Raw genomic sequence first — 211,060 nt, forward strand, 5'->3', positions numbered from 1 at the left:
GTGTGCAGCGCGAGTTCAACCGCGAGCACGGCCGGGACCCGGAGCCCGCGGAGATCGCAGCCGAGCTGGCCTCGACGCCGGAGCGCGTCACCGACGTGCTCGACTGGGCCCGTGACCCGGTCTCGCTGAACATGTCGGTGGACGACGAGGGCGAGACCCAGTTCGGCGACCTCCTGGAGGACACCTCGGCGGTGTCGCCCGAGCAGTCGGTGCTCACGCTGCTGCGCAGTGAGGAGCTCGACGACCTCATCGGCCGCCTCGACCAGCGCACGGCCTCCATCATCAAGATGCGCTACGGCATAGAGGACGGCCGGGAGCGCACCCTGACCGAGGTCGGCAAGGAACACGGACTGACCCGCGAGCGCATCCGGCAGATCGAGAAGCACGCGCTGCTGGAGCTGAAGAAGCTGGCGCGCAGCACCGGTTTCGACGCGGCGGCGTGACGTCCGCTTCGCACCCGGCTGCGTGATGCGTGACACCGCGTACGCCGGGTGGCGGAAGACCGCGCAAACATGGCGTTGTATCGCCGCTTAACCCGAAGGACTCGGGGAACAAGACTTCCGGGTCCACCAGTTCGGGCCCGGGGCCCACACCCCCCGCGGCCCCCACAGACCAAGTCCCGTCGCACTCCCCCCGGCGCCGGGACTCTCCCAAGGCCGGACCCCGGCGCCCCTCCCCCCGGGCGCCGGGGTCCGGCTCTTTTCCTGCCGGTGCCGCGTGCCGAGCCTTCGGCCGCGGTGCTTGGAGGGCGGGGCGGCTTGGAGGGCGGGGCACCCCGTACCTGAACCACGGGGTGGCCCGCCAGATGGCAGATTGTGTCACATGGGCATACCCTGCCGGGCGTGAGCAGCACCACCCCGACCCCGCCTCAGGCCTCGCTGACCGAACGGCGGAAGGCCGAGACGCGGATGGAGATCGCCCGGGCGGCGGCGGGCCTCTTCGTCCGGCACGGCCTGCGCGCCACCCGCGCGGAGGACATCGCCCAGGCCGCCGGTATCGCCCCGCGCACCTTCTACCGGTACTTCGCCACCAAGGAGGAGGCCGTCGCCCCGCTCTACGCGGCCGGTGCCCAGCGCTGGGTGGCGGCGGTGCGGGCCGCTCCGGCCGACGCGAGCGTGCTCCAGGCCCTGGAACAGGGCGTCCGCCACACCCTCACCCCGGGCGTCGGTGTCTCGGCGTCCTCCTGGGAGTGGGTCCGCACACTCCTGCGCCTCGCCGAGGCCAACCCGTCCCTGCGCCGGGTCTGGGCGGAGGTGTGCCAGACCTCGGAACGGATGCTGGGGGAGGTGCTGGCGGAACGGGCGGCGGGTGCCGGGAAGGATCACGACAACGTTGCCGCCGGACCCGGGCTGCGCTTCGCCGCCGCCGTCGCCAGTGCCGCGGTGCGCGCCGCCCTGGAGACCTGGGCGGAAGGGGACGCACCGGCGGAGGGCCCGGGGGGACCGGCGGAACTCGCGTCGCGGAATCTGGCGGCGTTGCGGGACTTTCCGTGGGAGTTGCGGGACTTCCCAGGGGAAGCGTGACGGGGCGGGACCGAAGCGCGCGTGAGTGGAACCGGCGGGGCAATCCGCACCAGAGCGTGATGCGGCGGGGGCCGAACCGCACCTGAGCGGATGCGCCGAGGGCCCGACCCGCGCCCCAACCTGACGCGGCCCGGCCGACCCGTGCCTGAGCGCCAGGCTCATGCGCCGCCCGCGTCCCTGTCCCCGGCCGCCTTGCTCAACCGTGCCCCCAACTGCCTCACGGCCTGTACGAGTTCCACGGGCTCCCGGACCGTGAAGTCGCACTCCAGCATCGCCAGCCGGAACGCCACCCACTGCACCTGGTCTCCCGCGGATCCCCGGAGCCGGCAGCTGTTGTCGTCCAACACCTCAGGCGTGCCCAGCCACTTCGGCAGGCGGGCGGCGACGAAGTCGGCCGGTGCGGCGAAGGTGACCTCGAAGTCGTAGGTCTGCTGCTGCCGTTGCATCGACTGCCGCAGGAACTCGGCCGCGCTCCCCGTCGGCAGCTCGCGCGGTACGAAGCGGGCCCCCGTGGCGAACGGTTCGCTCACCCGGTCGACGCGGAACGTCCGCCAGTCGTCGCGGTCGATGTCGTAGGCGACCAGGTACCAGCGGCGGCCCGTCGAGACCAGCCGGTAGGGCTCCGTCAGGCGGCGCGACCCGGTGCCGTCCGCCGCGCGGTAGGCGAACCGCAGCCGCTCATGCCCGGCCACCGTGGAGGCCATCACGGTCAGTGTCTCGGGTGCGATGCTGGGCCCGTCCCCGCTGGTCAGCGGCATGGTCGCGGCCTGGAGAGTGGTCACGCGGTGGCGCAGCCGGCCGGGCAGCACCTGCTCCAGCTTGGCCAGCGCCCGCACCGACGCCTCGTCCAGGCCCGCCACCGCGTGCCCCGCCCCGGCGCGCAGCCCGACCGCGATGGCCACGGCCTCCTCGTCGTCGAGCACGAGCGGCGGCATGGCCTTGCCGGCGACCAGCCGGTAGCCGCCGTCGGCACCCTTGGTCGCCTGCACGGGATAGCCCAGTTCGCGCAGCCGGTCGATGTCCCGCCGGACCGTGCGGCGGGAGACCCCGAGCCGGCCGGCCAGCTCGCCGCCGGGCCATTCGCGGGGCGTCTGGAGGAGGGAGAGGAGCGTGAGCAGCCGGGCCGGTGTGTCCGTCGTCATACCGACGAGGATGCCGCACCATTAGGTCATGATCTGACCTAATGACCCCCTAGTTTCGAAGCATGACCTCCACCGACACCACCCCTGGCACCACAGGAGGCGGCAACGACCGCCGCCGCTGGTTCGCCCTCGCCATTGTGATGACCGCCGCCTTCATGGACCTCGTCGACGTCACGATCGTCAACGTCGCCATCCCGTCGATCCAGCGGGAGTCGGGCGCGTCCTTCAGCGAGATCCAGTGGATCACCGCCGGATACGCCCTGGCCTTCGCCGCCGGGCTGATCACCGGCGGACGGCTCGGCGACATCCACGGCCGCAAGCGGATCTTCCTCGTCGGCATAGGAGGCTTCACCGTCGCCTCCGCGCTGTGCGGCCTCGCGGTGAACCCGGAGATGCTGGTGGCCTCGCGGTTCCTCCAGGGCGGTATGGCGGCGCTGATGGTGCCGCAGGTGCTGTCGATCGTGCACGCGACCTTCCCGGCGCACGAACGGGGCAAGGTGTTCGGGCTGTTCGGCGCGGTCGTCGGGCTCGGGGCCGTGTCCGGTCCGCTGCTGGGCGCGCTGCTGACGGAGTGGAACCTGTTCGGGTGGGAGTGGCGCTCGATCTTCCTGATCAACCTGCCCGTGGGTGTCGCGGGCCTGATCCTCGGCAGCCGGTTCATCACCGAGTCCAAGGCGCCGAAGGCTCTCAAGCTGGACCTGGTGGGTGTCGCGCTCGTGACGCTGGGTCTGCTGATGCTGCTCTACCCGCTCATCCGCGGCCGCGAGCTGGGCTGGCCGCTGTGGGGGTACGTCTCGATGGCCGGCTCGCTCGTCGTCCTCGCGGCGCTGGTGGCGTACGAGAGGCGCAAGAGCGCGCGGGACGGCTCCCCGCTGGTCGAGCTGTCGCTGTTCCGGGTCAAGAGCTTCGCGGCCGGGATCGCCGTACAGACCGTCTTCGGAGTCGCGCTCGGCATCTTCTTCCTGGTGTGGACGCTGTACATGCAGTTCGGGCTGGGCTGGAGCCCGTTGAAGGCGGGCCTGACCGGGGTGCCGTTCTCGATCGCCGTGTCGGCGGCCGCCGGGATGTCCGTGCAGCTGCTGGTCCCGCGCTTCGGGCGCAAGGTGCTCCAGGCGGGCGCGCTGGTGATGGGGGCCGGGGTGCTGCTCTACATCTGGGAGTCCGGGCACTACGGCGTGGCCATCACCCCCTGGCAGATGGCCCTCCCGCTGGTCGTGATGGGCGTCGGCATGGGCCTGATCGTCGCGCCGCTGACCGACGCGATCCTCTCCGAGGTGCCGCGCGAGCACTCCGGCTCGGCCTCCGGCCTCATCAACACCGTGCAGCAGATGGGCAACGCGCTCGGGCTCGGGCTGGTGTCGGTCGTGTTCTTCGGCTCGATCAGCGACCACCTGAGCCGGAATCAGGTGGGCCCGGCCTTCGCCGACGCCTTCCAGAACGCGCTCGGCTGGGTGGCCGCCGTGATGGGCGTCATCTTCCTGCTGATGTTCGCCCTGCCGAAGCGGCCGGCGCAGCACGTGGAGGGCGAGGCGCAGCCGGCGGAGGGGAAGGAACCGGCGCTGGTCTGACGCAGCGGAAAGCAGGAGCGGGTCCGGCACCTCACAGGGTGCCGGACCCGTTTCTGTTTCCGATCATGCCCGAATGAGCCCGAACCTGTTTACTTCCTGGAAATCTCGGCGTAGCCTCCCGCTGAAACCACACGTTCGGGCATGAGGTGGAGGCGAAACGGACATGTACGCACCGGAGCGGCAGCAGGAGATCCTCCGGCTCGCCCGTGACGGCGGCCGAGTGGATGTCGTGTCGCTGGCCGAGGAGTTCCAGGTGACGGCGGAGACGATCCGCCGGGATCTGACGGCCCTCGACCGGGCCGGCCTGGTCCGCCGGGTGCACGGCGGGGCCATCCCGGTCGGGCGTCTCGACTTCGAGCCGGACCTCGCCGAGCGCGAGACCGCGGCGGCCGACGAGAAGGACCGCATCGCCAAGGCGGCCCTCGCGGAACTGCCGAGCGAGGGCACCATGATCCTCGACGCCGGGACGACGGTGGCGAAGATGGCCGCCGCCCTCCCGCTGGAGGCCTCCCTCACCGTCGTCACGCACAGCCTGCCCATCGCGGCCCGCCTCGCCGACCACCCCGGCATCCAGCTCCACCTCATCGGAGGGCGTGTCCGGCACCGTACGCGCGCCGCCGTGGACGCCTGGGCGCTCAGGGCGTACGGCGAGATCCGCGCCGACGTGCTGTTCGTGGCCGCCAACGGCTTCTCCGCCGAACACGGTCTGACCACCCCCGACCTCGCCGAGGCCGCCGTGAAGCGCGCGGCCGTGGCCGCCGCCCGCCGGGTGGTCCTGATCGCCGACTCCTCCAAGCACGGCCAGGAGCACTTCGCCCGCTTCGGCGACCTGAGCGATGTGGACCTGCTGATCACCGACAGCGGGCTGAGCCCCGAAGACGCCGTCGCCATCGAGCGCGGCGGCACGGAAGTAGTGCGCGCATGATCCTCACCGTCACCCCCAACCCGTCACTGGACCGCACCTATGAGGTGCCGTCCCTCGACCGCGGCGAGGTCATCCGCGCCACCGGCGAGCGGATGGACCCGGGCGGCAAGGGCGTGAACGTCTCGCGCGCGGTCGCCGCGGCCGGACAGCGCACCGTCGCGGTCCTGCCGCTCGGCGGCGCCCCGGGCGCGCTCGTCGCCGACCTGCTCGACAAGCAGGGCATCGAGGTCGCGCCGGTCCCGGTCGCCGGGGCCACCCGCTCCAACATCGCCCTCGCCGAGGCCGACGGCGTCCTGACGAAGATCAACGCACCGGGTCCGGAACTGTCCGAGGCCGAGCGGGAACTGCTCCTGGAGACCGTACGGCAGCAGTCCGGCGACGCCGCCTGGATCGCCTGCTGCGGCAGCCTCCCGCGCGGCCTCGCCCCCTCCTGGTACGCCGAGCTGGTCGCCCGCACGCACGCCGCCGGTGCCCGGATCGCCCTGGACACCTCCGGGCCCGCGCTGCTGGAGGCGCTGCGCGAACGGCCCGATGTGGTCAAGCCGAACGCCGAGGAACTCGCCGGAGCCGTCGGCCGTCCCCTCGCCACCGTGGGCGACGCCGTGAAGGCGGCCGAGGAACTGCGCGCGATGGGCGCCCGGGCCGTCCTCGCGAGCCTCGGCGCGGACGGGCAGCTGCTGGTGTCCGACGAGGGCGCCTGGTTCGGCAGCGCCCGGGTGTCCGCGGTGCGCAGCAACGTCGGCGCCGGTGACTCCTCCCTCGCCGGTTTCCTGATCGCCGGCGGCAGCGGCCCGGACGCCCTCGCCTCCGCGGTCGCCCACGGCGCGGCGGCCGTCCAGCTGCCCGGCAGCGTCATGCCGACGCCGGGCGACCTGGACCCGGCGGCGGTGACGGTCACGGCGGAGGTCCCGGTGGACCGTGCGCTGAAGGAGCCGGTGTCATGACGTACCTCGAGCCGCACGAACCGGACCCTGAGCGGCGGGCCTCCCCGTTACTCCCCGCCGCCACCCTCGTCACCCCCCACAGCAGCACCCCCGTCCCTTCCCCCGCCCACCCCACGCACCGGGCGATACGCGAGCTAAGGAGCCCGCGATGAGCGACATGATCACGGCGGACCTGGTCGACCTCGACCTGTCCGCCGACACCAAGGAGGCGGCGGCGCGCGCCCTCGCCCAGCGCATGGTGGCCCTGGGCCGGGTGACCGACCTGGACGGCTTCCTCGCCGACGTGGCCGCCCGCGAGGCCCAGATGCCGACTGGCCTCGACGGCGGCATCGGCATCCCGCACTGCCGCAGCGAGCACGTCACCGAGCCGACGCTCGCCTTCGGGCGCAGCTCCGACGGCATCGACTTCGGTGCGACGGACGGCCCCGCCGACCTGATCTTCCTGATCGCCGCGCCGGCCGGTGCCGACGACGCCCATCTGACGATCCTGTCGTCGCTGGCCCGGCAGCTGATGAACACGGAGTTCACCGACGCGCTGCGCTCGGTGGGCGACGCGGCGGCCGCGGCGGCGCTGATCCGGGGCGACGAGCCCGAGGCACCCGCCGCGGCAGCGGCCGAAGACACCGTGGCGTCGGCGGGAGCGGCCTCTCCCGCCGCCGCCACGGTCACCGACGACGCCGACGACGCCGACGACGCCGACGGCACCGCCGCTGAGCCGGACCGCCCGTTCCGCATCGTCGCCGTCACCTCCTGTCCCACCGGCATCGCCCACACCTACATGGCGGCGGAGTCGCTGGAGAACGCCGGCCGTGAGGCGGGCGTCGAGGTCACCGTCGAAACCCAGGGCTCGGCCGGTTTCACCCGGCTCGACCCGGAGGTCATCGCGGCGGCGGACGGCGTGATCTTCGCCCACGACGTCTCCGTACGGGAGAAGGACCGCTTCGCCGGCAAGCCGACCGTCGACGTCGGTGTGAAGGCGGGCATCAACCGCCCCGCCGAACTCATCGCCGAGGTCCGCGAGAAGGCCGCGCGCGGCGAGGTCACCTCCGGCTCCCCGGGCACCACGCCCGTCGATCGCACCGGCGACTCCGGCGAGGGCTACGGCACCAAGCTGCGCAAGTGGCTTATGTCCGGCGTCAGTTACATGGTCCCCTTCGTCGCGGCGGGCGGTCTGCTGATCGCCCTCGGCTTCGCGATCGGCGGCTACAAGGTCAACAAGGCCCCGTCGGTGATGGACCACTTCCTGTGGACCCAGGCCGACAGCTGGGCCGCGCTGCTCTTCCAGATCGGCGGCGTCGCCTTCGGCTTCCTCGTCCCGGTCCTGGCCGGCTACATCGCCTACGGCATGGCCGACCGGCCCGGTCTGGTGCCCGGCTTCGTCGGCGGATCGATCGCCCTGACCATCAACGCCGGTTTCCTCGGCGGCCTCGCGGCCGGTCTGATCGCCGGTGGCGTGGTGATCGCGATCCAGAAGGTGAACATCCCGGCGGCGCTGCGCGGCATCATGCCGGTGGTGGTGATCCCGCTGATCTCCTCGGCGATCGTCGGGTTCCTGATGTTCGTCGTCATCGGCAAGCCCATCGCCGAGGCACAGAAGGGCATGACCGACTGGCTGAACAGCCTGTCCGGCGCCAACGCCATCCTGCTCGGCACCCTCCTCGGCCTGATGATGTGCTTCGACCTCGGCGGGCCCGTCAACAAGGTCGCCTACACCTTCGCCACGGCCGGTATCGCGGTCTCCGACCCCAGCGACTCCGCGATGAAGATCATGGCGGCGGTCATGGCGGCCGGCATGGTGCCCCCGCTGGCGATGGCCCTGGCCACGACCGTGCGCGGCAAGCTCTTCAACGCGACCGAGCGCGAGAACGGCAAGGCCGCCTGGGTGCTCGGCGCCTCCTTCATCTCCGAGGGCGCGATCCCCTTCGCGGCGGCCGACCCACTGCGCGTCATCCCGGCCTCCATGGCGGGCGGTGCGATCACCGGTGCCCTGTCGATGGCCTTCGGCGCCACCCTGCGCGCCCCGCACGGCGGCATCTTCGTGGTCCCGCTGATCGGCAACCCGCTCCTCTACCTGGTCGCCATCGCCGCGGGCGTCTGCGTCACGACCGCCCTGGTGATCGTCCTGAAGGGCATGCGCAAGCAGGCCCCGGGCACCACCGCGGCTCCCGGCGAGGGCGCCGCGGCCCCGGCGGCGGAGAACAAGCAGCCGGTGGCGGCCTGACTCCCGTCGCGGTCCGTCCCTTTCAGGGCATGTGAACCGTTCACGCCACCTGCGAGATAGATCACGAAAATCACGGCCCGGGACCGAAGTCCCGGGCCGTGGTGTCTACTGGAACGCATGCCTGAGCACGTCTTTGGGTGGCCCGAAGGCCACTCCCTCCCCGCTCTCCCGCAACAGCGGCAGACAGGCCCCCGGTCGGAGTCCGTGGAGCTGACCACGGAGGAGAGAGACGCCTTCACCGAGCTGGTGCGCCAGTTGGGCGGAGACCGGGGCGTCTAGGTGACCGAGGCGTCTAGGAAAGCTGCGCCGCGCGCCGCTCCATCGCCTCGCGCGCCGCGTCCTCGCTGACGTACACCTCGCACATGTGCCGCCCGTCCGGCGTCGCCGTGTGCTCGACCTCCCAGAGGGAGAACTCCTCCCCGTCACCCAGCAGGAACGCGTGCTCGTAGAGCGAGAAGCCCAGCCCCGCCCGGCCGGCGCGGCAGGGGCGGCCGAAGGCCTGGGTGATCCGGTGGCCGGACGCCGTGGCCAGCAGGGCCGCCGTGTCCGCGCCCGGCCGGTCCGCGTTCTCCGCCCGGCGCAGTAAACGCCGCGCGTGGTCCGCCGAGTCGTCGCCGGCAAAGGCGTGCCGGGGCACGGGGACCGGTGACAGCTGCACCGTCACCGGCAGTTCGAAGTCGGGCGTGTCCGGCGGCAGCGGCAGACGCGCGGTCGCGGCCCGCAGCTCCTCCTCGTCCACATAGACCTCGTGCTGCGGTTCGCTGCCCGGAGCGGTGTTGTGGACGAGCTCCCAGAGCGTGAGCGCCGAACCGTCGGCGAGCAGCCACGTGTGCCGGTACGTCTCCCGGTGCAGGCCCGCGCTGTGGTGCGCGGAGTGCAGCGAACCGTCGTGGGCCAGGGCGCAGTCCAGCCGCCATATCGTCTCGTCCGGCAACTCGAAGGAGTTCAGGGCGCGGCCGAGGAGTCGCGCGAGGTGCTCCTCCGGAGACTCGGGCGAGTCGTGGGGTTCGTACGCTGCCGTCTCGTACGGAACGCTCAAGGTTTCTCCCGGCGTTGCTGCATGTCACCTTGTGGGTGCATACCGTAGCCCCTCGGTCGGACATCATGTCCGGGAACCGAGAAAACGTACGTCCGGGAAGACGCGCGGGCCGCGCGAAAAGTTCCCGCGCGGCCCGATCGGTCCGTCAAAAACCCCAGTTGGGGCGAATGTTCAGTCGCTCACGACGCGCTGCCCGCGACCCACTGGCTCCAGTCCATGTTCCAGCCGTTGAGCCCGTTGTCCGGGGACACCGTCTTGTCGGGGGAGTTCTTCACGATCACCACGTCGCCGATGAGCGAGTTGTCGTAGAACCACTTGGAGGGCGTGTTGCCCCCGGCGCCCTGGACGTCCGCGAGGCCGACGCAGCCGTGGCTGGTGCCCTGGCGCCCGAAGGGCGGGTTGCCCTTGTTGTACCAGTAGTTGCCGTGGATGAACGTGCCGGACGTCGTCAGGCGCATCGCGTGCGGCACGTCCGGGATGTCGTACTCGCCGCCGAGACCGACCGTCCGGCTGTTCATCCGGGTCTGCGTGAACTTCTCCGAGATCACCATCTGCCCGTTGTACGTGGTGTGCTCCGCGCTGCCCGCCGAGATCGGGATCGTCTTGACGGTCTTGCCGTCCCGGACCACCGTCATGGTCTGCGTGTTGACGTCGACCGTGGAGACCTGCGAGCGCCCGACGGTGAAGGTGACCGTCTTCTTCTGCACGCCGTAGACGCCGTTCGCGCCCTCGACCCCGTCCAGGTCGATCTTCATCGTCACCTTGGAGCCGGCCTTCCAGTACTCCTCGGGCCGGAAGTCGAGCCGCTGCCCGTTGAACCAGTGCCCGACCACCTTCTGCCCGCTGCTGGAGGTGACCGTGATGCGCGACTGCACGGCCTTCCGCTCGGTGATGGCCTTGTCGAAGGTGAACGACACCGGCATGCCCGCACCGACCGTGGTGCCGTTGTCCGGCGTGTACGTCCCGATGAAGCTGTTCGACGACGACACCGTCGTGAAGATCGAGTTGGCGGCGGCCGTCCGGCCGTCCGTGTCCTTCGCGGTCGCCGATATCTGGTACTTCGTCCCGCGCTCCAGCTGCTCCTTCGGCTTCCAGGCCTTGCCGTCGGAGGAGATCGAGCCCGGCACGGCCTGATCGCCGCCCGCCACCGTCATCTTCACCTCGGTCAGCTTCCCGTCGCTGACCTTCACGCCGGTCGAGTTGATGGACGCGCCCGTCGAACCGTCCTTCGCCGAGATGGCTATCTTCGCGACGGACGTGTTGCCCGTGCCCTTGCCGCCCTTCTCGTCGTCCTTGGCGGTGGCGCTGCCACCGCAGGCCGTGAGCGTCAGGGCGCCGACCATCAGGGCGGCACAGGCCCCCAGTGTGCGCCGCGCGGCAATGTCCGGCGTTGTCACGGGCTGCTCCCAGTTCGTGTGATGTGAGTGATCCGCTCCAGTACGTGAAGGAAGAGGGGCCCGGCGGCCGTTCGGGTTGCGTCCGGCCGCCAGGAACGACATCACCGTTACATGGCCGCGACAATGTCCGGCATCGCTGTGGGACCGCTGTGGGTGCCCGCCTGCTCAGCGGCCCGCGTACAACTCCCCGTACGACGGCCACGCCCCGCCAGGACCGTCGACCGACCCGGCGGCGCGCACCGCCCGAACGATCGCGCGGGTCACCACGTCAGCGCCCGCCGCGAGGACCTCGTTGAGGGCGAGAGGGTTCGCGCCGTCCAGGGCGCGGTCCCCTGTCGCCAGCGTGAACACCGTGTCCCCGTCGTTCAGGAGGTGCACCGGCCGCACCGCGCGGGCGATGCCGTCGTGAGCCGTACCGGCCAGCTTCTGCGCCTGGGCCTTCGACAGATCCGCGTCCGTGGCGACCACCGCGAGCGTGGTGTTGAGCGGCGGAGGCGTGCTCCTCGCGGCCGTCTCGGCGAGGCGCCGCAGCGCGGCCGCGTGGACCTCCGCCTCCGGGTACTCGACCCGCCCCTGGAACAACTCCCCGTACAGCACCCCCGTTTCCGGATCCACCGTCGAACCCGCCGCGTTGGCCACCACCAGCGCGGCCACCGTGACACCCGAGCCGAGCACCGTGCTCGCGCTGCCGATGCCGCCCTTCACCACCCCGGTCACCGCCCCCGTGCCGGCGCCCACACAGCCCTGGGCCACCCGCGCGCCGGGCTCGCTCGCCGCAGCCGCCTCGACCGCGGCCCGGCCGGTGGCCGCGTCCGGCCGGGCCCGGAAGTCGCCGCCCCGCCCCAGATCGAAGACACACGCGGCGGGCACCACCGGCACGACCTGCGCCGGGTCCGCCCCGACCCGGATCCCGCGCCCCCGTTCCTCCAGCCAGGCCATCACCCCCGAGGCCGCGTCCAGCCCGTAGGCGCTGCCGCCGGTCAGCACGATCGCCTCGACCTTCCGCACCACGTTGCGTGGGTCGAGCGCGTCCGTCTCCTTGGTGCCGGGGCCACCGCCCCGCACGTCCACGGCGGCCACGGCCCCGCCCTCCGGGGCGAGCACGACCGTGGTGCCGGTGAGCCAGCCGTCCCCGGCGCGGGTCGCGTGCCCCACGCGCAGGCCGGAGACATCCGTCAGAGCGTCCACCAGAGCGTCAACTGTCATGGCGCCCAGTGTTGTCCAGCCGTCGGCCCTCGCGGGCGTACCGGGCCGGACGGCGCGCTCAGCCGGCCGGGCCCGACGGCTCCTGGGCCCTCGCCGGGCGCGCGGCCAGCGTCTCTCCCGCCACCACCGACAGCACGCAGACCACGCCCGCCGCCGGCACCGCCCAGTCACCCAGGAACGTGCAGCAGATCACCAGCAGGGCCGTCGTCGGCAGCACCAGCTGCTGGGTGATGCCCGCCTTGAAGTGACGCGAGTGCAGGGCCCACACCGTCAGCAGATACAGGGCCGTCGGCAGGGTCACGGAGGCCGACGCCGCCAGCGTGGAGATGTGCGCCTTGCCGACCGTCTGCTCCACCGCCACCTCCAGTCCGGCCCCGATCGCGGCCGCCGAGGCGAAGACCAGGTAGTGGCCGTAGCCCCAAAGGAACGCCTGCCGGTTGGACCGCAGATGGCTGTGGATGGGCACCACGAAGTAGATCCACCAGGCGGCGAAGATGATCAGCAGCCCGCCGGACGCGATGGGGAGGAGCTCGCCCAGCGCGTCGTTCTCGTCGATACCGGACTTCACGGCGATCGTGGCCGCGGCGACCGTCTCGCCGAGCACGATGATGGTGAACAGTCCGTAGCGCTCCGCGATATGGCGGGGATGCCAGGCCGTGGGGTGGCCCCGCTCGGCGAAGAGCGGCACGCACATCTCCAGCAGGGCCATCACCAGGAACCACCAGGGCCGGGCGCCCTCGGGCAGCAGCACCAGACCCAGCCAGCCGACCTGGCACAGCAGCACCCCGCCTGCGTAGCGCAGGGCCGTCGTGCGCTCCGGGCCCTCGGCGGCACGGGCCGCCCGCAGCCACTGCGTCGCCAGGGCCAGCCGCATGATCACGTAGCCCAGCCAGACCACGAGGTAGTCGTGCTCCTCGAACGCCTGCGAGACCCCCGCCGCGAGGACCAGCACACCCGCGATCTGCACCAGCGTGACGACCCGGTACAGCACGTCGTCGTTGTCGTACGCCGAGGCGAACCACGAGAAGTTCATCCAGGCCCACCACACGGCGAAGAAGACCATCGCGTAGTCGAGGATCCCCTCGCCGGCATGGCCCTCGGCGACGGAGTGCACCAGCTGGATGCCCGCCTGGGCGACGGCCACGACGAAGCACAGGTCGAAGAAGAGCTCCAGCGGCGAGGCCGTCCGGTGCGCCTCGTCGCGTCCGCGGGCCCTGAGCCTGCGCAGCGGTCCCCGGCCGGCGGGCGGGCCGGAGGGGACGGGCGGGGGAGTGGGGCTGGACGTCATGATTCCCAGCACAGCAGAAGGCGCGGGGATTTTCTCCGCGACCGTACCCTGGACGCATGAGCAGCACCCCTGATCCCGAGCCGCCCGCGCCGAAGCCGGCGCTGGTCTTCGACGACCCGCTCGACCAGCAGTCGTCCGACGACACCGACCGCGGCTGGGGCGAGCGCACCGACTCCGGCGGTGGCGCGGCCGACCTCAAGCGCTTCCTCGACGAGAAGCCGCCCCACCACATCTGAGCCGGCCCGGCCGCCGCCCGTGGCGTTACCGCTCCTGCTGGTCGTTCCCCGCACCACGCTGTGCGACCAGTGCGTCCCGGATCTCCTTCAGCACCTCCAGCTCGGTCACCTCGATGACCTCCTGGGTGCCTTCCTTCGCCCTGCGGCGGGCCTCCTGGCGGGCCAGGTACTTCGCCATGGGCAGGACCATCAGGAAGTAGACGACCGCCGCGGTGATCACGAAGCTCATGGCGGCGCCGAGGACGGAACCCCACAGGATCTGGATGCCCTGCTCGCCCTCGCACGTCTCGCTCAGGCACGAGCTGTAGTGGTCGAGGTTCTTGGTCCCGATGGCCCCGACGACCGGGTTGACGATGCCCTTCACCATGGCGTTGACGATGTTCGTGAACGCGGCGCCGATCACCACCGCGACGGCCAGATCGACGACGTTGCCACGCATCAGGAAGGCCTTGAAGCCCTCCCAGAGGCTCGGTTCCTTCTTCTCGCTCACCTCGGGGCCTTTCCTCGCACGAGCAGCTTATGGAACAAAACGCTCCGCAACCTACGTCACGCTTGGGCCGAACCGAGTACGTGGGTCCCTCGAACGAGGGCCTTGACCAGATCATGCACAGCATCACCACAAGGTCACCGCCAACCGCGCGGTGGCGCTCGCCCCGGCCAGCCGGGCGGCGGTGGCGCGCGGCACCGAGAGCACGACCAGTGCCCCGCCGTCGGTCGCGCCCTCCAGGGGCTCCGGCACCTTCGTCACCCTGGCTCCGCGCGCGACCACACGGGCGTCGCCGCCCGACACCGTCCCCTCGGCGGCGATGACGTCGACCCGGTCGCCCGGCCGCAGCAGCCGTACGGTCGCCGCGTCGGCGATCCGGATCGGGGCCGTCACCGGCCCCGCGGCACCCGCACTCGCGGCCCCCGCCCCGGCACCATGCGTCCGCGCGGACCGCTCCCCGGACACCGAGGCCGGGTGCGCGGGAGACTGAGCCCGGGGCTGACCACGGGCCCCGTCACCGTCACGCGGTCCCGCCGCCACCAGCGCGGTCGCGGTGACCGCGAGCCCGACGGCCAGGGCCCGCCGCCGGTGCCGCCCGAGCCGGCCCGACCGGTACCGGCCGCCGCGCACCCGCACGGGATCAAAGCGCGGCACCTCGCGTGTCGCGGGCACCTCGGGGCCGGGCGGGAGAGCGGCGAGGGAGCCGCCGAAAGAAGAAGACGTGAGCGGAGCGAGGGACACGGGAACCACCACCTGCGACGAGGACCGGCTTGCGCTCCCCACGATGAGGCTTCCCGCCGCAGCCCGCTCAGGCCTGTGGAGCTACCCCCAGCCTGTGGACAACTCCCTCACCCGAACGGCAAGTTCCGCCGCCCACCACGGCCCGTCGCCGAACGCCTACCGCCTACCGCCTACGGCAACACGAACCCCGGATCCATCCCACCCAGCGCCCCGCCACACCGACAGTCCCGCTCGTCCGCACCCGGCAACCCGGCCACCGCGTCGAACAGCACCCCCCGCAACCGGCCCACGTTCGCCGCGAACACCCGCAGCACCTCGTCGTGCGAGACGCCCTCCCCGCTCTCGGCACCCGCGTCGAGGTCGGTGACCAGGGTCAGCGACGTGTAGCAGAGCTCCAGCTCACGGGCGAGAGCCGCCTCGGGATGCCCGGTCATCCCCACCACCGACCAGCCCTGCGCCCGGTGCCACAACGATTCGGCACGGGTGGAGAAGCGCGGCCCCTCGATCACGACCAGCGTGCCGCCGTCCACCGGCTCCCAGTCCCGGCCGCGCGCCGCCTTCAGCGCGACGGCCCGCCCGGCGGAGCAGTAGGGGTCGGCCAGCGACACGTGCACCACGTTCGGCACCGATCCGTCGGGCAGCGGCTCTCCGTCGAAGTACGTGTTCGCGCGGGACTTCGTGCGGTCGACCAGCTGGTCCGGCACCAGCAGTGTGCCCGGCCCGTACTCGGGACGCAGGCCGCCCACGGCGCACGGGGCGAGCACCTGGCGCACGCCGACCGACCGCAGGGCCCACAGGTTGGCCCGGTAGTTGATCCGGTGCGGCGGCAGATGGTGGCCCCGCCCGTGCCGCGGCAGGAAGGCGACCCGCCGGCCGGCGACGTCACCGAGGAAGAGGGAGTCGCTGGGCGGCCCGTACGGGGTGTCGACCTGGACCTCGGTCACGTCGTCGAGGAAGGAGTAGAACCCGGAGCCGCCGATGACGCCGATCCCGGCGCCCTGCCCGTCCGCCGGGCCCGTCCCGTCCGCCGAGCCCATCACGTCCGCCGAGCCCGCCTCGTTCGCCTTGTTCGCCATGTCCGCACCCTAACGGCACGCACAAACACCGAGGACCCCGTCGCCGGGAGGCGACAGGGTCCCGTAAGAATTCAGGCTTTACGCGGCGTTGGTGCTGCTGGTGGAGCTGCCCGAGCCCGACGAAGAGCCCGAGGACGAGCTGGACGAGGAACTCGACGAAGAACCCGAACCCGAACCGGAGCCCGAACCGGAGTCGGAGGACGACGAGGAGGAGCTCGACGACTTCGCCGGGGAGCTGCTCGACGAGGAGCCGCGGCTGTCGTTCCGGTAGAAGCCGGAGCCCTTGAAGACGATGCCCACCGCCGAGAACACCTTCTTCAGGCGGCCCGCGCAGTTCGGGCACTCGGTGAGGGCGTCGTCGGTGAACTTCTGCACCGCCTCGAGGCCCTCGCCGCACTCGGTGCACTGGTACTGGTACGTCGGCACTGTCTTCCTCCTGGCACTCTCACTCGATGAGTGCTAACGACGGTCCATAGTGACGTATTCCAGCCGCTCAGTCCACTGCCACCGGCACGCGGTGACCCACGCCACGTGCGACCGTCCGCCCCTGGGCACGCCCCGCCAGCCGTGAACGCAGGGCCAGGAGGGTCGCCAGGGCGAGCACGGTGCCGCCCATCGGCACCAGGAAACCGGCACCGCCCCACAGGCGGTCCTCCAGCTGCCCGGCGATGCTGACGGCCGCCGCCTGGCCGAGTGCCACCGCGCCGGTCAGCCAGGTGAAGGCCTCGGTACGGGCACCGGCCGGGACCAGGGCGTCGACCAGGGTGTAGCCGGTGATCAGGGCGGGCGCGATGCACATGCCGACCAGCAGGCCGAGGCCGGCCAGCACCGGTACCGAGTGGGCGGCCCACAGGCCCGAGGCGGTGAGGGCGAGCGCCGTGTAGCCGATGACCAGGCGCCGCTGCGGGGCCGCCTTCCAGGCGATCGCGCCGCAGACGACGCCGGAGAGCATGTTGCCCGCGGCGAAGACGCCGTAGAGGACGCCGTTCAGGCCCGGTTCGCCGATCGACTCGGTGAACGCGGCCAGCGAGACCTGCATGCCGCCGAAGACGGCACCGATGCCCAGGAAGGTCACGATCAGCACGTGCACGCCGGGGACGCGCAGCGCGGAAGCGTGCTCCACGCGCGCGTGCCCGCCGCGTTCGACGGAGGGCTGGGTGCTCTTCTGCGCGGCGAACAGCAGGCCGCCGATCAGCGTCAGCGAGGCCTCGGTGACCAGCCCGGCGGCCGGGTCGATCGCCGTGCACAGGGCGGTGGCCAGTAGCGGTCCGACGACGAAGGTCAGTTCGTCCGTGACGGACTCGAAGGCCGCCGCGGTGGTCATCAGGGGCGAGTCCTTGAGCTTCACGCCCCAGCGGGCCCGCACCATGGGCCCGACCTGCGGCACCGAGGCGCCGGTCGGGACGGCCGCCGCGAACACCGCCCACAGCGGGGCGTCCAGCAGCGCGAGCGCTGTCAGCGTCAGCCCGGAGGCCGCGTGCAGCAGCACTCCGGGGATCAGCACGGCACGCTGCCCGTAGCGGTCGGCGAGGCGGCCGCTCCAGGGCGCGAACAGGGCGATGGAGACACCGGTGACGGCCGCGGCGGCGCCCGCCGCTCCGTAGGAGCCGGTGGTGTGCTGCACCAGCAGCACGATGGAGATCGTCAGCATCGCGAACGGCTGGCGTGCCGCGAAACCGGGGAGCAGGAACGTCCAGGCGCCGCGGGTGCGCAGCAGCCGGCCGTATCCCGGGCGGGCGGAAGCCGTCGAGTTCTCCGAGTTCGTCGGGTCCTGCGACTTCGAGGTGACCGTGGATGCCACGGCCCGTGCCTTTCTGCCGCCTGGTAGCGCGGCCCGGCGGACGGGCGGCGCCGAGAGCTGTCCTCTTGCGCGGAACTGCGGTAGATGCCGGGGCCCGCTGAGGAGGGACGTCCCGACCGCCATACGGTCGCGCCAGCTCTGCGTCAGACAGAGTTGGTTCGATCTTGGGTCAGACGTTCATCGTACAGGCATCCGTGTACAGGCATCTGTCTACAGGCCTCCCTGTACAGGCATCCGTCTCAACGACCCGCCCCGTCGGTACCCAGCCATCCGGCCAGCTTGCCGCCGTGGCCCACGGCCCGCAGCCGTTTCTCCGTCGCGTCCCGGACCGGATCCGTGGCCACGACGAGGAGCTCGTCCCCGCGTTGCAGCACGGTCGTGGGAAGGGGGACGAACGATTCGTCCGCGCGCACGACGAGCGTCACGGCGGCGCCGGGCGGCAGCCGCAGCTCGTTGACCTCCACGCCGTGCATCTTCGACCCCTCGGGGATCGCCACCGACAGCAGATGCCCGCGCAGCCGCTCCAGCGGGGCCGACTCGATGCCGAGGTCAGCGGCCTCCGAACCGTCGCCCAGGTGCAGCTTGCGGCCCAGCCACGGCAGCGTCGGGCCCTGGACCAGGGTGTAGACGACGACCAGGACGAAGACGATGTTGAAGATCCGGCGGCTGGCGTCGACACCCTCCACCATGGGGATGGTCGCCAGGATGATGGGCACGGCCCCGCGCAGTCCCGCCCAGGACATCAGGGCCTGCTCTCGCCACGGCACCCGGAACGGCGTCAGGCAGAACACCACGCTCAGCGGACGCGCCACCATGGTCAGCACCAGCCCGATGGCGAGCGCGGGCACGATGTCGTCGCCCAGCTCGTGCGGCGTGACCAGCAGGCCGAGCAGGACGAACATGCCGATCTGGGCCATCCAGCCGAGCCCGTCGGCGAAGCCGCGCGTGGCCGGCCAGTGCGGCAGCCGCGCGTTGCCCATCACCATCGCGGCGAGGTACACCGCGAGGAAGCCGCTGCCGTGGGCCAGCGCGCCCGCCGCGTACGCCACGGTGGCGATCGCCATGACGGCGATCGGGTAGAGGCCGGAGGCGGGCAGGGCCACATGCCGCAGCCCCCAGGAGCCCAGCCAGCCCACCGCGAGTCCGATGGCCGCGCCGATGGCCAGCTCCAGCAGGATCACGCCCAGCAGGACGTACCAGTGCTCGACCGGGCCCGCCGTGGACAGGGAGACCACGAGGATGACCACAGGGGCGTCGTTGAAGCCGGACTCCGCCTCCAGGGTGCCTGTCACGCGCGCGGGCAGGGGCAGTTTGCGCAGCACGGAGAAGACGGCCGCCGCGTCGGTCGAGGAGACGACCGCCCCGATGATGAGCGCCTGCCGCCACTCGAGACCGATCAGGTAGTGCGCGGCCGACGCCGTGACCCCGACGCTCACCGCGACACCGGCCAGCGCCAGTGCCGTGGCGGCCGGCAGGGCCGGCTTGATCTCCTTCCACTTCGTGCCGAGGCCGCCCTCGGCCAGGATCACGACCAGGGCCGCGTAGCCGATGACCTGGGTCAGTTCGGCGTTGTCGAAGTGGATGTCGCCCACGCCGTCCTGGCCCATGGCGACGCCTATGCCCAGGTAGACGAGCAGGCTGGGGAGCCCGCTGCGCGAGGAGATCCGTACCGCTGCGACGGCGACGAGCAGGACGAGCGAGCAGACGAGCAGGAGCTGGTTGAGGTGGTGAACAGTCAGCGGCCGAATCCTTCCCTGGCCCGCACGCACACGCGCGTGGGCTCACGTACATCGCACATGAAGCTGTGGCGCATCGCGCCAACTACTTCGTTACCTTACCTAACTCTTGACGATTTCTTGACACTTCCGAGGGCAAGATCGAACGTTCGTCCGTGCTGGTTCCCGACTCCGCGTCAAGGGGCGCAGGACCCTGCGCCTATCGTTGCTCCAGCGCTCAGTTAAAAGCACAGCCGAACCTGCCGCTCGCGTTAGGACAGCAAGGACAGCGATGCCCACCGACACCACCGCCTCCACGGGCCAGCAGCCCGGCAAGTCCGGCAGGAGAAAGGGGCGCAAAGCCCGACTGGTCCTGCTCGTCCTGGTGCTGGCCCTCATCGGGGGCGTGGCCTTCGGGGGGTACTGGTCCGTCAGCACCGTCCGGGCCTCCTTCCCGCAGACCAAGGGCACCCTCACGCTCAAGGGCCTCTCGGGACCGGTCGAGGTCAAACGCGACAACTACGGCATTCCGCAGATCTATGCCTCGTCCGACGCGGACCTGTTCATGGCGCAGGGCTACGTCCAGGCGCAGGACCGGTTCTACGAGATGGACGTACGCCGCCACATGGCCTCCGGGCGGCTGTCGGAGATGTTCGGCAAGAGCCAGGTCGACAACGACGAGTTCCTGCGCACCCTCGGCTGGGACCGGGTCGCCAAGAAGGAGTACGACACCAAGCTGTCGTCCTCCACGAAGAAGTACCTCCAGGCGTACTCCAAGGGGGTCAACTCCTACCTCCAGGGCAAGGACGGCAAGGACATCTCCCTGGAGTACGCGGCGCTCGGCTTCACCAACGACTACAAGCCGCAGAACTGGACCCCGGTCGACTCGGTCTCCTGGCTGAAGGCGATGGCCTGGGACCTGCGCGGCAACATGCAGGACGAGGTCGACCGCGCCCTGCTGACCAGCCGCCTCGGCCCCAAGCAGATCGCCGACCTGTACCCGGCGTACCCCTCCGGCCGCAACAAGGCGATCGTCCAGGAGGGCCAGTACAGCGAGCTGACGGACACGTTCGAACAGGGCGGCACGAGCGGCACGTCCGGCGGCTCCACAGGCGCAGGCACCGGCGCAGGCGGCTCCACCGGAACCGGCACCGGCACCTCCACCGGTACCGGGAGCGGCTCCGGCGCGGAGGGCCTCCAGAGCCAGCTCACCGGCCTCACCAAGGTCCTGGACGACCTCCCGCCGGCCGTCGGCGTGAACGGCGACGGCATCGGCTCCAACTCCTGGGTCGTCTCAGGGGAGCACACCATCACCGGCAAGCCGCTGCTGGCCAACGACCCGCACCTGGGTCCCTCGCTGCCGTCCGTCTGGTACCAGATGGGCCTGCACTGCCGCAGCGTCTCCAGCTCGTGCCAGTACGACGTCAGCGGCTACACCTTCGCGGGCATGCCCGGCGTGATAATCGGTCACAACCAGGACATCGCCTGGGGCATGACCAACTCCGGCGTCGACGTCACGGACCTCTACCTGGAGAAGATCACCGGCAACGGCTACCAGTACGACGGCAAGATCAAGCCTTTCCAGACACGCGAGGAGACCATCAAGGTCGCCGGCGGCGAGTCCAAGAAGATCGTCGTCCGCGAGACCGACAACGGGCCCCTGCTGTCGGACCGCGACGAAGAGCTGGTGAAGGTCGGCAAGAAGGCCGGAGTCAACACCGCCGCACCCGACAGAGGCGACGGCTACGGCGTCGCGCTGCGCTGGACCGCGCTGCAGCCGGGCACCACCATGGACGCCGTCTTCGCCATGGACAAGGCGAAGGACTGGAACGGCTTCCGCAAGGCCGCCGCGCAGTTCGAGGTGCCCTCGCAGAACCTGATCTACGCGGACACCCAGGACAACATCGGCTACACCCTCCCGGGGAGGATCCCCACGCGCCCGGAGGGCGACGACGGCTCGATCCCCGCGCCCGGCTGGGACCCCAAGTACCGCTGGACGGGCTACGTCGACCAGGACGCGCTGCCGTACGAGTACAACCCGGAGCGCGGCTACATCGTCACCGCCAACCAGGCCGTGATCGACCCGGACAAGTACCCCTACACGCTCACCAAGGACTGGGGCTACGGCACGCGCAGCCAGCGCATAAGCGACCTGATCCAGTCGAAGATCAAGAACGGCGGCAAGGTCTCCACGGACGACATGCGCCAGATGCAGCTGGACAACAGCAGCGAGATCGCCCGGCTGCTGGTGCCCACGCTGCTGAAGATCGACCCCGAGAACAAGGACGTCCGCGAGGCGCAGAAGCTCCTCGAGGGCTGGGACTACACCCAGGACGCCGACTCGGCCGCCGCGGCCTACTTCAACGCGGTCTGGCGCAACGTCCTCAAGCTCGCCTTCGGCAACAAGCTGCCCAAGGAGCTGCGGCCCAGGGGCCAGTGCCTGTACGTCGACCCGGTCAACACCACCGGGCCCGCCGACGAGGCCGAGAAGGTCCGCGAGTGCGGCCAGCGCGCCCCCGACCAGGCGCAGCCCGACGGCGGTGACCGCTGGTTCGAGGTGGTCCGCAAGCTGATGGAGCAGCCCGACAGCGACTGGTGGAAGACGCCCGAGGCGGGCACCCGCCCCCAGGCCGTCAACCGCGACCAGCTGTTCAGGCGGGCGATGATCGACGCCCGCTGGGAGCTGACCGCCAAGCTCGGCAAGGACATCGACAGCTGGAGCTGGGGCCGGCTGCACCGCCTGTTCCTGGACAACCAGACCCTCGGCTCCGAAGGCCCCGGTTTCGTGCAGTACGCCCTCAACCGAGGCCCGTGGGAGCTCGGCGGCGGCGAGGCGACGGTCAACGCGACCGGCTGGAACGCCGCCGGCGGCTACAACGTCGTCTGGGTGCCGTCCATGCGGATGGTCGTGAACCTCGGCGACCTCGACAAGTCGAAGTGGATCAACCTCAGCGGCGCGTCCGGGCACGCCTACAGCGCCCACTACGTCGACCAGACGGACAAGTGGGCCGAGGGCGAACTGCTGCCGTGGTCGTACTCGGACAAGGCGGTCGAGGACAGCGCGACCGACAAGCTGGTGCTCAAGCCGTGAGCCGCTGACGCCCGCACGACGAGAACGGCCCTCCACGCGCGCGTGGAGGGCCGTTCTCGTGTCAGCCGGTCCGCTCCCCGAACCGCCGCACCCCCGAGGGAGTCACCACCGCGTGCACCGGCCGGTCGTGCGCCTCCTCCGGGACCCGCTCGACCACCTCCGTGTCGTACAGCAGCACCACCAGGGAAGGCCGGGCGCCCGCCCGCTCCAGCCGCGCCAGGACTCGGTCGTACGAGCCGCCGCCACGCCCGAGCCGCAGCCCGCGCGAGTCGACCGCGAGTCCCGGCAGCAGCACGGTGTCGGCACCGGTCACGGCGTCCGGTCCGAGGCGCTCGCCGGAGGGCTCCAAGAGCTCCATCCTGCCGCCGCCGTGCCGGACACGCGCGAGCGAGCCCTCGCCTTCGTAGACGCCCCAGTCCAGATCGTTGTCGGCCAGCAGGGCCGGAAGAAGGACGCGCACGCCCCGGGCGCGCAGCGTGTCCAGGAGCGCGAGCGTCCCCGGTTCACTCCCCACGGAGACGTACGCGGCGACCGTGCCGGCCCGCGCCAGATCCGGCAGCTCCAGCGCCCGCGCGGCCAGTGCGGCCGAGGTTTCCCGCAGGTCATCCGCCGTCAACCTGTTCCTCACCGAGAGGAGCTCTCGCCGCAAACTCCGCTTGTCAGGCTCGCCCGGACGCCCGATGTGACTCAATGGTTGCTCCCGTATCGTGCTAATACGCTCGTATGAGCGCTCATGAAACGGAGCGGCAGATTCCGCCCAAAGACACCGGATATGGTGGCGGGCATGACTCAGTCGCACCCTCGGATCAGCAAGGCTGTCATTCCCGCAGCAGGCCTCGGCACCCGGTTCCTGCCGGCCACCAAAGCCACTCCCAAGGAGATGCTGCCGGTCGTCGACAAGCCGGCGATCCAGTACGTGGTCGAGGAGGCCGCCGGCGCGGGTCTCGACGACGTCCTCATGGTGACGGGCCGCAACAAGCGCCCCCTCGAGGACCACTTCGACCGCAACTACGAACTGGAGTCGGCGCTTCAGAAGAAGGGCGACGCCGGCCGCCTCGCCAAGGTCCAGGAGTCCAGCGACCTCGCGACCATGCACTACGTCCGCCAGGGCGACCCCAAGGGCCTCGGCCACGCCGTCCTGTGTGCCGCCCCGCACGTGGGCGAGGAGCCCTTCGCCGTCCTCCTCGGTGACGACCTCATCGACCCCCGCGACCCCCTGCTCCAGCGCATGGTCGAGGTCCAGGAGCAGCGCGGCGGCAGCGTCATCGCGCTCATGGAGGTCGCCCCGGAGCAGATCCACCTCTACGGCTGCGCCGCCGTGGAGACCACCGAGGACAGTGACGTCGTCAAGGTCGGCGGCCTCGTCGAGAAGCCCGACCCGTCCGACGCCCCGTCGAACTACGCGGTCATCGGCCGCTACGTCCTCGACCCGCACATCTTCGACATACTGCGCCGGACCGAGCCGGGCCGCGGCGGCGAGATCCAGCTCACGGACGCCCTCCAGCAGCTCGCGGCCGACGAGAAGATCGGCGGCCCGGTGCACGGCGTCGTCTTCAAGGGCCGCCGCTATGACACCGGCGACCGCGGCGACTACCTGCGTGCCATTGTCCGACTCGCATGCGAACGTGAAGACCTGGGCCCGGACTTCCGGACCTGGCTTCGCAGTTACGTAGCCGAGGAGATGTAACACGTTGAGCAGCGCCGCGCCCCGCACCCCCGTCCAGGACCACTCGGGCCCCGACCACCTCTGGTCGGTGGACGAGCATCTGGAGGACATCCTCACCACCGTCCGCCCCCTGGAACCCATCGAGCTGCAGCTGCTCGACGCGCAGGGCTGCGTCCTGGTCGAGGACATCACGGTGCCGGTGTCCCTGCCGCCGTTCGACAACAGCTCCATGGACGGCTACGCGGTACGGGTCGCGGACGTGGCGGGCGTGAGCGAGGAGTTCCCGGCAGCCCTGGAGGTCGTCGGGGACGTGGCGGCGGGCCAGGCCGAGCCGGTCCACGTGGGCCCCGGCCAGGCGGCCCGCATCATGACCGGCGCCCCGCTGCCGCCCGGCGCCGAGACCGTCGTGCCCGTCGAGTGGACCGACGGCGGACTCGGCGAGGGCCCGGTGCACGGCATGCGCGCCCGCAGCCTCGGCCCCGAGGGCGCCTCGGGACATGTGCGGGTGTACCGGCCGGCCGAGGCACGCGCGCATGTGCGCGCGCAGGGCAGCGACGTGAAGGCCGGCGACCGCGCCCTGCGGGCCGGCACGATCCTCGGCCCGCCCCAGATCGGCCTGCTCGCCGCGATCGGCCGCGGCACCGTACGCGTCCGCCCGCGCCCGCGCGTGGTGGTGCTCTCCACCGGCAGCGAACTCGTCCAGCCCGACGAGAGGCTGCGCACCGGTCAGATCTACGACTCCAACAGCTTCGCCCTCACCGCCGCCGCCCGCGACGCCGGCGCCATCGCCTACCGCGTGGGCGCCGTCGCCGACGACGCCGAGACCCTGCGCTCCACCATCGAGGACCAGTTGGTCCGCGCCGACCTGATGGTCACCACGGGCGGTGTCAGCGTCGGGGCGTACGACGTCGTCAAGGAAGCCCTGTCCCACGTGGCCGACGAGGACGAGGCGGGCAGCGGCATCGAGTTCCGCAAGCTCGCCATGCAGCCCGGCAAGCCCCAGGGCTTCGGCTCCATCGGCCCCGACCACACCCCGCTGCTGGCCCTGCCCGGCAACCCGGTGTCGTCGTACGTCTCCTTCGAACTGTTCGTCCGCCCCGCGATCCGCACCCTCATGGGCCTGGACGACGTCCACCGGCCGACGACCCGGGCCACCCTGGCCGCCGACAAGGCGCTGACCTCGCCGAAGGGCCGCCGCCAGTTCCTGCGGGCCACCTGCGCCGACGGCCGGGCGACCCCGGTCGGCGGCGCCGGATCCCATCTGGTCGCGGCCCTCGCCCACGCGGACGCCCTGATCGTCGTCCCCGAGGGCACCGAGTCCGTCGAGCCCGGCGCCGAGGTCGAGGTGGTCCTGCTCGGCCGATAGCCGCTGGTTGGGGGTACCGTGTCGCGCACAGCAGGCCCGGACCGGGAGCGCCACACAGCATGAGCACGCAGGATCCCCCTACGCAGGACACTCCTCCGCAGGACCGACTGACTCACATCGACGACGCCGGCGCCGCCCGCATGGTCGACGTCTCGGAGAAGGACGTGACCGCGCGCACCGCCCGCGCCAGCGGACGCGTCCTCGTCTCGCCCCGCGTGATCGAACTGCTGCGCGGCGAGGGCGTCCCCAAGGGCGACGCCCTCGCGACCGCGCGGATCGCCGGAATCATGGGCGCCAAACGCACCCCCGACCTGATCCCGCTCTGTCACCCCTTGTCGGTCTCCGGTGTGAAACTGGACCTGTCGGTCGCGGACGACGCCGTGGAGATCCTGGCCACCGTGAAGACCACGGACCGAACGGGAGTCGAGATGGAGGCCCTCACCGCGGTCTCCGTCGCCGCGCTCACCGTGATCGACATGGTCAAGGCGGTCGACAAGGGAGCGGTCATCACGGACGTACGGGTGGAAGAGAAGACGGGCGGTAAGTCGGGCGACTGGAGCCGGGCATGACGTATCGCGCTCTCGTCGTCACCGCCTCCAACCGGGCCGCCGCCGGGATCTACGAGGACAAGGGCGGCCCGATGGTCTCCGCCGGTCTGAAGAGCTTCGGCTTCGAGGTCGACGGCCCTCAGGTCGTCCCGGACGGCGACCCCGTCGAGGCGGCCCTGCGCGCCGGTGTCGAAACCGGCTACGACGTCATCGTCACCACCGGCGGCACCGGCATCTCGCCCACCGACCGCACCCCCGAGGCGACCCGCCGGGTGATCGACCACGAGGTGCCGGGCATCGCCGAGGCCATCCGGGCGTTCGGCCGGGAGAAGGTGCCGACCGCGGCGCTCTCCCGGGGCCTGGCCGGAGTGGCCGGCGGCACGCTGATCGTCAATCTGCCCGGCTCCAGCGGAGGCGTGAAGGACGGACTGGCAGTCCTGGAGCCGCTGCTGGTGCACGCCGTCGAGCAGCTCCGAGGCGGCGACCACCCCAGACCCGGCCCGGGGGGTGCGAACTGAACAGCGCATCCTGGCCCGTCGAGCTGGTGGACGGCGACATCGTCCTCCGGCCGATAAAGCTGCGCGACCAGCGGGCATGGCGCGAGGTCAACCGGCGCAACCGCGACTGGCTGCGCCCCTGGGAGGCCACCATTCCGCCGCCCGCGCCCGGCGGGCCGCTCGCGCACCGCCCGACCTTCCGCCAGATGGTGCGGCACCTGAGGTCGGAGGCGCACGCGGGCCGGATGCTGCCCTTCGTCATCGAGTACCAAGGGCGGCTGGTGGGGCAGTTGACGGTCGCCGGGATCACCTGGGGTTCGATGTGCTCGGGCCACGTCGGTTACTGGGTGGACGAGTCGGTGGCCGGGCGCGGGGTGATGCCGACGGCGGTGGCGCTCGTCGTGGACCACTGTTTCCGCACCGTCGGACTGCACCGCATCGAGGTCTGCATTCGCCCCGAGAACGGGCCCAGCCGCCGGGTCGTGGAGAAACTCGGATTCCGTGAGGAGGGGCTCAGGCCCCGTTATCTCCACATCGACGGGGGCTGGCGCGACCACCTCGTGTTCGCGCTCACGGCGGAAGAGGTGCCCGACGGGTTGCTGCGCCGCTGGCACCGGGCACGATCGCAGAGCAATCCGGGAATCCGGCACCGACCCGGAAATTGAATATGTGTTCGAAAATGATCGGCCAGTGACCGTCTCAGGGCAATGAATTCCCGACCTGGGCGGTCTGCTGATCGCATCGGTCACAAAAAAAGTTCGAAATATCAGCCAGATCGTGCGACACACCGGCTCAATTGGCAGATGGCCTCACGCAAACCCCTCTACGGTGTGAGACGTGAGCAGCAGCGGCCTCATCTACGCAGTCATTGTCGGGGCCTGGGCCGCCTACTTGGTGCCGATGTGGCTCCGTAGGCAGGACGAGCTGAACGAGGCCCGTCCGACGGAACGCTTCAGCACCGCCATCCGGCTGCTTTCCGGCCGGGCGGGGATGGAGCGCCGGTACGCCAAGGACCTGCGGGCGCGCTCCACCGAGGAGGGGGAGCAGGGCGCCGACGAACCGGATGCCGTCACCGACTCGGTGGACGTCCGGGCCTTCGCCGTGTCCAAAACGCGTCCGCAGACCCAGGCACCCGTACCGTCGCCCGCCTCGGAACAGCAGGCGCGAGCGGAGCAGCCGGCCCGCCCGGCACCCGCGTCGAACGCGGCGTCCGCGGCCCGCGGGGAGGGCCGTGTGCCCGCCGCCCGGCGCCGCCCGTCGCCGCAGGCCCAGGCGGCCGCGGCACGTGCCCGGCGCTCGAAGGTGCTCGCGCGCCGTCGGCGCACCACCACCATGCTGTTCCTCGCCTTCACCCTCGGCGCGATCGTCGCCGCGGTCGGAGGCCTCGCGTTCCTGTGGGCGCCCGGCGTGCCCGCGGTCATGCTCAGCGTGTACATCGCCTATCTGCGCTCGCAGGAGCGCCGCCGCTTCACGTACCAGATGGACCGCCGCCAGGCCGAGCTCGCGGCCCAGAGGCTGCGGGAGCGGCAGCGTCAGCCCGGCCGGCGGGCCGGTGCCGACCAGGAGGCCGACGAACCGGAGGACGGTCCCGGGCCGGTGACCGACCCCGGCCTGTCCGCCCTCGCGGCCGACCGGCGCGCGCTCGTCGAGCAGACCGACCACGCCGAGTGGGTCGACCAGCAGCGCGAGCGGCAGCGGCGCCCCGGGCAGAGTGGTGACAGCTGGGAGCCGGTGCCGGTGCCCCTGCCGACCTATGTGACCGCACCGGTCGCCCCCCGGGCCACCAGTGACGTCGACCTCGGGGCCCCCGACACCTGGAGCTCGGCCCGGTCGAGCACCGTCACCCCGGACCTGGAGGACGACGCCGACCTCCCCGGCGAGCCGGAGCCCCACGCGGAGCAACGGGCGGACGGCGACGACGCCCGCAGCGACGCCCGCCGCGCGGCCTCCGCACGGCGGGCCAGGGAGCGCGGCCGCACCCCGCTGTTCGACCAGTACGAGGACGGGGACCGGCCCCGGGCCGCCAACGAGTAACCCTCGAACCCGCAGGTGACCGCCCCTCGGGAACGGATTTCCAAGCAGGCCGATCGGGGTGCTAAGGTTTCACTCGTTGCAAGGGCCTGTGGCGCAGTCTGGTAGCGCACCTCGTTCGCATCGAGGGGGTCTGGGGTTCAAATCCCCACAGGTCCACGCACAGCTCAGAGCCCCGGTCGGGAATCCCGACCGGGGCTCTGACGTATGTTCAGCACCCCACGCGTCAGAGGCTCTTCGCGAAGCAGCGGCTCGACTCGTAGTGGCGGTAGTAGCCGAACTTCCCGCACGGCTCGTAGCCGCTGGAGGTGTACAGGGATATGGCCTCCGGCTGCTTCGTTCCGGTCTCCAGGACCATGCGGGTGCGGCCCGCCGCGCGGGCGTCCTCCTCCAGGGCGGCCAGGATGCGGCGCGCCAGGCCCCGGCCGCGCATGCCGTCGACCACGTACATGCGCTTGATCTCGGCGTCGCCGTCCAGGTTGCCCTCGTCGTTCGCGTCCTGGGTGCGCCAGCCGCCCGAGGCGACGGGGGAGTCGTGCTCGTCGTACGCGATCAGGTAGGTGCCGTTCGGCGGTGCGAAGTCCGAGGCGGCCATGGTCGTGGCGTCGCCTCCGTCGCCGTAGCGGACGTGGTACTCGGCCTGGACCTGGTCGTTGAGCTTGGTGGCGTCGGGGTGGTCGAAGGGGACCCGGCGTATATGCATGCTGAGTACCGTATGTCAGTTCATGTTCGGTCCGGAACTGGACCTCGTCCAGGGGGCCGGTATCGTGCCGGGGTGCTCACTGTGACCTCTGTGAATGTGAATGGACTGCGTGCCGCCGCCAAGAAGGGCTTCGTGGAGTGGCTGGCGGCGACCGACGCCGATGTGCTGTGCCTGCAGGAGGTGCGCGCCGAGCCCGAGCAGCTGCCCGAGCATGTCCGCGCACCCGAGGGGTGGCATGTGACACACGCGCCGGCCGCCGCCAAGGGGCGGGCCGGGGTGTCCCTGTACAGCCGCCGTGAGCCCGACCGGGTCCAGGTCGGGTTCGGGTCGGAGGAGTTCGACGCCGGCGGGCGGTACGTGGAGGCCGACTTCCCGGGCGTCACCGTCGCCTCCCTCTATCTGCCCTCGGGTGAGGTCGGCACCGAGCGGCAGGACGAGAAGCTGCGCTTCATGGGCGAGTTCCTCGCCCATCTGAAGGGGCTCAGGGAGCGGGCCGCCGCCGAGGGCCGCGAGGTCCTGGTCTGCGGCGACTGGAACATCGCCCACCAGGAGGCCGACCTCAAGAACTGGCGCGGGAACCGGAAGAACTCCGGGTTCCTGCCGGAGGAGCGCGAGTGGCTGGGACGCGTGCTCGAACCGGCGGACGGTGGCTACGTCGACGTCGTACGGGCGCTGCACCCCGAGGTCGAGGGGCCGTACTCGTGGTGGTCGTACCGGGGACGGGCCTTCGACAATGACTCAGGTTGGAGGATCGATTACCACCTGGCCACGCCGGGGCTCGCCGGGCGGGCGGTCAAGGGGTTCGTCGAGCGGGCCGCCACGCATGAGGAGCGGTGGTCCGATCACGCGCCCGTGACCGTGGTCTACGAGCGTTAGGGCCTGCGCATCCGCCGGTCCAGCGCCAGCGACAGTTCCGCCTCCACCACGCTTCTCGCCAGCGGGCGCAGGCGGGGGAGGTCGGTCGGGGAGGCGTGGCGCAGGACCAGGGCCGTGAAGAGTTCGGCCAGGGCGTCGGCGTGGGTGCGGACCTGTTTGGCGGCGTCGAGGACGTCGGCGAGGGGGATGCCCTCGTGGACCAGGGCCGAGGAGACGTCGAGGAGGCGGCGGCTGATGTGGACGATCTCGTCGCCGTCGGTGCCGAGGTAGCCGAGTTCCATCGCGGCGGCGAGGTTCTCGGGCGTGGTCTCGCCGGCGAAGTGGTCGGCGAGTTCCTCGGGGGTGAGGTGGACCGGCTCCTCCTCGGTGGGGGCGCCTCCGACGCCGAGCAGGTCGCCGACGTCCCGGCCGTTGTCGAAGGCCTCCGCGAGTTCCGCGATGCCGCTGAGGGTGTGGCCGCGTTCCAGGAGGGCCGTGATCGTGCGCAGCCGGGCCAGGTGGTGGTCGTCGTACCAGGCGATACGGCCTTCGCGGCGGGGTGGCGGGATCAGTTTGCGTTCGCGGTAGAAACGCAGGGTGCGCACCGTGATCCCGGCCAGGCGGGCCAGCTCTTCCATGCGGTATTCACGCTTCTCGGCCACCTGGGCACCTTAAGGCGTACCACGGGTAACTTCCTCGTTCCGCCCCCTACCCATCAGTACGCCGCTGCCCTACGCTCCCATTGCGCCAGTGTTCACTGGCATGGTTCTCGTGGTGTGTGGAGGTGTCGGCATGGGCGAACGCGAACACGAACGCGAGCACGTACGGGTCGCGGTGGTCGGGTCCGGGTTCGGCGGGCTGGGGGCCGCCGTGCGGCTGCGCCGCGAGGGCATCACCGACTTCGTCGTCCTGGAGCGCGCGAGCAGCGTCGGCGGCACCTGGCGGGACAACAGCTACCCGGGGTGCCGGTGCGACGTGCCCTCACACCTCTACTCGTTCTCCTTCGCGCCCAACCCCGAATGGCCGCGCACCTTCTCCGGGCAGGAACACATCCGCGCCTATCTGGAGCACGTCACGGACGTGTTCCGGCTGCGGCCGCACATCCGCTTCGACTCGGAGGTGAAGCGGATGACGTGGAACGCCGAGCGGCTGTGCTGGGACATCGAGACCAGCAGCGGGAACCTGTCGGCGGACCTGGTCGTGTCGGCGACCGGGCCGCTGTCCGATCCGAAGGTGCCGGAGATACCGGGGCTGGAGTCCTTCCCCGGCAAGGTCTTCCACTCGGCCCGCTGGGACCATGACTACGACCTGCGCGGCAAGCGCGTCGCGATGGTGGGGACCGGGGCCTCGGCCGCCCAGATCGTGCCGGCCGTCCAGCCGGAGGTCTCGCGCCTGACCCTGTTCCAGCGGACCCCGCCGTGGGTCATGCCCCGCGTCGACCGGAACATCAGTGACGGCGAGCGGTGGCTGCACCGGCAGCTGCCCTTCACCTCGCAGCTGCGGCGCGGACTGCTGTGGGGCCTGCGGGAGTTGCAGGTGCAGGCGTTCACCAAGCACCCGAAGCAGCTCGGCCTCGTCGAGGAGCTGGCCCGGCGCAACATGGCCCGCTCCATCAAGGACCCGGCGCTGCGGGCGAAGCTCACCCCGGACTACCGCATCGGCTGCAAGCGGATCCTGCTGTCCAGCGACTACTACCCGGCGCTCGCGCAGCCCAACGTGGACGTGGTCGCGAGCGGGCTGGCCGAGGTCCGCGGATCGACCCTGGTCGCCGCCGACGGCAGTGCGGCCGAGGCGGACGCGATCGTCTTCGGCACCGGGTTCCACGTCACCGACATGCCCATCGCTGACCGGGTCGTGGGCGCCGACGGACGGACCCTCGCGGAGACCTGGAAGGGCGGCATGGAGGCCCTGCGCGGTGCCTCCGCCGCCGGGTTCCCCAACTGGATGACGATCATCGGGCCCAACACGGGCCTAGGGAACTCCTCGATGATCCTCATGATCGAGTCCCAGCTGAACTACCTGGCCGACTACGTCCGCCAGCTCGACGTCCTCGGCGGCCGGGTCGCTCTCGACGCCCGGCCGGACGCCGTACGGGACTGGAACCACCGGGTGCAGGAGCGCATGAAGCGCACGGTGTGGAACACCGGCGGCTGCACCAGCTGGTACCTCGACGCGAGCGGCCGCAACACCACCATCTGGCCCGGCACGACAGGCGAGTTCCGGCGGGCCACGCGACGGGTCGACCTCGCCGAGTACGACGTCCTGCGCGTCCCCGCGCGGAAGGAGGCCGAGAAGGCCGGGGTGGACGCGTGAGCCGTCTCCTGCACGTCGACTCCGGCCCCTACGCCCCGCCCGCCCCCGGGCGCGAACTGACCGCCGTCTCCGCGGACGGCGCCCGGCTGCACGTCGAGATCCACGGCCCCGACGGTGCCCCGGCCGTCGTCCTCGCCCATGGCTGGACCTGCTCCACCGCGTTCTGGGCGGCGCAGATCCGCGAACTGGCCGCCGACCACCGGGTCATCGCCTACGACCAGCGCGGCCACGGGCGCAGCCCCGCGAGCCCCGCGTGCAGTGCCGAGGCGCTCGCCGACGACCTGGAGGCCGTACTCGAAGCCGCCCTGGCGCCCGGCGAACAGGCCGTGATCGCCGGGCACTCCATGGGCGGCATGACCGTGATGGCGGCCTCCGAGCGGGCCGGCTTCCGGGCGCACGCGGCCGCCGTCCTGCTGTGCAGCACGGGCAGTTCGCAGCTGGTCGCCGCCTCCACCGTCGTACCGATCCGGGCCGGACGGCTGCGCACCTGGCTGACGCGGCGGATCCTCGGCTCCCGGGCGCCGCTCGGCCCGGTCACACCGCTGGCCCGCCGGATCCTCAAGTACGGCACGATGGGCGCCGGTTCGGCCCCGCACATGGTCGAGGCGTGCGCCCGCATCGTGCACGCCTGCCCCCGCAAGGTCCGCCACTCCTGGTCGCAGGTCCTGGACCTGCTCGACCTCGACCACGGCGTGCGTGAGCTGCGGGTGCCCACGGCCGTCGTCGTCGGTACGGCGGACCGGCTGACCCCGCCGGTCAAGGCCCGGGCCCTGGCCGCCGCGCTGCCGCAGTGCACCGGGCTCACCGAACTGCCCGGCATCGGCCACATGACGCCCATCGAGGCGCCGGAACTGGTCGGCGGCATGATCCGGGAACTCGTCCACGCACACATCCGGCCCGTCCGGGTCGTATCCGAGGAGAGCGCATGAGCAGGGTGAACCTCGAGGGGAAGGTCGCCGTGGTGACCGGCGCGGCGCGCGGCGTCGGGGAGTTGCTGGCCCGCAAGCTCTCCGCGCGCGGCGTGAAGGTGGCGCTGGTCGGCCTGGAGCCGGACGCGCTCAAGGAGGTCTCCGGGCGGCTGCACAGCGACAGCGACCACTGGCACGCCGACGTCACCGACCACGAGGCGATGGCCCGGGTCGCGAGTGAGGTGAAGGAGCGCTTCGGGAGGGTCGACATCGTCGTCGCCAACGCCGGTGTCGCCACCGGCGGTCCCTTCGCCGACTCCGACCCGGAGTCCTGGCGGCGGGTGATCGAGGTCAACCTGATCGGCTCGGCGGTGACCGGCCGCGCCTTCCTGCCGATGCTGCTCCAGAGCCGGGGGTATCTGCTCCAGATCGCGTCCCTCGCCGCGATCACCCCGGCGCCGATGATGACCGCGTACTGCGCGTCCAAGTCCGGCGTGGAGGCGTACGCGCACAGCCTGCGCGCCGAGGTCGGGCACAGGGGCGTGAAGGTCGGCGTCGGGTATCTGTCGTGGACCGACACCGACATGGTGCGCGGGGCCGACCAGGACGACGTCATGCGGGAGTTGAGGCAGCGGCTGCCCTGGCCGTCCAACAAGACCTACCCGCTGGGCCCGGCCGTGGACCGGCTCGTGGCCGGGATCGAGAACCGGTCGAGCCATGTGTACGGGCAGTGGTGGCTGCGCGGCATGCAGGGCGTGCGGGGATATCTGCCCGGGGTCATCGGGACGGTGGGCCAGCGCGAGATGCGGCGGTTCGCGGACCGGCTGACGGGCATGCGCACGGGCCTCGTCGGGGCGGGCGGAGCGGCCGATGAACAGCAGCGGAACACGCTCCGTAAGTGATCGACATGCGCAGGGTCACGACCCGTGTGAATCTGATCGAGCCAGATCCCCTCACCCCCAACGGGAGTGAACCCACATGGGTATGAAGGACCAGTTCCAGGAGAAGTCCGAGCAGTGGCAGAACCAGGCCCGTCAGAAGGCCGACCAGGCCCGCGAGCAGATGCAGGGCCGCGGTCGCCGGCGGGACGAGGACATGGACTCGCCGCAGCACCCGCAGCGCTCGCAGAACCCGCAGAACCCGCAGCGTGACCGTGAGCGGGAGCGCGAGCAGGACGACCGCTTCGACCAGGACTACGACGCCTGACGACGCGTGCTGAAGGGGAAGGGGCGCCTCGCGCGGGGCGCCCCTTCCTCGCGTCCTCGCGGCCTCATGCGCGCGGCGGCAGCTTCGGCCGGGAGCGGTCCGGTACGTCGCTGTACGTCGGCGGCACCGCCGCCGGATTGCTCTCCAGCAGCCCGAGCGCCAGCTCCACCGCGTCGGTCAGCTGGGCGTGGCGGCCCTCCGCCCAGTCCAGCGGGGTGCGCAGGACGTCGATGTCGGGGGCGACGCCCCTGTTCTCCACCGACCAGCCGTAGGCGTCGAACCAGGCCGCGTTCATCGGCACCGTGATCACCGTGCCGTCCCCCAGCTCGTGGCGGCCGGTCATGCCGACGACACCGCCCCAGGTCCGCTGCCCCACCACCGGGCCCAGCTTCAGCAGTTTGAACGCGGCGGTGATCATGTCACCGTCGGAGGAGGTCGCCTCGTCCGCCAGCGCCACCACCGGCCCCCTCGGCGCGTTCGAGGTGTACGACACGGGCTGGGCGTCGCGGGTCAGGTCCCAGCCCAGGATCGTGCGGCTCAGCGTCTCGATGACCAGCTCGCTGATGTGGCCCCCGGCGTTGCCGCGTACGTCCACGATCAGCGCGGGCCGGGACACCTCCATGCGCAGATCGCGGTTGAACTGCGCCCAGCCCGAACCGCCCATGTCCGGGATGTGTAGATAGCCGCAGCGGCCGCCGCTCAACTCCCGTACCACCGCGCGGCGTTTGGCCACCCAGTCCTGGTAGCGCAACGGCCGCTCGTCCACCAGCGGGACGACGGCGACCCGCCGGGGCGGCCCCGCGCTCTCTGCCGGGGTGAAGGTCAGTTCCACCGTGGTACCGCCCGCGCCCGCCAGCAGCGGATACGGTCCCGCGTGCGGATCGACCGGGCGGCCGTCGACATGGGTGAGGACCGCGCCCTCCCGGATGCCCGTGCCGGCCAGCGGGGAGCGGGCCTTGGAGTCGGAGGAGTCGCCGGCCAGGATCCGCAGCACCGTCCAGCCGCCGTCCCGGCGTACGAGGTTGGCGCCCAGCAGGCCCTGGCGGCGCTGGTAGTGCGGCGGGCCCTCGTTGCGCCGGGCGGCGGTGACGTACGCGTGGGAGGTGCCCAGCTCGCCCAGCACCTCGCGCAGCAGGTCCGCGAACTCGTCCGGGGAGGCGACCCGTTCGACCAGCGGGCGGTACTGGTCCAGCACCCCGGCCCAGTCGATGCCGCACATGCCCGGCTCCCAGAAGTACGCCCGGATCAGCCGCCCGGCCTCCTCGTACGCCTGCCGCCACTCGGCCGCCGGGTCGGCCACGTGCAGGATGCGGCGCGCGTCGATCCACACCGTCGAGTCGGCGTCGCCCGACTCGACGGCGGGCACCGCGCGCAGCTCGCCCTCGTCGACCACGACCAGTCTGCTGCCGTCGCCGCTCACCGCGAACCAGTCGAGATGGCCGACGAGTTCGGTCCGCTTGGCCTTGGTGATGCCGAAGTGCTCCAGGGTCGGCCGGCCGCTGGTGTCGTCCGGGTTGGCGAACGTCTCGCCCAGCGCTCCCGAGATCGGCCAGCGCAGCCACACCAGCCCGCCGCCCGCGACCGGGTGCAGCGCCGAGTACTTGGAGGCGGCCACCGGGAAGGGCGTGACCCGGCTCTCGAGACCCTCGGCCTCGACGGTCACCGCCCCGCCGTCCCCGTTCTCGTCGTCCTCCACCGGGTCCAGGCCCCCGGCGGCCGGACGGCCCTCCGGGTTCACCGCGAACGGGGAGGGCGTCGCTGAGGACAGCGGCACGAGGTAGGGGCGGCAGCCCAGCGGGAAGGACAGGTCGCCGGTGTGCACGTCGTAGACGGGGTCGAAGCCGCGCCAGGACAGGAAGGCGAGGTAGCGGCCGTCGCGCGTGAACACCGGGTTCTCGTCCTCGAAGCGGCCGTTGGTGACGTCGATGACGGCACCCCCCTCGACCCTGGCCAGCTTGATCTGCCGCAGGGTCCGCCCGATACCCGGATGCGACCAGGTCAGCCACGCCCCGTCCGGGGAGAACGCGAGGTCGCGCACGGGCCCGTTGACCGACCGGATCAGCTCGGTGACCTCACCGTCCGAGTCGTCGGTGTCCTCGGTGTCCTCGGTGTCCTCGGTCACGTCCACGAGGAGCAGCCGCCCGTCGTGCGAGGCGACGGCGAGGCGCTCGCCCTCGGGGTCCGAGACCAGCTCGCGCACCCGGCCCAGGGCGCCCGGGGCCAGCCGCCGCGGTCCGCGGTCGCCGGACGCCCGGGGCAGCGAGGCGATCTCGATCGCGTCCTCGCCCTCCGCGTCCGTCACATACGCCACCCGCCCGCTCGCGCCGAGCATCTCCGGCATCCGCACCCGGACGCCCGGGGTGTCGGTGAGGGTGCGGGCGGGCCCGTCGCGGTGGGTGAGCCAGTACAGACTGCCGCGTACGACGACGGCACTGGCCCGGCCGGTCTCGTCGACCGAGATCCCGTCGAGGTGCTGGGCCGCCGCCACCTGGTACGGGCGCCGCCCCGCGCGCGGCCCGCCCATCCGTACGTCAAGCCGCCGCGGCTCGGAGTCCGGCGACAGGTCGTCGACCAGCCACAGGTCGCCCGCGCACTGGTACACCACCCGTGTCCCGTCGCTGGAGGCGTGCCGGGCGTAGAAGGCGTCGTGGTCGGTGTGACGGCGCAGGCCGGAGCCGTCGTCGGCGCACGAGTAGAGGTTGCCGACGCCCTCGTGGTCGGAGAGGAAGGCGATCCGGCCGCCGACGAACATGGGGGAGTGCAGATGGCCGCCGAGGCCTTCGAGCAGCCGTTTGCCGTGCAGCCACAGCCGGCCCGTGGCACCGCCCCGGTAGCGCTTCCACGAGGCCGGCTCGTGCGGCGGGGTGCCGGTGAGGAGAAGGCTCTTGCGTTCGCCGTCCAGGTCCGCGACCTGGAGGTCGGAGACCGGCCCCCAGGGCAGTTTGCGGCCCGGGGCGCCGTCGAGAGGGACCTTGTAGCCCCAGGTGAAGAAGGAGAAGGGCTCGCCGTGCGAGGCCACGGCCAGGATCTCGCCGTCCGGGGTCCAGCCGCAGACCCGGGTGTCGGCGCTGCCCCAGTGGGTCAGCCGGCGGCCCGGCCCGCCGTCCACCGGCACGAGATGCACCTCGGGCAGCAGGCTGCGCCAGCTCGTGTACGCGAGGTGGCGGCCGTCGGGGGAGAAGCGGGGGTGGCCCAGCTTGGCGCGGTCGACGGTGAGCCGCCAGGCGCGGCCCGGGGCATCGAGCGGGGCGAGCCAGAGGTCGTCCTCGGCCACGAAGCACAGCAGGTCGTCATGGAGATGCGGCAGACGCAGATAGCTCACGTCCCCATGCTTTGCCTCGGGGCTTACCGCAGCAAGTTATGACAAACAGGCCTCCGTGACGCAGCACACGTACGAAACGGTTTCGTTTCTCTAGGCGCTGCGCTAGATTCCTCTTGTGCCGGAGAAGGAAGGTGAGCGAGATGGCTGAGGCCGCCACCGCGCGTCGCAGTCGGATCACCCCCGAGCGGGAGGCCGAGCTGTACGCGGCCGTGCTCGACCTGCTCCGGGAAGTCGGCTACGACGCCCTCACCATGGACGCCGTGGCAGCGCGCACCCGGTCCAGCAAGGCGACGCTCTACCGCCAGTGGGGCGGCAAGCCGGAGCTGGTGGCGAAGGCGGTCCGGCACAACAAGCCGGGCGACATCGCCGACGTCGACACCGGATCCCTGCGCGGCGACCTCCATGCCCTCACCGCGCGTGAGGACGACTGCGCCATGCAGCAGAACGCCGCGCTGATGCGGGGCCTGTTCATGGCGGTGCACGCCAACCCGGACCTCCTCCAGGCCTTCAAGGAACTGCTCATCGAGCCGGAGATGGAGGAGTTCCAGCGGGTGGTGCGCAGAGCGGTCGACCGCGGCGAGGTCCGCGCCGACTGCCCGGCACTGGACTACGTCGTGCACATGCTGGTGGGCGCCTTCGCCACCCGCACGCTGATCGACGACCAGCCGCCGACGCAGGCCTTCCTCACCTCGTACATCGACGCCGTGGTCCTCCCCGCCCTCGGCATCCCCACCAGCTGAGTCCCCTCGGGTTCCCCCAGCTGAGCCATCCCCACCGCAGCACCTGACGCGATCACCGCTCACGTCGTCGGGCTGATCACCCCTGCCCTGAAACACCCCACGACCTGACCGGGAGTACGCCCTCGTGGCCACTTTCCTCTACAAACTCGGCCGGCTCTCGTTCCGGCGGCGGCACTTCGTCGCCCTGATCTGGGTGGCTCTGCTGACCCTCGCCGGTGTCGGCGCGGCCAGCGCCCCCGCCGCGGGCAACAGCTCGTTCTCCATCCCCGGCACGGAGGCCCAGAAGGCCTTCGACCTGCTGGAACAGCGCTTCCCCGGCGTGAGCGCCGACGGAGCCACCGCACGCGTCGTCTTCAAGGCGCCGAGCGGCGAGAAGATGACCGACCCCGGCAACAAGGCGACGGTCCGGGAGGCCGTCGAGGAACTCGCCGACGGTTCCGAGGTCGCCCGCGTCACCGACCCGTACCAGGCGAAGGCCGTCAGCAAGGACGGCACGATCGCCTACGCGCAGGTGTCGTACAAGGTCTCCGGCATGGAGCTGGAGGACTCCTCCCGCGACGCCCTTAAGGACAGCGCGCGGGACGCGCGCGAGAGCGGGCTGACCGTCGAGATCGGCGGTGACGCCCTCCAGACCGTCCCGCACACCGGCTCCAGCGAGATCATCGGCATCGCGGTCGCCGCGGTCGTCCTCGTCATCACCTTCGGCTCACTGGTCGCGGCCGGTCTGCCGCTGCTGACGGCGCTCATCGGCGTGGGCATCGGCGTCTCCTCGATCACCGCCCTGGCCAGTGTGCTGGACCTGGGCTCCACGACCTCCACCCTGGCGATGATGATCGGCCTGGCGGTCGGCATCGACTACGCCCTGTTCATCGTCTCCCGCTACCGCGCCGAACTGGCCGAGGGCCGCGACCGCGAGGAGGCGGCGGGCCGGGCCACCGGCACGGCGGGCTCGGCGGTGGTCTTCGCGGGCCTGACGGTCGTGATCGCGCTGGTGGGTCTGTCGGTCGTCAACATCCCGATGCTGACGAAGATGGGTATCGCGGCGGCGGGCACGGTGGCCATCGCGGTGCTGATCGCGCTGACCATGGTCCCGGCGCTGCTCGGCTACGCGGGCCGGAAGGTGAAGCCCATGGGGGAGAAGGGCAAGCGGTTCGGCCGGGCTTCGAAGAACCCGTCGAAGGAGCCGTCGAACAAGCCGGAGCGCCCCAACCTGGGCACGCGCTGGGCGAGCTTCGTCGTCCGCCGCCCGGTCGCGGTCCTGCTGCTCGGTGTCATCGGCCTCGGCGCGGCGGCCGTCCCGGCGTCGAGCCTCGAACTGGGCCTGCCGGACGACGGCTCCCAGCCCACCTCCACCACCCAGCGCCGCGCCTACGACCTGCTGTCGGAGGGCTTCGGTCCCGGCTTCAACGGCCCGCTGATGGTCGTCGTCGACGCGAAGGACAGCGACGACCCGAAGGCGGCCTTCGCTCAGGTCGGCGACGAGATCAAGGGCCTCAAGGACGTCGTCACGGTGACGCCGCCGGCACCCAACAAGGCCGGCGACACGGCCACCATCACCGTGATCCCCGGCTCCCAGCCGTCCTCCGTGACGACGGAGAACCTGGTGCACGGCATCCGGGACGCGGGCACGGACATCAAGGCCGACACGGACGCGAGCGTCCTGGTCACCGGCAGCACGGCGATGAACATCGACGTCAGCGAGAAGCTCAACGACGCGCTGATCCCCTACCTGGTCCTGGTGGTCGGCCTGGCCTTCCTCCTGCTGATCGTGGTCTTCCGCTCGATCCTGGTCCCGCTGAAGGCGGCCCTCGGCTTCCTGCTGTCGGTGATGGCCGCCCTCGGCGCGGTGGTCGCGGTCTTCCAGTGGGGCTGGCTGTCGGGCCTGATGGGCGTGGAGCAGACCGGCCCGGTCATGTCGATGATGCCGATCTTCATGGTCGGCGTGGTCTTCGGCCTGGCCATGGACTACGAGGTGTTCCTGGTGACCCGGATGCGGGAGGCCTACGTCCACGGGGAGAAGGCCGGCCAGGCGATCGTGACGGGCTTCCGGCACGGCGCCCGGGTGGTGACGGCCGCTGCGGTCATCATGATGGCGGTCTTCGCCGGCTTCATCGGCTCGTCCGAGTCGATGGTCAAGATGATCGGCTTCGGCCTCGCGATCGCGGTCTTCTTCGACGCGTTCATCGTCCGCATGGCGATCGTCCCGGCCGTCCTGGCCCTGCTCGGCCGCAAGGCCTGGTGGCTGCCCAGGTGGCTGGACCGGGCCCTGCCCAACGTGGACGTCGAGGGCGAGGGCCTGCGCCCGGACTCGGACCGCGGGGACACGGACCGGGAGCTGGTACGCGCCTGACGTTCCACCGCTTCTGAGAATCCGGCCGGTGAGGGCTCCGTGGGGACGGGGGCCCTCACCGGCATTTCCGTGCTCATCCCGCCTACAGGCTGCGGGCGGTGATGTCGCCGTAGGCGGTGGTCGCGCGGATGTTCAGGCCGGCGGCGGCGCCCTCGGCGTTCATCAGCGCGTTGTGGACCCGGCCGAAGCCGGTGCCGGCGTCCAGGGAGGCGGAGACGCCGCGGCCGGCGCCGACCGAGATCTCGCCGTGCTCGGTGCGCAGCTCGACCGTGCCGCCCATGGCCTCGGCGACCCGGATGTCGCCCTTCTGGGTCCTGATCTCGGCGGAGCCGCCGAGCCGGCCGACCGAGACGTCGCCGGAGAGGAGGGTGAGGCGGGCGCCCTCGGTCTCGTCGAGCTTGACCGAGCCCTGCGCGCCCTCGAAGGCGACATCGCCGAGCCGTCCGACACCCCGGAACTCGGAGCTGTCCGCCTTCGCCTCGACACGGGAGCCGGCGGGCAGCTGGACGGTCACCTCGACGGATCCGGAGTGGCCGAGGATCCGGTTCTTCGCCGGTGCGGCCTCGATCCGCAGGACGCCGTCGCCGAACTCGACGCCGATCTGCTCCGCCGCCTTCACGTCGCGGCCGTTCGAGCTGTTCGCGGGCCGGACCTCGACGGTGGTGTCGGCCCGGTCGGCGGCGATGAACTGGACGCGTCCGGCGGGGATGTCGAGGACGGCGGCGATCGGGGCGGGGGTGGTGAACTTCTGCATCGCGCTCTCCTTGAGCTCGTCGTTTCTGATGAAAGAAACGCTACGTTGCGTTCATGGATCTGGCAACGCACTCGTTGCGATCGATGGCAGTAAGGGCAGGTCAGATTGGCAATTTCGTTGCAATGGTCTCTGGTTTAACGCAACGCCATTCATGCATTCGTTGCAATGAAATGAAGGTGAACGCTATGCTGGAGGCCAGCTGAGAAGAACGAAGGAGATCGCGATGCCGGGAGGCAGGCTCACCCAGCAGGAACGTCAGCAGATCGCGCTGGGACTGGCCGACGGCCTCGCCTACGCGGAGATCGCCCGACGCGTCGACCGCCCGACCTCCACCATCACGCGCGAGGTCATGCGCAACGGCGGCCCCACCGCCTACCGCGCCGACCTGGCCCACCGGGCCACCGAACGCCGCGCCCACCGGCGCCGGCAGGCCGCGCCCCGGGCGGCGGAGGCGCCCCCGCAGGCCCACGGGCGCGACGCCGAGGCCGTGCGGGAGTACGAGGAGGTGTTCACCACCGTCCTCATGGCCTCGGGCATGACCACGATGCCGGCCCGGGTGATGGCCTGCCTCACCCTCACCGACAGCGGCAGCCTCACCGCGTCCGAACTGGTCCAGCGCCTCCAGGTCAGCCCGGCGTCCATCTCCAAGGCGGTCGCGTTCCTCGACAGCCAGGGCCTCGTCCGCCGGGAACGCGACGAACGCCGCCGTGAGCGCTACACCGTCGACGACGACATCTGGTACCAGTCGATGATGGCCAGCGCCCGGTCCATCGCCCAGCTCGTCGAGATCGCACGCCAGGGCGTCGGCGTCCTCGGCCCCGGCACCCCGGTCGCCGCCCGCCTGGAGAACATCGCCCGCTTCCTCGACTTCGTCAGCGAGAGCACGGCCCGCGCGGCGGAACAGGCCCGCGAGATCCTCCGTACGAAGGTCGAGGGGACCCAGGGGGCATGACGCCCGCTCCATCCCCCCTCGCGTGCCTGATACACGGACCGCTAGCGTGCCCCCATGACGACGACAGCCGCCACTGACGCCGATGACTCCGGGGCACATCCCCTTTTCGCCCAGGCCCTGCGGGAGCTCGGGCTCGACGAGGTCGTGCCGCTCGTCCGGCGTTTCCCGGAAGCCACCCGTACCGCCCCCGAAGCCGCCGCCGCTCTCGGGTGTGAGCTGAGCCAGATCTGCAAGTCACTGATCTTCGCGGCGGACGGGGTGCCCGTGCTGGTGCTCATGGACGGGGCCTCCCGGGTCGACCTCGAACTGGTGCGCAAGGAACTCGGTGCGGACAAGGTCACCCGGGCCAGGGCCGACATCGTGCGGGAGACGACCGGCTATGCCATCGGCGGCGTGCCGCCCTTCGGGCACCGGACGAAGACACGCGTGCTCGCCGACCGGTCCCTGCTCGACCACGAGACCGTGTGGGCGGCGGCCGGGACGCCGTACACCGTGTTCCCCATGACGCCCCGCGACCTCGTCGCCCACGCCGGCGCGACTCTGGTGGACGTGCGCGAGAGCGCCACGTGACGCCGCTGGTCACGGCCGCGGTGCTGCTCGCCGCCGTGACCCACGCCAGCTGGAACGCCATCGCGCACAAGATCACGGACAAGCTCGCCGGGTTCGCGCTCATCTCGGGCGGCGGAGTGGTCATCGGGCTGGCGCTCGCGCCGTTCGTGGCGTTCCCGGCGGCCGGGGCGTGGCCGTATCTGCTGTTCTCGGCCGCCATCCACATCGCCTACTACGCCCTGTTGATGAAGTCCTTCCGGCTGGGCGACTTCGGGCAGGCCTATCCCATCGCGCGCGGCACCGCGCCCCTCGTCGTGACCCTGCTCGCCGCGCTCTTCGCACACGAGGTGCCCGACGGGTGGGCCGCCGCCGGTATCGCCCTGTCGTGCGCGGGACTGACCGGCGTCGCCCTGTGGGGGCTGCGCGGGCGGCGGCCCGACTGGGCGGCGATCGGGGCGGCCCTGGCGACCGGGCTGACGATCGCCGTGTACACCGTCGTGGACGGACTGGGCGTGCGGGCGTCGGGCTCCCCGCTCGGGTACATCGCCTGGCTGATGGCCGTGCAGGGGGTCGTCATCCCCGCGTACGCCCTGAGCCGCTGGCGCGGGCGGACCGTCGCCCTGCTGCGGCCGTTCGCCGTGACCGGGCTCATCGGGGCCGCCCTCTCCGTCGCCGCCTACGCCCTCGTCCTGTGGGCCCAGACCAAGGCCGAACTCGCGCCCATCGCCGCCCTGCGCGAGTCGTCGATCATCGTGGGCGCGGCGATCGGCGCCGTGTTCTTCAAGGAGCGCTTCGGGGTTCCGAGGATCGCGGCGGCCGGGCTGCTCCTCGTCGGGATCGGGTTGATGCTGCACGCCGGGTAGGCAAGGCGGGTGCACTCGCGTACCCGGAGGAGCACCCTGGAACTAGGTCTTCCGGAGGTGATCGTCATGATGCACACCCGAGCGGGATGGCACGTCGAGATGGAGTTCATGGAGGACGAGCAGCACACGCGCGCGGTCGCGATGGTGAGGCTGCCCGACGGCAGCGAGGTACGGGCGCACGGGGCGGCCAACCGGCACCGGTCCGACGCCAACCAGCCCAGGGTCGGAGAGGAGATCGCCGGGGCCCGGGCGCTCAACGAACTCGCCATGCGGTTGCTGACCAAAGCCCATGAGGAGATCGACCAGGCGTCCGGGCGGATCTCCCACCCGATCCACGTCTAGTCAGTCACCGAGGGCCTGCCGTACCGCCCGCACCAGCCCCTGGGCCCGCGGATCCGCCGTCACCGTCTTGCGGAAGCCGTTCGTGACGTAGCCGAAGGCGATCTTGGACTCCGGGTCCGCGAAGCCCAGGGCGCCGCCGCGGCCCGGGTGGCCGAAGGAGCCCGGGGCCAGGAGGGGCGAGGCGCTGCCGTGCAGCATGTAGCCGAGGCCGAAGCGGGTGCCGACCACCAGGACGCGGTCGGGGCCCGCCGACTCCTCGGCCCGGGCCAGTTCGACCGTCTCCGGCGTGAAGAGGCGTGCGACACCGGCCGTGTCGCCGGTCAGTGTCGCGTAGAAGCGGGCCAGCCCGTCCGCCGTCGCGATGGCGTTGGTCGCGGGCAGGGCCGCCGCGCGGTAGGCGGGGTCGTTCTGCTCCGGGAACGGGGTGATCGCCGCGAAGGCCCGGCGGGTCAGGGAGGCCGGGTCCTCGTAGGCCTCGGTGACCGAGCGCTTCGGGCGGGCGCGCAGGCCCCCCGTCGGCTCGGGGCCCTCGACGCGGCCCGCGCGTCCCACCCGGTGGGACTCCGACTCGGGCAGACCGAGCCAGAGATCCAGGCCCAGCGGGCCGGTGACCTGTGCCGCGAGCCACTCGCCCGCGCCCTGCCCGGTCACCCGCCGCACCAGTTCGTCGAGCATCCAGCCGTAGGTGAGCGCGTGGTAGCCGTGGTCGGTGCCGGGTTCCCACACGGGGGCCTGGGCGGCGACCGCCTCGGGGCCCCGCAGCGGGTCGAGGGCCTGCTCGGGGGTGAGGGGGTGGTCGAGGACCGGCAGTCCGGCCCGGTGGTTCAGGACGTGCCGGACCAGCACCCGCTCCTTGCCCCGCGCCTTGAACTCCGGCCAGTAGTGGCCCACCGGCGCGTCCAGGTCCAGCTGTCCGCGCTGGTGCAGCAGGAGCGGTACGGCGGCGGCCACGCCCTTCGTCGCCGAGCGCACGACCTGGGCGGTGCCGTGCTCCCAGGGGGCCGTGCCGTCGACGTCCTTGGTGCCGGCCCACAGGTCGACGACCTGCCGCCCGTCCCGGTAGACGGCGACCGACGCGCCCCGCTCCCCGAGCGTCTGGAAGTTCCGTACGAACGCTTCCCTGACCGGCTCGAAGCCCTCGGCGACTGTGCCGTTCACGTCCACGTCCGTACTCCTCGTATTGCCGGGCTGCTCCCCTCTAGCCAAGCAGGATCGTCACGTCGATGTTCCCGCGGGTCGCGTTCGAGTACGGGCAGATCGCGTGGGCCGCGTCCACCAGCTTGGTCGCGAGGTCGGGGTCGACGACCGGCAGGGAGACGCTCAGGGCGACCGCGAGGCCGTAGCCGTGCTGGGCGTTGGGGCCGATGCCGACCTTCGCGGCGACGGTGGAGCCGGTCAGGTCGTAGCCCTCGCGGTTGCCGACCAGGATCAGGGCGTTGTGGAAGCACGAGCTGTAGCCGGCCGCGAAGAGCTGTTCCGGGTTGGTGCCGTTGCCGTCGCCGCCGAGCTGCGGGGGCATCGCGACCTTGAGCTCGATCTGGCCGTCCTGGCTGGTGACGTAGCCCTCACGGCCGCCGTGGGCGGTGGCCTCCGCGACGTACATGATCTTCGTCGGGCGGGTGTCGACGGCGGGGCCGTCAGTCATGCTGTCCTCCCCCGGAAACAGGTGTGCACAAACACATCGTGCACAAGGTACTGGCCGGTAATCGGCCTGCGCCACCAGGGTGGGTGACAACCCGGGACGACTCGCGGTCAGCGCGCCCGGTCGGCCGCCGACTCCGCCTTCTCGGCCAGGTGCCACAGGTCCTCGCGGAGCCGCGCGATCTCCGTGCCGTCCAGGCCCGTCGCAGCGAGCAGCGCGCCGGGCACGCAGGTCGCGCGCTCCCGGAGTTCCTCCCCCCGTCCGGTCACGGCCACGAGCACCGACCGCTCGTCCCGCGCCGACCGTTCGCGCCGCAGCAGACCCGCCGCCTCCAGCCGCTTCAGCAGCGGCGAGACCGTGCCGTAGTCGAGGCGCAGGGCCGCGGCCAGCTCCTTGACCGTGGTCTCGCCGCGCTCCCACAGGACCAGCAGCACGAGGTACTGGGGATAGGTGAGGCCGAGTGCGTCGAGGAGCGGGCGGTACGCGGCCGTCACCGCGCGCTGGGCGGCGTACAGCGCGAAGCACAGCTGCTCGTCCAGCAGCAGCGATCCGGCGTCCTCTTCGTTCGTCACGCGCTCATTGTCACGGACGGGCCTCGGCGGCCGGCACGGAACGCGGATCGAAGCCGAACGGCAACTCCAGCCGGTGGGCGCGCATCAGCTCCTCGTCACAGAGCAGTGCGCCGGTCGGACCGTCCGCCGCGATCACGCCCTCACTGAGGACCAGGGAGCGCGGGCACAGCTCCAGGGCGTAGGGGAGGTCGTGCGTGACCATCAGGACCGTCACGTCCAGCGAGCGCAGGATGTCGGCCAGTTCGCGGCGGGAGGCGGGGTCGAGGTTGGAGGAGGGCTCGTCGAGGACGAGGATCTCCGGTTCCATGGCGAGGACGGTCGCCACGGCCACCCGGCGGCGCTGCCCGAAGGAGAGGTGGTGCGGCGGGCGGTCCTTGAACTCCGCCATGCCGACCCGCTCCAGGGCCCGGTCCACGCGCTCCTCCAGCTCCGGCCCCTTCAGCCCGCCCGCCGCCGGCCCGAACGCCACGTCCTCCCGGACGGTCGGCATGAAGAGCTGGTCGTCCGGGTCCTGGAAGACGATGCCGACCCGGCGCCGGATCTCGGCCATGTGCTGCTTGCCGACGGGCAGCCCGGCGACCTTCACCGTGCCGGTGCCGCCGGTCAGGATGCCGTTGAGGTGCAGCACGAGGGTCGTCTTGCCGGCGCCGTTCGGCCCGAGCAGCGCGACCCGCTCACCGCGCGCGACCGAGAAGTCGACGCCGAAGAGGGCCTGGTGGCCGTCGGGATACGCGAAGGCCAGTCCGGCCACTTCCAGCGAGGGGGTCACATCAGTCACAGGGCCCATCCCAGCAGACAGACGACGAGGGCCGCGCCCGGGAGGGCCAGGGCGTACGACCACTGCGCCCGGGACGCGGTCACCTCGTCGATGACCGGCATGGCACCGGCGTAGCCCCGGCTGACCATGGCCAGATGCACGCGCTCGCCGCGTTCGTAGGAGCGGATGAACAGGGCGCCGGCCGACTTGGCGAGCACGCCCCAGTGCCGGACGCCCTTCGCCTCGAAGCCGCGGGACTCCCGGGCGATCCGCATGCGCCGCATCTCGTCCGCGATGACGTCGCCGTAGCGGATCATGAAGGACGCGATCTGCACGAGGAGCGGCGGCAGCTTGAGGCGCTGCAGGCCGAGGAGCAGTTCGCGCAGGTCGGTGGTGGCGGCGAGGAGTACGGACGCGGCGACGCCGAGCGTGCCCTTGGCGAGCACGTTCCAGGCGCCCCACAGGCCGTTGACGCTCAGGGACATGCCCAGCACGTCGACCCGCTCGCCCTCCGCCACGAACGGCATGAGCACCGCGAACGCGACGAACGGCACCTCGATCAGCAGCCGCCGGAGCAGGAACCCGGCGGGCACGCGCGCGACGCCCGCGACGACGCCCAGCAGCACGGCGTACCCCCCGAACGCCCACATCGCCTCGCGCGGCGTCGCCACCACGACCAGCACGAAGGCGAACACGGCGGCGAGCTTGGTGTGCGGCGGCAGGGCGTGCACGGGTGAGTGCCCGTGCCGGTAGAGCTTGTGCGCGTGCCCTGCTCCCATGTCAGACGCTCGTGGTGCTCGATGTGTCCGTGGGGGACGTGTCGTCCGAACGGCGCCGACGTACGGCCCAGAAGACACCGCTGCCCGCGACGACCGTGACACCCACGCCGATGACGCCCGCCAGACCCCCGGACAGGCGGGCGTCATCGACATCCTTGACGCCGTAGTCGGCGAGCGGGGAGCCGGCCGCGGCGTGCTCCTCGGCCTTCTTGTCGATGCCGTGGTCGGTGGCGACCTTCTCCAGGCCGTCCGGGTTGGCGGAGGCGTAGAAGCTGACGAGTCCGGCCAGCAGGAGGGAGGTGACCAGGCCCGCGGCCCACACCCTGCGGTGGGAGGTGCGGGCGGCCACGGGTGCGGGCTCGGGCTCGGCGCCGGGCGCGTCGACCAGTTCGCCGTTCACCCGCAGCTTGAGCTTCGGGGTGAGGTCGCGGGCGCCGTGGACCAGGTCCGGGCGCACGGCGAGGACCGCGCCGACGGTCAGCGCGGTGATCGCGGCCTCACCGATGCCGATCAACAGGTGCACGCCGACCATCGCGGTGGCGACCTTGCCGATGGAGACGTCGGTGGTGCCGCCGATGGCGTACATGAGCGTGAAGGCGAGCGCGGCGGCCGGGACGGAGACGAGGGCGGCGACGAAGGAGGCCGCGGTGATCGACCGGCGGGTGCGCGGGAGCACCTTCACCAGGCCCCGGAAGAGGGCGTAGGCGACGACCGTCGTGACGATCGCCATGTTGGTGATGTTCACGCCGAGCGCGGTCAGGCCGCCGTCCGCGAAGAGCAGGCCCTGCATCAGCAGGACGACGGAGACGCACAGGACCGCTGTATAGGGGCCGACGAGTATCGCGGCCAGCGCACCGCCCAGCAGATGGCCGCTGGTCCCGGCCGCGACGGGGAAGTTGAGCATCTGCACCGCGAAGATGAACGCCGCCACGAGGCCGGCCAGCGGGGCGGTGCGCTCGTCGAGTTCGCGCCGCGCGCCGCGCAGGCTCACGGCGACGGCGCCCGCGGCGATCACACCGGTGGCGACTGAGGTGGGGGCGTCGATGAATCCGTCAGGTACATGCACTATTCGATGATGTGGCTTGATGCGAACGGTTTGCAAGAGCGTGACGCTCGTCTTATCTCACCCGTGATATGTCCGGCCGCAAAGGCGCAATCCGGAAAATATGCGACATTGGAGAGGAAGTGGACGCACAGTTTCCACACAGATGGCGCACGGTGAAGGGGCCGTCCGATGTCCGTAGTCGAGCAGTACGCGCGAGCCCATATCGTCACGGACGCGGCCGTCCCGCTGATCGATGAGCTGGAGGCGGTTCCGGTCACTCTGCGGTACGACCCGGACCGCGATCCCCGTGCCGTGGGCATCAAGCTGCCGGGTGCCGGGGCGCGCGAGTGGACCTTCGGCCGTGAACTCCTGGAGGAGGGGCTGCGGGCCCCCGCGGGCAGCGGTGAGGTGCGGGTGTGGCCGTGTGGCCGGGTGCAGGCCGTGGTCGAGTTCCACTCCGCGGAGGGCGTGCTGGTGGTGCAGTTCGAACGGCAGGCGCTGCTGCGGTTCCTGCGGCGGACGTACATCGCCGCCGCGGAACCGGTCATCCACTGACCTTCCGGGTCAGCTCCCCGCCTTCAGCAGCGCCGCCACGATCGGCCCGGCCGTGGAGCCGCCGTGGCCGCCCTGCTGGACCACGCCCGCTGCCGCGAGGTCGCCCCGGTAGGCGGTGAACCAGCCGTTCGGCTTCTTCTGGTTGTCGACCTCGGCGGACCCGGTCTTGGCGCCGACATCGCCGCTGACCCCGGACATCGCCTCCGCCGCCGTCCCGGCGGCGGCCGTGTACGACATCAGCTCACGCAACTGCGAGAGCGTGCCCGACGACATCGTGCGCGAGGCCTTGGCGAGCTTGCGGTCATCCACGTCGGGGGAGACCAGGTACGGCTGGTGGAAGGTGCCGCTCTTGACCGTCGCCGACACCGACGCCATGTTCAGTGGGTTCATCCGGACCCCGCCCTGCCCGATCAGCGAGGCCCCCATCTGGGCCGCCGACTGCACCGGCACGGCGCCGTCGAAGGACGGCACACCGATCGCCCAGTTGTTCATCCCCAGGCCGAAGACCTGCTGGGCCTGCTTGGTGAGGTCGTCGTCCTTGAGCTTCGGCGCCTGGCTGATGAAGGCCGTGTTGCAGGAGCGGGCGAAGCTCGCCTTGAACGTGCCGTTCTTGATCTCGAACTTGTCGTCGTTCTGGAACTTCCAGTGCCCGTACGTGAAGTACTTCGGGCACGGGTGCTTCTTGTCCGCCGACGCCAGGCCCTTGTCCAGCAGCAGCGAGGCGGTGATGACCTTCATCGTGGAGCCGGGCGCGAGCGAGCCCTGGAAGGCGGTGTTGAAGCCGGGCGAGGCGTTGGCGGCGGCCAGGATCTCGCCGGTCGAGGCCCGCATGACGGCCACCGACGACTTGGCCTTCTTCGCGACCTGCTTCTCGGCCGCCGCCTGGAGGGCCGGGTCCAGCGTGGTCTTCACCGTGCCGGGCGTGCCCTCGCTCAGCTCCAGCAGGGTCTTGTCCGAGAGGTCGTCCGACTTGGCGGACTTCCCGCGCACGACCCGCAGTTCGATACCGGCCTTGCCGCCGGCCTCCTTGCCGTACTTCTCGCGCAGCCCGTCCAGGACCGGGCCGAGCGAGGCGTACTTCTGCTTGGTCAGCTCGCCCCCGTCCCGGTCGAGCGCCTTGACCGGGGGCGTGCCCGCCTCGCCGGTGACCAGCTTGTCGCCGTCCTTCAGATCCGGGTGGACGACCGCCGAGTGCCAGTCCACCAGCGGCTTTCCGTCGCTGGTGCGGCGCACGACGGTCAGCGCGCTCTCGTACGCGAGCGGCTTCTCGGTGTTCTTGTACGCCACCGTGCCCTTGACGGAGAACGGCACCTTGTCACCGGTGGGCTTGCCCGGGGTGAGGGTGACGTCCTTGACGCGGGCGTCCTTGGTCCAGCCGGTGAGCAGGGCCGTCGCCGCGGCCGCTTCGTCGGTGGCCGCCGCGGCCTGCGGGACCTTCCCGGACTGCCAGGCGGTGAGGAAGGCGCGGGCGGTGGTGGTGACCTCGGTCGCCGAGAGCGGCCCGGTCTTCACCTTGGGCTTCTGGTCCGATGCCGTCCGGCTGCCGTCGTCGGCGGCCGCGCCGCCGCCGAACAGCGCGTAGGCGCCGAACCCGGCGCCACCGACGACCACGGCGATCACCCCGCCGATCACGGCGGGTCTGGTCTTCCGTCGCTCGGCGACGCGCCTTCTGTTGCCCACTGCTTGTCCGTTCCTCCGCGAATCCCCAGGGTCCCCGTTGCCCTCAGACGTCCCAACGACGCCCACCACCCTAGAGTCCCGTCCCGCGCGCGTGAGATCAGCCACCCGTTCGTAGCACGGCTGCGACAATCGGCCCGGCCGCGTCACCGCCGTGACCGCCCTCCTCGGTCATGGCCGCCGCCGCGACGTCGCCCCGGAACCCGGTGAACCAGCTGTTGGACTTGGCGTTGCCGTCGACCTCGGCGGAACCGGTCTTGGCGCCGATGTCGCCGCCCAGTCCCCGCATGGCCTCCGCGGCGGTGCCCTGCGTGGCGGTGAGCCGCATCATCTGCTTGAGCTGGGAGGCGGTGCTCGCCCGCAGCCCCTCCGCCTGCGCGAGCTGCCGGCCGTCCAGCTCCGGCGACACGAGGTAGGGCTGGCGGAAGCCGCCGGTGATCGCGGTCGCGGTCACCGAGGCCATGTTCAGCGGGCTCATCTGGACCTGGCCCTGCCCGATGGCGCCGGCCGCCCGGTCCGGTCCGCCGACCTCGGGGACACTGCCGTCGAAGGAGACGATGCCGGTCTTCCAGTTGTCCTGCCCGAGCCCGAAGCGCCGCTCGGCCTCCTGCGTCAGCGAGGCGTCGGTGAGCGGCTTCTCGTCGATGAGCTTGATGAAGGCGGTGTTGCAGGACCGCATGAAGCTGTTGGCCAGCGTGGCGTCCTCATCGGCCTTCATGCCGGTGAGGTTCTTGAACGTCTGGCTCTGCCACACGGCGGTGTCCGGGCAGGGCGCCGGGCCGTTCATCGAGGTCACGCCGTTGTCGATGAGCATCGCGGCGGTCATGATCTTCATGGTGGAGCCGGGGGCGGCCTTGCCCTCGAAGGCGGCGTTGAACGCGTCCTGACGGTGGTTGGCCACGGCCAGGACCTCGCCGGTGCTCGGCTTCACGGCCACGACCGACGACTGGGCGAACTTCTCGACCGCCTTCTCGGCCGCCGCCTGGGCGCTCGGGCTGATCGTGGTGGTCAGCTTGCCCGGCTTGCCCTTGGCGAGGGTCAGCAGCGGGGTGTCGGGGACGCCCTCGCCGGCGTGCCGGATCACCAGCTCGATGCCGGGGGTGCCGCCGGCCTCCTTGCCGTACTTGGCGCGCAGGGCGTCCAGGACCGGGCCGAGGGAGGGGTACTTCTCCTTCGTCAGCTCGGTGCCGTCACGGCCGGTGGCCTCGATCGGCGGGTTGGCCGACTTCTCCGTGACGAGCGTGTCGTCCTTCTTCAGCTCGGGGTGGACGACAGCGGGCCGCCAGTCGACCAGCGCCCGCCCGGTGGTGAGCCCGCGCACGACCTTCAGCTCGCTCTGGTAGCCGATCGGCTTCGACTTCCCGTCGTAGGCCACCTTCGCCTTCACCCTGTACGGCACGGTGGTGCCGCTCGCCGTGCCGGGCGTGATCTTCACGTCGGTGAGGTGCGCGTCGTCCCCGAAGGCGGTGAGCAGCTGCTCGGCCGCCGCGTCGTTGTTCGTGTACGACGCCGCCGTCGCGGCCTCACCTTTCTCCCAGGCCGCGAAGAACTTGGTGCTGGTCTCCTCGACCTCGTCCTTGCCGGGCGGCCCCGACTTCTTCTCCGCCGCCACCCCGCTCGTGCCCCCGTCGCCGGCCAGCGCGCTCACGATGTTGAAGGCGCCGTACCCGGCCCCACCCACCATCACCGCGAACACGCCGCCTATGACAGCGACCTTGACCCCCTTGGCCATCAGGCCGTCCTCTCCCCGTTGAGCCTCCACGCGCTCCTTTGAACGCGTTCAGAAAGCTCGATCCCGGGAGCACTCTAGGGGGAAGCGGTTACCACAGGTACGGGTGTTTCGATTCTTGACCGAAACGTAGGTCAGACCCAGGTATCCAGCCACATCCGCGACCGCCAGTCGTCGATCGGGATGGCCGTGCCGGTGTACAGGGGCCAGAAGTAGATGAAGTTCCAGGCGATCAGCAGGACCAGGACGCCCGCGCCCGTGGCGCCCGCGACGCGGCGGGTGTCGGAGGAGCGGGGCGGGCCGATGATCGCGCCGAGGAGCATCGCCACCGCCAGGCACAGGAACGGCAGGAAGACGACGGCGTAGAAGAAGAAGATCGTGCGCTCCTGGTACATGAACCAGGGCAGGTAGCCGGCCGCGATGCCGCAGGCGATGGCGCCCGCGCGCCAGTCGCGGCGGAAGAACCAGCGCCACAGGACGTAGAGGACCGCGAAGCAGCCGACCCACCACAGCAGCGGTGTGCCGAGGGCGAGCACCTCGCTGGCGCACTTCCCGCCCGCGTCGGCCGGGCAGCCGTCCTTGCCGGGCGCCGGGGACTCGTAGAAGTACGACACCGGGCGGCCGAGGACGAGCCAGCTCCACGGGTTGGACTGGTACGTGTGCGGCGAGGACAGGCCGACGTGGAACTCGTACACCTGGTGCTCGTAGTGCCACAGGCTGCGCAGCCAGTCGGGCAGGAAGGTCCAGCTGCCGCCCTTGCCGCTGGTCGCGGCCCAGTTGCGGTAGTAGCCGCCGGAGCCGTCGGTGGCGGAGAGGATCCAGCCGGTCCAGGCCAGGACGTAGGTGACGAGGGCGACCGGGACCGTGGCGAGGAACGCGAGGCCCAGGTCGCGCCTGAGGACCGCCGAGTAAGGGTGCCGGGCGCCGGCCACCCGGCGCGAGGCGACGTCCCACAGGACCGCCATCAGGCAGAACGCGGCCAGGACGTAGAGGCCGTTCCACTTCGTGCCGAACGCCAGACCCAGCATCAAGCCCGCGCCCCAGCGCCAGGGCCGCCATCCCAGCCGGGCCGTCTCGGCCGTGTGCCGGTCGGGCCGGACCCGGCCGTCGGCGTCCACCGGGAGCGCCGCGGCGAGTCTCTCGCGGGCCTTGTCGCGGTCCACGAGCAGACAGCCGAACGCGGCCAGCACGAAGAACATCAGCACGCCGTCGAGCAGCGCCGTGCGGCTCATCACGAAGTGCAGGCCGTCCACCGCCATCAGCGCGCCCGCCAGACAGCCCAGGAAGGTGGAGCGGAACAGCCGGCGGCCGATCCGGCACAGCATCAGCACCGACAGCGTGCCGAGCAGCGCCGTCATGAAACGCCAGCCGAAGGGGTCGAAGCCGAACAGCAGCTCGCCGATCCCGATGACGTACTTGCCGACCGGCGGGTGCACGACGTACGCCGCGTCCCCCGGGATCGTGACCTGCCCGCCCGACAGGATCAGATCGTTGGCGTTCTTGTCCCAGTTGACCTCGAAACCGCGGTGGACCAGACCCCACGCGTCCTTGGCGTAGTACGTCTCGTCGAATATCACCGCCTTGGGGTGGCCCAGGTTCCAGAACCGCAGCACGCCCGCCAGCAGCGTGACCAGCAGCGGGCCGATCCAGGCCGACCAGCGCACCAGCCGTCCCGCCAGGGTGTGCGGGACGCCGAGCGCCGCCCACAGGCGCGGGCCGGGCTCGGTGTACGGCGGCACCAGGCGTTCACGGACGTCGCGGGCGTCGCTTCTGGGCTGCCCCTGGTAGCCGAAGCGGCGCAGCCGCTGCTGCCAGGGCGGCCGCTGCTCGAGCGGCGCCTGGCCCTGCCGGGTGTCCGTGGAGGACGCGGTACTGGTCACCGCGCCATCGTAGGGAACCGTTCTGTGTGAGTCCCGTGCATGGCCGGTATGCGTCCGCATCCTCCGCCCCTGGGAGGATGGTGAGGTGACTGGAATCCTCGTACTCGCAGGTACCCCCATCGGCGACATCGCGGACGCCCCGCCCCGGCTCGCCGACGAATTGGCCGGAGCCGATGTCGTCGCCGCCGAGGACACACGGCGGCTGCGGCGACTGACCCAGGCCCTGGGGGTCACGCCCAAGGGGCGGATCGTCTCGTACTTCGAGGGCAACGAGGCGGCGCGGACGCCCGAGCTGGTCGAGGAGCTGGCGGGCGGGGCGCGGGTGCTGCTGGTCACGGACGCGGGCATGCCGTCGGTGTCGGACCCCGGCTACCGGCTGGTCGCCGCCGCCGTCGAGCGGGACATACGGGTCACCGCCGTGCCCGGGCCGTCCGCCGTGCTCACCGCGCTCGCGCTGTCGGGGCTGCCCGTCGACCGGTTCTGCTTCGAGGGGTTCCTGCCGCGCAAGGCGGGGGAGCGGCTGGGGCGGCTGCGGGAGGTGGCCGGGGAGCGGCGCACCCTCGTCTACTTCGAGGCTCCGCACCGGCTCGACGACACGCTGGCGGCGATGGCCGAGGTGTTCGGCGCGGAGCGGCGGGCCGCGGTGTGCCGGGAGCTGACCAAGACGTACGAGGAAGTGCGGCGCGGGGGGCTGGGGGAACTGGCCGCCTGGGCCGCTGAGGGGGTGCGCGGGGAGATCACCGTGGTGGTGGAGGGCGCGCCCGAGAAGGGGCCCGAGGAGATCGGGCCCGAGGAGCTGGTGCGGCGGGTCCGGGTGCGGGAGGAGGCGGGGGAGCGGCGCAAGGAGGCCATCGCCGCGGTCGCGGTGGAGGCCGGGGTGCCCAAGCGAGTGGTCTTTGATGCCGTTGTCGCCGCGAAGAACTCCGCGTGACGGTTGTGCAGGACACCCTCTGAGCAGGGCGCATGTCGAATGAGCGTGCGCCCCATGGGTGGGCAAAGCAGGACGGGCGCTGGGGCAAGGAACGCCCAAATCGGCGCCAATAGTCGACAGGTCTGCTGCCTTCGGACCGGCGGAGGAGTCCACTGGGTTGCGGGGACGGAATCGTCCTCACGCCACAGCGGACAACAGGAGCTGGCATGACTGAGATCGCAGGGCAGACCGGGCTCCGCGCCGGTGCGACCGCCGTCGTCAACGAGTCGTACTCCTTCGCCTGCATGCGCTGCGGGCACGGCTGGGAGCAGTCGTACGAGATAGAGCACCACACGGACGCCGCCGGGCACGAGTTCGTCCTCTACGTGGCGGACGGCAAGGTCGTGCCCTCACCCCTGTCCAAGCCCACGTGCCAGAACTGCGACGGCCACGTCGTACGGATCATGCGGCCCGGGCGTGTCGAGTCGGCGCGCAACGCCGCGCGCAGGCCCCGCCGCGTGCCGCCGCCCGGCGGGCCGGCGGAGGCGGACGCCGAGGACAGTGGAGCGGACGGGCGGGAAGAGCCCGAGCACCACCACTGGCATCTGTCCGATCTGCTCCACCCCTTCCAGCGCAAGGCGAGCTGACCCGTCCGGCTCCCCTTGTCCGACGCCCTCCCCGGTCCTCCCCCATCGGGGAGGGCGTACCCCTTTCGTAGGATCGGGGCATGCCTTCGAACGACTCCGGCAAGAACGCCGCGCCCCCGCTCCCGGAACCCCTCCGGGTGCCGGTCGCCGACTCCCACACCCACCTGGACATGCAGTCCGGCACGGTCGAGGAGGCGCTGGCGAAGGCGGCCTCGGTCGGAGTGACGACGGTCGTCCAGGTCGGCTGCGACCTCAAGGGCTCGCGGTGGGCCGCCGAGACGGCAGCCGCGTACGACGCCGTCCACGCGACGGTCGCCCTGCATCCGAACGAGGCGCCCCGCATCGTGCACGGCGACCCCGACGGTTGGTCCCGGCAGGGGGCGCGGGAACCGGGCGGGCAGGCGGCCCTGGACGACGCGCTCGCCGAGATCGACCGGCTGGCCGCGCTGGAGCAGGTCAAGGGCGTCGGTGAGACGGGCCTCGACTACTTCCGCACCGGGCCCGAGGGCAAGGAGGCGCAGGAGAGGTCCTTCCGCGCCCACATCGAGATCGCCAAGCGGCACGGCAAGGCCCTGGTCATCCACGACCGCGAGGCCCACGCCGACGTCCTGCGCGTCCTGAAGGAGGAGGGCGCCCCCGAGCGGACCGTCTTCCACTGCTACTCCGGCGACGCCGAGATGGCGGAGATCTGCGCGAGCGCGGGCTACTTCATGTCCTTCGCCGGCAACGTCACCTTCAAGAACGCCCAGAACCTGAGGGACGCGGTGGCGGTGGCCCCGCCGGAGCTGCTGCTGGTGGAGACGGACGCGCCCTTCCTCACACCGGCGCCGTACCGCGGGCGGCCCAACGCCCCCTACCTCGTGCCGATCACGGTGCGGGCCATGGCCGAGGTGCGCGGCGCCGACGAGGACACGCTGGCCACGGCACTCGCGGCGAACACGGCACGCGCCTTCGGTTACTGACCCACACCGCCGACCTCACCGCACGACTGTGCGTAGTCGCGTCGCTTTGGAGAGTGACGACCGCTCCGCTAGGTTCTGGGGGCCCGATCCGGACCCCTCTGGACCCCCTCCGGCCCCTGGAGCGTGTCGGCGTGAGCAACTCGCAGTACGAGACGTATGGCCCGGCCTGCGCGGAGCCGGTGCGTGGCGGTTTCGACGGTGTCTACGAGGACACCTACCGGCCCGCCTACGAGGAGCCGCCGCCCCTGCCCGGACTGCCCCGGCAGGGCGCGCCGGGGCAGCTCGGATCCGAGGCCGACCCCGAGGTCGAACCCGAGGTTGGATCGGCACCGGTGTCCGTCGTACGCCCGACACGCGCCGAAGCCCGCGCTGAAGCCCGCGCCGCGGCGCGCAACGGCTCACACCGCCGGTCCGCACGCCGGCGCAAGGCGCGGTACGCCGAGCGCTCGGACGGCTCCATGCTGCGGCTGCTCCCGCAGGCCCTGGTCGTCGCCTTCCTGGCGGGCGGCACCACGGCGTTCGTCGCCAAGGACAAGGCGATCGAGCTGAACGTCGACGGCAAGGCACGCACGCTGCACACCTTCGCCGACGACGTCACCGAGCTGCTGTCGCAGGAGGGCGTCGAGGTCGGCGCCCACGACGTGGTGGCGCCCGGGCCCGGCACGGAGATCGCCAGCGGCGACGAGGTCGCCGTGCACTACGCCCGCCCCGTGCGGCTCACCCTCGACGGGCACCGGCGCGAGGTGTGGACGACGGCACACACGGTGGCGGGGGCACTCCGAGAGCTGGGGGTGCGTCAGGAGGGCGCGTACCTGTCCACCTCGCGCTCCCGGCAGATCGGCCGTGAGGGGCTCGCACTGGACGTGCGGACCGAGCGCACGGTCACGGTCATGGCCGACGGCCGGGCCCGCACCGTCCGCACCAACGCGGCGACCGTGCGGGAGGCCGTGGACGAGGCCGGGATCACCCTGCGCGGCCAGGACACCACGTCCGTCCCGCAGGGCAGCTTCCCTCGCGACGGGCAGACCGTCACGGTGCTGCGGATCACCGGCGGCAAGGAGGTCCGCGAGGAGGCGATCCCCTTCCAGACGCGGCGCAGCGAGGATCCGACCCTGTTCCAGGGCACGGAGGTCGTGGAGCGCGCGGGCGAGGCGGGCCTGCGCCGGGTCACGTACTCCCTGCGCACCGTCAACGGCGTCAAGCAGAAGCCGCGCCGGATCAGGGCCGAGGTGGTGCGTGAGCCGCGCCCGCAGGAGGTGAAGGTCGGCACGAAGCCCCGGCCGACGTCCGTGCAGGGCGCCGACCACCTCAACTGGCAGGGCCTCGCGGCCTGCGAGTCCGGCGGCCGCCCCGACGCGGTCGACTCCTCGGGCACCTACGGAGGCCTCTACCAGTTCGACACCCACACCTGGCAGTCCCTCGGCGGCAGCGGCCGCCCCCAGGACGCCCCGGCGGCGGAACAGACGTACCGCGCGAAGAAGCTGTACGTACGGCGGGGCGCGAGTCCCTGGCCGCACTGCGGGGGGCGGCTGCACGGGTAGGGACGGCCGCCCGGCGTGGCCGCGTTCGAAGCCCCCGTACCCTTGTCCCCGTGACCAGCCCCGCCCCCGACGCCCTCCTCGGCGCCGCCGACGTCCGCGAACTCGCGACCGCCCTCGGCGTACGCCCCACCAAGCAACGCGGCCAGAACTTCGTGATCGACGCGAACACCGTCCGCCGTATCGTCCGCACCGCACAGGTCCGGCCCGACGACGTGGTCGTCGAGGTCGGCCCGGGGCTCGGCTCCCTCACCCTCGCGCTGCTGGAGGCCGCCGACCACGTCACGGCCGTCGAGATCGACGACGTGCTGGCCGCCGCGCTGCCCGCGACCATCACGGCCCGCATGCCGGAGCGCGCCGACCGGTTCGCCCTCGTCCACTCCGACGCGATGCACGTCACGGAGCTGCCGGGCCCGGCCCCGACCACGCTGGTCGCCAACCTGCCCTACAACGTGGCCGTCCCGGTGCTGCTGCACATGCTCGCCACCTTCCCGACCATCGACCGCACGCTCGTCATGGTCCAGTCGGAGGTCGCCGACCGGCTCGCCGCCGACCCCGGCTCGAAGGTGTACGGCGTGCCCTCCGTGAAGGCCAACTGGTACGCCGAGGTCAAGCGCGCGGGCGCCATCGGGCGGAACGTCTTCTGGCCGGCGCCCAACGTCGACAGCGGTCTGGTCTCCCTGGTCCGCCGCACCGAGCCGATCAAGACGACGGCCTCCAGGAAGGACGTGTTCGCCGTCGTCGACGCGGCCTTCGCCCAGCGCCGCAAGACGCTGCGGGCCGCGCTCGCCGGCTGGGCCGGTTCCGCCGCCGCAGCGGAGGAGGCCCTCGTCGCCGCCGGGGTGTCGCCGCAGGCCCGGGGCGAGTCCCTGACCGTGGAAGAGTTCGCGCGTATCGCCGAGCACAAGGCGAACCAGCACCAGGAGAAGGAGCCCGTGTGAGCGTCACGGTCCGTGTCCCCGCCAAGGTCAACGTCCAGCTGGCGGTGGGCCCAGCCCGACCAGACGGCTTCCACCCCCTGGCCAACGTCTTCCTCGCCGTCAGCCTCTACGACGAGGTCACCGTGACCCCGGCCGACGAACTCCGCGTCACCTGCGAGGGCCCGGACGCCGACCTGGTCCCCCTGGACCGTACGAACCTGGCCGCACGCGCGGCGATCGCGCTGGCCGAACGCCACGGCCGCAGCCCCGACGTCCACGTCCACATCGCCAAGGACATCCCCGTCGCCGGCGGCATGGCGGGCGGCAGCGCGGACGGCGCCGCCGCCCTGGTCGCCTGCGACGCGCTGTGGGAGACCGGCGCCTCCCGTGACGAACTGCTCGACATCTGCGCCGAGCTGGGCAGCGACGTGCCGTTCAGCCTGGTCGGCGGGGCGGCCCTCGGCATCGGGCGGGGCGAGCAGCTGACGCCCCTGGAGACCGGCGGCGCCTTCCACTGGGTGTTCGCCATGGCCGAGCGTGGCCTGTCCACCCCGGCCGTGTTCCGCGAGTTCGACCGGCTCGGCGAGGGCACGGACATCCCTGAGCCCGTCGCCTCCCAGGAACTCCTCGCGGCCCTGGCGAAGGGCGACCCGGACGCGCTCGCCGCCGCCGTCTCCAACGACCTCCAGCCCGCCGCCCTGTCCCTCTACCCGGACCTCGCCGGCACCCTGGCCACCGGCCGCGCCGCGGGCGCCCTCGCCGCCCTGGTCTCCGGCTCCGGCCCGACCACGGCGTTCCTCGTCCGCGACCCGGAGTCGGCGGCCGCGGTGGCGCAGGCGCTGCTGTCCTCGGGCACGTGCCGGACCGTGCGGACGGCGTCGGGGCCGACGCCCGGGGCGATGGTCGCCGGGCTTTAATCGCGTGCGGCGGCCGCTGCCGGGCGCTTAGGCTCCGCCGGTCGTATCGAGGGCGGGGGCACGGGCATGCGGGAACTGATCGCGGCGGTACGGCGTGGAGACGCCGACGAGGTCCGGGCTCTGCTGGAGTCCGGGGCCGACCCCGACACCCTCGATGGGACGGACGGGCTCCCGGTTCTCTGCCTGGCCGTGGCGGCCTACGACGAACCCGTCGCCGAGGCCCTCCTCCAGGGCGGCGCCGACCCCCTGCGCCGGCTGCCCGACGGGAGCACCCCGCTGTTGCGGGCCGTGGACGGCGGGGCACACCTCCTGACCTACGCGCTCGCCACCAGCCGGATTCCGCTCCCGGCACCTGCGCGCGCCGAACTGCTGGCCCGGGCCCGGCGCTGGTCGGAGGCGGGCGCCGAGGCCGAGCTGCGCCGCATCACCGGCCTTACCGGGCCCGTCGAGCGGATCAGGGTCGTTGACGACGAGGTCGGCTGGTGGTGCGAGCAGCTCACGCTCGGCGGAACGACCGTGCGTGACGAGCACTGGGCGGTCCTCACGTCCATGGAGGCCCTCTACGGCATCCGCACGCCCTTCGACGAACTGGTGGACCGGGCCATCGCCCATCCGGACCGGGACCACGTCGTCTGGTCGGACGTGGTGTTCACCCTCGGCCGCCGGCTGGACGAGGAGACCTGGCAGTGGACCCGGGACCTCCTCAACCACCCCGACCGGCTGCACCGCCTGCTTGCCGCGGAAATCCTGCTGTTCCTGATCCTCGGCGACTTCGTCAGGCAGAGCGACCCGTTCTGGGACCGGGGCAGGGAACTGGTGCCCTGGGCCGAACACGAGGAGGACCCGGAGGTACTGGCCGCCCTCCTGAACGCGATGACCCACGACAGCGCCCCCGAGATCGAGACCGTCGGGCTGTCGCACCTCAGCCACCCGGACCCGAGGGTGCGCGCACTGGTGCCGGAGACCGTGCACCGCCCCGAAAGCCTCACCGCCGTACTCACCCTGGCCCGCGACGAGGATCCCGGCGTGCGAGAGGCCGCGTGCCGTTGGCTCGGGCACTACCAGGGGAGCGAGCCCGAGGTGGGGGACGCGCTGGTCGCCCTCACCCGTGACGAGCGGCAGCCGATTCGCATCTGTGCCGTGTCCGGGCTGGCCTACCGCGACGATCCGCGCTGTGTGGAGGCCGAGCACCGGATCGGCCCCCTCGACCCGGAGCTGCCGTTCGACGAGAGGCTGATGGACGTGTGGCGCTACCAGCGCCGCCGGGAGGACGCCGAGGGCTCCTGAACACCCCGGCCGGAGCACCCCGCCGCCCGACTACCCTGGAGGGTCGATCGTCCCCCCTGTCAGGAGAGTAATGGCCGTCAATCTGGTCAATGTCGAGAACGTCAGCAAGGTGTACGGCACCCGCGCCCTGCTCGACGGCGTCTCCCTCGGCGTCTCCGAAGGGGACCGCATCGGTGTCGTGGGCCGCAACGGCGACGGCAAGACCACCCTGATCCGGATGCTCGCCAAGCAGGAGGAGGCCGACACCGGGCGCGTCACGCACTCCGGCGGACTGCGCAGCGGCGTGCTCACGCAGCACGACTCCCTCGACCCCGAGGCGACCGTCCGCCACGAGGTCATCGGCGACATGGCCGACCACGAGTGGGCGGGCGACGCCAAGGTCAGGGACGTGCTGACCGGCCTGTTCGGCGGGCTCGACCTGCCGGGGTTCCCCGCGGGCCTGGACACCGTCATCGGGCCGCTGTCCGGCGGTGAGCGGCGCCGTATCGCCCTCGCCAAGCTGCTCATCGAGGAGCAGGACCTGCTCGTCCTCGACGAGCCCACCAACCACCTCGACGTGGAGGGCATCTCCTGGCTGGCCCGGCACCTCCAGGTCCGCCGGTCCGCCCTCGTCTGCGTCACCCACGACCGCTGGTTCCTCGACCAGGTGTGCACCCGCATGTGGGACGTCCAGCGCGGCGCGGTCTACGAGTACGAGGGCGGCTACTCCGACTACGTCTTCGCCCGGGCCGAGCGCGAGCGCATCGCCGCCACCGAGGAGGTCAAGAGGCAGAACCTCGTCCGCAAGGAGCTGGCCTGGCTGCGGCGCGGGGCCCCCGCCCGTACGTCCAAGCCGCGCTTCCGCGTCGAGGCCGCCAACGAGCTCATCAAGGACGTACCGCCGCCCCGGGACAGCAGCGAGCTGATGAAGTTCGCATCCACCCGGCTGGGCAAGACCGTGTTCGACCTGGAGGACATCACCGTCCAGGCGGGCCCCAAGGTCCTCCTCAAGCACGTCACCTGGCAGCTCGGTCCCGGCGACCGGATCGGTCTCGTCGGAGTCAACGGCGCCGGGAAGACCTCCCTGCTGCGGGCCATGGCCGAGGCGTCCCGGACCGACGGCGAGGCGCAGCCCGTGGGCGGGCAGGTCAAGGTCGGCAAGACCGTCAAGCTCGCCTACCTCTCCCAGGAGGTCGCCGAACTCGAGCCGAGCACGCGCGTGCTGGAGGCCGTGCAGCAGGTGCGCGAGCGCGTCGACCTCGGCAAGGGGCGCGAGATGACCGCCGGGCAGCTGTGCGAGACGTTCGGCTTCACCAAGGAGAAGCAGTGGACGCCGGTCGGCGACCTGTCCGGCGGTGAGCGCCGCAGGCTCCAGCTGCTGCGCCTGCTCATGGACGAGCCCAACGTCCTCTTCCTCGACGAGCCCACCAACGACCTCGACATCGAGACGCTGACGCAGCTCGAGGACGTCCTCGACGGCTGGCCCGGCTCGATGATCGTCATCTCCCACGACCGGTTCTTCATCGAGCGCACCACCGACCGGGTGTTCGCCCTGCTCGGCGACGGCGCGCTGCGGATGCTGCCGCGCGGCATCGACGAGTACCTGGAGCGGCGCAAGCGCATGGAGGAGGCCGCGGCCTCCTCTTCCGGCCCGGCCGTCGCGCCGCAGACGGCGGCTCCGGAGAAGAGCGCCGCCGACCAGCGCGCCGCCAAGAAGGAACTCCAGAAGATCGAGCGGCAGCTCGACAAGGTCTCCGAGAAGGAGACCAAGCTTCACTCTCAAATCGCCGAAAACGCCACGGACTTCGCGAAGGTGGCCGAACTGGACGCCGAACTGCGCGAGTTGGCGGGTCAGCGCGAGGAGCTGGAGCTGCGCTGGCTGGAACTCGCCGAGGACGCGTGAAGGGTGCGTGAAGACGCATAACGGCGGCATCACGGGCCGGTCCTCCCTTGGGAACAGGGGATGATCGGCCCGCTCTGCTGTGGGAACGGAGTGATAGAAAGAGCCGTCTTAGAACTTTATGAAACGACTCTGAGTCCATCGCGTACCTCAGGGCGTGGCTAAAAATCAGTGATCGAACGGGGGAGCCGCTGATGACTCAGCCGCCCAGTCAGCCACCGCACGGTGGCTTCGGAGCACCGCAGAACCAGCCGCCGCAGGGCGGTGGCTACGGGGCACCGGGGACCCCGCCGCCACCCCAGGGCCCGCCGCAGACGCCGCCGCCCCCGCAGGGCCCGCCGCAGACGCCGCCGCCCCCGCAGCCGGGGTACGGCTATCCGCAGCAGCCCGGGCAGCCCGGGCCTTACGGCCAGCCGGGCCCGTACAACTCCGGTCCCTACGGCCAGCCGCAGCAGCCGGGACCGTACGGTCAGCCCGGCTACGGCTACCCGCCCCAGCCGCAGTACCCCGGCGCGCCCGGCACCCCGCCCGGGGGCGGCTCGGGCAACCCCTTCAAGGGCAAGCCCGCGATGATCATCGGTGCCGCGGTCGCCGCGCTGCTGGTGGTCGGCGGCACGGTGTGGGCGGTCACCGGCGGCGACGACGGCAAGGGCAAGAAGAAGCCGGTCGCCCAGCAGAGCGACGGCAAGTCCGGCGCCTCCGACCCGGTCAACCCCGGTGACGGCAAGGGCGACGGCGGCGACGACCCGGAGAACCTCAACGAGGGCCGCCGGGCCGGCGAGGCCAAGGTCCTCTGGTACAAGGAGGCGCCCGACGCGCCCAAGTCCGGCGCCGACGCCGCCGGCATGTGGATCACCGACAAGACCGCGGTGAAGGCGGCGTACAAGCAGCTCTTCGCGTACAACGTCGGCGACGGCAAGCCGACGTGGGACACGATCACCTTCCCGCAGAAGATCTGCGCGACCACTCCGGAGAAGACGGCGGAAGACAAGATCGTCGTCGCCTACATGAGCGGCAGCAGCGACCGCGCCAAGTGCAACCAGCTCCAGGAGATCGACCTCGCCACGGGCGAGAAGGGCTGGAAGGAAGAGGTCGCCGACGGCGCCCTGTTCGACTCCACGCTCTCCGTCGAACTGTCCGTCACCGGCACCACGCTGATGGTGGGCCGCTCCCAGTCGGGCACGGCGTACGACGTCACCAACGGCGACAAGCTCTTCGACAAGAAGAAGTACGGCCAAGCCTGCTTCCCCGCCGCGTTCGCCGGCGGCGAGAAGCTGATCTCCGTCTCCTCCTGCGGTGCCGGCGGCGACAAGGAGCACGACGAGGTCCAGGAACTCGACCCGAAGACCGGCGACGTCAAGTGGACCCAGCCGTTCGACAAGGGCTGGCGGGTCGCGCGCGTCTACTCCGTGAGCCCGTTGGTCATCTACAGCACCAACGAGGAGAAGAAGTCCTGGAACATCTCCTCCTTCACTTCCGGCGGCAAGTTCCGCTCGCAGGTCGGCTTCGACGAGGACTTCGCCCCCGAGTGCGGCTGGGCCATCCTCGAACGTGACCTCCAGGGCTGCCAGGGCGTCGCCGCCGACGACACCACGCTCTACCTGCCGACCGAGGCGACCACCGGTGCCAACGAGATCGTCGCGGTCAACCTCGCCAACGGCAAGGAGAAGTGGCGGGTGAAGTCCCCGTCCGACGAGTCGATGCTGCCGATGAGGACCGAGGGCGGAAAGCTCATCGCCTACATCGAGCCCTCGTACGACGGGGGCGGCCAGGTCGTGTCCATCCCGACCGGCGGCAGCGCCCACAAGCCGGTCAAGCTGCTGCAGAACCCGCAGGGCGCGGCCGACATCGAGAACGGCTTCTTCTCCAGGGACATCGACTGGGCCGGCGGGCGCTTCTACATCTCGACCACCCGGCTGAGCGGAAACGACGAGACGAAGGAGAAGTTGATGCTCGCCTACGGCAAGTGACTCTTCTCCCCTCTTCTCTCCCCACTTCGTCGTCGTCCCTCCCCATCCCCGAGGTGCTCACGTCATGACCCAGCCGCCGCCCCCGCCGCCCCAACAGCCCCCGTCCGGTGGCGGCTTCGGGCCGCCCCAGGACCAGCCGCCGCAGCCGGGGTACGGCTATCCGCAGGCTCCCCAGACGCCACCACAGCCGCCGCAGTCTCCGCCGCCCGGCTACGGCTATCCCGGTCAGCAGCCCGGGGCGTACGGGCAGCCGCCGCAGGCGCCTTACGGACAGCCGGGCCAGCCGGGATACGGGCAACCGGGCTACGGTCAGCCCGGTTACGGCTATCCGCAGGGGACCATGCCGCTCCAGCCGCAGCCCGGACACCCGGGACACCCGGGACAGCCTGGACAGCCCGGCGGCGGCAAGAAGTTCAACGCGCAGCTGGCGATCATCGTCGCGGCGGTCGTGGCGATCGCCCTGATCATCGGTGGCGGCGTCTGGTACTCCTCGTCCAAGGACGACGGGAAGAAGGACGACACCGCCAGTTCCGGCGGCAGCACCGGCGGCACGGACGACGACAACGGCGGTACCACCTCCGGCGGCAAGGAGAAGGCACCGTCCGACCCCGGCGCCAAGGTCCTCTTCCAGGTCCCGGCGCCCGAGGTGAAGAACGACAGCACGGTCGTCGTCTCCGGCTCGTGGCTCACCGACAAGACGTACGCCAAGAGCGGCATCGCCCAGATCGTCGGCTACGACCGCGACACGGGCGGCAAGCAGTGGACGATCCCGCTGGACGGCCCCGTCTGCCAGGCCAGCCGCCATGTCACCGAGGACAACAAGACGGCGATCCTCTACCAGCCCGAGATGCCGACCAAGGCCGACCCCTCACACGGGTGCAGCCAGGTCGCCCTGATCGATCTCGACGCGGGCAAGGAGCTGTGGACCAAGACGGCCAAGACCGGTGACCAGCTGATCAGTTTCGACAACGTCACGATCAGCGGCAAGACCGTCGCCGTCGGCAGCAGCAGCGGCGGCGCCGCCTTCGACGTCTCCGGCAAGCTGCTGTGGAGCCCCAAGCCCAGCGACTCCTGCTACGACGCCGGGTACGGCGGCGGCGAGAAGCTGGTCGCGGTGCGCAAGTGCGGCTCGTACGAGCAGCGGCAGCTGCACATCCAGACCATCGACCCGAAGTCCGGGAAGGTGATCTCGGAGTACAAGATGGCCGAGGGCATCGAGTACGCCAGCGTCGTGTCGACCAACCCGCTCGTGGTGGCCGCCGACGTCGGCGACTCCGCGGGCGACGGCAGCGGCATCTCCGACTTCTTCTCCATCGACAACAAGACCGGCAAGCTGCGGACCCGTATCTCGGCACCGGGCGAGCAGTTCGCCGCGCGCTGCGAGGGCATCACCCGCATCGAGTACTGCAACCAGCTGGCCGTCGGCAACGACCGGCTGTACATCCCGACCGAGGAGCACGACGGCAAGGGCGAGTACAGCCAGACCAACGAGATCGTCTCCTTCGACCTCACCACCGGCAAGCAGACCGGGCAGCGGGCCGACGCGGGTGACGGCTACACGATCTCGCCGCTGCGCATGGACGGCGGCAACCTGATCGCGTACAAGCGGCCGCCGTACGACAAGGGCGGGCAGATCGTGAGCATCGACGGGGGCAGCTTCAAGGAGACGAAGCTGCTGGAGAACCCCGCGTCGGAGCAGGTGCGCGATGTGGAGGCCAGTATGTCGCCGGACTACTCGGAGTTCCTGTACGCCGAGGGGCGTCTGTACATGTCGAAGGTGTACGCGAGCAAGCGCTCTTCCACGGGTGACAAGGAGTATCTGGCGGTCGGGTTCGGTACGGGCTGATCGTCCGATGATCATCTGGTGATCGACTGAGGTTGCTTTCGGTCCCGCCCCTGTTCAGGGGCGGGACCGTTCGCGTTTGGCTCAGTCAACCTCGAATGAGAGGAATTTCGGCGATCCGGGGCGATTCTCGCGGGTAGGGGAGCGCAACGTCGAACAAGCGTGTAGCTTCCGGGGGCATGAAGGCGGGGGAGCCGGGGGGCTTCCATTGGGGGGACTGGAGTGACTGGGGGGTTGCTCGATGGGAGTGCGGCTCATGGTGGTCGACGACCACCGATTGCTGGCCGAGGCACTGGCCTCCGCGCTGAAGCTGCGGGGGCACCGGGTGCTGGCCGCGGCGGCGCCGGCCGCGGGGGCGGCGGAGCTGGTGATCACACGAGCGCCGGAGGTGTGCCTGCTGGGGACGGCCACGCCGGCGGAGCCGGGCATCTTCGATCCGGTGGTGCGGATCAAGCGGGAGCGTCCGCAGGTGGCGGTGCTGGTGCTGGGCCCGGTGCCGAGCCCCCGCGGTATCGCGGCGGCGTTCGCGTCGGGGGCTTCCGGCTACGTCCGGCATGACGAGCGCATAGAGGGCGTCGAGCGGGCCATCATGAAAGCCAGGGCGGGCGAGGCGGCGGTGGCGCCGCAACTGCTCCAGGGCGCGTTCAGCGAACTGCTGAACCCAGCGGCCCAACCGGACGACGAGGGCCAGCGCCTGCTCCAGATGCTCACGCCGCGCGAGGTGGAGGTCCTGGTCCGCGTAGCCGACGGCGAGGACACCCGCCTCATCGCGGCGGGCATGGGCATCGCACCCTCCACCGCCCGCACGCACGTCCAGCGAGTCCTGATGAAACTGGGCGTGGGCTCCCGCCTGGAGGCAGCGGCACTGGCGGCCCGGACGGGGTTGCTGGACCGGGCGGGGCCGGTGTCGCGGGAGCAGTGAGCGGGTGGTGCCGACGACGTGAAGCAGGGCCTCGTCCACGTCGTCTTCCGCCACGGCGGAGACTTCGCCCAGCGTGGCGTGCCGATCCACCGAGTGGCGATCACCATCGGGGACCAGAGTGAGGGACGGGTGATTGGGGCGAATCCGGCATGATTCACGGGGATCCTGAGCACCTCCTCGTACGCGCCCGTGGCGACGCCTCGCCGCTGTACGCCACGGACGCCCCCGCGTTCGCCCGCGTCGAGGACTTCACCCGCGCCCTCCCGGTCGACGACCATGTGCTCGAACTGCCCGACGATGTGGCGCGCCGGCTGAGCGAGTGGAACCGGACCCGTCCCGCCGACGGGTTCGAGGCTCGCCCGGCCCTGCGCAAGCACGTCAAGCAGGGGCTGGACATCGCCCGTCTGGTGGCGAAGCACCTCGGCCCCTGCTGGGTGGTGCGCTTCTGGGACGAACGACACCAGGACGAGAAGCTCGTGTGCTGGGGGTGCGATCGGCTCCACCGGGCCGTCGACGCCCATGACCCACCCCCGCACCCACTCGACCTCACCGTCGAGGGCGAGTACGGGCTGTACCCACTGCACGCGGAGGGTTTCGGAAGCTTCGCTCCGGACGATGCCGCTGCCGCCATCCATCTGTCCGATGATCTCGTGGCCGCCTTCTTCCAGTGGAAGGCGGCGATTGAGACGACGCTGATGAACGACGGCGACGACGACGAGTGGCAATGCCTGTTCGAGGAAGGCAGGGACCTGTCGGAGCGTCTCGCTCGGGAGATCGGCCCGGCCCGGACGGTGACGTACCGAGGCATCGCCAACGGCGGTCTCGCCTCGATGACGTCGGTCACCTGGCAGGGAGACCGGCGGATGTAGCCGCCTGCCGACCGCAGCCGCTCCCCGTCCACCAGGGCACCGGAAGCAGAAGTCTCACGAACAAGAAGCCGGCGCCCAGTCACCCACCCCGGAGCTCAGCCGTCACTCCCCCGCTTCGTCCCCCGGCACAACATCCGGAGGCGGCGGCGCCGCAGGCCGCAGCTTCAGCCACACCAGGAAGAACACCCCGAGCAGCAGCATCCCCAACCCGGTCCACAGGTTGATGTTGACCCCCTCGGCCTTGTCGATGTCGGCATCGGACGCCGTGAACCCCGCGATCGTCACGATCACGCCGTAGACCACGAACAGCCCACCGATGATGCGCCGGATGTCGAACAGCCGCGCGGCCGTCGCCGATTTGCCCTGCAGCTCGGTGACTTCCCGCTGCACGTCCTTGTCGGAGTAGAACTCGGACATACGTCAATCCTCCCTCGGTCAGACCGGGAACGGTCATAACGGGAACGGTCAGAACGAGAACGGGATGTAGCAGGCCGCGGCCAGCACGATCGCGCCCCAGCCGAGCAGCGCCGGCTTGCGGTACCAGGCCTCGTCCCCCGGTGCCGGCGGCTCGGTCATGCCGGGCGAGGTCGTGCCGTAGACCAGGCCCTGGAGGTCCTCGGCCGGCTTCGGCGCGGTGAAGAGTGACACCGCCACCATGACGACCGCGCCCGCGACGAAGCCCGCGATCGCCGAGACGAAGTTGGCGCCCTGGTCGGTGGGGATGTCGACGATGTCCTGCTTGTAGAGGACGAAGTAGTTGATCATCGCGGCGGTGGTGCCCACGAGCAGCCCCCAGAAGCCCGACTTCATCGACGCCCGCCTCCAGAACATGCCGATGATGAAGACGACGAACATCGGCACGTTGAAGAAGGAGAAGAGGGTCTGCAGGTAGGCCATGATGTTCGAGAAGGAGCGGGCCAGGAACGCCGTGCCGATGGAGGCCAGGACGCCGATCGCGGTGATGAGGCGGCCGAAGCGCACGTAGTACTCGTCCTCGCGGCCCCGGACCACGTACTTCGCCCAGATGTCCGTCGTGAACACCGTGTTGAACGACGACACGTTCGCCGCCATGCCCGCCATGAACGCCGCGAGGAGGCCGGTGACGGCGATGCCCAGCACACCGTTCGGCAGCAGCTGTGCCATGAGGTACGGGATCGCGTCGTTGTACTGGAGGTCCGAGCCGGAGGTGCCGATCTTGGGGACCAGGACGGCGGCCACCAGACCCGGGATCATCACCAGGAACACGATGAAGATCTTCGGGAACGCGGCGATGAGCGGGGTGCGCTGGGCCGCCGAGAGGTTCTTCGCGGACAGGGCGCGCTGCACCTCGGCGAAGTTTGTCGTCCAGTAGCCGAAGGAGAGGACGAAGCCGAGGCCCAGGACGATCGTCAGCCAGTTCGCCCCCAGCGGGTTGTCGCTGCCGATGCCCGTACCGCCCCAGGACGTCATGAAGTCGGCGCCGCGTGAGGCGGTGAGGGAGTCGGACAGGCCGTCCCAGCCGCCCACCTTCTTCAGTCCGAGGACCGCGATCGGGATGAGCGCGGCGAGGATGACGAAGAACTGCAGGACCTCGTTGTAGATCGCCGAGGACAGGCCGCCGAGCGTGATGTACGCGAGCACGAAGAAGCCGGCGACGACGATCGCCACCCACTCCGGCCAGCCCAGCAGCGCCTCGACGACGATGGCCAGGGCGTAGAGGTTGACCCCGGCGATGAGGATCGCGGCGAAGGCGAACAGGATCGAGCTCAGCAGATGCGCCGGCCTGTCGAAGCGCAGCAGCAGGAACTCGGGGACCGAGCGGACCTTGGAGCCGTAGTAGAAGGGCATCATCACCAGGCCCAGGAAGACCATGGCCGGGATGGCGCCGATCCAGTACCAGTGCGTGGTGTAGACGCCGTACTGCGCGCTGTTGGCGGCCATGCCCAGGATCTCGGTGGCGCCCAGGTTGGCGGCGATGAAGGCCAGACCGGTGACCCAGGCGGGCAGGGAGCGGCCGGAGAGGAAGAAGTCGAGACTCGTCTTCACCGAACGGCGGGCGGCGAAGCCGATGCCGAGGACGACGACGAAGTAGATGCCGAGGAGCGTGTAGTCGAGCCAGTTCGTGGGGAGTCGCAGCTCGGCCGATAGATATGTGGGGGTTTGCACTAGCCCTCGCTTCGTTGCGCGAACCGATACGTCGCGGAATCTACGCCTCCGCGTTCAGCAATTGAACACGCCCACTGATGCTCTTTGTTGGATTGTGATGTTGACGGGTGGGGGGATCGATGTTTTTATATGTTTGGTTATGTTTGAAGGATGAGGAGTCCGGCGTGAAGAAGACCTCGACCCGGCTGGCCGACGGTCGCGAGCTCATCTACTACGACCTGCGCGACGACACCGTGCGCGACGCGGCCGACCGCCGCCCCCTGGACCGCACCGTCACGACGTCCGAGGTCCGCCGCGACCCCCTGCTCGGCGACTCCGTCGCCATCGCCTCGCACCGCCAGGGCCGCACCTACCATCCGCCGGCCGACGAATGCCCCCTGTGCCCCTCCGAGGGTGATCGGCTGAGCGAGATCCCGGACTCGTCGTACGACGTCGTCGTGTTCGAGAACCGCTTCCCCTCGCTGGCCGGGGACTCGGGCCGCTGCGAGGTCGTCTGCTTCACCTCCGACCACGACGTCTCCTTCGCCGGCCTCACCGAGGAGCAGGCGGGCCTGGTGCTGGAGGCGTGGACGGACCGTACGTCGGAGCTGTCCCATCTCCCCTCCGTCGAACAGGTCTTCTGCTTCGAGAACCGCGGTGCCGAGATCGGTGTGACCCTCCAGCACCCGCACGGGCAGATCTACGCCTACCCCTTCACCACCCCGCGCACCGCCCTGATGCTCCGCTCCGTCGCGACCCACAAGGAGATGACGGGCGGGGAGAACCTCTTCGACGCGATCCTCGAGCGGGAACTCGCCGACGAGCGGGTCGTCCTGGAGGGTGAACACTGGGTGGCATTCGTGCCCTATGCGGCGCACTGGCCGTACGAGGTGCACCTCTACCCCAAGCGCCGGGTGCCCGACCTGCTCGGTCTGGACGAGGACGCGCGCACAGAGTTTCCCAAGATTTATCTGGAACTCTTGAGGCGCTTCGACCGGATCTTCGATGGCGGGGACGGTGGGGAAAGCACCGAGGGTGAGCCTCCGACGCCGTACATCGCGGCCTGGCACCAGGCACCTTTCGGCGCGCTGGAGGAGTTCGACGGGGTCGTGCGTGAGGACTTCGCACTGCACCTCGAGCTTTTCACCATCCGCCGCACTTCCGGCAAGCTGAAGTTCCTCGCGGGTTCCGAGTCCGGCATGAACGTGTTCATCAACGACGTGCCGCCGGAGCGCGCGGCCGAGCGACTGCGAGAGGTAGCGAGTTCATGAGCGGGAAGTACCTGGTGACAGGCGGTGCGGGCTACGTCGGCAGCGTCGTCGCCCAGCACCTGCTGGAGGCGGGCCACGAGGTCGTCGTCCTGGACAACCTCTCCACGGGCTTCCGTGAGGGCGTCCCGGCGGGCGTCACCTTCATCGAGGGCGACATCCGCGATGCCGCCAAATGGCTGGACTCCTCGTTCGACGGCGTGCTGCACTTCGCCGCTTTCTCGCAGGTCGGCGAGTCGGTCGTGAAGCCGGAGAAGTACTGGGACAACAACGTCGGCGGCACCATGGCCCTGCTGGCCGCGATGCGCGAGGCGGGCGTGGCCAGGCTCGTCTTCTCCTCCACGGCGGCGACGTACGGCGAGCCGGAGCAGGTCCCGATCGTCGAGTCGGCGCCTACGTCCCCCACCAACCCCTACGGTGCCTCGAAGCTCGCCGTCGACCACATGATCACGGGTGAGGCGGCCGCCCACGGTCTCGCCGCGGTCTCGCTGCGCTACTTCAACGTGGCGGGCGCCTACGGCGAGCACGGCGAGCGCCACGACCCCGAGTCCCACCTGATCCCGCTGGTCCTCCAGGTCGCGCAGGGCAGGCGCGAGGCGATCTCCGTCTTCGGCGACGACTACCCGACGCCGGACGGCACCTGTGTGCGCGACTACATCCACGTCGCGGACCTCGCCGAGGCCCACCTGCTGGCGTTGCGGTCCGCCACCCCCGGCGAGCACCTCATCTGCAACCTCGGCAACGGCAACGGCTTCTCGGTCCGCGAGGTCATCGAGACGGTCCGCACCGTGACCGGCCACCCGATCCCCGAAGTGGTAGCCCCCCGCCGGGGCGGCGACCCGGCGGTCCTGGTGGCCTCGGCCGCCACGGCCCGCGAGAAGCTGGGCTGGAACCCGTCCCGCGCGGACCTCGCGGGAATCGTCGCGGACGCGTGGGACTTCGCGCAGCGGCGCGGCAACTAGGACGTACGGAAAGTCAGGGGACAGGCATGAGCGAGGCTGTGGCGGAGACGGTCGCCGCACGGTTCGGCGAGCTGTACGGCACCGAACCGCACGGGGTATGGGCGGCACCGGGCCGCGTCAACCTCATCGGCGAGCACACCGACTACAACGACGGCTTCGTCATGCCGTTCGCCCTGCCGCACACGGCGGTGGCGGCGGTGTCACGCCGTGAGGACGGCGTCCTGCGCCTCCACTCGGCGGACGTGGAGGGCGGAGTGGCGGAGCTGAGCCTCGACGACCTGTCCCCGGAGTCGGACAAGAACTGGACGGCGTACCCGGCGGGCGTGGTCTGGGCCCTGCGCGAGGCCGGCCACGCGGTCACGGGCGCGGACATCCACCTCTCCTCCACCGTCCCCTCGGGCGCGGGCCTGTCGTCGTCGGCGGCGCTGGAGGTCGTGGTCGCGCTCGCCCTGAACGACCTCTTCTCCCTCGGCCTCCGGGGCTGGCAGCTGGCCCGCCTGTGCCAGCGCGCGGAGAACGTCTACGTCGGTGCCCCGGTCGGCATCATGGACCAGACGGCGTCGGCGTGCTGCGAGGCCGGCCACGCCCTCTTCCTCGACACCCGCGACCTCTCCCAGAAGCAGATCCCCTTCGACCTGGCGGCCGAGGGCCTGCGCCTCCTCGTGGTCGACACGCAGGTCAAGCACTCCCACAGCGAGGGCGAGTACGGCAAGCGCCGCGCGGGCTGCGAGAAGGGCGCGGCGCTGCTGGGCGTCAACGCGCTCCGGGACGTCCCCTACGGCGAGCTGGACGCGGCCCTGTCCCGCCTCGGCGACGAGGAGGAGGTCCGCCGCCTGGTCCGCCACATCGTCACGGAGAACGAGCGCGTCGAACGGGTGGTGTCCCTGCTGGAATCGGGCGACGACACCCGCGCGATCGCCCCGATCCTGGTCGAGGGCCACGCGTCCCTCCGCGACGACTTCCGCATCTCCTGCCCCGAACTCGACCTGGTCGTCGACACGGCCCTCGCCTCCGGCGCCCTGGGCGCCCGCATGACCGGCGGCGGCTTCGGCGGCTCGGCGATCGTCCTCGCGGAGGAGACGGACGTCGACGCCATCACCAAGGCGGTGACCGAAGCCTTCGCGGCGGCGGGCTTCACGACACCGCGCGTGTTCGAGGCGGTGCCTTCGGCGGGGGCGCGGCGCCTGCGCTGACATCCAGGCGGAGAGCCGGGCGCCCTCACATCGAGGGCGCCCGATCCTCTCGCGTGGGTTCAGCGGTTGACGGACTGGATTTCCCGGACCGTCATCGCCTGGGTCGTCTCGAAGGTCCCGTCCGGCAGATCGCCCCGCGCGCCGCCGGAGCCTTCCCAGGAGATCTGCCACGTGACCGACGCCTTGAGCTCGTACGGCGTACCGTTCGTGGCCCGCAGATACCGGATGCCACACGGCGGAGTCCGGCTCGCATCGCCCTTGGTGTACGGCATGCCGATGGAGCCGTCGTCGTTGATCGCGCAGTCGCCAGACGCAGGGTAGGTCTCGGCGTCCTCGGTGCCGGGATTCAGATGCAGGGCGACCGGCTTGGCCGTGGTCTCCGCCCAGACACCGGCATCGGGCAGCTCGGCACGGACCCTGACCTCCTTGAAGGCCGCCTTGTCCAGCCACACCCAGGTCGGCAGGTTCACGGTCGACCTGGTCGCGGGCTTCAGCTCGACCTCGGTCCGCGGAACGTTGATCTTGTCGTACGCGTAGCCGGCGAGGACGTCAGGGGTGGGAGCGTTGTCGTCGTCGGGGAGAGTGTTGGCGTTCTGCCAGAACAGGGTGCGTTCACAGTCGTACGACTCGTCGTCGTTCTCCCGGTTCTTGTTGATCACCCCGCGCCAGAACATTCCGTCTTTGCCGAGGTTGTAATTCTTGTAGCTGAACCCGCTGTCGGTGTTGTCCTCCCCCTTCTCGTAGTGGTCCACCATGAGATCCTCGCCCCAGCTGAGCGAAGGGGTCACGGGAACCAGATCGCCGTTGGGGTTCTTCTTGAGCCGGCCCACTGCCTCCTTGAGCTGCTGCGGCGTCGCCACGGGCTCGTACCAGCACGCGGGCGGCTCCCAGTTGGGGTCCACCGGGGCGAGCGGCTGGGTGGACTTGCCTGTGCCGCCGCTCTCCTGCGTGACCTCGATACGCGTGGTGGCGGCCGATGCCGTCAGCGTGCTGCCGGACGCGCCGCCGGCCCCGCCCGAAGGCGGCGCCTGTGACTCGTCTTCACCGATGGCGTATCCCGCCGTGCACGACAGGACAAGGGTGGTCGCCGAGGCTGCGAGGACAGCGCCCGCCTTCGCCGCGAATCGCATCAGCTGCACGCCCCCGGCACGGTGGTCAGTGACGTGGTCTGCCATACACCCTGGGAGGTCTTGTCCAACCGGAGGCGGTACTGGACCAGCGACTCGGGCTTGTCCGGAGTCCTGACGGTCTTCTCGGTCTTGCGGTTCTTCGTGGACGCCTGGCGCTCGTCGACGCAGTAGAAGAGCACACCCGAACCGGTGTCGCTGATGTGAACCTGGGGATCGAAGACCCTGACCTTGCCGACAATGCTGTCGTCGTCGTCCGTGAACTGCTTGATCCACTTGCGGGCAGTCGCCTGGGTGGCGTCGGAGTTGTAGAACACGACCGCGTCCGATTCCGGGTCTGCCTCGATGATCGCTGCGTACTTCGACCGCAGCTCCTCGCGGCCGTCGTTCAGGATCGCCTGAAGCTTGGGATCGCTGTTCGTCCAGCTCTCGAAGTCCGCCTGGAACTCCTTGGGCAGTTTGATCTCCGGCCGCTTGGCGCTGCCCGGCGAAGCCACGGCGGAGGGGCTGGCCGACGTCCTGCCGTCGTCGGCGCCCGCACCCTTGATCGGGTCGGAGGACGAGTCGCCTCCTCCTGACCCGCATGCGGTTGTCAACACGGCCATGGATGCGGTGAGCACGGCTGCTGCGAGCCGGGCGAGGCGATTCACTCAGTTCTCCCGTTGAGGTGAAGTTAACTCAAGCGAACCAACGCTATCGGAGCGGCCATGCTCCTTTGCCAGCGCAGCATTTGCACCAAGTGTCAGGGCTGACACTTCCGGGAGCCCCGGTCCTCGGTGAGATCCCACGTCTGCCAGACACCGTCCTCGTTCTTCTTCAGGCCGAGGTTGTAGAAGACGTAGCTGTCAGGCGTGGTCTTGGTGCCCTGCATCTTGTTCGTCTCGCGGTTCTTGAGGTCCGCCTTGCTCTCGTCGACGCAGTACGTCAGAGCGGCGGACTTCCTGTCGTCGAAGACGGTCACCTTGCGGTCGAAGTACCGCAGGGTGCCGGCCCAACTGGTCTTCTTGTTGATGGCGCCCTTCGCGTACTCGTAGACGCCGACCAGGGCGTTGTCCGTGAAGTAGAAGGCCATACCCGACTTCTTCATGTCGCCGTACGCCATGGCCTGCCACACCGTGCTCTCGGCTCGTTCGTTGTCCGCCAGGATCGCGTTTTTGGCGGCGTCGCCGGTCCGCTGCCCCTCGAAGACCAGCTTCATGTCGGCGGGAAGCTTGATCTCCGGCCGTTCGATCCCGTCCCTCGGTGCGGACGCAGAAGCAGACCCGGACGGCCGGGCCGACGCTGTCTCAGATCCTTCCGACCCACAGGCGGTGAGCAGTATGGCCGCGGATGCGGTGAGCGCGGCTGACACGAGCCGGGCGGGGCGGTTCACTGTGCACTCCCGTCGCTGTGGGGGATAACTCAAGCGAACCAACGCTATCGGCGGGCCGCATCGCCGAACTGCCCAGGGCTTCGGCCGCCCCCGGCTGGGCCTTGCCCCCGCGTTCTGCGCCCGTCCGGCCACCGATCACTCTTTGTGATGACGCACGCCGAATCAGGCGGCTGCTGTGAGGGGGCAGGCCCAGAATCCCGCTCATGGGAGGAGTCATGACCGCCGAGTCGACTGCCGACCCCGGCTGCCGCCGGCCGGTGCCGCCCCGGGACGGATACACCGTGGACGACCTGTTCGCGTCGCCCGACCTCCCGCCGCACACCGAGCTGATCGACGGGAGCCTGGTTTTCGTCGGTCCGCAGCGGGATTCTCACAGCACTGTGATCGACCTTCTGGTGATGGGCCTGCGTCGCACGGCACCCGGAAAGATGAAGGTCCGCCGTGCGATGACCGTCGTGCTGGACCGCCGCAACGGTCCCGAGCCCGACATCTGCGTAGTGCACGCCGACGCCGTGACCGGCCGGGAACAGACCGGCTTCAAGGCCTCCGACGTCCTGCTCGCCGTCGAAGTCGTCTCCCCGGACTCCGAAGCCCGCGATCGGGACACCAAGCCCCACAAGTACGCCGCCGCAGGCATCCCGCACTTCTGGCTGGTCGAGACGAGCGGCGCGAAGCAGCAGCCGGTGGTGCGCAGTTACGAACTCGACCCCGTGTCCAGGACATACGCGCCGACCGGCACGCACCGCGACCAGCTGAAGCTCGGCGTGCCGTACGACATCGACATCGACATCACCTCGGACACACTCGACGAACTCTGACCGCCGCCTCACCCCAGCCTCTTCGTCAGCAAGTACTCCGTGATCCCCGGCGGATAGTCCGGGATCACGCACACCACCTCGTACCCCTGCTTCTCGTAGAACCGCGGGGCCTGGAAGTCCCAGGTCTCCAGGCGGGACGAGTGGCAGCCGCGGGTGTTCGCGGCGATGCGTTCCGCCTCGCGGAGCAGGGCCGCGCCGAGGCCCGTGCCGCGGTGGCGTTCGTCGACCCAGAGGTAGGTGACGTGGAGCCAGGTCGCCCAGGTGTAGCCGACGAGGCCGCCGGCCAGAGCGTCGTCCGAGTCGTTCACAGCCCACACGTGCAACGGGACGTCCCTTTCGTCCGGAGTTCCGCGCAGGGCTCGCAGGATCGGGGAGGCGGTTGTGTTCGCTTCCCGCAGGCGTGTGCGGAGCAGATCACGTCGGGCCTTGTCGACTTCTGTCTCAAGACGGAACATGCGGCACACCATAAACGTGCTGGACAGTCAGTTCTGCAAATAACCTTCCGCTCCCGGCCCCCGCCCGTACCCTGATGAACAGCACCGGTGGGGGCCGGTGCCGATCAGGGGGCGAGACAGCCGGGTACGACGCCCGGGGTGGGGGTAGCGGTGTCTGCACGGCGGCGGCCGTGCGGCTGCGGCGACCCGGTCAGGCCGCTGCGAGACGAACGGACGGACGCGGCGGCCGGGCACTCCGGCGTCGTACCCGTGCGGGTTCGTGTTCCGACGATGGGGAATCCCCTGCTCTCAGGAGCCTGGGGAAGGGGGTTACGTGGTTCGCATCCGAGTCCTGGTCGTCGACGACCATCGCATCTTCGCCGAGTCACTCGCCGCGGCCCTGGCCGCAGAGCCCGATGTCGACGTCTCCGCGGCCGGCAGCGGTCCGGCCGCGCTGCGCAGCCTGGAGCGGGCGGTCGCCGAGGGGCGGCGCTTCGACGTGCTGCTCGTGGACGCCGACCTCGGCGGCATGGTGCCGGGCATACGGCCGGCCGTGCCGGTGCAGGAGAGCAACGAGGACGGGCTCGTCGACGGGATCTCCCTCGTCACGGGCGTGCGCTCCGCGCAGCCGAACGTACGGATCGTCGTGCTCGCCGAGAAGGACGACCCGCGCCGGGCCGCCCTGGCCCTGCAGGCCGGGGCCTCGGGGTGGGTGGCGAAGGACTGCTCGCTGTCCCGGCTGCTGACCGTCATCCGAGGGGTGCTGCGCGACGAGACCCATCTGCCGCCCGCTCTGCTGACCGGCGTACTGCGGGAGCTCACCGCCGCGCGCAAGCACCGCACCGAGAGCGAGCGGCTGGTCGAGTCGCTGACGCCGAGGGAGCGGGAAGTGCTGCGGTGCATGGTCGCCGGGCTGGGCCGGAAGGCCGTCGCCGAGCGGCTGTATCTGTCGCCGCACACCGTGCGGACCCATATGCAGAACGTGCTGGGCAAGCTGGGCGTGCACTCCACGCTCGCCGCCGTCGCCCTGGCCCGGCGGGCCGGAGTCGGGCCCGTCGACCTAGCCGGGGATGTTGTCGAACGGGGCGGTCAGCTGGCGTAGCAGCCCCGCCAGTTCGCCGCGCTGGGCCCGGGAGAGCTCCGCGAGGATCGCGCGCTCCTGGTCCAGCAGTCCCGCCAGGGCCTGGTCCGCGCGGTCCCTGCCCTCGTCCGTCAGCCGGACCAGGACGCCTCGGCGGTCGCTGGGGTCGGGGAGGCGTTCCACCAGGTCCTTCTTCGCCAGGCGGTCGATGCGGTTCGTCATCGTGCCCGACGTGACCAGGGTCTGGGTGAGGAGCTGCCCCGGCGAGAGCTGATACGGCGTGCCCGCGCGGCGCAGGGCCGTCAGGACGTCGAACTCCCACGGCTCCAGGCCGTGCTCCGAGAAGGCCAGCCGACGTGCCCGGTCCAGATGCCGGGCCAGTCTGCTCACACGGCTGAGCACCTCGAGCGGTTCCACGTCGAGGTCCGGGCGCTCCCGACGCCATGCTGCGACCAGCCGGTCGACCTCGTCCTCCATGGCGATCAGTGTAGTGGTTGTGTCGACGTAGAGTCTCTTGACGTCCATTTTCTTGACGTCGAGATATTTACGATGTCACCGTGGACGTGCGCCCTGACGGTCACCACCAGGACATCTGGAGGACTTCATGCCCGCTGCCACCCCCGCCTGGGACCCCGCCCAGTACCTCCGGCACGCCGGCCACCGCGCCCGCCCCTTCGCCGACCTCCTCGCCCGTGTCCCCGAGCTGCCCGGCAGCGCGCCCCGCATCGCCGACCTCGGCTGCGGCCCCGGCAACGTCACGCGGTTCCTCGCCGATCGCTGGCCCACCGCCCGGATCACCGGCTACGACAACTCGCCCGAGATGCTCGACAAGGCCCACGTCGATCACCAGGGCCCCACGCCGGGCGGGGGGCGCCTCGACTTCGCCCACGCCGATGTGCGCACCTGGGCGCCGGCCGAGCCGTACGACCTGATCGTCAGCAACGCCGCGCTGCAGTGGGTGCCGGGGCACGTCGAGCGGTTCGCCGACTGGGTGGCCGGGCTGAAACCGTCCGGCACCTTCGCCTTCCAGGTGCCCGGGAACTTCGATGCCCCCAGCCACCGGCTCATGCGCGAAATCGCCGGTTCCCCGCGCTGGCGCGACCGGCTCGCCGGCACCCTGCGCCACGCCGACGCCGTCCTCGCACCCGAGGCCTGTCTGGAGCGCCTGACGTCCCTCGGCTGCGCGGCCGACGTGTGGGAGACGACGTACGTCCATCTGCTGGAGGGCGAGGACCCGGTGCTGGACTGGGTGAAGGGGACCGGGCTGCGGCCCGTGCTCACGGCACTCGCCGACGAGCCCGAGGCGCGGGCCGAGTTCCAGGCGGAGTACGGGGCTGCCCTGCGCGAGGCCTATCCGGCGGGGCGGCACGGCACCCCGTTTCCGTTCCGCAGGGTTTTCGCGGTGGCTCGGAAGCGGGGGTGACTGTGGTCAGGCGGTGCGGCCGAGGTGGGTGATGAGGATGCGGATCACCTCGTCGTCGATGACGTAGAGGACGCGGTAGTCGCCGACTCGGAGGCGACGGATGTCCATTCCGTAGGGGACCGTTCCCGCCGGCCGAGGATCGTCGGCGAGCTGGTCGATCCTGTCCAGAACGGCGGCGAGGCCGCGAGGGTCTTCCTTCAAGAACCGCGCTGCGACGTCGAGTGCATGCGGCTCGAAGATGATCTTGTAGGTCACTTCTCGTCGAGCCCCAGCCGCTTGCGCACTTCGGCCATGGGGATGCCCTCGCCCAGCGTGCCCTCCGCCTTGCGCCGCTGGTAGTCCGCGACTGCGAGAGCGTCTTCGAGATCCTCTATCACCTGGGGAGACACGAGCAGCGCGGCCACATGGCCGTGGTCGGTGATGGCGATGGTCTCGCGGCTGTGGGCCGCGCGCCGGACCAGGTCGCCGAGCTGGGAACGGGCGGAGCTGATCGTGATCTCAGTCATGGACACATGATGCCACAAGGTTAATGTTGTGAGCGCTGGGTTCAGCTCTTGCGCCGCCCTATCAAATGCGGCTTCGCCTCTATCCCGTCCAGCCCGTGCCAGGCCAGATTCACCAGGTGCGCGGCCACCTCGGCCTTCTTCGGCTTGCGGACGTCCAGCCACCACTGGCCGGTCAGGGCGACCATGCCGACCAGGGCCTGGGCGTACAGCGGGGCCAGCTTGGGGTCGAAGCCGCGGCTCTTGAACTCCTTGCCGAGGATGTCCTCGACCTGGGTGGCGATGTCCGAGATCAGGGAGGCGAAGGAGCCCGTCGACTGGGGGATGGGGGAGTCCCGGACCAGGATGCGGAAGCCGTCCGTGTTCTCCTCGATGTAGTCGAGAAGGGCGAAAGCCGCCTGTTCGCAGAGTTCGCGAGGGTGACCGGCCGTGAGGGAACTCGTCACCATGTCCAGCAGGCACCGCATCTCGCGGTCCACCACGACGGCGTAGAGGCCCTCCTTGCCGCCGAAGTGCTCGTACACCACCGGCTTGGAGACCCCGGCCTTCGCCGCGATCTCCTCCACCGAGGTGCCCTCGAACCCCTTCGCCGCGAAGAGCGTGCGACCGATCTCCAGCAACTGTTGGCGGCGCTCGGCACCGGTCATCCGCGTGCGACGCACTCGCCGCGGCTTGTCATTGCTGGGGGTGCTGCTCGAGTCGGTCGCCACAGCGACCATCATGCCGCCTCGACGGGCTCCTTCCCGCGCCGGGAGCCGCCTTCCCCGTCGTTACGGCGCGAATCGATACGCGAGCGTGACGGCCAGCGCACGTCGTACGCCCAGCCGGCCATCTCGAACCAGCGGATCAGCCGTGCGGAGGAATCCAGCTGGCCGCGCATCACCCCGTGCCGCGCGGAGGTCGGGTCGGCGTGGTGCAGGTTGTGCCAGGACTCGCCGCAGGACAGCACGGCCAGCCACCACACGTTGCCCGACCGGTCGCGCGACTTGAAGGGGCGCCTGCCGACCGCGTGGCAGATCGAGTTGATCGACCACGTCACATGGTGCAGCAGGGCCACCCGGACGAGCGACCCCCAGAAGAACGCCGTGAAGGCGCCCCACCAGGACATCGTGACCAGGCCGCCGATCAGCGGCGGGAGCGCCAGGGACAGGGCCGCCCACAGGATGAACTGGCGGGAGATCGTGCGGAGCGTCTTGTCCTTGATCAGGTCCGGGGCGTACTTCTCCTGCGGCGTCTGCTCCTCGTCGAACATCCATCCGATGTGCGCCCACCACAGGCCCTTCATCAGGGCCGGGACGGTCTCGCCGAAACGCCACGGCGAGTGCGGGTCACCCTCCGCGTCGGAGAACTTGTGGTGCTTGCGGTGATCGGCCACCCAGCGCACCAGGGGACCCTCGACCGCCATCGAGCCCGCGATGGCCAGCGCGATCTTCAACGGCCGCTTGGCCTTGAAGGAACTGTGCGTGAAGTGGCGGTGGAAGCCGATCGTGATGCCGTGGCACCCCAGGTAGTAGAAGAACACCAGCAGCCCGATGTCCAGCCAGCTCACGCCCCAGCCCCAGGCCAGCGGCACGGCCGCCAGCACCGCGAGGAACGGGACGATGATGAAGAGGAGGAGAGTGATCTGTTCGATGGACCGCTTCTGCTCGCCGCCCAGCGTGGCGGAGGAGGGGGCTGCGGAGTCGGTGGCCTGACCGGGCGCCTCGGGGGCGTCCTCGATCACGTCGGAACTGGTCATACGCGTCCCCTGGGGGGTATGTGGAGGGAGAAGTGAGGGTAGCCGGGGCACGGGGACCCGTACGGCTGCTTCCTACGGTTCCGTAACCTACGGCTTCGTAAGTATGGCAGTGCGCCGCCCGGCGGCAAGAGCCCGAAAGCCTGCGCGTCCCCGCCGACACCTATCCTGGAGTCGGTCGGACAGCGCGGTCCGCTCTGATTTCTTCCCGGATGTTCCGGCCCGTATGCGGCGCACGCCGCGCGAGACGCCGTCCGGGTTCCCCTCCCAGACGAGCTTCAACACTGCAAGGAGCCGCACCTGTGAGCAGTGCCGACGACCAGACCACGACGACGAGCAGTGAGCTGCGTGCCGACATCCGCCGGCTGGGTGACCTCCTCGGAGAGACCCTTGTCCGGCAGGAGGGCCCTGAGCTCCTGGAACTCGTCGAGAAGGTCCGCCGCCTCACCCGAGAGGACGGCGAGGCCGCCGCCGAGCTGCTGCGCGGCACCGAACTCGACACCGCGGCCAAGCTGGTCCGCGCGTTCTCCACCTATTTCCACCTGGCCAACGTCACCGAGCAGGTCCACCGCGGCCGCGAGCTGCGGGCCCGGCGCGCCGCCGAGGGCGGACTGCTCGCCCGTACGGCCGACCGGCTCAAGGACGCCGACCCCGAACACCTGCGCGAGACGGTCCGGAACCTCAATATTCGTCCCGTGTTCACGGCCCACCCGACCGAGGCAGCGCGCCGGTCGGTCCTGAACAAGCTCCGGCGCGTCGCCGCACTCCTCGACACCCCCGTCATCGAGTCCGACCGCCGCCGCCTCGACATCCGGCTCGCCGAGAACATCGACCTCGTCTGGCAGACCGACGAACTGCGCGTCGTCCGCCCCGAGCCCGCCGACGAGGCCCGCAACGCCATCTACTACCTGGACGAACTGCACGCCAACGCCGTCGGCGACGTCCTGGAGGACCTCACCGCCGAGCTGGAGCGCGCCGGGGTCAAGCTCCCCGACGACACCCGCCCGCTCACCTTCGGCACCTGGATCGGCGGCGACCGCGACGGCAACCCCAACGTCACCCCCCAGGTGACCTGGGACGTCCTCATCCTCCAGCACGAGCACGGCATCAACGACGCCCTCGAGACGATCGACGAGCTGCGCGGCTTCCTCTCCAACTCCATCCGCTACGCCGGCGCCACCGAGGAACTGCTGACCTCCCTCCAGACCGACCTGGAGAACCTCCCCGAGATCAGCCCCCGCTACAAGCGCCTCAACGCCGAGGAGCCCTACCGGCTCAAGGCCACCTGCATCCGGCAGAAGCTGGAGAACACCAAGAAGCGCCTCGCCAAGGGCACCGCACACGTCCCCGGCCGCGACTACCTCGGCACCAGCCAGCTCCTCGACGACCTGCGGATCATCCAGAGCTCCCTGCGCGAGCACCGCGGCGGCCTCTTCGCCGACGGCCGCCTCGCCCGCACCATCCGCACCCTGGCCGCCTTCGGCCTCCAGCTCGCCACCATGGACGTACGCGAACACGCGGACGCCCACCACCACGCCCTCGGCCAGCTCTTCGACCGGCTCGGCGAGGAATCCTGGCGGTACGCGGACATGCCCCGCGACTACCGCGCCAGGCTGCTCGCCAAGGAACTGCGCTCCCGCCGCCCCCTCGCGCCCACCCCGGCGCCCGTGGACGCGCCCGGCGAGAAGACCCTCGGCGTCTTCCAGACCGTGAAGAAGGCCCTGGAGGTCTTCGGACCCGAGGTCATCGAGTCGTACATCATCTCCATGTGCCAGGGCGCCGACGACGTCTTCGCCGCCGCCGTCCTCGCCCGCGAGGCCGGACTCGTCGACCTGCACGCCGGCTGGGCGAAGATCGGCATCGTGCCGCTGCTGGAGACGACCGACGAGCTCAAGGCCGCGGACACGATCCTGGAGGAGATGCTCTCCGACCCGTCGTACCGCAGGCTCGTGGCGCTGCGCGGCGACGTCCAGGAGGTCATGCTCGGCTACTCCGACTCCTCCAAGTTCGGCGGCATCACCACCAGCCAGTGGGAGATCCACCGCGCCCAGCGCCGCCTGCGCGACGTAGCCCACCGCTACGGCGTCCGGCTCCGCCTCTTCCACGGCCGCGGCGGCACCGTCGGCCGCGGCGGCGGCCCCACCCACGACGCCATCCTCGCCCAGCCCTGGGGCACCCTGGAGGGCGAGATCAAGGTGACCGAACAGGGCGAGGTCATCTCCGACAAGTACCTCATCCCCGCCCTGGCCAGGGAGAACCTGGAACTGAGCGTCGCGGCCACCCTGCAGGCATCCGCCCTGCACACCGCCCCCCGCCAGTCGGACGAGGCCCTGGCCCGCTGGGACGCCGCCATGGACGTCGTCTCCGAGGCCGCCGAGGCCGCCTACCGCAGGCTCGTCGAGGACCCCGACCTCCCGGCGTACTTCTTCGCCTCCACGCCCGTCGACCAGCTCGCCGACCTCCACCTCGGCTCCCGCCCCTCACGCCGCCCGGACACCGGCGCCGGCCTCGACGGGCTGCGGGCCATCCCGTGGGTCTTCGGCTGGACCCAGTCACGGCAGATCGTGCCCGGCTGGTTCGGCGTCGGCTCCGGCCTCAAGGCACTGCGCGAGGCAGGCCTGCGCCAAGAAGGCGACACCGTCCTCGACGAGATGCACGGACAGTGGCACTTCTTCCGCAACTTCATCTCCAACGTCGAGATGACCCTGGCCAAGACCGACCTGCGGATCGCCCAGCACTACGTCGACACCCTCGTCCCCGACGAGCTCAAGCACGTCTTCGACACCATCAAGGCCGAGCACGAACTGACCGTGCGTGAGGTGCTGCGCGTGACCGGCGAAGAAACACTCCTCGACGCCGCGCCCGTCCTCAAGCAGACCTTCGCCATCCGCGACGCCTACCTCGACCCGATCTCCTACCTCCAGGTCGCCCTCCTCAAGCGGCAGCGCGACGCCGTCGGCGCCGCCGAACAGCCCGACCCGCTGCTCGCCCGCGCCCTGCTCCTCACCGTCAACGGCGTGGCAGCCGGCCTGCGCAACACCGGCTGAGCCACACAGCACAACGAAAGGTGCCCCCGGTTCATGTGAACCCGGGGGCACCTTTCGTACGCCTGACGGCACCTGACCTCACACGGCGAAGAACGCCGCCGTCAGCAGCCCGAACCCCGACAGCGCCAGCACCCACGCCACCCGCGTCCGCAACAACCCGCCCGCCACCACGACCGACGCCAGCAACAGCGCACCACCCAGCGGAATCCACGCGTACAGAATCCCCGCCGGACCCGAACGGACCGCGTCATCACTGCCGGGCTTCAGGACCACCGTGTAGGTCCGGCCCCTCTCCACCGCGACCGACTTCTCCAGCTCCACCCTCGCCCGCGGCTGCGCACCCTCCGACAACGGCGTGAACGCGCCCGTGCACAGGTCCGGCCCGCACCGCGACACATCGACCGTGCCGCGCTCCCGGCCCTTCGTCAGCATCACATGCTGCGCCGTACCCCACGACGCCCACACACCCGCGATCAGGATCAGCGCGGCGACCGTACCCATCGCCGCGAACCGACCGAACCGCAGCACGGCATGAGAGCTCTGGCGAGAAGCGGCGGCAGTGGGGGGCATGGCCGGGATCATTGGCCATACCCACACGGCCGGTCAACTCCCCGGGGTGACAAGTCAGGAGTTGTACGTGCTTTGCGCCCGCTCCAGTCCGTCGATGACGAGGCCCTCCACGGCATCCGCCGCCCGGTCCACGAAGTAGTCGAGCTCCTTGCGCTCGCTCGACGAGAAGTCCTTCAGCACGAAGTCGGCGACCTGCATCCGCCCCGGCGGCCGCCCGATCCCGAACCGCACCCGGTGATAGTCCGCCCCGAACGCCTTCGTCATCGACTTCAACCCGTTGTGGCCGTTGTCCCCGCCGCCCAGCTTCAGCCGCAACGTCCCGTAATCGATGTCCAACTCATCATGAATCGCCACCACATGCGCCACCGGCACCTTGTAGAAGTCCCGCAGCGCGTTCACCGGCCCGCCCGACAGATTCATGTACGACATCGGCTTCGCCAGAATCACCCGACGGTTCGCCGGCCCGGGCGGACCGATCCGCCCCTCGATCGCCTGCGCCTGCGCCTTCCCCGCCCGCTTGAACCTCCCCCCGACGCGATCCGCCAGCAGATCGGCCACCATGAAACCCACGTTGTGCCGGTTCCCCGCATACTCCGGCCCCGGATTGCCCAGCCCCACGATCAGCCAGGGAGCGGCGGCATCGGTCGTCACGTCCATGTCTCCTTCATACGCGTCGGCCGCTGCTCCGCACCGGAACAGCGGCCGACGAAACGACGACGAAGAGGATCAGGCCTCAGCGGCCTCTTCGCCCTCGGCGCCTTCACCCTCAGCGGCCTCCTCGGCCTGCGCGGCCAGGACCTGAAGGACGACGGTGTCCTCCTCGACGGCCAGCGTCGTGCCCTTGGGCAGCGTGATGTCCTTGGCGAGGATCGAGTCACCGGCGGACAGACCCTCGATGGAGACCGTCACGGACTCCGGGATGTGCGTGGCCTCGGCCTCGACCGGCAGCGCGTTCAGCACGTGCTCGAGCAGGAAGCCGCCCGGGGCCAGCTCACCCTCGGTGTGGACGTAGATGTCGACGTTGACCTGCTCGCCACGCTTCACCAGCAGCAGGTCGACGTGCTCCAGGAAGCCCTTCAGCGGGTCACGCTGCACGGCCTTCGGAATCGCCAGTTCCTTGGTCTTGCCGTCGATGTCCAGCGCGATCAGGACGTTCGGCGTACGCAGCGCCATCAGCAGGTCGTGGCCCGGCAGGGTCACGTGCAGCGGGTCCGAACCGTGCCCGTACAGGACACCCGGAACCTTGGACTCACGACGGATACGGCGCGCGGCACCCTTGCCGAACTCGGTGCGCGTCGCGGCGGAGATCTTCACCTCGGACATAATCACTCCTCGAAATCAGGTACGGACGTGGTCACCCGGCCACGAACGGCCTGCTACGAAGAGCGCGTCGATAACGGAGCACCGATCCCACAACGGGAAACGGCCTCCCTCGCCGAGCAACTGCAGCAGTCTACTCGGCAGGGGAGGCCGCACCCAAAACGATCTAGAGGAGCTCCCGGAGAGCCCTCACTGCTCGTCGAACAGGCTCGTCACCGAACCGTCCTCGAACACCTCACGCACCGCGCTCGCGATCGTCGGCGCGATCGACAGCACCGAGATCTTGTCCAGATCCCGGCTCAGCTCACCCGGCGTCGGCAGCGTGTCCGTGAACACGAACTCGCTCACCCGCGAGTTCTTCAGACGGTCCGCCGCCGGACCCGACAGCACACCGTGCGTCGCCGTCACGATCACATCCTCCGCACCGTGCGCGAACAGCGCGTCGGCAGCGGCACAGATCGTCCCACCGGTGTCGATCATGTCGTCCACCAGGACACACACGCGGCCCTTCACCTCACCCACGACCTCGTGGACGGTGACCTGGTTCGCGACATCCTTGTCCCGCCGCTTGTGCACGATCGCCAGCGGCGCGCCCAGCCGGTCGCACCAGCGGTCCGCGACCCGCACCCGGCCCGCGTCCGGGGAGACGACCGTCAGCTTCTCCCGGTCCACCTTCCGGCCCACGTAGTCCGCCAGCAGCGGCAGCGCGAACAGGTGGTCCACCGGACCGTCGAAGAAGCCCTGGATCTGGTCCGTGTGCAGATCGACGGTGAGAATGCGGTCCGCACCCGCCGTCTTCATCATGTCCGCGATCAGACGCGCCGAGATCGGTTCACGTCCGCGGTGCTTCTTGTCCTGCCGCGCGTAACCGTAGAACGGCACGATGACCGTGATGGACCGGGCCGACGCCCGCTTCAACGCGTCGATCATGATCAACTGCTCCATGATCCACTTGTTGATCGGAGCCGTGTGGCTCTGGATCAGGAAGCAGTCGGCGCCACGCGCCGACTCCTGATAACGCACATAGATCTCACCGTTGGCGAAGTCGAAGGCCTTCGTCGGGACAACCCCGACACCCAGCTGGTGGGCGACCTCCTCGGCAAGCTCGGGGTGGGCGCGGCCGGAGAAGAACATCAACTTCTTCTCGCCGGTCGTCTTGATCCCGGTCACAGCACTGTCTCCTCAGAGGTGTCGCAGCTGGGGTTTCGATCTGGGGTCGAGGGACCTCTCAGCGGGCTCGCGAGAGGACGTCTCAACTGGTGGGGGTGCGGGTGTGCACTTATCACCGTACGCCGAGTTTGAGGCACCGGTTTCCGGTCAGCCCTCGTCGGCCGACTCCCGGGAAGCCGCCTCCGCCGCCTTCGCGGCCGCGCTCCCCGGACGCTTACGAGCCACCCAACCCTCGATATTCCGCTGCTGACCACGGGCCACAGCCAGCGAACCGGGCGGCACATCCTTCGTGATCACGGACCCGGCGGCGGTGTACGCGCCGTCCCCCACCGTGACAGGCGCCACAAACATGTTGTCCGAGCCCGTACGGCAGTGAGAGCCGATGTTCGTGTGGTGCTTCTCCTGGCCGTCGTAGTTCACGAACACACTCGCGGCGCCGATGTTCGACTGCTCACCGATCGTCGCGTCACCCACGTAGGAGAGGTGAGGCACCTTCGTCCCCTCCCCGATCGTGGCGTTCTTCGTCTCGACGTACGTCCCGATCTTGCCCTTGGCGCCCAGCCGGGTCCCCGGACGCAGATACGCGTACGGCCCCACCGACGCGGCCGCACCCACCTCCGCGCCCACCGCCACGGTGTTGTCCACACGCGCGCCCGCCCCGACCCGGGTGTCGGTCAGCCGGGAGTTGGGCCCGACCTCCGCGCCCTCGCTGAGATGCGTCGCGCCGTGCAGCTGGGTGCCCGGGTGGACGACGGCGTCCTGCTCGAAGGTGACGGTGACGTCGACCCAGGTCGTCGCCGGGTCGATGACCGTGACACCGGCGAGCATGGCCTCGGTGAGGAGCCGGTCGTTGAGGATGCGGCGGGCCTCGGAGAGCTGCACGCGGTTGTTGATGCCGGCGATCTCCCGGTGATCGCCGGCCACGGAGGCCCCGACCCGGTGCCCGGCCTCGCGCAGGATGCCGAGCACGTCGGTGAGGTACTCCTCGCCCTGGCTGTTGTCCGTGCGCACCTTCTTCAGGGCGTCGGCGAGCAGCTGGCCGTCGAACGCGAACACACCCGAGTTGATCTCACGGATCGACCGCTGGGCGTCCGTGGCGTCCTTGTGCTCCACGATCGCGGTCACGGCGCCGGTGTCGTCGCGGACGATCCGGCCGTAGCCGGTCGCGTCCGGCACCTCGGCGGTCAGCACGGTCACCGCGTTGCCGTCGGCGGAGTGGGTGGCGGCGAGGGCGTCGAGGGTCGCGCCGGTGAGCAGGGGAGTGTCCCCGCACACGACGACGACGGTCCCGTCGACGGATCCGCCGAGCGCTTCGAGTCCCATCCGTACGGCGTGCCCGGTGCCGTTCTGCTCCGCCTGTACGGCGGTGCGGACGGCGGGGGCGATCTCGCCCAGGTGGGCGGTGACCTTCTCACGGGCGTGGCCGACCACGACGACCAGGTTCTCGGGGTGCAGCTCGCCCGCGGCGGCGAGCACATGCCCGACGAGACTGCGGCCGCAGAGCTCGTGTAGGACCTTGGGTGTGGCCGACTTCATACGGGTGCCCTCACCCGCTGCGAGAACGACGACGGCTGCCGGGCGGTTGGCGCTCACGGGATGCCCTTCGGCTGTGGATGGGGTGGGGTTTCATCCGCAGGATACCGGGGGGTTTTGTGGGGGGTGGGGGTGTGGGGTCGGGCCGCCGTTTCACCAGCCAGGACCCGAACCGAGTAGGTGCTCCCCTGCCAGGACTCGAACCTGGAACAAATCATCCAAAGTGACCCGTGTTGCCAATTACACCACAGGGGATCATTAATCCGGCTAATCGGACATCTCGCCGATCGGCTGGGCGGCTCCCAACACTATGCCGTACCAAGAGCCTTCGATGCGACGGTACAGGTCGGCGCTCTGCCGGACTTTGATCACGAGGCACCCCCGATATGAGGCGCCGGTGTTCTTGCGGACCGTCTTGGGGTTGTGCCGTTTGAGGGTCGTCCTGTTGAACGCGGAGCGGTCGGCGCCGGCGAGGTCGGCCCAGTACCGCTCGGCCCCTGCCACGTCGGCGGACTCGTGGATCATCACGGTGAACCTGAGCCGCTCCCGGTCCACTCCGAGCAGGTCGAGCCAGGCCAGGAACACTCCGATCATGCCGGGGTCGCTGTTGACGAAGCAGACGTTCTCGCGGCGGTCGTAGGGCTTGTCCTTGCTGCCCTCCGCCCAGTACAGACCGACGCCCAGCAGGAACAGTTCTCGTGGGGACAGTGCGCCGACCGCCTGCTTGGCTGCCTCCTTGGTGCGCTGTCGCTCCTGGTCGCGCAAGCGCATGGTGGCCTCCCAGCCTCGCCTCGCGATCGCTGATGCCTCCTCGGTCGAGCGCTTGCGCTCAGGCTTCGGCAGGTCCCGTACCCACAGCGAGATCGAACTCTTCGAGCACCCCAGCTCCACCTGGATCCGGTCGTACGTCCAGCCCTGGAGTCGGAGTTCCCTGGCCTTCTCCTTCAGGTCGTCCTTGGCGTTCGGGCGCTTCGTCCAGGCCGGGGCCGGTTCGCCTTCCAGGAGGCGGTTGAGGAGGTCGTTGTTGTCGACGTGGAGGCGGTCGCGGATCTGGCGGCGGCTGAGGCCCGCGCGGCGCAGCGCCACTGCCTGCTCCCGCAGTCCCTCGAAGTCGGCGTATTTGCCGTTGGCATGTGTCATACGCATACCGTCCGGGCGGAATGGCGGCTTCCAGGGTCGAACGGTGAGCGATTCAGCAGTTCGGGGGATATCGGGCCGTATCGCGGCTGAACGGTCACGGAGTGTGGTGTAGGCCAGTCCGGGAAACTCACCGGAAAAGCGGCGGCGGGCGCCTTTAGGGTGGAGGGCATGACCGCTACGGGGGAAGACCATGTGACGGCCCGGGGAGGGCCGTGGTGGTGGGCCAGGCGGCGCAGTGCCGTGTTCGATGTGAGCCTGGCCGTGGCGTCCGCACTGGAGTGTGGGTTCGAGGGCATTCCGTTCGCCAGGGACGCCGGGATCCCGGTGGCCGCGGGGGTGGTGTTCGGGCTGCTGGCCGGTTCCGTGCTGCTCGTGCGGCGCCGGTGGCCGATCGCGGTGGTCCTGGTGTCGATCGCCATCACGCCCGCCGAGATGGGCTTCCTGATGGGCGTCGTCGGCCTGTACACGCTGGCCGCGTCCGAGCTGCCCCGGCGGATCCTCGCCTCGCTGGCGGGGATGTCGCTGCTGGGGACGCTCATCGTGACGTTCGTGAAGACCCGGCAGGACATGTCGCGCGGGGACCTGGACATCGGGGACTGGTTCGTGCCCTTCGCGGCCATCACGATGTCGGTGGGGTTCACGGCGCCGCCCGTGCTGCTCGGGTTGTATGTGGGGGCCCGGCGGCGGCTGATGGAGAGCCTGCGGGAGCGTGCGGACGATCTGGAGCGGGAGCTGCAGCTGCTCGCCGAGCGGGCGGAGGAGCGGGCCGAGTGGGCCCGAAACGAGGAGCGGACCAGGATCGCCCGGGAGATGCACGACGTGGTCGCGCACCGGGTGAGTCTGATGGTGGTGCATGCCGCGGCGCTGCAGGCGGTGGCGCGGAAGGATCCCGAGAAGGCGGTGCGGAACGCCGCGCTCGTGGGGGACATGGGGCGGCAGGCGCTGACCGAGTTGCGGGAGATGCTCGGGGTGCTGCGCAGTGGTGGGGGCGAGCGGCGGGAGAGGGCCGAGTCGATGCCGCTGGCGGCGGTGGGGGCGGCTGCGGCTGCGGCTGCTTCGCGGGCCGTCGACGACGAGGGGCCGTGTCTGGCGGAGATCGAGGAGCTGGTCGGGCAGTCGGCCGCCGCGGGGATGGTGGTGGATCTGTCCGTGGAGGGGGACCAGCGGTCGTATGCGCCGGAGGTCGAGCAGACGGCGTATCGCGTGGTGCAGGAGGCGTTGACGAACGTCCACAAGCACGCGGCCGGGGCGAAGACCTATGTGCGGCTGGCGCATCGGGTGTCGGAGATCGCGATGCAGGTGGAGAACGAGCCGGCCGAGGAGGCGGCGTCGTCGGCGCGGTTGCCGTCCGGGGGGAACGGGCTGGTGGGGATGAAGGAGCGGGTCTCCGCGTTGGGCGGGGTGTTCGTGTCGGGGCCTACGGACGCGGGGGGTTTCCGGGTGTCGGCGGTGATTCCGGCGTCGTAGGGCCCGTCGCCGCGGGGGCGGGCGTCAGCTCGCTGTGAGGCGGGTCGGTTCCGTGCCGGCGATGAGGGTGGACAGGGCCTGGTCGATGTCCTGGCCGAGGTACCAGTCGCCGGTGTGGTCGAGGGTGTAGACGCGGCCGTCGGTGTCGATGGCGACGAGGGACCGGCTGTCGGTCTCGGCGCCGAGGGGGCAGACCTCGGTGCCGAGGGCGCGGCCGAGGTCGCCGAGGGTGCGGGCCATGTGGAGGCCGTGCAGCGGGTCGAGGTGCAGGGTGGCGGGGGCGACCTGGCGGCCGGGGCCCGTGGGGGTGATGTGGAGTCCGCCGAATTCGGCCCAGGCCTCGACGGCGGCGGGGAAGACGGTGTGCCGGTGGCCCGCGGGTGAGGCGTGGTCGCGGAGGGCGTCGGCCCAGTACTCGGCCTGCTTGATGTCCCAGCGTCCGGGTTGCCAGCCGGCGGCGCGCAGGGCGGCGTCGACGGGTACGGCGAAGCGGGTGGAGGAGGTGCGGTCGGTGTGCATCTGCGCTTCGTCTCGTCGGGGTCGTGGGAGTTGTGGGAGTGGGGGTGGGGGTGGGGGTGTCGGGGCGGGCGTCAGTCGTTCTGGGTGGCCGGGTCGACTATGCGGACCCCGAAGTGGGCGCTGAGGGCGGTGCAGGCGCGGCAGGGGGTGGCGAAGGTGCCGTGGAGGGGGTCGCCGTCCTCGCGGATGTGGCGGGCGGTGAGTTTGGCCTGCTTGAGGGCTTTGCGGGCCTCGCCGTTGGTCATGGGTTTTCGTGCGGCGCGTTTGCTGCGTGTGGTGTCGGCGGCGGCGATGTGCCGGGAGATGAGGATGGTCTCGGCGCAGCGGCCGGTGAAGCGGTCGCGCTGGGCGCTGGTGAGGGTGTCGAGGAAGTCCTGGACGAGGGGGTGCAGGGCGGGGGGTGTGTCGCCGCGGACGGCGGTGCCGGTGAGGGTGGCGCCGCGGACGGAGAGGGCGGCGGCGACGGTGGGGAGGATGCCGTCGCGGCGGTGGTGGAGGACGGGGGCGTGGGCCGCTTCGGTGGCGCTCCAGCCGATGCGGGGATCGCCGCTGCGGGGGTCGCCGGCCCGTGGGTCGACGTGGTGCGGATCGGTGCCTCTTGGGTCGCCGTACTGCGGGTCGCCGTGCCGCGGGTCGCCGTGCCGGGGGTCGCCGTTTCTTGGGTCGGCGGACCTGCCGGTGTGTGGTCCCGTCTGCGTCGCGTTCATGATCGTCTACCCCTCCGTGCATCCCCCCGGGGGTCACAGACTGCCAAATGCCGTGGCTGGTGCGGAAGCTGGGGCGCGGCGACACGCCCGTTCCGGGGTGTGCCGTCACGGTGGGGTGACGGCTGGTCACGGAAGCGGAGGGGGCGCCGACCGGTGCCGGTGACCGGTGTCGTCGTACCGCATAGGCTGTCGGCACCGCGGGCGATGCGGTGATCCGTTCGGAGATCGATGCAGTGAACCGGAGGGTGATCCGCGGGGTCGGCGCGTGCAGGGAAGTGCAGGCAAGCGCAGGGAACTGCAGAGAAGTCGAGACGGACAGTCGAGACAGACAGACGTGACAGTCGATACGGGTCGTAGTGCGCCAAGTGTGGTCAATACGGTTCGTACAGAGTGCCGCAGGGGGCAACCGCCATGACGACAGGTCGGCTCGGGCAGCAAGCCGCGCCGCCGAACGCGGCCTACGCCGGGCAGGTCGTGCATTTCCCGGACCCGGTCCGGGCGGCCCGTCACCCGAGAGGGGTACGGGTCGACGAGCGTGGCTACCCCGACTTCTCGCCCTACGCGCGCGCGATCGCGGAGATCGCGGAGCCGCCGGAGGGGTTCGGTGTCGACGAGTTGCGGCTGACGGACTACGTGTCGGCGAACAGCGCGCTGTCGGCGTCCGGGCACGAGCTGTGGGACACGGTTCCGGCGGTGGCGACGCCGCACGGCTGGACCTGGCACCACGCGGTCGCCTCGCGGCGGCTGGAGCTGGTCCCGGTCGAGGTGAAGGCGCTGCTGCGGCATCACGGCGGCGTGGCCACGTCGGGTGTCGACCACGGCAAGCGGGGCACGCGGCCGCTCCAGGAGACGCGTCCGGCGCACTTCGGGCTGCCGAAGTCGGGTGTGGCCGTGACGGAGTCGCAGGTGCAGGGCGTCGAGGAGGAGCTCGGCTACCGGCTGCCGGGCGCGTACCGGTCGTTCCTGAAGGCGGCGGGCGGCTGCGCGCCGGTGGGTGCCGCGCTCGACGCGGAGCTGGGGCTGCTGGTCGACCAGCCGTTCTTCACGGTGCGGGACGAGGCCGCGGTCAATGACCTGGTGTACGTCAACAAGTGTCTGCGGGACCATCTGACCAAGGACTACCTGGGCGTCTCCTTCGTGCAGGGCGGGCTGCTCGCCGTGAAGGTGAAGGGCGAGCGGATCGGCTCCGTGTGGTTCTGCGCGTACGACGACGCCCGGGACGTGGATCCCTCGACGCCGCCGGCGGAGCGGGTGGAGCGGCTGCTGCTGCCGTGCGGGGACGACTTCGATGTCTTCCTGTCGCGGCTGGCCGGTAATCCGCCGGAGTTGGAGACGGTGGCGAACCTGATGGTGGACGGCGGGTTCGCGCGTGTGGTGCCGGTGGGTGCGGTGCCGTCCTCGGCTGTGGGGGAGTGACTTCGGCGATGGTGACCTTCGCTCAGGCGCAGGAGCGCGCGGAAGAGTGGATCAACGGCGACCTGCCGTCGTACCAGCATCGTGAGGTGCGGGTGCGGGAGTTCGACCTCGGGTTCGTGGTGTGGGCCGAGGACCGCGCGGACGGGCCCCGCTCGGACGGGGGCGCGCAGCGGCTGGTGATCGCGCGGGACAGCGGTGAGGCGACGCTGTGGCCCGGGTTGCCGGTGGGTGAGGTGATCCGCCGGTACGAGGAGGAGTACGGCCGTCCGGACGCGGTGGACGAGCCGGCGCCGGCGCCGCCCGCGCGCGTGGATCTGAACCAGACGTCCTTCCTGCTGACTCCGCCGGAGTGGTTGCAGGACGCGGCGGACAAGCTGGGGATTCCGGATCGGCGGGGGGCCGGGGCTGCCGCTGCTTCTGCTGGTGGTTCCGCTTCCGGGAGTGGCACGTCGTGGCCGGCCGCCGGGGGGAGCGACTCGGACGGGTCCGGTGCTCCGGGCGTTCCGGGTGCTCCCGCGGCTCCGGCCGCGCCTGCCGGGGCGACGCCCTGGGCCGGTACGGACACCAACGGCGATGGCGGTGACGACCGTTCCGTACCGCTGCCCGCGACGGTCTTCGCGCCGCCGCTGAGCGAGGCCGACGACAGCACACCGCCGCCCGCGACGGCATCCGACGCCAAGACGGCGCTGATCTCGGGCGGGAGCCGGCTGCCGCGGACGGCGGTCACGCCGGCGGTGGACGGGCCCCCGGCGCCCCCGGCGGATGCGCCGAACGCGCAGGGCGCCGGGACTCCGGCCGGTCCGGGCTACGGCTACCCGGGTGGGCCGGGTACGCCGCCCCAGGGTGTGCCGGGTACGCCGCCCGGTGGGGTGCCGCAGGGGAGTACGCCTCCGCCCGCGCCGGGTGGGCAGCCGTACGGCTATCCGCAGCCGCCGGCCGGGCCGGGTGCGCCCGAGCGGCCGCTCGCGCCGAACGCCGGGGACATCGCCGACGCCGCGACCAGCAAGGCGACTCCGCCGCCGGGTCGTGGGCGGGGTACGGGTCCGACCACGCCGCCTCCGCCGGGCGCACCGGGTACGCCGGGTGCGCGGCCGGGCGATACGCCTCCGCCGTCGGGGCCCGGTGCGCCGGGGACTCCGGCGGGCGGGTATGTGCCGACGCAGATGGTGTCGGCGCTTGGTCCTGAGGGGCCTGGGGTTCCTCCCGGTGGTCCCGGTGGTCCCGGTGGTCCCGGTGGTTCTTCGGGGGCCGGGGTTCCGACGGGCCCGGGTGCGCCGCTGCCTCCGCAGCAGCCGCCGGGTGCTCCGGGGGCTCCTGGTGCGCCGCAGCCGCCTGGTGCCCCCGGTGGTACGCCCCCGGGTGGTGTCCACCATGCCGCCACGATGTTCGCCGATCCCGGTCGGCCGGGCCCGGGTGCGCCGCAGCCGCCTCAGCCCCCGGGGCCTCCTGGTGCGCCGGGGGCTCCTGGCGCGGCCCAGCCTCCGGGTGCTCCGCATCCTCCGGGTGCTCCGGGTGCTCCGGGTGCTCCCGGTGCTCCCGGTGCTCCCGGTGCTCCCGGCTTCCCGGGTGCGCCCGGGGCCGGTGCGGGGCCCGTGCACCATGCCGAGACCATGCTGGCCTCGCCGCCCCCGGCGGGCGGCCCCGGCGTGCCTCCGCCGCCGCAGGCTCCCGGCGTACCCCCCGGCGCGCCGCCCGCCGCACCGCCGATGCCGCCCGGCGCGATGCCGCCGCCCGGTCAGCCCGTCCCCGGGCCGCCGCCGGCGTACGGCTATCCGCAGCCGCCCGCCGGTCAGCCGACGGTCGGTCCCGGCTACCAGGCCGTGCTGCGCTACCGGGCGCAGGACGGTTCCGAGCAGCAGCTGATCCGGCGTTCGGCGCCGGGTACGCCGCACCCGGAGTGGCAGATCTTCCACGAGCTGCGGGCCATGAACGTGCCCCCGGACCAGGTGCTGGAGCTGCACACCGAGCTGGAGTCGTGCGAGCTGCCGGGCGCGTACTGCGCGCGGATGATCCGGGAGCAGTGGCCGCAGGCGCGGATCACGAGCATCGCCCCGTACGGCACGGACCACGCGAGCCGGCAGCAGGGCATGCGGCAGCTGCTGGCCCACCAGGGCGAGTTGCACCAGGTGGCGGACGGCCCGGCGCGTCCGGCTCCGGTGCGTGCTCCGCTGCCGCCGGTGCAGGCGGCGCCGCCGGTCCCGCCGGAGGCGATCGCGCAGGAGCTGGGGGCCGCGTTCGGGCCGGGCGTGTTCCGGTTCGAGCAGGCCGCCGTGTCCCGCCAGGGGGTGCCGCCGGTCGTGGCGCACACGCTGGTGGCGGCCGGTCTGCCGATGGACATGGGCCCGTTCTTCTGGGCGCAGGCGCAGCCGGGCCGCCCCGTTCCGACGCTGGCGGAGCTGGCGGCCGAGCGCGGTGTGCAGCCGGCCTCGGACGCGGGGTCCTACCTGGTGATGGGCAGCGACTTCGGCAAGGCGATCTGCGTGCAGTACGGCACGGCCAACATCGTCGCCGTGCCGGTGGAGGCGGGGCCGGGCGGGGCGCCGGTGCCGCCGCAGTTCGTGAACACCGGGCTGCCGGAGTTCGCGCGCTGTCTGGCGCTGCTCGGGCGGATGTGGCGGCTGCGGTTCGGGCTGAACCAGGAGCAGGCGGGCCGCTGGACCGTCGACTTCCAGGCCCAGCTGGCCGCGCTCGACCCGGCGGCACTGGGGTCGCCGGAGAGCTGGTGGTCGGTGCTGCTGGAGCAGATGTGGGACGGACTGCTGTGACACCTCGCCGCCGCTGACGTGCGGTGACAGAAGCCGGGCCCGGTCGTGAGACGGGGCCCGGCTTCTTCGTGCCGGGTTCATGCCGGGTTCGTGTCGGGCCGGCTGTCACATCTCCTCGTGCCGCTTCGTCAGTGCAGTGACAGCGACGCACCGCCGACACAGGAGGCAGAGATCATGCAGGCACGGATGACGAACCCGGCGTACGTCCTTCCCGGCGCGATGAAGGGCATCGGCACCCTCTTCCAGGCGATCGGGGAGAGTGGTCTGGGGCAGGAGCTGGCGGAGATGGTCGGGCTGCGCACCAGCCAGATCAACGGCTGTGGCGCCTGTGTGCACGGGCACACCGTCAACCTCCGCAAGGCCGGGGTGAGCGAGGAGCGGATCAGCGCCGTCGCGGCCTGGCGGCACGCCCCCTTCTTCTCGGACGCCGAGCGTGCGGCGCTGAAGCTGACGGAGGCGGTCACGCGGCTCGCGGACCTCTCGCAGGAGTCGGTTCCGGACGCCCTGTGGGACGAGGTGGCCGACCACTTCGACGAGAGGGAACTCTCCGCGCTGATTCTCACCGTCTCGCTCACGAACATGTTCAACCGCATCAACACGACCATCCAGGAGCCCGTCGGCACCACGTGGGGCTGACGGCCGTACGGTCCGGTCTTGGGCCCGTGACCTCTGTGCGGAGTGTCGCGTTATGAACACTTCTGCCTGATCCACCAAGATGTGCGCGAAATCATCCCGTTTCTTGTGCGGCTTCGCGTCGGTGAGGTGGAGAGGGGTTCCAGGATGAGCAGCGCGTCGGTGTCGCCGCACGGCTTCGTGGCCGGGCGGGGGCGCGGCTACCGTCCCGAGCAGGTGGACAGATACGCCGAGGCCGTCTCCCAGAATCGTGACGCGGCCTGGGAGCGGGCCGCCCGGCTGACGGTGCTGGCCCGGCAGATGGACGCGGAGCTGGCGCTGCTGCGGGAGACCGTGGCGGGACTCGCCCCGCAGGACTACGAGTCTCTCGGCGAGGGGGCGCGGCGGCTCTTCGCGCTGGCCCAGGAGGAGGCCGCGGCTGTTCGGGACAGGGCGCGGGAGGAGGCGCGGCGCCTTGTGGAGGAGGCGCGGGTTTCCGCGGCCGAACGGTGCGAGTCCGCGCAGGCGCAGGCCGACGCCGTATGCGCCGAGGCTGACGAACGGGCCCGGCAGCGGCTGCTCGTGGCGAGTGCGGAGGCCGAGGAGATCCGGGTCTCGGTCCGGTGCGGGGCGAAGGAACAGCGGGGTGAGGCGCTGGCCGCGCTGCGGGAGATGCGGCAGCGCTCCTCCGGGATGCTCGCCGAGCGGGACAAGGAGCGTGCCGAGCGGTGGGCGGAGGTGGAGCGGGAGGAGACGGAGCGGGCGGAGGCGCTGGACGCGCGGCACGCGGAGGCGGTGGCGTGTGCCGAGCGGGCCTTGTCCGAGGCGGAGCAGGCCTTGGCCGACGCCGAGGAATCGGCCCGGGTCCGGCAGGACGAGGCGCAGGAGCGTGCCGCGGAGCTGGTCGCCCAGGCCCGGGAACACGCGGACCGCGTCGAGGAGGAGACGGAGCGGCTGCTGCGCGCGCACGAGGAACAGGGAGAGGACGTGCGGGCCCACATCGACCGCGTGCACGCCAGCCTGGCGGCGTGGGCGGGGCCGACGGCACCGGCGGGGCCGGCGGGAGAGTGACACCGGCCTGCGTGCGGGCAGAGTGACACCGGCCTGTGTGCGGGCAGAGTGACACCGGCCTGTGTGCGGGCAGAGTGACACCGGCCTGTGTGCGGGCACGGTCACGGGTGGGGCGCGGGTGGTCGCGGGTGGGTGACGACGACCCGGCCGCCGCTCGTGCGCGAGGCGGCCGGGGCGTCGTACCCGTGCCGTTCCGGTCAGCGGTTCCTTCGTACCGCGCCGGCGAGGATCCAGCCCTCCACCGCCTCGTACTGGTGGCGTTGCTCCTCCGACTTGCGGCGCCCGGAGGCCATCGTGCCCAGCCAGCCGCAGGCGAAGCCCAGGGGTATGGAGAGCAGGCCCGTGGTGGTGAACGGGAACCAGTTGAAGTCGGCGTCGGGGAAGGCCGAGACGGGCGAGCCGGAGACCAGGTTGGTGCCCGGCATCAGCAGCAGGACGGCCAGGGAGCCGCCGATGAGGGTGCTGAGCAGGCCCGTCCGGGTGTAGCGGCGCCAGAAGAGGCTGTAGACCAGCGCGGGCGCGATGGCCGAGGCGCCCAGGCAGAAGGACAGCGTCACCAGGGGCTGCAGGCTGCGGTGCTGGACGAGCGTGGCCAGCAGGATCGCCGGGATGCCCACCGCCAGCGCCGAGAGCCGGGCCAGTGTCATCTCGCGGCGCGGTGACATCTCCTGCACCCGGGCCGCGAACACGTCGTGGGCGAGGGAGTTGGCACAGGCGAGGATCATGCCGGCGACGGAGGCGAGCAGGGTGAGGAAGACGGCCGTGGTGACGGTCGTGAACAGGAACGTCTCCGCCGTCGACACCTCCGCGCCGAACGCCGCCTGCGAACCCAGCAGATAGGCCGTGTTGCCCTGCGGGTCGACCTGCGCGATCGCCGCCCGCCCGACCAGCGCCGTCGCGCCGAAGCCGATGACCGTGATGACGAGCACGAACAGGGCCACGCCCGACACCGCCCAGGACATCGAACGCCGCACCTGCCGGGCACTGGAGGCGGTGTACATGCGCATGGTGACGTGCGGCAGCACGCCACCGCCGAGGACCACCGTCAGATGCGCGGTGATCATGTCCAGGCCCGGGCTCGGCCCACCCGCGAACTGCAGGCCGGACGAGAGGAACGCCGAGCCCACGCCGCTGTTGTCGGCGGCCGCGCCGAACAGGGCCCCCGGGTCCCAGTCGAACCGGTCCAGGATCAGCAGCGCGACCACCATGCCCGAACCGAGCAGCATCACGATCTTCAGGATCTGGATGAGGGCGGTGCCCTTCATGCCGCCGATCGCCGCGTAACTGATCATCAGCGCGCCCACGCCGATGATGCAGCCCGTCTGCATCGACTCGCCGGAGAAGCCGAGGATGAACGCCATCAGCTGCCCGGTCCCCGCCAGCTGCACCAGCATCAGCGGCACCAGCGCCGCCAGCGTCACGGCGCAGGCCGCGATCCGCACGCCGCGTCCCGGCATACGGCGGGTCAGCGCGTCGCCCATGGTGAAGCGGCCCGCGTTGCGCAGCGGTTCGGCCAGCAGGAACATCAGCAGCATCAGCGACAGGGCCGTGCTCAGGGCCAGTACGGTGCCGTCGTAGCCGAACAGGGCGATCACGCCGCCGGTGCCGAGGACGGTCGCGGCGGAGATGTAGTCGCCGGCGATCGCGAGGCCATTGCGCATGGGGGACAGGGAGCTGTACCCGGTGTAGAACTCGTCGAGGTCGTCCCGGTCCGGGCCTGTCATCACGCACAGCAGCAGGGTGATCGTGGCCACCGATGTGAAGCCCACCAGGGACATCGCCTGGGCGTTGCCGCTGAACTCGCTGATCACCGTGCACTCTCCCGCTTGGCGTCCAGCTCGGCCTGCTTGCGTATCCGGTCCGCGATCGGGTCGACGCGACGCCGTGCCGTCTGCTCGTACAGGGCGATGGCCAGCCATGTCACGGGGACCTGGATGAGCGCGAGCAGCAGGCCGGTGGGCAGGCCGTCGGTGACGGTGCTCGTCATGAACGACGGTGCGGACGCCGACAGGATGAGGAACAGGGTGAAGTAGCCGAGCGCCGTGAGCGTGGCCACGCGCCGCTGCCAGCGGTAGGCGCTGCGCAGGACCCGCAGGTCGCTGTGGTGCCCGAGCGCGGCGTGGCGTTGGGGGCGCCGCTCCGGCGGTTCGGGCTGCTGCTGCGGCTGCCAGGGGTAGGTGTCGTAGGAGGGCGAGGAATCGGGTGGGGGATAGGGGTAGGACGGCGGCGGGTCGAAAGACATCCCGGGGCTCCTTGCGAGGGTTGGATCCGGTGCGGCGGGCCGCAGGGAGGTGGGGGGCGGGCGGCCACGCACGTTACTTCGGAGTACCGGGGCTGCGCGAGGGTTTGGCCAAACTGATTGGTCGGTATGCGCTTACCTTTTTGACCTTGGGTGTTACCTCCGTTAACTCAGGTTTTCGAGTGCCCTTGACGGGCTACCGGAGATGGATCAGCGCCACGGACGCCGGCACCTCGCAGTGATCGTCGAGTGTCGCGCCGAACGCCAGTCGCCGGTCGGTCCGGCGCGGAACCGAACTCTCCGCGCGGACCGTGAAGTCGACCCCGGTCCGCCCTCCGGCCGGGACGCGTATGCGGGTCGTCTCCCTGCCCTGTTCCGCCCGCACGGTCCACCCGTCGCCCACCGGCTGTGCCGCGACCGTCACCTGGCGTGCGGTGTCGCCGAAGTTGTAGACGTCGAGGGTCATCCGCGTACGGCGGCCGAGGCGGTAGCCGTGCGGCGGCGGTGCGTCCCCGTCGTCCTTGCCGGGGGCGGCGTCGCGGGCGGAGAAGCGCTGGGCGAGGACGATGTGTTCGGCGGGGGAGAGGCGGGTCCTCGGGCGGGTGGTGGGCGGCGGTGGAGTGGTCGGGTTCGCGGGGGTGACGACATACAAGGGGTCGCGTGAGGCGGTCACCGGCCGGCCGGTGGGGAGGCGGCGGCCCACCATGTCGTAGGCCGTCCCCCTCAGGTATCGGTCCACGCGCACGGGCCGCTCGGCCCACACCACCGTGACCCGCTCGCCGCGCCCGCTGTCGAAGGCGAAGCCCCGCACTCCGTCCGGCAGCCGGGGCGCGGGGCCGGTGAAGTGCGCGGCGCCGAGCAGTGACGTGAGGGCCGCGAACGCGCTGTAGGCGGGCAGGGGCCGGAAGTCGCGGTCGAGCAGGCCGAAGTAGACGCCGTCGTCGTGCAGCGGCGGGCCGGCGAACCAGAACTGCCGGTCGTTCCCCGCCGCCAGACCCTCCACCATCGAGCGCACCACGTACCGGGCCTGCGCCATCTCCTGCCCGGGCGTCAGGTCCTCGCCCGGCCGTGCCTTCTGGAACGCGCCGCACTCCGTCATCCACAGCGGTACGTCAGCCTGGTGCCGGCGCGCCAGCTCGTGCTGTTCGTCCGCGGCGCCCGGGAAGCTCGGTTCGCCCGGTTCGGTGGGGTCCGGGTAGCCGTGGAAGGCCCATACGTCGGCGTACCGCACCACCTCGTTGGCGAGCATCAGGTCCTGGAAGGGGCCGGTCTGCGCGATGCCCGGCAGGACGACCAGGCAGGGTTCGGGCGACGCGTCCTTGATGCCGAGCGCGGCGGCCTTCACGAACGCGGCGTGGGCGTCGCCGGTGCTGCGGGTGGTGTCGACGTCGGGTTCGTTCGACAACTGGAGGGCCTCGGGGGCGGCGGCGGCCAGACGGCGGGCGTAGCGGTAGGCGTGCCTGAGGTCCGCCGGGAGCGGCAGCGAGGCATCGGTCATGGCCCACTCGGGGGCGGGGGAGAGTACGTCGAGGACGGCCAGGCCGTGGGCGCGCAGGGTGCGGGTGCGGCGGTCGTGCTGTGCCGTGTCGTAGCCGCCGGGCGCCGGTTCGGCCGCGGGCCAGGACTGGCCGTCCCGTACCCAGCCGGCTCCCATGTCCCGCAGGGCGGCGGCGAAGTCCGCGAGCCGGGACGGCGGGACGAGGGAGGACGCCCAGACGTTCACGCCGAAGCGGCTGGTGGGGCCGGTGACGGCGGGCCGGGCCGGCAGCCGTGCGAACCGGCCCGTCATGCCGTCCGCCCTCACGGCGTAGTGTCCCGGCGGCAGATCGGGGAGCGTGACCGTCGCGCTCTCGTCACCGGCGGCGATGGTGGCCTGGCCGGTGGCGACTTGGCGGCCGTGGTGGTCGCTGACCGCATAGCGCACGCGGTGCGCGTGCGTGGCGTGCCCGTCGAGGGTCAGGCGCAGCCGGGCCGGTTCACCCACACGGTGCCGGGGGACCGACAGCTCGCGCAGGGCCGGGTGCCCCTCGAGGCGGCGCAGGGTGAAGCGGTCCAGGGTCAGGACGTACGCGGTCGTGTCGTCGACGACGGTCGGTTCGCTGACGCGGAAGGTGAGCGTGTCGGTTCCGCCCCGCAGTTCGACCACGCCCAGGTCCAGGACGGACAGGTCGCCCCAGGCCTGCGGCGACTCGTACCAGTGCGGTTGCGAGCGGGCGATCTCGGTGAACGGGCCGTTGTTCACGGACAGGTGAGGGTAGGAGGCGACGGCCTCCGTGTGCGGCGTCTCGACCGGTGCCGTGGCCACGGCTGTCAGCGTGTACACCCCGGCCCGCGGGACGTGCACGGTGTACGTCGCGTACCAGCCGGTCCCGGCCGGGGGCTCCTCGGCCGTCCATAACCCCAGATATCGCCCGCCGGAGGCCCTGCGGTCCCGGCGGACGGGGATGTTCGTCCGCGCCGCGGTCTCGCCCTGCACCGTCACTGTCACCGTCGTGGGGGTGGCCGCCGAGGCGGCGCCGCCGCCTGCCGAGGCGGTGGCCCCGCTCGCCGCCGCCACCGCTCCGAGTCCCGCCGCCATCGCCGTGCGCCTGTTGAAGTCCATGCCACCAGCAGACACGCACCGCCCACCGCGGCGCGTCACCCGCAAGAGTGCCCCGCCCCGGAAACGGGTCGGGGTCCCGCCCTAGGGGTTCCCGGGGGTGCCGTCGAGGTGCCGGAGTACGTAGCGGACTCCCGGGCGGCCGCCGACGGTTGCCTCCTCCACCCGCGTGAATCCGATGCGGGCCAGGACCCTCATGGAGGCCGGGTTGTCCAGCGTCGTCCTCGCGGTGAGGGACGCCAGCTGGTAGTCGGTGACGGCCAGGCGGCACACCTGAGCGACGGCCGCCGTCGCCACGCCCCGGCCCGCCGCCCGTTCGCCGATGCGGTAGCCGAGTTCGGCGCTGCCGTCCGCCACGTCGATCAGGTTCACCCGGCCTATCAGGTTCCCCTCCTCATCGAGGACGACATGGAAGCGGCACACGCGCGCGTGCTGCTCCGCGAGAAGCGACCGGTGGCGTTCGGCGAACCCCGCCGGAGTGAAGAAGACGTCCCCGCGGTCCGGCACCGTACGGGCGAAGTACGCGCGGTTCTCCCGCTCGAAGGCCAGCAGCGCGTCCGCGTGATCGGCCCGGAGCGGTTCCAAGGTCAGCATGGGCGGGAGGATACGGACGCTCAGTCCTTGAGCACCGGGAATTTCCTGGGCGCGAAGAACAGCAGCACCAGGAACGCCAGCGCCGCCGCACACGAGGCGCCCAGGTAGACCGCGTGCACCGCGTCCGCGATCGCCCGCCGGGTCGCCTCCGGAGCGCTCCCCGAGTCCAGTGCCCGGGTCACCGAGTCGAGGTCGCTCGCCCCACCGAGCCTCGCGGCCAGCACCCCGTTGGCGACCGCGCCGAAGAGTGCCGCGCCGATCGTCTGGCCGGTCTGGCGGCAGAACAGCACGGACGCGGTCGTCGTACCGCGCTCCGCCCAGCCCACCGTCGACTGCACCCCGACGATGAGCGGCAACTGGAACAGGCCCAGCGCGGCGCCGAGCAGCAGCATCAGGAGCGTCGGCTGCCAGGCCTGCCCCGGGTAGGGGAGGAAGGGGAACGCGAACAGGATCAGCGCGGCGGCGCCGATGCCCAGCATCGCGGTGTTGCGGAAGCCGATCCTGCGGTACACGTGCTGGCTCAGGGCCGCCGATATGGGCCAGCTCAACGTCCATACGGAGAGCACGAATCCGGCGGCCACGGGCGCCAGGCCCAGCACGCCCTGGGCGTAGGTGGGCAGGAACACCGTCGGTGCCACCATCAGCAGGCCCAGCGCGCCCAGGGCCAGATTGACCGCGGCGATCGTGCGGCGCCGCCACACCCAGCCGGGGATGATCGGCTCCGCCGCGCGCCGCTCCACCAGCACCACCACCGCGACCAGGGCGAGTCCCGTACCGAACAGGGCGAGCGAGGGCGCCGACAGCCACGGCCACGCCACTCCGCCCTGCACCAGGGCCGCGAGCAGGACACCGCCGCAGGCGAACACCGCGAGCGCACCTGCCCAGTCCACGCGCGCGTGCGCACGGGTTTCCCGCTCGGGCTCGTGCAGATGACGCACGATCAGCCACAACGCGACCGCGCCGATCGGCAGGTTGACCAGGAAGATCCACCGCCAGTCCGCGTACGCGGCGAGCACTCCGCCGAGCCCCGGCCCGGCGACCGCGGACACCGCCCACACCGTGGAGAGCTTCGACTGGATCTTGGGGCGGTCCTTCAGCGGGTACAGGTCGGCCGCGAGCGTCTGCACCGTGCCCTGGAGCGCGCCGCCGCCCAGGCCCTGCACGACGCGGAAGGCGATCAGCGCCTCCATGTTCCACGCCAGCGCGCACAGCAGGGAGCCGAGCAGGAAGACCACCGAGCCCACGACGAGGACCGGTTTGCGGCCGAAGGTGTCGGAGAGCTTGCCGTAGACGGGCAGGGTGACGGTCACGGCCAGCAGATAGCCGGAGAACAGCCAGGAGAAGACGGAGAATCCGCCGAGATCCCCGACGATCTGCGGCACGGCGGTCGAGACGATGGTGGAGTCGAGCGCCGCCAGCGCCATCGAGAGCATCAGCGCGGCGACGACGGCCCCGCGCCGGCCGGTCGTCGCGGGAGGCGCTGCCTCACGTGCCGCGGAACTGGTGCTTCCCACCCCGGGTGCCTCCCCCTCGCGCCTGCCTGCCCCTTGCACCTACCTGCCGCCCGACAGCTTCGCACTTGACCCTGACGTGGCGGGAGGGTGGAGCCTGAATGGGCCGTGGGGTGGAGCCGACCCTGAGAACGACTCCACCCTTCGGCGGACTGCCCCTAGGGGTACCTCCGTACTACGACCTGGGGAGGGTTCGTACCGGCGGAGGACGAGACGCGCGGGGGTCCGTCCTTAACCTGGCTTTACGCCGTCGGGGGGCGGTGTTCCACACCGGCGGGGTGGGGTTTTCCACAGGAGGAAGACGGCGCTCAACACCAGGGCGCTGGACCCCTCCCCACCGAAAGACTTGAGACACATCACCTTCTACTGATCGACATTGCTGACCGACATAGGAGACATACCGTGACATCGGCTGTAACCATTCCCAGGCACGGGGGCACTGGCGGGCGTACGGCCGTTGCCGCGAGGGCGCGGCAGGTCGTGAAGGCGTACGGATCCGGTGAGACCCGGGTCGTCGCCCTCGACCACGTCGACGTGGACATCGCACGCGGCCAGTTCACCGCGATCATGGGCCCCTCGGGGTCCGGCAAGTCCACGCTCATGCACTGCCTCGCCGGGCTCGACACCGTCACCGACGGGCAGATCTACCTCGACGACACCGAGATCACCGGTCTGAAGGACAAGAAGCTCACGCAACTGCGCCGGGACCGGATCGGGTTCATCTTCCAGGCGTTCAACCTGCTGCCGACGCTCAACGCGATAGAGAACATCACGCTGCCCATGGACATCGCCGGCCGCAAGCCGGACAAGGAGTGGCTCGGGCGGGTCGTGGAGACCGTCGGGCTCTCGGACCGTCTCAAGCACCGGCCCACCCAGTTGTCCGGCGGCCAGCAGCAGCGCGTCGCCGTGGCACGGGCGCTGGCGGCCCGGCCCGAGATCATCTTCGGGGACGAGCCGACCGGAAACCTCGACTCGCGCGCCGGCGCCGAGGTGCTCGGCTTCCTGCGCCGCTCCGTCGACGAGCTGGGCCAGACCATCGTGATGGTCACCCACGACCCCGTCGCCGCCAGTTACGCGGACCGCGTGCTGTACCTCGCCGACGGCCGGATCGTCGACGAGATGTACAAGCCGACGGCGGACGCCGTCCTCGACCGCATGAAGGACTTCGACGCCCGGGGGCGCACGTCATGACCGTCATGAAGACCTCGATGCGCAACTTCCTCGCGCACAAGGGCCGCATGGCGCTCTCCGCGATCGCCGTCCTGCTGTCGGTGGCCTTCGTCTGCGGGACGCTCGTCTTCACGGACACCATGTCCACCACGTTCGACAAGCTCTTCGCGGCCACCTCCTCGGATGTGACGGTGAGCCCCAAGGGTGCCTCCGACAGCGGTGAGACGACCGCCGACAACGGCAAGCCGCCGGTCATGCCCGCCTCCGTGCTCGCCGAGGTCCGCAAGGCCGACGGCGTGAAGTCCGCCGAGGGCGCGGTGTTCTCCACCTCGGTGACCGTCGTCGACGCCGACAAGAAGAACCTGTCGCCCTCCAGCGGCGCCCCGACCATCGTCGGCGGCTGGAACAGCAACGAAGCCCGCACCATGAAGGTCACCTCCGGCGCGGCACCCGAGAGCGCCGGCCAGATCATGGTCGACGCCGACACCGCCGACAAGCACGGCCTGAAGCTCGGTGACCCGATCGGCGTGATCAGCGCGATGGGCACCCACACCGCGAAGATCTCCGGCATCGCCGACTTCACCGTCACCAACCCCGGTGCCGCGATCTTCTACGTCGACACCAAGACCGCCCAGCAGGCCCTGATCGGCGAGAGCGGCGTCTACACCAACGTCAACGTCACCGCCGCCGCCGGCGTCAGCGACGCGCAGCTCAAGAAGAACGTGGCGAGCGCGCTCGGCGCCGACTTCCAGGTGAAGACCGCCAAGGAGACCGCCGACGCCAACCAGAAGGACGTCGCGGGCTTCATGAACGTCATGAAGTACGCGATGCTCGGCTTCGCCGGGATCGCCTTCCTCGTCGGCATCTTCCTGATCATCAACACCTTCTCCATGCTGGTCGCCCAGCGCACCAGGGAGATCGGCCTGATGCGGGCGATCGGCTCCTCCCGCAAGCAGGTCAACCGCTCCGTGCTGGCCGAGGCGCTGCTGCTCGGTCTCGTCGGCTCGGTGCTCGGCGTGGCGGCGGGCGTCGGCCTCGCGATCGGCCTGATGAAGCTCATGGGCCAGATGGGCATGGAACTGTCCACCGACGACCTGACGGTGGCCTGGACGACCCCGGTGGTCGGCCTGGTCCTCGGCGTGATCGTCACCGTCCTGGCCGCCTACCTGCCCGCCCGGCGCGCCGGCAAGATCTCCCCGATGGCCGCGCTGCGCGACGCCGGCGCCCCCGCGGACGCCAAGGCCGGCTGGATCCGCGCCGCGATCGGCACCGTCCTCACCGGCGGCGGCGCCGCCGGCTTGTATCTGGCCACGGCGGCCGACCAGGCCAAGGAGGGCTCGCTGTGGCTCGGCCTCGGCGTGGTGCTGTCGCTGATCGGCTTCGTCGTCATCGGCCCGCTGCTCGCCGGCGGTGTGGTGCGGGTCCTCGGCGCCGTCCTGCTGCGCATGTTCGGCCCCGTGGGCCGCATGGCCGAGCGCAACGCCCTGCGCAACCCGCGCCGCACCGGCGCGACGGGCGCCGCGCTGATGATCGGCCTCGCCCTGGTGGCGTGCCTGTCCGTGGTCGGCTCCTCCATGGTGGCGTCCGCCACCGACCAGCTCGACAAGACCGTCGGTACGGACTTCATCATCCAGTCCGACAGCGGCCAGCTGATCACCTCGCAGGCGGTCAAGGCCGCGCAGTCCGCCTCGGACGTGGAACGGGTCACCGAGTACAAGTGGACCAAGGCCGACTTCACCACCCCCGACGGCAAGACGCTCAAGGACACGGCGATCACGGCCGCCGACCCCTCGTACGCGACCGACCTGCGCACCGAGACGGTCGCCGGCAAGCTCCCCGACGCCTACAAGCCCGACTCGATGTCCGTCCACGAGAAGTTCGCCAAGGACCACGGCATCAGCCTCGGCTCCAAGATCTCCGTGGCCTTCAAGGACGGCCGGACGGCCGACCTGACGGTCCGGACGATCACCAGCAGTGACGTCGTGATCGACGCGGGCGCGATGTACACGTCCATCTCGACGATGGCCAAGTACGTCCCGGCCGACAAGATGCCGCTGGACACGCTGCTCTTCGTCACCGCCAAGGACGGGCAGCAGGACGCCGCCTACACCTCCCTGAAGTCGGCCCTGCACGACTACCCGCAGTACACCGTGCGCGACCAGACCGACTACAAGGAAGCCCTGAAGGACCAGATCGGCCAGCTCCTCAACATGATCTACGGCCTGCTGGCCCTGGCGATCATCGTCGCCATCCTGGGTGTCGTGAACACCCTGGCGCTGTCGGTGGTGGAGCGCACCAGGGAGATCGGCCTGATGCGGGCGATCGGCCTGTCCCGCCGCCAGCTGCGCCGCATGATCCGCATGGAGTCCGTCGTCATCGCCCTCTTCGGCGCCCTCCTGGGCCTCGGCCTCGGCATGGGCTGGGGCGCCACCGCGCAGCAGCTGCTCGCGCTGGAGGGTCTGATGGTCCTGGAGATCCCCTGGCCGACGATCATCGGTGTCTTCGTCAGTTCGGCGTTCGTGGGCCTGTTCGCGGCACTGATCCCGGCGTTCCGGGCGGGCCGGATGAACGTCCTGAACGCGATCGCGACGGAGTAGCGGGAACAGTCGTCACCGAGAACCACCGCACACGGGGGTTGCGGGGGACCGGCGCCGGGAAGTCCATGACTTCCCGGCGCCGAGTGCTGTGCCGACCCGGGAGGCCGACCCAGGAGGCCGGCCCGGGCCAGGGCACCGACGCCGCGCACCTCACACCCGGAGCGGCGTTATCCACAGCCCCCGGCGTCCAGCCGCGCGGCGTCGTAGGCTGGAGACCCCCGGCCCGCTGTGCGCGTCGGGCCCGTCGTGTTGTCCACCCTGGACGGAAAAAGCCCGAATGAGCCGGACGGAAAAGCCCGAATGAGCCTGCATGGTCTGCTCGACGCCGTAGTCACAGACGCCGCCCTCGCGGAAGCGGTCGGCGCGGCCGCGGACGGCAACCGCATGCACGTCGACCTGGTCGGCCCCCCGGCCGCCCGCCCCTTCGCGGTCGCCGCCCTGGCCCGGGACACGGGCCGCCCGGTGCTGGCCGTGACGGCGACGGGCCGCGAGGCCGAGGACCTGGCCGCGGCCCTGCGCTCGCTCCTCCCGCCGGCGGGCGTGGTGGAGTACCCCTCCTGGGAGACCCTCCCGCACGAGCGGCTCAGCCCCCGCAGCGACACCGTCGGCCGTCGTCTGGCCGTGCTGCGCCGCCTGGCCCACCCCCGCCCCGACGACCCCGAGACCGGCCCCGTCTCCGTCGTCGTGGCGCCCGTACGTTCCGTGCTCCAGCCGCAGGTCAAGGGCCTCGGCGACCTGGAGCCGGTCTCCCTGAAGCCGGGGCAGACCGTCGACCTCGGGGAGATCGTCGAGGCCCTCGCGGCCGCCGCGTACGCGCGCGTGGAGCTGGTGGAGAAGCGCGGCGAGTTCGCCGTGCGGGGCGGCATCCTCGATGTGTTCCCGCCCACCGAGGAACACCCCCTGCGCATCGAGTTCTGGGGCGACGACGTAGAGGAGATCCGCTACTTCAAGGTCGCCGACCAGCGCTCCCTCGAAGTCGCCGAGCACGGCCTGTGGGCGCCGCCGTGCCGCGAACTGCTGCTCACCGAGGACGTCCGCGCGCGTGCGCGTGCCCTGGCCGAACAGCACCCCGAGCTCGGTGAACTGCTCGGCAAGATCGCCGAGGGGATCGCGGTCGAGGGCATGGAGTCCCTCGCTCCGGTCCTCGTCGACGACATGGAGCTGCTGCTCGACGTGCTGCCCAAGGGCGCCATGGCCGTCGTGTGCGATCCGGAGCGGGTCCGCACGCGCGCGTCGGACCTGGTGGCCACCTCGCAGGAGTTCCTGCAGGCCTCCTGGGCGGCCACCGCCGGCGGCGGCGAGGCACCCATCGACGTTGGCGCGGCCTCCCTGTGGTCCATCGCGGACGTCCGGGACCGCGCCCGCGAGCTGGACATGATGTGGTGGTCGGTGTCGCCGTTCGCCGCGGACGAAGAGCTCGACTCAGACACCCTCAAGCTGGGGATGCACGCCCCGGAGACCTACCGCGGGGACACCGCCAAGGCCCTCGCCGACACCAAGGGCTGGCTCGCCGACGGCTGGCGCACGGTGTTCGTCACCGAGGGACACGGCCCGGCGGCCCGTACGGTCGAGGTGCTGGGCGGCGAGGGCATCGCGGCCCGCCTCGACTCCGACCTCGCGGAGATCTCCCCGTCGCTGGTGCACGTGGCGTGCGGCTCGATCGAGCACGGCTTCGTCGACACGGCCCTCGGACTCGCGGTGCTCACCGAGACCGACCTGACCGGCCAGAGGGCCGCGGGCCGCGACGGTGCCCGGATGCCGGCCCGCCGCCGCAAGACCATCGACCCGCTCACCCTGGAGCCGGGCGACTACATCGTCCACGAGCAGCACGGCGTGGGCCGCTACATCGAGATGGTGCAGCGCACCGTGCAGGGCGCGACCCGCGAGTACCTGGTCGTCGAGTACGCGCCCGCCAAGCGCGGCCAGCCCGGCGACCGCCTCTACATCCCCACCGACCAGCTGGAGCAGATCACCAAGTACGTCGGCGGCGAGGCCCCCACCCTGCACCGCCTGGGCGGCGCCGACTGGACGAAGACGAAGGCCCGCGCGAAGAAGGCCGTCAAGGAGATCGCAGCCGACCTCATCAAGCTGTACAGCGCGCGCATGGCGGCCCCGGGACACGCCTTCGGGACGGACACCCCCTGGCAGCGCGAGCTGGAGGACGCCTTCCCCTACGCGGAGACGCCCGACCAGCTCACCACCATCGCCGAGGTCAAGGACGACATGGAGAAGACGGTCCCGATGGACCGGCTGATCTGCGGCGACGTCGGCTACGGCAAGACCGAGATCGCGGTCCGGGCCGCCTTCAAGGCCGTCCAGGACGGCAAGCAGGTGGCCGTCCTGGTGCCCACGACCCTGCTGGTCCAGCAGCACTTCGGGACGTTCAGCGAGCGGTACGCGCAGTTCCCGGTCAGCGTGAAAGCACTCTCCCGCTTCCAGACCGACACCGAGGCCAAGGCGGTCCTGGAGGGCCTGCGCGAGGGCTCGGTGGACATCGTCATCGGCACGCACCGGCTGTTCTCGTCGGAGACGAAGTTCAAGGACCTGGGCCTGGTCATCGTCGACGAGGAGCAGCGCTTCGGCGTGGAGCACAAGGAGCAGCTGAAGAAGCTCCGGGCGAACGTCGACGTCCTGACGATGTCCGCGACCCCGATCCCCAGGACCCTGGAGATGGCGGTCACGGGCATCCGGGAGATGTCGACGATCACCACCCCGCCCGAGGAGCGGCACCCGGTGCTGACCTTCGTGGGCCCCTACGAGGAGCGGCAGATCGGCGCCGCCATCCGCCGTGAACTGCTGCGCGAGGGCCAGGTCTTCTACATCCACAACCGGGTCGAGTCGATCGACCGGGCCGCGGCCCGGCTGCGCGAGATCGTCCCCGAGGCGCGTATCGCCACCGCCCACGGCCAGATGTCGGAGGGGGCGCTGGAGCAGGTCGTCGTCGACTTCTGGGAGAAGAAGTTCGACGTGCTCGTCTCCACGACCATCGTCGAGTCCGGCATCGACATCTCCAACGCGAACACGCTCATCGTGGAGCGCGGCGACAACTTCGGGCTCTCGCAGCTGCACCAGCTGCGCGGCCGGGTGGGCCGAGGCCGCGAGCGCGGGTACGCGTACTTCCTCTACCCGCCGGAGAAGCCGCTGACCGAGACCGCGCACGAGCGGCTCGCGACCATCGCGCAGCACACGGAGATGGGCGCGGGCATGTACGTGGCGATGAAGGACCTGGAGATCCGCGGCGCGGGCAACCTCCTCGGCGGCGAGCAGTCCGGGCACATCGCGGGCGTCGGCTTCGACCTGTACGTACGCATGGTGGGCGAGGCCGTCGCGGACTACCGGCGTCAGCTGGAGACCGGCGGGATCGAGGAGGAGCCGCCGCTCGAGGTCAAGATCGAGCTGCCCGTCGACGCGCACGTCCCGCACGACTACGCGCCGGGCGAGCGGCTCCGTCTCCAGGCGTACCGCGCCATCGCCTCCGCCAACACGGAGGAGGACGTCAAGGCCGTCCGCGAGGAACTCGTCGACCGCTACGGCAAGCTGCCCGAACCGGTGGAGAACCTGCTGCTCGTCTCCGGCCTGCGGATGCTCGCGCGCGCGTGCGGGGTCGGCGAGATCGTGCTCCAGGGCACCAACATCCGCTTCGCCCCCGTGGAGTTGCGCGAATCGCAGGAACTGCGGCTCAAGCGGCTCTACCCCGGGACGGTCATCAAGCCGTCGGTGCACCAGGTGCTGGTACCGCGCCCGAAGACCGCGAAGGTCGGCGGAAAGCCGCTGGTCGGACGGGAGTTGCTGGCGTGGGTCGGGGAGTTCCTTACGTCGGTGCTGGGGTCCTGATGCCCTGATGCCCTTGACGTCAGCCGGTGTCGGCACGTCGGAAGCCGCCCGCGGGAGGTGCGTAGGCGTCTCCCCGGACGGCCTCTGAAGGGAGGAGAGGCTCTATTGCTGGTCGGGCCGGTCGCGGTCCCGGTCCATGCCGAGCGAGCCTTCCACCCGCTGCTGCCCGGAGTCGACCTGGTCCTCGTACTTGCCGCCGGTCCTCTCGTTGGCCTTCTGTTCCGCGGTGTCCGAGCCTTGCTTGCCCTTGTGCCGCGCCTGGCTCTTGAGCTTGTCGAAGATGCCCATGCAGAACTCCTTCAGGAGGTGACTCAGAACCGACGATACGCGCGACATGAGAGGTATGCCCCTTTAGGTCCGATGTGGTCTGGACCTCTTCCTCGCTACCGTGGGGCCAGGCAGAGGCAAGCAGGGAGGGGCGCACGGTGACGCGTCTGAGGGGCGGGGCGGCACTGGCTGTCGCGATGGTGTTCGCCGGTTCGGGGCTGGTCGGCTGCGAGGGCCTGGCCCCGCCCGCGGACGGCGGCGGACCCTCCGGTTCCGGTGTCCCGGCCGACGGTGACGGACGGGGCGACGGCCGGGCGGTGAACCCGCTGGACAACCCGGACGGCACCAAGCCGGGGCTCGCGGCGATCACCTCCACCACGGACCGGGCGAAGGCACGCGCCTTGATCGAGAAGGTGGGGACGAAGGGGCGCGGCCCCAGGACGGGATACGAACGGGACAAGTTCGGCTACGCGTGGATGGACTCGGCGCCGCGCAACGTTCCCTTCTCGCACAACGGCTGTGACTCGCGGAACGATCTCTTGAAGCGCGACGGGGAAGACCTCCGTTTCCGCTCGGGCTCGGACTGCGTCGTCATGGCGCTGACGCTGAACGACCCGTACACCGGGAAGGTCATCGAGTGGACCAAGTCCCGCGCGATCGCGGTCCAGATCGACCACGTCATGCCGCTGTCGTACGACTGGCAGATGGGCGCCGCGCGCTGGACGAAGGACAAGCGGGAGTCCATCGCCAACGACCCGCTCAACCTCGTCCCGGTGGACGGCCCGACCAACAGCTCCAAGGGCGACTCCGGCCCGGCGTCCTGGCTGCCACCGAACAAGCGGATCCGCTGTTCCTACTCGGTGCGCTTCGCCCAGGTGTCGCTGAAGTACGACCTGCCCGTGACGGCGGCCGACAAGGAGATGATGCTGCGGCAGTGCGGGGGGTGAAGGGGCTAGCGTCGTTCGTCATGACGGCCGATTCGCTCGACGCCATGCGGACCGAACTCCGGGGCATGGCGGAGCCGGGGGTCAGAGTGCAGCAACTGCGGGTGCTCCGCCCCTCGGAGGACGACGAACTGCTCGGCGTGCGCGTGCCCGTGCTGCGCCGGCTGGCCCGTGCGCACCGGGACCTCGCGCTCGACGACGTGGAGGTGCTGCTGGACAGCCGCGTCCACGAGGAGCGGTTCGCCGGACTCCTCGTCCTCGCCGAGCGGATGCGGAGGGCGCGCGGGGCCGAGCGCGCGGTGCTGGTCGACTTCTATCTGGCGCACACCGGTCGCGTGGACAACTGGGACCTGGTGGACGCCTCCGCGCATGTCGTGCTCGGGCCCTGGCTGGTGGACGGACCGGCGGACGCCCCGGAGATCCTGGACCGGCTGGCCGCCTCGGCGTGGCTGTGGGACCGCAGGATCGCCGTGGTCGCGACGCTGGCGTTGATCCGCGAGGGACGTTTCGAGCCGACACTCCGCCTGGTGCGCGCCTTGTGCCGGGATCCGGAACCGCTGATCCACAAGGCGCTCGGCTGGATGCTGCGCGAGATCGGCCGCCGGGACGCGCCCCTGTTGGTGGCGTTCCTCGAACGCCACCAGACCGAACTGCCGCGCATCACGGTGCGCTGCGCGACCGAGCTGCTCCCGGCGGACGAGCGGGCGCGGTTCGTACGCACGCGATAGGGCGCACGCGACGGTGCGCACGCGAAACGGGCTGGTGGTCGCCGCACGCCGGGCCGGGTCGCCCCGGACGACGGACCGGGTCCCACCTGGTAATTCGATACCGGGTCCCCACCTGGTAATTCGATACCGGGTGTGCGCCCCCTCGCCTAGCGTGACCGCATGCAGCCGAAGATATCGAGCCTCGCCGACCGCCCGGACATGCTGGAGAGGGTGGCCGGAATGGCGGACAGCTGGCCGGAGTTCGTCATCCAGGACCTCGTGGGCGCCGCGCACTTCCCCCGGATCGCCGCCGAACTCCCGGAGTACGTCCTGTTCGCCGAGGACGAGCAGGGCGAGGTCGTGGCGAGCGCCTACAGCGTGCCCTTCGCTCTCGGCGCCGAGGGCCGCGGCGAACTGCCCTCAGGCGGCTGGGACACGGTCCTCGTATGGGCCTTCTCCGACCTGCGCAGGGGTGTCCGTCCCGACACCGTCAGCGCGATCTCGGTCTCCGTCGCCCCGCACGCACAGGGCCGCGGCCTGTCCGCGGTGATGCTCTCGGCCCTGCGCGACAACGCCCGGGCCCGCGGCTTCCGCGAGGTCGTCGCCCCGGTCCGCCCCAACGCCAAGCACCTGGAACCGCACACCCCGATCGAGGAGTACGCCCACCGCGTACGCCCCGACGGCCTGCCCCAGGACCCGTGGCTGCGCGTCCACGCCCGGGCCGGCGCCACCATCGACTCCGTGGCACCCACCTCCATGACGGTGGCCGCCTCACTGGTGCACTGGCGCCGCTGGACGGGACTGCCCTTCGACACCGAGGGCGACATCGAGCTGCCCGGCGGCCTGGTGCCGGTGCGCTGCGAGCCCGCGCGCGGCTACGCGGTGTACGTCGAGCCCAACGTGTGGATGCGGCACGCCCTGTAGACGCCGACCAGGAGGTGTGACGGCGCGAAGTGATCAGCACGACAACGGTTCGGTACAACCCGTGACGGGTTGTCCGTGTCGGGCTATACGCTCGGACTCCCATCCGGGCTCTGTCACTCGCACATCCGTCCCCATCGGCTACACCGGTCCAGGAGCAGTCATGTACGGCCACGGCGCGGCACCGCCTCCCCGCAGCGCGGCAACGGTCATCTCCCTGCGCGTGCTGATCGCCGCCGCCGGTTTCCTCACGTGCGGCGTGCTGGCCTGCGTACCCCTGTTCCGGGTGGCCGTCCTGCGCGGACGGGGCCTCCACTGGACACTGGCCTGGGTGAGTCTGCCCCTGTCCATCGCGTGCTTCGCGGTGATCGGCGTACTGCCGGAGGGCGACTACCGCAGCGACATCGCGCTGGCCCTGATGCTGCTGATCGGCCTGGGCGCCTCCATCTGGTTCCTGATCGTGGACATCGGCCACCACAGCGAGCCGCGGCAGTTCGCCGGCTACCCGTCGCCCCACGCGCAGACGGCGGCGCACCCCCCGTACGGCTACCCGCACCCCGCCGCGCCGCCCTACGCCCCGGCCTCCACGCCGATTCCGCAGCAGCCGCCGCACCACACACCCGTCACCGGCGACGCCCCGCCCCAGGGCCCCGTACCGCCGTCGCCGCAGCGCCCCGCCCCGGCCCGCATCGACCAGGTACGCGCCGAACTCGACGAACTCAGCGACTACCTGCGCCGGCACGAGGGCGAAGGCCACCGGGACGGCACCCCCGAGGGCGGCAGGTGAGCGCGGCGGCAGGACGTGTCGTCGCCGGCCGCTACGAGCTGTCCACGCTCCTCGGCCAGGGCGGCATGGGCCAGGTCTGGACGGGGTACGACCAGCGGCTCGACCGGCGCGTGGCGGTGAAGCTGCTGCGCCCCGACAAGGTGGCCGGGCAGGACGCGGAGGAACTGCGCCGCCGCTTCGTACGCGAGTGCCGGGTGACCGCGCAGGTCGACCACCCGGGCCTGGTCACGGTGCACGACGCGGGCAGTGAGGGCGAGGAACTGTTCCTCGTCATGCAGTACATCGACGGCGCCGACCTCGCCGGCCATCTCGCCGGGCGCGACCCGTACCCCTGGCAGTGGGCGGTGGCGGTCGCCGCGCAACTGTGCGCCGTGCTCAGCGCCGTGCACGCCGTGCCGATCGTCCACCGCGACCTCAAGCCGCGCAACGTGATGGTGAAGCAGGACGGCACGGTCACCGTCCTCGACCTGGGCATCGCCTCCGTCATGGACACGGACACCACCCGCCTCACCCACACCGGCACCCCCATAGGATCGCCCGCCTACATGGCCCCCGAGCAGGCGATGGGCGGCGCGGTCGGCCCGTACACCGACCTCTACGCACTCGGCGTCGTCCTGCACGAACTGCTCAGCGGCGACGTCCCCTTCTCCGGCTCCACCGCCCTCGGCGTACTGCACCGGCACCTCTACGAGCCCCCGCTGCCCGTGCGCCGGACCCGCCCCGAGGTCCCCGAGGCCCTGGAGGCCCTCGTCCTGCGCCTCCTCGCCAAGGACCCGCAGCACCGGCCCGCCTCCGCGCAGGAGGTGTACGAGCATCTGGAGCTGCTCCTGCCCGCGCGCGGGACGCCCACCGGAGCACCCCTCGACCCCACCCGCCCGTTCCTGCGCCCGCACGCCCCCTGGCCGGACCGAGCGCGCACCCCGGCGCCCCAGCCCGCGCCCGCCACGCCCGTCACCGAGACGCCGGGCAAGACGGACATCGCCCGCGCCGTCGACGAGGTCAAACGGCTCCTCGGCGAGGGCCGCATCACCCAGGCCGTCGACATCCTCGGCGCGACCCTGCCCGCCGCCGCCGAACAGCACGGCGAGCACTCCCCGGTCGTCCGCACCCTGCGCAAGCAGTACGCGGCCACGCTCCTGGACGACGGCCAGTACCGGCGTGCCCTGCCCGAGCTGCGCCGCCTCGCCGACGAACGCGCCGCCGAGGCCGGCCAGGCCGACCCGCAGTCCCTGCGCTTCCGCTACGAGGCCGCCCAGTGCCTGGAACAGCTGGGCGAACCGGCCGCCGCGCTCGCCGAGTACCGGGCGGTGCTGCCCTACTACGAGAACCAGTACGTCGCCGCCGGCGGCCCCGAACTCGCGCACGACGTCCGCCGCCGCATCGGCCATCTCCTGCTCGCCCTCGGCGACCGCGGCGCCGCCCACGACACCCTGGCCCGGCTGCTGCACGACGTGGAGCGCACCCACGGCCCCGGCCACCCGCTGGGCGCGGAGATCCGCCGGACACTGCAGTGGCTGGGGCAGGTCCGCGGCTGAGCCCGGCCCGGGGGCGGCGCGGCGGTGCCGGAAGTCCTGGTGAATCGTTGGTCGAATGGGTTGGCCAGAGCCCGCTCACTGCCTAACATCGATCAACGCAAGACCTTGTGCACCGTCGCACAATCTCCTCAGGAGGTTTCCTTGCACCGCCGCCGTCGCACCGCGCTCGTCCTCACCGCCGCGATCGCCGCCGCGGCGCCCCTCCTCACCGCCTGCGGGAACGACGCGCATCCCGGCGCCGCGGCCGTGGTCGGCGGGCAGCGGATCACCGTCTCCCAGCTGGAGGAGCGGGTCGGCGAGGTACGCGCGGCCCAGCGGGCGGCCGTGCCGAACGACGCCCAGTACCAGCAGGCCATCGCCCGGACCGGCACCCTCACCCGCGACACCCTGCACACCATGGTCCTCGACCGGGTACTGCACCGCGCCGCCGAGAACGCCGGGGTGACCGTCACCCGCAAGGAGATCCAGGAGATGCGGTCCGGCCTGGAGGAGCAGGCCGGCGGCGCCAAGGCGCTGGAGACGACCTGGCTCCAGCAGTACGGCATCCCGCCGGAGCGCCTGGAAGACAACCTCCGCCTCCAGCTCGAGGCCCAGAAGCTCGCCGAGAAACTCAACACCGACACCAGCCGTCCCGAGTTCTGGAAGGCCCTGTCAGAGGCTTCCGAGGACCTGGACGTCGATCTCAACCCGCGGTACGGCGCCTGGGACGTCCAGAAGAGCAGCCGTGCCGACGCCAAGACGCCGTGGGTGCGGGACGTGACGGCGGCCCAGCCGCAGCAGGGCATGTAGGCCGCCCCTCCGCGGGGCCTGTGGACAACTCGGGCGCCGTGGGACCCGGGGCCTGTGGATAACTTCGGGGGCTGTCGGCGGCGTGGGATAGCTTCGAACCGTGAACGCAACCAGTGCCGAAACAACCCCCGCCCCCGGCCGCATCGTCCTGCTCACCACCAGCCACCGCGTCGCCCCCGGCCTGCTCTCCTGGCCCGCCTGGCAGGCACTGCACGCGGCCGACCTGGTGCTGTGCGCGGACGGCGCCCACCCGCAGCTGCCGTATCTGCGCGAGGCGGGGATAGCCGTCGGCGAGGCGTCCCCGGCCGCCCAGGAGCTGGTCGAGGCCTGCGCCGGGGGCCGCACGGTGGTCGTCGTGGCGACGGGCGAGGGCGAGCCGGTCCTCACGGACGGCCTGGCGCGCCTGGCCGGCACCGGCCGCGTCGACATGCCCGAGCTGGAGCTGCTCCCCGCCTCCTACGACCTGCCGGGCGCCCGCCTCCTCGACCTCGTCCAGGTCATGGACCGCATCCGCGCCGAGTGCCCCTGGTCGTCCCGGCAGAGCCACAAGGGCCTGGCCAAGTACGGCATCGAGGAGGCGTACGAACTCGTCGAGGCGATCGAGGAGGGCGACCGCGACGAACTGCGCGAGGAACTCGGTGACGTCCTCCTCCAGGTGGTCTTCCACGCCCGCATAGCCGAGGAGGACCTGGAAGCACCCTTCTCCATCGACGACGTCGCCGGCGGCATCGTCGCCAAGCTCATCCACCGCCACCCGCATGTCTTCGGCGACGAGACGGCCACCACCCCCGAGGAGGTCAAGGAGCACTGGCTGCGCACCAAGGCGGTCGAGAAGCAGCGCACCTCCGTCACCGAGGGCATCCCCCTCGGCCAGCCCGGCCTGGCCCTCGCCGCCAAGCTGGCCTCCCGGGCCCGCACAGCGAACCTGGACATACCGCTCCCACCCGTCGAAGGCATCGGCTACGACCTCCTGGCCCTGGCGGTCCGCGCCGAGTCGGAGGGCGTGGACCCGGAGGCGGCCCTGAGAGCGGCGGCCCGCGCCTACCGGGACGCGATCAGGGAGACCGAGGGCTGAGCGGACCGAGGCAGGGCAGCCCCGGAAGGCCGGATACGGTCGAGGAGTGACCGACCAGCACCGGCCCAGCCCGCCCGCCGCCGCTCCCGACCTCTTCACCTGGGAGTTCGCGAGCGATCCCTACCCCGCCTACGCCTGGCTCCGCGAGCACGCCCCCGTGCACCGGACCAAGCTGCCCAGCGGTGTGGAGGCCTGGCTGGTCACGCGCTACGCCGATGCCAAGCAGACCCTCGCCGACAACCGGCTCTCCAAGAACCCGGCGCATCATCGCGAACCCGCGCACGCCAAGGGCAAGACCGGTATCCCCGGTGAGCGCAAGGCCGAGTTGATGACGCATCTGCTCAACATCGATCCGCCGGACCACACCCGGCTGCGGCGGCTCGTGTCCAAGGCGTTCACGCCCCGCCGGGTGGCCGAGTTCGAGCAGCGGGTGCAGGAGCTCACCGACGGTCTCATCGACGGGTTCGCGGAGCAGGGGTCCGCCGACCTGATCCACGAGTTCGCCTTCCCGCTCCCGATCTACGCCATCTGCGACCTGCTCGGCGTCCCCCGCGAGGACCAGGACGACTTCCGGGACTGGGCGGGCATGATGATCCGTCACCAGGGCGGGCCCCGGGGCGGCGTGGCACGCTCCGTGAAGAAGATGCGCGGCTACCTCGCCGACCTCATCCACCGCAAGCGGGAGGCGCTCCCCGCCGAACCCACCCCCGGCGAGGACCTCATCTCCGGTCTCATCCGCGCCTCCGACCACGGCGAGCACCTCACCGAGAACGAGGCCGCCGCCATGGCCTTCATCCTGCTGTTCGCCGGTTTCGAGACAACCGTGAACCTGATCGGCAACGGCACCTACGCCCTGCTCACCCACCCCGAGCAGCGCACCCGGCTCCAGGCGTCCATCGCCGCCGGAGAGAGAGGCCTCCTGGAGACCGGCGTCGAGGAACTCCTGCGCTTCGACGGCCCCGTCGAGCTCGCCACCTGGCGTTTCGCCACGCAGCCGCTCACCATCGGCGGGCAGCGCATCGAGGCCGGCGACCCGGTCCTCGTCGTGCTGGCCGCCGCGGACCGGGACCCGGAGCGGTTCGCCGATCCGGACGTGCTCGACCTCGCCCGCCGCGACAACCAGCACCTCGGATACGGCCACGGCGTCCACTACTGCCTCGGCGCCCCGCTGGCCCGCCTGGAGGGCCAGACCGCCCTCGCCACGCTCCTCACACGCCTCCCGGACCTGAGGCTCGCGGCCGACCCGGCCGAGCTGAGGTGGCGCGGCGGCCTGATCATGCGCGGGCTGCGCACGCTGCCGGTGGAGTTCACACCCGCACAGAGGTGACACACCGTCAGGCTTGTGATCTTCACGTGATCTACGCGGCATTAACTTGTGACAAGTGATCGTCTGCCTATACGTTCACCCATCATCAGTGCGGCCCGGGAAAACCTGCGGAGCGCTGGTCACTGCTGTCTTCGCGAAAGGTCTCCGTATGCTCTCCGGGAACGGTCGGCACCGTCGCCCCCGCCAGGCTCCGGCTCTCCTCGTCGCGGCCGGAGTGACCGGCTCCGCCATCGCGATCCCGCTCCTCGGAGCCACCGGCGCCAGCGCGGCCGACGGCACGACCTGGGACCGGATCGCGGACTGCGAGACCGGCGGCGCCTGGAGCCAGAACAGCGGCAACGGCTACTTCGGCGGCCTGCAGTTGTCGCAGGAGGACTGGGAGAACAACGGCGGGCTCGACTACGCCCCGAGCGCCGACCTGGCCAGCCGTTCCCAGCAGATAGCCGTGGCCGAGAGAATCCTCGCCGACCAGGGAGCCGGCGCCTGGCGCACCTGCGGGCTGCTCTCCGGCCTCGAGCAGGACAAGAACTCGTCCGGCTCGGACGGCTCGTCCGACTCATCTGATTCGTCGGATTCATCCGGATTGCTCGACTCGCTCGGGTCGTCCCCCTCGTCGTCCGGCTCGTCGTCTTCCGGCGAGTCGTCGACCTCGAAGGACGAATCCACCAAGTCCGACAAGTCGCCCGACTCCGAGGATTCCGCCTCGGGGGACCAGGAGCCCGACAGCTCCCCCTCGGCGACGCCCGAGCCTGGCAAGTCCGACAACTCGCGGCAGGACGACGACTCTTCGGCGTCCGCCGAGACCGACACCGGCTCCGGCCGCCATCGCGGCCCCAGCGCCGACGAGACCCCCGCGTCCGAGAGCGGCCGCGCGGGCGAGTCCACCGGTCGTCACGCCTCGCGCGACGACCGCGGCGACGAGGGCTCCGGTGACTCGTCGGAGGGCGCCTACATCGTGGGGATCGGTGACAGCCTCTGGTCCATCGCCGACTCCCTTGACATCACCGGCGGATGGCACGAGCTCTACGACGGCAACAAGAAGGCCGTCGGTGCCGACCCGGACCTCATCCGCCCCGGTGAGAAGCTCACGGTAGAGGGCGAAGCGGACGGGAAGTAGCGGTTCGGGCAGTGCGGAAACGGGGGTGGAAGTCGCCCCGAAACCGCGCGAGTTCGCGTCATGTTTCGCGGCGAATGTCCCGTTTGGTGCCCGTGAGAGATAGATCTCAGAAGCCCTGATCGTCTTTGAAATTCGGCGGATCGCGTGGCTACGGTCGGGACCGCTCGTCACCACGAGCCCCGGCTGCCGCAACGCCGAATCCTGCCAGCGGCCGTACGGGAACAGTCGTCGCGTCAAGCGCCGTAGGCAGGAGCGGGGGACCCAAGGTAGGTGCCCGACCGGCCAGTTGCGCCGGAAGGGCTTGGGGTGAAGCCGTGTCCCGGGAGGGACGCGGCCGGGCAACTCAACCGGCCCGAACCCGACAGCTCACCTCGCAGGCGTCGGTGAGGGGATCCTTCCATGCTGTTTTCCAGCAAGGGCAAGCACCGTCGTCCGTCCAAGGCCAGCCGTGCCATCGCCGTCGCCGGTGTCACCGGTGCCGCTGTCGCCGCCCCGCTGATGGCGGCCGGCGGCGCCTCCGCCGCCACCGCCTCCGAGTGGGACGCCGTCGCCCAGTGCGAGGCCGGCGGCAACTGGTCCATCAACACCGGCAACGGCTACTACGGCGGTCTGCAGTTCTCCGCCTCCACCTGGTCCGGCTACGGCGGCACCAAGTACGCCGCCACCGCCGACCAGGCCACCAAGGCGCAGCAGATCGAGATCGGCGAGAAGGTCCTCGCGGGTCAGGGCAAGGGTGCCTGGCCGGTCTGCGGCAAGGGCCTGTCGAACGCCAGCGGCGGCGGCTCCTCCTCGAACGACTCCGGCGACTCCGGCAGCTCCTCGCAGCAGAGCGAGCAGAGCACCGAGTCCCGCGAGACCCAGCAGCAGCCGGCCTCCCGCTCCGACGAGCGTCCGGCCGCCAAGAAGACCGTCACCACCCCGACCGGCAAGAAGGTCAAGAAGGGCGACGGCGAGTACAAGGTGGCCAAGGGCGACACCCTGAGCTCGATCGCGGCGGACAAGAAGGTCGAGGGCGGCTGGGAGAAGCTGTTCCAGCTGAACAAGGACATCGTCGAGGACGCCAACCTCATCTACCCGGGCCAGCAGCTGCACCTGAAGTAAGCAGCGGCCCTCCGCCCCTCAGGGGGCGGCCCCCGTCCCCACGGGCTCCCCGCTCCGGTGCGTCTTCCCCCCGTACGCACCGGGGCGGGGTTTTTTCTGCCGGTCTTTGCGTTCCGGCTTTGTTCCGTTCGGAAACAATTTACTCTCGGTTCTGTCCATGGGGTGGGCGACCCGGTGGCCGATCGGCCCGAGCCGGTTAGGCTCATGTCGCGAGCCACCACGGCCCGCACCTCGCCGGGTCCCCGCGGCCCGCGTACCCGCGTCACATAAGAAGGAGATGCTCGTGCCGTCCATCGACGTCGTCGTAGCCCGGGAAATCCTGGACTCCCGAGGCAACCCCACGGTCGAGGTCGAGGTCGGCCTCGACGACGGCAGCACCGGTCGTGCCGCCGTCCCGTCCGGCGCCTCCACGGGCGCCTTCGAGGCCATCGAGCTGCGTGACGGCGACTCGAACCGCTACCTCGGCAAGGGTGTGGAGAAGGCCGTCCTCGCGGTCATCGAGCAGATCGGCCCGGAGCTCGTCGGCTACGACGCCACCGAGCAGCGCCTGATCGACCAGGCGATGTTCGACCTGGACGCCACCGACAACAAGGGCTCCCTCGGCGCCAACGCCATCCTCGGCGTCTCCCTCGCCGTCGCCCACGCCGCCTCCGAGGCCAGCGACCTGCCGCTGTTCCGCTACCTGGGCGGCCCGAACGCGCACCTGCTCCCGGTGCCGATGATGAACATCCTGAACGGCGGCTCGCACGCCGACTCCAACGTGGACATCCAGGAGTTCATGATCGCCCCGATCGGCGCGGAGTCCTTCTCCGAGGCCCTGCGCTGGGGCGCCGAGGTCTACCACACGCTGAAGAAGGTCCTGAAGAGCAAGGGCCTGGCCACCGGCCTCGGCGACGAGGGCGGCTTCGCCCCGAACCTCGGCTCCAACCGCGAGGCCCTCGACCTCATCCTCGAGGCGATCAAGGAGGCCGGCTACACCCCCGGCGAGCAGATCGCCCTCGCCCTCGACGTGGCCGCGTCCGAGTTCTACAAGGACGGCGCCTACACCTTCGAGGGCAAGACCCGCTCCGCCGCCGAGATGACCGAGTACTACGCCGAGCTCGTCGACGCGTACCCGCTCGTCTCCATCGAGGACCCGCTGTTCGAGGATGACTGGGACGGCTGGAAGGTCCTCACCGAGAAGCTCGGCGACAAGGTCCAGATCGTCGGCGACGACCTGTTCGTCACCAACCCCGAGCGCCTCGCCCGCGGCATCGACGAGAACGCCGCCAACGCCCTGCTGGTCAAGGTCAACCAGATCGGCTCGCTGACCGAGACCCTGGACGCCGTCGAGCTGGCCCAGCGCAACGGCTTCAAGTGCATGATGTCCCACCGCTCCGGCGAGACCGAGGACGTCACCATCGCCGACCTGGCCGTCGCCACCAACTGCGGCCAGATCAAGACCGGCGCCCCGGCCCGCTCCGAGCGCGTCGCCAAGTACAACCAGCTGCTGCGCATCGAGGAGATCCTCGACGACGCGGCGGTCTACGCCGGCCGCAGCGCCTTCCCGCGCTTCAAGGGCTGACCCGGGTGACCCGTTAAGGGTCAAGCCTGAGCCAGTCGTACGTACGTCCCCGTACTCGGTCCCGTACCGTGTCCGGGGACGTACGCGCGTCGGACGGTGGAGCGGGAGAGCGGGGAGACCATGGCCGTGAAGGACCGGGACCGTTTCTCCACCGCGACCAGGATCCGGCTGCTCGGCGAGCAGACCGCGGCCCGGGTCTACCGCTCCCAGACCCGGCGCCAGGCCCGCCGCTCCCGGCTGACCGGCCGGGCCGCGCTGCTCGCCCTGGTGATGTGCACGCTGATCGTGGCGCTGGCCTACCCGATGCGGGAGTACGTCTCCCAGCGCGCCGAGATCGACGACCTCCAGCGCGAACAGCAGCAGGCCCGGCAGCGTGTCGAACGGCTGCGCGACCAGAAGGCGCGCTGGCAGGACGACGCGTACGCGGAACAGCAGATCCGGCAGCGGTTGCACTACGTCATGCCGGGGGAGACGGGATTCATCGTCGTCGACCCGCACGCGGCGCGGCAGTCGCACGCCGTGCTCGGGACGGCCGACCGCCCCTGGTACGCCAACGTGTGGGACGGCGTCGACAAGTCCGACGCCTCCGACCGATGATTCCGGAGACCCAGCCGGTCGTCCGACTCATATCTGACTCAAAGAAAGACAGCCTGAAGACAGTCATGGAAACGCCCCCGCCGACCACCCCGCGCACCGAGCCCACCGACGCGGACGTCGAGGCCTTCAAGCAGCAGCTCGGTCGGCCCCCGCGCGGTCTGCGCGCGATCGCGCACCGGTGCCCGTGCGGGCAGCCCGACGTCGTCGAGACGGCACCCCGGCTGCCGGACGGAACGCCGTTCCCGACGCTGTACTACCTGACGTGCCCGCGCGCCGCCTCGGCCATCGGCACGCTGGAGGCGAACGGCGTGATGAAGGAGATGACCGAGCGGCTGGCCTCGGACCCGGAGCTGGCGGCGGCGTACCGGGCGGCGCACGAGGACTACATCCGGCGCCGCGACGAGATCGAGGAGCTGAAGAACTTCCCGAGCGCGGGCGGCATGCCGGACCGGGTGAAGTGCCTGCACGTGCTCGTGGGCCACTCGCTGGCCGCGGGACCCGGGGTGAACCCGCTCGGCGACGAGGCGATCGAGATGCTGCCGGAGTGGTGGCGCAAGGGCCCGTGCGTGACGGGCGCGACGACCGCCGAGGAGGACGACCGGTGACCCGTGTCGCCGCCGTGGACTGCGGTACGAACTCCATCCGGCTCCTGGTCGCCGATTGCGACCCGGCCACCGGCGAGCTGGTCGACCTGGACCGCCGTATGACGATCGTGCGGCTCGGGCAGGGCGTCGACCGCACCGGCCGGCTCGCCCCCGAGGCGCTGCGGCGGACCTTCGCGGCGTGCCGCGAGTACGCCGGGATCATCAAGGAGCACGGGGCGGAGCGGCTGCGGTTCGTGGCGACCTCGGCGTCCCGGGACGCCGAGAACCGCGACGAGTTCGTGCGCGGCGTGCTGGACATCCTGGGCGTCGAGCCCGAGGTGATCTCCGGGGACCAGGAGGCCGAGTTCTCCTTCACCGGCGCCACCAAGGAACTCGCCGGGGGAGACCACCTCCCCGAGCCCTACCTCGTCGTGGACATCGGCGGCGGCTCGACCGAGTTCGTGGTCGGCGACGACCAGGTGCGCGCGGCCCGCTCGGTGGACATCGGCTGCGTCCGGATGACCGAGCGCCACCTGGTCCGGGACGGCGTGGTGAGCGACCCGCCGTCGAAGGAGCAGATCGCGGCGATGCGGGCGGACATCGAGGCCGCCCTCGACCTCGCCGAGGAGACGGTCCCGCTGCGCGAGGCCCGCACACTGGTGGGCCTGGCCGGTTCGGTGACGACCGTGTCGGCGATCGCCCAGGAGCTGCCCGAGTACGACTCGGAGGCCATCCACCACTCCCGCGTCTCCCACGCCCGGGTCCGCGAGATCACCGAGTGGTTGCTGCGCTCCACCCACGCCGAGCGCGCGGCCGTGCCCTCCATGCACCCGGGCCGGGTCGACGTGATCGGCGCGGGGGCTCTCGTACTGCTGTCGATCATGGAGCGGATCGGCGCCGAGGAGGTCGTGGTGAGCGAGCACGACATCCTCGACGGCATCGCGTGGTCGGTCGCGTAGCCCGCTTCTGAGCAGGCATGGATCACGTTTGAGCGCGTCCGGGGGGCTCGTACGGACCCCCCGGCGACAGCTCGTCGGAAAAGTTCGTGAAGTTCTTCACAAGGAATTCGGCCCGCGAGAGCGACAAGAGGGGTCCGGTTGACCCATCCGGGGCCCCAAGGTGCCTTTGAACATGTTCAGAAGCATGGTATGGAGGTGCCGGGGAAGGAGCCCGGAGCGGGACTCCGGGGTGGCCTCACGGAGGCCCTTTCCGCTCAGAGAGGCAGCTCACGCGGCATTGACAACGGTCCGGGGTGCACAAAGGATCCCGGTTGTCACCATGACATGGATCACGCGAGCCGCGGAGGATAACACACACCCTGCCCGAGCTTGTGAAGGGGCGCACGAGCCACCCCCCTGAGGCGGGTGGATACTCGATGGCATGAGCACCACGGAGCGTCCCAGGATCCTCGTAGTAGGCGGTGGGTACGTAGGCCTGTACGCAGCTCGGCGCATCCAGAAGAAGATGCGCTACGGAGAGGCGACCGTCACGGTCGTCGACCCCCGGTCGTACATGACCTACCAGCCCTTCCTCCCCGAAGCCGCCGCCGGCAACATCTCCCCGCGCCACGTCGTCGTCCCGCTGCGACGCGTGCTGCCCAAGGCGGAGGTTCTCACCGGCCGGGTCACCACCATCGACCAGGACCGCAAGGTCGCCACGGTCTCCCCGCTGGTCGGCGAGGCCTACGAGCTGCCCTTCGACTACCTGGTGATCGCGCTCGGCGCGGTCTCCCGCACCTTCCCGATCCCCGGCCTCGCCGAGCAGGGCATCGGCATGAAGGGCGTCGAGGAGGCCATCGGCCTGCGCAACCACGTGCTGGAGCAGCTCGACAAGGCCGACTCCACCACCGACGAGGAGATCCGCCGCAAGGCGCTCACCTTCGTCTTCGTGGGCGGCGGATTCGCCGGTGCGGAGACCATCGGCGAGGTCGAGGACATGGCCCGCGACGCGGCGAAGTACTACAAGAACGTGTCCCGTGAGGACATGCGCTTCATCCTGGTCGACGCCGCCGACAAGATCCTCCCCGAGGTCGGTCCCAAGCTCGGCAAGTACGGCAAGGAGCACCTCGAGGGCCGCGGCGTCGAGGTCTACCTGTCCACCTCCATGGACTCCTGCGTCGACGGCCACGTCGTGCTGAAGAACGGCCTCGAGGTCGACTCCAGCACCATCGTCTGGACCGCCGGCGTCAAGCCCAACCCGGCCCTGTCCCGCTACGGCCTGCCCCTCGGCCCCCGCGGCCACGTCGACTGCGAGCCGACGCTCCAGGTCAAGGGCACCGACTACATCTGGGCCGCCGGCGACAACGCCCAGGTCCCGGACCTCGTCGGCCGCAAGGCCGGCAACGAGAACGCCTGGTGCCCGCCGAACGCCCAGCACGCGCTGCGCCAGGCCCGGGTCCTCGGCGACAACGTGGTCTCCGGCATGCGGGGCTTCCCGCAGAAGGACTACGCCCACGCCAACAAGGGCGCGGTGGCCGGTCTCGGCCTCCACAAGGGCGTCGCGATGATCGTCATGGGCAAGATGAAGATCAAGCTCAAGGGCCGTCTCGCCTGGTACATGCACCGTGGCTACCACGGTCTGGCGATGCCGACCTGGAACCGCAAGATCCGCGTCTTCGCCGACTGGACCCTGGCGATGTTCCTCAAGCGCGAGGTCGTCTCCCTCGGCGCGATGGAGACGCCGCGCGAGGAGTTCTACGAGGCCGCCAAGCCGGCCCCGGTCGCCGCCGCGCCGAAGGAGAAGACCGAGGAGAAGGCCAAGGCCTCCTGACCCTCCCCCGGTCACCCGTCTGACGAAGGACCTCCCGCCATCCGTGGTGCGGGAGGTCCTTCGGCGTTGTACGGAACCCGCCGCCGGGTGGGCGAAGTGGCGGCTTTGCTCAGAGATGACGCGTGCCGGGGACTGCGGTGGGGCCCCGCAGGTGTTTACGTGGTGTCGGACATTCCGGGATTCCCCGTCACGGAGGTGTACACCATGGCAGACGCCGCGCAGCGGCTGCAGGGCCTCTTCGCACAGTTGCTGGGAGCACCGCCCCCGGTGCGCATCCGCGCCTGGGACGGTTCGCAGGCGGGCCCGCCGGGCGCGCCCGCCCTGGTCGTGCACAACCGCCGCGCCCTGCGCCGCCTGCTGTGGAAGCCGGGCGAACTGGGTCTGGCCCGCGCCTGGGTGGCGGGCGACCTGGACATCGAGGGCGACCTCTACACCACCCTCGACCTGCTCGCCGGAGACATCTGGGAGCGCGGCGAGGACGCCCGCACCCTCACCCAGGCCCTGCGCGACCGAGAGGTCCGCTCCGCCGTACGCGGGTTCATCAAGCTCGCCGGGACCCCGCTGCCGCCCGCCCCGCCCCCCGAGGAGGCCCGCGGCCCCCGCCGCCACCTGCACACCAAGCGCAGCGACAGACGCGCCATCAGCCACCACTACGACGTCGGCAACGACTTCTACGAGATCGTCCTCGGCCCGTCCATGGTGTACTCCTGCGCCTACTGGCCCGGCCCCGACGCCACTCTCGAACAGGCCCAGCGCGACAAGCTCGAACTCGTCTGCCGCAAGCTCGGCCTGAGCCCCGGTCAGCGGCTGCTGGACGTCGGCTGCGGCTGGGGCTCCCTGGCCATCCACGCCGCCCGCGAGCACGGCGTGAGCGTCGTCGGCGTCACCCTCTCGCAGGAGCAGGCCGCCTACGCCCGCAAGCGCGTCGCCGAGGAGGGCCTCACCGACCGGATCGAGATCCGCGTACAGGACTACCGAGACGTCCGCGACGGCCCCTACGACGCGATCTCCTCCATCGGCATGGCCGAACACGTCGGCGCCGAGCGGTACCTGGAGTACGCCGACGGTCTGTACGACCTGCTCAAGCCCGGCGGACGGCTCCTGAACCACCAGATCGCCCGCCGCCCGCAGCGCGACGAGACGACGTACGAGGTCGACGCGTTCATCGACTCCTACGTCTTCCCCGGCGGCGAACTCCAGCCCATCGGCGTCACCGTCACCCAGCTGGAGCGCGCCGGGTTCGAGGTGCGCGACGTCGAGTCGATCCGCGAGCACTACGCCCTCACGCTGCGCCGGTGGGTCACCCGCCTGGAGGCCGACTGGGAGCGTGCCGTCCAGCTCACCGGCCCCGGCCGCGCCCGCGTCTGGCGCCTGTACATGGCCGCCTGCGTCGTCGCCTTCGAGCGCAACCGCATCGGCGTCAACCAGGTCCTGGCCGTGCGGGCCCCCGAATCAGGGGAGTCGGGCATGCCCCTGCGCACCCGTACCTGGAACTGACACGGCGAAGGCCCCCTCTCCCGCCGGTGGGAAAGGGGGCCTCCGTCGTTCCCGCTACTCCGCCTTGATCGCTTCCAGCATGTTCAGCCGGGCCGCCCGCCGGGCCGGCCACAGCGCCGCGAGGACACCCACCGTCGCGGCCAGCAGCAGGAAGACACCCATCCGCGCCCAGGGCAGGACCAGCGCGTAGGTCGGCATCTTCGAGGCCACCAGCTCGCCGGCCGCCCAGCCGAAGAACACGCCCAGGCCGATGCCCAGCACCCCGCCGAACAGCGAGATCACCAGGGACTCCATGCGGACCATCCGCTTGATGCCCTTGCGGTCCAGGCCGATCGCCCGGAGCATGCCGATCTCCTGGGAGCGTTCGAAGACCGACATGGCCAGGGTGTTGATGACCCCGAGGACCGCCACGATCACGGCCATGGCGAGCAGTCCGTAGAGCATGTTCAGCATCAGCGTGAACATCTGCGCGATCTCGTTGGAGATGTCCTGCTTGTCCTGGACCTTGATCGCCGGGTTGTTGTCGAGGGCCTTCTCCAGCTTGTCCTGGGCCGCGCCGGACGGGCCGCCGGAGGTCTTCGCCATGACCTTCATGACGTACGGGTCGGACGTGTGCGGCGCGAGCGCCGACTGGTCGAGCAGGATGCCGCTGAGGTACTCGTTGCTCTCGTACGTCCCGGCGACGGTGAACCGCTGCTTCTTGCCGTCCTCGAAGGCGACGCTGAAGCTCGAACCGGCCTTCCAGTGGTTGGCCTTGGCGGTCGTGCCGTCCACGACGACCTGGGAGCCGCCGACCTCGAACGAGCCGTCCTCGACCTTCGGAGCGGCCAGCTCGCCGATCGCGGCGCCGTTGACACCGGTCAGGTACTCGTCGGTCTTGCCGTCGACACGGGCCATGGCGTTGGTCATCGCGCTGGTGGCGGTGACGCCGTCGGTCTGCTTCAGCTTCTTCTCGACGTCCGGGGAGAGCGGGTTGCCGTTCGCCATGGACACCACGTAGTCCGCCTTGATCGCGGACGCCGCCATCTTGTCGATGGCCTGCTGGAGGCTGCCCGCCGTCACCGTCATACCGGTGATCAGGGTCAGGCCGATCATCAGCGCGGAGGCGGTGGCGGCCGTACGGCGCGGGTTGCGCACCGAGTTCTGCCGGGCCAGCTTGCCGGAGACGCCGAAGGCGCGCAGCACCGGCGCAGCGGCGGCGATCAGCGGCCGGGACAGCAGCGGGGTCAGGATGAACACGCCGATGATCAGCAGCACCGCGCCGAAGCCCATCGGCATCTGGCCGTCCGAGCCGTCCATGGTCGTGGCCATCAGGACCACCGCGATGCCCGCAGCCGAGAACAGGGTGCCCAGCGTGTTGCGCAGCACCAGCGACTTGGTCGTGGCCGTGGCATGGACGCTGCTCATGGCCGCGACCGGCGGGATCTTCGCGGCCCGGCGGCCCGGCAGCCACGCCGCCAGCATGGTCACCAGGATGCCGACGGCGAACGCGGCGGCGATCGTGGCCGGCTCGATGACCAGCGGGCCGTCGGGCACGGTCGCGCCGAACGAACCCATCAGGGAGCGCATTCCGGCCCCGATGCCGATGCCCGCGACCAGACCGGTCACGGCGGCGACCGCCCCGACCACGAACGCCTCGATCAGCACCGACCGCGTCACCTGCCGGCGCGAGGCGCCGACCGCCCGCATCAGCGCCAGCTCCTTGGTCCGCTGGGCGACCAGCATGGTGAAGGTGTTGGCGATGATGAACGTGCCGACGAACAGGGCGATGCCGGCGAAGACCAGCAGAGCCGTCTGCATGCCGCTCATCGACCGGGAGATGGTCTCCGCCTGGTCGTCGGCGAGCTGCTTGCCGGTGGTGGTCTGGACGGTGCCCTCGGGCAGCGCCTTGTCCAGCTCCGCCTTGAGCGCGGCCTGCGAGACGCCCGGCTTCGCCTTGACGTTGATCTGGTCGTAGACGCCCGCCTTGCCGAACTGCTGCTGCGCGGTCGCCGTGTCGAACAGGGTCAGGCTGCCGCCGGCCGCGACATTGCCGTCGTCGGTGGTGAAGATGCCGGCGATCTTCGGGGTCAGGACCGGCCCGTCGACCGACATGCGTACGGTGTCACCGACCTCGTACCCGGCGCGCTTCGCCGTCGCGGAGTCGATGAGGATCTCACCGGCGCCCTTGGGCGCGTGCCCGCTCGTCAAGGGGTAGCGGGGGTCCTTGTCCCCCCAGTAGTTGCCGCCCTGCGACTGGAAGCCCTCGCCGATCAGCTTTCCGTCCTTGCCGGCGATGGCGGTGAAGCCCTGCACGACCCCGATGGCGGACGCGGCACCGGGAACCCGCTCGCTCTTGTCGAGCACGGCCCGGTCCAGGTCGTGGACCTTGCCGACCTTGTCGCCCTCGGATTCCTGGTAGTCGGAGGTCATGGCGACGTCGACCTGGTCGAAGCCCTTGGCGGAGCTCTTCTGGAAGGCGTCGGAGATGGTGTTGGTGAAGACCAGGGTCCCCGACACGAAGGCCACGCCGAGCATCACGGCGAGGACGGTCATCAGGAGCCGGGCCTTGTGCGCGAGCACGTTGCGCAAGGCGGTACGGAACATGGGTTCTTCTTCTCAGTCCTGTCGGTCCTGACGGGGGATCAGCTGGTGCGGCCCTTGGCGTCGAACGCCTTCATCCGGTCGAGCACCGAGTCGGCCGTGGGCCCGTGCATCTCGTCCACGATCCGGCCGTCCGCGAGGAAGACGACCCGGTCCGCGTAGGCCGCGGCCACCGGGTCGTGCGTCACCATCACCACCGTCTGGCCCAGCTCCCGCACGGAGTTGCGCAGGAAGCCCAGCACCTCGGCGCCGGAGCGCGAGTCGAGGTTTCCGGTGGGCTCGTCACCGAAGATGATCTCGGGCTTGGAGGCCAGCGCCCGCGCCACGGCGACGCGCTGCTGCTGACCGCCCGACAGCTGCGAGGGCCGGTGGCCCAGCCGGTCCGCCAGGCCGACCATCCGGATGACGGAGTCCAGCCACTGCTTGTCCGGCTTACGGCCCGCGATGTCCATCGGGAGGGTGATGTTCTCCAGGGCCGTCAGGGTCGGCAGCAGATTGAACGCCTGGAAGATGAAGCCGATCTTGTCCCGGCGCAGCTTGGTCAGCTGCTTGTCCTTCAGGGAGCCGAGCTCGGTGTCGCCGATGCGCACCGACCCGGAGGAGAAGGAGTCGAGACCGGCCACACAGTGCATCAGGGTCGACTTGCCGGAGCCCGAGGGGCCCATGATCGCGGTGAACTCGGCCTGCCGGAAGTCGGCGGAGACCCGGTCCAGGGCGACCACCTGGGTCTCACCCTGCCCGTAGATCTTCGACAGATCCGTGGCGCGCGCGGCCACGGTGGTGGCCCGGTCGGCGAGGGAAGCGGTGGTCACGGGATGGCACTCCTGTCGGACGGTGATGCGGTCAGGGGGATGTGATCCATCGTCCGGGTCCCCCGCCGCCGTGTAGTCACCCGCAGTTCCCGTTCCGGGGGCCGACTTCAGACTGACCGGGCGCGGCCGGGTCATACCTGGGGATGACGAACGCCCCTGAGCGGCCCCGGTGTCGGCGACCTGAGCGGTCCAGATGTCGAGAACAGGTGGAGTGCCCTCGTTCGGGCGGTGAAATTCCGTCATTCCGTATGCGGTGCCCACCGCCGCACGCAAGGCTATTGGCAAGTGCGGATGGCGTGTTCCGTGTGCTGATGCACCCTCAGACGTCAATAAAATAAGACAACATCGGTCCGTGCTTCCGCTGTTCGGGGGATCCGTCCCGATAGTCTCGGAACCTCGACGCGGAGCCCATGGCCTGCCCGGATGGTGGAATGCAGACACGGCGAGCTTAAACCTCGCTGCCCCTTCGCGGGCGTGCCGGTTCGAGTCCGGCTCCGGGCACCTTCCGACTCCTGCATGGTTCATTGAAGACTTCACGGCATGCCCGTTGACAGCGGGCGCATGCCGTCGGAAACTCACATCGAACAGTGGTGAAAAAATTTTCACCACACGAACAAGAGTGAGAGAAGGTGCCCGATGCGCACCACTGTCGGCATCATCGGAGCCGGCCCCGCCGGCCTCCTCCTCGCCCGGCTGCTCCACAACGCGGGCATCGACTCCGTCGTCCTGGAGAGCCGCGACCGCGCCTACGTCGAACGGCGGCAGCGGGCCGGGATCCTGGAGCAGGGCACGGCCGACGTGCTGCGCGCGGCCGGCGCCGGGGAGCGCCTGGACCGCGAGGGCCTGCGCCACGACGGCATCGAACTGCGCTTCGACCGCCGACGGCATCGCGTCGACTTCCCCGCCCTCACCGGTGGCCGGTCCGTGACGGTCTACGCCCAGACCGAGGTCTGCAAGGACCTCATCGCGCTCCAGCTCCAGGAGGGCGGCCCGCTGCTGTTCGAGGCGGAGGCGCTGGCCGTGGAGGACGCCGGCACCGACGCCCCGCGCGTCCGCTTCCGGCGCGAGGGCCGCGAGGACGTCCTGGAGTGCGAGTACGTCGTCGGCTGCGACGGCTTCTGGGGCGTGGCCCGCCAGGCGATCCCGGCCGAACTGACCCAGGTCTTCGAACGGACGTACCCCTTCGGCTGGCTCGGCATCCTCGCCGACGTACCGCCCTCGCACGACGAGCTGGTCTACGCCCGCCACGACCGCGGCTTCGCCCTGCTCTCCATGCGCTCGCCGTCCGTCTCCCGCCTCTACCTCCAAGTGCCCGACGGCACCGACCCCGAGGCGTGGAGCGACGAGGAGATCTGGGACGAGCTGGAGCGCCGCTTCGAGACCGCCGACGACTGGCGCCTGGAGCGCGGCCCGATCACCCAGAAGTCCGTCACTCCGATGCGCTCCTACGTCCACGAGCCCATGCGCCACGGCCGCCTCTTCCTCGCGGGTGACGCGGCGCACATCGTGCCGCCGACCGGCGCCAAGGGGCTGAATCTCGCCGTCGGCGACGTCGTGACGTTCGCCCGGGCCCTGACACACCGGAAGGAGACCGGTTCGGCGGAACTGCTCGACGCCTATTCGCCGACCTGTCTGCGCCGGATCTGGCAGGCCGAGCGGTTCTCCTACGACATGACGACCCTGCTGCACCGCGCCCCCGGCGCGACCGGCTTCGAGGACCGGCTCCAGCTCGCCCGCCTGGAGCGCATCGCCTCCAGCCGCGCCGCCGAGACCGACCTGGCGGAGGGGTACACGGGCTTCCCCTTCGGGTGAGACATGAGTGACCCCCTCCGGTGAGGGGAATCACGAAGCCGCGTAGCGTGTTGCGCAGCACGATGAGGGAAAGATCCTCCCCAAGCAGTAGGGTCATTCCTTTGCCTACCTATTACTCTTGAGCCAAGGCCATGACGTGTGGCCGTGGAGGAGTGAAATGAGGAGCAGAAACCCGGTCTTCTCGCGACGGGGGTTCAGCCGCGACAACGGCTACGCGGGCTTCAACACCGCGCCGCAGGCCGGGGGTCCCGCTGTCGCCACGCAGGGCAACCCGTACGCGCAGCCGTCGGGCGACCAGTACGCGCAGAACCCGTACGCGCAGAACCCTTACGCCCAGCAGGACCTGCAGCACGGCGCACCGCCGCAGGCGCCGGCCACCACCGGCCGGATGACCATCGACGACGTCGTCCTGCGCACGGGGAGCACGCTCGGTGTGCTCGTCCTCACCGCGGCGCTCTCCTGGGCCCTGCTGCCGATCGACGACGCCAACATCGGCCGTAGCTACGGCATCGGTATCGGCGCGGCGCTGATCGGCATGGTGCTGGCGTTCGTACAGTCCTTCAAGCGCAAGGCCTCGCCCGCGCTGATCCTGACGTACGCCGCGTTCGAGGGTGTCTTCCTCGGCGTCGTCTCCAACATCGTCGACAACCGCATCGCCGACGGCGCGGCCATGCAGGCCGTGATCGGCACCATGGCGGTCTTCGCCGGTGTGCTGATCGCCTACAAGGCCGGCTGGATCCGCGTCAACCGCCGCTTCTACGGCTTCGTGATGGCGGCCGCGCTCGGCTTCATCCTGCTGATGACCGTGAACCTGCTGTTCGCGGTGTTCGGCGGCGGTGACGGCCTCGGCTTCCGCAGTGGTGCCCTCGGCGTCATCTTCGGCGTCATCGGCATCATCCTCGGAGCCTGCTTCCTCGCCCTGGACTTCAAGCAGGTCGAGGACGGCATCGCCTACGGTGCTCCGCGTGAGGAGGCGTGGTTCGCGGCCTTCGGCCTCACGCTGACGCTGGTCTGGATCTACCTGGAGTTCCTGAGGCTCATCTCGATCCTCAACAGCAGCGACTAGTACGGCCAGTCCTGACCGTCGTACGCGATAGGGCCCCGGCTTCGGCCGGGGCCCTTCTCGTTGTCCGCGCCTAGAGCAGTTTGCGCGCGGCCCTCCTCAGGTCGTACTCATGGACGATCGCCTTGGCGTGGCCGTAGGCCAGGTTGTGTTCGTGCCGGAGCCAGCTGACCTTTTCCTCGAAACGGAAGAGCGCCGGGCCATCTTCGACGGTGCGAAGCCAGTCGGTGATCTCACGACCGGTGCAGTGCGGGATGCGGGCTAGCAGGTTGCGATGGGTCTCTTCGGAGAAGACTTGGGACATCGGCGCCTCCGGACGCTGGGATGTAAGCCGGTCCTTCAGGTCACCGTGCCTGAGTGTTCGCCCGTTGGCAACAGTCCCGGTGCGACGGCTACGCTCGCGGCGTGGTTGATACGACGCCTCTGACCCGTGCGGTGGATCACTTCGCCGATCGTTTGAGGGCCGCGCCCCAGAGTCGGTTGCAGCGTAGTGCTGCCGCTGAGGCTCTGGAGCTGGCCCGGGAGTTGGCCCGTAGGGCGCAGGCTCTTGAGGAGCCGGGTGTGGAGCCTCGGGAGATGCCGGATGCGGGGATGTTTGCTGCCGCAGATCAGATCACCGTGGCCGGGCATGATCTGGCCGTGGTGATTCCCAGTGACGCCGACGTCGATGACGCGGTGAGGGTGGTGGAGGAGGCGCAGAAGCGGGCGGGGGTGTGAGCGCCGTTTGCGTGTGCCGGTTGTGTGTGGTTGCTCGCGCAGTTCCCCGCGCCCCTTAAAGGGACGCGATCACTCGGTCGGCCAGGATGTAGACGTTCTCCTCGCCGCACTCGAAGGTGAGCGAGTACGCGCCTGACACGCCCGAGCCGCCCAGGAGGACCGGGGTCTCGCCCGCGCGCAGGGCCGTGGCGAGGTGTTCAGCTGTCTCCCGGTGGCCCGGGGTCATGCACAGGGTCGTGCCGTCGGCGAAGACGTAGACGTCGAGGGTGCCCAGCGGGCCCGGGCGGACGTCCGTCAGCTCGACGCGGGAGGAGGCCAGCTCCTCCAGGGTGGCGACCGTGCGCTCGTGGTCGTTCACCACAGGGGACTGCGCCGGCACGAAGTCCGGGTGGGAGGGGTGACGGCGGCGGGCCGCGGCCAGCTCCGGGGACTCGCCGGCCGGCTCCTCGGTGTCGGCGCCCGTCTCGGACACCGGCTCAAGGCCCGCGAAATCGGCCTGCCGGGGCAGGAACAGATCGGGGTCGGGCAGGCCCAGCAGGGTCGGCGCGTCGGAGGCGTCACGGGTCTCCTGGGCGGCCCAGAACGCCCGCGCCTCGGCGAGCTCCCGCTCCCGTTCCTCCGCGAGGGCAGCCGCGACGGCGGCGCGTATCTCCTCGGCGTCGGCGGTGGTGCGGGCGGCCGGCAGCAGCGCACGGGTGGTGGCGGCCCGGCTCTCGGCCAGCGCGGTGTGCAGGGCCGCGACCTGTCGCCGCAGCTGCAGCACGGTGCGCAGGACGGCAACACCCACGGCGCCCGTGGCGGCCGTGGTGACCAGCAACGCGATCGGCATGGCGCTCACTGACGTACTCCCGGTTCAAAGTCGACCCCCGACTTCCTACATCAGCTTGAAGGGCGGACTAACCACCTGTCAGTGCGTAACGTCACCAAAGGGACAGGGCTCGGGCCTCGGGGGAGGGGGTGTGGCTGCTGTGACCTGCGCTTCTCCCCGGATGGAGGGAGATAGGTCACATCCTGGGGGAGATTGGATCACAAAACGGCCCAGAACCCTGGGGATTTCAGGGTTCCGGGCCTGCACCTCACAGCCGGTGCTACGGCGGCTACGGTGCGGTGCTCAGCTGAGGCGCTCGATGACCATGGCCATGCCCTGGCCGCCGCCGACGCACATCGTCTCCAGGCCGAACTGCTTGTCGTGGAACTGGAGGGAGTTGATGAGCGTGGTGGTGATGCGGGCGCCGGTCATGCCGAAGGGGTGGCCGACGGCGATGGCGCCGCCGTTGACGTTCAGCTTCTCCAGCGGGAGGCCCAGGTCGCGGTAGGACGGGATCACCTGGGCGGCGAACGCCTCGTTGATCTCGGCCAGGTCGATGTCGTCGATGGTCAGCCCGGCCCGCTTGAGGGCCTGCTTGCTCGCCTCGACCGGGCCGAGGCCCATGATCTCGGGGGAGAGGCCGGAGACGCCGGTCGACACGATGCGGGCGAGCGGGGTGAGGCCCAGCTCGCGGGCCTTGGTGTCGGACATGATCACGAGCGCGGCGGCGCCGTCGTTCAGCGGGCAGCAGTTGGCGGCGGTGACCAGGCCGTCCGGGCGGAAGACCGGCTTGAGGCCCTGGACGCCTTCCAGGGTGACGCCGGCGCGGGGGCCGTCGTCCTTGGAGACGACCGTGCCGTCGGGAAGGGTCACCGGGGTGATCTCGCGCTCCCAGAAGCCGTTCTTGATGGCTTCCTCGGCGAGGTTCTGCGAGCGGACGCCGAACTCGTCCATGTCCTGGCGGGTGACGCCCTTGGAGCGGGCCAGGTTCTCGGCGGTCTGGCCCATCGCGATGTACGGGTCGGGCAGCAGGCCGTCCTCGCGCGGGTCGTGCCAGGTCGAGCCCTCGGACTGGGCGGTCTCGACCGTGCGGGCCTCGGCGTCGGCGAAGAGCGGGTTGTGCGTGTCGGGCAGGCCGTCGGAGCTGCCCTTCGCGTACCGGGAGACGGTCTCGACGCCCGCCGAGATGAAGACGTCGCCCTCGCCCGCCTTGATGGCGTGCAGGGCCATGCGGGAGGTCTGCAGGGAGGAGGAGCAGTACCGGGTGACGGTGCAGCCCGGCAGGTGGTCCATTCCCATCTGTACGGCCACGACGCGGCCGAGGTTGTGGCCCTGCTCGCCGCCGGGCAGGCCGCAGCCGAGCATCAGGTCGTCGATGTCCCTCGGGTCCAGCTCGGGGACCTTGGCCAGGGCGGCCTGGATGATCGTGGCGGTCAGGTCGTCCGGGCGGAGGTCCTTGAGGGAGCCCTTGACGGCGCGGCCGATGGGGGAGCGGGCGGCTGAGACGATCACGGCTTCGGGCATCACGGCTCCATTGACGTACCGGGTGGTCTGGCTGGGCTGTCTGGGAAGTTACCCGTACGTATGGCCTGGGTCACGGGTCTCGCGGTGTGACCCTGACCGCAGTTTACTAAGCGCTTGCTTTCCCTGTCCTCAGTTCGAGGGCGTGGCAGGCGCCGGCTCCTGCTCGGGTACCCGCCGGCGCCGCCTCCGCTTCAGCAGGGCCCAGGGTCCCCGCGACCCGGTCGGCATCGCCGCCGCGACCTCCGTGCCGGCCTCCGACGCGGCCTCCGCCGCCGCCCGGGCCACCGGCAGGAAGCCCTCGCGACGGGAGGCGTCCGGGCGCTCCTCGTCGGCCGGCCACAGGCCGAGGGAGGCGCAGACGCTCGGCAGGACCGCCATCGCCGCCGTCGCGTAGCCCTCGGCGGAGGGGTGGTAGCTGTCGGGCCCGAACAGCTCGCGCGGGTTCTCGGCGAACTCGGGGCCCAGCAGGTCGCCCAGGGACACCGTGCGGCCGCCCTGCTCGACGACTCCGATCGTCTGGGCCGCCGCCAGCTGGCGGGAGGCCCGTCTCGCCAGCCAGCGCAACGGCTGCCGGACCGGCTCGATCGTGCCCAGGTCGGGACAGGTGCCGACCACGACCTCCGCACCGGCCGTGCGCAGCCGGCGTACCGCCGACGCCAGGCAGCGCACCGAGCGGGTCGGGGGCATGCGGTGGGTGACGTCGTTCGCGCCGACCATGATCACGCAGATGTCGGGTACCGGATCGGGGTCGGCCAGCACCAGGGCCACCTGGCGGTCCAGGTCGTCCGAACGGGCCCCGGGCGTCGCCACCGTGCGCAGCCGCACCGGGCATTCCGCCAGTGCCGCGAGCCCCGAAGCCAGCAGCGCGCCCGGTGTCTGCCCGGACCGGTGCACGCCCTGGCCCGCGGCCGTGGAGTCGCCCAGCATCGTCAGCCGCAGCGGCGTCTCACCGGCGCCGGCGTACGCACGGCCGTACAGCCCGTCCGCGTGCGGCACGTGACCGGACGTGCCGTTGCCCACCCGGCGCCGCGCCAGTTGCACCTCCGCCAGCACAAGACCCACGGCGGCCGCACCCGCCAGACCGATACCGCCGCCGCCGTACGCCGCGCCGGCCGCGATCCGCCGGGCCACCCTCGCCCTCGACATGCTCGTCATGCGTCGCCGCCACCTCCTCGAACCCGTACACCCAGTGCTTGCCCCGTACAGGCCGTCGCCCAATCTCAACGCGGAGTGAACGACCGTCACGGACCACGGCCAGCACATAGGCTGGCGGCACCACTCAGACCACTTCTTCTGCGGCATCCGGAGACAACGGTGCAGTTCCACGACTCGATGATCAGCCTCGTCGGCAACACCCCGCTGGTGAGGCTCAACAGCGTGACCAAGGGCATCAGGGCGACCGTCCTGGCCAAGGTGGAGTACTTCAACCCCGGCGGCTCCGTGAAGGACCGCATCGCCCTGCGCATGATCGAGGCGGCGGAGGAGAGCGGCGCGCTCCAGCCCGGCGGCACGATCGTGGAGCCGACCAGCGGCAACACCGGGGTCGGGCTCGCCATCGTGGCGCAGCAGAAGGGGTACAAGTGCATCTTCGTGTGCCCCGACAAGGTGAGCACCGACAAGATCAACGTACTGCGCGCGTACGGCGCCGAGGTCGTCGTGTGCCCGACCGCGGTGGACCCCGAGCACCCGGACTCCTACTACAACGTCTCCGACCGGCTGGTCCGTGAGACGCCGGGGGCCTGGAAGCCCGACCAGTACTCCAACCCCCACAACCCGCTCTCCCACTACCACTCCACCGGCCCCGAGCTGTGGAAGCAGACGGAGGGGAAGATCACCCACTTCGTCACGGGCGTGGGCACCGGCGGCACCATCTCCGGGACCGGGCGCTACCTCAAGGAGATCAGCGACGGCACGGTGCAGGTCGTCGGCGCCGACCCCGAGGGCTCCGTCTACTCCGGCGGCTCCGGGCGGCCGTACCTCGTCGAGGGCGTCGGCGAGGACTTCTGGCCGACCGCCTACGACCGGACCGTCGCGGACGAGATCGTCGCCGTGTCCGACAAGGACTCCTTCCAGATGACCCGCCGCCTGGCCAAGGAGGAGGGCCTCCTGGTCGGCGGCTCCTGCGGCATGGCGGTCGTCGCCGCGCTGGAGGTCGCCGGGCGGCTCGGGCCGGACGACGTCGTGGTGGTGCTGCTGCCGGACAGCGGGCGCGGCTACCTCAGCAAGATCTTCAACGACGAGTGGATGGCCGACTACGGCTTCCTGGAGGACACGGGCCCGAGCGCCCGTGTCGGCGACGTCCTCGCCGACAAGGAGGGCGACCGCATGCCCTCTCTCGTCCACATGCACCCGGACGAGACGGTCGGCCAGGCCATCGACGTGCTGCGCGAGTACGGCGTCTCGCAGATGCCGGTCGTCAAGCCGGGCGCCGGCCACCCCGACGTGATGGCCGCCGAGGTCGTCGGCTCGGTCGTGGAACGCGAGCTGCTGGACGCCCTGTTCAGCAAGAGCGCCTCGCTCGACGACCCGCTGGAGAAGCACCTGTCCGGCCCGCTGCCCCAGGTCGGCTCCGGCGAACCGGTCGAGGACCTGATGGCCGTGCTGGGCAGGGCGGACGCGGCGATCGTCCTGGTCGAGGGCAAGCCGACCGGTGTGGTCAGCCGGCAGGACCTGCTGTCCTTCCTCGCCAGGACCGGGAAAGCGGCGGCGAACGCCCGGTGAACCACCCGTGAACCGGGTGAACTTGCGGCGTCCGTGATCTTCGTGGACTTCGCGGAAGTGGTACGAGGGTGTCACGTTCGCGCAGCACCCGCTTAACACGAGTCCTGCACATTGGTGGGTGTCGGCAGGGCGGGAGCGGCTCCCCGCCCCGGCCGGCACCGTAGGCGTCACAAGGACCTCCGGAGCGGCTCCCGGACCTCCACGGACGCCACGGACGCGGGGGCCAGGCCCTGACCGGGTCCGCGTCCTTCGCGGGGACCGCCGTCGTCCCGCCCCCCGAACAGGGGGTGCGGCGGTCCCCGCGCAAGCTTTCTCAGACCGTGTGGTCCGTCACCCAACTCCCCAGCAGCGCCAGGCGCTCCGCCGTCTCCGACCCCGCTTCCGGCGTGTAGGCGACGATCGTCTGGTCCGGCGCGCCGGGGATCGTGAGGGTCTCGTACGGAAGGGTCAGCAGGCCCGCGACCGGGTGCCTGAGGTGCTTCACCCCGTGGTCGCAGGGCTTGACCAGGTGGTCGGCCCACAGGCGGCGGAAGTCCTCACTGGCGCGGGAGAGTTCGGCGACGAGTTCCCCGGTGGCGGCGTCCCCGGGGTGGTGGCCCGCCTGCAGCCGCAGATGGGCGACCGTCTGGCCCGCGATGGCGGCCCAGTCCGGATAGATCTCGCGGGCGGCGGGGTCGAGGAAGACGCGGCGCGGGATGTTGTGCTCGTCGGAGCCGGGGCCGCTGAAGTCGAGCAGGGCGTCGGCGAGCGCGTTCCAGCCGAGCACCTCCATGCGGTGGTCCAGGACGTACGCCGGGTTGCGGTCCATGCCGTCGAGGATCAGCTGGACACCCGGGCGCACCCGGGACGCGGCCGGAGCGCTCCCGGCCCGGCGGGGCCGGGCGACCGCCCGCAGATACGCCTGCTCCGCCTCGTCAAGACGCAGCACCCGCGCCACCGCGTCCAGCACGGCGTCCGACACACCCCCGGACTTCGTCCGGGACGGATCCCCGGGGCCCCTGCCCTGCTCCAGGCGGACGTAGTAGTCGACGCTCACCCCGGCCAGCTGCGCCACCTCCTCGCGGCGCAGACCCGGGACACGGCGGCGGCCGTAGGAGGGCAGCCCCACCTCCTCCGGCTGGATACGGGCGCGGCGCGAGCGCAGGAAATCTCCCAGTTCTCCGTCCATGCCTTCGAGCCTAGGCGCCCCGCGCGCGGTGAGCCTGGTACCGGCAGACCCAGGAAAAGCGCCCCCCTGGGTACGGCGGCCGACGGCGCCGAGGGTGGTGGACGAGGCCGGGGAGACGCCCCGGCCACCACCGAGGGGACCTCCCATGTCGTACGAGAACCTGGCCGGCCGCACCGCCGTCGTCACCGGAGCCGCGAGCGGGATCGGCGAGGCCATCGCCGTCCTGCTGGCCGCCCGGGGCGCACGGGTGGCCCTGCTGGCCCGGCGTGAGGAACGGCTGACGGAACTCGCCGGGAAGATCCGGGCCGACGGCGGACAGGCCCTGGCCGTCGTCGCGGACGTCACCGACGACGCGTCCGTGGCGGCCGCCGCCGACCGGATCCACACCGAGTACGGGCCCGTCGACCTGGTCGTCAACTCCGCCGGCGTCATGCTGCCGCACCCCGTCGACGCCCGGCGCGCCGACGAGTGGCAGCGCATGCTCGACACCAACGTCGCCGGCGTGCTGCGGATCACCGGCGCCTTCACCGGCGACCTGGTGGGCGCGGCGGCCGACGGCCGTACGGCCGACATCGTGAACATCTCGTCCATCGCCGCGCACGTCAGCTTCCCGAACTACGCGGTGTACGGCGCGACCAAGGCGGCCGTCACCTACCTGTCGGAGTCCCTGCGCGGCGAGTTCGGGCCGCGGGACGTCCGGGTCACCAACATCGAGCCCGGGTTCGTCGAGAGCGAGCTGCTCACCCACATCGGTGACGCGGAACTGGCCCGGCAGGTGGCGGAGATGCGGGACCAGGTGGGCGCGCTGTCCGCCGAGGAACTGGCCGACCTGGTGGCCTACACGACCAGCCGGCCGCGCCGGGTCAATCTGCGGCAGATCGTCGCGCTGCCCACCCGGCAGGCCTGAACCGCGTACGCCCGCTCAGTCCTCCCAGCCGCTGTCCCGGGAGGACGTGCGGCGTCCGAACAGGTCCGGGTTGGTGCGGAGGGCCTGGACGACGTTGACGCCCACGATGCCGGCCCAGGCGACGAGCATGCCGGGCAGCTGGGCCACGCCCCCGCCGATCGCGGACAGCGGCACCGCGAGGACCAGGGAGACGATGCCGAAGCCGAAGCGCTCGCCCCAGGAGTCCGTGGGCCGCGGCGACCGGGACTCCCGGGCCGTCTGCATCTGCTGCTCGGCGAGCTGCCGGCGCACCCGGCGGTCCACCGCGCCGTCGATCCGCTGGTCGACCTTCTCCAGGAACGAGTCGACCAGCGCGGACTCGTACTCCTCGCCCAGCTCCCTGCGCGCGTGCAGGGTGGCGTCGAGTTCCTTCTTCAGCTCGGTGTCCCGCGCGTCCATTCCGGTCATGTGACCCACGGTAGAAAGAAGCGATGCCCGCCGCACTGGGGTTAGCCCCCGTGTCGGGACGGGGGGCGGCCCTCGGCACCCGCTTGCCGGTCTGCATATGCTCATGCAGAATCCTCAGCTACTGAATAGGCGAGGGGGAGCACGTCATGAGCGTGACCGAGGGCCCTGCCGCGCGGCTCCAGGCGCTCTTCGAGGGCCACCGGCTGACGCCGACCCAGCGGCGCATCGCACACAGCATGGTGCGGCGGGCCGCCGACGTGCCGTTCCTGTCGAGTGTGGAGCTCGCCGAACTGGCCGGGGTCAGCCAGCCGTCCGTGACCCGCTTCGCCGTGGCCCTGGGCTTCGACGGGTACCCGGCCCTGCGCCGTCATCTGCGCGAGGTCGCCCCGGCCGAACCCGCGGCGGACGCCGGGTCCGTCAACGAGTACCAGCAGGCCGTCGAGGCCGAGATCGAGAACCTGCGCCATCTGGCGGAGGCCCTGGCCGACACCGGGCCCGTGCGGCGGGCCGGGCGCCTCCTCGCGGCCTCCCGTCCGCTCCCCGTCCTGGGCCTGCGGGCGGCGGCAGCCCAGGCGCACGGCTTCGCCTACTTCGCCGCCAAGGTCCATCCCGACGTACGGCTGCTCAACGAGGGCGGCACGATGGTCCAGGACCGCGTCGACGCCGCCGTCCGGGCCGGTGCGACCGCACTGCTCTGTTTCGCCCTGCCCCGGCATCCCCGCGAGGTCGTCGACACCCTCGCCCATGCCAAGGAGGCCGGGCTCACCGTCGTCACGGTCGCCGACTCCGCCTTCGCACCGGTCGCCAAGGTGTCCGACCTGCTGATCCCCGCCGCGGTCGGCACCGGCCTGGCCTTCGACACGGCCTGCGCCCCGATGCTGCTCGGCCGGGTGCTGCTGGAGGCGATGTGCGACGACCTGCCCGAGGCCCAGTCCCGCCTGGAGGAGTTCGACGCGAAGGCCGCGGCCCGGGGCCTGTTCGTGGACTGACGGCGCGCCCTGCCGCCTTCTCCGGCTGGTCTCACGTCGTGTCGCTGCCGTGCCTCTCGGGCAGAGCGCTCGGCGCCCGGCCACTCAGCAGCGCCTCCACATGCGCCCCACCGGACTCCGCCACAACCTCCGCCACCGTCTGCGCCTCCCGCACGACCGCGAAGACCACACCCCCCTCCCCACCGGGCCCGAACCCGTAAACCCCGGGCCGGACGAGGGAGTTGTACCCATAGTGATGCGCGAAGTAATACGCCCCCGTATCCAGCGCCGCCGCGTAGTCCCCCTGCTCCAGCACCGGCATGGACCGCCCCTCCGCCAGCAGATCCCCCGAGAAGCAGGCCGGCCCCGCGACGTCCTGCACCACGACGGGACCCTCCTTCACCCGCCCCTTCGCGTCATACGCCGCGATCCTCAACGGCCAGCTCTCCGGCGCGTACACCGTCCGCGTGGCGACCTGCACACCGGCATGCGTCACCGCGACCGCCCGCCCGCCGGAGGACTTCGCGTACTCGACCCGCGCCAGCACCGTGCCGTGCTTGGCCAGCAGCGACCGCCCGAACTCCGTGACCAGCCCGTACCGCCCGTCGAACAGCCCCGGCACCTCCGCGGCCAGCATCCGCGCGTACTCCGCGTACGTCGGCGTCGTCGCGTCCGACGCGAAGTTCACCGGCAGCCCGCCGCCGATGTCGAGCGTGTCGATCTGCCGCCGCCCGATCCGCCCGTTGATCTCCTCGGCGAGCGCGTACACCTCCGCGACCCCCCGGGCCAGCAGCGACAGCGGGATGCCCTGCGACCCGGTGTGCGCGTGCAGCCGGGTCAGCCACGGGCGGTCCTGGTACGCCCGCACGACCCACTCCCGGGCCCCCTCGTCGCGCAGCGCCACCCCGAACTTCGACGTCGCCGTGGCCGTCGAGGTAGCCCCGATGGAACCCCCGCCGACCTGCGGATTCACCCGGATCCCGAGCGGGGAGCGACTGCCGCCGGCGCTCATGAGGCCGTCGATGCGGTCGAGCTCCTGCGGATTGTCCGCGTTGACGGCGATGCCCAGGTCCAGCGCCTCGCGCAGTTCGGCCGGTGTCTTGGCGGGTGAGTCCAGGACCGTCATCTCCGGGCCCAGCCCCGCGGCCCGCGCCAGCGCCAGCTCACCCGGGCTCGCCACCTCCGCCCCGATGCCCTCCTCGCGCAGCAGCCGCAGCACCGGCACCAGCGGGGTCGCCTTCACCGCGAAGGCGTGCAGCACGGGCGTGCCCGGTGCCACGACCGCGTCGAACGCCGCCCGCAGCTCCGCCGCCGACTCCCGGATGCCGGTGACGTCCAGCAGCCCGACGACGGGGCTGCCGGCCCCGACCAGCCCCTGCTCCACGGCCGCCCGCACCGCCTCGTCCCGCCGGGCCGCCCGCCCGGCGCCCAAGTCACCTGCCCGCATGTCGTCATCCATGGATCCAGCCAAACATCCACGGCACCGCCGCGCCGACCTCCCGATGTATTGACTAGCTCTATTCATAAAGCCAGGATGTGAATAGACGTAGCAACAGACCGCCGGGAGGCAGACCATGTCAGGACCCCGCACCGTCCGAGCGCCGCGCGGCACGGAACCGAGCGCCCTGGGATGGCAGCAGGAAGCCGCCCTGCGGATGCTGCAGAACAACCTCGACCCGGAGGTCGCCGAGCACCCCGACAAGCTCGTCGTCTACGGCGGCACCGGCAAGGCGGCCCGCGACTGGCGCTCCTTCGACGCGATGGTCCGCACCCTGAGGACGCTCAAGCAGGACGAGACGATGCTCGTCCAGTCCGGCCGCCCCGTCGGCGTCATGCAGACCCACGAGTGGGCCCCGCGCGTCCTCATCGCCAACTCCAACCTCGTCGGCGACTGGGCGAACTGGGAGGAGTTCCGCCGCCTGGAGGCCCTCGGCCTGACCATGTACGGGCAGATGACCGCCGGCTCCTGGATCTACATCGGCACCCAGGGCATCCTCCAGGGCACCTACGAGACCTTCGCCGCCGTCGCCGCGAAGAAGTTCGGCGGCACCCTCGCGGGGACCATCACCCTCACCGCCGGTCTCGGCGGCATGGGCGGCGCCCAGCCGCTCGCCGTGACGATGAACGACGGCGTCGCCATCTGCGTCGACGTCGACCCGCGCGCCATCGAGCGCCGCATCGAACACCGCTACCTGGACGTGCAGGCCGACAGCCTCGCCCACGCGCTCCAGCTGGCCACCGAGGCCCGCGACCAGCGCAAGCCGCTGTCCATCGGCCTCCTGGGCAACGCCGCCGAACTGCTCCCGCAGATGCTCGCCGAGGGCGCCCCGATCGACATCGTCACCGACCAGACCTCCGCCCACGACCCGCTGGCCTATCTGCCCCTCGGCATGGCCTTCGAGGACATGGCCGACGCCGCCGCGAAGGACCCGGCCGGCTTCACCACCCGGGCCCGCGAGTCCATGGCCACGCACGTCGAGGCCATGGTCGGCTTCATGGACGCCGGCGCCGAGGTCTTCGACTACGGCAACTCCATCCGGGGCGAGGCCCGGCTCGCCGGCTACGACCGGGCCTTCGCCTTCCCCGGCTTCGTCCCCGCCTACATCCGCCCGCTGTTCTGCGAGGGCAAGGGCCCCTTCCGCTGGGCCGCGCTGTCCGGCGAGGCCTCCGACATCGCGAAGACCGACAAGGCGATCCTCGACCTCTTCCCGGAGAACGAGTCCCTGGCCCGCTGGATCCGTATGGCCGGGGAGCGGGTTCACTTCCAGGGCCTGCCCGCCCGTATCTGCTGGCTGGGCTACGGCGAGCGCGACAAGGCCGGTGAGCGGTTCAACGACATGGTCGCGAGCGGGGAACTCGCCGCGCCGGTCGTCATCGGCCGCGACCACCTCGACTGCGGATCCGTCGCCTCCCCCTACCGGGAGACCGAGGCCATGCTCGACGGGTCCGACGCGATCGCCGACTGGCCGCTGCTGAACGCGATGGTGAACGTGGCGTCCGGGGCGTCCTGGGTCTCCCTGCACCACGGGGGCGGGGTCGGCATGGGGCGGTCGATCCACGCCGGGCAGGTGACGGTCGCCGACGGCACGAAACTGGCCGGTGAGAAGATCCGCCGGGTCCTCACGAACGACCCCGGCATGGGCGTCATCCGGCATGTCGACGCCGGGTACGACATCGCGGAGTCGGTCGCTCAGGACAAGGGCGTCCGTGTCCCGATGCGCGAGGGTGACGACGCGTGACCCAGGAAACCGCCGGCCCCCGGCCGGGCCCCACCGGCGACTCCTTCCACCGGATGTGGCGCGAGCTGCTCCCCCTCGGCCGCCACCCCGCCTCCGGCGGCTACCGGCGCTTCGCCTGGAGCGGTGTCGACGGGGACTGCCGGGCCTGGTTCCAGGAGCAGGCCCGGGCGCGCGGCCTCACCTACGAGACCGACCGGAACGGCAACCAGTGGGCCTGGCTCGGCGACCCCGCCGCCGGGGACGCCGTCGTCACCGGGTCGCATCTCGACTCCGTGCCGGACGGCGGGGCCTTCGACGGGCCCCTCGGAGTCGTCTCCGCCTTCGCCGCGCTGGACGAACTGCGCGGCCGGGGCACGCGGTTCACCCGCCCCCTCGCCATCGTGAACTTCGGTGACGAGGAGGGCGCCCGGTTCGGGCTCGCCTGCGTCGGATCCCGGCTCACCGCCGGACAGCTCACCCGCGAGCACGCGCACCGGCTCACCGACGGCGAGGGCGTGACACTGCCGCGCGCCATGGAGGCCGCCGGATACGACCCCGACGCCATCGGACCCGACCCCGAACGGCTCGCCCGCATCGGTGCCTTCGTCGAACTCCACGTGGAGCAGGGCCGGGCCCTGGACCTGTCCGGCGACCGGGTCGGCATCGCCAGCGCGATCTGGCCGCACGGCCGGTGGCGGTTCGACTTCCGGGGCGAGGCCAACCACGCCGGGACCACCCGGCTCGCCGACCGGCGCGACCCCATGCTGTCCTACGCCGAGACCGTCCTCGCCGCCCGCCGCGAGGCCGAACTCGCCGGTGCCGTCGCCACCTTCGGCAAGATCGCCGTCGAACCGAACGGCGTCAACGCCATCCCCTCCCTCGTGCGCGGCTGGCTCGACTCGCGCGCCGAGGACCAGCTGAGCCTCGACGCCGTGGTGGGCGGCATCGAGAAGGCGGCCCGGCAGTACGCGGACGCGCACGGCATCGACCTCGACGTCGTCCGCGAGTCCTTCACCCCCGTCGTCGAGTTCGACCACGCCCTGCGCGACGAACTCGCCCGCATCCTCGGCAAGGACACCGGCCTCACGGTCCCCGTCCTCGGCACCGGCGCCGGACACGACGCCGGGATCCTGTCCGGGAGCATCCCGACCGCCATGCTGTTCGTGCGCAACCCGACCGGCGTCTCGCACTCCCCGGCCGAGTCCGCGACCGAGGACGACTGCGTGGCCGGGGTACTCGCCCTCGCCGACGTACTGGAAGGACTGGCCCGCACGTGACGCCCACCCAGCAGACCCGCACGTACTGGCTGGAACACGCCTGGCTCGGCACGCACGTCGAGCCGGGCGTCACCCTCGACGTCCACGACGGCCGTATCACCGCCGTCCGGACCGAGGCCACCACCCCGCGCCCCGGCGCCGAGGTCCTGCGCGGACTCACCCTCCCCGGGCTGGCGAACGCCCACAGCCACGCCTTCCACCGGGCCCTGCGCGGCACCGCCCAGGTCGGCTCCGGAACCTTCTGGACCTGGCGCGAGGTCATGTACGCCACGGCCGCCCGGCTCACCCCGGACAGCTACCACGCCCTGGCCCGCGCCGTGTACGCCGAGATGGCCCTGGCCGGCATCACGGCGGTCGGCGAGTTCCACTACGTCCACCACGCCCCGGGCGGAGTCCCCTACGCCGACCCCAACGCGATGGGCGAGGCCCTGATCGCGGCCGCCGCCGAAGCCGGGATCCGCATCACCCTCCTCGACACCGCCTATCTCTCCTCCGGTTTCGGGCAGCCGCCCTCCGCCCAGCAGCTCCGCTTCTCCGACGGCACGGCGGAGGCCTGGGCCGAACGCTGTTCAGTTCTCAAGGAACGGGATCACGCGCGGATCGGAGCGGCGATCCACTCCGTACGGGCCGTGCCCGCCGACCAACTGGCGACCGTCGCCCGGTGGGCCGAGGAACGGCGGGCCCCGCTGCATGTGCACCTGTCCGAGCAGACCGCCGAGAACGAGGCCTGCCTGGAGATCCACGGGTGCACTCCGACCCAACTGCTCGCCCTGCACGGCGTCCTCGGGCCGCGCACGACCGGCGTCCACAACACCCACCTCACCGCCGAGGACGTCTCCCTCATCGGCGGCAGCGGCACCGGCACCTGCATGTGCCCCACCACCGAGCGGGACCTGGCCGACGGCATCGGGCCCGCGGCCGCCCTGCAGAACGAGGGCTCTCCGCTCTCCCTCGGCTCCGACAGCCACGCGGTGATCGACCTGCTGGAGGAGGCGCGTGCCCTGGAGCTGAACGAGCGCCTGCGCACCCGCACCCGAGGTCACTGGACGGCCGCTGCCCTGCTGCGGGCGGCCTCGGCCGACGGCCACGCGGCCCTCGGCTGGGAGGGCGCGGGAGTCCTGGAAGCCGGGGCGCTCGCCGACTTCACCACCATCGCGCTCGACTCGGTCAGGACGGCAGGGCCGCTTCCGCGGCTCGGGGCCGAGACGGCCGTATTCGCCGCGTCGGCAGCGGACGTGTCGCATACGGTCGTGGGAGGTCGGCATGTCGTACGGGACGGGGTCCACTCCCTCGTACCGGATGTGCCGAGAGCCCTCGCGGACGCCGTCGAAGCACTGCGCGGATGACGGCAGCGGGCCGTCCACCCGCACGGCCCGCGCCTGCCTCCGTCCCCGAACCCGACCCCACCGCCGACCAGGCCACCAAGGACGCCATGAGCAACGCGACGACCGTCAGCCCCGCCCACTCCGCGAGCACCGCAAGCACGCTCATCACGAACATCGCCAGCTTGGTCACCAACGACCCCTCCCTCGGTGACAGGTCCCCCCTCGGACTGGTCCAGGACGCGGCCGTCGTCATCGAAGGCGACCGCGTCGTGTGGACCGGTGATCAAAGCAAAGCACCCGCCACTGACAATCGGGTCGACGCGGGCGGCAGGGCGGTCGTCCCGGGCTTCGTCGACTCCCACTCCCACCTCGTCTTCGCGGGCGACCGGACGCAGGAGTTCAACGCCCGTATGTCGGGGCGGCCGTACAGCGCGGGCGGCATCCGCACGACCGTCGCCGCCACCCGCGCCGCGAGCGACGCGGAACTCGAGGCCAACCTCACCCGTTACCTCCGCGAGGCGCTGCACCAGGGCACCACGACCTTCGAGACCAAGTCCGGCTACGGACTGACCGCCGAGGACGAGGCCCGGGCCCTGCGCGTCGCCGCCGCCCACACCGACGAAGTCACCTATCTCGGCGCCCACATCGTCGCCCCCGAGTTCGCCGAGGACCCGGCCGGCTACGTCGCCCTCGTCACCGGCGAGATGCTCGACGCCTGCGCCCCGTACGCCCGCTGGATCGACGTCTTCTGCGAGAAGGGCGCCTTCGACGGCGACCAGGCCCGCGCGATCCTCACCGCCGGCAAGGAACGCGGTCTGCACCCCCGTATCCACGCCAACCAGCTCTCGTACGGCCCGGGCGTTCAGCTCGCCGTCGAGCTCGACGCGGCCAGCGCCGACCACTGCACGCACCTCACGGACGCGGACGTCGACGCCCTCGCGAGCGGCGACACGGTCGCCACCCTGCTGCCCGGCGCGGAGTTCTCCACGCGGGCCGAGTGGCCGGACGCCCGCCGCCTCCTCGACGCCGGGGTCACCGTCGCCCTCTCCACCGACTGCAACCCGGGCTCGTCCTTCACCTCGTCCGTCCCGTTCTGCGTCGCGCTCGCCGTACGGGACATGGGCATGACCCCGGACGAGGCGCTCTGGTCGGCCACGGCGGGCGGCGCGGCGGCCCTGCGGCGTACCGACATCGGCCGCATCGCCCCGGGCGCGTACGCGGACTTGACGCTCCTCGACGCCCCGAGCCACGTCCACCTGGCCTACCGCCCGGGTGTCCCCCTGGTCACGGGAGTCTGGAGGCGCGGCGAAAGGGTTCTCTGATCACCAACCGGGAGCGGGACGGATGACGAAGCACTGGTCGGCACCGCTACTGGTGAACCTGCTGCTCGGGATCCCGGCAGTGGTGCCGATCTGGTTGCTCTGGTACCTCACGGCGAATTGGCCGCTCACCGAACTCGGGCTGACGGTGCGGGAACCGACGGAGAACGACGGCATGGCCCTCTGGCTGGTCATCGTCGTCCCGGTCGTCGCGCTGTTCGGCCTGATCTGGTGGCTGGTCAACAGCCCCCTCAGGCGCCGGACGTCACTGGCCCCGCGTACGTACTGGCTGCTGAGCCTTCTGGCGCCGCTCCTCCCCACGGTCGTCCTGATCCTCGTCTCCTGAAGATCACGGCCGTGGCCGGCCTGTGGCACGCGCCCGGGGGCGGACCGTTCGGTCCGCCCCCGAAGGACACGTCACCCGGCAGGGATCACACGAGGATCACTCCTCGACGGTCAGCCCCTTGCGGAGCCGTACCAGCGTGCGCGACAGCAGTCGCGACACGTGCATCTGCGAGATGCCCAGTTCCTCGCCGATCTCCGACTGCGTGAGACCCGCGACGAAGCGCAGGGACAGGATCTTCCGGTCGCGCGGCGGGAGTTCGGCGATCAGCGGCTTCAACGACTCGACGTACTCGATGCCTTCGAGTCCGTGGTCCTCGTAGCCGATGCGGTCGGCGAGCGCGCCCTCGGAGTCGTCCTCCTCCGGCTGGGCGTCCAGCGAGGAGGCGGTGTAGGCGTTCGAGGCGGCCATGCCCTCGACGACCTCGTCCTTGGACAGGCCCAGGCGCTCGGCCAGTTCCGTCACCGTCGGGGCGCGGTCCAGCTTCTGCGCCAGCTCGTCGCCGGCCTTGGCCAGGTCGAGGCGGAGCTCCTGGAGCCGGCGCGGCACGCGCACGGACCACGAGGTGTCACGGAAGAAGCGCTTGATCTCGCCGACGATGGTCGGCATGGCGAACGTGGGGAACTCGACGCCCCGGGAGAGTTCGAACCGGTCGATCGCCTTGATCAGGCCGATGGTGCCGACCTGGATGATGTCTTCCATCGGCTCACTGCGGGAGCGGAACCGGGAAGCGGCGAACTTGACCAGCGCGAGATTCAGTTCGACAAGCGTGTTGCGGACGTACGAGTACTCGTGTGTGCCTTCCTCCAGCGCTTCGAGGCGCTGGAAGAGGGTCTTGGACAGAGCCCGTGCGTCGACCGCGCCGACCTGCTCGTACGGGGGGATGTCCGGAAGTCCGGCGAGAACGTCGTCCTGTGTGACGAGCGTCTCGTCCTGTTCGATGGGATCCAGATGTTCCGGAGGGGGTGTCGACGTCGCATTCTGGGTACGCGATGCGTCGAGCCGGGGTGACATGATGTCCTCCATCGTTCTCGGCATAAGGCTGCCGGAGCCGTTACGTGCACTGCGGTGTGCGGCGCCTCCAAAGCCGGCCGTGGTGTCGGGTACGTGTCCTTACTAGGCCTACCCGCTTTCCTGAGCCCACCGCAAGTGCGTTCTGTGGGCATATGTCCGTTTGTGTGTAGTTGTTCGGGTGTCGAAGCACGTCAGGAAGGCGTAGTGTTCGAGGGCGTCAGCAAGCAGCCTCGACGTCAGGAGAGAGAGACGGCATGGACCGCGGGACGGTCGGCAGCGCACAGTCTGGCCGGCTTCTGGTGGAGGTGCGGGAAGAGGGCTCTAGTGCCGTCGTGACTCCGGCGGGTGAGTTGGATCACCACACCGCCGATTTGTTGCGTGAGCCACTCGAGGACTGCCTCGCCAAGGGATTCAAGCGCCTGGTCATCGACTGCGCGCGCCTGGAGTTCTGCGACTCCACGGGGCTGAATGTGCTCCTCGGCGCACGGCTGAAGGCGGAGGCCGCCGGTGGCGGCGTGACCCTCGCCGGGATGCAGCCGGTGGTGGCGCGCGTCTTCGAGATCACGGGCGCGGACGCGGTCTTCACCGTCCACGACACGCTCGAGGCGGCCCTGGCCGACGAGTCGAGCTGAGCGGCGGTGCGTCGGCGCGCCGAGCCTCGGCCTTCCCCCTGTGACCGACGTCCTATGTCCGTCACGCCTTTCGTGCCGAATCCGGGGGTGTTCCGCCGGGACGCCAGGGCAGGAGACATCCTGAACCTGTTGGCTACCGGGGTGGCGGGGGTGCAGCGAAACCGATATGCCGCGCGCTGCGTGACTGACTGTGTACAGAATCTTTTGAATCGTGAACTGGTGAATCGGTGAGGTGAAGCGCTGATGAGCACCACCCGGCCTTACCCGCCGGGCGACCGCGGGCCGGAGCCCAGCGGCGCTTCCGGGGCGTCCGAAGGTGGCGTGCCGGCGGCCACGGTGTCCGGCGAGGGCGTGGGCGCGCCGTCCGGAGCTGCGGCGCCGCCGGGGGGCCGGCAGGTGCGCCGGCTGAGCTTCGAGGGGGAGAGCGGTGTCGTCCCGCTCGCCCGCGACTTCACCCGCCAGGCGCTGTACGCGTGGGGCTGGCTGCCGGCCGCCTCCGCCGACCAGCGGGCCGCAGCGGAGGATGTGCTGCTCGTCGTCTCCGAGCTGGTCACCAACGCCTGCCTGCACGCCGAGGGGCCGGACCAGCTCTGGATCACCTGCGACAACAAGGTGATCCGCCTGGAGGTCGCCGACCGGGGCACCGGGCAGCCGGCTCCCCGTAACCCGCACCGGGCGGGGCGTCCGGGCGGCCACGGCATGTTCATCGTCCAGCGGCTCTGCCTGGACTGGGGTGTCGTGCGCACGCCGGGAGTGGCCGGCAAGACGGTGTGGGCGGAACTGGGCGCACCTGCCTGACGGGCTGCGGTCCGACCGGGCGCTGCCCGACCGGATCCCGCGCCCGGGGATTTCTCCGCCGTACATCCCTCATACGTCACTTTCACCGCGCGCCGGATCGTCATGGATCCGGCGCGCTCTGTGTCTTCCTTCCTCAAGGCCCCGGGCGTACCTTGACGGCCCGATCTGATGCGCCGTCAGGAAACAGGAAGGGGAGTGGCACCGTGTCGTACCGGAATCGAACCGCCGCGCTCGCGTCCGCCGCGGCCCTGGCCGGCTCGGCGGTGTTGATGGCCGCCCCCGTGGCCCGGGCCGAGGTCGTCGACGTCAACTACCAGTGCAAGACGCCGATCGGCGACAAGAGTGCCGTCTCGCCCATCGACATCAAGGGTGTCGAGGACGGCGACGGCTACAAGATCACCATGTCCTGGCAGAAGGGCGTCTCCTCCAGCCCGGTCGAACTGGGCAAGGGGGCGATGACCCCGAGCGCCACGATCGCCCTGGGCGGCGCCGACAACGGCACGCTGACGGTGACCGGCCCCGCCAACGACGCGGCCCTTCCCGCCAACACGCCGATCAAGATCAACGACCTGAGCGGGACGTACCTGCCGAAGAAGAGCGGCAAGGTCACCTTCACGGCCGGCGTCCTCACCATCAAGGCCCTCGGTACGACGACCACATGCACCCCGACCAACGACCCGGGACCGTCCCTGACCCTCGACGTCAAGGCCGCGAGCGGTGGCGGCAGCACCGGCTCCGCCCAGGGCGGCGACTCCGGCTCGGACTCCGGCACCGGCGCCGGGCTCCCGCAGACCGGGCCCGAGGACTCGGCCATAGCCCTCGGCACCCTCGGAGGGACGGTCCTGCTCGCCGGCGCGGCGGGCGCCCTGTGGCTGACCCGACGTCACCAGAGCGCACGCGCGGGCCGCTGACCGCGGGGGACACACGGCGGATCGCCTGCCGGCCGGCTGTCGAGTGCCGGACGTACCGGACGGGCACGGCCGGCCGCCGGGCCCGAGCGGCATCGCCGGCCGCCGGGCCGACCGGCGCCCGGCCCACCCGCGTCGGTCGTTCGTACGGCCGCTGCCGCTGCCGCTGCCGCTGCCGCTGCCGCTGCTGCCGCTGCTGGACCCGCCTGTCCGGATGGACCGCCGACGCGCTGCCGCTGCCGGACCCTGCCCCCTACGACCGTCGGAGCCGCTGCTGCCGGGCGGTCCCACCTTCGCGCTGCCGATGCCGGACCACTGGAAGCCGTGGCGCGCTGCCGATGCCGGACCACTGGAGCCGTGGCCGTGCTGCCGATGCCGGATGAGCTCCCAACTCCCGGAGCCCCACCCCCGATCTGCCCAAGCCGGATCAGCCCCACAAGCGCCGGAGCCGCGCCCGCCCGTACGACCGCTGGAGCCGCCCATGTCGCCCGCTGCCCGAGTCCCGTACCTGTCCCTGCCCGTCCTGCTGGTGCTCCTGCTGGTCCTGACGGGGGCCGGGCCCGTCGGGGCGGTGGATCGGCCCCGGGTCGAGTTGTCCGAGGGGCAGGCCGGAGCCGGTGGTTCGGTCACTGTCAGCGGCAGTGGCTGGCGGGCGCGTGCTCTGCTGACGTTGCTGGTCTGCGGGCAGGCCGAGCCGGACCGGGGCGTGACCGGTGGCACCAACTCCTGCGCCAACGCGGACGGCCGGGCCGTCACCACCGACGCCGAGGGACGCTTCCGCCGCGCACTGCCCATCGTCGAACCACCGGTGCCGTGCCCCTGCGTGGTGCACGTGGCGACGGCGACCGGCGCGGATGCCGAGGCCGACGCGGCCCTCCGGATCGCCGGGCACACGGTCGAGCCGCTGCCCGCGGAACGGTCCGGCGGGCGGCTCTCCCTGCTCGCGGACACCCGGCTGCGCGGCGCCGGCGGGCTGCTGACCTGGTTCGGCTCCCCGCCCGCCCGGACCCTCGAGGTCACCGTCGGCAACGTCGGCACGTCCCCCGTGCGGAACCCCGTCTTCCAGGTCGGCACCGCACACGGCGTGTTCGCCCCGCGGTGGCAGGACCAGCGATGGCGCGGCACGATCCGGCCCGGCGGCGAGGCCCGCATCGAGCTGCCCGTGGAACTCGCGGCCGGGGCGCACGGCGACTACACGGTGTCCCTCAAGTACGGCGGCAAGGTCCTCGCCGAACACCCCTGGGGCGTCGGCCGTCCCTGGGGCGTGACGCTGTTCTGGGCCCTGGTCCTCCTGGTCGTACCGGCGGCCGTGTTCCGCGCCGGCCTGGCCGTGGTGGACCGCGTACGGCCTCGCCACCCCGGCCACGCGGCCCGCCGGGCCCGTCGTACGGGGCTGCCCGCGCTGCCGCCGATGACGAAAAGGCGCGCCGGGACGGGCACCCCCACCGCGGCCCCGGCCCCGGCTCCGGCTCCGGCCCCGGCCCCGGCCCTGCCCTGGGTCACCCCCGACGCGGGCCCGGAAGACGCGGACCGGTCCTCCTCGCCACCCGTGAGAGACCCGACGACGAAGGCCTGACGTGCGTGAACACCCTCACGCACGTCGAAGGGCCGCCGCACCCTCGGGATGCGGCGGCCCTTCGTCATGGCCCGGCGGGGCGCGTCAGCGGACGTCGCCCATGAGTTCCTTGACCTTCTTGCGGTACATCCACACCGCGGCACCGGCGAGGACGGCGAGCGTGGCCTCGAGAGCCACGATGTTCGTCTTGTTCAGGTCGACCCCGGCGATGGAGAGCAGGCCGGTCGTGGCGTCACCGGCGGTGACGGCCAGGAACCAGACGCCCATCATCTGCGAGGCGTACTTCGCGGGCGCCATCTTCGTCGTCACCGACAGACCGACCGGGGAGAGCAGCAGCTCACCGACGGTCTGCGTGAAGTAGATCGCCACCAGCCACAGCGCCGCCGCCTTGTGACCGCCCTCGGCGATCGACAGCGGGGCCAGGAAGAGGAAGAAGGACGCGCCGACCAGGACCAGACCCGAGCCGAACTTCACGATCGTGCTCGGCTCCTTGCCGCGCCGGTTCAGCGCCAGCCAGAACCAGGCGAAGACCGGGGCCAGCGCCATGATCAGGACCGGGTTGACCGACTGGTACCAGGAGACCGGGAACCCCCAGCCGAAGACGCTGTTCTCGGCGGAGGAGTCCGCGAAGATCGACAGCGTCGAGCCGCCCTGGTCGTAGATCATCCAGAACACGGCCGCGGCCACGAAGAACCAGATGTACGCGGACATCTTCGACTGCTCGGCACCGTCCAGGTCCTTGTCGCGCTTGATGCGGACCAGGACCATCGTCGGGACGATCACGCCCAGCAGGGTCAGCGGGACCAGGACCCAGTTCAGCGTGTAGTGGCCGGAGAAGCCGACGATCGCGTAGAAGACGACCGCGATTCCGGCCCAGATCGCCGCCTTGCGCAGCGTCGAGGCCTTCTCCTCGCCGGACAGCGGCGTCGGGACGACGCTGGAGCGCTCGGCCAGGTTGCGCGAGCCGATCAGGAACTGGACGAGACCCAGCGCCATGCCGAGCGCGGCGAGCGCGAAGCCCAGGTGCCAGCTGACGCTCTCGCCGATGGTGCCGATGATCAGCGGCGCCGCGAAGGCACCGAGGTTGATGCCCATGTAGAAGACGGTGAAGCCACCGTCGCGGCGCGGGTCGTCCGGTCCGTCGTAGAGCTGGCCGACCATCGTCGAGATGTTGGCCTTCAGCAGACCCGAGCCGATCGCGACCAGGCCGAGACCGGCGTAGAAGGTGCCGGAGGAGGGCAGGGCCAGCGTGAGGTGGCCCAGCATGATGACGCCGCCCGCGATGGCGACGGTCTTGCGCGGCCCCCAGACGCGGTCGCCGAACCAGCCGCCGGGCATGGTGAGCAGGTACACCAGCGACACGTACACCGAGTAGATCGCCGTCGCCGTGCCCGCGTCGAGGTGCAGGCCACCCGGTGCCACCAGGTACAGCGGGAGCAGGGCCCTCATGCCGTAGTAGGAGAACCTCTCCCACATCTCGGTCATGAAGAGAGTGGCCAGTCCGCGGGGGTGGCCGAAGAAGGTCTTCTCGGAGCCGGGGGTGCCCGGACGGGCCGAGTCCTTCGTCAGGCTGGACGCCATGGTCGTTCCTTGCTGGTCGGGACGCGCCCCGCGACAGCGGTGGAGCGCCCGGTGGGGGGCTGTCGGCACCGGAGCGTACGGCCGTCGCCCCCGACGCCTACGGGGGTCCGCTCCGGGTCACGGAGCGGTGGGCGGTCGCCGGCCCGACAAAAAAGAGACCTTCAGGGCAGAGGGCCACAGAAGGTCGCCTAGGGCTACAGGCGCTGATTCACCATACGGCAGGACACTGCCGCATATGGAAGGACTTGAGAGGAGGATCACAGGTGTCGGGGGAACCGTGAGCCCTACTTCCAAGGTCCTTACCAGGATCGCACCCCATAGGCAGAGGTTCGTCCACGTTCCCCCGGAACGTAAGAAGTGGGTATGCCAACGGTAAGAATCAACGCTTCCGGTCACACCCCAGCTCACGGCCTCGCAGGTCTACCATCACTCCATGACCCGTGTACTGCTCGCCGAGGACGACGCGTCCATCTCGGAGCCGCTGGCCCGTGCTCTGCGCCGGGAGGGCTACGAGGTCGAGGTGCGTGAGGACGGCCCCACCGCTCTCGACGCAGGACTGCAGGGCGGCGTCGACCTGGTCGTGCTCGACCTGGGTCTGCCCGGCATGGACGGTCTGGAGGTGGCCCGCCGCCTGCGTGGCGAGGGCCACACCATCCCGATCCTCATCCTGACCGCGCGCGCCGACGAGGTGGACACCGTCGTCGGGCTCGACGCGGGCGCCGACGACTACGTCACCAAGCCCTTCCGGCTCGCCGAGCTGCTCGCCCGCGTCCGGGCCCTGCTGCGGCGCGGTGCCGCCGAGCCGCAGCAGCCGCCCGCCACGCACGGCGTGCGCATCGACGTCGAGTCGCACCGCGCCTGGATGGGCGAGGAGGAGCTCCAGCTCACCGCCAAGGAGTTCGACCTGCTGCGGGTGCTGGTGCGCGACGCGGGCCGGGTCGTCACCCGCGACCAGCTGATGCGCGAGGTCTGGGACACCACCTGGTGGTCGTCGACCAAGACCCTCGACATGCACATCTCCTGGCTGCGCAAGAAGCTCGGCGACGACGCGGCCAACCCCCGCTACATCGCCACCGTGCGCGGTGTGGGCTTCCGTTTCGAGAAGAGCTGAGCCACGGAGCAGGCAGGCACGGGTAACAGGACATGCGCCGCCGACTGATCCAGTCCACGCTCGCCGTGGTGCTGGTCGTGATCGCCGTCTTCGGTGTCTCGCTCGTCATCGTCGAGACCAGGACGATCAGCAACAGTGCCCAGGAACGGGTGGAGTCCGAGGCGGTCCGCCTCGCCAGCATCGTCGACAGCCGGCTCTTCGGTGCCCAGCAGGTCGACGCCGAGGTGCTGCGCGACCAGGTCACCCAGGACCGCTACTACGCGGTGATCCGCCTCCCCGGCGAGGCGCCCATCGAGGTCGGCAGCAAGCCCTCCGGTGACGTCATCAGCGCGACCGCGCCCGGCGAGGAGGGCGAGACGGTCACCGTCCAGGAGCCGCGCTCCTCGGTGACCCGCGAGGTCGGCCGCACGCTGCTCATCATCGCGCTGGTCGCGCTGCTGGCGGTGGTGGCCGCCGTACTGCTGGCGGTCCGCCAGGCGAACCGGCTGGCGTCCCCGCTGACCGACCTCGCGGAGACCGCCGAGCGGCTCGGCTCGGGCGATCCCCGCCCCCGGCACAAGCGGTACGGCGTGCCCGAGCTGGACCGGGTGGCGGACGTGCTGGACGGCTCCGCCGAGCGCATCGCGCGCATGCTCACCGCCGAACGCCGACTGGCCGCGGACGCCTCCCACCAGCTGCGGACGCCGCTCACGGCCCTGTCCATGCGGCTGGAGGAGATCACCCTCACCGACGACCCGGACACGGTGAAGGACGAGGCGACGATCGCGCTCACGCAGGTCGAGCGGCTGACGGACGTCGTCGAGCGGCTCCTGACCAACTCCCGCGATCCGCGCACCGGCTCCGCCGTCACCTTCGACCTCGACGAGGTCATCCAGCAGCAGCTCGCCGAGTGGCGGCCGGCGTATCGCAGCGCGGGCCGGGCCATCGTCAGCTCCGGCAAGCGGCATCTGGAGGCGGTCGGCACGCCCGGCGCGGTCGCGCAGGTGCTGGCCGCGCTGATCGAGAACTCCCTGATGCACGGTGGGGGCACCGTGGCCCTGCGCACCCGCGTCACGGGCAACCAGGCGGTCATCGAGGTCACGGACGAGGGCACCGGCGTCCCCGCCGACCTGGGCGCCCGCATCTTCGAGCGGGCGATCAGCGGCCGGAACTCCACGGGCATCGGCCTCGCCGTCGCCCGCGACCTGGCGGAAGCGGACGGCGGCCGTCTGGAAATGCTCCAGACCAAGCCCCCGGTCTTCGGCCTGTTCCTGTCCCGTACGGCCGCCCAGTCGTCGATGACGGACGAGGACGAGCCGATGGTCCGCTGAGGCCCTCGTCGCGGTACGGCTACGGCACCCGCTGCTTGTTCCGCTCCGGCTCCGCCGTCGGGCCGGTGTCCTCCGACGCAGGTGCCCGGGCCGGGAGCGCGACGAAGACCCACGTGCGGTACGACCAGAAGCGGAAGAGCGTGGCGACGCCGATGCCGACGAACTTGAAGATGTTGTTCTGCAGCGGGGTGTTCCAGCCGAAGCCGTAGGTCGCCGCGTACAGCACGCCGTTCTCGATGACCAGGCCCACCGCGCTGAACAGCAGGAACAGGGTCATTTCCCGGGTGCGACCGCCCTTGTCGCGGTCGCGGTACGTGAAGTAGCGGAAGCCGACGTAGTTGAAGATGATCGCGACCACGGTCGCGATGACGCTCGCGCGCACCACCTGGAGGTCGGTGACATGCCGCACCAGGTTGAACACGAGGAGGTTGACGAGCACCCCGGCCCCGCCCACCGCGCCGAACTTGGCGACTTCGCGAACGAGCCCTCGGAGCCGAGCGGCACCATGTCCCATGGTCGTGCAGGCCCCCGTCCCTCAATTGGCGTCAACGCAGCCATGCTAACCACCCTCCCGCGCGATCTTCCTGCGGATACCGGTGGACGGCCGGAGATGGTCCGGGACGGGGCGGGGAGGGACAGGAAACCGGCCACCTTGGCGCGGCCGATACCCTGAGGGAGTGACGTTTCCGGTAGTCGGCATGGTCGGCGGTGGCCAGCTCGCTCGTATGACACACGAGGCGGGCATCCCGCTGGGCATCAGGTTCAAGCTTCTCAGTGACACCCCGCAGGACTCAGCTGCGCAGGTCGTGAGCGATGTCGTCATCGGCGACTATCGCGACCTGGACACGCTGCGCGAGTTCGCCCGCGGGTGCGATGTGATCACCTTCGATCACGAACATGTACCCACCGAGCATCTCAGAGCCCTGGAGGCGGACGGCATCCCCGTGCGCCCCGGCCCCGACGCGCTCGTGCACGCCCAGGACAAGGGCGTGATGCGAGCGAAGCTCGACGCGATCGGCGTGCCCTGCCCCAGGCACAGGATCGTCTCCGATCCGCAGGACGTGGCCGCCTTCGCCGCGGAGGGCGACGGCTTCCCCGTCGTCCTCAAGACCGTGCGCGGCGGCTACGACGGCAAGGGCGTGTGGGTCGTCGACTCCGTCGAGGAGGCCGCCGACCCGTTCAAGGCCGGTGTCCCCGTGCTCGCCGAGGAGAAGGTCGACTTCCTCCGCGAGCTCGCCGCCAACGTCGTACGGTCGCCGCACGGCCAGGCCGTCGCCTACCCGGTCGTGGAGTCCCGCCAGGTCAACGGCGTCTGCGACACGGTCGTCGCCCCGGCCCCCGGCCTCGACGAGGACCTCGCGGTCCGGGCCTCCGAGATGGCCCTGAACATCGCCAAGGAGCTCGGTGTCGTCGGGCACCTCGCGGTCGAGCTGTTCCAGACCCGCGACGGACGCATCCTCGTCAACGAGCTGGCGATGCGCCCCCACAACTCCGGCCACTGGTCGATGGACGGCGCGGTCACCAGCCAGTTCGCCAACCACGTCCGGGCGGTCCTGGACCTGCCCCTCGGCGACCCGCGCCCGCGCGCCCCGTGGACGGTCATGGTCAACGTCCTCGGCGGCGACTTCCCGGACATGTACTCCGCGTACCTGCACTGCATGGCCCGCGACCCCCAGCTCAAGATCCACATGTACGGCAAGGACGTGAAGCCCGGCCGCAAGGTCGGACACGTCAACACCTACGGCGACGACCTGGACGAGGTGCTGGAGCGCGCCCGTCACGCAGCCGGCTACCTGAGAGGCACCATCACCGAATGAGCCCTGTTGTTGGCATCGTCATGGGGTCCGACTCCGACTGGCCCGTCATGGAGGCCGCCGCGAAGGCCCTCGACGAGTTCGAGATCCCCTACGAGGTGGACGTCGTGTCGGCCCACCGCATGCCGCGCGAGATGGTCGCGTACGGCGAGCAGGCCGACGGCCGCGGGCTCAAGGTGATCATCGCCGGGGCCGGCGGCGCCGCCCACCTGCCCGGCATGCTCGCCTCGGTCACCCCGCTGCCGGTCATCGGCGTGCCCGTGCCGCTGAAGTACCTCGACGGCATGGACAGCCTGCTGTCGATCGTGCAGATGCCGGCCGGTGTGCCCGTCGCGACGGTCTCCGTCGCCGGTGCCCGTAACGCCGGTCTGCTGGCCGCCCGCGTCCTCGCCGCCCACGACGAGGAACTGCGCGGCCGGATGCGCGATTTCCAGCAGGAGCTGAACGACCAGGCCACCGAGAAGGGCAAGCGCCTGCGCGCCAAGGTCGAGGGCTCGGGCGGCTTCGGCTTCGGCGCGGGGAAGTGACGGCGATGACCTCCCTGGAGTCGGCCCGGGAACTCCTGCACGAGTTCCCGGTCGCCGACGGCCACAACGACCTGCCCTGGGCGCTGCGCGAGCAGGTCCGCTACGACCTCGACGCCCGCGATGTCGCCGCCGACCAGAGCGCCCACCTGCACACCGACATCCCCCGGCTGCGCGCGGGCGGCGTCGGTGCGCAGTACTGGTCGGTCTACGTCCGTACGGACTCGCCGGACCCGGTCGCGGCCACCCTCGAACAGATCGACTGCGTACGGCAGTTGCTGGCCCGCCACCCCGGTGACCTCAGGCCCGCGCTGACGGCCGCCGACATGGAGGCCGCGCGCGGGGAGGGCCGGATCGCCTCCCTCATGGGCGCGGAGGGCGGCCACTCCATCGCCAACTCCCTGGGCACCCTGCGCGGTCTGCACGGGCTCGGTGTGCGCTATCTGACCCTCACCCACAACGACAACGTGGACTGGGCGGACTCCGCGACCGACGAACCGAGGGCCGGTGGCCTCACCGCCTTCGGACGCGAGGTCGTCCGGGAGATGAACCGGCTCGGCATGCTCGTCGACCTCTCCCACGTGGCGGCGACCACCATGCGGGACGCGCTCGACACGAGCACCGCGCCGGTGATCTTCTCCCACTCCTCCGCGCGGGCCGTGTGCGACCACCCGCGCAACATCCCGGACGACGTCCTGGAGCGGCTGCCCGCCAACGGCGGTGTCGCGATGGTCACGTTCGTACCGAAGTTCGTGCTCCAGGCGGCCGTGGACTGGACCGCCGCGGCCGACGAGAACATGCGCGCCCACGGCTTCCACCACCTCGACACCACCGCCGAGGCCATGAAGGTCCACCGCGCCTTCGAGGAGCGCCGGCCGCGCCCGGTCGCGACGGTGGCGACGGTCGCCGACCACCTGGACCACATGCGCGAGGTCGCCGGCGTCGACCACCTCGGCATCGGCGGCGACTACGACGGCACGGCCTTCACCCCCGACGGCCTCGACGACGTCTCCGGCTACCCGAACCTCCTCGCCGAGCTGCTGGAGCGCGGCTGGTCGAAGGCCGACCTGGCCAAGCTGACCTGGAAGAACGCGGTACGGGTGCTGGGCGCGGCGGAGGACGTGTCCCGTGGCCTTCAGACGACCCGGCCGGCGTCCAACGCCACGATCGAGTCACTCGACGCGCTCGACGGCTGAGTGTCCAGGGCGGGGCAGCCGGTGTAACCGGCCGCCCCGCCCACGTACATCCCGGGGCACCCTGGACGAGGTGATCCGTACTCCGAACGCCCCGCTCACCAGGAACAGCCCTGCGCTCCGTGCGACGGTGACCGTACGTCACGAGCACCGTACGGAGCCGCCATGGCAGATCTCCAGCACGACCTGCGCCCGGCCGCCGCAGCCGGAGAGTTCGACGACCTGACCGAGCAGTACCCCGACGAGGGTGTCGTCGCGGCGGAGCCCTACGAGCCCGTCTCCGATCCGGACGACGCGCCCCTGACCCGGGCCCACGCCGTCCTCGCCGCCCACCCCGTCGCCGACGGGTACAACGGACTGCCCTGGGCGCTCAAGCGGCTGTCCTACTACGACCTCGAGGACGGCGAGAGCACCGTCGACACGGATGTGCCCCGGCTGCGCAGCGGCCACGTGGGCGCGCTGTTCTGGTCGCTGCACCTGCCCGAGGGCCTCGACGGCGACCGGGCCGTCGGCGCCACCCTGGAGCAGCTCGACCTGGCGAAGTCCATCGTCCGCACCTGCGACGAGGGCCTGCGGCCCGCCTCCACGGCCGGGCAGGTCGCCGACGCCCGCAACTGCGGCCGCGTCGCCGTGCTCCTCGGTCCGGCCGGGGCCTCGGCCGTGGGCGACTCGCTGGGCACCCTGCGCCAGCTGCATCTGCTCGGCCTGCGGGCCCTGACGCTGACCGGTGTGTCCTGGGCGAGCGACGCGGGGCTGACCCGGTTCGGCGAGGAGGTCGTGCGCGAGATGAACCGGCTCGGTGTCATCGCGGACCTCTCCGGCGCCCCGGAGCAGACCGTCCGCCGCGTGCTGAGCCTCTCCCGGGCACCCGTGCTGTTCAGCCGCTCCGCGGCCCGCGCGATCCGCCCCCACCCGGTCAACCTCCCCGACGACCTGCTGGCCGAGCTGGGCGCGGCCAAGGGGCTGTGCCTGGTGCCGCTGACGGCCGAGCAGACCGGCCCGACCGTCCGTGACGTCGCCGACCACCTCGACCACATCCGTGCCGTGGCCGGGGCGCAGTGCGTCGGACTGTCCGGCACCTACGACTCCGGCTCCGCCCATCCGCAGGAACTCGGCGACATCTCCTGCTATCCGCGGCTGATCGCGGAGCTGCTGCGGCGCGGCTGGGAGGAGGGCGATGTGGCCCTCCTGACCTGGGGCAACGTCCAGCGCGTCCTGCGCGGGGCCGACTTCACCGCGCGCGCCGCCCAGCAGCGCCGCGCGCCGTCGAAGGCGACGATCTCGGAGCTGGACGGGTAGACCCCCGCCCGGGTCAGTCGTGCGCGATCCGGCAGAGGCAGAACGGGTGGCCCGCCGGGTCCGCATAGACCCGGAAGTCCTTCTTCTCGTCGCCCTCCTTGTCCAGCACCCGCGCCCCCAGCGCCAGCACCCGCTCCTCGGCCGCGTCGATCTCCTCCCAGGTCGCGCCGCCGTCGAAGTCCAGGTGGAACTGCTGGGCGTCGCGGTCGGAGCGGGGCCACTGAGGCGGCGTGTGGCCGGGCGAGCGCTGGAACGCGAGCCGGGGCCCGCCGGGGAGGCGCAGCACCACCCAGTCGGGGTCGTCGTCCTCGGGGGTGCCGCCGCCGAGCCCCGCGTAGAAACGGGCCAGCTCGCGCGGGTCGGGGCAGTCGACGACCACGGAACGGAAATGTGCCACGGCGGACATGAGGCCTCCCGGTGTCAGCAGGCGCAGAGGCAGAACGGGTGCCCGGCCGGGTCGGCGTAAACCCGGAAGGTCCGGGAGCGGTCCTCGGCGTCCAGCGGCTTGGCGCCGAGCGCCAGCACGCCCTTCTCGGCCGCGTCCAGGTCCTCCACGACCAGGTCGAGGTGGAACTGCTGCGAGTGGTCGGGCGACGGCCACGTCGGCGGTACGAACCCGGGGGCGGCCTGGAAGGCCAGGGGTGTGGCGCCCGGTACCTTCAGGTCGACCCACTCGTCCTCCCCGTCGGTCGCGACCTCCGGCGTGCCGCCGAGCAGTTCGGCGTAGAAGGCGGCGAGCGCGTGCGGGTCGGGACAGTCCAGGACGACGACGCCCAGCTTGGCGAGAGCCATGACTTCCTCCTCGGAGCCGCGGTTACCCTCAAAGGTAGGTAACCAGTAACCGTTACTGCATGCTCCCCCATTGGCGGTAACCTCGCAAGGGAAAACGCGAGAGGTACGGTCCAGTCATGACGGAGAGATCGCCCGCGCCCGGCGGCCTGGCCCTGGTCGAGGCCCTGGTGAACACGCTGGACATCGAGTCGGGCGCCGACGCCCTGGACTCGCCCGAGGGCCGGGCGCGCTTCGGGATCACCCCGGACGAGACGGACCGGGCCCGCGCCCTGCGCGAGTCCCTGCGCGCGACCCTCCTCGCCCACGCCGGCCACCCACCGCACCGCGAGACGCCCCCGCTCGGCGAACTCCTCGCCCGGGCCCCGCTCGTCGTCACGGTCGACCCGACGGACGGCACGGCCGCCCTGACCCCCGCCGACGACCACTCCCTGCACGCCCGCGTGGCCGCCGCCGTCGCCGAAGCCCTCGTCGCCGGCACATGGACCCGCCTCAAGGCCTGCGAGGCCGCCGACTGCCTCTGGGCCTACTACGACCGCAGCCCGGCCGGCCGCGGCCGCTGGTGCTCGATGCAGGTGTGCGGGGCCCGCGCGAAGATGCGGCGCTATCGGGCGAAAGGGATGTGACCCGCCCGCGCACGGGTCCGGTGGGGCAGAATGCACGGTGACGCCGGTTCGGCCGACTGAGCCTCGGCCGAACCGGCGTCACCTTTCTCACACATCGTCAGGCCTTGGGGCGCCCCATCGCGCGGTACGTCCAGCCGGCCTTGCGCCAGCGGTCCGGGTCGAGGGCGTTGCGGCCGTCCAGGACGAGACGGGTCGACGCCACTTCGCCGAGGGCCTCCGCGTCCAGCTCCCGGAACTCCCGCCACTCCGTCAGATGCAGCACTATGTCGGCGCCCCGGACGGCCTCCAGCGCCGAGTCCGCGTAGCCCAGGGTGGGGAAGACCCGGCGGGCGTTGTCCATGCCCTTCGGGTCGTAGACCGTCACCTGGCCGCCCTGGAGGTGGATCTGCCCGGCGACGTTCAGCGCGGGGGAGTCCCGTACGTCGTCCGAGTCCGGCTTGAAGGTCGCGCCCAGCACCGCCACCCGCTTGCCGAGGAACGGCCCGCCGCCCAGCGCCTGCCGCGCCAGCTCCACCATCTGCCCGCGCTGGCGCATGTTGATGGAGTCGATCTCCCGCAGGAACGTCAGCGCCTGGTCCGCGCCCAGCTCACCGGCGCGCGCCATGAACGCCCGGATGTCCTTCGGCAGACAGCCGCCGCCGAAGCCGATCCCGGCCCGCAGGAACTTCTTGCCGATCCGGTCGTCGTAACCGATGGCCTCCGCCAGCTTGGCGACGTCACCGCCCGCGGCCTCGCACACCTCCGCCATGGCGTTGATGAACGAGATCTTCGTGGCGAGGAAGGAGTTCGCGGAGGTCTTCACCAGCTCCGACGTCGGGAAGTCCGTCACCACGAACGGCGAGCCCTCCGCGATCGGCGTGGCGTACACCTCCCGCAGCAGTTTCTCGGCCCGCTCGCTGCGCACACCCACCACCAGCCGGTCGGGATGCAGCGTGTCGTCGACCGCGAAGCCCTCACGCAGGAACTCCGGGTTCCAGGCCAGCTCGGCGTCCTCACCGGCGGGCGCGTGCGCGGCCAGATAGGCGGCGAGGCGGTCCGCGGAACCCACGGGCACGGTCGACTTGCCCACGACCAGGGCCGGACCGTGCAGATGCGGGGCGAGCGAGGCGATCGCGGAGTCGACGTACGACATGTCACAGGCGTACTCGCCGTGCCGCTGCGGAGTGTTCACGCAGACGAAGTGCACATCCCCGAAGGCACCGACCTCGGCCCAGTCCTGGGTGAAGCGCAGCCGCCCGCTGGAGCCCTCGATGCCGGAGACGTGCTTGCGCAGCAGCTCTTCCAGCCCCGGCTCGTACATCGGCGCCTCGGCGCGCTCCAGTTTCTCGATCTTCTCGGGCACGACGTCGAGGGCGAGCACCTCGAAGCCCAGCTCGGCCATGGCCGCCGCGTGTGTCGCGCCGAGATAACCGGTGCCGATCACGGTGATCTTCAGGGCCATGGGGTGCTCCAGGGGTCTACGGCATGCGGTGCGCGCCCGAGCATAGCCGGGGCATGGGAGCGCGCTTCACTGGGCAACTTCTCCGCTGTCGTCTAGCTCACGTATCACTCCCGGGGACGACCCCATAAACTTTTGATTACTTAACGGTAGTTAGCGTCAGCATCGCAGCGTTTTGGAGCGTGAGAGACCTTGGCCGGATCGGCTGACTTCGACCTGTACCGCCCGTCCGAGGAGCACGACATGCTCCGTGACGCCGTCCGCTCCCTGGCCGAGGCGAAGATCGCGCCGCACGCCGCCGCGGTGGACGAGGAAGCCCGCTTCCCGCAGGAGGCGCTCGACGCGCTCGTCGGCAACGACCTGCACGCCGTGCACGTACCCGAGGAGTACGGCGGCTCGGGCGCCGACGCGCTGGCCACCGTCATAGTGATCGAGGAGGTCTCACGCGTCTGCGCCTCCTCCTCCCTCATCCCCGCGGTGAACAAGCTCGGCTCGCTCCCGGTGATCCTCTCCGGCTCCGAGGACCTCAAGAAGCGGTACATGACCCCGCTCGCCAAGGGCGACGGCATGTTCTCGTACTGCCTCTCCGAGCCGGACGCCGGCTCCGACGCCGCCGGCATGAAGACCAAGGCCGTCCGCGACGGCGACCACTGGATCCTCAACGGCGTCAAGCGCTGGATCACCAACGCGGGCGAGTCCGAGTACTACACGGTGATGGCCGTCACGGACCCGGCCAAGCGCTCCAAGGGCATCTCGGCCTTCGTCGTCGAGAAGTCGGACGAGGGCGTCTCCTTCGGCGCCCCCGAGAAGAAGCTCGGCATCAAGGGCTCCCCGACCCGCGAGGTCTACCTCGACAACGTCCGTATCCCCGCCGACCGCATGATCGGCGAGGAGGGCACCGGCTTCGCCACGGCGATGAAGACCCTCGACCACACCCGCATCACCATCGCCGCCCAGGCCCTCGGCATCGCCCAGGGCGCCCTCGACTACGCCAAGGGCTACGTCCAGGAGCGCAAGCAGTTCGGCAAGGCCATCGCCGACTTCCAGGGCATCCAGTTCATGCTCGCCGACATGGCCATGAAGATCTCGGCCGCCCGCGCCCTGACCTACCAGGCCGCCGCCGCCTCCGAACGCGGCGACGCCGACCTCACCTACCAGGGCGCCGCCGCCAAGTGCTTCGCCTCGGACGTGGCGATGGAGGTCACCACGGACGCGGTCCAGCTCCTCGGCGGGTACGGGTACACCCGGGACTACCCGGTGGAGCGCATGATGCGCGACGCCAAAATCACACAAATCTACGAGGGCACCAACCAGGTCCAGCGCATCGTCATCGCCCGCAACCTCCCGTAAGGCACCTCACGGCCGCCGCTCCGCTCCACCGGTCGCCCTCCGCCCGTTCCGCCGGGCCGGAGGGCGACCGTCGTTCCGGGAGGCCCTGACGCACGCATGGCGGATTACTTCCCTCCGCCCCATGGCGGGCAGCGCCGCGCAGGCGTAGGACGGAAGGCACGGGGGCCGACCCCGGCCCTCCCCGTCCCCCCCGGAGGAAGTCATGACCCAGCAGCCCGCCACCATGACCCCGCTGAGCAAGGAGATGCAGGACTGCGTCCAGGCGTGCATGGCCTGCCACAGCGTGTGCGAGGAGACCATGAGCTCCTGCCTGCAGATGGGCGGCCCGGCCCAGATGCAGATCATGCGCGCCGTCATGGACTGCGCCGAGATGACGCGCATGTGCGCCGACATGATGATGCGCCGCTCGCCGCTGTCGGCCGAGATGTGCGCGATGTGCGCCAAGGCCTGTGACATGTGCGCCGAGGCGTGTATGTCCATGCCGGACGACACCCAGATGATGCGCTGTGCCGAGGCGTGTCGCCGCTGTGCCGAGATGTGCCGCTCGATGTCGGCCGCCACGATGTGAGGACCGCCTCACAGCAGTCGGGGGCACCCCTCATGGGGTGCCCCCGACCGCGCGTCGGTGCTCAGTTGCTGGAGACGGTGACCGTCTCGTCGTTCTTCAGCTGGTTCACCAGCGTCTTCACCTTGGCGGTGTCCCACTGGAGGTTGCCGTTCGCGGAGTTCCCCGAGATCGGCATGTTCATCGACTTGCCCTCGCCGCCGCTGACGCCCTTCATCGCCCAGAACATGGACGCCAGGTCGAACAGGCCCATGTCCTTGTCGACCACGAGGGAGTCCAGGCCCGCGCCCATGGTCGGGTACAGCTTGAACGGGTTGAGGACCGTGCTCGGCGTGGCGACCTGGTTGGCCAGGGCCGACAGGAACTTCTGCTGGTTCTTCGTACGGTCCAGGTCGGAGCCCTTGAGGGCGTAGCGGGTGCGGACGAAGGCGAGGGCCTGCTCGCCGGTCAGCGTCTGCTTGCCCTTCTTGAGGTCCGCGCCGGACTTGGTGTCCTTGATGTCCTGCGGGATGTCCATCTCGACACCGCCGACCGCGTCCACGATGCTCGCGAAGCCGCCGAAGCCGATCTCCACATAGTGGTCGATGTGCAGGTCCGTGTTGGCCTCGACGGTACGGACCAGCAGCTCCGGGCCGTCCTCCGCGTACGCCGCGTTCAGCTTCGTCTGGCGACCCGTGCCCGGGTAGGACTTGCCGGAGTCGGAGCCCACGAACGACGGGATCGTGACGTTCGAGTCACGCGGCAGGGAGACCAGCGTCGGGCCGTTGCTGCCGGTGTGCAGGATCATCATCGAGTCCGTGCGCTTGCCCTCGGCGGAGCCGGTGCGAAGTCTCTTCTTCTCCTCGGCCGACATGCCCGCGCGGCTGTCGGAGCCGACGATGAGGTAGTTCGTGCCCTCGCCCGCCTCCGGCCGCTCGATGACCTTCGACAGGTCGACGTCGCGGTTGAGCTTGGAGTCGGCCCAGAAGTACGTGGCGACGCTCGTCACGACCAGCACCGTCACCAGCGTGATGGTCGTCACCTTGATACGGCGGCGCCAGTTCGGCGCGGGACGCGGCTCGTACATGCCGTCGCCCGGGCCGCCGGGGCCTCTGCCACCGGGGGAGCCGTAGACCTGGCCGGTGTTGTAGCCGCTGTCGTAACCGCCGTCGACGTACGACGGCTGCTGCGGTACCCCGCCGCCGTACGGCGGCGCACCGCCGTACCCGGCCTGCCCGGGCGACGGCGCCGGGCCACGGCGGACCTGCCGCATGACGCGGGCGCTCTCGGGCTGTGCGCTCGAGCTTCCGTGTCCGTAGCGGTTGCCGCGGTTGTCGTCGGACCGCCCCTCGGGCCAAGTGTTCATGCGGACCAGTGTGCAGGTCCCTGTAGTGCGCCATACAAGAGTCGTCGGAAAATCAGAGCACGGCTGTGGCGAAGCTGACACAAAACGTCCCCATACCGCCTCGGCATAGGGTGGGGGCCATGACAGACCAGGCCCCAGCTGCGGATTCCGGCAGTACGGATATCCCGGGCAAGCCGACTTCGGCGTCCCGCACCACCCTCAGCCACATCATGACCCACAACGACACGAACCTGCTGGGGACCGTGCACGGCGGGGTGATCATGAAGCTGGTCGACGACGCGGCGGGGGCCGTGGCCGGGCGGCACTCCGGAGGCCCGGCGGTCACCGCGTCGATGGACGAGATGGCGTTTCTGGAACCCGTCCGTGTCGGTGACCTCGTTCACGTCAAGGCGCAGGTCAACTGGACCGGCCGGACCTCCATGGAGGTCGGCGTCCGGGTCCTGGCCGAACGCTGGAACGAGTCCGCCCCGGCCACCCAGGTCGGCTCCGCCTACCTCGTCTTCGCCGGGGTCGACGCCGACGGCAAGCCCCGCCGGGTCCCACCGGTCCTCCCGGAGACCGAACGCGACAAGCGCCGCTACCAGGAGGCCCAGATCCGCCGCACCCACCGCCTGGCCCGCCGCCGCGCGATCATGGAGCTGCGGGAGAAGCGGGCGGCGGAGGGCTTCGAGGACTGACCGGCCCGGCCTCCCGTCCTCCGGCGAGCTTCTACGAGCAGGCCACCTCGTCCCCCCGCACCACCACCCCCGACTCGCCCTGCCCCGTGTCCTCCGCCCGCACCTTGCGTACGCGTTCGAAGTCCGTGCCCGCGATGACCTTCAGGGTCGCGCCCAGACCCGGGGCCGCGCGCAGTTCGCTGCCCGGCAGGGCCGCCGCGAGGGACTTGGCGGAGCGGTCCCAGCGGGGGTCGTAGACGATGACCGTTCGCTTCACGTCGGGGGTGGCGGCGTTCACCGGGGCCCCGGTCGTACGGAAGCCCGTCGCGACCAGCGCCGCGTCGACCCGGCGGCCGAGGCCGGGCGTGGGGGTGCCGTTCTCCACCTGGACGCTGATCTGCTGCGGGGCGACCGGGACGACCCGGGCCTCGCTGCGCGGCCGCCGCACGGACAGGGGCTGGTCCGCGCGCAGGGCGTGGAAGAGCCGCTCCGCCTTCACGGGGTCCCACTTCAGCGTCGAGCCGACGCCCTCCACGGCGTATCCCAGCTGCCCGATCGGGACGGTCGTGAACTCGGAGGAGGAGGGGGAGAAGTTCCGCATGGCCCGGCCCAGGGCCAGCATCTCGTCCGTGCCGAAACCCTTGTCGGCCCGGACCGAGCCGAGCACCGCCCTGGTCACGTCCCGGAACTTCATCGGGTTCAGCAGGATCCCGGAGGACATGACCCGCTCCACGAGCGCCGCCATGAACCGCTGCTGCCGTTTCATACGGCCCAGATCCGACGCCCCGTCGACATGGCGTGCGCGCACATACTGAAGCGCCTGCCCGCCTTCGAGCGTGTGGCGCCCGGCCGGCAGGTTCAGTCCCGTGTAGGTGTCGCTCAGGGGGGCGGCCGTGCAGATCTGCACGCCCCCGACCACGTCCACCGTCTTCATGAAGCTCGTGAAGTCGACCTCCAGATAGTGGTCGATCTTCACCCGGGTCATGTTCTCGACGGTCCGCACGGTCAGCGGCGCCCCGCCCTCGGCGTACGCCGCGTTCAGCTTGATCGGGTGGCCCTCGTGCCGTCTGCCCGTCGTACGGTCGACATGCGCCGGCGTCACGGCGTACGAGTCGCGCGGCAGGCTCACCACACTCGCCCGCTCCCGGTCCTCCGAGATGTGCACGATCATCATCGTGTCGGTGCAGTGGCAGGGCGCGCCGCCGAGCCGGTACTTCTGCCGCTCGTCCTGGCTGATCTTCTCGCGGCCGTCGGTGCCGACCAGCAGGACGTTCATGCCGTGGCCCGCCTCGGGCCGGTTCTTCATGTCCTTGAAGGCGTCGACCCGGGCGATGTCCGCGTCCAGGCTCGTGACCACCGCGTGCCCGATGCCGGCGGACGCGAGGACCACCACGGACAGCGTGGTCGCCGCCCGCATGCCCCACCGCGGCTTCCCGCGCCGCACGGGCCTGCGCGGGTGCCGGCGGGAGGAGGGCGGCTGCGGGCGGCGCTGCGGGGCGGCGGTGGTCCGGGGGGACCGCGGCGGCGTGGGCAAGAGGACACCTCCGGACGAGGGCCGTACGTGGGATCCGTGACACCGTAGGCCGATACGATCTGCAGCCCGCGGTACCGGCCCGGCGGCGCGCAACGGTGTCCCCCGTTCGCGGTAACGTGAGGCCCCTATGAACGCCAATCCCGACGTGCGCCACCCCGCCGTTTCCGTGATCATGCCCGTCCTCAACGAGGAACGGCATCTGCGGGGAGCAGTCCAAGCGATCCTCGCGCAGGAGTACGCCGGCGAGATGGAGGTCGTGATCGCCCTGGGTCCGTCCACGGACCGCACGGACGAGATCGCGGCTCAGCTCGTCGCGGACGACCCGCGTGTGCACACCGTCCCGAACCCGACCGGCCGTACGCCGGCCGCCCTGAACGCGGCGATCAACGCCTCCCGCCACCCGATCGTCGTACGCGTCGACGGGCACGGCATCCTCTCGCCGAACTACATCGCCACCGCCGTACGGCTCCTGGAGGAGACCGGCGCGCAGAACGTCGGCGGCATCATGCACGCCGAGGGCGAGAACGACTGGGAGCACGCCGTCGCCGCCGCGATGACCTCGAAGATAGGGGTCGGCAACGCCGCGTTCCACACCGGCGGCCAGGCGCAGCAGGCCGACACCGTCTACCTCGGCGTCTTCCGGCGCGAGGCCCTGGAGCAGCAGGGCGGCTACAACGTGGAGTTCGTCCGCGCCCAGGACTGGGAGCTGAACTTCCGCATCCGTGAGGCCGGCGGGCTGATCTGGTTCTCGCCCGAGCTGAGGGTGTCGTACCGGCCGCGGCCGAGCGTGAAGGCCCTCGCCAAGCAGTACAAGGACTACGGCCGCTGGCGGCATGTCGTCGCCCGGTACCACGAGGGTTCGATCAACCTGCGCTACCTCGCCCCGCCGACCGCCGTGTGCGCGATCGCGGCCGGGGTCGTGGTGGGCGCGCTGCTGACCCCGTGGGGCTTCGTGGTGCCCGGCGGTTATCTCGCGGCGATCCTCGCCGGTTCGGTACCGGCGGGCAAGGGGCTGCCGCTGAAGGCGCGGCTCCAGATTCCCGTGGCGCTGGCCACCATGCACATGTCGTGGGGCTGGGGCTTTCTGACCAGTCCGCGGGCGCTGGCCCGCAAGGTGATCGCGAGCCGTCGGCCGGCGGTGCGCGCGGACGCCTCGGCGAGCTGAGTCACCGGCGTGTCGACGCGGGCCCTTTCCCTCAGCGGGAAAGGGCCCGTCGTCGTTCAGTCCCAGGTGAACGCCGGGTTCACGTGCATGCAGGCCTTGTCGTCGGCGCCGTTGAGCGCCTCGGCCGACTTCGGGGTGCTGTCGTTCTTCTCGGGCGCCTTGTAGGACGTGCCCTCCCGCCAGTCGGCGCCCACGACGAGGGTGATGCCGGAGACGTCGGTGGACCGCTGCACCGAACTCAGCGGGATGCCCAGGGCCTTGGCGAGACGCTGGGCGTCGCCCTCCAGGTCGGCGCTCGGGTAGCGGACGACGGTCCTGTCCTCGGTCCACGACCCGTTGGTGTCGGCGACGGCCTGGGTGAAGCCCTCCTCCTTCAGCAGGCCGGCCACCGTGCCGGCGCGTCCCCGGGCCGCGGCCAGGGTGTCGGTGCGGGTGCCGTTGCGGACCTGGACGGGGATCTCGTCGTCGGCGGCGGCCGGGTCGGCGGAGGCCTGCTCGGCGGCGGGCTTCTTCGCCTTGTCCTTGCCGTCCAGGGCGATGTCCTCCCGCACCAGCCGGAACAGCTGCTCGGCGTCCTCCGTGGGCTCGACGCGGGCGCCGACGTAGCGGTTGGGCATCGTGGTCATGGTGATGCGCTTCGGCTCCACCCTGCGCAGCTCGTCGCTGAGGTCGTAGAGCTTCTTGACGGTGTCGAGTCCGGGGTCGACCGTCATGGCCCGGGTGGCCTCCTCGGCCAGTCTGCGGAGCTTGTTCGGGCTGCTCAGGGTCATGTTGTCGCGCAGCTGGCGGACCATCGCGTTCATGTACATGTGCTGGGCCTTGGCGCGGGCGAGGTCGCTGCCGTCCTCGAAGCCGTAGCGGGTGCGCAGCCACTGCAGGGCCTGCTCGCCCTGGATGTACGAGGTGCCCTTCTCCAGTTTCAGGCCCGAGCCCTTGCCGTCGGAGGTACGGGAGCGGATGTTGGCGTCGACGCACACGGGGACGCCCCCGACGGCGTCGGCCATCGACACCACGCCCGCGAAGTCGACCATGATGAAGTGGTCGATGTGGATGCCGGTGAGCTCCTGCCAGGTGGCCACGGCGCAGCCCGGACCGCCGTGTCCGAGGCTCTGGTTGGTCATCGTGCGCCCCTGCGTCGCCTGGTACACCTTCCCGTCGTCCGGGTCGGTGCACTTCGGGATCTTCACGAGGGTGTCGCGGGGCATGCTGATGACCGACATGTTGGTGCGGTCGGCGGACAGGTGCAGCAGCATCTGGACGTCCGCGAGGGGCGTGCCGCCGAACGTCTCGCGGGCGCCGCCGAGTTTCTGGTTCTCCTTGCTGTCCCGCGCGTCGGAGCCGATGAGCAGGATGTTCAGCGGGGTCTGCCCGGCTGCGTTGGGCGTCGGAGCGGCGACCTTGCCGTCGCCGAGGTTCAGGGTGTCCTTCTTGATGTTGCCGTTGAGATGCCGGTAGTAGAGGTAGCCGGACCCGGCCGTCCCGAGTATCAGCACGGCCAGCACGACAGCGGACCACTTCAACACCCGCCGCCTGCGCGCGAACCGGCCCCCACGCCGCCGACCGCCTTCCCCACCGTCGCCGCCGGGTGAGTTCGGGGCGGTCGCCGATGCGCTGTCGCGGCCGGGCGTACTCGTGCTTCCCGCCGGCAGGTCGTCGGCGTCTGGTGCGCTCGAACTCCCTGTCGACAGGCGGTCGGTGTCGGGGGTGCTCTCGCTTTCCGCCGGTGGGCGGTCGGTGTCGGGGGTGCTCTTGCTTCCCGTCGGAGGGCGGTCGGTGTCGGGGGTGCTCGGGCTTTCCGCCGACAGGTCGTCGGCCTCGAGGGCGCTCTCGCTTCCCGCCGACAGGTCGTCGGCCTCGAGGGCGCTCTCGCTTCCCGTCGGAGGGCCGTCGATGTCGGGCGTGCTCGGGCTCCCCGCCGACCCGCCCTCGTCGGCGGGCGTCTCCGCGTCTCCTGTCGACGTGTCCTCGCCGTCGGGCGACTGGCTGCCCGTCGTCGGCTTCTCCTCGCCCGGGTCCGGTTCGTGGCGGACGCTCTGCCGCTTACCGTCCTCCCGCACACCGCTCTGCGTCACTTCCCCGGTCCTCTCCGCCCCCCGGCGCATGCAGCAGGCCCGCCCTGCCTCCTGTTAGACGCACGACGGGCCTGTCAGTTGCCCTCAAAGGGTCAACTAGCGCACTTCACCTTGTCCGCGGTGGACTTCTCCACGTCCGCCGCCTTGGCCGGGGCGTTGAGCTTCACGCCGGCACCCTTGAAGTCCTTGCCGAGGGTCAGGGTCATCGCGGGCACGCCCTGGGAGTTGGTCACGCTCTCGCCGGGCTTCATTGCGGACCCGGACAGCCCCATGATGTCGGCGAGGCGGCGGGCCTGGTCGGCCTGGTCGGGGGCGTACTCGAGGGTCGTCCTGGCCAGCTCGGCGGGCGCGTTGCCGGCGTTCTCCGACTTGGTCACGCCCTCCTCGACCTGGAGGTACTGGAGGGTCGTCTGCGCACTGCCGCCGACGGCACCGCCGTTCATGATCCGCACCCGTACCTCGGAGGCCGCGGCCTTGGTGCCCTTCAGCCGGGCGGCCTGGGCGTCCTTCTCCTGCTTCTCCTGCTGCTTGACCTCGGTGAGCGACACGTCGTTCTCGATCATGTCGAACACCTGCGGGGCCTTGGAGTCGTCGAGGACGACCGTCGCCTTCACCGTCTCCGCCGGGTTGTCCACCACCGGCACCGTCGTGAAGCTGATGTTCTTCGTCGGCACCTTCTTCAGTTCGAGGGCGACGTCCTTGAGCGTGCTGACCCTGCCGATCGCCTGGTCCACGGTCAGCGCCTTCGTCGCGGCCTCGGCCAGGTTCAGCAGCTTCGAGGGACTCGTGAGGGTGTCGCTGGAGGCCATCTTCCGCATCAGCGACCCCAGGAACTGCTGCTGCACCTTGATCCGGTCGAGGTCGCCGCTGTTGCCGAAGCTCTTGCGCGTACGGACGAACGCGAGGGCCTGCTCGCCCTCGACCGTCGACTCGCCCGCGGGCAGGACGAGTTTGGACTGCTTGTCGTTGACGGCCTTCTCCACGCAGACGTCGACCCCGTCCACCGCCGTCGTCAGCGTCTTCACCGCGTTGAAGTCGGCCATCATGAAGTGGTCGACGGTGATGCCGGTGTTCTCCTTCACCGTGCGCATCGTGCAGCCCGGGTCCCGGCCGCCCTCCCCGAGGCTCCGGTTGAAGCGGACGCCCCGAGTCCCCGGGACGACCTTCTCCGAGCCGTCCTCCAGCTTCGTCGGGCAGTCGGGGATGTTCACGATCAGGTCGCGGGGGATGCTGAGCGCGGTCGCGTTGGAGCGGTCCTTGGCGACGTGCAGCAGGATCGTGGTGTCGGCGTGACCGGTGCTGCCCTTGTCGCCGTAGCCCCCGTTGCCCTCACCGGTGCGCTTGTCCGTACCGATGATGAGGACGCTGAAGGCCTCGTCCTTGCTGAAGTTGCTGGCACCCGCGCTGCCGACGTCGGTCGTCGAGACGTTGCCCTCCAGGTGCTGGAGGTAGAAGTAGCCGGCCGCACTGACCCCGACCAGCACGAACGCCATCGTGCCGCCGGTCCACAGCAGCACCTTCTTCGCCTTGTTCGGCTTCTGCTGCACCGGCCGGCGCCCACCGCGGCGCCCCGGCGGCGGCTCCTCGGGAGCACCGCGCCGCCTGCGCTGCGGCGGAACGTCGGTGCGGGTCGCGCCCCCACGGGAGGCGGCCCCACGGGAAGCGGCCCCACGGGAAGCCCCCTCACGGGGTGCGGCCGAACGTGCGGGTGTCGAACGTGCGGTGGCGGTACGAGGAGCCGTCCGCGACTGCGCTGCGGATGGATTCAGTCGCAGTTCGTATTCGCCGGTGTTCGGATTGAGTACCCACTGGTCTGCGGGGTCCATCTGTTCCCCCCGCCCACGGCGTTGCGCGTCCACGGTTGTCCGATTCCTCCGTCGGGGCACGCGGCGCCTTCTCCCCCCGGAAGGCGCGCGGGTACTTGGTCATCACAGAAGCACTGGATCGCTCACACTATCCGCCCAGTTGAACGCCGGTGTGCGCCGAATGACAAATTCGACGTCCCTACATTTGGGCAATCCAGCCCAATTCCAAGCTGTGAATCTCTACCAGCGGTAGGGCGCGTACACGTTCATGCACTTACCGGCGTCCGAACCGTTGAGCGCGTCCGCGTCACCGGGCAGGTCTCCGGCCTTCGGCGCCGGCTGCTTCGGATACGCCGTCCCCGTACGCCAGTCGGCGCCCACGACGACCGTGACGCCGGACACGGCGGTGGAGTGCCGCACCGAACTCAGCGGAATGTCCAGCGACTTGGCGACACGCTGGGCATCGCCCGCCAACTCGGCGCTGGGATAGCGCACGACGGTCCGCTCCTCGGCCAGCGCGCCCGAGGTGTCCGCCACGGCCTTCGTGAAGCCCTGGCCCACGAGCGACTGGGTGATGGCGCCCGCGCGTCCGCTCACCGGGCCGAGGGTGCTGGAGCGCGTGGCGTTCTGCACCAGGACACCGATCTCGCCGTCCGCCGCGGCCGGATCCCGGGAGGCCTTCTCGTCCTTCCCGGGCTGCGTCTTCTTCGCGCCCGGCTTCCCGCCCTTGCCGTCGAAGGGCACGTCGTCGCGGATCATCTCCCACACCCGGTCGGCGTCGGTGCCGGCCGGGATCAGGTGGTTGGCGTCCTCCGGGTCCGCGGCCGTGGGTAGCGTCGTCATGGTGATGCGGTCCGTCGGCACCGTCTTCAGCTGTGCCCCCAGGTCGTACAGCTTCTTCACCGTGCCGATCTCCTCGGAGACGTGCAGCGACTCGGTGGCCGCCTCCGCGAGGTCCGTCAGCCGGCCGGTGTCGGTGAAGACGTTCTGCGACTTGAGCGTGCGGATCATCGAGTTCATGTACATGTGCTGCGCCCTGGCCCGCAGCGGGTCGCTGCCCCAGGCGTGACGGGTGCGCAGCCACTGGAGGGCCTGCTCGCCCTGGACCTTCGTCCGGCCGGCCTTCAGCTTCAGGCCGGAGCCGCCGGGCACACGGGGCAGCGGGCGGTCCCACACGTTCTGCTCCACGCACACCTCGACCCCACCGATGGCGTCGGCCATCTTCACCACGCCCGCGAAGTCGATCGTCATCCAGTGGTCGATGTAGACCCCGGTGAGGTTCTCCCAGGTCGCCAGCGTGCAGCCCGCTCCGCCCCGGGCCAGCGAGGCGTTGATGATCGTGTTGACCGGCGGGTACGTCCGGCCGGACTTCGGGTCGGTGCACTTGGGTATGTCGACCCGGGTGTCGCGCGGAATGCTCACCACGGAGGCGCTCTCGCGGTCCGCGGCCAGGTGGATGAGCATCTGCACATCGCCGCGCGGCGGAGTGCCGCGGTCGTTCCTGGCGCCGCCCAGCTTCACGTTCTCGTCGGAGTTACGGCTGTCGGAGCCGATCAGCAGGATGTTCAGGGGCGTCTGCCCGGCCGCGTTCGGAGCGGCCCGCCGCGCCTTGGAGTCGCCGCTGCTGCGCTGGCCCTTCTCGATGTTGCCGTTCAGGTGCTCGTAGTAGAGGTAACCGGCGCCGGCGGTCGCGAGGACCACCAGGGAGAGGGTGGTCGCCGACCAGCGCAGGACACGGCGTCCGCGGCGGGCCCGACGGCCTCTGCGACCGTCCCCGCCGCCCGGCCCGGTGGATCTGCCCGGGGCCGGCTCACGCGGAACCGCACCCGGTTTTGTCCCTTCCCCATACACACCGCTGCTGCGCGCCATCTGCTTCCCCCACCCCCGTGTCACCGAAAAGGCCTGCCGTACGCCCTGTGAGACGTACGCCAGGCCCTTCAGGTCACTCGGCGCACTCGACCTTGTCCGCCGTGGACTTGTCCACGTCCGCCGGTGCCTTGGCCGGGGCGGTCTGGGAAGAGCCCGCGCCCTTGAAGTCCTTGCCGAGGGTCAGGGTCATCGCGGGCACGCCCTGGGCGTTCTCCACGCTCTCGCCGGGCTTCAGCGCGGACCCGGGCAGGCCCATGATGTCGGCGAGGCGGCGGGCCTGGTCGGCCTGGTCGGGGGCGTACTCCAAGGTCGTCTTGGCCAGCTCGGCGGGGGCGTTGCCGGCGTTCTCCGACTTGGTCACGCCCTCCTCGTTCTGCAGCCAGCTGAGCGTCTCCTGGGCGCTGCCGGCGACGGCACCGCCGTTCATGATCCGCACCCGCACCTCGGAGGCCGCGGACTTGGTGCCCTTGAGCCGGGCGGCCACCGCGGCGGCTTCCTTCTTCTTCTTTTCCTTGACCGCGGTGAAGGAGACGTCGTTCTTGATCATGTCGAAGACCTGCGGGGCCGACGACTCGTTGAGGACGACCGTGGTCGGGACCTTCTCCGCCGGGTTGTCGATCACCGGGGTGGTGGCGAACGTCAGGTTCTTGGTGTTGAGCTTGCCCAGCTCGAGACCGAGGTCCTTCAGCTTGCCGATGCTGGACAGCTGCGAGTCGACGGTCAGCGCCTTCGTGCCCGCCTCGGCCAGGTCGAGCATCTTCGAGGGGCTGGTGAGGGTGTCGTTGTCCTTCAGCTTGCGCATCAGCGCGCTCAGGAACTGCTGCTGGAGCCCGATCCGGCTCAGGTCGCCGCCGAACCCGACCGCGTGCCGGGTGCGCACGAAGGCCAGCGCCTGCTCGCCCTCGATGGTGTGGTTGCCCTTCGACAGCTTGAGGTGCGAGTCCGGGTCGTCGATGTCCTTGCCCAGACAGACCTCGACCCCGCCGACCGCGCTGGTCAGCGTCTTGACCGCGTTGAAGTCGGCGACCATGAAGTTGTCCGGCTTGACCCCGGTCAGCTCCGTCACGGTGCGCATGGTGCAGCTGGGGGTACGGCCGTCCTGGCCGAGGCTGGTGTTGAAACGGGTCTGCGGCGTGCCCGGGATGACCTTCTGCGACCCGTCCTCCTGCGTGGTCGGGCAGTCCGGGATGTCGACGATCAGGTCACGGGGGATGCTCAGCGCGGTCGCGTTCGAACGGTCCTTGGAGACATGCAGCAGGATCGTGGTGTCGGCGTGCCCGACACTGCCCGCGTCGCCGTACTTCTCGTTGCCCGCGCCGGTGCGCTTGTCGGTGCCGATCAGCACGATGTTGATGGCCTTGTCCTTCTCGAAGCCACCGGTGCTCGCGCCGTCGTCGGAGACCGACGCGATGTTGCCGTTCAGGTGCTCGATGTAGAAGTACGCGGCACCCGCCCCGGCGACCAGCACGAACGCCATCACGCCGCCGGTCCACAGCAGGACCTTCTTGCCCTTCGCGGCCTTCTTGGCGGGCCGGCGACCGCGCCGCCCCGGCAGCGGTTCCTCCGGAGCGGGAGCCCCGCGGCGCCTGCGCGGCGGCGGCACCGCACGGCCGGGCGTCTCGGGCCTGGCGCGGCCGGGCGCCGCGGAACGGCCGAGCGGCTGCGTGGAGCCGAGCGCCGACGGGTCCGTATCGGGGGCCGGTGGCTTGCGGGGCCCGGGGACACCCGACTGCGGTGCGGAAGCGGGCAGTCGCATTTCGTATTCGCCGGTGTTCGGATTGAGCACCCACTGGTCTGCGGGATCGATGTCGTCCGCCCGCCCACGGCTTTGCGCGTCCACGGTTGTCTGATTCCTCCGTCGGGGCACGCGGCGCCTTCCCCTCCAAGGCGCTCGGTCTCGGTCACACAGTGCGGGATCTCAGGAACCGTCCTCAGAGCCGGGCGCACCGGGGTCGCTCACACTAACCGCCCAGTTCAGCGCCGAGCGACGACGGTGACGAAGTCCACGTCCCTACACCTGGGCAATTCGCCCATTTCCTGGTGAAGAGCGCGTTACCTTGAGGCGGCCTTGGTGTCCGCTTTACTCGCAGGTGTCCTCGGCTGCCGTGTTCCCGCGGAACGTGGGTGGAGGAGAAACGGTGACGACGGATTTCGTGAACGGGCCCGGATGCGGATCCCCGTACGACCCGTCACGCGATTCGGTGGGCCTCAACGGGGCAGAACCGTGCGGAACGTTCCCCGCGACGACCACCGGCGAGTCCATGCGCAGCCGCTCGAACAGCCTCTCCGCCTCGGGCTCCACGAGTTGGTCGCGATTGGCGTCGTACGCATACGACTCCCGGGGGACGGTCAGAAATTGCACTTGTTCCATGGGGATGTCGCGCAGGCCGCGCACGAGTTCGTACAAACCGCGCAGGCTGGCAAGATCCGGGTCCGTTGTGAGAGAGGACGTGGCGGCGTCCAGCACGGGATACAGCTTCACCGGATTCAGCAGGACGTCATTGCTGCGCACCTTGTTGACGAGTGCGCCGAGGAATCGTTGCTGCCGTTCCATCCGCTCCGTGTCGCTGCCGTCGCCGAGGGACTTGCGGGCGCGGACGTAGCCGAGCGCCTGCTCGCCATTGAGTGTGACGCGTCCTGCGGGCAGCCTCAGCTTGGCGGCCGGGTCGTCGACCGGCTTCCGCAGGCACACCTCGACACCGTCGACCGCGTCGACCATCTCCTTGAAGCCGTGGAAGTCCACGACGACGTGGTGATCGACGCGTACGTCGGTGAGCTTCTCGACGGTCCGGATGGTGCAGGCCGAACCGCCCAGGGCGAAGGCCTGGTTGAACATGGCGAACCGCGGCGCGCTGCGGGACCCGTCCGGGCGCCGGCAGCCCGGCAGCTCCACCATCAGGTCCCGGGGCAGGGAGACCGCGGTGGCGCTGCTCCGGCCCGCGGACAGGTGCAGCAGGATCGTGGTGTCCGACCGCTCGGTCCCGGAGTCCCGGCCGTAGCGGGCGTTGTCGTCACCCTCGCGCGAGTCCGAGCCGATCAGCAGGATGTTCCGCGCGTCCCTGACCAGCGAGGTGGGCCGCTCCTTCTCGTACCGCGCGAGCTCGGCCGCCGCCGCCTCGTCGGGCGTGATGTTTCCGCTGAGCTTCGCGTACACGGCCCATCCGGCCCCGGCGGCCGCCACGACGAGGCCGGCGATCCCGAACGCCGTGCACCGCACCCACCGCCGACGCCGCCGCCGCGCCAGCCCCCGCCCACTGGCCGAGGCCCCCGCACCCGGCCCGAGCCTCGGCAAGGACCCACCACCGGTGTCGGCCACGACAGGGACCACCCCTCACGTCGTACGAACGTGCGCGCGCACTGCTCCTACGACTGTGGCGTGGATGGGCCGTGGGGGAGGGGTCGGGATGGGCCGAACGGGGGGACGCCCGAACTGCGGGCAGGCGCGCCGCCCCCGCTGCGGGCATGCGTGCCGCTAAGGGCGGCACGGGTGGGCGCAGCGGCACCCCGCTACGCCGGGCTGCGAAATCCCCCGCCCCCAGCGCCAACACTCGGCACGGGAAATCGGCCTACCGGGCCAGCGCCGTAACCCGCTCACTCTCCACCCGCTTGTCCAGCACCCCGTCCCCCGCCAGCTCCAGATTCCGGCACAGCACCACGGAACCCCCCGTGGCCAACGGCCCGTACAACCCCGCGTTCAACCCCTCCCACGTGTCGTACGGCAACCCCGACAGAATCCGCGACCCGGGCCCGGTCAGTCCCAGCCCGGTCGCCCCCGCCCGAGCCCGCTCCACCACCTCGGCCCCGGTGAACTCCCGCCCCGCCACGATCAGCGCCGGCTCCTCCGGATCCACGGGCGCGTACGGCACGAACCGGTCGCCCTGCCCCGGCACCTCCACCGCGTAGTCGACGAACCCCTCGGGAGCCTGCGGGAACCGCCCCCCGAGCGGCCGCAGCGCCATCGCGATCCGCGCCCCGGAACACGCCCGGCCCGCCTCCAGCCCGTCCGGCCCGCTCACGACGACATCTGCGGCCCGGGCGTCCCCGGACACGTCCGCGACCACGCCGACCGACGCGCACGCGAGCAACCACACCGCCGTCTGCCAGTGCGCGGGCAGCAGCAGCGCGACCCGGTCCCCGGGCTCGACGGACAGCTCGTCCTGGAGCAGGTTCGAGGTCTTGGCCACCCAATTGGCGAAGGTGGCCACGGACAGTTCGACACGTTCGCCCGTGGCGTCGTCGTAGAAGGTCACCAGGGGGCGTCCCGGATCCGCGGCGAGCGCGGAACCCAGCAGGTCGGCGGGGGTGCGATCGGTGGCGTTCACCCGCGCAAGGGTACGCGGCACCCCGGCCTCCACCCAACGCCCCGGCCGCCGCCCCGCCCCGCGTTCACCACCGGTTCGGCCGAATCCCGGCCGACAGTCCGTCAACTCCCAAATGGACAGACTTATACGACTATGTCCAAGATCAGGGGCATGCGTGGATTCCTTGCTTCCTCGATCGGTGTCACCTGTGCGGCCGCTCTGGCCCTTCCCCTCACTCCGCCCGCCCTCGCGGCGACGGCGAGACCGGTGCCGACCACCGAGGTCGCCACGGCCGCGAGACCCGCGCCCCACGCGGGGACGCCCGACCCGACCCCGACCGACCGGCGCGCGGCCGAACCGTCCGCCGCCGGCAGCACCCAGTCCCTCCCCCTCGAACCCCTCACCCGCAACCGAGCCACCCCCTCCGCCACCGCCTCCGCCTCGGCCGCCGCCGAACAGGGCCTGTCCCGCCGTGCCGCACGCCGCTTCTCCCTCGTCGGCGTCATCTGGGACGACCCCCGTGCCGAACTGCACGGCCGCGTCCATGTCCGCACCCGCGCCGCCGGCACCGGCACCTGGTCGGGCTGGCAGGTCGTGGAGACGCACAACGCCGACCACGCGGCCGACCTGGACACCCCCGAGAGCACCTCGGGCCGCGTCCGGGGCGCCACGGCCCCGCTGTGGGTGGGCGACTCCGACGGCGTGGAACTCCGGGTCCGTTCGGAACTCCAGGGCACCGGCGGCCGCAGCGTCGCGGTCGCCGCGCCCCCGCTGCCCTCAGGCCTCCGTCTGGAACTCGTCGACCCCGGCGAGGGCGACGAGGCACTGCCCGGCGGTCCCGTGGACAGCCCCCGCACCGGCGGTCTGAACACCGAGACCTCGGCCGCCACCGACGCCTCCGCCGCCAACGCGGACCTCGCCCCCCTCGGCGCCACCGAGATCAGGGCACTGGGCCGCGCGGCGACCGAGCGCGAGTTCTACACGCTCCGTGCCGGAGGTTCGGTGGACCGGCAGCGGGCGAAGCCGTACGTCGGCCCGCGCCCGCGGATCGTCACGCGGCGCGGCTGGGGCGCGAACGAGGGGCTGCGGGAGCGGAAATTCGTCTACACGAAGAAGGTCAAGGCGGCCTTCGTGCACCACACCGCCAGCGGCAACAAGTACAACTGCTCGCAGTCCCCGTCACTCATCCGCAGTATCTACCGCTACCACGTCAAGAGCATGGGCTGGCGGGATGTCGGCTACAACTTCCTCATCGACAAGTGCGGAAAGATCTACGAGGGCCGCGCGGGTGGCGTGGCGAGGCCGGTCCTCGGCGCGCACACCCTTGGTTTCAACAGCAACAGCATGGGCATCGCCGTCCTCGGATCGTACGGATCCAAGAAGCCGTCGTCCGCCGCCGTCAAGGCCATCGCCCGCGTCACGGCGTGGAAGCTGGGCCTGTACGGGATGAACCCGCGGGGCAAGACCAACCTGAAGTCGGCTGGCAGCAATCTCCACCGCAAGGGTAAGAAGGTACGACTGAACGTGATCTCCGGTCACCGGGACGGCTTCAAGACGGCCTGCCCGGGACGGAAGCTCTACGGCAAGCTCGGCTCGGCCCGCTCCACGGCGGCCCGCTACCAGGGCCGCTGAGAACGAGGGGCCGGAATGCCGCACGGCCAGCGAAGGCGCCACGGAACGGTCTGCATACACTGACCGGCCGAAAGACAGTTCGGCCGGTCCCGGCAGGAAGCAGAGACGACACGTGACTGAAGCGATCCTCCTGGTCGGTGGCAAGGGCACCCGGCTGCGCCCGCTCACGGTGCACACGCCCAAGCCCATGGTCCCGGCGGCCGGGGTGCCCTTCCTCACGCACCAGCTGGCGAGAGCGAGAGCGGCGGGCGTCGAGCACATCGTCCTGGCCACGTCGTATCTGGCCGAGGTCTTCGAGCCGTACTTCGGTGACGGGTCCGCGCTGGGCCTGCATCTGGAGTACGTGACGGAGGAGGAGCCCCTCGGCACGGGCGGCGCCATCCGCAACGTCGCCTCCCGGCTGCGCTCCGGCCCCGACGACCCGGTCCTGATCTTCAACGGCGACATCCTGACGGGCCTGGACATCCGGGCCCTGGTGGACACCCACGAGTCGACGGGCGCGGACGTCTCCCTGCACCTCACGAAGGTCACGGACCCGCGTGCCTACGGTCTGGTCCCCACGGACGACACGGGCAGGGTCCTGGCGTTCCTGGAGAAGCCGCAGACGCCCGAGGAGATCGTCACCGACCAGATCAACGCGGGGGCGTACGTCTTCCGCCGCTCGGTCATCGACACGATCCCGCAGGGCCGGCCGGTGTCGGTGGAACGGGAGACCTTCCCCGACCTCCTCTCCGCCGGAGCCCACCTCCAGGGCATGGTCGACTCGACGTACTGGCTGGACCTCGGCACACCGGCCGCGTTCGTCCGGGGCTCGGCGGACCTGGTCCTCGGCCGGGCCCCGTCGCCCGCCGTCCCCGGCCGCTGCGGCGACCGCCTGGTGCTGCCGACGGCGACGGTCGCGGCCGACGCCAAGCTGTCGGGCGGCACGGTGGTGGGGGAGGGCGCCTTCGTCGCCGAGGGCGCGCGGGTCTTCGGCAGCACGGTCATGCCGGGTGCCGTGATCGAACCCGGCGCGGTCGTCACCGACTCCCTCATAGGCGCCCGGGCCCGAGTCGGCCAACGCACCGTCCTCACCGGCACGGTCATAGGCGACGGCGCGACCATCGGCCCCGACAACGAACTCCTGGAGGGCACCCGCATCTGGTGCGACGCCAAGATCCCAGCAGGAGCGGTCCGCTTCTCCTCGGACCAGTAACCACCCCGCGCCGGGCATGCGTGCCGCCCCCGCTGCGGGCATGCGTGCCGCTGGGGGCGGCACCCGTCCACAGAGAGCGGCACCCCGCACCGCCGGGCTGCGAAACGCCCCGCCCCCAGCATCAACGCCGAGCACGCAGCAACAGACAGAACCTCACAAACCCCCGATATCCCACCGCGGCATCTTCGGCGCCCGCCGCCCAGGCACCCGCCCACTCAACAGCACCAACCGAGCCGCCCGATGCCGCTGCCCCGCATACGGCTCCAACAACTCCAGCATCACGGAGTCATCCGCATCCCGATCCCCGCCCAACGCCCACCCCACGATCCGCGGCAGATGCAGATCCCCCGTCGTCACCTCGTCCGCCGCCCCATGACTCCGCTGCACCGTCTCCGCCGACGTCCACGGCCCGACCCCCGGCACCAGCTCCAGCCGCGCCCGGGCCGCCCCCGGCTCCATCCCGGCCGCCTCCTCCAACCGCCCGGCCACCCGCACCGCACGCAGGATCGTCGACGCCCGCTTGTTGTCGACCCCGGCCCGGTGCCACTCCCACGACGGAATCAACGCCCACGTCCGAGGCCCCGGCATCACATGCATCGGCCCGGGCACGGGCCCCGGCGCCGGTTCCCCGAACTTCCGCACCAGCAACCGCCACGCCCGGTACGCCTCATCGGTCGTGACCTTCTGCTCGAGAATCGACGGAATCAGCGACTCCAGCACCAGCCCGCTGCGCGTCAGCCGCAGCCCCGGCCGCCGATGCCGGGCCGACGCCACCAGCCGGTGCCGCGGCACGAACGCGGACGGATCATCGGCGGCCCCGAGCAGCTCGGGCAACCGCTCCAGCAGCCACTCGGCCCCGGGCCCCCAGGCCTCCCCGCGCACCCCGCCGCCGGACGCCTGCACCCGTAGCGTCCCGGGCCCGGCGGGCGTGAGAGCGGTCCGCCACACCGACCCGTCCGGCGTCGTCCGGAACGTCGGATCACCCGGCCCGCGCCGCAGCGGCCCGAGCACAAGACCGAGATCCAGCGGCCCGTCCGGCACATGGTCCCGCACCCGCCCCGGCCCCGCCGCCTGCCGGGGCACGCCCGCGCCCACGGCGACATGCCCGCCGCGCACGGTCGTACGGGTGGGCCGGGGAGCGAACCGTCCTGCCATGAATGAAGTCCTCGATGTCCTGGAACGCGGAGGGAGGCGGCCCTACGAGCGTAGACGCCGCCCCACGCCCCTCACCGCACCTCGATGAACGCCCCCGCGTCCCGCTCCGGCCGCTGCCGCGGTTCCTCCGCGGGATGCCCGACCGCCACCGCGCCCATCGGATCCCAGTCCGCCGGCAGCCCCAGCGCCTCGCGCACCACGTCCCGGCAGAACATCGTCGACGACACCCACGCCGACCCCAGCCGCTCGCCGGCCAGCGCGACCAGGAGGTTCTGCACGCCGGCGCCGGCGGCGACGACGAACATCTCCCGCTCGGCCCCGTCGCGCCGCGCGTCCCCGTACGTGTGCGACCCGTCCATGACCAGGCACGGCACGACCAGATACGGCGCGTTCCGCAGGACGTCCCCGCGCCGTACCCGCTTGGCGATGGACTCCTCCGTCTTGCCGTCCCGCCGCAGATCGGCGATCCAGGCGTCCCGCATCGCGTCGAGCAGCCGCGTCCGCGACTCCTCGGACTCCAGCAGCACGAACCGCCACGGAGTGGTGTGGTGCGGCGCCGGAGCCGTCACGGCAGCGGCCACCGCCCGCCGTACGGCACCGGGGTCGACGGGCTCGTCCGTGAACGCCCGGACCGTACGCCGCTGGGTCACCGCCAGCCGTACCGCCTCCGACGTGCCGAGGCGGAACATGTCGTCGCGCGCGACGCGCACCATGGCCCGCGCCCCCTCGCCGTCCTCGTCCCCGGCGACCAGGTCCGGGAGCCCGCGCACGACGGCCACGGGCAGTCCGGCGGCCTTGCCCTTGACCAGGTCGCCCGCGGAGGCGAGTTCGTCGGCCGTGGCGACGACGGTGGCGCTGAGCGGATTGCCGTGCGCGTCCGCGCCCCCGCGCAGATCGTCGAGTACGCGCACTCCGGCGGCGCCGATCGCGACATCCGTGAGCCCCGCGCGCCAGGGCCGCCCGAACGTGTCGGTGACGACGACACCGACCTCGACGCCGAGGGCGTCGCGCAGCCCGTCACGGATCGCCCGGGCGGACGCGTCCGGGTCCTCGGGCAGCAACAGCACGGTCCCGGAGGGGGTGTTGGACGCGTCGACCCCGGCCGCGGCCATGACCAGGCCCTGCCGGTTCTCGACGATCCGGAGGGCGCCGCGCCGGGCCACCACCCGTACCGTCTCCGCGTCGATGGCCGCCTCCCGGTCGGCGGCCTGAACGACCCGGCCCTCCGCCTTGGACACGATCTTCGAGGTGACGAGCAGCACGTCCCCGTCGGCCAGACCGGGCTCGGCGGCCGCGATCAGCTTGGCCAGATCGTCCCCGGCCGCGATCTCGGGCAGCCCGGCCACGGCCCAGACTCTGTACCCCTCGGCACCCTCGCCGCTCATGCGCCCCGCACCTCCTCCGCCAGGGCCAGCGCCTCGCGGGCCATCCGCGCGGTCGCGTCGGTGTCGGTCATCATCAGCGGCACGGCCCGGCAGCGCACCCCGGCCGCCTCGACCTGCTGCACCGCGCCCGCGTCCACCGTGTCCACGAGCCAGCCGTCCAGCAGGCCCGAGCCGTAGTGCTCGGCCACCGCGGCCGCGGTCGACTCGACGCCCACGGCGGCCAGCACCTTGTCGGCCATGCCCCGCACGGGCGCGTCACCGACGATGGGGGACAGGCCGATCACCGGCACCCCGGCGTCGGCGATCGCCTCCCGGATGCCGGGCACGGCGAGGATCGTGCCGATCGACACGACCGGGTTGGACGGCGGGAAGAGGATCACGTCCGCCTCGGCGATGGCCTCCAGGACACCCGGAGCGGGCTTCGCCTGGTCGGCGCCCACCGGCACGATCGCCTCGGCGGGCACCGAGGCGCGCAGCCGCACCCAGTACTCCTGGAAGTGGACCGCCTTGCGCTCGCCGTCGACCTCGACCGCCACGTGGGTCTCCACGCGGTCGTCGGACATCGGGATCAGCCGCACGCCCGGCTTCCAGCGCTCGCACAGCGCCTCGGTCACCGCGCTCAGCGGGAACCCGGCGCCGATCATCTGCGTCCGCACGATGTGCGTGGCGAAGTCCCGGTCGCCCAGACCGAACCACTCGGGCCCGACGCCGTACGCCGCGAGCTCCTCCTTGAGATGGAAGCTCTCGTCCGTACGACCCCAGCCCTGCTCCTCGTTGATGCCGCCGCCGAGCGTGTACATCACCGTGTCGAGGTCCGGGCAGACCTTCAGCCCGAAGAGGTGGATGTCGTCCCCGGTGTTGCCGATGACCGTGATGTCCGCGTCCGGCACGGCCCGCTTCAGACCACGCAGGAACCGGGCACCACCGATGCCGCCTGCCAGAACCACAATGCGCATGGGAGCCAGTCTGGCAGGCGCCTACGACAGTGGGTCAGGTAGTCAGGGCTTCCGGTACGCCCTGGGCCTCGCAGTGCGGGGTGGCGTGCATCGGCATCTGCGTCAGCCCCGGGTAGTAGACGTGCAGACTCACCGCCGACTCGAGTGCGTCATTCACCACCTCGTGTACATACCCCGGCGCGAACACGCGCTGCGCGCCCGCCCGCAACGCGCGTGTGCCCCGTTCCGTGCGCTCCGTCAGCGTGCCGTCCAGCACGGTCAGCACTCCGGAGGAGCGGCCGTGGTCGTGCAGCCCGCTGCCCTGCCCGGGCACCCAGGACAGCAGCCACACCTCGTAGCCCGGGCCGGTGCGCAGCCGGTGGTACCAGCGGCTGGCCGCGTCGTAGCGGACGAGGTGCTCCCACTGGGAGCGGTCGTCGGCGATGGAGCGGGCGAGTCCGACGAACTCGGCCACGGTGGCCGGGTGTTCGCGCTCCACCTGGAGCAGGTGCGGTACTTCGAGGATGTCGCCGGCGATCTGGAGGTCGCTGTCGCTGTTCATGGGGTGCGGTGGTTCCTCAGTGAAGTGGGTCAGAGGGAACGGGAGCCGGGGGACTGGTGGCCCGGCCTTCAGCTGGAGCGGGTGTGGCTCAACAGCTGGAACAGCAACAGCTACAGCGAGCGCGGGCAGCACCGTGGGACCCGGCGGTGCGGGTCGAGGTGAGTGCCGAGTTCGCGAGCATGCCCACTAGGACACCGGGTCACACCTCCACTGTCAACTCGGCACCCGGTATGTGGGACGAGGTTCACCTCATCCGGTCTTTCACTCAGATGAAAGGTTTGTTCATGGCCAGGCAGGGACACATGGCGTCCACCGGGCGCACAAACCTCGTTGCGCACTCGTGATCAGACTGTGATCAGATTCGCTTCGACGCGCGTACCGGAACGAGATCGAACTCCTGGGCGTCCTCCCCCGTACAGGTCCGTACGGGGCCCGGGTGACGGCGGGGTCCCTCGCGGGCTCCGTCTGCGTGTCAAGGTTTATGCCGATTTGAACACTTTCCGCACGGCCTTGGTTCCGCAGAGTGAATAAGGGGCTCAATAGCAGATCTCGGCTTGACTCGCCCGGAGCAGCACACTTGTAATTTCACTCGTGTCGTTCAGCCGCAATCGGTAACGGCTACATCACGGGGACGCGGAAAAGAACAGACGAGGGGCGCACATGACCGAGCTGGTGCAGCAACTGCTGGTCGACGACGCGGACGAGGAACTCGGCTGGCAGGAGCGCGCGCTGTGCGCCCAGACCGACCCCGAGTCCTTCTTCCCCGAGAAGGGCGGCTCGACCCGGGAGGCCAAGAAGGTCTGTCTCTCCTGCGAGGTCCGCTCCGAGTGCCTCGAGTACGCCCTCGCCAACGACGAGCGCTTCGGCATCTGGGGCGGCCTGTCCGAGCGGGAGCGCCGCCGGCTCAAGAAGGCCGCGGTCTGACCGGACTCAAGAGGTGCGTGAACGGCCCGTCGCAGGTGGGTTATCCACAGGCGGCGGGCCGCCTTGCCCTCCCGTCTCCCGGCCCCCGCCCCTCATCGAGGCGCTGCGCGCCGCCCCTGCTGGACTGCCGATAGTGTGGGCGCTCGTCCGAGACGCCCCGCGGCCCCCGCCGGTCGCAGGCGTCCACCGCAGTCCACCGAACCGGGGCCCGTACCTCGATGTCCGTGCACAGCCACCCGGCAGCTCATCACGACGCCGCTGCCACAGCCGTGTTTGACCCGGCCCACGCGTCTGCGTTCGACCCGGCCCACCCGCCCGAGTTCCCGCGTCATGTGGTGACCGCGGTCCTCGTCTCCCACGACGGCGCCCGCTGGCTGCCCGACGCGCTCGCCGGGCTGCTCGGCCAGGAGCGACCCGTCCAGTACGCGATGGGCGCCGACACCGGCAGCGCGGACGCCTCCGCCCAGCTGGTCACCGACGCGCTCGGCGCCGACCGGGTGCTGCACCTCGCCCGCCGTACCGGCTTCGGCCAGGCCGTCGAGGAGTGCGACCGCAGCGCCCCGGTCCTCACCCCGGAGCAGCTGCCGTACCTGAAGCGGCCCAGCGGCTGGGACCCGGTCACGCGCTCGTGGCGCGACGACGCCTACGACCTGCCCGAGCTCCCGCACGGCGAGCCCGTGCAATGGCTGTGGCTGCTGCACGACGACTGCGCCCCCGAACCCGACGCCCTGGCCCAGCTGCTGCGCGTCGTGGACAACGAGTACGAGCTGGGCCGCGAGGACGTGGCCGTCGTGGGCCCCAAGCTCCGCGGCTGGTACGACCGGCGGCAGCTCCTGGAGGTCGGCGTCTCCATCGCCAACTCCGGCCGCCGCTGGACCGGCCTGGACCGCCGGGAGCAGGACCAGGGCCAGCACGACCACGTCCGGACCGTCCTGTCGGTGTCCACCGCCGGCATGCTCGTCCGCCGCGACGTCTTCGAACAGCTCGGCGGCTTCGACCGGCACCTGCCCCTCATGCGCGACGACCTCGACCTGTGCTGGCGCGCGCACGCCGCGGGCCACCGCGTGCTGATCGCCCCGGAAGCCGTCGTCCGGCACGCCGAGGCGGCCTCCCGGGAGCGCCGCGCCGTCGACTGCGTGGGCCGCACCTCCGCCTCCCCGCACAAGGTCGACAAGGCCGGCGCCGTCTACAGCCTGCTCGTCAACACACGCACGGCCGTGCTCCCCTGGGTGCTGCTGCGCGTCGTGCTCGGCACCCTCCTGCGCACCGTCGCCTACCTCGTCGGCAAGGTCCCCGGACAGGCCGTCGACGAGATCCGCGGCCTCATGGGCACCCTGCTGCGGCCCGAGCGGATCCTCGCCGGGCGGCGCCGCAGAGGCACCCCCCAGGTCGACAAGGACGAGCTGCGGCCGCTGTTCCCGCCGCCCGGCGCGACCGTCCGCATGACCGTCGAGCAGGTGGCGGGCAACCTCGTCGGCAGCTCCGACCCCGAGGCCGCCGCCGGTGCCGGACGGCACGGAGGTGCCGTCGAGTCGGGTCCCGGCGGCGACGACGCGGACTTCCTGCAGATCGAGCAGTTCGCCCGGCTCAAGCGCATCGCGCGCAAGCCCGGCCCGGTGCTCTTCCTCGTCCTGCTGCTCGTCTCCCTGCTCGCCTGCCGTGAACTCCTCGGCGGCGGCGCGCTCGCGGGCGGCTCCCTGCTGCCCGCCCCGGCCGACTCCTCCGCGCTGTGGGCGCGCTACCTGGACGCCTGGCACCCGGTCGGCGCCGGCGGCACCTCCTCCGCGCCGCCGTACATCGCGCTCGTGGCGATGCTGGCGTCCCTGCTGTTCGGCTCGACCGGCCTCGCCGTCACCGTCCTGCTCGTCTGCTCGGTGCCGCTGGCCGGTGTCGCCGCCTACTTCGCCTCCCGCCCGCTGGTCGAGTCCCGGCTGCTGCGCGCGTGGGCGGCCGTCGTCTACGCCTTCCTGCCCGCCGCCACCGGCGCCCTCGCCGGCGGCCGCCTCGGCACCGCCGTCCTGGCCGTGCTGCTGCCGCTCATCGCCCGCGCGGGCATCGCGGCCAGTGGCCTGGCGAACCCGGCGGGTGCGCGAGGCAGTTGGCGCGCCACCTGGGCGTACGCACTGCTGCTGACCATCACCACCGCGTTCACCCCGATCGTGTGGCCCGTCGCGCTGATCCTCGGCGTGGGGCTGCTGGCCGTACGCCGGACGGACATCGCGGCGTACGGGCCGCGGTTCCTCGCCCAGCTCGGCACGCCCCTGCTGGTCCTCGCGCCCTGGTCGCTGTCGCTGCTCCCGTTCGGCTTCTTCCAGCAGGCAGGCCTGGAGTACGGAGCCGGCTCCGCCTCCGCCCTCGACCTGCTCGGCGCGAGCCCCGGCGGCCCCGGCACCGTCAGCGGCCTGATGCTCATCGGCATCGTGCTGGCCGCGCTCGCCGCCCTGCTGCGCGCGGAACGCCAGTCGGGCATCCGGACGGCCTGGGCGGTCGCCCTGGTGGGCTTCGTCTTCGCCGCTCTGTCCAACGGCTCCACCTGGGCCGGCCCCGCGACCCTCGTCTACGGCATCGCCCTCCTGGCGGCCGCCGCGCTCGGCGCCGACGGGGCACGCGCGCGCGTGGCCGAGCAGAGCTTCGGCTGGCGCCAGCCGGTCGCCGTGCTGATCGCCTTCGCCTCGGCCGCGGGCCCGCTGCTCGTCGCCGCCGGCTGGATGATCCGCGGCGCCGACGGGCCCCTGGAGCGGCGCGACCCGACACAGGTCCCCGCGTTCGTCGCCGAGGAGAGCGGCAGCCGCGACCAGGCCCGCACCCTCGTCCTCGACAGCGACTCCGGCGCCCACGTCGGCTACGTGCTCGTGCGAGGCTCCGGCGCCCGCCTCGGCGACGGCGAGGTCGCCGCGGCCGACGGCGAGAACAGCAGGCTCGACAAGGTCGTCGCCAACCTCGTCGCCGGCTCCGGCGCCGATCAGGCCGGCCAGCTCGGCGGCTTCGCCGTGCGCTACGTCCTCGTCCACCAGGGCGCGCCGCGCGAGGTCACCCGCGTCCTGGACGCCACACCCGGCCTGACCCGGCTCAGCCAGCAGAGCGGCGGAGCGCTGTGGCGCATCGACCGGGAGGTCGCGCGCGCCGCCATCGTCCCCGCCTCCGGATCCGGCACCCCGCAGCCCGTCGCCGCCGGGCCCGTCGACATCCACACCACGATCCCGACCGGCACCGACGGGCGCGTGCTGCGCCTCGCCGACACCGCCGCCGACGGCTGGACCGCCACGCTGGACGGCAAGCCGCTGACCCGCACCACGGTCGACGGCTGGGCCCAGGGCTTCGAACTCCCCGCCACCGGCGGCACGCTGGACGTCACCTACGACGACCCGATCGGCCACACCGCGTGGCTGTGGACGCAGGGCCTGCTCGCCGTCGTCCTCGTGGTGCTCGCCCTGCCCGGCCGGCGCCGCGACGTCGACGACGACATGCCCGAGGAGCCGGTCGTCCCGGCCCAGGCGGTCGCCGGCGAGGGCCGCCGCGCCCGCCGCCTGCGCGCCCAGGCCGAGGCCGAAGCCGAAGCCGAGGCCGAGCCCCTGACGGAACAAGCGGCCGGTCCGGGGGAGTTCCCGCCCCCGCAGCCCGAGCAGCCGCCGGCGGCGGTGCCGCAGCAGCAGAACTACGGCCAGTGGGAAGCCGCGGGTCACCCGGGGGGCGAGTACCCGGGCTACGGCGACCAGTACCAGGGCGCCGCGTACCCGGCGGACGCGTACGGCGGGCAGTACCAGGCGGATCCGTACCAGGGCGGCCAGTACGACCCGTACGCGTACGGCGGCTCGCCCCAGGCACCGCCGTACGACCAGGCGGGCTACGACCAGACCTACCCGCAGGGCTACGGCACCCCGTACGACCCGGCGCAGGAGCCGCACCACCCCCACGGCACGGGCAGTGAGCGTCCCGACGGGAGCCAGCAGTGAACCGCACCACCCTGTCCCTGATCGCCGGCGTGACCGCGCTGGCCGCCGTCACCGGATTCGCCGCGCTGTCCGCCCCGGACACCCCGGGCGCGGACGCCACCGCCAAGGCGGCCGCCCAAATGCCCGTGGAACGCACGAGCCTGCTGTGCCCGGCGCCGAGCACGTCCGACCTCGCCGAGACGTCCTACACGTCCTTCACGCCCGTCACGAAGGGCACGGACAGCGGCGGCAAGGCCGAACTCCAGGCTTCGGCCAAGGGCAAGTCCGAGAAGCCCGTGCTCACTCCCAAGGAACCCGGCAAGCCGGCCACCGGGGACAGCTCGGGTTCCGAAGCGCCCGCACTCGTCGGGACGGCCGACGGCAGGTTCGCGCCCGGCTGGACCGTCCAGGAGACCACGGAGGTCGCCGCGGGTACCGGGCGCGGCCTTCAGGGCGTCAACTGCACGGCTCCGGACACGAGTTTCTGGTTCCCGGGCGCCAGCACGGAGGCCGACCGCACCGACTACGTCCACCTGACGAACCCCGACGACTCGGCCGCCGTGGTCGACGTCGAGCTCTACGGCAAGGACGGCACCCTTCAGTCCCCGGTGGGGGAGGGCATCACCGTCCAGCCGCACTCCAGCGAGCCGGTGCTGCTGTCCACGCTCACGGACGAGGAGCAGACCAACCTCACCGTGCACGTCAACGTCCGCAGCGGACGCGTCGGCGCTTCCGTGCAGGCCCTGGACGACAAGCTCGGCGGCGACTGGCTGGCCGCGTCCACGGACCCGTCGGGCAGCCTGGTCCTGCCCGGCATCCCCAAGGACGCCACCTCCGTGCGCCTGGTCGCCTTCACCCCCGGCGACGAGGACGCGGACCTGAAGGTGCGCCTCGCCTCCCCCTCCGGGCTGATCACCCCGGCCGGGCACGAGACGGTGCACGTCAAGGGCGGCATGACGACGGCCGTCGACCTCGGAGACGTCACCCGCGGCGAGGCGGGCTCCCTGGTGCTGACGCCCACGGACCGGTCCGTGCCGGTCGTGGCGGCCCTGCGGGTCGTACGGGGCAAGGGCGACAAGCAGGAGACGGCGTTCATCCCGGCCACCCGCCCGGTCGGCACGCGCGCGACGTCCGCGGACAACAGCGCCAAGGGCAGCACCCTGTCCCTGACCGCCCCCGGCCGCGCCGCCACGGTCAAGGTCACCGCCTCGGCGGGCAGCGAGGGCGGCACCCCGGCGTCGAAGACGTACACGATCAAGGCCGGCACGACCCAGGACATCGAGCCCCCGGCCCCCGGCGGCCTCAAGGGCACCTACGCCCTCACGGTCGAGCCGGTCTCCGGCGGCCCGGTCTACGGGGCCCGCACCCTGGCGGCCGACGAGAGCGGCGTCCCCGCCTTCACCGTCCAGACACTCCCCGACGACCGGGGCACGGTGGCGGTACCGGAGGCGGACGAGGACCTGTCGGTGCTGCAGAAGTAGCAGGAGCGGGAGAGGGGGGGCGGATGGCGCCCCCGCCTAGCCCTGCTCCTCGCCGTACCGCGGATCCACCGTCTCCGGCGTGAGCCCCAGCAGTTCGGCGACCTGCTCGACGACGACCTCGTGCACCAGCGCCGCCCGCTCGTCGCGCCCCTTGGTGCGGATCTCGACCGGCCGCCGGTAGACCACCACGCGCGCGGGGTGCCCCTCGCGCGCGCTGATCGTGCCGCCGAGCGGTACCGCCTCTTCGTTCCAGGCCTCGCCGGGCCCGTCGAGCCGCGGCACCTCCAGGACCAGGAAATCGATGTCGGCGAGCTGCGGCCACCGCCGCTCCAGACGCTCCACCGAGTCCTGCACCAGATCCGCGAACGCCTCCGCGCGGCTCGCGGCGAGCGGCACCTGCGGCGGTGCGATCGGGCCGCGCATGCCCCGGCCGTGGCGATCACGACGGCGGGGCCCGGGGGCGGCGGCACGGGGCGTTACGGGCTTCTCCATCACTGCTGAAGGGTAGTCCCCGCCACGCGCGTGTGCCCGGCACCGCGCGGCGCCACGGACGGCTTCCGGCCGACCCGCACGGCATGTCGTTACATGACCATTCCAGCCAAGGTTGGGCTTGAATCCGTATCTCGCCGAGACCGGCGACGTCACGGCAATTGAGGATTTTGTGATGACTCTTGACCGCTTGCGGGCTCGTGCGACACCCCGCCCGACGGTGTCCGGGCAGGTCAGCCGGGTGTGCCCACAGGGGTGTGTGGGGCGTTTCACAACGCGACACGGTGGAGTGACCTGATGGAGAGTCGTCGCGGCCCGCTCAAGAGTGCGGTACCGTCCAACATCGTGAGCCCTGTACGTCGCTGTTCGCGCACCGCCTGCGGCCGTCCCGCCGTCGCGACGCTGACGTACGTCTACGCCGACTCGACCGCGGTCCTCGGCCCGCTCGCCACCTACGCCGAACCCCACTGCTACGACCTGTGCGCCGAGCACTCCGAGCGCCTCACCGCCCCGCGCGGCTGGGAGGTCGTCCGGCTCCTCGACGGCTCGGCCCCGGCCCGCCCCAGCGGCGACGACCTGGAAGCCCTTGCCAACGCCGTGCGCGAGGCGGCCCGCCCTCAGGAGCGGGCGGCCGGGGCCGGTGGCGGAGGGCGTGCGGCCGACCCGATGGAGGTCGCGCGACGGGGTCATCTGCGGGTCCTGCGGTCCCCCGACAACTGAGCGCCCCGTTCGGTCGCTGTCTCGCGCACACCCATTGACGCGAGCTTGGCGCGGACATGACCATTCCGTTTGAGGATGCGAGAAATCGCTTTCACATGACGGAAACCGGGGAGGCGCCCGTTGTACGTCCAGGAACTGGAACCCGTCGCCGGCTCACTGGGCGTGTCCGCCCTCGTGGCCGCCCTGCCCCTCGTGATCGTCCTGGTCCTGCTCGGCGGCGTCCGCCTCAAGGCGCACCTGGCAGGCCTCACCGGTCTCCTCGCCGCCGTGCTGGTCGCCTGGCTCGCGTACCGCATGCCCCTCGGCCAGACCCTCTCCAGCGCCGCCCAGGGCGCCGTCTTCGGCCTCTTCCCCATCCTGTGGATCGTCGTCAACGCCCTGTGGGTGTACCGGATGACCGTCCGCACCCGGCACTTCGACATCCTGCGCCGGTCCTTCGGGCGGCTGTCCGACGACCCGCGCATCCAGGCGCTCGTCATCGCGTTCTGCTTCGGGGCGCTGCTGGAGGCACTCGCCGGCTTCGGGGCGCCCGTCGCGATCAGCGCGGTCATGCTGGTCGCCCTCGGCTTCGAACCGGTGCGCGCCGCCGTCGTCGCCCTGGTCGCCAACACCGCGCCCGTGGCCTTCGGCGCGATGGGCACACCGGTCGTCACCCTCGCCCAGGTCACCGGACTGCCGCTGGACTCCGTGGCGTCCGTGGTGGGCCGTCAGACGCCGCTGCTGGCCCTCGTGGTGCCCCTGGTGCTGGTCTGGCTCGTGGACGGCCGGCGCGGGCTGCGCGAGACCTGGGTGCCCGCCCTGGCGTGCGGAGTCGCCTTCGCCGTCGCCCAGTTCGCCGCCTCCAACTACGTCTCCGCCCAACTCGCCGACATCGGCGCCGCCCTGGCCGGCGCCGGCGCCCTGGTCGCCGTACCGCACGCGCGCGTGCCCGCCGCCGAGGCCGTACGCGCCTCCGTGCTGACCGGCGCCCGCAGCGAGGAACTCGACCAGGAGGACCCGCCCCGCGAAGTCCTGCGCGCCTACGCCCCCTACGCGCTGATCGTCGTGATCTTCTCCCTCGCGCAGATACCGGCCGTCAAGGACCGGCTGGCGAAGACCACCCAGACCTACGACTGGCCCTTCCTGAACGTGGCGGGGCCGGACGGCGACCCGGTCAGCGGCAACGTCTTCACCTGGCCGATCGTCTCGACCGGCGGCACGCTGGTGCTCCTCGCCGGCATCTGCACGGCCGCCGTCATCGGGGTGCACGCGCGCGTGGCGGTCAAGGAGTGGCTCACGACCGTCCACGAGCTGCGCTTCGCGATCCTGACGGTGACCTCCGTACTGGCGCTCGCCTACGTCATGAACCTCTCCGGCCAGGCGGCGACGATCGGCCACTTCGTCGCGGCGGCCGGAGCCGGACTGGCGTTCCTCTCACCCGTCCTCGGCTGGTTCGGAGTCGCCGTGACCGGATCCGACACCTCGGCCAACGCCCTCTTCGGCGCCCTTCAGGTGACCGCCGCCCGCGAGTCGGGACTCTCTCCCGACCTGCTGGCCGCCGCCAACAGCTCCGGCGGTGTCCTCGGCAAGATGATCTCCCCGCAGAACCTCACCATCGCCTGCGCGGCCGTCGGCCTCGCGGGCCGGGAGGGCGACCTGCTGCGCAAGGTACTGCCGTGGAGCCTGGGCCTGCTGCTGGTCATGTGCCTGATCGTCGTAGGCCAGAGCACACCGGTCCTGGGCTGGATGCTGCCCTGACGCCCGAGGCGACGTCCGGCCACCGCACAGCGCGCTGTCAGCGGGGCCGGGTAGTTTGGGCCGACCGACAGTACTTTTTCAGGGAAGGTTGGCCGTGGCTGCTGATCTGTCGCAGGTCGTGAAGGCGTACGACGTACGCGGGGTCGTCCCCGACCAGTGGGACGAGTCCCTGGCGGAGCTCTTCGGGGCGGCCTTCGTCCGGGTCACCGGTGCGAGTGCCATCGCGACCGGGCACGACATGCGGCCCTCCTCACCGGGCCTGTCGCGTGCCTTCGCGCGCGGGGCCGCCGCGCAGGGCGCCGACGTCACGGAGATCGGCCTGTGCTCGACGGACCAGCTGTACTACGCCTCGGGCGCGCTGGACCTGCCGGGCGCCATGTTCACCGCCTCCCACAACCCTGCCCAGTACAACGGCATCAAGCTGTGCCGCGCGGGCGCCGCCCCGGTCGGCCAGGACACCGGCCTCGCGGAGATCCGCGAACTCGTCGAGGGCTGGAGCGAGTCGGGAGCCCCGGAGCCGGCCGCGACGACGGGAACGATCACCGGCCGCGACACGTTGTCGGACTACGCGGCGCACCTGCTCTCGCTGGTCGACCTGGCCTCCGTCCGCCCCCTGAAGGCCGTCGTCGACGCGGGCAACGGCATGGGCGGCCACACGGTCCCCGAAGTCTTCGCCGGCCTGCCGGTGACGCTGGTCCCGATGTACTTCGAACTCGACGGCACCTTCCCCAACCACGAGGCCAACCCCCTCGACCCGGCCAACCTCGTCGACCTGCGGAAGCGCGTCCGCGAGGAGGGCGCCGACCTGGGCCTCGCCTTCGACGGCGACGCCGACCGCTGCTTCGTCGTCGACGAGCGCGGCGAGCCGGTCTCCCCGTCCGCGATCACCGCGCTGGTCGCCTCCCGCGAGCTCGCCAGGCACGGCGGCAAGGGCGTGATCATCCACAACCTGATCACGTCCTGGTCGGTACCCGAGGTCGTCAAGGAGAACGGCGGCGACCCGGTCCGCACCCGCGTCGGCCACTCCTTCATCAAGGCGGAGATGGCCCGGTCCGGCGCGATCTTCGGCGGCGAGCACTCCGCGCACTACTACTTCCGCGACTTCTGGAACGCCGACACGGGCATGCTGGCCGCCCTCCACGTCCTGGCGGCCCTGGGCGGCCAGGCAGGCCCCCTCTCCGCCCTCGTCGCCCAGTACGACCGCTACGCGGGCTCCGGCGAGATCAACTCCACGGTCACCGACCAGGCGGCCCGCCTCGCCGCGATCCGCTCCGCGTACGCGACCCGTGAGGGCGTCGAACTGGACGAACTCGACGGCCTCACGGTCTCCGCCGCCGACTGGTGGTTCAACGTCCGCCCCTCCAACACGGAGCCGCTGCTGCGCCTGAACGCGGAGGCGAGGGACCCGGAGACGATGGCCCGGGTCAGGGACGAGGTACTGGGGATCATCAGGGGCTGAGGCCCCACCCCCACCGGCGGTAATCTGACCAGGCACAACCCCAAGCGCCCGCACCTCGAAGGAAACCCCATGCCTCTGGAATCCGGCCTCCTGGACATCCTCGCCTGCCCGGCCTGCCACGCCCCGCTCAAGGAGCAGGACACCGAACTGATCTGCACCGATCAGAGCTGCGCCCTGGCCTACCCCGTCCGCGACGGCATCCCCGTCCTCCTGGTCGACGAGGCCCGCCGCCCCGCGTAGGACACGCGGGCGGACACCCGCGTGAGCCCCGGTGCACATAGCTCCCGGCACAACGGGCACCGAGGTAGGACGACATCCCCATAACGGACCCCGGCGATCGGAGGCTGCCGCCCCATGCTCGACGAATCGCTGCTCGACTCCCCGGAGCGCCTCGCGGAGGCCGACCACCGCAACCTGCTCCGCGGCGCCGCGGAAGCCGGCGCGCGCGTCCGCACGGCCGCCCGCCACGCCGCCGAGGCAGGCGTCAACGACCTCAAGCCCGACGGCCGCCCCCGCGGCGTCCTCATCGCCGGCCCGGGCGCCGCCGCCACCCACGCGGCCGACCTCCTCGGCGCACTCGCCGGCGCCGGCAGCCCGGTCACGCGCCTGGCTCCCACCGGCGTCGCCCCCGCCGCGGGCGCCCTGCGCTGGGAACTGCCCGGCTGGGTCGGCTCCGTCGACCTCCTCCTGATCACCACCCCGGACGGGACCGAACCGGGCCTGTCCCTCCTCGCCGAGCAGGCCTACCGCCGCGGCTGCACCGTCGTCGCCGTAGCCCCCGGCAGGTCCCCGCTCGCCGACGCCGTACACGGCTCGCACGGCCTGTTCGTCCCCATGGCCACGGCCCCGTACGACCAGGACGAGCCCTTCGCCGCGTCCGCCCCCGGCGTCCTGTGGGCCCTGCTCACCCCGCTCCTCGCGCTCCTGGACCGCGCGGGCGTGCTCACCGCCCCGCCGGACGCCCTCGGCAAGGTCGCCGACCGCCTCGACCGCATCGCCGAACGCTGCGGCCCCGCCATCGCGACGTACAGCAACGCCGCCAAGACCCTGGCCGCCGAACTCGCCGACGCGCTCCCCATCGTCTGGACCGAGGGCGTCTCGGCCGGACCGGCGGGCCGCCGCTTCGCCGCCGCCCTCGCCGAACTGTCCGGCACCCCCGCGGTCGTCGCCGAACTCCCCGAGGCCCTCGCCGCGCACAGCGCCCTGCTCGCGGGCCCGCTGGCCGCCAGCGCCGACCCCGACGACTTCTTCCGCGACCGCGTCGAGGAGGCACCCGCCCTCCACGCGCGCGTGGTGCTGCTCCGCGACCGCCCCATCGGCGGCCTCACCGCCGCCCCCGGCGCCCGCGACCTGGCCCTCAGCCACGACACCCCGATCAGCGAACTGGAACCCGAGGCGGGCGACGAGCTGGAGACCCTCGCCGAACTGATCGCCATCACGGATTTCGCCGCCGTTTACCTGGCGCTCGCTTCGAGGGCCTGATCATGCCCGGGACACCCTGACGCCCACGCGGCAGCCGCCCGGGAGCAGCAGGCGTACGTACGCACTCACAGGACACGCGGAGAGATCCCCATGGACCGCCTCGACAACACCATCCGCCCCTACGCCTGGGGTTCCCCGACCGCCATCCCGCACCTGCTCGGCGTCGAACCGACCGGCGAGCCGCAGGCGGAGATGTGGATGGGAGCCCACCCGGGCGCACCCTCGCGCACCGACCGGGGCACGCTCGTCGAGGTCGTCGACGCCGCCCCCGAGAAGGAACTCGGACCGGCCGCCGTCGCCAAATTCGGCCCCCGCCTGCCCTTCCTCCTCAAGATCCTCGCCGCCGGTGCCCCGCTCTCCCTCCAGGTCCACCCCGACCTGGCGCAGGCGAAGGAGGGCTACGCGGACGAGGAGCGACGTGGCATCCCCGTGGACGCCCCGCACCGCAACTACAAGGACGCCAACCACAAGCCCGAACTGATCTGCGCGCTCACCGAGTTCGACGGCCTGTGCGGCTTCCGCGCCCCGCTCGAGGCCGCCGGCCTGCTCGACGACCTCGGCGTCGACTCCCTCAAGCCGTACGTCGACCTGCTGCACGCCCACCCCGAGGACGCGGCCCTGCGCGAGGTCCTCACGGCGATCCTCACCGCCGACCCCGACGAGATGTCCCGCACGGTCGAGGAAGCGGCCGCCGCCTGTGACCGCCTCGGCGGCGCCTACGCCCCCTACGCCGACATCGCCCACCACTACCCGGGCGACCCCGGTGTCATCGCCGCGATGCTGCTCAACCACGTCCGGCTCCAGCCCGGCGAGGCCCTCTACCTCGGCGCCGGCGTCCCGCACGCCTACCTCCAGGGCCTCGGCGTGGAGATCATGGCCAACTCCGACAACGTCCTGCGCTGCGGCCTCACCCCCAAGCACGTCGACGTCCCCGAACTCCTGCGCATCGTCCACTTCCGCGCCGGCGACCCCGGCGTCCTGCGCCCCGAGGCCTCCCCGGACGGCGAGGAGGTCTACGAGACCCCGATCGACGAGTTCCGCCTCTCCCGCTACGTCCTGCCCGAGGCCGGCACCGCCCACGACCTCACCCGCCCGACCCCGCAGATCCTGCTCTGCACGGCAGGCACCGTCCGGGCGGGCGAGCACGACCTGACCCCGGGCCTCTCCGTCTTCGTCCCGGCCGGCGAAAAGACCGAAGTGTCCGGAACCGGCGCGCTCTTCCGGGCCACGGTCATCGCCTGACCTCGCTCCGACGGTGACCTGGCGCACCGCTGCCGGAGCGGGCTGCAACAATGGCCCACCGTCAAGCACGGGCAAAGCCAAGGGCGACGCACCAAGGCGAGCGCCCGGGCCCTGGAACGGCGTACGAAGGGACAACGCGAACATATGAGCGCGTCAGGCGGCACCAAGGCGATCGTGGCGGCACTGGCCGCGAACCTCGCGATCGCGGTAGCGAAGTTCGTGGCGTTCCTCTTCAGCGGCTCGTCCTCGATGCTCGCCGAGTCCGTGCACTCGCTCGCCGACTCCGGCAACCAGGCACTCCTCCTCCTCGGCGGCAAGAAGGCGAAGCGCGAGGCCACCCCGCAACACCCGTTCGGCTACGGCCGCGAGCGCTACATCTACGCCTTCCTGGTCTCGATCGTCCTCTTCTCGGTCGGCGGCATGTTCGCCCTCTACGAGGGCTACGAGAAGATCAAGCACCCGCACGAGCTGACGCACTGGTACTGGCCGGTCGGCGTCCTGGTCTTCGCGATCATCGCCGAGTCCTTCTCCTTCCGCACCGCCATCAAGGAGTCCAACGTCCTGCGCGGGCGCCGCTCCTGGACGGAGTTCGTCCGCCACGCCAAGGCCCCCGAGCTCCCGGTCGTCCTCCTGGAAGACCTCGGCGCCCTCGTCGGCCTGGTCCTCGCGCTCGGCGGCGTCGGCCTCGCCCTGCTCACCGGTGACAGCGTCTGGGACGGCATCGGCACCCTCTGCATCGGCATCCTGCTCATCCTGATCGCCCTGGTCCTCGCCGCCGAGACCAAGTCCCTGCTGCTCGGCGAGTCCGCCGGAGTCGAGGAGACGCAGAAGATCGAGACGGCTCTCGTCGACGGCGACACCGTCACCGGCATCATCCACATGCGCACGCTCCACCTCGGCCCCGAGGAACTGCTCGTCGCCGCCAAGATCACCGTCCAGCACGACGACACGGCCACCGAGATCGCCGCCGCGATCAACGCCGCCGAGTCCCGCATCCGCGAGGCCGTCCCGATCGCCCGCGTGATCTACCTCGAGCCGGACATCTACAGCGAGACCGAAGCCGCCAAGGGCCCCGACCCCGAGGCGACGCCCGGGGGACCGACGCCGAGCGACGCCGGACACTGACGTCCCGCACCACTGCCCGAACGCGGGGGGGGGGGGGGGGGGGGGGGGGGGGGGGGGGGGGGGGGGGGGGGGGTCGCGCCTTCCCCCACCGTCTGACAAAAGAAAGGGAAAAGAAAAAGAGAAACAGAAAAAAACGAGGAGGCCGAAGCCC

The 211,060-nt window shown here is 71.2% G+C and carries 186 protein-coding genes, 3 tRNA genes and 1 riboswitch (1 of these 190 only partly in view); of the genes, 110 read left to right on the forward strand and 79 right to left on the reverse strand.

The genetic code is table 11. The features are described 5' to 3' along the window. Together ACZ6I3_RS22355 and ACZ6I3_RS22360 are read left to right on the forward strand one after the other, a co-directional pair. A protein-coding gene (locus ACZ6I3_RS22355; RefSeq protein WP_469416760.1) for a sigma-70 family RNA polymerase sigma factor crosses the window boundary here: on the forward strand, positions 1–443 show its end. It extends 565 nt beyond the left edge of the window; 443 of the gene's 1,008 nt are visible here — the last part of the coding sequence; its start codon lies beyond the left edge, outside the window; its stop codon occupies positions 441–443. Positions 444–842: 399 nt separating this feature from the next. Then, the gene (locus ACZ6I3_RS22360) at positions 843–1,523 is read left to right on the forward strand and encodes a TetR/AcrR family transcriptional regulator (protein ID WP_469416762.1); all 681 of its coding nucleotides are present in this window, start codon (positions 843–845) and stop codon (positions 1,521–1,523) included. A 158-nt stretch (positions 1,524–1,681) separates the two neighbouring features. Here ACZ6I3_RS22360 and ACZ6I3_RS22365 read toward each other — a convergent pair whose 3' ends face one another. Then, positions 1,682–2,665, reverse strand: a complete 984-nt coding sequence (locus ACZ6I3_RS22365) for a helix-turn-helix transcriptional regulator (RefSeq protein WP_469416763.1) — start codon at positions 2,663–2,665, stop codon at positions 1,682–1,684. A 62-nt stretch (positions 2,666–2,727) separates the two neighbouring features. On the opposite strand from ACZ6I3_RS22365, the gene ACZ6I3_RS22370 reads away from it, so the two are divergent. From ACZ6I3_RS22370 to ACZ6I3_RS22390, 5 genes are all read left to right on the forward strand, one after another. Further along, positions 2,728–4,233 (forward strand): MFS transporter, encoded by a 1,506-nt coding sequence (locus ACZ6I3_RS22370; protein ID WP_469416765.1) that lies wholly within the window; start codon positions 2,728–2,730, stop codon positions 4,231–4,233. Positions 4,234–4,396: 163 nt separating this feature from the next. Then, positions 4,397–5,158 carry a DeoR/GlpR family DNA-binding transcription regulator gene (locus ACZ6I3_RS22375; protein ID WP_189726863.1) on the forward strand — a complete coding sequence of 254 codons (762 nt, stop codon included), beginning with the start codon at positions 4,397–4,399 and terminating at the stop codon, positions 5,156–5,158. Further along, on the forward strand, positions 5,155–6,102 hold the full coding sequence (pfkB, locus tag ACZ6I3_RS22380; RefSeq protein ID WP_469416767.1) for a 1-phosphofructokinase: 948 nt from the start codon (positions 5,155–5,157) through the stop codon (positions 6,100–6,102). The genes ACZ6I3_RS22375 and pfkB overlap by 4 nt, the downstream gene beginning before the upstream one ends. Positions 6,103–6,250: 148 nt before the next feature. Further along, the gene (locus ACZ6I3_RS22385) at positions 6,251–8,323 is read left to right on the forward strand and encodes a PTS fructose transporter subunit IIABC (RefSeq protein ID WP_469416769.1); all 2,073 of its coding nucleotides are present in this window, start codon (positions 6,251–6,253) and stop codon (positions 8,321–8,323) included. A 117-nt stretch (positions 8,324–8,440) separates the two neighbouring features. Continuing rightward, positions 8,441–8,602: a hypothetical protein gene (locus ACZ6I3_RS22390; protein WP_469416770.1), complete on the forward strand. Its 162-nt coding sequence runs from the start codon at positions 8,441–8,443 to the stop codon at positions 8,600–8,602. A 13-nt stretch (positions 8,603–8,615) separates the two neighbouring features. Here ACZ6I3_RS22390 and ACZ6I3_RS22395 read toward each other — a convergent pair whose 3' ends face one another. From ACZ6I3_RS22395 to ACZ6I3_RS22410, 4 genes are all read right to left on the reverse strand, one after another. Beyond that, on the reverse strand, positions 8,616–9,362 hold the full coding sequence (locus ACZ6I3_RS22395) for a DUF6227 family protein (protein WP_469416772.1): 747 nt from the start codon (positions 9,360–9,362) through the stop codon (positions 8,616–8,618). Positions 9,363–9,541: 179 nt separating this feature from the next. Continuing rightward, positions 9,542–10,759 carry a L,D-transpeptidase gene (locus ACZ6I3_RS22400; protein WP_469416774.1) on the reverse strand — a complete coding sequence of 406 codons (1,218 nt, stop codon included), beginning with the start codon at positions 10,757–10,759 and terminating at the stop codon, positions 9,542–9,544. A gap of 165 nt (positions 10,760–10,924) precedes the next feature. Further along, entirely contained in the window at positions 10,925–11,965 is a 1,041-nt protein-coding gene (locus ACZ6I3_RS22405) for a P1 family peptidase (RefSeq protein WP_469416775.1), read from the reverse strand. 58 nt (positions 11,966–12,023) lie between these two features. Further along, a complete protein-coding gene (locus ACZ6I3_RS22410; protein WP_469416777.1) occupies positions 12,024–13,253 on the reverse strand; it encodes a low temperature requirement protein A in 1,230 nt (409 codons plus the stop codon). A 56-nt stretch (positions 13,254–13,309) separates the two neighbouring features. Here ACZ6I3_RS22410 and ACZ6I3_RS22415 point away from each other — a divergent pair, with 56 nt between their 5' ends. Continuing rightward, complete coding sequence (locus tag ACZ6I3_RS22415; protein ID WP_328339800.1) at positions 13,310–13,489, forward strand: hypothetical protein; 180 nt, start codon at positions 13,310–13,312, stop codon at positions 13,487–13,489. 25 nt (positions 13,490–13,514) lie between these two features. On the opposite strand, the gene mscL is transcribed toward ACZ6I3_RS22415, so the two are convergent. The 6 genes from mscL to ACZ6I3_RS22445 all read right to left on the reverse strand — a co-directional run bounded on the left by mscL (position 13,515) and on the right by ACZ6I3_RS22445 (position 19,363). After that, the gene (mscL, locus tag ACZ6I3_RS22420) at positions 13,515–13,979 is read right to left on the reverse strand and encodes a large conductance mechanosensitive channel protein MscL (RefSeq protein ID WP_469416778.1); all 465 of its coding nucleotides are present in this window, start codon (positions 13,977–13,979) and stop codon (positions 13,515–13,517) included. A gap of 123 nt (positions 13,980–14,102) precedes the next feature. Beyond that, a complete protein-coding gene (locus tag ACZ6I3_RS22425; RefSeq protein WP_469416780.1) occupies positions 14,103–14,717 on the reverse strand; it encodes a hypothetical protein in 615 nt (204 codons plus the stop codon). A 170-nt stretch (positions 14,718–14,887) separates the two neighbouring features. Next, a complete protein-coding gene (locus tag ACZ6I3_RS22430) occupies positions 14,888–15,754 on the reverse strand; it encodes an S-methyl-5'-thioadenosine phosphorylase (protein WP_469417014.1) in 867 nt (288 codons plus the stop codon). 117 nt (positions 15,755–15,871) lie between these two features. Further along, positions 15,872–16,219, reverse strand: coding sequence for an FmdB family zinc ribbon protein (locus ACZ6I3_RS22435; protein ID WP_469416782.1), 348 nt, complete (start codon positions 16,217–16,219; stop codon positions 15,872–15,874). Between the two features lie 67 nt (positions 16,220–16,286). Next, positions 16,287–17,594: an MFS transporter gene (locus tag ACZ6I3_RS22440; RefSeq protein ID WP_469416784.1), complete on the reverse strand. Its 1,308-nt coding sequence runs from the start codon at positions 17,592–17,594 to the stop codon at positions 16,287–16,289. A gap of 239 nt (positions 17,595–17,833) precedes the next feature. Beyond that, complete coding sequence (locus ACZ6I3_RS22445) at positions 17,834–19,363, reverse strand: potassium/proton antiporter (protein ID WP_469416786.1); 1,530 nt, start codon at positions 19,361–19,363, stop codon at positions 17,834–17,836. Between the two features lie 238 nt (positions 19,364–19,601). Between ACZ6I3_RS22445 and ACZ6I3_RS22450 the strand changes: the two genes are divergently transcribed. Next, positions 19,602–22,400 carry a penicillin acylase family protein gene (locus ACZ6I3_RS22450; protein WP_469416788.1) on the forward strand — a complete coding sequence of 933 codons (2,799 nt, stop codon included), beginning with the start codon at positions 19,602–19,604 and terminating at the stop codon, positions 22,398–22,400. A gap of 61 nt (positions 22,401–22,461) precedes the next feature. Here ACZ6I3_RS22450 and ACZ6I3_RS22455 read toward each other — a convergent pair whose 3' ends face one another. Beyond that, positions 22,462–23,091: a 5-formyltetrahydrofolate cyclo-ligase gene (locus ACZ6I3_RS22455; protein ID WP_469416790.1), complete on the reverse strand. Its 630-nt coding sequence runs from the start codon at positions 23,089–23,091 to the stop codon at positions 22,462–22,464. Between the two features lie 93 nt (positions 23,092–23,184). Here ACZ6I3_RS22455 and galU point away from each other — a divergent pair, with 93 nt between their 5' ends. The 7 genes from galU (at position 23,185) to ACZ6I3_RS22490 (ending at position 28,667) form a co-directional block, all read left to right on the forward strand. Beyond that, the gene (gene galU, locus ACZ6I3_RS22460; protein ID WP_382585005.1) at positions 23,185–24,087 is read left to right on the forward strand and encodes a UTP--glucose-1-phosphate uridylyltransferase GalU; all 903 of its coding nucleotides are present in this window, start codon (positions 23,185–23,187) and stop codon (positions 24,085–24,087) included. Between the two features lie 4 nt (positions 24,088–24,091). Beyond that, positions 24,092–25,432 carry a molybdotransferase-like divisome protein Glp gene (gene glp, locus ACZ6I3_RS22465; RefSeq protein WP_469416792.1) on the forward strand — a complete coding sequence of 447 codons (1,341 nt, stop codon included), beginning with the start codon at positions 24,092–24,094 and terminating at the stop codon, positions 25,430–25,432. Between the two features lie 59 nt (positions 25,433–25,491). Beyond that, positions 25,492–26,001 (forward strand): cyclic pyranopterin monophosphate synthase MoaC, encoded by a 510-nt coding sequence (moaC, locus tag ACZ6I3_RS22470; protein ID WP_189726848.1) that lies wholly within the window; start codon positions 25,492–25,494, stop codon positions 25,999–26,001. Further along, positions 25,998–26,498: a MogA/MoaB family molybdenum cofactor biosynthesis protein gene (locus ACZ6I3_RS22475; protein ID WP_469416794.1), complete on the forward strand. Its 501-nt coding sequence runs from the start codon at positions 25,998–26,000 to the stop codon at positions 26,496–26,498. The genes moaC and ACZ6I3_RS22475 overlap by 4 nt, the downstream gene beginning before the upstream one ends. 23 nt (positions 26,499–26,521) lie before the next feature. Further along, positions 26,522–27,142, forward strand: a complete 621-nt coding sequence (locus ACZ6I3_RS22480) for a GNAT family N-acetyltransferase (protein ID WP_469417015.1) — start codon at positions 26,522–26,524, stop codon at positions 27,140–27,142. Between the two features lie 172 nt (positions 27,143–27,314). Continuing rightward, positions 27,315–28,511 (forward strand): divisome protein SepX/GlpR, encoded by a 1,197-nt coding sequence (sepX, locus tag ACZ6I3_RS22485; RefSeq protein ID WP_469416795.1) that lies wholly within the window; start codon positions 27,315–27,317, stop codon positions 28,509–28,511. An 82-nt stretch (positions 28,512–28,593) separates the two neighbouring features. Then, a tRNA-Ala gene (locus ACZ6I3_RS22490) sits at positions 28,594–28,667 on the forward strand. 67 nt (positions 28,668–28,734) lie between these two features. On the opposite strand, the gene ACZ6I3_RS22495 is transcribed toward ACZ6I3_RS22490, so the two are convergent. Further along, on the reverse strand, positions 28,735–29,211 hold the full coding sequence (locus ACZ6I3_RS22495) for a GNAT family N-acetyltransferase (RefSeq protein ID WP_469416797.1): 477 nt from the start codon (positions 29,209–29,211) through the stop codon (positions 28,735–28,737). Positions 29,212–29,292: 81 nt separating this feature from the next. Here ACZ6I3_RS22495 and ACZ6I3_RS22500 point away from each other — a divergent pair, with 81 nt between their 5' ends. Next, a complete protein-coding gene (locus tag ACZ6I3_RS22500) occupies positions 29,293–30,087 on the forward strand; it encodes an exodeoxyribonuclease III (protein ID WP_469416798.1) in 795 nt (264 codons plus the stop codon). On the opposite strand, the gene ACZ6I3_RS22505 is transcribed toward ACZ6I3_RS22500, so the two are convergent. Further along, complete coding sequence (locus ACZ6I3_RS22505; protein WP_469416799.1) at positions 30,084–30,728, reverse strand: MerR family transcriptional regulator; 645 nt, start codon at positions 30,726–30,728, stop codon at positions 30,084–30,086. The genes ACZ6I3_RS22500 and ACZ6I3_RS22505 overlap by 4 nt on opposite strands. 130 nt (positions 30,729–30,858) lie before the next feature. On the opposite strand from ACZ6I3_RS22505, the gene ACZ6I3_RS22510 reads away from it, so the two are divergent. The 4 genes from ACZ6I3_RS22510 to ACZ6I3_RS22525 all read left to right on the forward strand — a co-directional run bounded on the left by ACZ6I3_RS22510 (position 30,859) and on the right by ACZ6I3_RS22525 (position 34,493). Next, on the forward strand, positions 30,859–32,379 hold the full coding sequence (locus ACZ6I3_RS22510) for a flavin-containing monooxygenase (protein ID WP_469416800.1): 1,521 nt from the start codon (positions 30,859–30,861) through the stop codon (positions 32,377–32,379). Beyond that, complete coding sequence (locus tag ACZ6I3_RS22515; protein ID WP_469416802.1) at positions 32,376–33,308, forward strand: alpha/beta fold hydrolase; 933 nt, start codon at positions 32,376–32,378, stop codon at positions 33,306–33,308. Before ACZ6I3_RS22510 ends, ACZ6I3_RS22515 begins: the two co-directional genes overlap by 4 nt. After that, positions 33,305–34,189 (forward strand): SDR family oxidoreductase, encoded by an 885-nt coding sequence (locus tag ACZ6I3_RS22520; protein ID WP_469416803.1) that lies wholly within the window; start codon positions 33,305–33,307, stop codon positions 34,187–34,189. Before ACZ6I3_RS22515 ends, ACZ6I3_RS22520 begins: the two co-directional genes overlap by 4 nt. Positions 34,190–34,265: 76 nt before the next feature. After that, complete coding sequence (locus tag ACZ6I3_RS22525) at positions 34,266–34,493, forward strand: hypothetical protein (protein ID WP_469416805.1); 228 nt, start codon at positions 34,266–34,268, stop codon at positions 34,491–34,493. Positions 34,494–34,557: 64 nt separating this feature from the next. Here the strand turns inward: ACZ6I3_RS22525 and ACZ6I3_RS22530 are convergent, their stop codons facing one another. Next, positions 34,558–37,815 carry a S41 family peptidase gene (locus ACZ6I3_RS22530; RefSeq protein WP_469416807.1) on the reverse strand — a complete coding sequence of 1,086 codons (3,258 nt, stop codon included), beginning with the start codon at positions 37,813–37,815 and terminating at the stop codon, positions 34,558–34,560. Between the two features lie 140 nt (positions 37,816–37,955). Between ACZ6I3_RS22530 and ACZ6I3_RS22535 the strand changes: the two genes are divergently transcribed. Next, positions 37,956–38,555, forward strand: a complete 600-nt coding sequence (locus ACZ6I3_RS22535) for a TetR/AcrR family transcriptional regulator (protein ID WP_469416808.1) — start codon at positions 37,956–37,958, stop codon at positions 38,553–38,555. Positions 38,556–38,679: 124 nt separating this feature from the next. Continuing rightward, positions 38,680–40,905 (forward strand): MMPL family transporter, encoded by a 2,226-nt coding sequence (locus ACZ6I3_RS22540; protein ID WP_469416810.1) that lies wholly within the window; start codon positions 38,680–38,682, stop codon positions 40,903–40,905. Between the two features lie 82 nt (positions 40,906–40,987). Here the strand turns inward: ACZ6I3_RS22540 and ACZ6I3_RS22545 are convergent, their stop codons facing one another. Continuing rightward, positions 40,988–41,659, reverse strand: a complete 672-nt coding sequence (locus tag ACZ6I3_RS22545) for a DUF4097 family beta strand repeat-containing protein (RefSeq protein WP_469416811.1) — start codon at positions 41,657–41,659, stop codon at positions 40,988–40,990. A 223-nt stretch (positions 41,660–41,882) separates the two neighbouring features. On the opposite strand from ACZ6I3_RS22545, the gene ACZ6I3_RS22550 reads away from it, so the two are divergent. The 4 genes from ACZ6I3_RS22550 to ACZ6I3_RS22565 all read left to right on the forward strand — a co-directional run bounded on the left by ACZ6I3_RS22550 (position 41,883) and on the right by ACZ6I3_RS22565 (position 44,365). Beyond that, positions 41,883–42,611 (forward strand): helix-turn-helix domain-containing protein, encoded by a 729-nt coding sequence (locus tag ACZ6I3_RS22550; protein ID WP_469416813.1) that lies wholly within the window; start codon positions 41,883–41,885, stop codon positions 42,609–42,611. Positions 42,612–42,665: 54 nt separating this feature from the next. Continuing rightward, positions 42,666–43,181, forward strand: coding sequence for a YbaK/EbsC family protein (locus tag ACZ6I3_RS22555; RefSeq protein ID WP_469416814.1), 516 nt, complete (start codon positions 42,666–42,668; stop codon positions 43,179–43,181). Next, positions 43,178–44,023, forward strand: coding sequence for an EamA family transporter (locus tag ACZ6I3_RS22560; RefSeq protein ID WP_469416816.1), 846 nt, complete (start codon positions 43,178–43,180; stop codon positions 44,021–44,023). The genes ACZ6I3_RS22555 and ACZ6I3_RS22560 overlap by 4 nt, the downstream gene beginning before the upstream one ends. A gap of 66 nt (positions 44,024–44,089) precedes the next feature. Next, positions 44,090–44,365, forward strand: a complete 276-nt coding sequence (locus ACZ6I3_RS22565) for a DUF1876 domain-containing protein (RefSeq protein WP_469416817.1) — start codon at positions 44,090–44,092, stop codon at positions 44,363–44,365. On the opposite strand, the gene ACZ6I3_RS22570 is transcribed toward ACZ6I3_RS22565, so the two are convergent. From ACZ6I3_RS22570 to ACZ6I3_RS22595, 6 genes are all read right to left on the reverse strand, one after another. After that, positions 44,366–45,529: a serine hydrolase domain-containing protein gene (locus tag ACZ6I3_RS22570; RefSeq protein ID WP_469416818.1), complete on the reverse strand. Its 1,164-nt coding sequence runs from the start codon at positions 45,527–45,529 to the stop codon at positions 44,366–44,368. It abuts the gene before it with no gap. Positions 45,530–45,563: 34 nt separating this feature from the next. After that, the gene (locus ACZ6I3_RS22575; protein WP_469416820.1) at positions 45,564–46,010 is read right to left on the reverse strand and encodes an organic hydroperoxide resistance protein; all 447 of its coding nucleotides are present in this window, start codon (positions 46,008–46,010) and stop codon (positions 45,564–45,566) included. A 107-nt stretch (positions 46,011–46,117) separates the two neighbouring features. Further along, positions 46,118–46,579 (reverse strand): MarR family winged helix-turn-helix transcriptional regulator, encoded by a 462-nt coding sequence (locus tag ACZ6I3_RS22580; RefSeq protein WP_469416821.1) that lies wholly within the window; start codon positions 46,577–46,579, stop codon positions 46,118–46,120. Positions 46,580–46,589: 10 nt separating this feature from the next. Further along, entirely contained in the window at positions 46,590–47,366 is a 777-nt protein-coding gene (locus tag ACZ6I3_RS22585) for an energy-coupling factor ABC transporter ATP-binding protein (protein WP_469416823.1), read from the reverse strand. Beyond that, complete coding sequence (gene cbiQ / locus ACZ6I3_RS22590; RefSeq protein WP_382832164.1) at positions 47,354–48,115, reverse strand: cobalt ECF transporter T component CbiQ; 762 nt, start codon at positions 48,113–48,115, stop codon at positions 47,354–47,356. The genes ACZ6I3_RS22585 and cbiQ overlap by 13 nt, the downstream gene beginning before the upstream one ends. 1 nt (position 48,116) lies before the next feature. Continuing rightward, complete coding sequence (locus ACZ6I3_RS22595) at positions 48,117–49,181, reverse strand: energy-coupling factor ABC transporter permease (protein ID WP_469416825.1); 1,065 nt, start codon at positions 49,179–49,181, stop codon at positions 48,117–48,119. Between the two features lie 168 nt (positions 49,182–49,349). On the opposite strand from ACZ6I3_RS22595, the gene ACZ6I3_RS22600 reads away from it, so the two are divergent. Beyond that, positions 49,350–49,715 carry an SsgA family sporulation/cell division regulator gene (locus tag ACZ6I3_RS22600; RefSeq protein WP_469416826.1) on the forward strand — a complete coding sequence of 122 codons (366 nt, stop codon included), beginning with the start codon at positions 49,350–49,352 and terminating at the stop codon, positions 49,713–49,715. Between the two features lie 9 nt (positions 49,716–49,724). Here the strand turns inward: ACZ6I3_RS22600 and ACZ6I3_RS22605 are convergent, their stop codons facing one another. The 3 genes from ACZ6I3_RS22605 to ACZ6I3_RS22615 all read right to left on the reverse strand — a co-directional run bounded on the left by ACZ6I3_RS22605 (position 49,725) and on the right by ACZ6I3_RS22615 (position 55,001). After that, positions 49,725–51,395 (reverse strand): penicillin-binding transpeptidase domain-containing protein, encoded by a 1,671-nt coding sequence (locus ACZ6I3_RS22605; protein WP_469416828.1) that lies wholly within the window; start codon positions 51,393–51,395, stop codon positions 49,725–49,727. A gap of 97 nt (positions 51,396–51,492) precedes the next feature. Then, complete coding sequence (locus ACZ6I3_RS22610; protein WP_469417017.1) at positions 51,493–53,124, reverse strand: penicillin-binding transpeptidase domain-containing protein; 1,632 nt, start codon at positions 53,122–53,124, stop codon at positions 51,493–51,495. Between the two features lie 131 nt (positions 53,125–53,255). Continuing rightward, positions 53,256–55,001: a dolichyl-phosphate-mannose--protein mannosyltransferase gene (locus ACZ6I3_RS22615; RefSeq protein ID WP_469416830.1), complete on the reverse strand. Its 1,746-nt coding sequence runs from the start codon at positions 54,999–55,001 to the stop codon at positions 53,256–53,258. Between the two features lie 85 nt (positions 55,002–55,086). On the opposite strand from ACZ6I3_RS22615, the gene rsmI reads away from it, so the two are divergent. The 12 genes from rsmI to ACZ6I3_RS22675 all read left to right on the forward strand — a co-directional run bounded on the left by rsmI (position 55,087) and on the right by ACZ6I3_RS22675 (position 69,665). Further along, positions 55,087–55,932, forward strand: coding sequence for a 16S rRNA (cytidine(1402)-2'-O)-methyltransferase (gene rsmI, locus ACZ6I3_RS22620; RefSeq protein WP_469416831.1), 846 nt, complete (start codon positions 55,087–55,089; stop codon positions 55,930–55,932). A 206-nt stretch (positions 55,933–56,138) separates the two neighbouring features. Then, positions 56,139–56,558, forward strand: a complete 420-nt coding sequence (locus tag ACZ6I3_RS22625; protein WP_469416832.1) for a hypothetical protein — start codon at positions 56,139–56,141, stop codon at positions 56,556–56,558. 80 nt (positions 56,559–56,638) lie between these two features. Next, entirely contained in the window at positions 56,639–57,520 is an 882-nt protein-coding gene (locus ACZ6I3_RS22630; protein ID WP_469416833.1) for a TatD family hydrolase, read from the forward strand. A 131-nt stretch (positions 57,521–57,651) separates the two neighbouring features. Then, positions 57,652–59,061 carry a ubiquitin-like domain-containing protein gene (locus ACZ6I3_RS22635; protein WP_469416835.1) on the forward strand — a complete coding sequence of 470 codons (1,410 nt, stop codon included), beginning with the start codon at positions 57,652–57,654 and terminating at the stop codon, positions 59,059–59,061. Positions 59,062–59,111: 50 nt separating this feature from the next. After that, positions 59,112–59,999, forward strand: coding sequence for a 16S rRNA (adenine(1518)-N(6)/adenine(1519)-N(6))-dimethyltransferase RsmA (gene rsmA / locus ACZ6I3_RS22640; protein WP_469416837.1), 888 nt, complete (start codon positions 59,112–59,114; stop codon positions 59,997–59,999). Further along, positions 59,996–60,895, forward strand: a complete 900-nt coding sequence (locus ACZ6I3_RS22645) for a 4-(cytidine 5'-diphospho)-2-C-methyl-D-erythritol kinase (protein WP_469416839.1) — start codon at positions 59,996–59,998, stop codon at positions 60,893–60,895. Before rsmA ends, ACZ6I3_RS22645 begins: the two co-directional genes overlap by 4 nt. 66 nt (positions 60,896–60,961) lie before the next feature. Then, a complete protein-coding gene (locus ACZ6I3_RS22650) occupies positions 60,962–62,182 on the forward strand; it encodes a HEAT repeat domain-containing protein (protein ID WP_469416840.1) in 1,221 nt (406 codons plus the stop codon). A 70-nt stretch (positions 62,183–62,252) separates the two neighbouring features. Continuing rightward, the gene (locus ACZ6I3_RS22655) at positions 62,253–64,064 is read left to right on the forward strand and encodes an ABC-F family ATP-binding cassette domain-containing protein (RefSeq protein ID WP_469416841.1); all 1,812 of its coding nucleotides are present in this window, start codon (positions 62,253–62,255) and stop codon (positions 64,062–64,064) included. Positions 64,065–64,255: 191 nt separating this feature from the next. Beyond that, entirely contained in the window at positions 64,256–66,031 is a 1,776-nt protein-coding gene (locus tag ACZ6I3_RS22660; protein WP_469416843.1) for an outer membrane protein assembly factor BamB family protein, read from the forward strand. A 64-nt stretch (positions 66,032–66,095) separates the two neighbouring features. Next, positions 66,096–67,877 (forward strand): outer membrane protein assembly factor BamB family protein, encoded by a 1,782-nt coding sequence (locus tag ACZ6I3_RS22665; RefSeq protein WP_469416844.1) that lies wholly within the window; start codon positions 66,096–66,098, stop codon positions 67,875–67,877. A 238-nt stretch (positions 67,878–68,115) separates the two neighbouring features. Further along, positions 68,116–68,796 (forward strand): helix-turn-helix transcriptional regulator, encoded by a 681-nt coding sequence (locus tag ACZ6I3_RS22670; protein ID WP_469416845.1) that lies wholly within the window; start codon positions 68,116–68,118, stop codon positions 68,794–68,796. A gap of 149 nt (positions 68,797–68,945) precedes the next feature. Further along, entirely contained in the window at positions 68,946–69,665 is a 720-nt protein-coding gene (locus ACZ6I3_RS22675) for a hypothetical protein (RefSeq protein ID WP_469416846.1), read from the forward strand. 102 nt (positions 69,666–69,767) lie between these two features. Here ACZ6I3_RS22675 and ACZ6I3_RS22680 read toward each other — a convergent pair whose 3' ends face one another. Beyond that, positions 69,768–70,082 (reverse strand): hypothetical protein, encoded by a 315-nt coding sequence (locus tag ACZ6I3_RS22680; protein ID WP_469416847.1) that lies wholly within the window; start codon positions 70,080–70,082, stop codon positions 69,768–69,770. Positions 70,083–70,130: 48 nt separating this feature from the next. Beyond that, the gene (locus ACZ6I3_RS22685) at positions 70,131–71,810 is read right to left on the reverse strand and encodes a sodium:solute symporter family protein (protein WP_469416848.1); all 1,680 of its coding nucleotides are present in this window, start codon (positions 71,808–71,810) and stop codon (positions 70,131–70,133) included. Positions 71,811–71,974: 164 nt separating this feature from the next. On the opposite strand from ACZ6I3_RS22685, the gene galT reads away from it, so the two are divergent. From galT to galK, 3 genes are read left to right on the forward strand one after another with little or no spacing between them, the layout of a single operon-like run. Then, complete coding sequence (galT, locus tag ACZ6I3_RS22690) at positions 71,975–73,060, forward strand: galactose-1-phosphate uridylyltransferase (protein ID WP_469416850.1); 1,086 nt, start codon at positions 71,975–71,977, stop codon at positions 73,058–73,060. Further along, positions 73,057–74,019 carry a UDP-glucose 4-epimerase GalE gene (gene galE / locus ACZ6I3_RS22695; protein WP_469416851.1) on the forward strand — a complete coding sequence of 321 codons (963 nt, stop codon included), beginning with the start codon at positions 73,057–73,059 and terminating at the stop codon, positions 74,017–74,019. The genes galT and galE overlap by 4 nt, the downstream gene beginning before the upstream one ends. Before the next feature lie 26 nt (positions 74,020–74,045). Further along, positions 74,046–75,212 carry a galactokinase gene (galK, locus tag ACZ6I3_RS22700; RefSeq protein WP_469416852.1) on the forward strand — a complete coding sequence of 389 codons (1,167 nt, stop codon included), beginning with the start codon at positions 74,046–74,048 and terminating at the stop codon, positions 75,210–75,212. A 59-nt stretch (positions 75,213–75,271) separates the two neighbouring features. Here galK and ACZ6I3_RS22705 read toward each other — a convergent pair whose 3' ends face one another. The 3 genes from ACZ6I3_RS22705 to ACZ6I3_RS22715 form a co-directional block, all read right to left on the reverse strand. Then, a complete protein-coding gene (locus tag ACZ6I3_RS22705; RefSeq protein WP_469417018.1) occupies positions 75,272–76,342 on the reverse strand; it encodes a hypothetical protein in 1,071 nt (356 codons plus the stop codon). Further along, on the reverse strand, positions 76,342–76,944 hold the full coding sequence (locus tag ACZ6I3_RS22710; protein WP_469416854.1) for a hypothetical protein: 603 nt from the start codon (positions 76,942–76,944) through the stop codon (positions 76,342–76,344). Before ACZ6I3_RS22710 ends, ACZ6I3_RS22705 begins: the two co-directional genes overlap by 1 nt. 137 nt (positions 76,945–77,081) lie before the next feature. Further along, on the reverse strand, positions 77,082–77,537 hold the full coding sequence (locus ACZ6I3_RS22715) for a hypothetical protein (protein WP_469416855.1): 456 nt from the start codon (positions 77,535–77,537) through the stop codon (positions 77,082–77,084). Between the two features lie 389 nt (positions 77,538–77,926). On the opposite strand from ACZ6I3_RS22715, the gene ACZ6I3_RS22720 reads away from it, so the two are divergent. Beyond that, complete coding sequence (locus tag ACZ6I3_RS22720; protein ID WP_469417020.1) at positions 77,927–78,529, forward strand: Uma2 family endonuclease; 603 nt, start codon at positions 77,927–77,929, stop codon at positions 78,527–78,529. 8 nt (positions 78,530–78,537) lie between these two features. On the opposite strand, the gene ACZ6I3_RS22725 is transcribed toward ACZ6I3_RS22720, so the two are convergent. Further along, complete coding sequence (locus tag ACZ6I3_RS22725; protein ID WP_469416857.1) at positions 78,538–78,996, reverse strand: GNAT family N-acetyltransferase; 459 nt, start codon at positions 78,994–78,996, stop codon at positions 78,538–78,540. A 301-nt stretch (positions 78,997–79,297) separates the two neighbouring features. Between ACZ6I3_RS22725 and ACZ6I3_RS22730 the strand changes: the two genes are divergently transcribed. Continuing rightward, entirely contained in the window at positions 79,298–80,065 is a 768-nt protein-coding gene (locus tag ACZ6I3_RS22730) for a LuxR C-terminal-related transcriptional regulator (protein WP_469416858.1), read from the forward strand. Here ACZ6I3_RS22730 and tamR read toward each other — a convergent pair. Next, the gene (gene tamR / locus ACZ6I3_RS22735) at positions 80,024–80,521 is read right to left on the reverse strand and encodes a MarR family transcriptional regulator TamR (RefSeq protein ID WP_215120920.1); all 498 of its coding nucleotides are present in this window, start codon (positions 80,519–80,521) and stop codon (positions 80,024–80,026) included. The genes ACZ6I3_RS22730 and tamR overlap by 42 nt on opposite strands. Positions 80,522–80,648: 127 nt before the next feature. Here tamR and ACZ6I3_RS22740 point away from each other — a divergent pair, with 127 nt between their 5' ends. Beyond that, positions 80,649–81,467, forward strand: coding sequence for a trans-aconitate 2-methyltransferase (locus ACZ6I3_RS22740; protein WP_469416859.1), 819 nt, complete (start codon positions 80,649–80,651; stop codon positions 81,465–81,467). Positions 81,468–81,473: 6 nt separating this feature from the next. Here the strand turns inward: ACZ6I3_RS22740 and ACZ6I3_RS22745 are convergent, their stop codons facing one another. Genes ACZ6I3_RS22745 through ACZ6I3_RS22760 form a run of 4 tightly spaced genes read right to left on the reverse strand, consistent with a single transcriptional unit; the run spans position 81,474 to position 83,708 of the window. After that, on the reverse strand, positions 81,474–81,722 hold the full coding sequence (locus tag ACZ6I3_RS22745) for a type II toxin-antitoxin system RelE family toxin (RefSeq protein ID WP_469416860.1): 249 nt from the start codon (positions 81,720–81,722) through the stop codon (positions 81,474–81,476). Continuing rightward, positions 81,719–81,973 carry a type II toxin-antitoxin system Phd/YefM family antitoxin gene (locus tag ACZ6I3_RS22750; RefSeq protein WP_469416861.1) on the reverse strand — a complete coding sequence of 85 codons (255 nt, stop codon included), beginning with the start codon at positions 81,971–81,973 and terminating at the stop codon, positions 81,719–81,721. The genes ACZ6I3_RS22745 and ACZ6I3_RS22750 overlap by 4 nt, the downstream gene beginning before the upstream one ends. A 41-nt stretch (positions 81,974–82,014) precedes the next feature. Further along, on the reverse strand, positions 82,015–82,692 hold the full coding sequence (locus tag ACZ6I3_RS22755) for a TetR family transcriptional regulator (RefSeq protein WP_469416862.1): 678 nt from the start codon (positions 82,690–82,692) through the stop codon (positions 82,015–82,017). Then, a complete protein-coding gene (locus tag ACZ6I3_RS22760; protein ID WP_469416864.1) occupies positions 82,689–83,708 on the reverse strand; it encodes an acyl-CoA desaturase in 1,020 nt (339 codons plus the stop codon). Before ACZ6I3_RS22760 ends, ACZ6I3_RS22755 begins: the two co-directional genes overlap by 4 nt. A 299-nt stretch (positions 83,709–84,007) precedes the next feature. On the opposite strand from ACZ6I3_RS22760, the gene ppc reads away from it, so the two are divergent. After that, positions 84,008–86,752, forward strand: a complete 2,745-nt coding sequence (ppc, locus tag ACZ6I3_RS22765; RefSeq protein ID WP_469416866.1) for a phosphoenolpyruvate carboxylase — start codon at positions 84,008–84,010, stop codon at positions 86,750–86,752. A gap of 78 nt (positions 86,753–86,830) precedes the next feature. Here the strand turns inward: ppc and ACZ6I3_RS22770 are convergent, their stop codons facing one another. The 7 genes from ACZ6I3_RS22770 to ACZ6I3_RS22800 all read right to left on the reverse strand — a co-directional run bounded on the left by ACZ6I3_RS22770 (position 86,831) and on the right by ACZ6I3_RS22800 (position 92,485). Next, positions 86,831–87,334 (reverse strand): hypothetical protein, encoded by a 504-nt coding sequence (locus ACZ6I3_RS22770; protein WP_469417022.1) that lies wholly within the window; start codon positions 87,332–87,334, stop codon positions 86,831–86,833. Between the two features lie 42 nt (positions 87,335–87,376). Beyond that, complete coding sequence (gene pth / locus ACZ6I3_RS22775) at positions 87,377–87,979, reverse strand: aminoacyl-tRNA hydrolase (RefSeq protein ID WP_469416867.1); 603 nt, start codon at positions 87,977–87,979, stop codon at positions 87,377–87,379. A 69-nt stretch (positions 87,980–88,048) separates the two neighbouring features. Further along, a complete protein-coding gene (locus ACZ6I3_RS22780; RefSeq protein ID WP_469416868.1) occupies positions 88,049–88,645 on the reverse strand; it encodes a 50S ribosomal protein L25/general stress protein Ctc in 597 nt (198 codons plus the stop codon). A 186-nt stretch (positions 88,646–88,831) separates the two neighbouring features. Continuing rightward, positions 88,832–89,812 carry a ribose-phosphate diphosphokinase gene (locus ACZ6I3_RS22785; protein WP_399018115.1) on the reverse strand — a complete coding sequence of 327 codons (981 nt, stop codon included), beginning with the start codon at positions 89,810–89,812 and terminating at the stop codon, positions 88,832–88,834. A 147-nt stretch (positions 89,813–89,959) separates the two neighbouring features. Beyond that, the gene (gene glmU, locus ACZ6I3_RS22790) at positions 89,960–91,405 is read right to left on the reverse strand and encodes a bifunctional UDP-N-acetylglucosamine diphosphorylase/glucosamine-1-phosphate N-acetyltransferase GlmU (RefSeq protein WP_469416870.1); all 1,446 of its coding nucleotides are present in this window, start codon (positions 91,403–91,405) and stop codon (positions 89,960–89,962) included. A gap of 123 nt (positions 91,406–91,528) precedes the next feature. Further along, positions 91,529–91,600 (reverse strand) — tRNA-Gln (locus tag ACZ6I3_RS22795). A 12-nt stretch (positions 91,601–91,612) separates the two neighbouring features. Next, the gene (locus ACZ6I3_RS22800) at positions 91,613–92,485 is read right to left on the reverse strand and encodes a hypothetical protein (protein WP_469416872.1); all 873 of its coding nucleotides are present in this window, start codon (positions 92,483–92,485) and stop codon (positions 91,613–91,615) included. Positions 92,486–92,653: 168 nt separating this feature from the next. Between ACZ6I3_RS22800 and ACZ6I3_RS22805 the strand changes: the two genes are divergently transcribed. Beyond that, a complete protein-coding gene (locus ACZ6I3_RS22805) occupies positions 92,654–93,952 on the forward strand; it encodes a sensor histidine kinase (protein WP_469416873.1) in 1,299 nt (432 codons plus the stop codon). Between the two features lie 24 nt (positions 93,953–93,976). On the opposite strand, the gene ACZ6I3_RS22810 is transcribed toward ACZ6I3_RS22805, so the two are convergent. Both ACZ6I3_RS22810 and ACZ6I3_RS22815 read right to left on the reverse strand, forming a co-directional pair. Beyond that, entirely contained in the window at positions 93,977–94,471 is a 495-nt protein-coding gene (locus ACZ6I3_RS22810) for an SUKH-3 domain-containing protein (protein WP_469416874.1), read from the reverse strand. 71 nt (positions 94,472–94,542) lie between these two features. Continuing rightward, positions 94,543–95,178, reverse strand: a complete 636-nt coding sequence (locus tag ACZ6I3_RS22815) for a YwqJ-related putative deaminase (RefSeq protein ID WP_469416876.1) — start codon at positions 95,176–95,178, stop codon at positions 94,543–94,545. Positions 95,179–95,589: 411 nt separating this feature from the next. Between ACZ6I3_RS22815 and ACZ6I3_RS22820 the strand changes: the two genes are divergently transcribed. From ACZ6I3_RS22820 to ACZ6I3_RS22835, 4 genes are all read left to right on the forward strand, one after another. Continuing rightward, positions 95,590–96,594: an SMI1/KNR4 family protein gene (locus ACZ6I3_RS22820; RefSeq protein WP_469416878.1), complete on the forward strand. Its 1,005-nt coding sequence runs from the start codon at positions 95,590–95,592 to the stop codon at positions 96,592–96,594. Positions 96,595–96,602: 8 nt separating this feature from the next. Further along, positions 96,603–99,359 carry an SUKH-4 family immunity protein gene (locus ACZ6I3_RS22825; protein ID WP_469416880.1) on the forward strand — a complete coding sequence of 919 codons (2,757 nt, stop codon included), beginning with the start codon at positions 96,603–96,605 and terminating at the stop codon, positions 99,357–99,359. A 174-nt stretch (positions 99,360–99,533) separates the two neighbouring features. After that, a complete protein-coding gene (locus ACZ6I3_RS22830) occupies positions 99,534–99,995 on the forward strand; it encodes a carboxymuconolactone decarboxylase family protein (protein WP_469416882.1) in 462 nt (153 codons plus the stop codon). Positions 99,996–100,139: 144 nt separating this feature from the next. Next, positions 100,140–101,042 carry a cellulose-binding protein gene (locus ACZ6I3_RS22835; RefSeq protein ID WP_469416884.1) on the forward strand — a complete coding sequence of 301 codons (903 nt, stop codon included), beginning with the start codon at positions 100,140–100,142 and terminating at the stop codon, positions 101,040–101,042. Between the two features lie 197 nt (positions 101,043–101,239). Here the strand turns inward: ACZ6I3_RS22835 and ACZ6I3_RS22840 are convergent, their stop codons facing one another. From ACZ6I3_RS22840 to ACZ6I3_RS22860, 5 genes are all read right to left on the reverse strand, one after another. Further along, positions 101,240–102,853: a sodium/solute symporter gene (locus ACZ6I3_RS22840; RefSeq protein ID WP_469416886.1), complete on the reverse strand. Its 1,614-nt coding sequence runs from the start codon at positions 102,851–102,853 to the stop codon at positions 101,240–101,242. Continuing rightward, a complete protein-coding gene (locus ACZ6I3_RS22845; RefSeq protein WP_469416887.1) occupies positions 102,850–103,284 on the reverse strand; it encodes a DUF485 domain-containing protein in 435 nt (144 codons plus the stop codon). The genes ACZ6I3_RS22840 and ACZ6I3_RS22845 overlap by 4 nt, the downstream gene beginning before the upstream one ends. 193 nt (positions 103,285–103,477) lie before the next feature. After that, positions 103,478–105,883 (reverse strand): hypothetical protein, encoded by a 2,406-nt coding sequence (locus tag ACZ6I3_RS22850; protein ID WP_469416889.1) that lies wholly within the window; start codon positions 105,881–105,883, stop codon positions 103,478–103,480. Between the two features lie 81 nt (positions 105,884–105,964). Continuing rightward, complete coding sequence (locus tag ACZ6I3_RS22855; RefSeq protein WP_469416891.1) at positions 105,965–106,474, reverse strand: GNAT family N-acetyltransferase; 510 nt, start codon at positions 106,472–106,474, stop codon at positions 105,965–105,967. 20 nt (positions 106,475–106,494) lie between these two features. Then, on the reverse strand, positions 106,495–107,988 hold the full coding sequence (locus tag ACZ6I3_RS22860; RefSeq protein WP_469416892.1) for an MFS transporter: 1,494 nt from the start codon (positions 107,986–107,988) through the stop codon (positions 106,495–106,497). Between the two features lie 399 nt (positions 107,989–108,387). On the opposite strand from ACZ6I3_RS22860, the gene ACZ6I3_RS22865 reads away from it, so the two are divergent. The 3 genes from ACZ6I3_RS22865 to mfd all read left to right on the forward strand — a co-directional run bounded on the left by ACZ6I3_RS22865 (position 108,388) and on the right by mfd (position 115,586). Then, positions 108,388–109,176: an ABC transporter ATP-binding protein gene (locus ACZ6I3_RS22865; protein WP_469416894.1), complete on the forward strand. Its 789-nt coding sequence runs from the start codon at positions 108,388–108,390 to the stop codon at positions 109,174–109,176. After that, a complete protein-coding gene (locus ACZ6I3_RS22870; protein ID WP_469416895.1) occupies positions 109,173–111,752 on the forward strand; it encodes an ABC transporter permease in 2,580 nt (859 codons plus the stop codon). Before ACZ6I3_RS22865 ends, ACZ6I3_RS22870 begins: the two co-directional genes overlap by 4 nt. A 300-nt stretch (positions 111,753–112,052) precedes the next feature. Beyond that, positions 112,053–115,586 (forward strand): transcription-repair coupling factor, encoded by a 3,534-nt coding sequence (mfd, locus tag ACZ6I3_RS22875; RefSeq protein WP_469416897.1) that lies wholly within the window; start codon positions 112,053–112,055, stop codon positions 115,584–115,586. Between the two features lie 102 nt (positions 115,587–115,688). On the opposite strand, the gene ACZ6I3_RS22880 is transcribed toward mfd, so the two are convergent. Further along, a complete protein-coding gene (locus ACZ6I3_RS22880; RefSeq protein WP_469416899.1) occupies positions 115,689–115,874 on the reverse strand; it encodes an antitoxin in 186 nt (61 codons plus the stop codon). A 137-nt stretch (positions 115,875–116,011) separates the two neighbouring features. Here ACZ6I3_RS22880 and ACZ6I3_RS22885 point away from each other — a divergent pair, with 137 nt between their 5' ends. The 16 genes from ACZ6I3_RS22885 to ACZ6I3_RS22960 all read left to right on the forward strand — a co-directional run bounded on the left by ACZ6I3_RS22885 (position 116,012) and on the right by ACZ6I3_RS22960 (position 133,167). Beyond that, a complete protein-coding gene (locus ACZ6I3_RS22885) occupies positions 116,012–116,800 on the forward strand; it encodes an HNH endonuclease family protein (RefSeq protein ID WP_469416901.1) in 789 nt (262 codons plus the stop codon). 20 nt (positions 116,801–116,820) lie between these two features. Next, entirely contained in the window at positions 116,821–117,525 is a 705-nt protein-coding gene (locus tag ACZ6I3_RS22890) for a DNA alkylation repair protein (protein WP_469416903.1), read from the forward strand. A gap of 159 nt (positions 117,526–117,684) precedes the next feature. Continuing rightward, positions 117,685–118,428 (forward strand): GNAT family N-acetyltransferase, encoded by a 744-nt coding sequence (locus ACZ6I3_RS22895; protein ID WP_469416904.1) that lies wholly within the window; start codon positions 117,685–117,687, stop codon positions 118,426–118,428. A 160-nt stretch (positions 118,429–118,588) separates the two neighbouring features. Continuing rightward, positions 118,589–119,212: a hypothetical protein gene (locus tag ACZ6I3_RS22900; protein WP_469416906.1), complete on the forward strand. Its 624-nt coding sequence runs from the start codon at positions 118,589–118,591 to the stop codon at positions 119,210–119,212. 38 nt (positions 119,213–119,250) lie between these two features. Beyond that, positions 119,251–120,747 carry a protein kinase domain-containing protein gene (locus tag ACZ6I3_RS22905; RefSeq protein ID WP_469417024.1) on the forward strand — a complete coding sequence of 499 codons (1,497 nt, stop codon included), beginning with the start codon at positions 119,251–119,253 and terminating at the stop codon, positions 120,745–120,747. 141 nt (positions 120,748–120,888) lie between these two features. Further along, positions 120,889–121,536, forward strand: coding sequence for a SurA N-terminal domain-containing protein (locus ACZ6I3_RS22910; protein WP_469416908.1), 648 nt, complete (start codon positions 120,889–120,891; stop codon positions 121,534–121,536). A gap of 100 nt (positions 121,537–121,636) precedes the next feature. Continuing rightward, the gene (locus tag ACZ6I3_RS22915) at positions 121,637–122,611 is read left to right on the forward strand and encodes a nucleoside triphosphate pyrophosphohydrolase (RefSeq protein ID WP_469416909.1); all 975 of its coding nucleotides are present in this window, start codon (positions 121,637–121,639) and stop codon (positions 122,609–122,611) included. A gap of 46 nt (positions 122,612–122,657) precedes the next feature. After that, complete coding sequence (locus ACZ6I3_RS22920) at positions 122,658–123,938, forward strand: cytochrome P450 family protein (RefSeq protein ID WP_469416911.1); 1,281 nt, start codon at positions 122,658–122,660, stop codon at positions 123,936–123,938. 148 nt (positions 123,939–124,086) lie between these two features. Then, a complete protein-coding gene (locus ACZ6I3_RS22925; protein WP_469416913.1) occupies positions 124,087–125,055 on the forward strand; it encodes a transglycosylase family protein in 969 nt (322 codons plus the stop codon). A gap of 228 nt (positions 125,056–125,283) precedes the next feature. Then, positions 125,284–125,450, forward strand: a riboswitch (cyclic di-AMP (ydaO/yuaA leader). 4 nt (positions 125,451–125,454) lie between these two features. After that, a complete protein-coding gene (locus ACZ6I3_RS22930) occupies positions 125,455–126,156 on the forward strand; it encodes a transglycosylase family protein (RefSeq protein WP_469416915.1) in 702 nt (233 codons plus the stop codon). 283 nt (positions 126,157–126,439) lie between these two features. Next, positions 126,440–127,720 carry a phosphopyruvate hydratase gene (eno, locus tag ACZ6I3_RS22935; RefSeq protein WP_399018164.1) on the forward strand — a complete coding sequence of 427 codons (1,281 nt, stop codon included), beginning with the start codon at positions 126,440–126,442 and terminating at the stop codon, positions 127,718–127,720. Between the two features lie 120 nt (positions 127,721–127,840). Then, positions 127,841–128,317 carry an FtsB family cell division protein gene (locus ACZ6I3_RS22940; RefSeq protein ID WP_376390706.1) on the forward strand — a complete coding sequence of 159 codons (477 nt, stop codon included), beginning with the start codon at positions 127,841–127,843 and terminating at the stop codon, positions 128,315–128,317. Positions 128,318–128,382: 65 nt separating this feature from the next. Next, positions 128,383–128,922 carry a DUF501 domain-containing protein gene (locus ACZ6I3_RS22945; protein WP_469416918.1) on the forward strand — a complete coding sequence of 180 codons (540 nt, stop codon included), beginning with the start codon at positions 128,383–128,385 and terminating at the stop codon, positions 128,920–128,922. Next, a complete protein-coding gene (locus ACZ6I3_RS22950; protein ID WP_469416920.1) occupies positions 128,919–129,860 on the forward strand; it encodes a Ppx/GppA phosphatase family protein in 942 nt (313 codons plus the stop codon). The genes ACZ6I3_RS22945 and ACZ6I3_RS22950 overlap by 4 nt, the downstream gene beginning before the upstream one ends. Before the next feature lie 421 nt (positions 129,861–130,281). Further along, the gene (locus ACZ6I3_RS22955) at positions 130,282–131,670 is read left to right on the forward strand and encodes an NAD(P)/FAD-dependent oxidoreductase (RefSeq protein ID WP_184598197.1); all 1,389 of its coding nucleotides are present in this window, start codon (positions 130,282–130,284) and stop codon (positions 131,668–131,670) included. Between the two features lie 204 nt (positions 131,671–131,874). Further along, positions 131,875–133,167, forward strand: a complete 1,293-nt coding sequence (locus tag ACZ6I3_RS22960) for a class I SAM-dependent methyltransferase (RefSeq protein ID WP_469416922.1) — start codon at positions 131,875–131,877, stop codon at positions 133,165–133,167. Between the two features lie 54 nt (positions 133,168–133,221). On the opposite strand, the gene ACZ6I3_RS22965 is transcribed toward ACZ6I3_RS22960, so the two are convergent. Both ACZ6I3_RS22965 and ACZ6I3_RS22970 read right to left on the reverse strand, forming a co-directional pair. Next, a complete protein-coding gene (locus tag ACZ6I3_RS22965) occupies positions 133,222–135,753 on the reverse strand; it encodes an ABC transporter permease (RefSeq protein WP_469416924.1) in 2,532 nt (843 codons plus the stop codon). 38 nt (positions 135,754–135,791) lie between these two features. After that, positions 135,792–136,562: an ABC transporter ATP-binding protein gene (locus ACZ6I3_RS22970; protein ID WP_189726760.1), complete on the reverse strand. Its 771-nt coding sequence runs from the start codon at positions 136,560–136,562 to the stop codon at positions 135,792–135,794. Between the two features lie 417 nt (positions 136,563–136,979). Here ACZ6I3_RS22970 and ACZ6I3_RS22975 point away from each other — a divergent pair. The 3 genes from ACZ6I3_RS22975 (at position 136,980) to ACZ6I3_RS22985 (ending at position 139,440) form a co-directional block, all read left to right on the forward strand. Next, positions 136,980–137,063: transfer RNA gene (locus ACZ6I3_RS22975), tRNA-Leu, on the forward strand. A gap of 135 nt (positions 137,064–137,198) precedes the next feature. After that, the gene (locus ACZ6I3_RS22980) at positions 137,199–138,374 is read left to right on the forward strand and encodes a 4-hydroxybenzoate 3-monooxygenase (protein ID WP_469416927.1); all 1,176 of its coding nucleotides are present in this window, start codon (positions 137,199–137,201) and stop codon (positions 138,372–138,374) included. 157 nt (positions 138,375–138,531) lie between these two features. Then, positions 138,532–139,440, forward strand: a complete 909-nt coding sequence (locus ACZ6I3_RS22985; RefSeq protein ID WP_469416928.1) for a Bax inhibitor-1/YccA family protein — start codon at positions 138,532–138,534, stop codon at positions 139,438–139,440. A gap of 70 nt (positions 139,441–139,510) precedes the next feature. Here ACZ6I3_RS22985 and ACZ6I3_RS22990 read toward each other — a convergent pair whose 3' ends face one another. After that, positions 139,511–139,741, reverse strand: coding sequence for a DUF4287 domain-containing protein (locus ACZ6I3_RS22990; protein WP_215120964.1), 231 nt, complete (start codon positions 139,739–139,741; stop codon positions 139,511–139,513). A gap of 101 nt (positions 139,742–139,842) precedes the next feature. Here ACZ6I3_RS22990 and ACZ6I3_RS22995 point away from each other — a divergent pair, with 101 nt between their 5' ends. Next, the gene (locus ACZ6I3_RS22995; protein WP_391109784.1) at positions 139,843–140,154 is read left to right on the forward strand and encodes a hypothetical protein; all 312 of its coding nucleotides are present in this window, start codon (positions 139,843–139,845) and stop codon (positions 140,152–140,154) included. Between the two features lie 55 nt (positions 140,155–140,209). Here the strand turns inward: ACZ6I3_RS22995 and ACZ6I3_RS23000 are convergent, their stop codons facing one another. The 3 genes from ACZ6I3_RS23000 to ACZ6I3_RS23010 all read right to left on the reverse strand — a co-directional run bounded on the left by ACZ6I3_RS23000 (position 140,210) and on the right by ACZ6I3_RS23010 (position 143,641). After that, complete coding sequence (locus ACZ6I3_RS23000; protein WP_469416930.1) at positions 140,210–140,992, reverse strand: hypothetical protein; 783 nt, start codon at positions 140,990–140,992, stop codon at positions 140,210–140,212. Positions 140,993–141,265: 273 nt separating this feature from the next. After that, a complete protein-coding gene (locus ACZ6I3_RS23005) occupies positions 141,266–142,486 on the reverse strand; it encodes an acetyl-CoA C-acetyltransferase (protein WP_469416932.1) in 1,221 nt (406 codons plus the stop codon). 129 nt (positions 142,487–142,615) lie between these two features. Beyond that, the gene (locus ACZ6I3_RS23010; protein WP_469416934.1) at positions 142,616–143,641 is read right to left on the reverse strand and encodes an SGNH/GDSL hydrolase family protein; all 1,026 of its coding nucleotides are present in this window, start codon (positions 143,639–143,641) and stop codon (positions 142,616–142,618) included. Positions 143,642–143,800: 159 nt separating this feature from the next. Here ACZ6I3_RS23010 and ACZ6I3_RS23015 point away from each other — a divergent pair, with 159 nt between their 5' ends. Continuing rightward, positions 143,801–145,207 (forward strand): cystathionine beta-synthase, encoded by a 1,407-nt coding sequence (locus ACZ6I3_RS23015; protein WP_469416935.1) that lies wholly within the window; start codon positions 143,801–143,803, stop codon positions 145,205–145,207. Positions 145,208–145,520: 313 nt separating this feature from the next. On the opposite strand, the gene ACZ6I3_RS23020 is transcribed toward ACZ6I3_RS23015, so the two are convergent. After that, positions 145,521–146,375: a helix-turn-helix transcriptional regulator gene (locus tag ACZ6I3_RS23020; protein ID WP_469416937.1), complete on the reverse strand. Its 855-nt coding sequence runs from the start codon at positions 146,373–146,375 to the stop codon at positions 145,521–145,523. A 145-nt stretch (positions 146,376–146,520) separates the two neighbouring features. Here ACZ6I3_RS23020 and ACZ6I3_RS23025 point away from each other — a divergent pair, with 145 nt between their 5' ends. Continuing rightward, positions 146,521–147,282, forward strand: a complete 762-nt coding sequence (locus tag ACZ6I3_RS23025; protein ID WP_469416939.1) for an SDR family oxidoreductase — start codon at positions 146,521–146,523, stop codon at positions 147,280–147,282. A gap of 15 nt (positions 147,283–147,297) precedes the next feature. Here the strand turns inward: ACZ6I3_RS23025 and ACZ6I3_RS23030 are convergent, their stop codons facing one another. Continuing rightward, positions 147,298–147,720, reverse strand: coding sequence for a hypothetical protein (locus ACZ6I3_RS23030; protein ID WP_469417026.1), 423 nt, complete (start codon positions 147,718–147,720; stop codon positions 147,298–147,300). Between the two features lie 155 nt (positions 147,721–147,875). On the opposite strand from ACZ6I3_RS23030, the gene ACZ6I3_RS23035 reads away from it, so the two are divergent. Then, the gene (locus ACZ6I3_RS23035) at positions 147,876–148,718 is read left to right on the forward strand and encodes a MurR/RpiR family transcriptional regulator (RefSeq protein WP_469416941.1); all 843 of its coding nucleotides are present in this window, start codon (positions 147,876–147,878) and stop codon (positions 148,716–148,718) included. A 31-nt stretch (positions 148,719–148,749) separates the two neighbouring features. Here the strand turns inward: ACZ6I3_RS23035 and ACZ6I3_RS23040 are convergent, their stop codons facing one another. Then, positions 148,750–150,273 (reverse strand): type III PLP-dependent enzyme domain-containing protein, encoded by a 1,524-nt coding sequence (locus tag ACZ6I3_RS23040; RefSeq protein WP_469416943.1) that lies wholly within the window; start codon positions 150,271–150,273, stop codon positions 148,750–148,752. On the opposite strand from ACZ6I3_RS23040, the gene hutU reads away from it, so the two are divergent. The 5 genes from hutU to ACZ6I3_RS23065 are packed head-to-tail and all read left to right on the forward strand — an operon-like array spanning position 150,272 to position 156,182. Then, positions 150,272–151,936 (forward strand): urocanate hydratase, encoded by a 1,665-nt coding sequence (gene hutU, locus ACZ6I3_RS23045; RefSeq protein ID WP_469416945.1) that lies wholly within the window; start codon positions 150,272–150,274, stop codon positions 151,934–151,936. The two genes, ACZ6I3_RS23040 and hutU, sit on opposite strands and share 2 nt — an antisense overlap. Positions 151,937–151,989: 53 nt before the next feature. After that, positions 151,990–153,192: an allantoate amidohydrolase gene (locus tag ACZ6I3_RS23050; protein ID WP_469417027.1), complete on the forward strand. Its 1,203-nt coding sequence runs from the start codon at positions 151,990–151,992 to the stop codon at positions 153,190–153,192. Beyond that, entirely contained in the window at positions 153,189–154,538 is a 1,350-nt protein-coding gene (locus tag ACZ6I3_RS23055) for a formimidoylglutamate deiminase (RefSeq protein WP_469416946.1), read from the forward strand. Before ACZ6I3_RS23050 ends, ACZ6I3_RS23055 begins: the two co-directional genes overlap by 4 nt. After that, positions 154,535–155,839, forward strand: a complete 1,305-nt coding sequence (gene hutI / locus ACZ6I3_RS23060; RefSeq protein ID WP_469416948.1) for an imidazolonepropionase — start codon at positions 154,535–154,537, stop codon at positions 155,837–155,839. Before ACZ6I3_RS23055 ends, hutI begins: the two co-directional genes overlap by 4 nt. A 22-nt stretch (positions 155,840–155,861) precedes the next feature. Next, the gene (locus tag ACZ6I3_RS23065) at positions 155,862–156,182 is read left to right on the forward strand and encodes a hypothetical protein (RefSeq protein ID WP_469416950.1); all 321 of its coding nucleotides are present in this window, start codon (positions 155,862–155,864) and stop codon (positions 156,180–156,182) included. Positions 156,183–156,278: 96 nt separating this feature from the next. Here the strand turns inward: ACZ6I3_RS23065 and ACZ6I3_RS23070 are convergent, their stop codons facing one another. Beyond that, complete coding sequence (locus ACZ6I3_RS23070) at positions 156,279–157,205, reverse strand: RNA polymerase sigma factor SigF (RefSeq protein WP_469416952.1); 927 nt, start codon at positions 157,203–157,205, stop codon at positions 156,279–156,281. Between the two features lie 242 nt (positions 157,206–157,447). Between ACZ6I3_RS23070 and ACZ6I3_RS23075 the strand changes: the two genes are divergently transcribed. From ACZ6I3_RS23075 to ACZ6I3_RS23090, 4 genes are all read left to right on the forward strand, one after another. Then, entirely contained in the window at positions 157,448–157,825 is a 378-nt protein-coding gene (locus ACZ6I3_RS23075) for an STAS domain-containing protein (protein WP_189726744.1), read from the forward strand. A 243-nt stretch (positions 157,826–158,068) separates the two neighbouring features. Further along, positions 158,069–158,623, forward strand: a complete 555-nt coding sequence (locus ACZ6I3_RS23080; protein ID WP_469416954.1) for an ATP-binding protein — start codon at positions 158,069–158,071, stop codon at positions 158,621–158,623. A gap of 203 nt (positions 158,624–158,826) precedes the next feature. Next, positions 158,827–159,534 (forward strand): LPXTG cell wall anchor domain-containing protein, encoded by a 708-nt coding sequence (locus ACZ6I3_RS23085; protein ID WP_469416956.1) that lies wholly within the window; start codon positions 158,827–158,829, stop codon positions 159,532–159,534. Positions 159,535–160,012: 478 nt separating this feature from the next. Continuing rightward, positions 160,013–161,107, forward strand: coding sequence for a hypothetical protein (locus ACZ6I3_RS23090; RefSeq protein ID WP_469416958.1), 1,095 nt, complete (start codon positions 160,013–160,015; stop codon positions 161,105–161,107). A gap of 84 nt (positions 161,108–161,191) precedes the next feature. On the opposite strand, the gene ACZ6I3_RS23095 is transcribed toward ACZ6I3_RS23090, so the two are convergent. Further along, a complete protein-coding gene (locus ACZ6I3_RS23095) occupies positions 161,192–162,688 on the reverse strand; it encodes an oligopeptide:H+ symporter (protein ID WP_469416959.1) in 1,497 nt (498 codons plus the stop codon). Between the two features lie 433 nt (positions 162,689–163,121). Between ACZ6I3_RS23095 and ACZ6I3_RS23100 the strand changes: the two genes are divergently transcribed. After that, complete coding sequence (locus ACZ6I3_RS23100) at positions 163,122–163,799, forward strand: response regulator transcription factor (RefSeq protein ID WP_189726740.1); 678 nt, start codon at positions 163,122–163,124, stop codon at positions 163,797–163,799. Between the two features lie 32 nt (positions 163,800–163,831). Then, positions 163,832–165,109 (forward strand): ATP-binding protein, encoded by a 1,278-nt coding sequence (locus ACZ6I3_RS23105; protein ID WP_469416961.1) that lies wholly within the window; start codon positions 163,832–163,834, stop codon positions 165,107–165,109. A 19-nt stretch (positions 165,110–165,128) separates the two neighbouring features. Here the strand turns inward: ACZ6I3_RS23105 and ACZ6I3_RS23110 are convergent, their stop codons facing one another. After that, entirely contained in the window at positions 165,129–165,623 is a 495-nt protein-coding gene (locus tag ACZ6I3_RS23110) for a GtrA family protein (protein ID WP_469416963.1), read from the reverse strand. Positions 165,624–165,786: 163 nt separating this feature from the next. Between ACZ6I3_RS23110 and ACZ6I3_RS23115 the strand changes: the two genes are divergently transcribed. From ACZ6I3_RS23115 to ACZ6I3_RS23130, 4 genes are all read left to right on the forward strand, one after another. Further along, positions 165,787–166,926, forward strand: a complete 1,140-nt coding sequence (locus ACZ6I3_RS23115) for a 5-(carboxyamino)imidazole ribonucleotide synthase (protein ID WP_469416965.1) — start codon at positions 165,787–165,789, stop codon at positions 166,924–166,926. Next, on the forward strand, positions 166,923–167,450 hold the full coding sequence (gene purE / locus ACZ6I3_RS23120) for a 5-(carboxyamino)imidazole ribonucleotide mutase (RefSeq protein ID WP_469416967.1): 528 nt from the start codon (positions 166,923–166,925) through the stop codon (positions 167,448–167,450). The genes ACZ6I3_RS23115 and purE overlap by 4 nt, the downstream gene beginning before the upstream one ends. A 5-nt stretch (positions 167,451–167,455) precedes the next feature. Continuing rightward, positions 167,456–168,643, forward strand: coding sequence for a dipeptidase (locus ACZ6I3_RS23125; RefSeq protein ID WP_469416968.1), 1,188 nt, complete (start codon positions 167,456–167,458; stop codon positions 168,641–168,643). A 162-nt stretch (positions 168,644–168,805) separates the two neighbouring features. After that, complete coding sequence (locus tag ACZ6I3_RS23130; RefSeq protein ID WP_469416970.1) at positions 168,806–169,939, forward strand: dipeptidase; 1,134 nt, start codon at positions 168,806–168,808, stop codon at positions 169,937–169,939. Positions 169,940–169,952: 13 nt separating this feature from the next. Here the strand turns inward: ACZ6I3_RS23130 and ACZ6I3_RS23135 are convergent, their stop codons facing one another. Both ACZ6I3_RS23135 and ACZ6I3_RS23140 read right to left on the reverse strand, forming a co-directional pair. Continuing rightward, positions 169,953–170,345 carry a VOC family protein gene (locus ACZ6I3_RS23135; RefSeq protein WP_469416971.1) on the reverse strand — a complete coding sequence of 131 codons (393 nt, stop codon included), beginning with the start codon at positions 170,343–170,345 and terminating at the stop codon, positions 169,953–169,955. Positions 170,346–170,359: 14 nt separating this feature from the next. After that, positions 170,360–170,731, reverse strand: coding sequence for a VOC family protein (locus ACZ6I3_RS23140; RefSeq protein ID WP_469416973.1), 372 nt, complete (start codon positions 170,729–170,731; stop codon positions 170,360–170,362). Positions 170,732–170,847: 116 nt separating this feature from the next. Between ACZ6I3_RS23140 and ACZ6I3_RS23145 the strand changes: the two genes are divergently transcribed. Next, positions 170,848–171,354, forward strand: a complete 507-nt coding sequence (locus ACZ6I3_RS23145) for a CGNR zinc finger domain-containing protein (RefSeq protein ID WP_469416975.1) — start codon at positions 170,848–170,850, stop codon at positions 171,352–171,354. A 97-nt stretch (positions 171,355–171,451) separates the two neighbouring features. Here ACZ6I3_RS23145 and ACZ6I3_RS23150 read toward each other — a convergent pair whose 3' ends face one another. Next, a complete protein-coding gene (locus tag ACZ6I3_RS23150) occupies positions 171,452–172,795 on the reverse strand; it encodes a UDP-glucose dehydrogenase family protein (RefSeq protein ID WP_469416976.1) in 1,344 nt (447 codons plus the stop codon). A 189-nt stretch (positions 172,796–172,984) separates the two neighbouring features. Between ACZ6I3_RS23150 and ACZ6I3_RS23155 the strand changes: the two genes are divergently transcribed. Together ACZ6I3_RS23155 and ACZ6I3_RS23160 are read left to right on the forward strand one after the other, a co-directional pair. Then, on the forward strand, positions 172,985–174,142 hold the full coding sequence (locus tag ACZ6I3_RS23155) for an acyl-CoA dehydrogenase (RefSeq protein WP_255961298.1): 1,158 nt from the start codon (positions 172,985–172,987) through the stop codon (positions 174,140–174,142). Between the two features lie 202 nt (positions 174,143–174,344). Then, positions 174,345–174,710: a four-helix bundle copper-binding protein gene (locus tag ACZ6I3_RS23160; protein WP_469416977.1), complete on the forward strand. Its 366-nt coding sequence runs from the start codon at positions 174,345–174,347 to the stop codon at positions 174,708–174,710. Positions 174,711–174,771: 61 nt separating this feature from the next. Here ACZ6I3_RS23160 and ACZ6I3_RS23165 read toward each other — a convergent pair whose 3' ends face one another. Next, the gene (locus tag ACZ6I3_RS23165; RefSeq protein WP_469416978.1) at positions 174,772–176,052 is read right to left on the reverse strand and encodes an LCP family protein; all 1,281 of its coding nucleotides are present in this window, start codon (positions 176,050–176,052) and stop codon (positions 174,772–174,774) included. Positions 176,053–176,171: 119 nt separating this feature from the next. On the opposite strand from ACZ6I3_RS23165, the gene ACZ6I3_RS23170 reads away from it, so the two are divergent. Further along, a complete protein-coding gene (locus ACZ6I3_RS23170) occupies positions 176,172–176,729 on the forward strand; it encodes an acyl-CoA thioesterase (RefSeq protein WP_391114231.1) in 558 nt (185 codons plus the stop codon). A 31-nt stretch (positions 176,730–176,760) separates the two neighbouring features. On the opposite strand, the gene ACZ6I3_RS23175 is transcribed toward ACZ6I3_RS23170, so the two are convergent. After that, positions 176,761–178,242 (reverse strand): LCP family protein, encoded by a 1,482-nt coding sequence (locus tag ACZ6I3_RS23175; protein WP_469416980.1) that lies wholly within the window; start codon positions 178,240–178,242, stop codon positions 176,761–176,763. A gap of 127 nt (positions 178,243–178,369) precedes the next feature. Between ACZ6I3_RS23175 and ACZ6I3_RS23180 the strand changes: the two genes are divergently transcribed. Further along, positions 178,370–179,407 (forward strand): glycosyltransferase family 2 protein, encoded by a 1,038-nt coding sequence (locus tag ACZ6I3_RS23180; protein ID WP_469416981.1) that lies wholly within the window; start codon positions 178,370–178,372, stop codon positions 179,405–179,407. Between the two features lie 56 nt (positions 179,408–179,463). On the opposite strand, the gene ACZ6I3_RS23185 is transcribed toward ACZ6I3_RS23180, so the two are convergent. The 6 genes from ACZ6I3_RS23185 to ACZ6I3_RS23210 all read right to left on the reverse strand — a co-directional run bounded on the left by ACZ6I3_RS23185 (position 179,464) and on the right by ACZ6I3_RS23210 (position 189,475). Beyond that, complete coding sequence (locus ACZ6I3_RS23185; RefSeq protein ID WP_469417029.1) at positions 179,464–181,056, reverse strand: LCP family protein; 1,593 nt, start codon at positions 181,054–181,056, stop codon at positions 179,464–179,466. 515 nt (positions 181,057–181,571) lie between these two features. After that, positions 181,572–183,338 (reverse strand): LCP family protein, encoded by a 1,767-nt coding sequence (locus tag ACZ6I3_RS23190; RefSeq protein ID WP_469416982.1) that lies wholly within the window; start codon positions 183,336–183,338, stop codon positions 181,572–181,574. Between the two features lie 186 nt (positions 183,339–183,524). Further along, positions 183,525–185,153, reverse strand: a complete 1,629-nt coding sequence (locus ACZ6I3_RS23195) for an LCP family protein (RefSeq protein WP_469416984.1) — start codon at positions 185,151–185,153, stop codon at positions 183,525–183,527. Between the two features lie 73 nt (positions 185,154–185,226). After that, the gene (locus ACZ6I3_RS23200; protein WP_469416986.1) at positions 185,227–186,993 is read right to left on the reverse strand and encodes an LCP family protein; all 1,767 of its coding nucleotides are present in this window, start codon (positions 186,991–186,993) and stop codon (positions 185,227–185,229) included. A 240-nt stretch (positions 186,994–187,233) separates the two neighbouring features. Then, positions 187,234–188,469 (reverse strand): LCP family protein, encoded by a 1,236-nt coding sequence (locus ACZ6I3_RS23205; protein WP_469416988.1) that lies wholly within the window; start codon positions 188,467–188,469, stop codon positions 187,234–187,236. Between the two features lie 250 nt (positions 188,470–188,719). Beyond that, positions 188,720–189,475: a TIGR03089 family protein gene (locus ACZ6I3_RS23210; protein WP_469416989.1), complete on the reverse strand. Its 756-nt coding sequence runs from the start codon at positions 189,473–189,475 to the stop codon at positions 188,720–188,722. 150 nt (positions 189,476–189,625) lie between these two features. Here ACZ6I3_RS23210 and ACZ6I3_RS23215 point away from each other — a divergent pair, with 150 nt between their 5' ends. Beyond that, a complete protein-coding gene (locus ACZ6I3_RS23215; protein WP_469416991.1) occupies positions 189,626–191,086 on the forward strand; it encodes a peptidoglycan recognition protein family protein in 1,461 nt (486 codons plus the stop codon). A 112-nt stretch (positions 191,087–191,198) separates the two neighbouring features. Further along, positions 191,199–192,281 carry a mannose-1-phosphate guanylyltransferase gene (gene manB / locus ACZ6I3_RS23220; protein ID WP_469416992.1) on the forward strand — a complete coding sequence of 361 codons (1,083 nt, stop codon included), beginning with the start codon at positions 191,199–191,201 and terminating at the stop codon, positions 192,279–192,281. A 153-nt stretch (positions 192,282–192,434) separates the two neighbouring features. Here the strand turns inward: manB and ACZ6I3_RS23225 are convergent, their stop codons facing one another. The 4 genes from ACZ6I3_RS23225 to ACZ6I3_RS23240 form a co-directional block, all read right to left on the reverse strand. Further along, the gene (locus tag ACZ6I3_RS23225; protein WP_469416994.1) at positions 192,435–193,436 is read right to left on the reverse strand and encodes a DNA-3-methyladenine glycosylase family protein; all 1,002 of its coding nucleotides are present in this window, start codon (positions 193,434–193,436) and stop codon (positions 192,435–192,437) included. 71 nt (positions 193,437–193,507) lie between these two features. Next, positions 193,508–194,821: a coenzyme F420-0:L-glutamate ligase gene (locus ACZ6I3_RS23230; RefSeq protein ID WP_469416995.1), complete on the reverse strand. Its 1,314-nt coding sequence runs from the start codon at positions 194,819–194,821 to the stop codon at positions 193,508–193,510. Beyond that, the gene (gene cofD, locus ACZ6I3_RS23235) at positions 194,818–195,777 is read right to left on the reverse strand and encodes a 2-phospho-L-lactate transferase (protein ID WP_469416997.1); all 960 of its coding nucleotides are present in this window, start codon (positions 195,775–195,777) and stop codon (positions 194,818–194,820) included. The genes ACZ6I3_RS23230 and cofD overlap by 4 nt, the downstream gene beginning before the upstream one ends. 34 nt (positions 195,778–195,811) lie before the next feature. Further along, positions 195,812–196,318: a cysteine dioxygenase gene (locus tag ACZ6I3_RS23240; RefSeq protein ID WP_469416998.1), complete on the reverse strand. Its 507-nt coding sequence runs from the start codon at positions 196,316–196,318 to the stop codon at positions 195,812–195,814. A 660-nt stretch (positions 196,319–196,978) separates the two neighbouring features. Here ACZ6I3_RS23240 and ACZ6I3_RS23245 point away from each other — a divergent pair. The 3 genes from ACZ6I3_RS23245 (at position 196,979) to ACZ6I3_RS23255 (ending at position 202,655) form a co-directional block, all read left to right on the forward strand. Then, a complete protein-coding gene (locus tag ACZ6I3_RS23245) occupies positions 196,979–197,242 on the forward strand; it encodes a WhiB family transcriptional regulator (RefSeq protein ID WP_003990679.1) in 264 nt (87 codons plus the stop codon). A 218-nt stretch (positions 197,243–197,460) separates the two neighbouring features. Continuing rightward, on the forward strand, positions 197,461–201,195 hold the full coding sequence (locus tag ACZ6I3_RS23250; RefSeq protein WP_469416999.1) for a glycosyltransferase: 3,735 nt from the start codon (positions 197,461–197,463) through the stop codon (positions 201,193–201,195). Further along, on the forward strand, positions 201,192–202,655 hold the full coding sequence (locus ACZ6I3_RS23255) for a DUF5719 family protein (RefSeq protein ID WP_469417000.1): 1,464 nt from the start codon (positions 201,192–201,194) through the stop codon (positions 202,653–202,655). The genes ACZ6I3_RS23250 and ACZ6I3_RS23255 overlap by 4 nt, the downstream gene beginning before the upstream one ends. 36 nt (positions 202,656–202,691) lie before the next feature. Here ACZ6I3_RS23255 and ACZ6I3_RS23260 read toward each other — a convergent pair whose 3' ends face one another. After that, positions 202,692–203,147: a metallopeptidase family protein gene (locus tag ACZ6I3_RS23260; protein WP_215121011.1), complete on the reverse strand. Its 456-nt coding sequence runs from the start codon at positions 203,145–203,147 to the stop codon at positions 202,692–202,694. Between the two features lie 294 nt (positions 203,148–203,441). On the opposite strand from ACZ6I3_RS23260, the gene ACZ6I3_RS23265 reads away from it, so the two are divergent. The 7 genes from ACZ6I3_RS23265 (at position 203,442) to ACZ6I3_RS23295 (ending at position 210,909) form a co-directional block, all read left to right on the forward strand. After that, entirely contained in the window at positions 203,442–203,864 is a 423-nt protein-coding gene (locus ACZ6I3_RS23265; RefSeq protein WP_189726709.1) for a DUF3499 domain-containing protein, read from the forward strand. Positions 203,865–203,984: 120 nt separating this feature from the next. Further along, complete coding sequence (locus ACZ6I3_RS23270) at positions 203,985–205,601, forward strand: L-lactate permease (RefSeq protein WP_469417002.1); 1,617 nt, start codon at positions 203,985–203,987, stop codon at positions 205,599–205,601. 94 nt (positions 205,602–205,695) lie between these two features. Continuing rightward, complete coding sequence (locus tag ACZ6I3_RS23275) at positions 205,696–207,060, forward strand: phosphomannomutase/phosphoglucomutase (protein ID WP_469417003.1); 1,365 nt, start codon at positions 205,696–205,698, stop codon at positions 207,058–207,060. Positions 207,061–207,129: 69 nt separating this feature from the next. Next, a complete protein-coding gene (locus tag ACZ6I3_RS23280; RefSeq protein WP_184598287.1) occupies positions 207,130–207,300 on the forward strand; it encodes a Trm112 family protein in 171 nt (56 codons plus the stop codon). Positions 207,301–207,414: 114 nt separating this feature from the next. Further along, complete coding sequence (locus ACZ6I3_RS23285; protein WP_469417004.1) at positions 207,415–208,542, forward strand: SIS domain-containing protein; 1,128 nt, start codon at positions 207,415–207,417, stop codon at positions 208,540–208,542. A 90-nt stretch (positions 208,543–208,632) separates the two neighbouring features. Further along, positions 208,633–209,784, forward strand: coding sequence for a mannose-6-phosphate isomerase, class I (gene manA, locus ACZ6I3_RS23290; protein ID WP_469417006.1), 1,152 nt, complete (start codon positions 208,633–208,635; stop codon positions 209,782–209,784). A 144-nt stretch (positions 209,785–209,928) separates the two neighbouring features. Continuing rightward, positions 209,929–210,909, forward strand: a complete 981-nt coding sequence (locus tag ACZ6I3_RS23295) for a cation diffusion facilitator family transporter (protein ID WP_469417007.1) — start codon at positions 209,929–209,931, stop codon at positions 210,907–210,909. The last annotated feature ends 151 nt before the right edge of the window (positions 210,910–211,060 follow it).

This window comes from Streptomyces sp. NPDC041940 (assembly GCF_055589465.1).

Coding starts and splice junctions, on each gene's coding strand:
- ACZ6I3_RS22365 (WP_469416763.1), bottom strand. CDS start 2,665: ATGACGACGGACACACCGGCCCGGCTGCTCACGCTCCTCTCCCTCCTC.
- ACZ6I3_RS22370 (WP_469416765.1), top strand. CDS start 2,728: ATGACCTCCACCGACACCACCCCTGGCACCACAGGAGGCGGCAACGAC.
- ACZ6I3_RS22375 (WP_189726863.1), top strand. CDS start 4,397: ATGTACGCACCGGAGCGGCAGCAGGAGATCCTCCGGCTCGCCCGTGAC.
- pfkB (WP_469416767.1), top strand. CDS start 5,155: ATGATCCTCACCGTCACCCCCAACCCGTCACTGGACCGCACCTATGAG.
- ACZ6I3_RS22385 (WP_469416769.1), top strand. CDS start 6,251: ATGAGCGACATGATCACGGCGGACCTGGTCGACCTCGACCTGTCCGCC.
- ACZ6I3_RS22390 (WP_469416770.1), top strand. CDS start 8,441: ATGCCTGAGCACGTCTTTGGGTGGCCCGAAGGCCACTCCCTCCCCGCT.
- ACZ6I3_RS22405 (WP_469416775.1), bottom strand. CDS start 11,965: ATGACAGTTGACGCTCTGGTGGACGCTCTGACGGATGTCTCCGGCCTG.
- ACZ6I3_RS22410 (WP_469416777.1), bottom strand. CDS start 13,253: ATGACGTCCAGCCCCACTCCCCCGCCCGTCCCCTCCGGCCCGCCCGCC.
- ACZ6I3_RS22415 (WP_328339800.1), top strand. CDS start 13,310: ATGAGCAGCACCCCTGATCCCGAGCCGCCCGCGCCGAAGCCGGCGCTG.
- ACZ6I3_RS22430 (WP_469417014.1), bottom strand. CDS start 15,754: ATGGGCTCGGCGGACGGGACGGGCCCGGCGGACGGGCAGGGCGCCGGG.
- ACZ6I3_RS22450 (WP_469416788.1), top strand. CDS start 19,602: ATGCCCACCGACACCACCGCCTCCACGGGCCAGCAGCCCGGCAAGTCC.
- galU (WP_382585005.1), top strand. CDS start 23,185: ATGACTCAGTCGCACCCTCGGATCAGCAAGGCTGTCATTCCCGCAGCA.
- moaC (WP_189726848.1), top strand. CDS start 25,492: ATGAGCACGCAGGATCCCCCTACGCAGGACACTCCTCCGCAGGACCGA.
- ACZ6I3_RS22475 (WP_469416794.1), top strand. CDS start 25,998: ATGACGTATCGCGCTCTCGTCGTCACCGCCTCCAACCGGGCCGCCGCC.
- ACZ6I3_RS22495 (WP_469416797.1), bottom strand. CDS start 29,211: ATGCATATACGCCGGGTCCCCTTCGACCACCCCGACGCCACCAAGCTC.
- ACZ6I3_RS22510 (WP_469416800.1), top strand. CDS start 30,859: ATGGGCGAACGCGAACACGAACGCGAGCACGTACGGGTCGCGGTGGTC.
- ACZ6I3_RS22520 (WP_469416803.1), top strand. CDS start 33,305: ATGAGCAGGGTGAACCTCGAGGGGAAGGTCGCCGTGGTGACCGGCGCG.
- ACZ6I3_RS22525 (WP_469416805.1), top strand. CDS start 34,266: ATGGGTATGAAGGACCAGTTCCAGGAGAAGTCCGAGCAGTGGCAGAAC.
- ACZ6I3_RS22535 (WP_469416808.1), top strand. CDS start 37,956: ATGGCTGAGGCCGCCACCGCGCGTCGCAGTCGGATCACCCCCGAGCGG.
- ACZ6I3_RS22545 (WP_469416811.1), bottom strand. CDS start 41,659: ATGCAGAAGTTCACCACCCCCGCCCCGATCGCCGCCGTCCTCGACATC.
- ACZ6I3_RS22550 (WP_469416813.1), top strand. CDS start 41,883: ATGCCGGGAGGCAGGCTCACCCAGCAGGAACGTCAGCAGATCGCGCTG.
- ACZ6I3_RS22555 (WP_469416814.1), top strand. CDS start 42,666: ATGACGACGACAGCCGCCACTGACGCCGATGACTCCGGGGCACATCCC.
- ACZ6I3_RS22565 (WP_469416817.1), top strand. CDS start 44,090: ATGATGCACACCCGAGCGGGATGGCACGTCGAGATGGAGTTCATGGAG.
- ACZ6I3_RS22575 (WP_469416820.1), bottom strand. CDS start 46,010: ATGACTGACGGCCCCGCCGTCGACACCCGCCCGACGAAGATCATGTAC.
- ACZ6I3_RS22585 (WP_469416823.1), bottom strand. CDS start 47,366: ATGGGCCCTGTGACTGATGTGACCCCCTCGCTGGAAGTGGCCGGACTG.
- cbiQ (WP_382832164.1), bottom strand. CDS start 48,115: ATGGGAGCAGGGCACGCGCACAAGCTCTACCGGCACGGGCACTCACCC.
- ACZ6I3_RS22600 (WP_469416826.1), top strand. CDS start 49,350: ATGTCCGTAGTCGAGCAGTACGCGCGAGCCCATATCGTCACGGACGCG.
- ACZ6I3_RS22610 (WP_469417017.1), bottom strand. CDS start 53,124: ATGGCCAAGGGGGTCAAGGTCGCTGTCATAGGCGGCGTGTTCGCGGTG.
- ACZ6I3_RS22625 (WP_469416832.1), top strand. CDS start 56,139: ATGACTGAGATCGCAGGGCAGACCGGGCTCCGCGCCGGTGCGACCGCC.
- ACZ6I3_RS22630 (WP_469416833.1), top strand. CDS start 56,639: ATGCCTTCGAACGACTCCGGCAAGAACGCCGCGCCCCCGCTCCCGGAA.
- ACZ6I3_RS22650 (WP_469416840.1), top strand. CDS start 60,962: ATGCGGGAACTGATCGCGGCGGTACGGCGTGGAGACGCCGACGAGGTC.
- ACZ6I3_RS22655 (WP_469416841.1), top strand. CDS start 62,253: ATGGCCGTCAATCTGGTCAATGTCGAGAACGTCAGCAAGGTGTACGGC.
- ACZ6I3_RS22660 (WP_469416843.1), top strand. CDS start 64,256: ATGACTCAGCCGCCCAGTCAGCCACCGCACGGTGGCTTCGGAGCACCG.
- ACZ6I3_RS22665 (WP_469416844.1), top strand. CDS start 66,096: ATGACCCAGCCGCCGCCCCCGCCGCCCCAACAGCCCCCGTCCGGTGGC.
- ACZ6I3_RS22670 (WP_469416845.1), top strand. CDS start 68,116: ATGGGAGTGCGGCTCATGGTGGTCGACGACCACCGATTGCTGGCCGAG.
- ACZ6I3_RS22675 (WP_469416846.1), top strand. CDS start 68,946: ATGATTCACGGGGATCCTGAGCACCTCCTCGTACGCGCCCGTGGCGAC.
- ACZ6I3_RS22680 (WP_469416847.1), bottom strand. CDS start 70,082: ATGTCCGAGTTCTACTCCGACAAGGACGTGCAGCGGGAAGTCACCGAG.
- galE (WP_469416851.1), top strand. CDS start 73,057: ATGAGCGGGAAGTACCTGGTGACAGGCGGTGCGGGCTACGTCGGCAGC.
- galK (WP_469416852.1), top strand. CDS start 74,046: ATGAGCGAGGCTGTGGCGGAGACGGTCGCCGCACGGTTCGGCGAGCTG.
- ACZ6I3_RS22705 (WP_469417018.1), bottom strand. CDS start 76,342: ATGCGATTCGCGGCGAAGGCGGGCGCTGTCCTCGCAGCCTCGGCGACC.
- ACZ6I3_RS22710 (WP_469416854.1), bottom strand. CDS start 76,944: ATGGCCGTGTTGACAACCGCATGCGGGTCAGGAGGAGGCGACTCGTCC.
- ACZ6I3_RS22715 (WP_469416855.1), bottom strand. CDS start 77,537: ATGAAGCTGGTCTTCGAGGGGCAGCGGACCGGCGACGCCGCCAAAAAC.
- ACZ6I3_RS22720 (WP_469417020.1), top strand. CDS start 77,927: ATGACCGCCGAGTCGACTGCCGACCCCGGCTGCCGCCGGCCGGTGCCG.
- ACZ6I3_RS22725 (WP_469416857.1), bottom strand. CDS start 78,996: ATGGTGTGCCGCATGTTCCGTCTTGAGACAGAAGTCGACAAGGCCCGA.
- tamR (WP_215120920.1), bottom strand. CDS start 80,521: ATGGAGGACGAGGTCGACCGGCTGGTCGCAGCATGGCGTCGGGAGCGC.
- ACZ6I3_RS22740 (WP_469416859.1), top strand. CDS start 80,649: ATGCCCGCTGCCACCCCCGCCTGGGACCCCGCCCAGTACCTCCGGCAC.
- ACZ6I3_RS22750 (WP_469416861.1), bottom strand. CDS start 81,973: ATGACTGAGATCACGATCAGCTCCGCCCGTTCCCAGCTCGGCGACCTG.
- ACZ6I3_RS22755 (WP_469416862.1), bottom strand. CDS start 82,692: ATGATGGTCGCTGTGGCGACCGACTCGAGCAGCACCCCCAGCAATGAC.
- ACZ6I3_RS22760 (WP_469416864.1), bottom strand. CDS start 83,708: ATGACCAGTTCCGACGTGATCGAGGACGCCCCCGAGGCGCCCGGTCAG.
- ACZ6I3_RS22770 (WP_469417022.1), bottom strand. CDS start 87,334: ATGATCCCGGCCATGCCCCCCACTGCCGCCGCTTCTCGCCAGAGCTCT.
- pth (WP_469416867.1), bottom strand. CDS start 87,979: ATGGACGTGACGACCGATGCCGCCGCTCCCTGGCTGATCGTGGGGCTG.
- ACZ6I3_RS22780 (WP_469416868.1), bottom strand. CDS start 88,645: ATGTCCGAGGTGAAGATCTCCGCCGCGACGCGCACCGAGTTCGGCAAG.
- ACZ6I3_RS22800 (WP_469416872.1), bottom strand. CDS start 92,485: ATGACACATGCCAACGGCAAATACGCCGACTTCGAGGGACTGCGGGAG.
- ACZ6I3_RS22805 (WP_469416873.1), top strand. CDS start 92,654: ATGACCGCTACGGGGGAAGACCATGTGACGGCCCGGGGAGGGCCGTGG.
- ACZ6I3_RS22810 (WP_469416874.1), bottom strand. CDS start 94,471: ATGCACACCGACCGCACCTCCTCCACCCGCTTCGCCGTACCCGTCGAC.
- ACZ6I3_RS22815 (WP_469416876.1), bottom strand. CDS start 95,178: ATGAACGCGACGCAGACGGGACCACACACCGGCAGGTCCGCCGACCCA.
- ACZ6I3_RS22820 (WP_469416878.1), top strand. CDS start 95,590: ATGACGACAGGTCGGCTCGGGCAGCAAGCCGCGCCGCCGAACGCGGCC.
- ACZ6I3_RS22825 (WP_469416880.1), top strand. CDS start 96,603: ATGGTGACCTTCGCTCAGGCGCAGGAGCGCGCGGAAGAGTGGATCAAC.
- ACZ6I3_RS22830 (WP_469416882.1), top strand. CDS start 99,534: ATGCAGGCACGGATGACGAACCCGGCGTACGTCCTTCCCGGCGCGATG.
- ACZ6I3_RS22835 (WP_469416884.1), top strand. CDS start 100,140: ATGAGCAGCGCGTCGGTGTCGCCGCACGGCTTCGTGGCCGGGCGGGGG.
- ACZ6I3_RS22845 (WP_469416887.1), bottom strand. CDS start 103,284: ATGTCTTTCGACCCGCCGCCGTCCTACCCCTATCCCCCACCCGATTCC.
- ACZ6I3_RS22850 (WP_469416889.1), bottom strand. CDS start 105,883: ATGGACTTCAACAGGCGCACGGCGATGGCGGCGGGACTCGGAGCGGTG.
- ACZ6I3_RS22855 (WP_469416891.1), bottom strand. CDS start 106,474: ATGCTGACCTTGGAACCGCTCCGGGCCGATCACGCGGACGCGCTGCTG.
- ACZ6I3_RS22870 (WP_469416895.1), top strand. CDS start 109,173: ATGACCGTCATGAAGACCTCGATGCGCAACTTCCTCGCGCACAAGGGC.
- mfd (WP_469416897.1), top strand. CDS start 112,053: ATGAGCCTGCATGGTCTGCTCGACGCCGTAGTCACAGACGCCGCCCTC.
- ACZ6I3_RS22880 (WP_469416899.1), bottom strand. CDS start 115,874: ATGGGCATCTTCGACAAGCTCAAGAGCCAGGCGCGGCACAAGGGCAAG.
- ACZ6I3_RS22890 (WP_469416903.1), top strand. CDS start 116,821: ATGACGGCCGATTCGCTCGACGCCATGCGGACCGAACTCCGGGGCATG.
- ACZ6I3_RS22895 (WP_469416904.1), top strand. CDS start 117,685: ATGCAGCCGAAGATATCGAGCCTCGCCGACCGCCCGGACATGCTGGAG.
- ACZ6I3_RS22900 (WP_469416906.1), top strand. CDS start 118,589: ATGTACGGCCACGGCGCGGCACCGCCTCCCCGCAGCGCGGCAACGGTC.
- ACZ6I3_RS22925 (WP_469416913.1), top strand. CDS start 124,087: ATGCTCTCCGGGAACGGTCGGCACCGTCGCCCCCGCCAGGCTCCGGCT.
- ACZ6I3_RS22930 (WP_469416915.1), top strand. CDS start 125,455: ATGCTGTTTTCCAGCAAGGGCAAGCACCGTCGTCCGTCCAAGGCCAGC.
- ACZ6I3_RS22940 (WP_376390706.1), top strand. CDS start 127,841: ATGGCCGTGAAGGACCGGGACCGTTTCTCCACCGCGACCAGGATCCGG.
- ACZ6I3_RS22945 (WP_469416918.1), top strand. CDS start 128,383: ATGGAAACGCCCCCGCCGACCACCCCGCGCACCGAGCCCACCGACGCG.
- ACZ6I3_RS22955 (WP_184598197.1), top strand. CDS start 130,282: ATGAGCACCACGGAGCGTCCCAGGATCCTCGTAGTAGGCGGTGGGTAC.
- ACZ6I3_RS22960 (WP_469416922.1), top strand. CDS start 131,875: ATGGCAGACGCCGCGCAGCGGCTGCAGGGCCTCTTCGCACAGTTGCTG.
- ACZ6I3_RS22965 (WP_469416924.1), bottom strand. CDS start 135,753: ATGTTCCGTACCGCCTTGCGCAACGTGCTCGCGCACAAGGCCCGGCTC.
- ACZ6I3_RS22980 (WP_469416927.1), top strand. CDS start 137,199: ATGCGCACCACTGTCGGCATCATCGGAGCCGGCCCCGCCGGCCTCCTC.
- ACZ6I3_RS22985 (WP_469416928.1), top strand. CDS start 138,532: ATGAGGAGCAGAAACCCGGTCTTCTCGCGACGGGGGTTCAGCCGCGAC.
- ACZ6I3_RS22990 (WP_215120964.1), bottom strand. CDS start 139,741: ATGTCCCAAGTCTTCTCCGAAGAGACCCATCGCAACCTGCTAGCCCGC.
- ACZ6I3_RS23005 (WP_469416932.1), bottom strand. CDS start 142,486: ATGCCCGAAGCCGTGATCGTCTCAGCCGCCCGCTCCCCCATCGGCCGC.
- ACZ6I3_RS23010 (WP_469416934.1), bottom strand. CDS start 143,641: ATGACGAGCATGTCGAGGGCGAGGGTGGCCCGGCGGATCGCGGCCGGC.
- ACZ6I3_RS23020 (WP_469416937.1), bottom strand. CDS start 146,375: ATGGACGGAGAACTGGGAGATTTCCTGCGCTCGCGCCGCGCCCGTATC.
- ACZ6I3_RS23025 (WP_469416939.1), top strand. CDS start 146,521: ATGTCGTACGAGAACCTGGCCGGCCGCACCGCCGTCGTCACCGGAGCC.
- ACZ6I3_RS23030 (WP_469417026.1), bottom strand. CDS start 147,720: ATGGACGCGCGGGACACCGAGCTGAAGAAGGAACTCGACGCCACCCTG.
- ACZ6I3_RS23035 (WP_469416941.1), top strand. CDS start 147,876: ATGAGCGTGACCGAGGGCCCTGCCGCGCGGCTCCAGGCGCTCTTCGAG.
- hutU (WP_469416945.1), top strand. CDS start 150,272: ATGTCAGGACCCCGCACCGTCCGAGCGCCGCGCGGCACGGAACCGAGC.
- ACZ6I3_RS23040 (WP_469416943.1), bottom strand. CDS start 150,273: ATGGTCTGCCTCCCGGCGGTCTGTTGCTACGTCTATTCACATCCTGGC.
- ACZ6I3_RS23050 (WP_469417027.1), top strand. CDS start 151,990: ATGTGGCGCGAGCTGCTCCCCCTCGGCCGCCACCCCGCCTCCGGCGGC.
- hutI (WP_469416948.1), top strand. CDS start 154,535: ATGACGGCAGCGGGCCGTCCACCCGCACGGCCCGCGCCTGCCTCCGTC.
- ACZ6I3_RS23065 (WP_469416950.1), top strand. CDS start 155,862: ATGACGAAGCACTGGTCGGCACCGCTACTGGTGAACCTGCTGCTCGGG.
- ACZ6I3_RS23070 (WP_469416952.1), bottom strand. CDS start 157,205: ATGGAGGACATCATGTCACCCCGGCTCGACGCATCGCGTACCCAGAAT.
- ACZ6I3_RS23075 (WP_189726744.1), top strand. CDS start 157,448: ATGGACCGCGGGACGGTCGGCAGCGCACAGTCTGGCCGGCTTCTGGTG.
- ACZ6I3_RS23080 (WP_469416954.1), top strand. CDS start 158,069: ATGAGCACCACCCGGCCTTACCCGCCGGGCGACCGCGGGCCGGAGCCC.
- ACZ6I3_RS23090 (WP_469416958.1), top strand. CDS start 160,013: ATGTCGCCCGCTGCCCGAGTCCCGTACCTGTCCCTGCCCGTCCTGCTG.
- ACZ6I3_RS23095 (WP_469416959.1), bottom strand. CDS start 162,688: ATGGCGTCCAGCCTGACGAAGGACTCGGCCCGTCCGGGCACCCCCGGC.
- ACZ6I3_RS23100 (WP_189726740.1), top strand. CDS start 163,122: ATGACCCGTGTACTGCTCGCCGAGGACGACGCGTCCATCTCGGAGCCG.
- ACZ6I3_RS23105 (WP_469416961.1), top strand. CDS start 163,832: ATGCGCCGCCGACTGATCCAGTCCACGCTCGCCGTGGTGCTGGTCGTG.
- ACZ6I3_RS23110 (WP_469416963.1), bottom strand. CDS start 165,623: ATGGGACATGGTGCCGCTCGGCTCCGAGGGCTCGTTCGCGAAGTCGCC.
- purE (WP_469416967.1), top strand. CDS start 166,923: ATGAGCCCTGTTGTTGGCATCGTCATGGGGTCCGACTCCGACTGGCCC.
- ACZ6I3_RS23125 (WP_469416968.1), top strand. CDS start 167,456: ATGACCTCCCTGGAGTCGGCCCGGGAACTCCTGCACGAGTTCCCGGTC.
- ACZ6I3_RS23130 (WP_469416970.1), top strand. CDS start 168,806: ATGGCAGATCTCCAGCACGACCTGCGCCCGGCCGCCGCAGCCGGAGAG.
- ACZ6I3_RS23135 (WP_469416971.1), bottom strand. CDS start 170,345: ATGTCCGCCGTGGCACATTTCCGTTCCGTGGTCGTCGACTGCCCCGAC.
- ACZ6I3_RS23140 (WP_469416973.1), bottom strand. CDS start 170,731: ATGGCTCTCGCCAAGCTGGGCGTCGTCGTCCTGGACTGTCCCGACCCG.
- ACZ6I3_RS23145 (WP_469416975.1), top strand. CDS start 170,848: ATGACGGAGAGATCGCCCGCGCCCGGCGGCCTGGCCCTGGTCGAGGCC.
- ACZ6I3_RS23150 (WP_469416976.1), bottom strand. CDS start 172,795: ATGGCCCTGAAGATCACCGTGATCGGCACCGGTTATCTCGGCGCGACA.
- ACZ6I3_RS23160 (WP_469416977.1), top strand. CDS start 174,345: ATGACCCAGCAGCCCGCCACCATGACCCCGCTGAGCAAGGAGATGCAG.
- ACZ6I3_RS23165 (WP_469416978.1), bottom strand. CDS start 176,052: ATGAACACTTGGCCCGAGGGGCGGTCCGACGACAACCGCGGCAACCGC.
- ACZ6I3_RS23170 (WP_391114231.1), top strand. CDS start 176,172: ATGACAGACCAGGCCCCAGCTGCGGATTCCGGCAGTACGGATATCCCG.
- ACZ6I3_RS23180 (WP_469416981.1), top strand. CDS start 178,370: ATGAACGCCAATCCCGACGTGCGCCACCCCGCCGTTTCCGTGATCATG.
- ACZ6I3_RS23195 (WP_469416984.1), bottom strand. CDS start 185,153: ATGGCGCGCAGCAGCGGTGTGTATGGGGAAGGGACAAAACCGGGTGCG.
- ACZ6I3_RS23215 (WP_469416991.1), top strand. CDS start 189,626: ATGCGTGGATTCCTTGCTTCCTCGATCGGTGTCACCTGTGCGGCCGCT.
- ACZ6I3_RS23225 (WP_469416994.1), bottom strand. CDS start 193,436: ATGGCAGGACGGTTCGCTCCCCGGCCCACCCGTACGACCGTGCGCGGC.
- ACZ6I3_RS23230 (WP_469416995.1), bottom strand. CDS start 194,821: ATGAGCGGCGAGGGTGCCGAGGGGTACAGAGTCTGGGCCGTGGCCGGG.
- cofD (WP_469416997.1), bottom strand. CDS start 195,777: ATGCGCATTGTGGTTCTGGCAGGCGGCATCGGTGGTGCCCGGTTCCTG.
- ACZ6I3_RS23240 (WP_469416998.1), bottom strand. CDS start 196,318: ATGAACAGCGACAGCGACCTCCAGATCGCCGGCGACATCCTCGAAGTA.
- ACZ6I3_RS23245 (WP_003990679.1), top strand. CDS start 196,979: ATGACCGAGCTGGTGCAGCAACTGCTGGTCGACGACGCGGACGAGGAA.
- ACZ6I3_RS23250 (WP_469416999.1), top strand. CDS start 197,461: ATGTCCGTGCACAGCCACCCGGCAGCTCATCACGACGCCGCTGCCACA.
- ACZ6I3_RS23260 (WP_215121011.1), bottom strand. CDS start 203,147: ATGGAGAAGCCCGTAACGCCCCGTGCCGCCGCCCCCGGGCCCCGCCGT.
- ACZ6I3_RS23265 (WP_189726709.1), top strand. CDS start 203,442: ATGGAGAGTCGTCGCGGCCCGCTCAAGAGTGCGGTACCGTCCAACATC.
- ACZ6I3_RS23280 (WP_184598287.1), top strand. CDS start 207,130: ATGCCTCTGGAATCCGGCCTCCTGGACATCCTCGCCTGCCCGGCCTGC.
- ACZ6I3_RS23285 (WP_469417004.1), top strand. CDS start 207,415: ATGCTCGACGAATCGCTGCTCGACTCCCCGGAGCGCCTCGCGGAGGCC.
- manA (WP_469417006.1), top strand. CDS start 208,633: ATGGACCGCCTCGACAACACCATCCGCCCCTACGCCTGGGGTTCCCCG.
- ACZ6I3_RS23295 (WP_469417007.1), top strand. CDS start 209,929: ATGAGCGCGTCAGGCGGCACCAAGGCGATCGTGGCGGCACTGGCCGCG.